Annotated in this window: 207 protein-coding genes, 2 tRNA genes, 1 other RNA gene, 1 pseudogene and 1 riboswitch (1 of these 212 only partly in view); of the genes and pseudogenes, 86 read left to right on the forward strand and 125 right to left on the reverse strand. The window is 68.5% G+C overall.

The features are described 5' to 3' along the window. Positions 1 to 214: 214 nt before the first annotated feature. The 7 genes from MFF22_RS16380 to MFF22_RS16410 all read right to left on the reverse strand — a co-directional run bounded on the left by MFF22_RS16380 (position 215) and on the right by MFF22_RS16410 (position 9,925). Entirely contained in the window at positions 215 to 1,690 is a 1,476-nt protein-coding gene (locus MFF22_RS16380) for an NAD-dependent succinate-semialdehyde dehydrogenase (RefSeq protein ID WP_238250046.1), read from the reverse strand. Continuing rightward, a complete protein-coding gene (locus MFF22_RS16385; protein ID WP_238250304.1) occupies positions 1,683 to 3,680 on the reverse strand; it encodes an acyl CoA:acetate/3-ketoacid CoA transferase in 1,998 nt (665 codons plus the stop codon). The genes MFF22_RS16380 and MFF22_RS16385 overlap by 8 nt, the downstream gene beginning before the upstream one ends. 10 nt (positions 3,681 to 3,690) lie before the next feature. Beyond that, the gene (gene phaC / locus MFF22_RS16390) at positions 3,691 to 4,791 is read right to left on the reverse strand and encodes a class III poly(R)-hydroxyalkanoic acid synthase subunit PhaC (RefSeq protein WP_370877526.1); all 1,101 of its coding nucleotides are present in this window, start codon (positions 4,789 to 4,791) and stop codon (positions 3,691 to 3,693) included. A 28-nt stretch (positions 4,792 to 4,819) separates the two neighbouring features. Next, positions 4,820 to 5,644, reverse strand: coding sequence for a poly(R)-hydroxyalkanoic acid synthase subunit PhaE (locus MFF22_RS16395; RefSeq protein ID WP_238250047.1), 825 nt, complete (start codon positions 5,642 to 5,644; stop codon positions 4,820 to 4,822). A gap of 276 nt (positions 5,645 to 5,920) precedes the next feature. Continuing rightward, positions 5,921 to 7,096 (reverse strand): iron-containing alcohol dehydrogenase, encoded by a 1,176-nt coding sequence (locus MFF22_RS16400; RefSeq protein WP_238250048.1) that lies wholly within the window; start codon positions 7,094 to 7,096, stop codon positions 5,921 to 5,923. Positions 7,097 to 7,115: 19 nt separating this feature from the next. Beyond that, positions 7,116 to 8,768, reverse strand: a complete 1,653-nt coding sequence (locus MFF22_RS16405; protein WP_238250049.1) for an acetolactate synthase large subunit — start codon at positions 8,766 to 8,768, stop codon at positions 7,116 to 7,118. A gap of 197 nt (positions 8,769 to 8,965) precedes the next feature. After that, the gene (locus MFF22_RS16410) at positions 8,966 to 9,925 is read right to left on the reverse strand and encodes a LysR family transcriptional regulator (RefSeq protein WP_238250050.1); all 960 of its coding nucleotides are present in this window, start codon (positions 9,923 to 9,925) and stop codon (positions 8,966 to 8,968) included. A gap of 96 nt (positions 9,926 to 10,021) precedes the next feature. Here MFF22_RS16410 and MFF22_RS16415 point away from each other — a divergent pair, with 96 nt between their 5' ends. Continuing rightward, positions 10,022 to 10,378 (forward strand): hypothetical protein, encoded by a 357-nt coding sequence (locus tag MFF22_RS16415; protein ID WP_238250051.1) that lies wholly within the window; start codon positions 10,022 to 10,024, stop codon positions 10,376 to 10,378. Between the two features lie 230 nt (positions 10,379 to 10,608). Here MFF22_RS16415 and MFF22_RS16420 read toward each other — a convergent pair whose 3' ends face one another. Both MFF22_RS16420 and MFF22_RS16425 read right to left on the reverse strand, forming a co-directional pair. Then, positions 10,609 to 11,346, reverse strand: a complete 738-nt coding sequence (locus MFF22_RS16420; RefSeq protein WP_238250052.1) for a hypothetical protein — start codon at positions 11,344 to 11,346, stop codon at positions 10,609 to 10,611. A gap of 63 nt (positions 11,347 to 11,409) precedes the next feature. Then, positions 11,410 to 13,053 carry an FAD-dependent oxidoreductase gene (locus MFF22_RS16425; RefSeq protein WP_238250053.1) on the reverse strand — a complete coding sequence of 548 codons (1,644 nt, stop codon included), beginning with the start codon at positions 13,051 to 13,053 and terminating at the stop codon, positions 11,410 to 11,412. Positions 13,054 to 13,230: 177 nt separating this feature from the next. On the opposite strand from MFF22_RS16425, the gene MFF22_RS16430 reads away from it, so the two are divergent. Further along, positions 13,231 to 15,255 (forward strand): ATP-binding protein, encoded by a 2,025-nt coding sequence (locus MFF22_RS16430; protein ID WP_238250054.1) that lies wholly within the window; start codon positions 13,231 to 13,233, stop codon positions 15,253 to 15,255. A 20-nt stretch (positions 15,256 to 15,275) separates the two neighbouring features. Here the strand turns inward: MFF22_RS16430 and MFF22_RS16435 are convergent, their stop codons facing one another. Together MFF22_RS16435 and MFF22_RS16440 are read right to left on the reverse strand one after the other, a co-directional pair. Beyond that, positions 15,276 to 15,470, reverse strand: a complete 195-nt coding sequence (locus tag MFF22_RS16435; RefSeq protein ID WP_238250055.1) for a DNA gyrase inhibitor YacG — start codon at positions 15,468 to 15,470, stop codon at positions 15,276 to 15,278. Continuing rightward, positions 15,467 to 16,117 (reverse strand): Maf-like protein, encoded by a 651-nt coding sequence (locus MFF22_RS16440; protein ID WP_238250056.1) that lies wholly within the window; start codon positions 16,115 to 16,117, stop codon positions 15,467 to 15,469. The genes MFF22_RS16435 and MFF22_RS16440 overlap by 4 nt, the downstream gene beginning before the upstream one ends. Positions 16,118 to 16,326: 209 nt before the next feature. Here MFF22_RS16440 and MFF22_RS16445 point away from each other — a divergent pair, with 209 nt between their 5' ends. The 5 genes from MFF22_RS16445 to MFF22_RS16465 all read left to right on the forward strand — a co-directional run bounded on the left by MFF22_RS16445 (position 16,327) and on the right by MFF22_RS16465 (position 22,824). Next, positions 16,327 to 16,536, forward strand: coding sequence for a hypothetical protein (locus MFF22_RS16445; RefSeq protein WP_238250057.1), 210 nt, complete (start codon positions 16,327 to 16,329; stop codon positions 16,534 to 16,536). 169 nt (positions 16,537 to 16,705) lie between these two features. Continuing rightward, positions 16,706 to 16,951, forward strand: coding sequence for a hypothetical protein (locus MFF22_RS16450; protein ID WP_238250058.1), 246 nt, complete (start codon positions 16,706 to 16,708; stop codon positions 16,949 to 16,951). Positions 16,952 to 17,091: 140 nt separating this feature from the next. Continuing rightward, positions 17,092 to 18,594, forward strand: a complete 1,503-nt coding sequence (locus MFF22_RS16455) for a phosphomannomutase/phosphoglucomutase (RefSeq protein ID WP_238250306.1) — start codon at positions 17,092 to 17,094, stop codon at positions 18,592 to 18,594. A gap of 263 nt (positions 18,595 to 18,857) precedes the next feature. After that, on the forward strand, positions 18,858 to 20,066 hold the full coding sequence (locus tag MFF22_RS16460; RefSeq protein WP_238250059.1) for a polyhydroxyalkanoate depolymerase: 1,209 nt from the start codon (positions 18,858 to 18,860) through the stop codon (positions 20,064 to 20,066). 130 nt (positions 20,067 to 20,196) lie between these two features. After that, positions 20,197 to 22,824, forward strand: a complete 2,628-nt coding sequence (locus MFF22_RS16465; RefSeq protein ID WP_238250060.1) for a TIGR02302 family protein — start codon at positions 20,197 to 20,199, stop codon at positions 22,822 to 22,824. Positions 22,825 to 23,039: 215 nt separating this feature from the next. Here the strand turns inward: MFF22_RS16465 and chrA are convergent, their stop codons facing one another. From chrA to rpmI, 8 genes are all read right to left on the reverse strand, one after another. After that, positions 23,040 to 24,392 carry a chromate efflux transporter gene (chrA, locus tag MFF22_RS16470; protein ID WP_238250061.1) on the reverse strand — a complete coding sequence of 451 codons (1,353 nt, stop codon included), beginning with the start codon at positions 24,390 to 24,392 and terminating at the stop codon, positions 23,040 to 23,042. Next, positions 24,389 to 25,273: a DUF1186 domain-containing protein gene (locus MFF22_RS16475; protein ID WP_238250062.1), complete on the reverse strand. Its 885-nt coding sequence runs from the start codon at positions 25,271 to 25,273 to the stop codon at positions 24,389 to 24,391. Before MFF22_RS16475 ends, chrA begins: the two co-directional genes overlap by 4 nt. A gap of 5 nt (positions 25,274 to 25,278) precedes the next feature. Beyond that, on the reverse strand, positions 25,279 to 27,699 hold the full coding sequence (gene pheT / locus MFF22_RS16480) for a phenylalanine--tRNA ligase subunit beta (RefSeq protein ID WP_238250063.1): 2,421 nt from the start codon (positions 27,697 to 27,699) through the stop codon (positions 25,279 to 25,281). Beyond that, the gene (locus MFF22_RS16485) at positions 27,696 to 28,166 is read right to left on the reverse strand and encodes a hypothetical protein (RefSeq protein ID WP_238250064.1); all 471 of its coding nucleotides are present in this window, start codon (positions 28,164 to 28,166) and stop codon (positions 27,696 to 27,698) included. The genes pheT and MFF22_RS16485 overlap by 4 nt, the downstream gene beginning before the upstream one ends. Before the next feature lie 3 nt (positions 28,167 to 28,169). Beyond that, positions 28,170 to 28,451: a hypothetical protein gene (locus tag MFF22_RS16490; protein WP_238250065.1), complete on the reverse strand. Its 282-nt coding sequence runs from the start codon at positions 28,449 to 28,451 to the stop codon at positions 28,170 to 28,172. Between the two features lie 13 nt (positions 28,452 to 28,464). Then, on the reverse strand, positions 28,465 to 29,547 hold the full coding sequence (gene pheS / locus MFF22_RS16495; protein ID WP_238250066.1) for a phenylalanine--tRNA ligase subunit alpha: 1,083 nt from the start codon (positions 29,545 to 29,547) through the stop codon (positions 28,465 to 28,467). Between the two features lie 224 nt (positions 29,548 to 29,771). After that, a complete protein-coding gene (rplT, locus tag MFF22_RS16500; protein ID WP_238250067.1) occupies positions 29,772 to 30,152 on the reverse strand; it encodes a 50S ribosomal protein L20 in 381 nt (126 codons plus the stop codon). 50 nt (positions 30,153 to 30,202) lie between these two features. Further along, positions 30,203 to 30,406, reverse strand: a complete 204-nt coding sequence (gene rpmI, locus MFF22_RS16505; protein ID WP_007561407.1) for a 50S ribosomal protein L35 — start codon at positions 30,404 to 30,406, stop codon at positions 30,203 to 30,205. Positions 30,407 to 30,790: 384 nt separating this feature from the next. Here rpmI and MFF22_RS16510 point away from each other — a divergent pair, with 384 nt between their 5' ends. The 3 genes from MFF22_RS16510 to dapE all read left to right on the forward strand — a co-directional run bounded on the left by MFF22_RS16510 (position 30,791) and on the right by dapE (position 35,795). Next, a complete protein-coding gene (locus MFF22_RS16510; RefSeq protein ID WP_238250068.1) occupies positions 30,791 to 31,921 on the forward strand; it encodes a glycosyltransferase family 4 protein in 1,131 nt (376 codons plus the stop codon). Between the two features lie 155 nt (positions 31,922 to 32,076). Further along, positions 32,077 to 34,428 (forward strand): amylo-alpha-1,6-glucosidase, encoded by a 2,352-nt coding sequence (locus MFF22_RS16515; RefSeq protein WP_238250069.1) that lies wholly within the window; start codon positions 32,077 to 32,079, stop codon positions 34,426 to 34,428. Positions 34,429 to 34,631: 203 nt separating this feature from the next. Beyond that, positions 34,632 to 35,795 carry a succinyl-diaminopimelate desuccinylase gene (dapE, locus tag MFF22_RS16520; protein ID WP_238250070.1) on the forward strand — a complete coding sequence of 388 codons (1,164 nt, stop codon included), beginning with the start codon at positions 34,632 to 34,634 and terminating at the stop codon, positions 35,793 to 35,795. Between the two features lie 129 nt (positions 35,796 to 35,924). On the opposite strand, the gene truA is transcribed toward dapE, so the two are convergent. The 4 genes from truA to recR form a co-directional block, all read right to left on the reverse strand. Further along, positions 35,925 to 36,677, reverse strand: a complete 753-nt coding sequence (gene truA, locus MFF22_RS16525; RefSeq protein WP_238250071.1) for a tRNA pseudouridine(38-40) synthase TruA — start codon at positions 36,675 to 36,677, stop codon at positions 35,925 to 35,927. 24 nt (positions 36,678 to 36,701) lie between these two features. Further along, positions 36,702 to 37,634 carry a methionyl-tRNA formyltransferase gene (gene fmt / locus MFF22_RS16530; protein WP_238250072.1) on the reverse strand — a complete coding sequence of 311 codons (933 nt, stop codon included), beginning with the start codon at positions 37,632 to 37,634 and terminating at the stop codon, positions 36,702 to 36,704. A gap of 9 nt (positions 37,635 to 37,643) precedes the next feature. Continuing rightward, positions 37,644 to 38,159 carry a peptide deformylase gene (gene def / locus MFF22_RS16535; RefSeq protein WP_238250073.1) on the reverse strand — a complete coding sequence of 172 codons (516 nt, stop codon included), beginning with the start codon at positions 38,157 to 38,159 and terminating at the stop codon, positions 37,644 to 37,646. Positions 38,160 to 38,389: 230 nt separating this feature from the next. Further along, a complete protein-coding gene (recR, locus tag MFF22_RS16540; protein WP_238250074.1) occupies positions 38,390 to 38,995 on the reverse strand; it encodes a recombination mediator RecR in 606 nt (201 codons plus the stop codon). Positions 38,996 to 39,439: 444 nt separating this feature from the next. On the opposite strand from recR, the gene MFF22_RS16545 reads away from it, so the two are divergent. After that, positions 39,440 to 41,059, forward strand: coding sequence for a phosphoenolpyruvate carboxykinase (locus MFF22_RS16545; protein WP_238250075.1), 1,620 nt, complete (start codon positions 39,440 to 39,442; stop codon positions 41,057 to 41,059). 262 nt (positions 41,060 to 41,321) lie between these two features. Here MFF22_RS16545 and MFF22_RS16550 read toward each other — a convergent pair whose 3' ends face one another. The 6 genes from MFF22_RS16550 to hmuQ form a co-directional block, all read right to left on the reverse strand. Continuing rightward, a complete protein-coding gene (locus tag MFF22_RS16550; protein ID WP_238250076.1) occupies positions 41,322 to 42,554 on the reverse strand; it encodes a glycosyltransferase family 61 protein in 1,233 nt (410 codons plus the stop codon). Between the two features lie 46 nt (positions 42,555 to 42,600). Continuing rightward, positions 42,601 to 42,924 (reverse strand): YbaB/EbfC family nucleoid-associated protein, encoded by a 324-nt coding sequence (locus tag MFF22_RS16555; protein ID WP_238250077.1) that lies wholly within the window; start codon positions 42,922 to 42,924, stop codon positions 42,601 to 42,603. 114 nt (positions 42,925 to 43,038) lie between these two features. Next, on the reverse strand, positions 43,039 to 44,931 hold the full coding sequence (locus MFF22_RS16560) for a DNA polymerase III subunit gamma/tau (protein WP_238250078.1): 1,893 nt from the start codon (positions 44,929 to 44,931) through the stop codon (positions 43,039 to 43,041). Between the two features lie 34 nt (positions 44,932 to 44,965). Further along, positions 44,966 to 45,064: signal recognition particle sRNA small type (ffs, locus tag MFF22_RS16565), an RNA gene on the reverse strand. A gap of 109 nt (positions 45,065 to 45,173) precedes the next feature. Beyond that, positions 45,174 to 46,679, reverse strand: a complete 1,506-nt coding sequence (locus MFF22_RS16570) for an undecaprenyl-phosphate glucose phosphotransferase (RefSeq protein ID WP_238250079.1) — start codon at positions 46,677 to 46,679, stop codon at positions 45,174 to 45,176. A 435-nt stretch (positions 46,680 to 47,114) separates the two neighbouring features. Next, positions 47,115 to 47,417 (reverse strand): heme-degrading protein HmuQ, encoded by a 303-nt coding sequence (hmuQ, locus tag MFF22_RS16575; RefSeq protein WP_238250080.1) that lies wholly within the window; start codon positions 47,415 to 47,417, stop codon positions 47,115 to 47,117. Positions 47,418 to 47,792: 375 nt separating this feature from the next. Here hmuQ and MFF22_RS16580 point away from each other — a divergent pair, with 375 nt between their 5' ends. Then, the gene (locus MFF22_RS16580) at positions 47,793 to 48,206 is read left to right on the forward strand and encodes a helix-turn-helix domain-containing protein (protein ID WP_238250081.1); all 414 of its coding nucleotides are present in this window, start codon (positions 47,793 to 47,795) and stop codon (positions 48,204 to 48,206) included. Positions 48,207 to 48,232: 26 nt separating this feature from the next. Here the strand turns inward: MFF22_RS16580 and MFF22_RS16585 are convergent, their stop codons facing one another. From MFF22_RS16585 to cbiE, 4 genes are read right to left on the reverse strand one after another with little or no spacing between them, the layout of a single operon-like run. After that, positions 48,233 to 49,552: a cobyrinic acid a,c-diamide synthase CobB gene (locus MFF22_RS16585; RefSeq protein WP_238250082.1), complete on the reverse strand. Its 1,320-nt coding sequence runs from the start codon at positions 49,550 to 49,552 to the stop codon at positions 48,233 to 48,235. Then, the gene (gene cobM, locus MFF22_RS16590; RefSeq protein ID WP_238250083.1) at positions 49,549 to 50,328 is read right to left on the reverse strand and encodes a precorrin-4 C(11)-methyltransferase; all 780 of its coding nucleotides are present in this window, start codon (positions 50,326 to 50,328) and stop codon (positions 49,549 to 49,551) included. Before cobM ends, MFF22_RS16585 begins: the two co-directional genes overlap by 4 nt. Then, positions 50,325 to 50,759 (reverse strand): cobalamin biosynthesis protein, encoded by a 435-nt coding sequence (locus tag MFF22_RS16595; RefSeq protein WP_238250084.1) that lies wholly within the window; start codon positions 50,757 to 50,759, stop codon positions 50,325 to 50,327. Before MFF22_RS16595 ends, cobM begins: the two co-directional genes overlap by 4 nt. Further along, on the reverse strand, positions 50,738 to 51,973 hold the full coding sequence (gene cbiE, locus MFF22_RS16600) for a precorrin-6y C5,15-methyltransferase (decarboxylating) subunit CbiE (RefSeq protein ID WP_238250085.1): 1,236 nt from the start codon (positions 51,971 to 51,973) through the stop codon (positions 50,738 to 50,740). Before cbiE ends, MFF22_RS16595 begins: the two co-directional genes overlap by 22 nt. A gap of 13 nt (positions 51,974 to 51,986) precedes the next feature. Here cbiE and MFF22_RS16605 point away from each other — a divergent pair, with 13 nt between their 5' ends. Further along, complete coding sequence (locus tag MFF22_RS16605) at positions 51,987 to 52,727, forward strand: cobalt-precorrin-6A reductase (RefSeq protein WP_238250086.1); 741 nt, start codon at positions 51,987 to 51,989, stop codon at positions 52,725 to 52,727. 191 nt (positions 52,728 to 52,918) lie between these two features. Here MFF22_RS16605 and cobJ read toward each other — a convergent pair whose 3' ends face one another. The 11 genes from cobJ to MFF22_RS16660 form a co-directional block, all read right to left on the reverse strand. After that, positions 52,919 to 53,680 (reverse strand): precorrin-3B C(17)-methyltransferase, encoded by a 762-nt coding sequence (gene cobJ / locus MFF22_RS16610; RefSeq protein WP_238250087.1) that lies wholly within the window; start codon positions 53,678 to 53,680, stop codon positions 52,919 to 52,921. Then, the gene (locus tag MFF22_RS16615) at positions 53,677 to 54,456 is read right to left on the reverse strand and encodes a precorrin-2 C(20)-methyltransferase (RefSeq protein ID WP_238250088.1); all 780 of its coding nucleotides are present in this window, start codon (positions 54,454 to 54,456) and stop codon (positions 53,677 to 53,679) included. Before MFF22_RS16615 ends, cobJ begins: the two co-directional genes overlap by 4 nt. Continuing rightward, positions 54,456 to 55,133 (reverse strand): precorrin-8X methylmutase, encoded by a 678-nt coding sequence (locus MFF22_RS16620; protein ID WP_238250089.1) that lies wholly within the window; start codon positions 55,131 to 55,133, stop codon positions 54,456 to 54,458. Before MFF22_RS16620 ends, MFF22_RS16615 begins: the two co-directional genes overlap by 1 nt. Continuing rightward, positions 55,130 to 56,446, reverse strand: coding sequence for a ferredoxin-like domain-containing protein (locus MFF22_RS16625; RefSeq protein ID WP_238250090.1), 1,317 nt, complete (start codon positions 56,444 to 56,446; stop codon positions 55,130 to 55,132). The genes MFF22_RS16620 and MFF22_RS16625 overlap by 4 nt, the downstream gene beginning before the upstream one ends. Beyond that, on the reverse strand, positions 56,443 to 60,366 hold the full coding sequence (gene cobN, locus MFF22_RS16630; RefSeq protein ID WP_238250091.1) for a cobaltochelatase subunit CobN: 3,924 nt from the start codon (positions 60,364 to 60,366) through the stop codon (positions 56,443 to 56,445). Before cobN ends, MFF22_RS16625 begins: the two co-directional genes overlap by 4 nt. A gap of 44 nt (positions 60,367 to 60,410) precedes the next feature. Continuing rightward, complete coding sequence (gene cobW, locus MFF22_RS16635; protein ID WP_238250092.1) at positions 60,411 to 61,445, reverse strand: cobalamin biosynthesis protein CobW; 1,035 nt, start codon at positions 61,443 to 61,445, stop codon at positions 60,411 to 60,413. Continuing rightward, entirely contained in the window at positions 61,442 to 61,819 is a 378-nt protein-coding gene (locus MFF22_RS16640) for a DUF1636 family protein (protein ID WP_238250093.1), read from the reverse strand. Before MFF22_RS16640 ends, cobW begins: the two co-directional genes overlap by 4 nt. Beyond that, positions 61,812 to 62,537: a CbtA family protein gene (locus MFF22_RS16645; protein ID WP_238250094.1), complete on the reverse strand. Its 726-nt coding sequence runs from the start codon at positions 62,535 to 62,537 to the stop codon at positions 61,812 to 61,814. The genes MFF22_RS16640 and MFF22_RS16645 overlap by 8 nt, the downstream gene beginning before the upstream one ends. A 16-nt stretch (positions 62,538 to 62,553) precedes the next feature. After that, complete coding sequence (locus tag MFF22_RS16650) at positions 62,554 to 62,736, reverse strand: CbtB domain-containing protein (RefSeq protein ID WP_238250095.1); 183 nt, start codon at positions 62,734 to 62,736, stop codon at positions 62,554 to 62,556. Between the two features lie 33 nt (positions 62,737 to 62,769). Next, positions 62,770 to 62,958, reverse strand: a riboswitch (cobalamin riboswitch). A gap of 50 nt (positions 62,959 to 63,008) precedes the next feature. After that, complete coding sequence (locus tag MFF22_RS16655) at positions 63,009 to 64,637, reverse strand: glycoside hydrolase family 44 protein (RefSeq protein WP_238250096.1); 1,629 nt, start codon at positions 64,635 to 64,637, stop codon at positions 63,009 to 63,011. Then, entirely contained in the window at positions 64,634 to 65,557 is a 924-nt protein-coding gene (locus MFF22_RS16660) for a glycosyltransferase family 2 protein (RefSeq protein ID WP_238250097.1), read from the reverse strand. The genes MFF22_RS16655 and MFF22_RS16660 overlap by 4 nt, the downstream gene beginning before the upstream one ends. A gap of 202 nt (positions 65,558 to 65,759) precedes the next feature. On the opposite strand from MFF22_RS16660, the gene MFF22_RS16665 reads away from it, so the two are divergent. Together MFF22_RS16665 and MFF22_RS16670 are read left to right on the forward strand one after the other, a co-directional pair. Next, the gene (locus MFF22_RS16665; protein ID WP_238250098.1) at positions 65,760 to 66,923 is read left to right on the forward strand and encodes a Gfo/Idh/MocA family protein; all 1,164 of its coding nucleotides are present in this window, start codon (positions 65,760 to 65,762) and stop codon (positions 66,921 to 66,923) included. A 27-nt stretch (positions 66,924 to 66,950) separates the two neighbouring features. Further along, on the forward strand, positions 66,951 to 67,841 hold the full coding sequence (locus tag MFF22_RS16670; protein WP_238250099.1) for a DUF6492 family protein: 891 nt from the start codon (positions 66,951 to 66,953) through the stop codon (positions 67,839 to 67,841). A gap of 294 nt (positions 67,842 to 68,135) precedes the next feature. Here MFF22_RS16670 and MFF22_RS16675 read toward each other — a convergent pair whose 3' ends face one another. From MFF22_RS16675 to MFF22_RS16705, 7 genes are all read right to left on the reverse strand, one after another. Continuing rightward, the gene (locus MFF22_RS16675; RefSeq protein WP_238250100.1) at positions 68,136 to 68,927 is read right to left on the reverse strand and encodes a WecB/TagA/CpsF family glycosyltransferase; all 792 of its coding nucleotides are present in this window, start codon (positions 68,925 to 68,927) and stop codon (positions 68,136 to 68,138) included. 74 nt (positions 68,928 to 69,001) lie between these two features. After that, positions 69,002 to 70,003, reverse strand: coding sequence for an NAD-dependent epimerase/dehydratase family protein (locus MFF22_RS16680; protein ID WP_238250101.1), 1,002 nt, complete (start codon positions 70,001 to 70,003; stop codon positions 69,002 to 69,004). Continuing rightward, positions 70,000 to 71,463, reverse strand: coding sequence for an oligosaccharide flippase family protein (locus MFF22_RS16685; RefSeq protein WP_238250102.1), 1,464 nt, complete (start codon positions 71,461 to 71,463; stop codon positions 70,000 to 70,002). Before MFF22_RS16685 ends, MFF22_RS16680 begins: the two co-directional genes overlap by 4 nt. Then, entirely contained in the window at positions 71,460 to 72,824 is a 1,365-nt protein-coding gene (locus MFF22_RS16690; protein ID WP_238250103.1) for an O-antigen ligase family protein, read from the reverse strand. The genes MFF22_RS16685 and MFF22_RS16690 overlap by 4 nt, the downstream gene beginning before the upstream one ends. Before the next feature lie 13 nt (positions 72,825 to 72,837). Continuing rightward, positions 72,838 to 74,970, reverse strand: coding sequence for a Wzz/FepE/Etk N-terminal domain-containing protein (locus MFF22_RS16695; RefSeq protein ID WP_238250104.1), 2,133 nt, complete (start codon positions 74,968 to 74,970; stop codon positions 72,838 to 72,840). Positions 74,971 to 75,382: 412 nt separating this feature from the next. After that, positions 75,383 to 76,354 carry a glycosyltransferase family 2 protein gene (locus MFF22_RS16700; protein WP_238250105.1) on the reverse strand — a complete coding sequence of 324 codons (972 nt, stop codon included), beginning with the start codon at positions 76,352 to 76,354 and terminating at the stop codon, positions 75,383 to 75,385. Positions 76,355 to 76,425: 71 nt separating this feature from the next. Then, entirely contained in the window at positions 76,426 to 76,638 is a 213-nt protein-coding gene (locus MFF22_RS16705; RefSeq protein ID WP_238250106.1) for a NepR family anti-sigma factor, read from the reverse strand. Positions 76,639 to 77,185: 547 nt separating this feature from the next. Here MFF22_RS16705 and MFF22_RS16710 point away from each other — a divergent pair. Together MFF22_RS16710 and MFF22_RS16715 are read left to right on the forward strand one after the other, a co-directional pair. Then, entirely contained in the window at positions 77,186 to 78,199 is a 1,014-nt protein-coding gene (locus MFF22_RS16710) for an NAD-dependent epimerase (RefSeq protein ID WP_238250107.1), read from the forward strand. Between the two features lie 70 nt (positions 78,200 to 78,269). After that, the gene (locus MFF22_RS16715; RefSeq protein ID WP_238250108.1) at positions 78,270 to 79,556 is read left to right on the forward strand and encodes a nucleotide sugar dehydrogenase; all 1,287 of its coding nucleotides are present in this window, start codon (positions 78,270 to 78,272) and stop codon (positions 79,554 to 79,556) included. Positions 79,557 to 79,568: 12 nt separating this feature from the next. Here the strand turns inward: MFF22_RS16715 and MFF22_RS24700 are convergent, their stop codons facing one another. Then, positions 79,569 to 79,697, reverse strand: a complete 129-nt coding sequence (locus MFF22_RS24700) for a hypothetical protein (protein WP_283206184.1) — start codon at positions 79,695 to 79,697, stop codon at positions 79,569 to 79,571. Positions 79,698 to 79,929: 232 nt separating this feature from the next. Here MFF22_RS24700 and MFF22_RS16720 point away from each other — a divergent pair, with 232 nt between their 5' ends. Then, complete coding sequence (locus MFF22_RS16720) at positions 79,930 to 80,295, forward strand: c-type cytochrome (RefSeq protein ID WP_238250109.1); 366 nt, start codon at positions 79,930 to 79,932, stop codon at positions 80,293 to 80,295. Between the two features lie 135 nt (positions 80,296 to 80,430). On the opposite strand, the gene MFF22_RS16725 is transcribed toward MFF22_RS16720, so the two are convergent. The 3 genes from MFF22_RS16725 to MFF22_RS16735 all read right to left on the reverse strand — a co-directional run bounded on the left by MFF22_RS16725 (position 80,431) and on the right by MFF22_RS16735 (position 82,196). After that, complete coding sequence (locus tag MFF22_RS16725) at positions 80,431 to 80,949, reverse strand: MarR family winged helix-turn-helix transcriptional regulator (RefSeq protein ID WP_238250110.1); 519 nt, start codon at positions 80,947 to 80,949, stop codon at positions 80,431 to 80,433. 138 nt (positions 80,950 to 81,087) lie between these two features. After that, the gene (locus MFF22_RS16730; RefSeq protein WP_283206185.1) at positions 81,088 to 82,032 is read right to left on the reverse strand and encodes a site-specific tyrosine recombinase XerD; all 945 of its coding nucleotides are present in this window, start codon (positions 82,030 to 82,032) and stop codon (positions 81,088 to 81,090) included. 14 nt (positions 82,033 to 82,046) lie between these two features. After that, positions 82,047 to 82,196, reverse strand: coding sequence for a histidine kinase (locus tag MFF22_RS16735; protein WP_238250111.1), 150 nt, complete (start codon positions 82,194 to 82,196; stop codon positions 82,047 to 82,049). Positions 82,197 to 82,467: 271 nt separating this feature from the next. Between MFF22_RS16735 and aroB the strand changes: the two are divergent. From aroB to MFF22_RS16755, 3 genes and pseudogenes are all read left to right on the forward strand, one after another. Next, positions 82,468 to 84,191: pseudogene (aroB, locus tag MFF22_RS24900) on the forward strand (3-dehydroquinate synthase). A gap of 78 nt (positions 84,192 to 84,269) precedes the next feature. Beyond that, positions 84,270 to 84,344: transfer RNA gene (locus tag MFF22_RS16750), tRNA-Thr, on the forward strand. A 249-nt stretch (positions 84,345 to 84,593) separates the two neighbouring features. Next, positions 84,594 to 85,667, forward strand: a complete 1,074-nt coding sequence (locus MFF22_RS16755; protein ID WP_238250114.1) for a DUF2778 domain-containing protein — start codon at positions 84,594 to 84,596, stop codon at positions 85,665 to 85,667. A 42-nt stretch (positions 85,668 to 85,709) separates the two neighbouring features. Here MFF22_RS16755 and mdcB read toward each other — a convergent pair whose 3' ends face one another. The 3 genes from mdcB to MFF22_RS16770 form a co-directional block, all read right to left on the reverse strand. After that, positions 85,710 to 86,543 (reverse strand): triphosphoribosyl-dephospho-CoA synthase MdcB, encoded by an 834-nt coding sequence (gene mdcB, locus MFF22_RS16760; RefSeq protein ID WP_238250115.1) that lies wholly within the window; start codon positions 86,541 to 86,543, stop codon positions 85,710 to 85,712. A gap of 305 nt (positions 86,544 to 86,848) precedes the next feature. Continuing rightward, positions 86,849 to 88,882 carry an OmpA family protein gene (locus tag MFF22_RS24855; protein WP_238250116.1) on the reverse strand — a complete coding sequence of 678 codons (2,034 nt, stop codon included), beginning with the start codon at positions 88,880 to 88,882 and terminating at the stop codon, positions 86,849 to 86,851. 70 nt (positions 88,883 to 88,952) lie between these two features. Beyond that, positions 88,953 to 90,059 (reverse strand): DUF2865 domain-containing protein, encoded by a 1,107-nt coding sequence (locus MFF22_RS16770; protein ID WP_238250117.1) that lies wholly within the window; start codon positions 90,057 to 90,059, stop codon positions 88,953 to 88,955. Positions 90,060 to 90,218: 159 nt separating this feature from the next. Between MFF22_RS16770 and MFF22_RS16775 the strand changes: the two genes are divergently transcribed. After that, complete coding sequence (locus MFF22_RS16775) at positions 90,219 to 90,740, forward strand: CreA family protein (protein WP_238250118.1); 522 nt, start codon at positions 90,219 to 90,221, stop codon at positions 90,738 to 90,740. A gap of 12 nt (positions 90,741 to 90,752) precedes the next feature. Here the strand turns inward: MFF22_RS16775 and MFF22_RS16780 are convergent, their stop codons facing one another. Beyond that, a complete protein-coding gene (locus MFF22_RS16780) occupies positions 90,753 to 91,100 on the reverse strand; it encodes a hypothetical protein (protein WP_238250119.1) in 348 nt (115 codons plus the stop codon). A gap of 309 nt (positions 91,101 to 91,409) precedes the next feature. Between MFF22_RS16780 and cysS the strand changes: the two genes are divergently transcribed. Both cysS and MFF22_RS16790 read left to right on the forward strand, forming a co-directional pair. Beyond that, positions 91,410 to 92,792, forward strand: a complete 1,383-nt coding sequence (gene cysS / locus MFF22_RS16785) for a cysteine--tRNA ligase (protein WP_238250120.1) — start codon at positions 91,410 to 91,412, stop codon at positions 92,790 to 92,792. 25 nt (positions 92,793 to 92,817) lie between these two features. Further along, positions 92,818 to 93,573 carry a trypsin-like serine protease gene (locus MFF22_RS16790; RefSeq protein WP_238250121.1) on the forward strand — a complete coding sequence of 252 codons (756 nt, stop codon included), beginning with the start codon at positions 92,818 to 92,820 and terminating at the stop codon, positions 93,571 to 93,573. Positions 93,574 to 93,756: 183 nt separating this feature from the next. On the opposite strand, the gene MFF22_RS16795 is transcribed toward MFF22_RS16790, so the two are convergent. Then, the gene (locus tag MFF22_RS16795) at positions 93,757 to 94,548 is read right to left on the reverse strand and encodes an outer membrane protein (protein ID WP_238250122.1); all 792 of its coding nucleotides are present in this window, start codon (positions 94,546 to 94,548) and stop codon (positions 93,757 to 93,759) included. Between the two features lie 368 nt (positions 94,549 to 94,916). Further along, positions 94,917 to 95,618, reverse strand: a complete 702-nt coding sequence (gene ctrA, locus MFF22_RS16800; protein ID WP_238250123.1) for a response regulator transcription factor CtrA — start codon at positions 95,616 to 95,618, stop codon at positions 94,917 to 94,919. 426 nt (positions 95,619 to 96,044) lie between these two features. Here ctrA and fliI point away from each other — a divergent pair, with 426 nt between their 5' ends. The 3 genes from fliI (at position 96,045) to MFF22_RS16815 (ending at position 99,066) form a co-directional block, all read left to right on the forward strand. Next, positions 96,045 to 97,397 (forward strand): flagellar protein export ATPase FliI, encoded by a 1,353-nt coding sequence (gene fliI, locus MFF22_RS16805; RefSeq protein ID WP_238250124.1) that lies wholly within the window; start codon positions 96,045 to 96,047, stop codon positions 97,395 to 97,397. A gap of 59 nt (positions 97,398 to 97,456) precedes the next feature. Then, entirely contained in the window at positions 97,457 to 97,864 is a 408-nt protein-coding gene (gene fliJ / locus MFF22_RS16810) for a flagellar export protein FliJ (protein ID WP_238250125.1), read from the forward strand. A 134-nt stretch (positions 97,865 to 97,998) separates the two neighbouring features. Beyond that, positions 97,999 to 99,066: a lysylphosphatidylglycerol synthase domain-containing protein gene (locus MFF22_RS16815; RefSeq protein WP_238250310.1), complete on the forward strand. Its 1,068-nt coding sequence runs from the start codon at positions 97,999 to 98,001 to the stop codon at positions 99,064 to 99,066. Positions 99,067 to 99,115: 49 nt separating this feature from the next. Here the strand turns inward: MFF22_RS16815 and MFF22_RS16820 are convergent, their stop codons facing one another. Together MFF22_RS16820 and flhA are read right to left on the reverse strand one after the other, a co-directional pair. Next, positions 99,116 to 101,098, reverse strand: a complete 1,983-nt coding sequence (locus tag MFF22_RS16820) for an acyl CoA:acetate/3-ketoacid CoA transferase (protein WP_238250126.1) — start codon at positions 101,096 to 101,098, stop codon at positions 99,116 to 99,118. A gap of 503 nt (positions 101,099 to 101,601) precedes the next feature. Beyond that, the gene (gene flhA, locus MFF22_RS16825; protein ID WP_370877507.1) at positions 101,602 to 103,749 is read right to left on the reverse strand and encodes a flagellar biosynthesis protein FlhA; all 2,148 of its coding nucleotides are present in this window, start codon (positions 103,747 to 103,749) and stop codon (positions 101,602 to 101,604) included. Between the two features lie 140 nt (positions 103,750 to 103,889). Between flhA and MFF22_RS16830 the strand changes: the two genes are divergently transcribed. Further along, positions 103,890 to 104,540 carry a hypothetical protein gene (locus MFF22_RS16830; protein ID WP_238250127.1) on the forward strand — a complete coding sequence of 217 codons (651 nt, stop codon included), beginning with the start codon at positions 103,890 to 103,892 and terminating at the stop codon, positions 104,538 to 104,540. Between the two features lie 13 nt (positions 104,541 to 104,553). On the opposite strand, the gene MFF22_RS16835 is transcribed toward MFF22_RS16830, so the two are convergent. The 7 genes from MFF22_RS16835 to MFF22_RS16865 all read right to left on the reverse strand — a co-directional run bounded on the left by MFF22_RS16835 (position 104,554) and on the right by MFF22_RS16865 (position 113,082). Then, a complete protein-coding gene (locus MFF22_RS16835; protein WP_238250128.1) occupies positions 104,554 to 105,789 on the reverse strand; it encodes a hypothetical protein in 1,236 nt (411 codons plus the stop codon). Between the two features lie 402 nt (positions 105,790 to 106,191). After that, entirely contained in the window at positions 106,192 to 107,433 is a 1,242-nt protein-coding gene (locus tag MFF22_RS16840) for a KpsE/RkpR family capsule polysaccharide export protein (RefSeq protein WP_238250129.1), read from the reverse strand. 116 nt (positions 107,434 to 107,549) lie between these two features. Then, entirely contained in the window at positions 107,550 to 108,203 is a 654-nt protein-coding gene (locus MFF22_RS16845) for an ABC transporter ATP-binding protein (protein ID WP_238250130.1), read from the reverse strand. A gap of 233 nt (positions 108,204 to 108,436) precedes the next feature. After that, positions 108,437 to 109,075 (reverse strand): hypothetical protein, encoded by a 639-nt coding sequence (locus tag MFF22_RS16850; RefSeq protein WP_238250131.1) that lies wholly within the window; start codon positions 109,073 to 109,075, stop codon positions 108,437 to 108,439. A gap of 379 nt (positions 109,076 to 109,454) precedes the next feature. Further along, positions 109,455 to 110,543: a branched-chain amino acid aminotransferase gene (locus MFF22_RS16855; protein ID WP_238250132.1), complete on the reverse strand. Its 1,089-nt coding sequence runs from the start codon at positions 110,541 to 110,543 to the stop codon at positions 109,455 to 109,457. A gap of 123 nt (positions 110,544 to 110,666) precedes the next feature. Beyond that, positions 110,667 to 112,460 carry an ABC transporter ATP-binding protein gene (locus MFF22_RS16860; RefSeq protein ID WP_238250133.1) on the reverse strand — a complete coding sequence of 598 codons (1,794 nt, stop codon included), beginning with the start codon at positions 112,458 to 112,460 and terminating at the stop codon, positions 110,667 to 110,669. A 103-nt stretch (positions 112,461 to 112,563) separates the two neighbouring features. Continuing rightward, positions 112,564 to 113,082: a Spy/CpxP family protein refolding chaperone gene (locus MFF22_RS16865; RefSeq protein ID WP_238250134.1), complete on the reverse strand. Its 519-nt coding sequence runs from the start codon at positions 113,080 to 113,082 to the stop codon at positions 112,564 to 112,566. Positions 113,083 to 113,216: 134 nt separating this feature from the next. Here MFF22_RS16865 and MFF22_RS16870 point away from each other — a divergent pair, with 134 nt between their 5' ends. From MFF22_RS16870 to purH, 3 genes are all read left to right on the forward strand, one after another. Further along, complete coding sequence (locus tag MFF22_RS16870; RefSeq protein ID WP_238250313.1) at positions 113,217 to 114,122, forward strand: metal ABC transporter substrate-binding protein; 906 nt, start codon at positions 113,217 to 113,219, stop codon at positions 114,120 to 114,122. 192 nt (positions 114,123 to 114,314) lie between these two features. Beyond that, positions 114,315 to 116,072, forward strand: a complete 1,758-nt coding sequence (locus MFF22_RS16875; RefSeq protein WP_238250135.1) for a heparinase II/III family protein — start codon at positions 114,315 to 114,317, stop codon at positions 116,070 to 116,072. 105 nt (positions 116,073 to 116,177) lie between these two features. Next, positions 116,178 to 117,776, forward strand: a complete 1,599-nt coding sequence (gene purH, locus MFF22_RS16880; RefSeq protein WP_238250136.1) for a bifunctional phosphoribosylaminoimidazolecarboxamide formyltransferase/IMP cyclohydrolase — start codon at positions 116,178 to 116,180, stop codon at positions 117,774 to 117,776. A gap of 128 nt (positions 117,777 to 117,904) precedes the next feature. Here purH and MFF22_RS16885 read toward each other — a convergent pair whose 3' ends face one another. The 4 genes from MFF22_RS16885 to MFF22_RS16900 form a co-directional block, all read right to left on the reverse strand. After that, positions 117,905 to 119,593: a cation acetate symporter gene (locus MFF22_RS16885; protein WP_238250137.1), complete on the reverse strand. Its 1,689-nt coding sequence runs from the start codon at positions 119,591 to 119,593 to the stop codon at positions 117,905 to 117,907. Next, complete coding sequence (locus tag MFF22_RS16890) at positions 119,593 to 119,967, reverse strand: DUF485 domain-containing protein (protein WP_238250138.1); 375 nt, start codon at positions 119,965 to 119,967, stop codon at positions 119,593 to 119,595. Before MFF22_RS16890 ends, MFF22_RS16885 begins: the two co-directional genes overlap by 1 nt. Before the next feature lie 137 nt (positions 119,968 to 120,104). Beyond that, complete coding sequence (gene acs, locus MFF22_RS16895; protein WP_238250139.1) at positions 120,105 to 122,051, reverse strand: acetate--CoA ligase; 1,947 nt, start codon at positions 122,049 to 122,051, stop codon at positions 120,105 to 120,107. 289 nt (positions 122,052 to 122,340) lie between these two features. Then, entirely contained in the window at positions 122,341 to 124,767 is a 2,427-nt protein-coding gene (locus tag MFF22_RS16900) for a sensor histidine kinase (RefSeq protein ID WP_238250140.1), read from the reverse strand. 229 nt (positions 124,768 to 124,996) lie between these two features. On the opposite strand from MFF22_RS16900, the gene MFF22_RS16905 reads away from it, so the two are divergent. Beyond that, positions 124,997 to 125,485 carry a phasin gene (locus MFF22_RS16905; RefSeq protein ID WP_238250141.1) on the forward strand — a complete coding sequence of 163 codons (489 nt, stop codon included), beginning with the start codon at positions 124,997 to 124,999 and terminating at the stop codon, positions 125,483 to 125,485. A gap of 150 nt (positions 125,486 to 125,635) precedes the next feature. After that, on the forward strand, positions 125,636 to 125,986 hold the full coding sequence (locus MFF22_RS16910) for a hypothetical protein (RefSeq protein WP_238250142.1): 351 nt from the start codon (positions 125,636 to 125,638) through the stop codon (positions 125,984 to 125,986). 61 nt (positions 125,987 to 126,047) lie between these two features. On the opposite strand, the gene MFF22_RS16915 is transcribed toward MFF22_RS16910, so the two are convergent. Beyond that, positions 126,048 to 126,692, reverse strand: coding sequence for a L,D-transpeptidase (locus MFF22_RS16915; RefSeq protein WP_238250143.1), 645 nt, complete (start codon positions 126,690 to 126,692; stop codon positions 126,048 to 126,050). A 204-nt stretch (positions 126,693 to 126,896) separates the two neighbouring features. Between MFF22_RS16915 and aroC the strand changes: the two genes are divergently transcribed. Both aroC and ribB read left to right on the forward strand, forming a co-directional pair. Further along, positions 126,897 to 127,994 (forward strand): chorismate synthase, encoded by a 1,098-nt coding sequence (aroC, locus tag MFF22_RS16920; RefSeq protein ID WP_238250144.1) that lies wholly within the window; start codon positions 126,897 to 126,899, stop codon positions 127,992 to 127,994. 61 nt (positions 127,995 to 128,055) lie between these two features. After that, on the forward strand, positions 128,056 to 129,132 hold the full coding sequence (gene ribB, locus MFF22_RS16925) for a 3,4-dihydroxy-2-butanone-4-phosphate synthase (RefSeq protein WP_238250145.1): 1,077 nt from the start codon (positions 128,056 to 128,058) through the stop codon (positions 129,130 to 129,132). 15 nt (positions 129,133 to 129,147) lie between these two features. On the opposite strand, the gene MFF22_RS16930 is transcribed toward ribB, so the two are convergent. From MFF22_RS16930 to MFF22_RS16945, 4 genes are all read right to left on the reverse strand, one after another. Further along, complete coding sequence (locus MFF22_RS16930) at positions 129,148 to 130,563, reverse strand: VWA domain-containing protein (RefSeq protein WP_238250146.1); 1,416 nt, start codon at positions 130,561 to 130,563, stop codon at positions 129,148 to 129,150. Positions 130,564 to 130,670: 107 nt separating this feature from the next. Continuing rightward, the gene (locus tag MFF22_RS16935; protein ID WP_238250147.1) at positions 130,671 to 131,372 is read right to left on the reverse strand and encodes a TadE/TadG family type IV pilus assembly protein; all 702 of its coding nucleotides are present in this window, start codon (positions 131,370 to 131,372) and stop codon (positions 130,671 to 130,673) included. A gap of 2 nt (positions 131,373 to 131,374) precedes the next feature. After that, complete coding sequence (locus MFF22_RS16940) at positions 131,375 to 132,091, reverse strand: TadE family protein (RefSeq protein WP_306424683.1); 717 nt, start codon at positions 132,089 to 132,091, stop codon at positions 131,375 to 131,377. 82 nt (positions 132,092 to 132,173) lie between these two features. Beyond that, on the reverse strand, positions 132,174 to 133,103 hold the full coding sequence (locus MFF22_RS16945; RefSeq protein WP_238250149.1) for a histone deacetylase family protein: 930 nt from the start codon (positions 133,101 to 133,103) through the stop codon (positions 132,174 to 132,176). A 418-nt stretch (positions 133,104 to 133,521) separates the two neighbouring features. Here MFF22_RS16945 and MFF22_RS16950 point away from each other — a divergent pair, with 418 nt between their 5' ends. Both MFF22_RS16950 and MFF22_RS16955 read left to right on the forward strand, forming a co-directional pair. Then, complete coding sequence (locus tag MFF22_RS16950) at positions 133,522 to 133,962, forward strand: hypothetical protein (protein ID WP_238250150.1); 441 nt, start codon at positions 133,522 to 133,524, stop codon at positions 133,960 to 133,962. A 100-nt stretch (positions 133,963 to 134,062) separates the two neighbouring features. Then, positions 134,063 to 136,066 (forward strand): acetyl-CoA carboxylase biotin carboxylase subunit, encoded by a 2,004-nt coding sequence (locus MFF22_RS16955; RefSeq protein ID WP_238250151.1) that lies wholly within the window; start codon positions 134,063 to 134,065, stop codon positions 136,064 to 136,066. A gap of 27 nt (positions 136,067 to 136,093) precedes the next feature. On the opposite strand, the gene MFF22_RS24705 is transcribed toward MFF22_RS16955, so the two are convergent. Then, entirely contained in the window at positions 136,094 to 136,216 is a 123-nt protein-coding gene (locus MFF22_RS24705; protein ID WP_283206187.1) for a hypothetical protein, read from the reverse strand. Positions 136,217 to 136,455: 239 nt separating this feature from the next. On the opposite strand from MFF22_RS24705, the gene MFF22_RS16960 reads away from it, so the two are divergent. From MFF22_RS16960 to MFF22_RS16975, 4 genes are all read left to right on the forward strand, one after another. Beyond that, positions 136,456 to 136,887: a gamma-glutamylcyclotransferase family protein gene (locus MFF22_RS16960; protein ID WP_238250152.1), complete on the forward strand. Its 432-nt coding sequence runs from the start codon at positions 136,456 to 136,458 to the stop codon at positions 136,885 to 136,887. A 180-nt stretch (positions 136,888 to 137,067) separates the two neighbouring features. After that, entirely contained in the window at positions 137,068 to 137,352 is a 285-nt protein-coding gene (locus MFF22_RS16965) for an acylphosphatase (protein ID WP_238250153.1), read from the forward strand. Between the two features lie 84 nt (positions 137,353 to 137,436). Beyond that, complete coding sequence (locus MFF22_RS16970; RefSeq protein ID WP_238250154.1) at positions 137,437 to 138,183, forward strand: DUF599 domain-containing protein; 747 nt, start codon at positions 137,437 to 137,439, stop codon at positions 138,181 to 138,183. Then, entirely contained in the window at positions 138,183 to 138,482 is a 300-nt protein-coding gene (locus MFF22_RS16975) for a DUF3253 domain-containing protein (RefSeq protein ID WP_238250155.1), read from the forward strand. Before MFF22_RS16970 ends, MFF22_RS16975 begins: the two co-directional genes overlap by 1 nt. On the opposite strand, the gene MFF22_RS16980 is transcribed toward MFF22_RS16975, so the two are convergent. The 5 genes from MFF22_RS16980 to epmA all read right to left on the reverse strand — a co-directional run bounded on the left by MFF22_RS16980 (position 138,419) and on the right by epmA (position 142,728). Then, positions 138,419 to 139,246, reverse strand: a complete 828-nt coding sequence (locus MFF22_RS16980; protein WP_238250156.1) for a YdcF family protein — start codon at positions 139,244 to 139,246, stop codon at positions 138,419 to 138,421. The genes MFF22_RS16975 and MFF22_RS16980 overlap by 64 nt on opposite strands. Positions 139,247 to 139,251: 5 nt before the next feature. Continuing rightward, complete coding sequence (locus tag MFF22_RS16985) at positions 139,252 to 139,908, reverse strand: RraA family protein (RefSeq protein WP_238250157.1); 657 nt, start codon at positions 139,906 to 139,908, stop codon at positions 139,252 to 139,254. 131 nt (positions 139,909 to 140,039) lie between these two features. Continuing rightward, positions 140,040 to 140,651 carry a glutathione S-transferase family protein gene (locus tag MFF22_RS16990; protein WP_238250158.1) on the reverse strand — a complete coding sequence of 204 codons (612 nt, stop codon included), beginning with the start codon at positions 140,649 to 140,651 and terminating at the stop codon, positions 140,040 to 140,042. Then, the gene (locus MFF22_RS16995) at positions 140,651 to 141,703 is read right to left on the reverse strand and encodes a lysine-2,3-aminomutase-like protein (protein WP_238250159.1); all 1,053 of its coding nucleotides are present in this window, start codon (positions 141,701 to 141,703) and stop codon (positions 140,651 to 140,653) included. The genes MFF22_RS16990 and MFF22_RS16995 overlap by 1 nt, the downstream gene beginning before the upstream one ends. Then, entirely contained in the window at positions 141,700 to 142,728 is a 1,029-nt protein-coding gene (gene epmA, locus MFF22_RS17000) for an EF-P lysine aminoacylase EpmA (RefSeq protein WP_238250315.1), read from the reverse strand. The genes MFF22_RS16995 and epmA overlap by 4 nt, the downstream gene beginning before the upstream one ends. A gap of 161 nt (positions 142,729 to 142,889) precedes the next feature. Between epmA and efp the strand changes: the two genes are divergently transcribed. After that, positions 142,890 to 143,456: an elongation factor P gene (efp, locus tag MFF22_RS17005; RefSeq protein ID WP_091716137.1), complete on the forward strand. Its 567-nt coding sequence runs from the start codon at positions 142,890 to 142,892 to the stop codon at positions 143,454 to 143,456. Between the two features lie 7 nt (positions 143,457 to 143,463). Here efp and MFF22_RS17010 read toward each other — a convergent pair whose 3' ends face one another. After that, positions 143,464 to 144,459, reverse strand: a complete 996-nt coding sequence (locus tag MFF22_RS17010) for a heparan-alpha-glucosaminide N-acetyltransferase (protein ID WP_238250160.1) — start codon at positions 144,457 to 144,459, stop codon at positions 143,464 to 143,466. Between the two features lie 322 nt (positions 144,460 to 144,781). Between MFF22_RS17010 and MFF22_RS17015 the strand changes: the two genes are divergently transcribed. From MFF22_RS17015 to MFF22_RS17025, 3 genes are all read left to right on the forward strand, one after another. Further along, on the forward strand, positions 144,782 to 145,375 hold the full coding sequence (locus tag MFF22_RS17015; RefSeq protein ID WP_238250161.1) for a cold-shock protein: 594 nt from the start codon (positions 144,782 to 144,784) through the stop codon (positions 145,373 to 145,375). Between the two features lie 114 nt (positions 145,376 to 145,489). Beyond that, positions 145,490 to 145,999, forward strand: coding sequence for a DUF192 domain-containing protein (locus MFF22_RS17020; protein WP_370877508.1), 510 nt, complete (start codon positions 145,490 to 145,492; stop codon positions 145,997 to 145,999). A 93-nt stretch (positions 146,000 to 146,092) separates the two neighbouring features. Then, positions 146,093 to 146,518: a hypothetical protein gene (locus MFF22_RS17025; protein WP_306424684.1), complete on the forward strand. Its 426-nt coding sequence runs from the start codon at positions 146,093 to 146,095 to the stop codon at positions 146,516 to 146,518. A gap of 100 nt (positions 146,519 to 146,618) precedes the next feature. On the opposite strand, the gene MFF22_RS17030 is transcribed toward MFF22_RS17025, so the two are convergent. From MFF22_RS17030 to MFF22_RS17045, 4 genes are read right to left on the reverse strand one after another with little or no spacing between them, the layout of a single operon-like run. Next, positions 146,619 to 147,521 carry a type II secretion system minor pseudopilin gene (locus MFF22_RS17030; RefSeq protein ID WP_238250162.1) on the reverse strand — a complete coding sequence of 301 codons (903 nt, stop codon included), beginning with the start codon at positions 147,519 to 147,521 and terminating at the stop codon, positions 146,619 to 146,621. Continuing rightward, the gene (locus MFF22_RS17035; protein WP_238250163.1) at positions 147,518 to 148,114 is read right to left on the reverse strand and encodes a general secretion pathway protein GspJ; all 597 of its coding nucleotides are present in this window, start codon (positions 148,112 to 148,114) and stop codon (positions 147,518 to 147,520) included. Before MFF22_RS17035 ends, MFF22_RS17030 begins: the two co-directional genes overlap by 4 nt. After that, on the reverse strand, positions 148,104 to 148,493 hold the full coding sequence (locus tag MFF22_RS17040; protein WP_238250164.1) for a prepilin-type N-terminal cleavage/methylation domain-containing protein: 390 nt from the start codon (positions 148,491 to 148,493) through the stop codon (positions 148,104 to 148,106). Before MFF22_RS17040 ends, MFF22_RS17035 begins: the two co-directional genes overlap by 11 nt. Further along, the gene (locus MFF22_RS17045) at positions 148,490 to 148,948 is read right to left on the reverse strand and encodes a GspH/FimT family pseudopilin (protein WP_238250165.1); all 459 of its coding nucleotides are present in this window, start codon (positions 148,946 to 148,948) and stop codon (positions 148,490 to 148,492) included. Before MFF22_RS17045 ends, MFF22_RS17040 begins: the two co-directional genes overlap by 4 nt. Positions 148,949 to 150,111: 1,163 nt before the next feature. On the opposite strand from MFF22_RS17045, the gene MFF22_RS17050 reads away from it, so the two are divergent. The 4 genes from MFF22_RS17050 to MFF22_RS17065 all read left to right on the forward strand — a co-directional run bounded on the left by MFF22_RS17050 (position 150,112) and on the right by MFF22_RS17065 (position 153,918). Next, positions 150,112 to 151,662 (forward strand): PAS domain-containing sensor histidine kinase, encoded by a 1,551-nt coding sequence (locus tag MFF22_RS17050; RefSeq protein ID WP_238250166.1) that lies wholly within the window; start codon positions 150,112 to 150,114, stop codon positions 151,660 to 151,662. Next, positions 151,652 to 152,260 carry a response regulator FixJ gene (gene fixJ, locus MFF22_RS17055; RefSeq protein WP_238250167.1) on the forward strand — a complete coding sequence of 203 codons (609 nt, stop codon included), beginning with the start codon at positions 151,652 to 151,654 and terminating at the stop codon, positions 152,258 to 152,260. Before MFF22_RS17050 ends, fixJ begins: the two co-directional genes overlap by 11 nt. Before the next feature lie 417 nt (positions 152,261 to 152,677). Then, positions 152,678 to 153,046, forward strand: coding sequence for an SPW repeat protein (locus MFF22_RS17060; protein ID WP_238250168.1), 369 nt, complete (start codon positions 152,678 to 152,680; stop codon positions 153,044 to 153,046). Positions 153,047 to 153,225: 179 nt separating this feature from the next. Next, positions 153,226 to 153,918 (forward strand): helix-turn-helix domain-containing protein, encoded by a 693-nt coding sequence (locus tag MFF22_RS17065; protein ID WP_238250169.1) that lies wholly within the window; start codon positions 153,226 to 153,228, stop codon positions 153,916 to 153,918. An 8-nt stretch (positions 153,919 to 153,926) separates the two neighbouring features. On the opposite strand, the gene MFF22_RS17070 is transcribed toward MFF22_RS17065, so the two are convergent. From MFF22_RS17070 to MFF22_RS17085, 4 genes are all read right to left on the reverse strand, one after another. Then, positions 153,927 to 154,742 (reverse strand): universal stress protein, encoded by an 816-nt coding sequence (locus tag MFF22_RS17070; RefSeq protein ID WP_238250170.1) that lies wholly within the window; start codon positions 154,740 to 154,742, stop codon positions 153,927 to 153,929. A 159-nt stretch (positions 154,743 to 154,901) separates the two neighbouring features. Next, entirely contained in the window at positions 154,902 to 155,549 is a 648-nt protein-coding gene (locus MFF22_RS17075; RefSeq protein WP_238250171.1) for a BON domain-containing protein, read from the reverse strand. Positions 155,550 to 155,677: 128 nt separating this feature from the next. Next, positions 155,678 to 155,751, reverse strand: a tRNA-Gly gene (locus tag MFF22_RS17080). Between the two features lie 46 nt (positions 155,752 to 155,797). Next, a complete protein-coding gene (locus tag MFF22_RS17085; protein WP_238250172.1) occupies positions 155,798 to 156,643 on the reverse strand; it encodes a 3-oxoadipate:acetyl-CoA acetyltransferase in 846 nt (281 codons plus the stop codon). A 187-nt stretch (positions 156,644 to 156,830) separates the two neighbouring features. On the opposite strand from MFF22_RS17085, the gene aroQ reads away from it, so the two are divergent. The 4 genes from aroQ (at position 156,831) to MFF22_RS17105 (ending at position 160,563) form a co-directional block, all read left to right on the forward strand. Then, on the forward strand, positions 156,831 to 157,277 hold the full coding sequence (gene aroQ / locus MFF22_RS17090; RefSeq protein WP_238250173.1) for a type II 3-dehydroquinate dehydratase: 447 nt from the start codon (positions 156,831 to 156,833) through the stop codon (positions 157,275 to 157,277). 72 nt (positions 157,278 to 157,349) lie between these two features. Then, complete coding sequence (locus MFF22_RS17095) at positions 157,350 to 158,048, forward strand: orotate phosphoribosyltransferase (RefSeq protein ID WP_238250174.1); 699 nt, start codon at positions 157,350 to 157,352, stop codon at positions 158,046 to 158,048. Positions 158,049 to 158,056: 8 nt separating this feature from the next. Next, the gene (gene pyrC, locus MFF22_RS17100; RefSeq protein WP_238250175.1) at positions 158,057 to 159,121 is read left to right on the forward strand and encodes a dihydroorotase; all 1,065 of its coding nucleotides are present in this window, start codon (positions 158,057 to 158,059) and stop codon (positions 159,119 to 159,121) included. Between the two features lie 2 nt (positions 159,122 to 159,123). After that, on the forward strand, positions 159,124 to 160,563 hold the full coding sequence (locus MFF22_RS17105) for an amidase (RefSeq protein ID WP_238250176.1): 1,440 nt from the start codon (positions 159,124 to 159,126) through the stop codon (positions 160,561 to 160,563). Between the two features lie 6 nt (positions 160,564 to 160,569). On the opposite strand, the gene MFF22_RS17110 is transcribed toward MFF22_RS17105, so the two are convergent. Beyond that, positions 160,570 to 162,192 (reverse strand): histidine kinase famiy protein, encoded by a 1,623-nt coding sequence (locus tag MFF22_RS17110; RefSeq protein WP_238250177.1) that lies wholly within the window; start codon positions 162,190 to 162,192, stop codon positions 160,570 to 160,572. Positions 162,193 to 162,653: 461 nt separating this feature from the next. Between MFF22_RS17110 and MFF22_RS17115 the strand changes: the two genes are divergently transcribed. Beyond that, positions 162,654 to 164,429, forward strand: coding sequence for an acetolactate synthase 3 large subunit (locus tag MFF22_RS17115; protein ID WP_238250178.1), 1,776 nt, complete (start codon positions 162,654 to 162,656; stop codon positions 164,427 to 164,429). A gap of 15 nt (positions 164,430 to 164,444) precedes the next feature. On the opposite strand, the gene MFF22_RS17120 is transcribed toward MFF22_RS17115, so the two are convergent. Continuing rightward, complete coding sequence (locus tag MFF22_RS17120; RefSeq protein ID WP_238250179.1) at positions 164,445 to 165,380, reverse strand: methyltransferase domain-containing protein; 936 nt, start codon at positions 165,378 to 165,380, stop codon at positions 164,445 to 164,447. A gap of 110 nt (positions 165,381 to 165,490) precedes the next feature. Between MFF22_RS17120 and ilvN the strand changes: the two genes are divergently transcribed. From ilvN to MFF22_RS17140, 4 genes are all read left to right on the forward strand, one after another. Next, positions 165,491 to 166,033, forward strand: a complete 543-nt coding sequence (ilvN, locus tag MFF22_RS17125) for an acetolactate synthase small subunit (protein ID WP_238250180.1) — start codon at positions 165,491 to 165,493, stop codon at positions 166,031 to 166,033. 48 nt (positions 166,034 to 166,081) lie between these two features. Beyond that, positions 166,082 to 166,726, forward strand: a complete 645-nt coding sequence (locus MFF22_RS17130; RefSeq protein WP_238250181.1) for a glutathione S-transferase family protein — start codon at positions 166,082 to 166,084, stop codon at positions 166,724 to 166,726. 131 nt (positions 166,727 to 166,857) lie between these two features. After that, the gene (ilvC, locus tag MFF22_RS17135) at positions 166,858 to 167,877 is read left to right on the forward strand and encodes a ketol-acid reductoisomerase (RefSeq protein WP_238250182.1); all 1,020 of its coding nucleotides are present in this window, start codon (positions 166,858 to 166,860) and stop codon (positions 167,875 to 167,877) included. 134 nt (positions 167,878 to 168,011) lie between these two features. Beyond that, positions 168,012 to 168,665: a pyridoxamine 5'-phosphate oxidase family protein gene (locus tag MFF22_RS17140; protein WP_238250183.1), complete on the forward strand. Its 654-nt coding sequence runs from the start codon at positions 168,012 to 168,014 to the stop codon at positions 168,663 to 168,665. A 119-nt stretch (positions 168,666 to 168,784) separates the two neighbouring features. Here the strand turns inward: MFF22_RS17140 and tam are convergent, their stop codons facing one another. From tam to MFF22_RS17165, 5 genes are all read right to left on the reverse strand, one after another. Then, positions 168,785 to 169,567: a trans-aconitate 2-methyltransferase gene (gene tam / locus MFF22_RS17145; RefSeq protein WP_238250184.1), complete on the reverse strand. Its 783-nt coding sequence runs from the start codon at positions 169,565 to 169,567 to the stop codon at positions 168,785 to 168,787. Positions 169,568 to 169,587: 20 nt separating this feature from the next. Further along, positions 169,588 to 170,292 (reverse strand): haloacid dehalogenase type II, encoded by a 705-nt coding sequence (locus tag MFF22_RS17150; protein WP_238250185.1) that lies wholly within the window; start codon positions 170,290 to 170,292, stop codon positions 169,588 to 169,590. Continuing rightward, positions 170,289 to 171,338, reverse strand: a complete 1,050-nt coding sequence (gene trpS, locus MFF22_RS17155; protein ID WP_238250186.1) for a tryptophan--tRNA ligase — start codon at positions 171,336 to 171,338, stop codon at positions 170,289 to 170,291. The genes MFF22_RS17150 and trpS overlap by 4 nt, the downstream gene beginning before the upstream one ends. 112 nt (positions 171,339 to 171,450) lie before the next feature. After that, positions 171,451 to 172,119, reverse strand: coding sequence for an endonuclease III domain-containing protein (locus MFF22_RS17160; protein ID WP_238250318.1), 669 nt, complete (start codon positions 172,117 to 172,119; stop codon positions 171,451 to 171,453). Between the two features lie 197 nt (positions 172,120 to 172,316). Beyond that, complete coding sequence (locus MFF22_RS17165) at positions 172,317 to 173,084, reverse strand: GyrI-like domain-containing protein (RefSeq protein WP_238250187.1); 768 nt, start codon at positions 173,082 to 173,084, stop codon at positions 172,317 to 172,319. A 195-nt stretch (positions 173,085 to 173,279) separates the two neighbouring features. Here MFF22_RS17165 and dapF point away from each other — a divergent pair, with 195 nt between their 5' ends. Beyond that, positions 173,280 to 174,167 carry a diaminopimelate epimerase gene (gene dapF, locus MFF22_RS17170; protein ID WP_238250188.1) on the forward strand — a complete coding sequence of 296 codons (888 nt, stop codon included), beginning with the start codon at positions 173,280 to 173,282 and terminating at the stop codon, positions 174,165 to 174,167. Beyond that, the gene (gene mtaB / locus MFF22_RS17175; protein WP_238250189.1) at positions 174,167 to 175,393 is read left to right on the forward strand and encodes a tRNA (N(6)-L-threonylcarbamoyladenosine(37)-C(2))-methylthiotransferase MtaB; all 1,227 of its coding nucleotides are present in this window, start codon (positions 174,167 to 174,169) and stop codon (positions 175,391 to 175,393) included. Before dapF ends, mtaB begins: the two co-directional genes overlap by 1 nt. A 157-nt stretch (positions 175,394 to 175,550) precedes the next feature. Here mtaB and MFF22_RS17180 read toward each other — a convergent pair whose 3' ends face one another. Beyond that, positions 175,551 to 176,231: an RluA family pseudouridine synthase gene (locus tag MFF22_RS17180; RefSeq protein ID WP_238250190.1), complete on the reverse strand. Its 681-nt coding sequence runs from the start codon at positions 176,229 to 176,231 to the stop codon at positions 175,551 to 175,553. Positions 176,232 to 176,275: 44 nt separating this feature from the next. Here MFF22_RS17180 and ftsY point away from each other — a divergent pair, with 44 nt between their 5' ends. Together ftsY and MFF22_RS17190 are read left to right on the forward strand one after the other, a co-directional pair. Next, positions 176,276 to 177,607, forward strand: coding sequence for a signal recognition particle-docking protein FtsY (ftsY, locus tag MFF22_RS17185; RefSeq protein WP_238250192.1), 1,332 nt, complete (start codon positions 176,276 to 176,278; stop codon positions 177,605 to 177,607). Positions 177,608 to 177,638: 31 nt separating this feature from the next. Next, positions 177,639 to 178,247, forward strand: a complete 609-nt coding sequence (locus tag MFF22_RS17190) for a septation protein A (protein ID WP_238250194.1) — start codon at positions 177,639 to 177,641, stop codon at positions 178,245 to 178,247. A gap of 56 nt (positions 178,248 to 178,303) precedes the next feature. Here the strand turns inward: MFF22_RS17190 and MFF22_RS17195 are convergent, their stop codons facing one another. From MFF22_RS17195 to MFF22_RS17215, 5 genes are all read right to left on the reverse strand, one after another. Then, positions 178,304 to 178,915, reverse strand: a complete 612-nt coding sequence (locus tag MFF22_RS17195; RefSeq protein ID WP_238250196.1) for a DsbE family thiol:disulfide interchange protein — start codon at positions 178,913 to 178,915, stop codon at positions 178,304 to 178,306. Then, the gene (gene ccmD, locus MFF22_RS17200; protein WP_370877509.1) at positions 178,912 to 179,058 is read right to left on the reverse strand and encodes a heme exporter protein CcmD; all 147 of its coding nucleotides are present in this window, start codon (positions 179,056 to 179,058) and stop codon (positions 178,912 to 178,914) included. The genes MFF22_RS17195 and ccmD overlap by 4 nt, the downstream gene beginning before the upstream one ends. A gap of 7 nt (positions 179,059 to 179,065) precedes the next feature. Beyond that, positions 179,066 to 179,866 carry a heme ABC transporter permease gene (locus MFF22_RS17205; RefSeq protein WP_238250320.1) on the reverse strand — a complete coding sequence of 267 codons (801 nt, stop codon included), beginning with the start codon at positions 179,864 to 179,866 and terminating at the stop codon, positions 179,066 to 179,068. Positions 179,867 to 180,137: 271 nt separating this feature from the next. Next, positions 180,138 to 180,884 (reverse strand): tRNA1(Val) (adenine(37)-N6)-methyltransferase, encoded by a 747-nt coding sequence (locus MFF22_RS17210; protein WP_238250197.1) that lies wholly within the window; start codon positions 180,882 to 180,884, stop codon positions 180,138 to 180,140. Next, positions 180,881 to 181,105 carry a putative signal transducing protein gene (locus MFF22_RS17215; RefSeq protein ID WP_238250198.1) on the reverse strand — a complete coding sequence of 75 codons (225 nt, stop codon included), beginning with the start codon at positions 181,103 to 181,105 and terminating at the stop codon, positions 180,881 to 180,883. The genes MFF22_RS17210 and MFF22_RS17215 overlap by 4 nt, the downstream gene beginning before the upstream one ends. A gap of 240 nt (positions 181,106 to 181,345) precedes the next feature. Between MFF22_RS17215 and MFF22_RS17220 the strand changes: the two genes are divergently transcribed. From MFF22_RS17220 to MFF22_RS17230, 3 genes are all read left to right on the forward strand, one after another. Further along, the gene (locus MFF22_RS17220; protein ID WP_238250321.1) at positions 181,346 to 182,371 is read left to right on the forward strand and encodes a polyprenyl synthetase family protein; all 1,026 of its coding nucleotides are present in this window, start codon (positions 181,346 to 181,348) and stop codon (positions 182,369 to 182,371) included. A 161-nt stretch (positions 182,372 to 182,532) separates the two neighbouring features. Then, positions 182,533 to 183,111 (forward strand): YceI family protein, encoded by a 579-nt coding sequence (locus MFF22_RS17225; RefSeq protein WP_238250322.1) that lies wholly within the window; start codon positions 182,533 to 182,535, stop codon positions 183,109 to 183,111. Positions 183,112 to 183,254: 143 nt separating this feature from the next. Continuing rightward, a complete protein-coding gene (locus MFF22_RS17230) occupies positions 183,255 to 183,599 on the forward strand; it encodes a hypothetical protein (protein ID WP_238250200.1) in 345 nt (114 codons plus the stop codon). A 12-nt stretch (positions 183,600 to 183,611) separates the two neighbouring features. Here MFF22_RS17230 and MFF22_RS17235 read toward each other — a convergent pair whose 3' ends face one another. The 4 genes from MFF22_RS17235 to MFF22_RS17250 are packed head-to-tail and all read right to left on the reverse strand — an operon-like array spanning position 183,612 to position 186,381. Beyond that, positions 183,612 to 184,082 carry an arsenate-mycothiol transferase ArsC gene (locus MFF22_RS17235; protein WP_238250201.1) on the reverse strand — a complete coding sequence of 157 codons (471 nt, stop codon included), beginning with the start codon at positions 184,080 to 184,082 and terminating at the stop codon, positions 183,612 to 183,614. Positions 184,083 to 184,116: 34 nt separating this feature from the next. Then, on the reverse strand, positions 184,117 to 184,611 hold the full coding sequence (locus MFF22_RS17240; RefSeq protein ID WP_238250203.1) for a UPF0262 family protein: 495 nt from the start codon (positions 184,609 to 184,611) through the stop codon (positions 184,117 to 184,119). 10 nt (positions 184,612 to 184,621) lie between these two features. Continuing rightward, entirely contained in the window at positions 184,622 to 185,917 is a 1,296-nt protein-coding gene (hisD, locus tag MFF22_RS17245; RefSeq protein ID WP_238250204.1) for a histidinol dehydrogenase, read from the reverse strand. Positions 185,918 to 185,937: 20 nt separating this feature from the next. After that, positions 185,938 to 186,381 carry a DUF2948 family protein gene (locus tag MFF22_RS17250; RefSeq protein WP_238250205.1) on the reverse strand — a complete coding sequence of 148 codons (444 nt, stop codon included), beginning with the start codon at positions 186,379 to 186,381 and terminating at the stop codon, positions 185,938 to 185,940. Positions 186,382 to 186,565: 184 nt separating this feature from the next. Between MFF22_RS17250 and MFF22_RS17255 the strand changes: the two genes are divergently transcribed. Then, positions 186,566 to 186,871, forward strand: a complete 306-nt coding sequence (locus MFF22_RS17255; protein WP_238250206.1) for a hypothetical protein — start codon at positions 186,566 to 186,568, stop codon at positions 186,869 to 186,871. Between the two features lie 43 nt (positions 186,872 to 186,914). On the opposite strand, the gene murA is transcribed toward MFF22_RS17255, so the two are convergent. Together murA and MFF22_RS17265 are read right to left on the reverse strand one after the other, a co-directional pair. Then, complete coding sequence (gene murA, locus MFF22_RS17260) at positions 186,915 to 188,204, reverse strand: UDP-N-acetylglucosamine 1-carboxyvinyltransferase (RefSeq protein WP_238250212.1); 1,290 nt, start codon at positions 188,202 to 188,204, stop codon at positions 186,915 to 186,917. A gap of 160 nt (positions 188,205 to 188,364) precedes the next feature. Continuing rightward, positions 188,365 to 188,514, reverse strand: a complete 150-nt coding sequence (locus MFF22_RS17265; RefSeq protein ID WP_238250213.1) for a hypothetical protein — start codon at positions 188,512 to 188,514, stop codon at positions 188,365 to 188,367. 180 nt (positions 188,515 to 188,694) lie between these two features. Between MFF22_RS17265 and hemA the strand changes: the two genes are divergently transcribed. The 8 genes from hemA (at position 188,695) to MFF22_RS17305 (ending at position 195,483) form a co-directional block, all read left to right on the forward strand. Further along, positions 188,695 to 189,963 (forward strand): 5-aminolevulinate synthase, encoded by a 1,269-nt coding sequence (hemA, locus tag MFF22_RS17270; protein ID WP_238250323.1) that lies wholly within the window; start codon positions 188,695 to 188,697, stop codon positions 189,961 to 189,963. 263 nt (positions 189,964 to 190,226) lie between these two features. After that, a complete protein-coding gene (locus MFF22_RS17275; protein ID WP_238250214.1) occupies positions 190,227 to 191,027 on the forward strand; it encodes an inositol monophosphatase family protein in 801 nt (266 codons plus the stop codon). 145 nt (positions 191,028 to 191,172) lie between these two features. Beyond that, entirely contained in the window at positions 191,173 to 191,718 is a 546-nt protein-coding gene (locus tag MFF22_RS17280; protein WP_238250215.1) for an adenine phosphoribosyltransferase, read from the forward strand. A 183-nt stretch (positions 191,719 to 191,901) separates the two neighbouring features. Continuing rightward, positions 191,902 to 192,036 carry a 50S ribosomal protein L34 gene (gene rpmH / locus MFF22_RS17285; protein ID WP_238205808.1) on the forward strand — a complete coding sequence of 45 codons (135 nt, stop codon included), beginning with the start codon at positions 191,902 to 191,904 and terminating at the stop codon, positions 192,034 to 192,036. Positions 192,037 to 192,113: 77 nt separating this feature from the next. Beyond that, a complete protein-coding gene (gene rnpA / locus MFF22_RS17290; protein ID WP_238250216.1) occupies positions 192,114 to 192,584 on the forward strand; it encodes a ribonuclease P protein component in 471 nt (156 codons plus the stop codon). Continuing rightward, entirely contained in the window at positions 192,574 to 194,445 is a 1,872-nt protein-coding gene (yidC, locus tag MFF22_RS17295; protein WP_238250218.1) for a membrane protein insertase YidC, read from the forward strand. Before rnpA ends, yidC begins: the two co-directional genes overlap by 11 nt. 1 nt (position 194,446) lies before the next feature. Next, entirely contained in the window at positions 194,447 to 195,109 is a 663-nt protein-coding gene (yihA, locus tag MFF22_RS17300; RefSeq protein WP_238250220.1) for a ribosome biogenesis GTP-binding protein YihA/YsxC, read from the forward strand. Then, a complete protein-coding gene (locus tag MFF22_RS17305; protein ID WP_238250224.1) occupies positions 195,106 to 195,483 on the forward strand; it encodes a DUF423 domain-containing protein in 378 nt (125 codons plus the stop codon). Before yihA ends, MFF22_RS17305 begins: the two co-directional genes overlap by 4 nt. Positions 195,484 to 195,589: 106 nt before the next feature. On the opposite strand, the gene MFF22_RS17310 is transcribed toward MFF22_RS17305, so the two are convergent. The 6 genes from MFF22_RS17310 to tpiA all read right to left on the reverse strand — a co-directional run bounded on the left by MFF22_RS17310 (position 195,590) and on the right by tpiA (position 202,082). After that, a complete protein-coding gene (locus MFF22_RS17310; protein WP_370877510.1) occupies positions 195,590 to 197,146 on the reverse strand; it encodes a S10 family peptidase in 1,557 nt (518 codons plus the stop codon). Further along, entirely contained in the window at positions 197,146 to 197,598 is a 453-nt protein-coding gene (locus MFF22_RS17315; protein ID WP_238250227.1) for a DNA polymerase III subunit chi, read from the reverse strand. The genes MFF22_RS17310 and MFF22_RS17315 overlap by 1 nt, the downstream gene beginning before the upstream one ends. A 289-nt stretch (positions 197,599 to 197,887) precedes the next feature. After that, on the reverse strand, positions 197,888 to 199,516 hold the full coding sequence (gene pyrG / locus MFF22_RS17320; RefSeq protein ID WP_238250229.1) for a CTP synthase: 1,629 nt from the start codon (positions 199,514 to 199,516) through the stop codon (positions 197,888 to 197,890). 163 nt (positions 199,517 to 199,679) lie between these two features. Beyond that, positions 199,680 to 200,102 carry a preprotein translocase subunit SecG gene (gene secG, locus MFF22_RS17325; RefSeq protein ID WP_238250230.1) on the reverse strand — a complete coding sequence of 141 codons (423 nt, stop codon included), beginning with the start codon at positions 200,100 to 200,102 and terminating at the stop codon, positions 199,680 to 199,682. A 155-nt stretch (positions 200,103 to 200,257) separates the two neighbouring features. Then, positions 200,258 to 201,175 carry a polyphosphate kinase 2 gene (gene ppk2, locus MFF22_RS17330; RefSeq protein WP_238250231.1) on the reverse strand — a complete coding sequence of 306 codons (918 nt, stop codon included), beginning with the start codon at positions 201,173 to 201,175 and terminating at the stop codon, positions 200,258 to 200,260. A 145-nt stretch (positions 201,176 to 201,320) separates the two neighbouring features. After that, entirely contained in the window at positions 201,321 to 202,082 is a 762-nt protein-coding gene (gene tpiA / locus MFF22_RS17335) for a triose-phosphate isomerase (RefSeq protein WP_238250232.1), read from the reverse strand. Between the two features lie 215 nt (positions 202,083 to 202,297). Here tpiA and MFF22_RS17340 point away from each other — a divergent pair, with 215 nt between their 5' ends. From MFF22_RS17340 to MFF22_RS17370, 7 genes are all read left to right on the forward strand, one after another. After that, positions 202,298 to 204,199: a peptidyl-prolyl cis-trans isomerase gene (locus MFF22_RS17340; RefSeq protein ID WP_238250233.1), complete on the forward strand. Its 1,902-nt coding sequence runs from the start codon at positions 202,298 to 202,300 to the stop codon at positions 204,197 to 204,199. Beyond that, the gene (gene trpE, locus MFF22_RS17345) at positions 204,199 to 205,719 is read left to right on the forward strand and encodes an anthranilate synthase component I (RefSeq protein ID WP_238250234.1); all 1,521 of its coding nucleotides are present in this window, start codon (positions 204,199 to 204,201) and stop codon (positions 205,717 to 205,719) included. Before MFF22_RS17340 ends, trpE begins: the two co-directional genes overlap by 1 nt. A gap of 72 nt (positions 205,720 to 205,791) precedes the next feature. After that, entirely contained in the window at positions 205,792 to 206,406 is a 615-nt protein-coding gene (locus tag MFF22_RS17350; protein WP_238250235.1) for an anthranilate synthase component II, read from the forward strand. A gap of 32 nt (positions 206,407 to 206,438) precedes the next feature. Next, positions 206,439 to 207,476 carry an anthranilate phosphoribosyltransferase gene (trpD, locus tag MFF22_RS17355; protein WP_238250238.1) on the forward strand — a complete coding sequence of 346 codons (1,038 nt, stop codon included), beginning with the start codon at positions 206,439 to 206,441 and terminating at the stop codon, positions 207,474 to 207,476. Further along, positions 207,473 to 208,330 carry an indole-3-glycerol phosphate synthase TrpC gene (gene trpC / locus MFF22_RS17360; RefSeq protein ID WP_238250240.1) on the forward strand — a complete coding sequence of 286 codons (858 nt, stop codon included), beginning with the start codon at positions 207,473 to 207,475 and terminating at the stop codon, positions 208,328 to 208,330. The genes trpD and trpC overlap by 4 nt, the downstream gene beginning before the upstream one ends. Continuing rightward, positions 208,327 to 208,809: a cyclic pyranopterin monophosphate synthase MoaC gene (gene moaC / locus MFF22_RS17365; RefSeq protein ID WP_238250241.1), complete on the forward strand. Its 483-nt coding sequence runs from the start codon at positions 208,327 to 208,329 to the stop codon at positions 208,807 to 208,809. Before trpC ends, moaC begins: the two co-directional genes overlap by 4 nt. A gap of 12 nt (positions 208,810 to 208,821) precedes the next feature. Next, entirely contained in the window at positions 208,822 to 210,051 is a 1,230-nt protein-coding gene (locus MFF22_RS17370) for a molybdopterin molybdotransferase MoeA (protein ID WP_238250242.1), read from the forward strand. An 18-nt stretch (positions 210,052 to 210,069) separates the two neighbouring features. Here MFF22_RS17370 and MFF22_RS17375 read toward each other — a convergent pair whose 3' ends face one another. Continuing rightward, positions 210,070 to 211,845, reverse strand: coding sequence for a hypothetical protein (locus MFF22_RS17375; protein WP_238250244.1), 1,776 nt, complete (start codon positions 211,843 to 211,845; stop codon positions 210,070 to 210,072). A 161-nt stretch (positions 211,846 to 212,006) separates the two neighbouring features. Between MFF22_RS17375 and MFF22_RS17380 the strand changes: the two genes are divergently transcribed. From MFF22_RS17380 to MFF22_RS17395, 4 genes are all read left to right on the forward strand, one after another. Continuing rightward, positions 212,007 to 213,203, forward strand: a complete 1,197-nt coding sequence (locus tag MFF22_RS17380; protein ID WP_238250245.1) for a glycosyltransferase family 87 protein — start codon at positions 212,007 to 212,009, stop codon at positions 213,201 to 213,203. 32 nt (positions 213,204 to 213,235) lie between these two features. After that, positions 213,236 to 214,267, forward strand: a complete 1,032-nt coding sequence (locus MFF22_RS17385) for an NAD-dependent epimerase/dehydratase family protein (protein WP_238250246.1) — start codon at positions 213,236 to 213,238, stop codon at positions 214,265 to 214,267. Positions 214,268 to 214,348: 81 nt separating this feature from the next. Continuing rightward, positions 214,349 to 215,851, forward strand: coding sequence for an NAD(P)/FAD-dependent oxidoreductase (locus tag MFF22_RS17390; protein WP_238250248.1), 1,503 nt, complete (start codon positions 214,349 to 214,351; stop codon positions 215,849 to 215,851). A gap of 776 nt (positions 215,852 to 216,627) precedes the next feature. Further along, the gene (locus MFF22_RS17395; RefSeq protein ID WP_238250250.1) at positions 216,628 to 218,739 is read left to right on the forward strand and encodes an ABC transporter ATP-binding protein/permease; all 2,112 of its coding nucleotides are present in this window, start codon (positions 216,628 to 216,630) and stop codon (positions 218,737 to 218,739) included. A gap of 179 nt (positions 218,740 to 218,918) precedes the next feature. Here MFF22_RS17395 and eda read toward each other — a convergent pair whose 3' ends face one another. The 3 genes from eda to MFF22_RS17410 all read right to left on the reverse strand — a co-directional run bounded on the left by eda (position 218,919) and on the right by MFF22_RS17410 (position 222,800). Continuing rightward, on the reverse strand, positions 218,919 to 219,545 hold the full coding sequence (gene eda, locus MFF22_RS17400; RefSeq protein ID WP_238250252.1) for a bifunctional 4-hydroxy-2-oxoglutarate aldolase/2-dehydro-3-deoxy-phosphogluconate aldolase: 627 nt from the start codon (positions 219,543 to 219,545) through the stop codon (positions 218,919 to 218,921). A 153-nt stretch (positions 219,546 to 219,698) separates the two neighbouring features. Next, the gene (edd, locus tag MFF22_RS17405) at positions 219,699 to 221,522 is read right to left on the reverse strand and encodes a phosphogluconate dehydratase (RefSeq protein ID WP_238250253.1); all 1,824 of its coding nucleotides are present in this window, start codon (positions 221,520 to 221,522) and stop codon (positions 219,699 to 219,701) included. Positions 221,523 to 221,672: 150 nt separating this feature from the next. Beyond that, entirely contained in the window at positions 221,673 to 222,800 is a 1,128-nt protein-coding gene (locus MFF22_RS17410; RefSeq protein WP_370877511.1) for an asparaginase, read from the reverse strand. Between the two features lie 147 nt (positions 222,801 to 222,947). Between MFF22_RS17410 and MFF22_RS17415 the strand changes: the two genes are divergently transcribed. After that, positions 222,948 to 223,163 carry a hypothetical protein gene (locus tag MFF22_RS17415; RefSeq protein WP_238250255.1) on the forward strand — a complete coding sequence of 72 codons (216 nt, stop codon included), beginning with the start codon at positions 222,948 to 222,950 and terminating at the stop codon, positions 223,161 to 223,163. Positions 223,164 to 223,372: 209 nt separating this feature from the next. Here the strand turns inward: MFF22_RS17415 and MFF22_RS17420 are convergent, their stop codons facing one another. Both MFF22_RS17420 and MFF22_RS17425 read right to left on the reverse strand, forming a co-directional pair. Further along, the gene (locus tag MFF22_RS17420; RefSeq protein ID WP_238250256.1) at positions 223,373 to 224,296 is read right to left on the reverse strand and encodes a DMT family transporter; all 924 of its coding nucleotides are present in this window, start codon (positions 224,294 to 224,296) and stop codon (positions 223,373 to 223,375) included. A 34-nt stretch (positions 224,297 to 224,330) separates the two neighbouring features. Next, positions 224,331 to 225,395, reverse strand: partial view of an arsenic transporter gene (locus MFF22_RS17425; protein WP_238250258.1) — the 3' portion only. 201 nt of this gene lie beyond the right edge of the window; only the last 1,065 of its 1,266 coding nucleotides appear in the window; the start codon falls outside the window, past its right edge — the gene reads right to left on this strand; it ends in the stop codon at positions 224,331 to 224,333.

Consider the following 225,395-nt stretch of genomic DNA (forward strand, 5'->3'; position numbering starts at 1 on the left):
CGGGACCGCGGCCGGGATCGGGCGTCGGAGCCTGGATGCTGGTTCCTGACGGCCCGGGCGACGCGGTTGATGGAGCAGGCCGAAGGAATCGCGCCCTCGCCGCCGCCCGAGAGCAGACGGGGTGTTACCGATGAGAGGGCGGGTCAGGACGCCTAGCAGGCCTCCGCCGCCGCCATTGCGAGCGCAGGCAATGCGCCGCGACGACGGCAGCGGGTCAGGCGCCGAGGCCGCCGAGACAGATGTACTTCACCTCAAGGTAGTCATCGATCCCGAGCCGGCCGCCTTCGCGGCCGAGACCCGATTCCTTCACACCGCCGAAGGGCGCGACCTCGGTGGTGATGATCCCCTCGTTGACGCCGACCATCCCGTATTCCAGCGCCTCCGACACCCGGAAGGCCTGGCCGAGGTCGCGGGTGTAGAAGTAGCAGGCGAGGCCGTACTCGGTGTCGTTGGCCATGCGGATCGCCTCGGCCTCGTCGCGGAAGCGGAAAAGCGGGGCGAGGGGCCCGAAGGTCTCCTCCCGGGCGACGTTCATGGCCGGCGTGGCGTTGACCAGAACGGTCGGCTCGAAGAACTGGCCGCCCAGCGTATGGCGGTGGCCGCCCGCGATCACCCGGCCGCCCTTCGCGACGGCGTCGCGGATGTGTTCCTCGGTCTTCTCCACGGCGGCCATGTCGATGAGCGGCCCCTGGGCGACACCGTTCTGCGTGCCGTCGCCGACCTTCAGCCTGTTGGCCGCCTCGGCCATCCGCTCGGCGAAGGCGTCGTAGATGCCGTCCTGCACGAGGAAGCGGTTGGTGCAGATACAGGTCTGGCCGGAGTTGCGGAACTTGGCGAGCATGGCGCCCGCCACCGCCCGGTCGAGGTCGGCGTCGTCGAAGACGATGAACGGCGCATTGCCGCCGAGTTCCATCGAGACCTTCTTCACGGTGCCGGCGGCCTGCTGCAGCAGCACCTTGCCGACTTCGGTGGAGCCGGTGAACGTCACCTTCTTGACCAGCGGGTTGCCCGTCAGCTCGCCGCCGATCGCCCGGGCCGGACCGGTCAGGATCGAGACCAACCCGTCCGGGATGCCGGCCATCTGGCAAAGCTTGCCCCAGGCGAGGCCGGAGAGGGGCGTCTGCGACGCGGGCTTGATGACGATGGGGCAGCCCGCTGCCAGCGCCGGGGCAAGCTTGCGGGCGATCATCGAGGAGGGGAAGTTCCAGGGGGTGATCGCCGCCACCACGCCGACGGGCTCCTTGGTGACGAGGATCTTCCGGTCCGCCCAGGGGGAGGGCACGGTCTCGCCGTAGACCCGGCGGGCCTCCTCGGCGAACCACAGGACGTAGGCGGCCGACATACCGACCTCGCCCCGCGACTCGGCGAGGGACTTGCCCTGCTCGGCGGTGAGGATCTGCGCCAGATCCTCCTGGTTCTCGGTGATGACCGCGGCGAGCCTGCGCAGGAGCACGGCCCGCTCGTTGGCGGTCTTCGCCCGCCATGCGGGGTAGGCGGCATGGGCCGCGGCGATGGCCCGCTTGGTCTCCTCGGCGCCCGCGCTCGGCACCCGCGCGATCACCGCGCCGGTGGCCGGGTTGGTGACGTCGATCCGGCCGGAGCCGGACACCGACCATTCGCCGCCGATCAGGCAGGCTTCCACGAGGAGGTCGGGGTTCTTGAGGGCCGGGAGGGTGGCGGTCTCAGGCATCCATCGGTTCCTTGGGCGGCGACGGCTCCGGCTGCGACCGCGGGGGGACGCTGCGGGCCGCGCTGCGGGCCTGGGCCTCCGCGCGCGTCTCGAACACGTGGGGCGCAAGATCCCGCGACTGCAGGGAAGCGCCGAGCTTCAGCCGCATGAAGGCGCTCGTCGTGTAGCGCGAGGCCGTGGCGTAGTAGCGGCTTTCCAGATAGGCGATCATCGAGAAGTAGGCTTCGGATACCGCCGGATCAAGTTCGAACCCATCGTAGTTGGCGATCAGGTGAACCCGTTTGCCGATCTGCTGACAGGTCCGCTCGAATTCCCGCCGGACCAGATCGACATCCTCCACCGTACGGACCGTAAAGCCTTCGTAATTGGCAAACAGCGTATTGCGGTCGGGATCGTAGGACATCCGCTCGGACAAGCTCATGCCGAGCAACCACTGTTCCAGGCCCATGGCTTCGTCACGGAACAGCCGCGTATCCATGAGCGCGGGTGCGCGGACGATGGGCAGGAAGTCCATGTGGGGCAGGATGTCCCGGTCTATGTCGATCCCGGGGGCGACCTCGATGAGTTCCATGCCCTCCGCCGTCCGCCGGAAGACGCAGCGCTCGGTGACATAGAGCACCGGCTGGCCGCGCTCGGCGGCGTAGGCGCCCGAGAAGGTCACCTGCTCCACGGCGCGCACGAACTTCTTCGACGCGCCCTCCTTCACAATGGTGAGCTGGCCGTCCTTGACGGCGACGTCCAGGCCTCCCGCCGTGAAGCTGCCGGCGAAGACGAGGCGCTTGGCGTTCTGCGAGATGTTGATGAAGCCGCCGGCCCCGGCGAGCTTGGCGCCGAACCGGCTGACGTTGACGTTGCCCTCCGCATCGGTCTCGGCGAGCCCGAGGCAGGCGAGGTCGAGGCCGCCGCCGTCGTAGAAGTCGAATTGCTGGTTCTGGTGCAGCACCGCCGCCGGGTTCAGGGCGGCGCCGAAATCGAGCCCGCCCTGGGGCAGGCCGCCGATCACCCCGGGCTCGGCGGTGAGCGTCAGGTACTTCAGCACCCGCTCCTCGGCGGCGACCTTGGCGACCCCTTCCGGCACGCCGATGCCGAGGTTCACGACGCCGCCCATCGGCAGCTCGAAGGCACAGCGCCGGGCGATCACCTTGCGGATGTCGAGGGGCAGCCCGCCGATTCGGTCGAGGGGCACCCGCTGACGGCCCGTGAAAGCGTGGTTGTAGGGCGTCGCGTAGGTCTGGTGGTGGTTCTCGGGCTTCGAGAGGACCACGCAATCCACCAGCACCCCCGGCACCTGCACCTCCCGAGGGGCGAGGGACCCATTCTCGGCGATGCGCTCCACCTGCGCGATGACGAAGCCGCCGGAATTCTTCGCGGCCATGGCGGCGGCGAGGTTGTCGAGGGTCAGGGCCTCGCGCTCCATGGTGATGTTGCCGGCCGGGTCGGCGGTGGTGCCGCGGATCAGGGCGACGTTCACCGGGAAGGTCCGGTAGTGAAGCCACGGCTCGCCGTGCAGGTCGATCAGGCTGACGAGATCTTCGGTGGTCCTGTCGTTGAGCTTGCCGCCGCCCTTGCGGGGATCGACGAAGGTGTGCAGCCCGACCTTGGTGATGTGGCCCGCGGTCTTGGCCGCGATGTCCCGGTAGAGGTGCGAGACCACGCCGAGCGGCAGGTTGTACGCCTCGATCGACCCGTCGATCGCCATCGCCCCGAGCTTGGGCACCAGAGACCAGTGCCCGCCGACGACCCGACGGATCAGGCCCGGCGTGGCGAGGCGGTTGAGACCCCGGTCCTTGCCGTCGCCGGGGGCGGCGGCGAACATCAGGCCGAGGTCGCGGGGGCTGCCCGCCTCCGAGAAGCGGCGGGCGAGGGCCAGGATCAACTCGTCGGGCGTGCCGATGCCGACGAAGCCCGAGACCGCGACCATGTCGCCGTCCTGTATGATGGCCACGGCCTGGTCGGCCGTAACGATCTTGTTCTTGAGGCCGGAGGGCATGCGTTGAGCGTCAGCCACGGGCGGCGATCCAATCCGCGATCCCCGACCCGAGGAGCTTCTGCGCCTTGCCGCCGACGAAGACGCCGACATGGCCGCCGGGAAGCCCCAGTTCGGTGTAATCCCCTGTGCCGATCTTGCCGCGCAGCGCCTGCGAGGTCGCGGGCGGGATGATGTGGTCGTCCTGCGCGAAGACGTTCAGCACTGGGCAGGTGATGGCCTTCAGGTCGACCTGACGCCCGCCCAGTTCGAAGGTGTTCTTCACCAGCTTGTTGTCCTGGTAGAGGTCCTTCAGCCACTGCTTGGCCGCCTCTCCGGGGTGGTCCGGGCGGTCGGAGATCCATTTCTCCATGCGCAGGAAGTTCAAAAACTTCGTCCGGTCGCCGAGGGCTTCGAGCAGGTCGAGATTGTACTTCGTCATGGTGCGCATGGGCGTCATCATGGAGAAGACGGACCCCATGAACTCGCCCGGCAGCGAGCCCTGTGCCGCGATCAACTGGTCGATGTCCTCGCCCGACAGGGAGCGGACCCAGAGATTGATGAACCCGTGGCCTGCGCGGTTTTCGACGGTGTCGGCGTGGAAATCGATGGGGGTGATCGTCAGCACCATCGCGTTGACGCTCTCGGGGTAGAGCGCGGCGTAACAGGTGGTGAAGACGCCGCCCTCGCAGATGCCGAGGAGGTTCACCTTCTCGCGGTTCGTGGCGTCGTTGATGAAGGCGACGCACTCGGCGAGGTAGCCATCGACGTAGTCGTCCATGGTGACGAAACGGTCGGCCCGCCCGGGGTTGCCCCAATCGACCACGTAGAGGTCGAGGCCGAGGTTCAGGAGGTTGCGGACCAGGGACCGGTCCTCCTGCAGGTCGGCCATCGTGTAGCGGCCGATCAGCCCGTAGACGATCAGTACCGGCGGCAAGCCTCGGCTCTCGGCCAGCGGTCGGTAACGGTAGAGGCTGACCTTGTCCTGGCTCCAGACCAGATCCTTGGGCGTGGTGGCGATCTGCACGTCCTCGTCGCGGACGCTGGCGAACAGCTGTGCGCCCTCCGCCATCCGGCGCCCCAGGGCGCCGGCCTCGGCGATCATCTCCGCGGGGGACAGGTCGAGGGGCGCCATCGGCTTGCTCCGTCCGCCGTTCGCGGTCTCAGCCATGGCTCGCCTCCCGTGTCGCCTCGGCCTTCGCGCGCCGCGCGGCCGAGCGCCGTTCCTTCTTCAGGGCCCGGACCTCCCGGCGAAGCTCGGTGAGGCTGCGGTGGACGTCGTCCAGTTCCGCCCGCGTCGGCTGTCCGTAGAGGTCGGCCATGAAGCCGGCGACGTCCTGCTGCGCGAGGCGCAGTTCTGTCGCGGCCTTCAGCACCGCCCGCTGGGAGGCGAGGAACGCCTCCGAGCGCTGGACCTCGATGAGCACGCCGTTGGCGGTCTCAACCCAGTGCTGCATCATGTCCCGGCCGGAGGCATAGCTCTCGCCGCGGCCGGCGCGGGCATTCGCCTCGCGGGCGAATGAGCCCGCCGCTCGGGTCCAGGCATCGAGCATCACCGCCTGATGCGCGCCCTGGGCGCGACGCAGTGCGGCGAAGGCGGAGAACAGCGCCGCGAACCGCTTTTCCGTCTGCCACAGGTCGGCCAGTTGGGGCCCTTCGGTCATCCGGTTCAAGGCCGCGCCGAAATCGGTGGTGCCGCCGAGCCATGCCTGCGGATCGAAGATCCGGGCGAGCACGGCGGCCGCCGTCGGGTCTGTGGCCGGGCCCGCCCCCTGGACGGAGGCGGTCAGGGTCTGGGACAGGGCGCTCGCCGCCGCCCAGGCACGAGTCAGGGAGGCATGAGCCTCGGCGAACCCCGTCAGGTCGGTGGCCGGAGGAAAGGCGCTCCAGCCCGCGGCATCGTCGCCCATGCCGGGCGGGGTGAGGAAGCCGAGACCCGTGCGGGTCCAGAACTCGCCCATCGCCTTGAACGCGTCGAACTGGTCCATCCCGGCGTGTCCCCCGTCCGCTGCTTATTGCACCTTCGACCTCGGAGACTAACCGACAAGCCCTTCGTTCCCATCCGTCCCCTCATCCTGAGGTGCTGCGAAGCAGCCTCGAAAGAGGCCTCCAGATGTCGCTGCGATCCCTGGAGCCCTCCTTCGAGGCCCGGCAAGCCGGGCACCTCAGGATGAGGTTGAGCATAGGGAAAACGGGCCTCTTGATCGGGGTCCCAAAAAGAATCGGAGGATGGGCAGAACCGGCCCCTCCCACCGTCTTGGTCGTTACGCCGCCGGGCGTGCTGCGCCGAGGGCTTCGGCGTAGATCGCGAAGGCGTCGTCGTAGGTGACCTCCCGCGGATTGTTCACCAGCAGGCGGGTCTGCTTCATGGCGTCCGTCGCCATGCGTTCCAGGTCGCCCTGTTTCACGCCGACTTCGCTGAGCGAGGCCGGGACCTTGCAGTCGTGGCAGATCGCCTGGAGGCACTCCACGAACCGGGCGGCCGCTTGGTCCTGCGGAAGGTTCGCAGCCTCAGGATCGAGGATCGGCGCGAGTTCGGCGTAAAGCGGCGCGGCGTGGCTGATGTTGAAGCGCATCACGCCCATCAGGACGAGGGCGTTCGACAGCCCGTGCGGGACGTGGAAGATCGCCCCGACGGGATAGGCCAGGGCATGGACTGCGGCGACCGGCGCGTTGGCGAAGGCCATGCCGGCGAGCATCGAGCCGAGCAGCATGCCTGAGCGCGCCTCGACGTTCGTGCCGTCCGTGCAGGCCGTGCGGATGTTGGTCGCGAGCAGGGCCAACGCCTGCTTGGCGAGCTGATCCGAGATCGGGTTCTTCCTGCTCTTGCTCGTGAACGCCTCGATGGCGTGGACCATCGCGTCGATGCCGGTGGCGGCGGTGACATGGGCCGGCAGGCCGAGCGTCAGCTCCGGATCGAGCACCGCCCAGTCGGGCAGGAGCCTGGGGGCGACGACGCCCTTCTTCTCGGTGGTCGGCGTGGTGACGATGGAGATCGGCGTCACCTCGGAGCCGGTCCCGGCGGTGGTCGGCGCGAGGATCAGCGGCAGGCGCTCGCCCTTGGCGAGGCCGACGCCGTAGATGTCCTCCAACTTGTCATCGGACTTGGCGAGGTAGGCGACGAGCTTGGCCGTATCGAGGGCCGAGCCGCCGCCGATGGACAGGACGAGATCCGTCCCGAGGTCCCGGGCGCGGGCGGCGGCGGCCTCGATCACGCTCGAGGGCGGATCGGCGACCACGTCCTCGTAGACATCGATGGCGATGCCCGCGGCGGCCAGGGCGTCCTCGGCCGAGCGGGTCAGCCCGGCGCCGCGGACCCCCCTGTCGGTGACGAGCATAACCCGCTTCGCCCCGAAGCCGGCGACGATGTCGGGGAGCTTCTTCGCGGCGCCGGCCTCGAACAGGACGTTCGGCGTGGTCTGGAAGGTGAACGGATTCATGGCTCGCCTCTCCTCCGGTTCAGTGAGCCGCGTCGAAGGGCTTCACCTTCGCCCGCAGTTCCTCCACCAGCACGCGGGTGTTCTCTGAGTAGTCGATTGGCACCGCCACGAGGTGGACGCCGCCCGCGTTGAACGCCTTGTCCAGGGTCGGCACGAGGTCCGCGACCGCTTCGATCCGGTGGCCGCTGGCCCCGTAGGACTCGGCGTACTTCACGAAGTCCGGGTTGCGGAACGTCATCCCGTAATCCTTGAAGTGATCGACGGCCTGCTTCCAGCGGATCATGCCGTAGGCCGAATCGTCGAGGATCAGCACCACGAGATTGAGGCCGAGGCGCACCGCGGTCTCCATCTCCTGGCTGTTCATCATGAAGCCGCCGTCGCCGCACACCGCCATGACCCGGCGGTCCGGATGGAGCATCGCCGCCATCATGGCCGAGGGCAGGCCCGCACCCATCGTGGCGAGCGCGTTATCGAGGAGCAGGGTGTTGGCGACGTAGGTACGGTAGTTCCGGGCGAACCAGATCTTGTACATCCCGTTGTCGAGGCAGACGATTCCGTCCTCCGGGATCACCTGTCGCACGTCGTGGACGAGGCGCTGGGGCGTCACGGGGAAGCGGTCCTCGGTGGCCCGGTCGGCGATGTGGCTGAGGATGTGCTCGCGCAGGTGCAGGAGCGCCCCGGCGTTCTTCAGCTTGCCCTCCAGGGCGTCGGCGAGGAGCTTCAGGGTCGGGCCGAGATCGCCCACCACCTCGGCGTCGGGGTAGTACACCTCCTCGACGTTGGCCGGCTTGTAGCCGATGTGGACGACCTTCTGGTCCTTCTGGCCCATGAAGAAGGGCGGCTTCTCCACGGTATCGTGGCCGATGGCGATGATGAGGTCCGCCCGGTCGATGGCCTCGTGGACGTAGTCGCGCTCGGAGAGGGCGGCCGTGCCCATGTAGAGCTGTGTGCCGCTGGCGACGGTGCCCTTGCCCATCTGCGTGGTGAAGAAGGGGATCTGCGTCCGGTGGACGAAGCCACCGAGTTCGCCCGTGGCACGGGGGCGGCTCGCCGCCGCGCCGAGCATCACCAGGGGCCGCTCGGCCTGGAGGATCAACTCCGCGGCCCGGGCGATGGCCTTGGGGTGGGCCACGGGGATGTCGATCGGGTGCGAGGGCACGAGGCTGGCCTCGGCCTCCTCGGACGCGATGTCCTCGGGCAGTTCGAGCAGGACCGGACCGGGCCGCTCCTCCATGGCCACGCGGAAGGCGTCTCGGACGATGGTCGGGATCGAGGAGGCGGAGACGATCTGCCGGGCCATCTTGGTGATCGGCTTCATCGAGCTGATCACGTCCACGATCTGGAACTTGGCCTGCCGCGAGGACAGGATGCCCTTCTGCCCGGTGATGATGATCATCGGCATTGCGCCGAGATGGGCGTAGGCGGCCCCCGTCGAGAAGTTCAGGGCCCCCGGGCCGAGGGTCGAGAGGCAGACGCCGGGGCGGCCGGTGAGTCGCCCGTGGGTGGCGGCCATGAAGGCGGCGGCCTGTTCGTGGCGGGTGAGCACCAGCTCGATCTTGGAGGTCCGCAGGGCCTCGACCACGTCGAGGTTCTCTTCGCCGGGGATGCCGAAGATGCGGTCGACGCCTTCGTTCTCCAGGGCTGCGACGAGGAGGTCTGATCCTTTGGGCATCGTGTCTTCCGCTGAGGCGACGGGGGGCGGAACGGCGTCATCCGGCCCGGAAGCGGTGCCGCCCGTCTCCTCGGCGGCCCGCCCGGCGGGTTCGGTCGGGAAGACGAAGTCCTTCCCTGCTCCCTCCGTTTAGAGGATTCCCCCGCCCGACCGGTCAAGGGCCGGGCCCGGTTGGGGGTCACAGATGGCGCCGGTTTTCATTCCGCGGCGCTCACGCCGGCGATCGGATCGGTGGTCGCATCCTCTCCCGCGAGCCTCGACAGGAGGTTGCGCATCCAGCGATGCGCCGGATCCCGGTCATAGGAGGCGTGCCACAGCATCGAGACGGACACCTCGTCGAGCACCACCGGCACGGGGCTAACGCTCAGGCCCAGGGAGCCGGCGAAGGACGTGGCGAGGCGGGCATGCATCGTCGCCAACACCGGCGCGGCCCTGACGAGGAACGGCACCACGAGGAATCGGGGCGTGGTCACGGCCAGGACCCGCGACCGCCCGAGCACGGCCAGGGCGTCATCCACCACGCCGTGGGCGGTCTCCCGGAGGGAGGTCAGGACGTGGGGGAACCGCAGGTAGTCGTCGAGGCCGATGGGCGCCGACAGTCCGACGAGGTCGGCGTTGAACAGCACCACGTAGCTGTCCCGGTACAGCAGCCGCTGCTTGTGGTGGACCTGTCCCCTCGTGAAAAAGCCCAGGGCGAGATCGACCCGGTCGGCGTCGAGTTCGTCGAGGATGCGCACCGCCTCGACCGACCGGAGCAGCAGCCGGATCCCCGGCGCCTGGGCCCGCAGATAGGCGATCAGCCTCGGCCCCAGGAGGATTTCCAGACTGTCCGGCAGGCTCAGGGTGAAGGTCCGCTCCACGGTGGCCGGGTCGAACTGCTCTTCCCGGTGGACCAGGGCCTGGACGCTGCGCAGGACGCCCCGGAGGGGCTCGGCCAGGGCGATGGCCCGGGGGGTCGGCCGCATGCCCTCCGGCGAGCGGGTCAGCAACTCGTCATCGAAGAGGCGACGGAGGCGGGCGAGGCTCGCGCTCATCGCCGATTGGCCGATGCCGATCCGGGCCGCCGCACGGGTGACGCTCCGTTCCTGAAGCAAGGCGTCGAGGGCGACCAGCAGATTAAGGTCGAGGCGGGATAGATCGATATGATCGATAGCCATTACCGATGCAATCGATTTGAATCATGCTGCAGCGCACAGCACATTGCGATCAACGGCAGGGCCAAGTGGCCTCGCCACAGATGAAGAGAGATCGCCATGACCGTCCGTCACCTTACCCTTGCCGCAGCCGCCCTGTCCGCGTCCCTGGTCTCGGCCCATGCCGCCGAGATCCGTCCCGGCACCGGTGGCAGCGTCGATCTCGGCACCCTTGCCGGGATCGCGTATTACACCCCCGACGCAAAGGGCTACCACGTCGTGGTGACCCTGGCCCCCCGGGGTGCCGCGCCGGCTCTCAGGATGGAGACCACCCTCGCGGCCGAGCAGAGCGTCACGCTCTCGACCCCGCGGATGCCGGACGAGCCGGCCACCTCGGTGGAGATCGCCCGCAAGGGCGAGCGCGTCTTCGTCACGGACACCGCTGCCCTCCGGCAGGAGGCCGACGCGACCCACTAACGCCGTCGCCGGCCGGGTGCCGCCGCATGGGGCGAGGGATCCTGCCCACCCTCGCCCTCATCCTGAGGTGCCGCGAAGTGGCCTCGAAGGAGGGCTCCAGGGATCGCGCGGGACCTGAAGGCCTCCTTCGAGGCCGTCGCTTCGCGCCAGCACCTCAGGATGAGGAGGCGGGTGGGAATAAGGGTCTGTCGTCGCCGGGCAATCCTCGCGGAGCAAGCTGGGTGGTCGCCCTACCCCTTGCACCGGCCTTCGCCCGTCGTTCCCTGGGGCGGCGGCTTGTACGCCGCCGCCGGCTCGGCCCGCTGGAGGGCGATCTGTGCGGCGTGGAACCACCAGAGGGGTAGGTCCCGGTTCGACCCCACCAGATCCGAGATCCAGCCCTCCTTCGGCATCATCTCGGCGCGGTCGGCGAACAGGCGGAGCGCCCCCTCGATGCGCTCACGCTGGGCCCGCTCCCGGATCGCTTCACGCTCCGCCGCCGCCTGGGCTTCCGCCGACTCCACGAGGCGCTGGGTCGCAAGGTCGTCGGCGTCGAAGGCGAATTGCTGCCAGAACGCCTCCGCTTCCCGGGCCACATCCCGCTCCCGCTGCAGGGTGGCCAGGGTCGCCTCCACCTCGGCCCGGGCGGCGTCGGCCTTGCGGGCGCGGTCGAGCATCCGGTTGTTCGCCTCGAGCAATTCGCGCTCCCGCTCCGCCGCGATCCGCTGGCGGCGCAGGACACGCAACTCCTCTTCCATCTCGCCGCTATGCTGCGCCCTGTGCGCGATCCCGGTCAGGAGGTCGGCGACGGGCCCGTCGAGAAGGGCATCCGCTCGCCCGCGGTACCTGTCGCGCAGGCCCGGGTGCTCGCTGTCGAGCCGTTCCTCGTCCCAGGCCGGGGCCCCGGCGAGGCCGCTGCCGTCATGCTCGTAGAGACAACGGGCGATGGCCTCGCGCAGCGGCGACGGATCGGAAGCGGGCGCGCTCATGACTCGAACTCGTGGCTCGCAGGATCTGCCGGGGGCATCGCGCGCAGGATGCCCTCCCGGGCCTCACGCGGGAAGGGGCTCGCGCGGTTCTGTGTGGTCGAAGAGGCGGGGCGCCGGGATCTCGTCGCGGGCTCCCATGCGGGCGATCAGCCCGTCGGCCACCCGCAGCGCGTTGGCGATGATGGTGAGCGTCGGGTTCACCGCGCCGATCGACGGGAAGAAGCTGGCATCCGTCACGTAGAGGTTGTCGAGGCCGTGGGCTTTGCAGTCCCTGTCGAGGACGGAGGTCGCCGGATCGGTGCCGAAGCGCAGGGTCCCGGCTTGGTGCGCGGTCCCGCCGATGGGCACGTTCTTGCCGAGATAGAGCGACCGGTCGAACAGGTGCGGGTGGATCTTCGTCTTGTTGCAGAGGTCCTGAAGCTTGCGCCGCAGGCGCTTATGCGCCTCCGCATTGGTCTCGGTGAGGTCGAGATGGACCTTCCCATCCTTGTAGAACACCCGGTTCTCGGGCTTCGGGATATCCTCGGAGGTCAGCCAGAAATCGACCGAATGCTTCGCGATCCAGTCGAAGGGCTTCTCGGGAAACCATTGCAGGAAGCCCGGCAGACCTTCGCCGTGGACCTGCGCCCCGTCCGACTTGCCGACCATCTGGATGTGGCCGAGGGGAAAGTCCCAGCCGTCCTTGGGGTCCGGGTCGCCGAAGTAGAAATCGTTGACGCCGAGCGTCTTCTGAAATTTCGTCGGGTTGGGAATCTTGGAGATCGCCAGCACCGTCGAGTTGTTGTGGCGCATGTAGTTGCGCCCGACCTGTCCGGAGGCGTTGGCGAGCCCGTCCGGATGCTTGTCCGTGGCGGAGCGGAGCATCAGCAGGGCCGAGGACAGGGCGCCGCAGGCCACGACGACGATGTCGGCCTCCGCTTCGAAGGGCTTGCCGTCCTTCGTGCCGACGATGCCCGTGACGGTGGTCCCGGCGGCATCGGTCACGAGGCGCTCGACATAGGTGCGGGTCGAGAGCGTGAGGTTCGGACAATCCCGCAGCGCCGGATCGACGCACATCACCTGCGCGTCGGATTTGCCGTTGGTGGGGCAGGGGAAGCCATCGAAGGATTCACACTTCACGCAGGGAGAGGTGGAGACGGGCTGGCCGTCGCGCTCGACGAGCCGCACGCCGACGGGAAGGTGGAACGGGTGGTGACCCTCCCGCCGCAGATCCTCCGCCAGTTCGGCGATCCGTGGCTCGTGGGTGACGGGCGGATGGGCGTAGGGTTTCTTCGACCACGGCTCGGTCGGGTCCTCGCCGCGGAGCCCGTGGACGTGGAAGAGTTCTTCGGCTGCCTGATAATACGGCTCGAACTCGTCGTATTGCACCGGCCAAGCCGGCGAGAGCCCATCCTGATGCTGGATCTCGCCGAAATCCCGCTCCCGGAGACGGAACAGGATCGAGCCGTAAAACTTCGAGTTCCCGCCGACATAGTAGTGAAGGCCGGGGTGGAAACTCTTCCCGTCCGATGAATACCACGTCTCCGATGCCTGATAGTAACCGTCGACGATGACCGCCTGGCTGTCCCAGTTGCGCGGCTCCCGGCGCAGGTAGTCGCCCCGCTCGACCAGGAGGATCCGCTTGCCCGTCTGCGCGAGGCGCCACGCCATCGTCCCGCCGCCGGGACCGGAGCCGATGATGATGACGTCAAAACGCTCGCCGGGCATCCAAAACTCCAAGGGTCAGTTCCGGCATGCAACGCTCGATCGGGCCTCTGGATCGGAAAGCACGCCCAAATTCCCGTGATGCAAGTATCCACAGCAACCAGTGGTTAAGTGCTTTTCCTGACTCGACCTTCAGTTTCGCCTGCGAACGTCCCCCGGTGACCCGGCGCGGAGACGTTCATGCCGATCTACGAACTCGTCCTGGCCGCCTTCCTGCTCGTCCTGGCGGGAGGCATCGCCGGCTTCTCCCGGCTGCGGCGCGGGAAGGCCTCGCAGAACGAGCGCGAGGAGGAAAGTCTGCACGACCTCGTCTGGCGCGCAAGTGAGGGCGAGGAGCGCTACCGCGCCCTCGTGGCGGCGACCACGGACCTCGTCGTCCAGCGGGACGTGAACGGTCGCATCACCTATGCGGATGAAGGCTATGCCCGCCTGCTCGGACGCGCCCCCGCCGAACTCATCGGCGAAGCGATCGAACCGGACAGCCTCGACGGCGACACCGTCTCCGTCCGCCACGACGGGCTGCGGCGGATCGAGACGCGGATCCAAGATGCGGACGGGCGCGACAGGTGGTTCGACGTGGTCGAGGTACCCGTCGGCGGCGGCGAGGGGCCGATGCAGTGGATGCGCGCCGGCCGCGACATCACCGCCCGGGTCGAGGCGGTGAAGGCCCTCGATGCGGCCCTGGCCCGTGCCGAGAGCGCGAGCGTGGCGAAGTCCCGCTTCCTCGCCACGGTCAGCCACGAGATGCGCACGCCTCTGAACGGCATCATCGGCATGACCGATCTGCTGATCGGCACGGGCCTCGACCTTGAACAGCAGACCTACGCCGAGGCGGTCCGGGCAAGCGGCAAGGCGCTGCTCGGGCTGATCGACGGCATTCTCGACTTTTCGCGGATCGAAGCCGGGCGCCTTGACCTCGCCGCCGAACCCTTCGACCCCGCCGCCATCGCCGAGAGCGTCGTGGAGCTGCTGGCGCCGCGGGCGCAGGACAAGGGCCTGGAGATCGCCCTCGACGTGGCCGCCGACGTGCCGTCGCCGCTCATTGGCGATGCGGATCGATTCCGTCAGATCCTTCTCAACCTCGCCGGCAACGCCATCAAGTTCACCGAGCGCGGCGGCGTCGGCGTCGCCCTGTCCTATGGCCGGGAGGGACTCGTCCTGACCGTGACCGATACCGGGCCGGGCATCGCCGAGGAGCGGTTGCCCCGCCTCTTCGAAGAGTTCGAACAGGGCGACGACAAGGCCTCCAACCGGCACGAGGGCACCGGACTCGGCCTTGCCATCAGCCGGCGCCTCGCCACGCGGATGGGCGGACGCATCGAGGCGCAGTCGCGGCTCGGGGCCGGCGCCACCTTCCGCACGGTGCTTCCCCTTCCCGTGGCCACGACGGCGGCCGATGCCGCCGCCGAGGCGCCCCGGCTCGCCGGGCGGCGTTGCCTGATCGTGGCCGATTCGCCCTTCCAGGCTCCGTATCTCGCCAGCGCACTGGCCCGCCACGGCGGAGCGGCGGTGATCGTCCGCGGAATGGAGGAGGGGCTCGATGCCCTGTCCGCCGCGGCCTTCGATGCCGTCATCGCCGACCGTGCCCTCGGGGATGCCGCCGTCCGCCGGATCGCCGAGGCGGCCAGGAGCTGCGGCGTGCGCCGGAGCCTCGTGCTGCTGTCGCCCTTCGATCGCCGGGATTTCGGCGCTCCCGCCTCGGCCGGGTTCGATGGCTACCTGATCAAGCCGGTGCGGGCGCGCTCCCTCGTCGAACGCCTTGCGGCGACACCGCCTGCGGCCGCGCCGCCGCGGCAGGCCCCCGCTCCGGCCCCGGCCTGCACGAACCTGCGGGTGCTGCTCGCCGAGGACAACCCGATCAACACGCTGCTTGCCACCCGTGCCCTGGAGCGCCTCGGCTGCGGGGTTGTTCACGCGCCGGACGGGGTCGAGGCCGTGGCGCGCTTCCGGGATTCGGGCCCGTTCGACCTCGCCCTGATCGACATCCGCATGCCCCGCCTGGACGGCCACGAGGTCGCCCGGCATATCCGCGCGGCGGAAGCCTCGGGGACAACCCGCCTCCGCCTCATCGCCCTCACCGCCAATGCGAGCCGGGACGAGGAGGAGAAATCCCAGGCCGCGGGCTTCGACGGCTTCCTGGCCAAGCCCCTCGACCTGAAGCTCCTGCCGGAACTGCTCGCCCCGCTCCAGCGCCGGGCCGCGTAGCGCGCGGCCCGACCGTCCCCTCAATCCTCGTCGGAGAGGGGGGGGCGATCCTCCGGCTGGGTGTCGTCCTCGTCGTCCTCGACGGGAATCGCGTAGCGTTCGTTGAACCAGCGGCCGAGATCGGCGTCGGCGCAGCGCTGGGAGCAGAACGGTGTGAACTCCACCGAGGCCGGCTTCCGGCAGATCGGACAGGGGAGGGGGCGTCCGCCGGTCACGCCGCCGCGCCCCACGCAGCGCGTACGGGGTATCCTTCCCCGTCGAGCAGGCTGACGGTCTCGTACAGCGGCAGCCCCACCACCGCACTGTAGGAGCCCACGAGCTTCACCACGAAAGATCCGGCGAGGCCCTGGATCGCGTAGCCCCCCGCCTTGCCGCGCCACTCGCCGGAATCGAGATATCCCTGGATGTCCCGGCCCGAGAGGCGCTTGAAGCGGACGCGGGTCTCGACGACGCGCTCCCGCCGGCCCTTCGGCGAGAGCAGGCAGACGGCCGTGTAGACCCGGTGCTGTCGCCCGGAGAGCAGCCGCAGGCAATCGGCCGCCTCGTCTGGCAGTTCGGCCTTCGGAAGGACCCGGCGCCCGACGGCCACGACGGTGTCGGCCGCCAGGAGCCAGGTCGGCGTCGCGTCCTGCGATCCGTGAAGGGCCAGCTCCGCGGCGGCGAGCTTGCTGCGGGCGAGGCGGCGGGCGAGGTCCCGGGGCGGTTCCGACTTGCGCGGGGTCTCGTCGATGTCGGCGGGAAGCAGGGAATCGGGCTCGATCCCCACCTGCTGCAACAGGGCGAGCCGGCGTGCCGAGGCCGAGGCGAGGACGAGGCGGTTCGCGCGCGGTGCGGCGCCAGCGGGTTCGAGGGGGGCGTCCATGATGCTCCGGTCCGGGCCGGCCCCGGTCATGGCTCGACCGGGCCGACCCCCTTGGCGCGGTAGATAGGGGAAGCCGCCGGCCTTGTGAACCGCAGCGTTGCCGGAGTGAAACCGGGTCGTGTCCTTCGCTTTTCCGGCCAAATGGCTGAGTTAACCACCCATTAACCAAGCTCGACAATAGTCGTGCTTATTACCCAAGGTTCGAGCCCATGCCGAACACTGATCCGAGAGTTGTCAAACCGGTTCTGGTCAACCCCACCGGCGTCGCCCACGCCCTCGGCGAGTTGAAGCAGAAGGCGGGCACCACGGCCGAGATGTGGCGCCTGCTCACCGAGCGGTTCGTGGTCGACCTCGACGCGGTCGCGACTCTGCTCCCTTCCGAGGAACCCGAAACCGTGTGGCTACCCGCCCGCGCCTGATCGGAATGAAGGCCCTCCGCCCGCCGGGGCCGGGGTTCGCAGCGACGCATGGCACGGTCCCTGCTTAGCTGCCCAAGAACGGGAGGACACGTCCAGGCAATACGAACGCGGTCGCTCGCACGCCGGAGCACTCCGCGGACCTTTCGATTGCTCAGGAACGAGGTCCGTCATGCCTGAACTTCTGTCCGTCGCCCTGGTCTGTGCCGGGACGATCATCGCCCAGGATTGCTCCCGCGAAACCGCTTTGGATGTCTTCGTCTCCCCGGCACAGTCGCCGATGGAGTGCCTGATGCACGCGCAGGTCATGGCGGCGCAGGCGGGACTGCCCGGCAGCAGCGACCGCTACCTGAAGGTGGCCTGCGAACATCGCCGGGGCGAGGCCGACGGACGGTTCCTCGTCAAGCGCGCCTCCTGATTGCCCCGGCACCCGGCCCGGACATCCCTGCGGAGGTTTGCTGAACCCGGGCGGTTTCTCCGCCGCCGCAGCGTTTTCGGCTTTCGCGGCTGCGCAGGTTTCTATAGGGCATGCCCATCTGCGACCGACCGGAGCATATGATGTTTCCCAAGCCGGCCTCGGGCCTTCGGCCCAACAGCTTCGCCTATGAGCAGCAACCTCTGGTGAAGCCGACCGGCTTCCGGGAATACGATGCGCGCTGGCTCTATCCCGGCGAACTGAACCTCATGGGTGTCCAGGCCCTCGGCCTCGGCATCGGGACCCTGGTCCACGAACTCGGCGTCCGGCCCGACATCGTCACCGGCCACGACTTCCGCAGCTACTCTTCGGCCATCAAGCTCGCGCTGATCGCGGGGATGCAGGCGGCGGGTCTGCGGGTGAAGGATATCGGCCTCGCCCTGTCCCCCATGGCCTATTTCGGCCAGTTCGCCCTGGATTGCCCCTGCGTGGCGATGGTCACCGCCTCGCACAACGACAACGGCTGGACCGGCGTGAAGATGGGCGCCAACCGGCCGATGACCTTCGGCCCGGAGGAGATGGGCCGGCTCAAGGAGATCGTGCTCGGCGGCACCTATCAGTACCGCAGCGGCGGCTCCTACGAGTTCGTCGAGGGCTTCGCCGAGACCTACCTCAACGACCTGAAGTCCCGGGCCAAGCCGATCTCGCGCAAGCTCAAGGTCGTGGCGGCCTGTGGCAACGGAACCGCGGGTGCCTTCGCGCCGCGCCTCCTGGAGGCCCTGGGCGTCGAAGTGATCCCCCTGGATGTCGAGCCGGACTACACCTTCCCCCGCTACAACCCGAACCCCGAGGACATGGAGATGCTCCATGCCATCGCGGCGAAGGTGAAGGAGACGGGGGCCGATGTCGGCCTCGGCTTCGACGGCGACGGGGACCGCTGCGGCGTGGTCGACAACGAGGGCGAGGAGATCTTCGCCGATAAGATCGGCGTAATGCTGGCCCGCGACCTCGGCAAGCTGCACCCGGGCTCGACCTTCGTGGTGGATGTGAAGTCCACCGGCCTCTACAACACCGATCCGGAGTTGCAGAAGCTCGCGATCAAGACTGACTACTGGAAGACCGGCCATTCCTACATCAAGCGCCGGGTCAACGAACTCGGCGCCCTGGCGGGGTTCGAGAAGTCCGGGCACTTCTTCTTCAACGAGCCGATCGGGCGCGGCTACGACGATGGCCTGCTCACCGCGATCAGCGTCATCGAGATGCTCGATCGCAACCCCGGCACGTCGATGGCCGACCTCTACCGCGCCCTCCCCAAGACCTGGGGCTCGCCGACCATGTCGCCCCACTGCGACGACGAGGTGAAGTACGGCATCGTCGAGAAGGTCACCGAGCGGTTCCGGGCGATGCAGGCGGCGGGAGAGCCCATTGCCGGCGCCAAGATCACCGATCTCGTCACGGTGAACGGCGTGCGCGTCTCGACCGAGGACGGCACCTGGGGCCTGGTGCGCGCCTCGTCGAACAAGCCCGAACTGGTCGTGGTGATCGAGAGCCCGGCCTCCGAGGCCCGGCTGCGGGCGATGTTCGAAGCGGTCGATTCGGTGCTGCGCGAGAACACCGAAGTCGGCCCCTACAACCAGACCATCTGACAGCTTTCACTACTCTCAGCTGCAATTTCCTGCCGGCCGCACCTGCGCGCCGGCAGTTTTTTTGGGGGATTACGCACTAAAACAGGTGCATCGTTGCCACAGGCGAGCGGTTTTGGGAGGGTACTCTCCTAAGGGGGAGTTGCCGGACGGCCGGGCGCGGCACATCGTTGGGGGCCATGCTGACGCTTTCGACCCCGAGGCAGGCGCCTCCCCCTGGTTTCTTCGCCCGCCAGCCGGGCCGCGCAGCCGTGAGCTCCCGACCCATGCTGTACGATGCGTTCGATCTGCAATCCGATATGGCGGAGCAGATGAGGGGCTGGGGTCGGCTGCTGGATTCGGCCTGGACGCCCTGGGCCTCGTTCGGCCAGCCCATGAACTGGATGTCGGCCGGCGCGCGCATGATGATGCGGACGGGCCTGACCTTCGCCCGGCCCGCCTACGGGATCGACACGGTCATGGTCGGCAACCGCGAGGTGTCGGTCGCCGAGGAAAAGGTTGAGGTCACCGCCTTCGGCACGCTGCTGCGCTTCCGCAAGGACATTGTGACCGAACAGCCGAAGGTGCTGGTCGTGGCGCCGCTCTCAGGCCATTTCGCGACGTTGCTGCGCGCGACGGTGCGGACCATGCTGCCGGACCACGACGTCTACATCACCGACTGGCATAACGCCCGGGACGTGCCCCTGGCCGAGGGGCGCTTCGGCTTCGACGATTACGTGGCGCACCTCGTCCGCTTCCTCCGGACGATGGGCGAAGGATCGCATCTGGTCGCCGTCTGCCAGCCGGCCGTGCAGGCCCTGGTGGCCGCTGCGGTGATGGCCCAGACCAAGGACGCCGCTGCCCCGCGCAGCATGACCCTGATGGCCGGGCCGGTCGATTGCCGCATCAACCCGACCGGGGTGAACGAGCTAGCGACGTCGAAACCCATCGAATGGTTCGAGCAAAATCTGATCGCCACGGTCCCGGCCCGCCACAAGGGTGCCGGCCGGCGGGTCTATCCCGGCTTCGTGCAGGTCTCGGCCTTCATGTCGATGAACGCCAAGCGCCATGTTCAGGGCCATACGGACCTGTTCTGGCACTTCGCCAACGGCGAAGACGATAAGGCCGCCGCCATCGAGACCTTCTACGACGAGTATTTTGCGGTGCTCGACCTCGCCGCCGATTTCTACCTCGAGACGGTCAAGACCGTGTTCCAGGACTACACCCTCGCCAAGAACGAACTGACGTGGCGCGGCGAGGCGGTCGATATGCGCTCGGTGCGCAAGACCGCACTGATGACTGTCGAGGGCGAGCGCGACGACATCTGCGCTGTCGGCCAGACCATGGCCGCCCATGACCTGTGTTCCAGCCTGCCGCCCTACATGCGCAGCCATCATCTGCAGGCCGGGGTGGGGCACTACGGCGTCTTCGCCGGGCGGAAATGGGAGAATCAGATCTATCCGCAGGTGCGCAACTTCATCCAGTCGCACGCCTGAGACGGCAGCCGGCACCGGCCGGCTACGCCGCACGATAGCGCCGATTTGACCCGGCGTCGGGTCGGGGCCACCATGCTAGCCTTCCGGGATGGGCGCCAGGGCGCCGAGGCGGGTCGGCGGATTGGGCAGCGTGAATAGCAGCCAAGGCGGTGACGGTGCGCGTGGCGGCGGACGGGCGAAGTCCGGCGAGGCCGCACGGCTCGATCGCCTCGTCTCACAAGCGAAGGCCGTCGTCCTCTGGGAGGCCGCGTGGCCGATCCTGTGGCGCAGCCTCGGACTCATCCTGGCCTTCCTCGCCGTCTCCTGGGCCGGTGTTTGGCTCGATCTCACCCCGCTCTGGCGCAAGCTCGGCCTCGCAGCCTTCGCGGTCGGCCTCGTCGCAACGCTGATTCCCCTAATCAGGATCCCGCGTCCGGGTCGGAGCGCCGCCCTCGCGCGTCTCGACCGGGAAGCCGCCGGCCGCGATCCGATCTTCGCCCACGGGCCGGCCTCCGCGGCCGAAGATGTGCTCGCCGTCGGCACCGCCGATGCCGGCAGCCGTGCCCTGTGGGAGCTGCACCGGGTCCGGGCGGCCCGGGCCGTGGCGTCCCTGCGGGTCGGCCATCCCCGGCCGGGGATGGTCCGGCGGGATCCCTTCGCGCTGCGCGCCGGCCTGATCGTAGCCACCGTGGCCGCGCTGTTCGTCGCCGGGCCGGAATGGCGCCAGCGTCTCGGGGCCGCCTTCGACTGGACGACTCCTCCAGTGCCGGGCCCGAACTTCCGCATCGACGGCTGGATCGATCCGCCGCTCTACACGCGGATGCCGCCGCTGTCCGTCTCCATCGGCGCGGGCGACCAGCACCTTCGGGCGCCGGTGAACTCGCAGATCATCATCCGCATCGCCGGGGAGGGCCAGGACGCCCTGACCAAGCTGACGCCGGGCCGCGGTCTCGCGTCCGTGCCGGGCCAGGCGCCGCGTCCGGACCTTCGGGAGGACCGCTTCCGCATCACCGGCGGGGCGGAACTGACCCTCTCGACCCCGGCGGGCATCCAGCACCTCACCATCGACGCGATCCCCGATCACCCGCCGGAGGTCACCCTCGTCGGCGGCCCTGAGGTGAACGGGCGCGGTACATTCAACCTCACCTACCGGGCGAAGGACGATTACGGCATCGCCTCCGCCGAAGGAATCGTCGAGCCCCTGAAGCCGGGCCGTTCCCTCGCACCGCCGCCGCGGATCAACCTCGCGCTGCCGGCCGATCCGAGCGGGCAGGCCGACACGAAGTCCCTGGTGGACCTCACCGACAGCCCCTGGGCCGGGGCCCGGGTGCGCTTCCACATCACCGTGAAGGACGAGGCTGGACAGGAGGGTAAGACCCCCGTCTCGGAGATGACCCTCCCGGGCCGCCCCTTCCGCGACCCGCTCGCCCGCGCCCTGGCGGAGGAGCGGCGGCGCCTCGTGACCGAGCCGGACGGCGGACGCTCCCGGGTCCAGGCCGGGCTCGACGCCCTGTTGATCGCCCCAGATCTGTTCACGCCCCAGCCCGCTGTCTTCCTCGGCCTGCGGACGGCCGCGAGCCGCCTCCGCCGGGCCAGCACCGACGCGGACCTCACCGGGGTGGCCGATCTGCTGTGGGAGATGGCCCTCAAGATCGAGGACGGCGACCTGTCCGATGCCGAAAAGCAGCTGCGGCAGGCGCAGGACCGGCTCAAGGAGGCCATCGACCGGAACGCTCCCGACGAGGAGATCAAGCGCCTGACGCAGGATCTGAAGCAGGCCCTCGACAAGTTCCTGTCAGAGATGGCTCAGAAGCAGGGCAAGGAGCCCGGCCAGCAGAGCCAGCAGCGCAGCGACAACCAGAATTCCAAGACCGTCACGCCGGACGATCTCAACAAGATGATCCAGCAGATGACCGAGGCGATGCAGCGCGGCGACACCGCCGAGGCGCAGCGTCTGATGGAACAGCTTCGCAACATCTTGGAGAACCTGCAGACCGCACAGAAGGGCTCGCGCGGCAACGAGGCGGCCAAGCAGATGCAGCGGCAGATGCGCGACCTCGACCAGATGACCCGCGACCAGCAGGACCTCCGCGACGAGACGTTCCGCGATGGCCAGGAGCAGCGCAACGGCCAACGCCCCTCCAACCGCGGCCAGCAACAGCCACAGCAGGGGCAGCGGGGCGGTCAGCCGCCGCAACAGGGACAGCAGAGTTCACCCGGCGAACAGGGCGAGCAGGGGCAGCAAGGCCAACAGGGCAAGCAGGGTCAGCGCCAGAAGGGCAGCCCCGGCGACCGCCAGCAGGCCCTGCGCCAGCGGCTGCAGGACCTTGAGCAACGCATGAAGGAGAACGGCATGCGCGGCGAGCAGGGCCTCTCCGACGCCGAGGACGCCATGCGCGAAGCCGAGGAAGCCCTCAAGCAGGGCGATCAGGGTGAGGCCACCGAGGCCCAGGGCCGTGCCCTCGACGGGCTGCAGCGCGGCGCCGACGGCATGGCGCAGCAGATGCAGGAGATGGCCCAGGGGGAGGGTGAGGGTCAGCAGGGGGAGGGCCAGCAGCCCGGCCAGGAAGGGCAGGCCGGCGCCCGGGACGACGATCCCCTCGGGCGTCCGACCCGCGGCAAGGAGATGAGCGACGGCCGCGTCCGTGTGCCGACCGCCGACGAATCGGCAGTCCAGCGGGCCCGCCGGATCATGGAGGAGCTGCGGCGCAAGCTCGGCGACCCGAGCCGCCCGCAGGAAGAGCTGGACTACTTCGAGCGGCTGTTGCGGCGGAACTGAGCTTTTACGGGAGGTCGGGAAGCGGGCCGGTTCCAGGGTGGCGCCTTCCTGGATTTCTCCGCTTCGCTCGCAAATACGGCGGTGGTTGCGACGCGCGCCGTCGTCATCGCGAACGCAGTGACGCGACCCAGGGCAGCGGGTCCTATCCAGATGTAGCGCGTCCCTGGATTGCTTCGCTGCGCTCGCAAAGACGTGTGACCGGGGTTGCTCCCCACTCACCCCGTGGCGTAGCCGGCGAGGTAGAGCAAAAACCCCGCCGCGGCGCAGCCGCCCAGGACGGTGGCCAGACCCGCCCCGAACCGCAGCGTGGCCAGGATTGCAGCGAGCGACAGGAGCAGGGCGGCGGGGTCGAGGCTGCCGATGACCGGCACATCGACGCTGAAGCCCGGTCCGTGCATCGACCGAACCTCCCGGAAGACCGTATGCAGGGAGAACCACACCGCGAGGTTGAGGATCACCCCGACGACCGCCGCCGTCACCGCGTTGAGGGCGCCGACGACGAGCCTGTTGCCCCGCAGGTTCTCGGCGAAGGGCGCCGCCAGGAACACGAACAGGAAGCACGGCACGAAGGTCACCCAGGTGGCGAGCAGGCCGCCGAGGATGCCCGCGGTCAACGGCGCCAGGGTGCCGGCATTGCGGTAGGCGCCCAGGAAGGCCACGAACTGCATCACCATGATGAGCGGTCCCGGCGTCGTCTCCGCAAGGCCGAGCCCGTCGAGCATCTCCCGGGGCTGGAGCCAGTGGAAGCTCTCGACCGCCTGCTGCGCCACGTAGGCGAGGGCGGCATAGGCCCCGCCGAAGGTCACCACGGCCATCGTCGAGAAGAAGGTCGCGATCCGCGCGAAGACGTCACCGGGGCCGAGAACGGCCACGATCGTCCCGACCGGCACGAGCCACAGGGCAAGGCAGATGGCGGCCACCCGGAAGGCCCCCCGCCGGTCGCGCGTGTGGGCAGGCAGCGCGTCGCCGAGCAGGCTCGCTCCCGTCTCGTGGGGCGCCCCTCCGGCGAAGGCCGTCGAGCCGGCCCGCGCGGCGGCGAAGCCGATCAGCCCCGCGCCGAGCACAATGACCGGGAAGGGCAGGGCGAACACGAAGATGCCCACGAAGGCCGCGGCGGCGAGCACCCATTGCGCCCGGGTGCGCAGCGCCCGGCGGCCCACCCGCAGCACCGCCTGCAGCACGATGGCCAGGACCGCGGCCTTGAGGCCGAAGAACAGCGCGCCGATGGCCGGCACCTGCCCATAGAGGGCGTAGATGATCGACAGCGCCATGATCGAGACGGCGCCCGGCAGGACGAACAGCACCCCCGCGATCACGCCGCCGAGGGTTCGGTGCATCAGCCAGCCGAGATAGGTGGCGAGCTGCTGCGCCTCGGGACCGGGCAACAGCATGCAGACGTTGAGGGCGTGCAGGAAACGGCCTTCATCGACCCACCGCCGCTCGTCCACGATGATCCGGTGCATCACCGCGATCTGTCCGGCCGGGCCGCCGAAGGACAGGGCTGCGATCCGCGCCCACACGGCCACCGCCTCCTTGAGGGGAACACCGTGTGGGGGCGTCGCGCTCATGCCGCGGGGGGCGCCCAGGGGGCTTCGGCCTCCACCTTGCCGAGGCAGCATCTCTTGAACTTCAGGCCCGAGCCGCAGGGGCAGGGATCGTTCCGGCCCACATCCTTGAACGGGTTACGCTGGGGCTCGCCGAAGCCTTCGCGGGTCCAGTCGAGGGCGGCGATGGCATCGTCGAGGTAGCCGTACTGGTCCGGGGGCAGGCGGTCGAAATCGTGCGGATGCCGCTCGGCCTCCCGGAGGGTGTCCCGGAACCATTCCGGATCGCTGAACTCCTTGTCGATCCGCCCATCCTTGCGCGCAGCCTCAACGCGGGGCGCGAGGTCGCGCAGGCCGAGGACGGCGATGGCCTCCTCCCAGGCGCTCCAGCCGATGTCGCCTTCGATGGCAGCCTGGGCGTCATCGAACCGCACGAGAAGCCTCTGCAGCGCCTCGCGCTCGATCCGGCCGGCGATGCACAGGGTGCAGCAGGCGGTGAGAACCGATTGCCGGATCGTGTCGTCGAGACTGCTGTCGAGGATCAGGCGGAACAGCGGGTCGGTTTGGCCATCGAACAGGCTCGCCAGAACCCGCGGCAGTGTCGCCGTCACGGCATCGCCGAGCACCGCCTCGACGATCTCGATGTCCTGCCGAAGGAGGCTCAGCAGCGGGGGTAAGGCCCGGCTGTCCCGGGCCTGCGCCATCACATGCAGACCCCAGAACAGGAGGTTCGCGTCCCGCTCATCGAGTTCGTCGCCCGTCGCAGCCTTCTCCAGAAGCGGCAACGTCGCCGTCGCGATGGCGTCCTGATGCTCCAGGGCCTTGCGCAGGGCGCCTGCTGGCAAATGGACCGCCCCGGCGAGATCCTCGATCAGCAGTGCAAGGGCAGTCGTCTCGGCGGTCATGGCGTTCAGCCCCTTAGGGTCGCCCCGGTGCGCCTCGTGACCTCCGCGACGATCCTGGCGCTCACCGCCTCGATTTCCGCATCGGTCAACGTCTTGTCGATGGGCTGCAGCCGAACCGCGATGGCGATGGACTTTGCGCCCTCCGCTACGCCCGGCCCCTCGTAGAGGTCGAACACCTCCACGCCGGTGATCAGCTTGCGTTCGGCCCCCTGAGCTGCCTTGACGATGTCCGCGGCGGCGACGTCCCGGCTGGCGACGAAGGCGAAATCCCGGGTCAGGGGCTGGAACTCGGACAGGACCAGGGCAGGCTTGGCCTTGGTCGGCTTGTGCTTCGGCAGTGGCAGGGCATCGAGAATCAGCTCGAAGGCCACGAGACTGCCCTTGAGATCGAGGGCCTGCATTGCCCGGGGGTGGATCTCGCCGAACCACCCGATCTCGGTCTTTGGCCCGAAGCGCAGGGTGCCAGACCGGCCGGGATGCAACCAGGCCGGGCCGCCGGCCGTGATCTGGAGACCGCCAGTCGGCACGCCGAGGCTGGCGAGCAGCGCCACGGCGTCGGCCTTCGCGTCGAAGGCATCGACGCTGCGCGTGGCCCCGTCCCAGTGGCGTCCCGCGCCGAGGAGCGTCGCCGTCCCCCGCCGCACTCCCGCGGCACGGGTGGTCTGCCCTTCCGGCTCATCGGAGGCGAAGCATTGGCCCACCTCGAACAGGGCGGCGTCCGGATAGGCCCGGTCGGCGTTGCGCTGGGCGGCCCGAAGGAGGCCCGGCACGAGGCTCGGCCGCATGTCCGACAGGTCGGACGCGATGGGGTTGGCCAACCGCAGATCCGCCCCGGCACCGCCGAACAGCTTGGCATCGGCCTGGGGGATGAACGACCACGTCACCGCTTCCATCAGGCCGCGGCTCGCCAGCGCCCGCTTGGCGGTGCGGGTGCGCTTCTGCATCGGCGTGAGCAAGGCGCGGCCAATCCCGGCGGGGCGGGGCAGGGGCTTCGCCTCGATCCGGTCGAGGCCGGCGATGCGGATCACCTCCTCCACGAGGTCGGCCTTGCCCTCGATGTCCGGGCGCCAGGACGGCGTGAGCACCTTCACCCGGTCGCCGGTGCCCGAAACGTGGAAGCCGAGTTCCTCCAGCGTCACCTTCATCTCGGCCCGGGGGAGATCGAGGCCGGCGAGGCGTTTCACCTCGGTCCAGGGGAAATCGATGATCCGCTCCGTTTCCGGCGGCTCGCCCGAGACGACGGACTGGGTGGCGGTGCCGCCGCAGATGTCGAGGACGAGCTTGGTCGCGAGGTCGAGCCCCGGCAGGGTGTAGAGCGGATCGACCCCCCGCTCGAACCGGTAGCGGGCATCGGTGACGATCCCGAGCCGCCGCCCGCTCTGGGCGATGTTGGCGGGATCCCACAGGGCCGATTCGATCAGCACGTCGGTGGTGGATTCGTTGCAGCCGGAGGCTTCGCCGCCCATGATGCCGGCGATCGATTCCACGCCGGACTCGTCCGCGATCACCACGGTGTCGTCGGTCAGGGTATGGGTCTTCCCGTCGAGGGCGAGCAGGGTTTCGCCCGTCCTCGCCCGGCGGATCGTGAGGGCGCCTTTCACCTTGGCGGCGTCGAAGACGTGGAGCGGTCGACCGCGGTCGAAGGTGACGTAGTTCGTGATGTCCACCAGCGCGTTGATCGGGCGGAGGCCGATGGCCCGCAGGCGCGCCTGCATCCAGGCGGGAGAGGGGCCGTTCGTCACGCCGCGCACGAGGCGGAGGGCGAAGAGCGGGCAGAGCCCGGCATCGGCGGGATCAAGATCGCGCACGACCCCGACGGGACACGGCCCCTCGCCTCGAACCGGGGCGGCGGCCTCGTGTTTCAGCACCCCGAGGCCCGCCGCGGCGAGATCCCGGGCGATGCCGTGGACGGAGGTGCAGTCCGGCCGGTTCGGGGTGAGGTTGATCTCGATCACCGGGTCGTCGAGGCCGGCGAAGGCCGCGTAGGGCGTGCCGGCCGGCGCGTCGGTGGCCAGATCGATGATCCCGTCATGGTCCTCGCCGAGGCCCAGTTCGGCCGCGGAGCAGAGCATGCCCCGGCTCTCGACGCCACGGATGTTGCCCACCGACAGGTTGATGTTCTTGCCAGGCACGTAGGTGCCGGGCGGGGCGAACACGGTGCGCATCCCCGCGCGGGCGTTCGGCGCGCCGCAGACCACCTGCACGGGCGACCCTTCGCCGGTATCGACCGAGCAGACCCGCAGCCGATCGGCGTTGGGGTGTTGCTCGGCGGTGAGGACGTGGGCCACGACGTACGGCGCCAGGGTCGCCGCCTTGTCCTCGATGCCTTCGACCTCCAACCCGATACGGGTGAGGGTCTCGGCGACGATGTCGAGGGTCGCCCCGGTGTCGAGGTGGTCCTTGAGCCAGGAGAGGGTGAATTTCATTTTTGTCTGACTTGGAAGAGAAGGTGGGTCGCCAGCGTCTGTCGATCCGTCTGCGAGAGCTGGCCGATCAGGTCGATGAAGCGGCGTGCCTCATTCACCCGGTCCGGCGCGACATTCGCCTCGTAGAGTTCGACTTTCGGCGGCGCGTAATCCGCGATCATCCTCGCAGTTTGAAGCGGGACGATGATGTCGCCAAGGCGCTTCAGATCCTCGCTGCGCTTGAGCGGGCTGTCCGATTGCTGGAACGCGTTCTTCAGCGAGCCATGATCGAGGGCCCGGTAGGCACGTTCATAGGCGGTCGTCTCCGCATCTTCTCCCAGCAAGGTCTTAGCGCAGGTTTTCGCCAGGGCGTGAAAGACGGCATAATAGGCGGTGCTGACGGCACGACGCTTCGCCGCCGAACCTGTCGGATGCCCCGTAATCATCTCGTCTGCCAGCTGGAGCATTCGCTCCTCCAAGATGGCCATGGTTCAGTCCGTGTCGGGGGTGGTTTGCCGCTCGTCCATGATGTCGTTCGTCAGCAGGACGAACCGCTCTTCGCCCATGGCGATGAGAGCGTCCCGGATGTCGTGCACGATGCTCACCATCTCGGGACGGGGCGCCGGCCGCGTCTTGTAGTGGACGGTCACCCGTAGGATCTGCTCGCCGTCGAAGTCATCGAAGACGCGGATATCGACGCCCTCCTGGTCGGCGGCCGGAAACCGGCGCCTGACCGCCTGAGAGACGACCCCTTCGATCTCGGCTTCCGTCATCGCTCAGGCCCCCTTAACTCGTCAGCCCGCCCACGAGGCTCGGCACGTCGAGGGGGCGGAAGCCGTAGTGATCGAGCCAGCGGACATCCGCCTCGAAGAACGGGCGCAGGTCGGGCATGCCGTATTTCAGCATGGCGATCCGGTCGAGGCCGACACCGAAGGCGAAGCCCTGCACCGCATCCGGATCGAGGCCGCAATTGCGCAGGACGTTGGGATGCACCATCCCGCAGCCGAGGATCTCAAGCCAGTCCGTCCCCTCGCCGAACCGGATCTCGCCGCCCTTGCGCGAGCACTGGATGTCCACCTCCGCCGAGGGCTCCGTGAAGGGGAAGAAGGAAGGCCGGAAGCGCATCTTCACGGCATCGACCTCAAAGAACGCCTTGCAGAACTCCTCCAGCACCCATTTCAGGTTGGCGATGTTGGCCGCCTTGTCGATCACCAGACCTTCGACCTGATGGAACATCGGCGTGTGGGTCTGGTCCGAATCATGCCGGTAGGTGCGGCCGGGGATGATGACCCGGATCGGCGGTTCCTGCGAGCGCATCGTGCGGATCTGGACCGGCGAGGTGTGGGTCCGCAGCACCTTGCGCTTCCCGTCCCGGTCAGGGGCGAGAAAGAACGTATCGTGCATCTCCCGCGCCGGGTGGCCCGGCGGGAAGTTCAGGGCGGTGAAGTTCAGCTCGTCTGTTTCGATGTCCGGCCCCTCGGCCACGGCGAAGCCCATGTCGGCGAAGATCGCCGTGACCTCGTCGATGACTTGGCTGATCGGGTGGATCCGCCCGCGGGCCTCCGGTGCCTCGCGGACGGGCAGCGTCACGTCCACCCGTTCCGAGGCGAGGCGGGCTTCCAGGGCAGCCTCGGCGAGATCGCTCCTGCGGGCGGTCAGCGCCGTGGAGACCCGGTCGCGAAGGCCATTGATGAGGGGCCCGCGCTCCTTGCGCTCGTCGGGCGTCATGGCGCCGAGCGTTTTCAGGAGCTCCGATACACTGCCCTTCTTGCCGAGGGCGGCGACGCGCACGGTTTCCAGGGCACCCTCGTCGGGGGCCGCAGAGATTTGGTCCAGGAGATCGCGTTCGAGGCTGTCGAGATCGGTCATCGCTTCATTCGGATCGCGCGGGCCATGCCGCCGACGGGTTTGCTTTTGCGCGCCGTGTGCAATCGCGCAAGCCCGCAAACGGGTTTTGCGCAGCTCACCCCGTTCGGCCAGCCGTCAATGCTTCGCTGCGCTCGCAATGACGGAGCGGCATGGTTCAGATACAACGAAGGCGCGGCACCCTCACGGTGCCGCGCCTTCCGTCATTCACCAGCGAAAGGCGCGCCTTAGGCGGCCTTCTTCTCCGGCTGGGCCGGGATTGCGGCCTTGGCCTTCTCGACCACGGCGGCGAAGGCGGCCGGCTCGTGGATGGCGAGCTCGGACAGGGCCTTGCGGTCCACCACGATGCCGGACAGCGCCAGGGCATTGATGAAGCGCGAATAGGTCAGCCCGTGCTCGCGGACCGCCGCGTTGAGGCGCTGGATCCAGAGGGCGCGGAACGTGCGCTTCTTATTCTTCCGGTCGCGATAGGCATACTGCATGCCCTTCTCGACCGCCTGCTTGGCGATGCGGATCGTATTCTTGCGCCGGCCGTAATAGCCCTTGGCGGCCTTCAGAACTTTTTTGTGCTTCGCGTGACTGGTCACGCCGCGCTTGACGCGGGCCATCGGTTATCTCCTGGATTTCGACTTCAGACAGTATCGGCGTTCGTGAAGACTTACCGCGCGTTCGGCAGGAAGTACTTCTTCACGTTGGCGGCATCACCCTCGAACAGGGTGGTCGTGCCGCGCAGGTTGCGGATCTGCTTCGTCGTCCGCTTGATCATCCCGTGGCGCTTGCCGGCCTGGGCGTACATCACCTTGCCGGTGCCGGTGATCTTGAAGCGCTTCTTGGCGCCCGATTTGGTCTTCAGCTTGGGCATTTGGCTCTCCGTGGTGCGCGAAACGACAACAGGCCCGCGAGGACCGGGTTGTGTTTGCGCGATGGTGCTTCTGATGGAGCAGCATGAACCGCCACGGCAGCCCTTGATCGGCCGGGCGGTTCGACGCGGTGCGGCTTATGGCAGAAACCGCACGCAACGGCAACGGCCTCGTGCGCCGCCGGGAAAAAGCAAGGGGGCTGGCCGCACCCGCGGAATGCCGGGGCAAAAGGCAGAGGAAAGCGGGGATGGGGCGCCCCACCGGCTCAAGTCGCCGTGACCGGCCAGCGTTCAGGAACCATAACCTTGGCTTTCCGTTTCATTCATGTCCCGCTCAGGCCGACCCCGCTAGACCCAGCTCAAAGTCGGTCACCAAGGAGACACTTCGTGCGCATTGCTCAGATTGCTCCGCTCTCGGAGGCGGTCCCTCCGAAGTTCTACGGCGGCACAGAGCGTGTCGTCAGCTGGATTACGGAAGAGCTGGTCCGCCAGGGCCATGACGTGACCCTGTTCGCGAGCGGCGATTCCGAGACCTCTGCGAAACTCGCAGCCTGCACGCCGGAAGGCCTGCGCCTGCTGGGCTACCGCGACCATACGGCGAGCCACCTCGCGATGCTGCATCAGGTCCATCGCCGGGCGCAAGAGTTCGATATCCTGCACTTCCACATCGATCTGCTTCAGTACCCGATGTTCGAGGACATGAATCACAAGTGCATCACCACGATGCACGGCCGCCTCGACGTGCCGGACTTCATGCCCGTCTACCGGACGTTCACGGGCATGCCGCTGGTGTCGATCTCCGACAACCAGCGCCTGCCGATGCCCCCGAACGTGAACTGGCTGTCCACGATCCATCACGGTCTGCCGGCGCAGAACTGCCCGTACTACCCCGATGCGAAGGGCGGTTATCTCGCCTTCCTCGGCCGCATCTCGCCCGAGAAGCGCCCCGACCGCGCCATCGAGATGGCGATCCGTTCGGGCACGCCGATCAAGATCGCCGCCAAGGTCGACAAGGCGGACCAGGATTACTGGAACGAAGTCATCGAGCCGATGATCCACAACCCGCTGGTGGAGTTCATCGGCGAGATCAACGAGGAGCAGAAGAAGGACTTCCTCGGCAACGCCCTGGCGCTCGCCTTCCCGATCGACTGGCCGGAGCCCTTCGGCCTCGTCATGATCGAGGCGATGTCGGCTGGCACGCCGGTGATCGCGTTCCGCAACGGCTCCGTCCCTGAGGTGATCGCCGACGGCGTCAGCGGCGTTCTGTGCGATGACATGGACGATGCCGTCGCCGCCGTCGCGAAGGTCAAGACCATGAGCCGGGCCGGCGTACGCCGTCACTTCGAGGGCGGGTTCACTGCCGAGCGCATGGTCCAGAAATACGTCTCGGCTTACGAGGAGCTTCTCTCCCGCTCGGCCGACGTGATCCGCCTGCCGAAGTCGGCGTTCAGGCCGCAGCCGGTGGACGTCAATGGTGCGTCCCGGCCGCCGATGCCGGCCGCCGCCTTCCCGGCCTGACGGCATCCTTCGGGCGGCACCGGGCTTGCGAGGGACCGGTGGCCCGTCCTAGCGTCGCGAAAGCGACTCATCCGACTGCTTGAGAAAGGGCCGCCGCATCGAGGCCGATGCGGCGGCCCTCTCGATTCGTCACCACAGTACCCGGAGATGCCTGCATGGCGGCAAAGACTGATCCCGCGAAGGACGACATAGTCGCGACCGCATCATCCGGCCAAACGGCCTTCCCCCTCGGGCGGGGCTTCCAGGACGCGGACGAGGTCCTGCCGACCTATCACATCGAGGCCCAGACCTCCCTGGTCGAGCGCCCCCTGCGCTCCCTCAAGTTCGGCGAGGCCTTCGGGGTCCTCGATTCCTACGGCGACATCGGCGTGCAGCCGGGGCCGGAGGGGCTCTACTTCCAGGACACGCGGTATCTCTCCCGCCTGGAAGTGAAGATCGAGGGGCAGCGGCCCCTGATGCTCTCGTCCGTCATGCAGGACGACAACGGCGCGTTGAGCGTCGACATGACGACCCCGGACATCCGCCTCGACGCCCACGACGAGACCTCGATTCCCCGGGAGACGGTGGCCATCGAGCGCACGAAGTTCCTGTTCCGGGGCGCCTGCTACGACCGGATCGGCCTGCGCAGCTACGACACGAAGCACCGCCGCCTGCGGGTGTCGGTCACCTTCGATGCCGATTACCGCGACCTGTTCGAGGTGCGCGGCACCGATCGCAAGGAGCGCGGCAAGCGCGGCGTGCTGGTCGCCAGCCCGACCGAGGTGCAATTCCGCTATGTCGGCTTGGACGATATGGTGCGCACTACGAGCCTGCATTTCGGGCCGACGCCGGCGGTGCTTGAGCCCGGCCGGGCCGAGTTCGACATCTCCCTCTCGCCCGGTGCCCAGACCTCGCTGTTCATCCGGGTGGTGTTTGAATCGCACCGCGCCTTCACCAAGCCTCCGGCCGACGACATGGTCGGCGAGGATGCCGCCGCCCGCCTCACCCTGGTGGCCAACGGCGGCACGGCCGCCAAGCATCCGAAGGGGCTGGGCGAGGGGATGATCTTCGCCCGGGCCTACCGCGATTCACGCCGGGATCTGCGGGCCCTGACCGCAGGCATCACCACGATCATTTCGTCCAACGACCAATTCAACGAGGGCCTGTGCCGGGCGACGGCCGACCTCTACATGCTGGCCAGCCGCACGCCGGAGGGGATCTACCCCTTCGCCGGCATCCCCTGGTACTCCACGGTGTTCGGCCGAGACGGCATCATCACGGCGATGATGGCCCTCTGGATCGATCCGAAATTCGCCCGGGGCGTCCTGCGCTACCTCGCCTCGACCCAGGCGAAGGTGGTCGACCCGGCCGCCGACGCGCAGCCCGGCAAGGTGCTGCACGAGACCCGGCGCGGCGAGATGGCCATGCTCGGCGAGGTGCCGTTCCGCCATTACTACGGCACGATCGATGGCACGCCGCTCTTCGTGATGCTGGCCTGGGAATACTACCTCGTCTCCGGCGATCTGCAGACGATCAAGGATATCTGGCCCGCCCTCGAGCTCGCCCTCGCCTGGATGGACAAGTACGGCGACCGGGACGGCGACGGTTTCGTGGAATATGCGCGGGACACCGAGAAAGGGTTGGAGAATCAGGGCTGGAAGGACAGCCACGATTCGATCTTCCACGCCGACGGCCAACTCGCTAAGGGCCCGATCGCCCTGTGCGAGGTGCAGGGCTACGTCTACGCCGCCAAGCACGGCATGGCCCGGCTCGCCGCCCATCTCGGCCACGGCGACATGGCCGAGCGGCTGTCCGGCGAGGCGGACGCTCTACGGGAGACGTTCGACACGGCGTTCTGGAACGAGGAAATGGGCACCTATGCCCTCGCCCTCGACGGCGCCAAGAAGCAATGCGCCGTGCGCTCCTCCAACGCCGGCCATGCCCTCTTCACCGGCATCGCCAAGCCCGAGCGGGCGGCGCGGGTCGCGGAGACTCTGCTTTGCAACGACGGGTTCAATGGCTGGGGCGTCCGCACCATCGCCAAGGGCGAGGCCCGCTACAACCCGATGTCGTACCACAACGGCTCGATCTGGCCGCACGACAACGCGCTGATCGCCATGGGGCTGGCGCGTTACGACCTCAAGGACGGGGCAGCGCGGATCTTCAAGGGGATGTTCGACACGTCCCTCTATCAGGACCAGAAGCGCCTTCCGGAGCTGTTCTGCGGTTTCATGCGCCGCCCGCAGCGGGGCCCGGTCTCCTACCCCGTGGCCTGCAGCCCGCAGGCCTGGGCAGCGGCGGCGCCCTTCGCCTTCCTCGCCGCCTGCCTCGGCCTGGAACTGGACCACGACCGCAACCGGGTGCTCCTCAAGAACCCGATCCTGCCGGACTTCCTGGATGGCGTGACGCTCTACAACGTCAAGCTCCGGGACTCCCGGCTGGATCTGCGCTTCCAGTGCTACGACGGCGACGTCACGGTGAGCGTGCTCCGCCGCCACGGCGATGCGCAGGTGGTGGTGATGAAGTAGGGGGCGCGATGCAACCTCTCCCTCCCTCCTCTGCGGGGGAGGGTACTCTGCGAAGCAGGGGGGAGAGGGGAGCGCGGGGTCAGGATGGACCGCGCCCAACCCCTCATCCTGAACCGTCGCTCCCCTCTCCCGACCCCCTCCGGGGGCCACCCTCCCCCGCAGAGGGGGGAGGGTTCTTGCCCGAGCCACCGCGAATAACCCCGATGCCCACGCCCCCCTCTGCCCTGTCCCTGGCCCAGGCCCTGATCCGCTGCCCCTCCGTCACGCCGGAGGATGCCGGGGCGCTCGGGGTTGTCGCGCAGGCGCTGGAAGCGGCGGGGTTTTCCGTCGAGCGTCCGGTCTTCTCCGAAGCGGGTCATCCCGACACGCCGAACTTGTACGCGCGTCTCGGGCGGTCGGGGCCCTGCCTCGTCTTCGCCGGCCATACCGATGTCGTGCCGGTGGGCGATGCCGTCTCCTGGCGGCACGATCCGTTCGGGGCCGTCGTCTCGGACGGCATGCTCTACGGCCGCGGGGCGGCGGACATGAAAGGCGGCGTCGCCTGCATGCTCGCGGCGGCGCTCGCCTTCGTGGAGCACCGGGGCGGCACCGTCCCCGGATCCATCGCCTTCCTCATCACCGGGGACGAGGAGGGGCCGGCGGTAAACGGGACGGTCAAGCTCCTCGCCTGGGCGCGGGAGCGCGGCGAGCGCTTCGATCATTGTCTTCTGGGCGAGCCGACCAATCCCGCCCGCCTTGGCGAAATGATCAAGATTGGCCGGCGCGGTTCGCTTACCGGCAAGCTCACGGTGCTCGGCCGGCAGGGCCACGTCGCGTATCCGCACAAGGCCGAGAACCCCATCCCGGGACTTTTGCGCCTGACCACTGCCCTGATCGCCGAACCCCTCGACGGGGGCAGCGCCCATTTCGACGCGTCGAACCTCGAATTCACGACGATTGATGTCGGCAACACGGCGACCAACGTGATCCCGGCCACGGCACGGGCCACGTTCAACATCCGCTTCAACGACGACTGGACGTCCGACAGCCTCGGCGCCGAGCTCCGCCGCCGCCTGGAGAAGGCAGCCGGCAATTCCGTTCGCTACCTCCTCGACCTCCAACCCTCTAACTCACCGGCCTTCTTCACCCGGCCGGATTCCTTCGTCGGCCTCGTCTCCGACGCCATCCGCGCGGAGACCGGCCTGGACCCGGTGCTCTCCACGACGGGGGGCACCTCGGACGCTCGTTTCATCAAGGACGTGTGCCCGGTGATCGAGTTCGGCCTCGTCGGCGAGACGATGCATCAGGTCGACGAATGCGTCGCCGTGGCCGACATCGAGCGGCTCACGGCGATCTACGGCCGGGTGCTCGACGCATACTTTTCGTGAGGGCTGGGGCCGTCCGTCCCACCCGCGCCGTCATTGCGAGCGCAGCGAAGCAATCCGGGGAGGCGCTGCCCCACCCGGACAGTCGCGCTCTGGATTGCTTTGGGCCGCCTCGCAATGACGGGGTGGCCCCTACTCGTAATCCACCCCGACGAAGGTGAGGCCGGCGGCCGGGGCAAGGGGCCCGCAGCGGGTCTTATCCCCGGTGCGAAGAATGTCGGCCACGTCGTCGGCGGTGAGCCGGCGGCAGCCGGCGAGCATCAGCGTGCCGACCATCGCCCGCACCTGATGGTGCAGGAACGAGCGGGCGCAGGTCGCGATCACGATCTCGTCCTGCAAGCCCATCCGCTGCCGGGCGACATCCAGGCGCTCCAACGTCCGCACGGGGCTGTTCGCCTGGCACTCGGCGGCGCGGAAGGCGGTGAAGTCGTGCTGTCCGGTGAGGCGCTGGGCCGCCTCGTGCATCAGCTCCGGGTCGAGGGGCCAGGGCACGTGCCAGACATGGGCGCGGGTCAGCGCCGAAGGGCTCCGCCGGTTGAGGATGCGATAGCGGTAGTGGCGCCGAATCGCCGAATGCCGGGCGTCGAAGGTGTCGGGCACAAGCTCGGCCGAGAGGATCGCCACCGGATTCGGGCGCAGGTGGGCGTTCACGGCATCGCGTACGGTGTCGGTGCGCCAGTCCTTGGTGAGATCGCAATGGGCGACCTGATGGATCGCGTGGACCCCGGCATCGGTGCGCCCGGCGCAGGTCAGGCGGACCGCTTCGCCGGAGAAGCGCAGGATGGCAGCCTCGATGGCGCCCTGCACGGTCGGATCGTCCGACTGCCGCTGCCAGCCGCAGAACGGGCCGCCGTCGTACTCGATGACGAGCTTGTAGCGGGGCATGTCAGGCGCCGGGCGCGGGCGATGTCATCCCAGCCCCGCCCCAGGGGCCAGCCGCGCCCCGCGGACGAACTCTGCGCCGGTTGCGCTGCCGCCCTTGCCGGCCCGGCGGAGTTCGAGGAGGCGCACCGCGCCGGCCCCGCAGGCGATCGTGCCATCCGCGTCCAGAAGCGTGCCAGGCTCACCGTCGCCCCCGGCGGGGAGGGCGCGCAGCACCTTCACCCGCTCCGGCCCCTTGCCGAGATCGGCCTCGAAGAACGCCCCGGGGAAGGGCGACAGGCCGTTGATCCTGGCGGCGATCTCCCCGGCTTGCTGCGACCAGTCGATCCGCGCCTCGTCGTTGGTGATCTTGTGGGCGTAGACCACCCCGTCGGCCGGCTGGGTCGTGAAGGTCAGGCCGCTGCCGCCGTCGAGGGACTTCAGGGCCTCTGCCATCAGCCCGGCCCCCAGGGGCATCAGGGCGTCGTGCAACTCGCCTGCGGTCATGCCCGGGGTGATCGGCACCCGCGCCTCCAGGGCCACCGGGCCGGTATCGAGGCCCGCCTCCATGCGCATCACGCCGACGCCGCTCTCGGCGTCCCCGGCCATCACGGCGCGCTGGATCGGCGCCGCGCCCCGCCAGCGCGGCAGGAGAGAGCCGTGCAGGTTCAGGCAACCGTGCCGCGGCAGGTCGAGGATCGCCGGGGGCAGGAGCATCCCGTAGGCGACGACCACGGCCACGTCGGCAGCGTGCCCCGCGAAGGTCTCCGCGGCCCCCGGCGTGCGCAGGGTCGACGGCGTCAGCACGGGGACCCCGAGGCTATCGGCGACCGCATGGACCGGCGAGGGGCGCAGGCTCATGCCGCGACCGGCCTTGGCCGGCGCCCTTGTGTAGACGGCGACGATGGTGTGCCCATCCGCGGCGAGCCGCGCCAGGGTTGGCACCGCGAAATCCGGGGTGCCCATGAAGACGACGCGCATGGCAGTGCCTCAGGCGGCGTCGCGCTTGGCCGCCTTGGTGAACTTCTTGATCACCCGGTCGCGCTTCAGCTTCGACAGGTGATCGATGAACAGGATGCCGTTCAGGTGGTCGATCTCGTGCTGGATGCAGGTGGCGAGGAGGCCGCCGGCCTCGATCTCGCGCTCCTTACCGTCGAGGTCGCGGAACTTCACCCGCACCCGGTCCGGGCGCTCGACCTCGCCGTAATATTCCGGGATCGACAGGCAGCCTTCGTCGTAGACCCGCTTCTCCTCCGACGACCACGTGATCTCCGGATCGATGAAGACCCGCGGCTCGCGGACGCCCTCCTCCTTGGACGTGTCGATGGTGATGACGCGCTTGGCGACACCGACCTGGATCGCCGCGAGGCCGACGCCGGGGGCGTCGTACATGGTCTCGAACATGTCGGCGACGAGGGTGCGGACCTCGTCCGTCACGGGACCGACGGGCTCGGACACGAGCTTCAACTGCGGATCGGGGAGGATCACGAGGGGGCGGATTGTCATGGCGTCTACCGGAGCGGCGCTGGCGGGCGCCCAAATCTGTCCTGGCAATATGGCGATGCCGGAGGGTGGTCAAATACCAGATGCCTGTGGACCACCCTCTCACCCTCTGTCGTATCGTCCGTCGTTGCGATTGGAGTGACGCAATCAAGAGAGGCGCCACGTTCGGGGGCGGCCTACTTCCCTGGATTGCCTCGCTGCGCTCGCAATGACGGTAGGGTTGTAGTCCGCCCCTAGAACACCGTCCGGCTGCGGATGGCGGCGGAGAGGGTGCCCTCGTCGAGATAGTCCAGCTCGCCGCCCACCGGCACCCCGTGCGCAAGCCGCGTGATCTTGCGGTCCAAATGCCTGATCGCCTCCGTGATGTAGTGGGCGGTGGTCTGCCCATCGACGGTGGCGTTCAGCGCCAGGATCACCTCGCCCACCGCAGGGTCGGCGGCCCGCTCGACCAGCCGGGCGATGTTGAGGTGCTCGGGCCGCACGCCGTCGAGGGCCGAGAGCACGCCGCCCAGGACGTGGTAGCGCGCCCGGACGGCGCCCGAACGTTCCAAAGCCCACAGGTCGGACACATCCTCCACCACCACCAGCGTCGTCGGGTCCCGTTCCGGGTCACGGCACACGGTGCAGGGGTCGCAGGTATCGACGTTGCCGCATTGGGAGCAGACGACGATCCGCTCGGAGGCGATGCGCATGGCCTCCGCGAGGGGGGCCAGGAGGGTGTCCCGCTTCTTGATGAGCTGGAGCGCGGCCCTGCGGGCCGATCGCGGGCCGAGGCCCGGCATACGACCCAGGAGCTGGATCAGGCGCTCGATCTCCGGGCCGGCGACGGCTTGGGGCATCGGGTCTCGTCGGTTGAGGACGGCTCCGCCAATTGTCGGACGGCGCGGTCCGCCGGTCTAGAACGCTCCCGGCCCGAGGGGAAGACGGTGCGACCCCGGGAAGCGCTCGGGCCTATTTCCACCGGCATGTGAGAGAATTCGTGGAATTTGTAATGGTCTTTGGAAGTGGGCCTCCGTTGAGGTTACTGAGGGCTTGCTGTGTTGAAATCCATGACGTTTCACCCCGCTTCGTGTATTCAATCAAGACGATCACGTTGCGAGGCCACTACGAAGGTCATATTGACGGCGCCGCTTCGCCGTCTACGCAACGGGGAGCCGGTCGGTGACGGGCTCGCGCGGAAAAGGTCCTTGGGACACGCGCGCCATGTCTCCGGCCAGAGTGGGAACGGCAGCGCCGTGGCCCGTCGAGATTGCGCCGCGCGCAGGTGCCCGGGAGATACGCACTTGGACAACATCGGTGATTTCAATGCGGCCCATGGCGCCGAGGCGGCCGGCTTCCGCGACCTGAAGGCCGTTCGCTGGAACTTCGAGGCCCCCCGGCTCTACGAGGAGGCTCTCACCCGTAAGGAAGGCGAACTCGCCCGCGGCGGCGCGCTCGTCGCCACCACCGGTACGCATACCGGCCGGTCGCCCAAGGATAAGTTCGTGGTGCGCGATGCCGGCACCGAGAACGAGATCTGGTGGGACAACAACGGGGCCATCACCCCCGAGCAGTTCGAGACCCTGCGCCAGGATTTCCTGAAACATGCCGAGGGCAAGGAGTTGTTCGCCCAGGATCTCTACGGCGGTGCCGACCCGGCCCACCGGGTGAAGGCGCGGGTCTTCACCGAGTTCGCATGGCACTCGCTGTTCATCCGCAACCTGCTGATCCGGCCGGACCGGTCCGAGATCGCGGCCTACGTCCCCGACATGACGATCATCGACCTGCCGAGCTTCCAGGCGGACCCCGCCCGGCACGGCTGCCGGTCCAAGACCGTCATCGCCATCGACTTTTCCAAGAAGCTCGTGCTGATCGGCGGCTCCGCCTATGCCGGCGAGATGAAGAAGTCGGTCTTCACCTACCTGAACTACATCCTGCCCGGCCAGGGCGTGATGCCGATGCACTGCTCGGCCAACGCCGCCCTCAACCCCGACGGCGGCTCCGCGATCTTCTTCGGTCTCTCGGGCACCGGGAAGACCACCCTGTCGAACGACAGCTCCCGCCAGCTCATCGGTGACGACGAGCACGGCTGGTCGAACGAGGGCATCTTCAACTTCGAAGGCGGCTGCTACGCCAAGACCATCCGCCTCTCGCGCAATGCCGAGCCGGAGATCTACGCCACCACCGAGCGCTTCGGCACGGTGATGGAGAACGTGGTGATCGATCCGGTGACCCGCGTCCCGGACTTCGACGATGCCTCGCGCACCGAGAACACCCGCTGCGCCTACCCCCTCGACTTCATCGCCAACGCCAGCAGCACCGGCCGGGCCGGGCATCCGAAGAACATCGTGATGCTGACCTGCGACGCCTTCGGCGTGATGCCCCCGATCGCCAAGCTGACGGGCGCCGAGGCGATGTACCACTTCCTCTCGGGCTATACCGCCAAGGTGGCGGGCACCGAGCGCGGCCTGACCGGGCCGGAGGCGACCTTCTCCACCTGCTTCGGCGCTCCTTTCATGCCGCGGCACCCGAGCACCTACGGCAATCTGCTGCGTGACCTGATCGCCAAGCACAGCGTCGATTGCTGGCTCGTCAACACCGGCTGGACCGGTGGCGGCGTCGGCACCGGTCGCCGGATGCCGATCCGGGTCACCCGCCGCCTCCTCACGGCGGCCCTGGACGGCTCGCTCTCCAACGCCGAGTTCCGCCGCGACCCGTATTTCGGCTTCGCGGTGCCGGTCTTCGTGCCGGGCGTCGAGCCGCATATCCTGCAGCCGGTGAAGACCTGGGCGAACAAGAGCGCCTTCGTCGAGACGGCGGCGCGCCTCGTGAAGATGTTCGAGGACAACTTCAAGCGCTTCGAGAACCACGTCGACGCGGATGTCCGCGCCGCCGGCCCGAGCGCCCAGGCCATCGCGGCCTGAGCGGTCGGGTCATCGCGGCCTGAGCGGTCGAGTCATCGCGGCCTGAGCGGTCGAGTCATCGCGGCCTGAGCGGTCGAGTCATCGCGGCCTGAGCTTTCACGTCCTCCCCCGCCGGGCGGGGGAGGACGCCCGCCCCCGCCGTCATTGCGAGGCGAAGCCGAAGCAATCCAGCCGGCGCTGCCCCATCCGGATGGGTCGCGCCCTGGATTGCTTCGGCTTCGCCTCGCAATGACGGTGAGGGTGTCGGGCAGGGGAGCGCGCCTCAGAGCCCGTCCAAGGCGACTTCCAAGTCCGGCACCGACACGGAAAAGTCCCGGCGGGCGATGATGTCCTCCCGGTCGCTCCAGCGCCCGTGGATGGCCGAATAGGACTGGCCGCACACCGCGGCGAGGTCCCAGAAGAACGGATCGACCCAGCCGCTGTCGGGGGCGAGATACAGGATCCGCGCGCCCGGCGGACTGAAGATCGTATTGGTCATCGCCGCCCCCGCGAGCCCGACCACCAGACGCGCCCGGGCGAACTGCACGATCTGTTGGCGTGGGCTGAACCGCTCCGGGTCGATTACCCGAAAGCCGCGCCGCTCCACGGCCGCGATCACCTCCGCGCGGTTGATGAGGGTGCGGCCCCGGTCCCCCGACCGGTCCACGAACAGGCGCCGGCCTTCCCCCGGCGACGGCAGATGCCGGAGCGCCGCCTCGGTCCGGGCGAGACGCGTCTGCCGGAGCAGGCGTGCCCTCACGGTCGCCACGGCCGCGGGCGACTTGCCGTAGGGCTCCTGGCTGCAGGGTGTCGCGAAGTAAAGTTGCGGCAGGGCGTAGACCCGTGTCCGGTCGTAGAATACCGCCCGCCAGCCGCGCTCGTGCCCGAGATGGAGGGCGATCATCCGCCGTCTCACCTCGTCCATATGCGCGTTGTAGGCGGGCATGAGGATCGTGATCGTTTTGCCCGGATGGAGCCGGCGCAGGACGAAGTACCCTTCGAGCCGCGGCAGATCGTCGATCAGCCAGTGGCCATAATTGAACGAACCGACCGAGCCCAAGAGGAAGTACAGCCCGTCCGCGTCGAGGTGCTCGTCCACCCGGTCGGCGCCGATGCCGACCGCCTCGATCATCTTCAGGTCGCTGAGGCGGTGGGTCTCGTAGAGCACCCGGAGGTCGCCCCCCTCCCGGTAGTGGAGGACATTGCCGCCGAGGCGGCTATCCCGGGTCTCGCAGAGCACCGTCGCGGGGAAATCGCGATACGCCTCGTCCAACTCGCCGAACCAGTGGGAGAGGGACTCCATGCCCGGCCCGTCCGGCCCGGTCAGCAGGCGCGGTGCGGGCCGCCGGTAGGAATAAGCCGGGAACAGGGTCGCGATCGATCGCGTCCGCTCACAGAGTCGGCCGCGCATGGCGGCGTAGAGATCGGCCGCCTGCGGGAAGCTCGCCCCCGCATGGGCGCTGGACTCCGCACAGGCGAAGACGAGGCTCTCCGGGTCGAGCCCCGTGGGGAGCATGGCCCCGGTCTCCGTCACGCCCATTCGGGGTGCGGCCGGACGGGGGCTAGAACGGCAGCTTCATGCCGGGGGGCAGGGGCAGACCCTTCGTCAGCTCGGCCATGCGCTCCTGCATGACCGTCTCCGCCTTGCCGCGGGCATCGTTGCAGGCGGCGACGACAAGATCCTCCAGGATCTCCCGTTCGTCGGCGACCATGAGTGCAGGGTCGATGCTGACCCGGCGCAGCTGGCCCTTGGCGGTCATGGTCACGCGCACCGAACCCCCGCCGGAAGCTCCCTCGACCTCGACGGTGTCGAGTTCGGCCTGAACCCCGGCCATCTTCTCCTGCATGGCCTGGGCCTGCTTCATGATGCCCATCAGGTCGCGCATGCTCGGCTCCTCGTCGCGTCGTCTCGGTGGTTGCGGGTGAACCCGGATCGCCGGGGCTTCCTGTCGCCCGCCGCTGCGCTCGCAATCGCGGAGGCGCCGCCGGGTTCCCCCCGATCAGAGGTCATCGCTCTCCGCCTCCTCCGCGCGGGCGGCGTCGGCATCGCCGAGGATCTCCTCCTCCGCGGTGGCCCTGGCCTCGGACGCGGTCTCGCGGACATCCACGATCTCCGCTCCGGGAAAGCGCGAGAGGGCCTCGCGGACGAAGGGATCGGCAGCGGCATTCTCGCGCCGCGACTCGCTCGCCGCCCGGATATCCTCCGCCAGGGTCGGGGCGCCTTCCTCCTGCGAGAGGGACACGATCCAGCGGCGTCCGGTCCATGCGGTGAGCGCGGCGGACAAGTCGTTGGCGAGGCTCGAGCGACCGCCAGCCGCCAGACGTAACTCGATCCGCCCCTCCTCGAAGCGGACGAGATGCACGTCCCGCTCCAGGGCCGTCTTGAGCAGGATGTCCCGGCGGGCCTCGGCCAGGGCGACGACATCCTCGAAGCGCTGAAGCTTTGGCCCGGCATCGGTCGCGAGGGTGGGGCCGCGGGCCGGAACCGGCCGTGCAGGCACGGAATTGGCCTGCATCGGTACGGCGACGGCCTGGGCGGCGGAGGACCCCCGCGCCGGAACGGGCGAAGCCTGATCCGTCAACGGCGGAAGCATCCTGGCCACGGGCCCGGCTTCGGGGGCGGAGGAAGGCAGTACAGCCGGCCTCGGCTCGCCTTCGCCGTTGGCAATCGCGTCGTCCCGGAGCCTGCGAAGGGCCTCGTCAGGCGTCGGCAGGTCCGCGGCGTAAGCGAGACGGACGATAGCCATCTCCGCCGCCGCCAGGGGCCGGGGGGCCGCCTGAACCTCCGGGATCGCTTTCAGCAGGATCTGCCATGCCCGCGACAGGGCCCGGACGGAGAGGGCCTGAGAGAACTCCGCGCCGCGTCGGCGCTCGGTCTCGCTGAGCGTCGGGTCCGCGGCGGCATCTGGGACGATCTTGAGGCGGGTGACGAGGTGGGTGAAGGCCGCGAGGTCCGACATCACCACCGCGGGATCGGCGCCGGAATCGTATTGCGCCCGCAACTCGGCGAAGGCGGCGGGTACGGCGCCGCGCATCACCGCCTCGAACAGGTCGACGATCCGGGCCCGGTCGGCGAGGCCGAGCATGTCCCGCACGCCCTGTGCCGAAACCATCCCGGCTCCGTGGGCGATGGCCTGATCCAGGATCGACAGCGAATCGCGCACGGACCCTTCCGCGGCCCGGACGAGGGCGTTCAGGGCCTCCTCCTCCACGCTCACTCCCTCGGCGGCGCAGATGCGGGCGAGGTGCGCGCGCAGCACCGGCGCCTCGACCCGGCGGAGGTCGAAGCGCTGGCAGCGGGACAGGATCGTCACCGGAACCTTGCGGATCTCGGTGGTGGCGAAGATGAACTTGGCGTGGGGCGGGGGCTCTTCCAGAGTCTTCAGGAAGGCGTTGAACGCCTTCTCCGAGAGCATGTGGACCTCGTCCACGATGTAGACCTTGTACCGGGCCGAGACCGGCCCGTAGCGAATGCCGTCGATAATCGCCCGTACGTCGTCGATGCCGGTATGCGAGGCGGCGTCCATCTCCAGCACGTCCATGTGCCGGGATTCCATGATCGCCTGGCAGTGCAGGCCGAGCTCCGGCATGTCCACGGTCGGCCCGGTATCGGGCACGCCGGCGCGGGCGTAGTTGAGGCCGCGGGCGAGGATGCGGGCCGTCGTGGTCTTGCCGACGCCGCGGACGCCCGTCAGCATCCACGCCTGGGGGATGCGCTTGGCCGCGAAGGCGTTGCCCAGCGTCCGGACCATGGCCTCCTGGCCGATCAGGTCGCCGAAATGCGTCGGGCGGTATTTGCGCGCCAGGACCCGGTAGGGTGCGGCCTGCGAGGGCGTGGCCTTGAGCCCGGGAAGTCCCGGCTCGTCGTCAGGCGTGCCGGTCGAAGCGTCCATGACGTATCGGATTCGGGACTCGCGCCCTCAGGCAAGGTGGGAGGCTGGACAGAGACCCGCTCGGTCTCGTTAGGGCTGCTTCCTTCCGGACCTGACCCGGTTGGCGAGTGAAACGTCCCCCGCCAACCCCCCGCCGGCTATATGGCCGGCTCGCGGTTCCAACGCAAGCGCGGGGGGCACCATTCCTGGCAGGGGGCTTCCGGCTGCCCGCGCTCATGACGGCGCGGCGGTGGCGGAACGCCTCAGCGGGCGTTCCGGTAGGCCCGGCGCGACAGCACCGTGAGGATCATGATCTGGATGTCGAGCCAGATCGACCAATGGTCGATGTAGTAGAGGTCATGCTCGACGCGCCCGGCCATCGCCTGGTCGGTCTGCGTCTCGCCCCGGAAGCCGTTCACCTGCGCCCAGCCGGTGATCCCCGGCTTCACATTGTGGCGGCGGGCGTAGAGGGCGATCCGCCGCTCGAAGCTGCGGTCGTGAGCCAGGGCGTGAGGCCGGGGGCCGACGAGGGACATGTCGCCCAGGATCACATTCAGGAGCTGGGGCAGCTCGTCGAGATTGGTCCGCCTGAGTATGGCGCCGACTCTGGTGATGCGGCTGTCGTTGCGCGTTGCCTGCTTGAAGGCCGCGTTCTGCTCGGCCTTCATCGAACGGAACTTGAACACGTCGAAGGGCTGCTGGTTGAAGCCGTAGCGTCGCTGCCGGAAGAAGACCGGACCGGGGCTGTCGAGCTTGATCGCCGCCGCGATCACCGCAAGGAGCGGCAGGAGTGCGAACAAGGCGAGCAGGGCCACCCCTACGTCGAAGCAGCGCTTCAGGACGATCTCGCCGAGGTTGAGGGGCCGTCGCCCGATATTGATGCCGGACACCTTGCCGATCCGGGCGACTTGCATGTCGGGGAAGCGATCGAGCACCGTGCCCGGCCTCAGGTGCAGGGCCGCCGGCACGCGCAGGAAGGCGTCGATGCAGCGCTCGACCTCGGCGGCATCGGCCCAGGGGACGAGGACGAACACGTCGTCCGGCCGCAGGAAGCGCACTACGGAGACGGCGAGGTCGAGGTCTTCCTGAAGCTGCTCGTAGCGGGTCGCGGTGTCGGCGCGGGGATCGGTGCGGCGAAGGTAGCTGGTCCCCACGACCCGAAGGCCCGGACCATCGGTCTGGTTGCTGGCGTAGAAGGCATGGATATCCTCCTCGTAGCCCACGAGGTGGACGCGGCTCACCGTCGGAGAGGCGGGGTTGAGGCTGCGGCCGATGATGCGGCTCACCGCCAGCCGGCTGACGAACAGCGTAGGCAATCCCGCGAAGAAGACGACGATCGAGACAAGGCGGGAGTAATCGGTCGTCGTCTTGGTAAGGAAGCCGATGACGAGCACCACCGCCCAGGCCAAGAACCAGAGCGACACGATGCGCCGAAGGCCGGAACGTCCCTCCATGAGCTTGTCGAGGGCGTATTCGCCGCGCAAGGCATTCGTGGTGACGATAATGAGGCTGAGAAGGGCCGTGAGCTGCAGGCCGCGGGTCTCGGTCGGCCATGCGTCGTCGTTGGCGAAGGCGAGGCGGTAACCGACTTCGCTCGCAAGGGTCACGCCCGCGATCGCCGCGAGGTCGGCAAATGCGGCGGCCGCCGACAGCATCACCCGCATGACGCCGCGTCCGCGCTGCGGCAGCACGGCCGCCCACACCCGTCGGCTGCGGCCCGGGGCCAAGCTGATGGGTTCGTACGATTGTGGGACCCGCTCTTGAAGCATCGATCTGCCTGTCCCGTCCCGGTCGGTCTTTGTGCCGTGATGAAACAGAAGCGGCTTCGATCACGGCCTTCGTCGGGAGTGGGAGCAAGCCGCGAGCCCGCCGCCCCGGGGCACTTGCCTGGGCCCGGCGGAGGACCATCCGTGGTCTTCCGCCGGCAGGGGCCGGGTTTGGGCCGGAGCATCCGCGTCTTCGCGTCTGATCCGGCCTGCGACGACTGGCCCGCCGCAATGGACTGGCGGAAGCGTTCTGCTCTCCGCGCGGCGCATCGCGTACGGCCATGGTTAATGAAACGTTAGCTCGGCAGCAATGCGACCGAATACTTAATTCCCGGCTCTTTCACGACTCCCACGAAAAAGCCGGCAATGATTCGAACGACGGCGACCGAACGGAGCGTAGCAGTTCTGCGTCTGATGCAACCGTGCCCGTATTCGGCATCACAGGATGCGCTCAAATCCTTCAAATTGAGGATGTCCTACGTAGAGCGGCCGAGTCGACGGTGCGCGGCTGTGCGCTTTGCGAAACTGTTCCGAACGCGTCCAAGCCTCGAAATCAGCCCGTGACCGCCAAACCGTATGCGAAGCATACAGTATATGGTCTTCCTGTTCAGGTCCGCGGAGCAGATGAAATTCGACAAATCCCGCCATTTCGTCGAGATGACTGTCACGCCCGCGCCAGATTTCCTCGAACTCCGCCGTTGCGTCCTTGACCACCTTAAATCTATTCATAGCGATGAACATCGATGTATTTCCCTTCACGTTCGGAGTAGACGAGGTTCGACCAAAGGATTTGTGCAGCTAAGACTTGGATCAACTCTTTTTTGGTTGCAGTTATAACGACCTACAACCTCTGGAATATTTCCCGGCATGGGTGAAAAAGTTCGGCTTCCGCTCCGCAAAACCCTGACGTGTACTCGGCGACTTGCGGAATTCGGGGATTTGGTTTCCTAGTAACCGCCGTTGGTGTAGTCCAACACCGCACCGGAGCGCTGGGGCAAGCTATCCGGTAAACCGACGAACAGGGGGTGGGGAGAGGTGGAGCGTAGCGAAAGTAAGATTTCGGACCTGCAAATGAAAGGCGGTCGTCCGATGCCGAAGGATCCGGCGAGCCCGAACATGCCGAAGCAAACCACCGACGTCGACCGCTTGGTCGGCCTCCGGATCACGGCGCTGCGGAAGGCGCGCGGGCTGAGCCAAACGGCCCTTGGGAACGCGGTCGGCGTCACCTTCCAGCAGGTCCAGAAGTACGAGAAGGGGCAGAATCGCGTCGGCGCCGGCCGTCTGCGTGAGATCGCCCGGCTCCTCGAGGTGCCGGTCTCGGCCTTCTTCGACGACAACAACACGTCCGAGAGCCCGCAGGAGGATGTGTTCAGCTTCCTGAACGCCCAGGGGGCCGTGGAACTGCTGCGGGCCTACACGCAGATCGTGGACGACCAGATGCGGCGGGACGTGCTGGCGCTCGTGCGCAGCGCCGCCCGGCTGGCGCATCTGCGTGCGAACCCGACCGAGATCCCTGCTGCGGCCGAGTAAACCACCATCGGCCGCGGGCCGGCGGGTCAGTCGCCGGTCGCGATCAGATGAAAGAAGCTGCCGGTGACGTGACCGCACCGGTGCCCCGTGAAACCGAGATCGGTACCTTCTGCGTCGGCGATGCGGGCGAAGGAGGTACCCTCGGTGGGGGTGGGTGACGTGACGCTGGCGTAGTGGAACTCGTGCCCGATCAAAGTCGCGCCGCATCGCCCGAGGGCGTTGTCCGCGGTCACCCGCGCCACCCGATAGCCCAGGTGAAGCTTCCTCCGGTGATAGGAAGTCGAGACCGGGAGCAGATCGAGCATCGGATATGCGACGCCCTCGGCGTCCTCGATGGCTTGGCCGAGCACCATGTAGCCCCCGCATTCGCCGTGGACCGGCCGCGTCTGCGCGAAGGCGCGGGTGCCGTCGAGGAAGCGCCGCGCCGCCGCGATCCGCCCGGCATGCAATTCCGGATAGCCGCCTGGGAGCCAGCAGCAATCGCAATCGTCGGGTGGCGGCTCGTCGGCGAGCGGTGAGAAGGGCACGAGTTCGGCGCCCACCTCGCGCCATCCGGTCTCCATGTGGGGGTAGAGGAAGCTGAAGGCTTCGTCGCGGGCGATGGCGATCCGCTGCCCCGGAGGCGGCAACGGCGTGTGCCCCACCCCGGCCGGCACCGCGCCGCCCGCGGCGGCGACCACCTTGTCGAGGTCGATACCGGCCTCAGCGATGTCGGCGAGACGCTCGAGGCGGGCGTAGAGGTCGGCCGTCTCGCCGGCCTGCACCAGGCCGAGATGCCGCTCCGGCAGCACGAGGCCGGCATCCCGGGACAGGGCGCCGAGCACGGGGAGCCCAGCCTGCGCCATGCCGTCTTCCACGAGGCGGCGATGGCGGGGGCTCGCGACCTTGTTCAGGATCACGCCCGCGATGGTGAGGCGCGGGTCGTAGGCCCGGCACCCGAGGGCCACCGCGGCAGCCGATTGAGCGGCGCCGGAGACGTCGATCACCAGGATCACCGGCCAGCCGTAGCGTGCCGCAATGTCGGAGTTGGCGCCGGAACGATTCGCGGCCGCCCGGACGCCATCGAACAGCCCCATCGATCCTTCGGCCAGCACGAGGTCCGCCGCCGCCGCAGACGAGGCGGCGAGGGTATCGAGCAACGCAGGCGCCATGGCGAAGCTGTCGAGGTTGAAGCTCGGCTCCCCCGTAGCGGCCTGATGGAAGGCGGGGTCGATGTAGTCGGGTCCGCATTTCATGCCGCGAATCCTCAGGCCCCGGCGGCGCAGGGCCCGCATCAGCGCGAGGGTCACGGTGGTCTTGCCGGATCCGGAACGCGGTGCGGCGACAAGCAGACCGGGCACAGTCATGACGGTCCGGTCCCTACGGCGCCGTTTGGACGGAATCGGCGGTCGTAATCGGCCGCGTAAAGGGCGCTCTCGCGGAAATTTTGTGCATCCAGCGCGCGACCCACAAAAATTATCGCAGTTCTTCCAAGGCTTTTCGCACTCACAAGTTGCGGGATTTCCGCCAAGCTCCCCTTAACCACTGTCTCGTCGGGCCATGTCGCCCGAAACACCACCGCGGCTGGGCAATCGGCGCCGTAGAAGGGGATCAGCTCGGCGGTGAGGCTCTCCACCACATGGATGGAAAGGTGGATCGCCAGGGTCGCGCCCGTGGCCGCGAAGGCGGCGAGACGCTCGCCCTCCGGCATGGGGCTGGCCCGTCCCGAGGTCCGGGTCAGGACGACGGTCTGAGCGAGGGCCGGCACGGTCAGCTCCCGCCCGAGCACCGATGCAGCGGCCGCGAAGGCCGGGACGCCGGGGGTCAGGGTATAGGGGATGCCGAGGCCATCGAGGCGGCGCAGCTGCTCGGCCAAAGCACTCCAAATGGAGAGGTCTCCCGAATGAAGCCGCGCGACGTCAAGGCCGGCGGCGTGGGCCGCCTGCATCTCGGCCATGATCGCATCGAGGGAGAGGGGGGCCGTATCGACGATCCGTGCCCCCGGCGGGCACCATCGCAGGATCTCCGGGGCGACCAGGGATCCGGCATGGAGGCAGACCGGGCAGGCGGCGATGCGGTCGCGACCGCGGACAGTGATGAGGTCGGCCGCGCCGGGGCCGGCGCCGATGAAGTGAACCGTCATCCCACAGGCCTGTGCCGCGTTTCGGTGCGGAAGGCCAGGGCGCAGGTGACGCTGCCCCGGGCGATCCGCGGCAGGACGAGGCGCCCGTCGGACCCCGCGCTGGCCAGGGCCGCGGCTTCGCAGAGGGATCCCACCCCGCGCAGGGCTTCGATCCGCGCCGAGCGTGTGGGCACACGGTCGTCACAGGCGGCGAGGGCCTCCGGTGAGATGCCCTCGACGGTCAGCCCGAAGGCGCCGGCTGCCTCGCGGATCGCCGGCTCGCCCGCCCGATCCTCCGCCGTGGCGATGGCGGCGAGCTGCCCGCGCTCCGCGCCAGCCTCAACGAGGGCGAGCGAGATGATGGCGGCGATCTCGTCCGAACCGGCTCCCCGTCGGAATCCGACCCCGGCCACCAGGGAAGGGCCAGCGCTCATGGCTTGGTCCAGGCCCATTGGGTCACCGGCATCGCCGTGCGCCAGCCCTGAAGGCCGCCCACCGCTGCGGCCCGGGCCACCGTGAAGCGGCGCAGGCTGCCGCCCCGCCCGGCATAGGCGGAGAGCAGGGCGGCCTCGCCCTCCAAAGTCACCGCGTTGGCGACGAAACGCCCGCCGGGACGCAGCGCCTCGGCCGCAGCGTCGAGGAGGCCCGGCTCCGAGATGCCGCCGCCGACGAAGACGGCATCCGGCGGCGGCAGACCATCGAAGGCGGCGGGGGCGCGGCCCAGGACGATGGCGAGGTCGGGCACACCCAACGAGGCCGCGTTGCGGCGGATGCGCTCGGCCCGGTCCGGCCGGGCCTCGATGGCGGTCGCACGCAGGGACGGCGCCCGGAGCATCCATTCGATCGAGACGGATCCGGCCCCCGCGCCGACATCCCAAAGGTGCCGCCCCGGCTGCGGCCGCAGGGCCATGAGGGTGAGGGCGCGGATCTCGGCCTTGGTGAGTTGCCCGTCGTTCTCGAACAGGTGATCGTCGAGGCCGGGGGCGAGGGGAAGCCCCTCGGCCGGGCCCGCCACCGTAAGCGCGAGGGTGTTGAGCGGATCGATGTCGCCGAGGGCGAACCCTTCAGCCTCGGCCGAGCGGATGCGCTCGCGGGGGCCGCCCATCGCTTCCAGCACGGTGATCGTCGTCGCGCCGAACCCCCATGCCACGAGCAGGGCGGCGAGGGCGGCGGCGGTCGCGCCGTCCCAGGCCAGGACGAGGAGCCGTGCCCCCGGCCGAAGGTGCGGGACGATCCGTTCCAGCGTCCGCCCGTGGAGGGTCACGAGCCCGCATTCCGCCAGGGGCCATCCCAGGCGGGCACAGGCGAGGCTGAAGGCCGACGGCTGGGGGAAGGCCGCAATCTCGTCCGCCGGCACGAGCCGGGCAATCTCGGCGCCGATCCCGTAGTGGAACGGATCCCCGGTGGCGAGGATGCAGGTCGGCCGTCCCCGCCGGGCGAGGATGTCCGGATAGGCATCGTGGATCGGGCTCGGCCAGGGGCGGGTTTCGGCGGAAAGCGGTGCGGCCAGGGCGAGGTGCCGGCGCCCGCCATAGACGACCTCCGACCTGTTGAGGGCGGCGGCGGCGGCGGGTGAGAGGCCGGCGCGCCCATCCTCGCCGATGCCGACGATCGTGAGCCAGCGATGGCTCGACACGGGCTCAGCGGCCGGGGACAAAGCGGCCATGCCCGATTCCCCGATGCGACTTCTGATCCTCGGCGGCACGACGGAGGCGACCGCCCTGGTGCAGCTTCTGGCCGACGATCCCGCCTTCGCCCCCACGCTGTCGCTCGCCGGGCGCACCCGCGTGCCGATGGCGAGCCCCGTGCCCGTTCGGGTCGGTGGCTTCGGCGGTGCCGGCGGACTGGCGGACTTCCTCGCACAGGCGCGGATCTGCGCCCTGATCGATGCGACCCATCCCTTCGCGGCGCGGATCTCCGCCAACGCGGTTGTGGCGGCCCGGCAGGCGGCAGTTCCCCTCCTGGCGATCCGCCGGCCTGCCTGGGTGGCGGGGGAGGGGGATCGCTGGACAGAGGTCGCGGATATGGCGGCGGCGGTCGAGGCCCTTGGGCGGGCCCCGCGGCGGGTCTTCCTCACCATCGGCCGTCAGGAGGTTTCGGCCTTCGCGGTCGCCCCCCAGCATTCCTATGTGGTGCGGACCATCGAGCCGGTCGGCGATGCCCTGCCGGTGCCGCACCTCACGACCATCTCCGCCCGCGGGCCCTTCGACGCGCAGGCCGAGGAGGCGCTGATGCGCGACGCCGGGATCGAGGTGGTGGTCAGCAAGAATGCCGGCGGTACCGCGACGGAGGCCAAGCTCCTCGCCGCCCGCCGCCTCGGCCTGCCGGTGGTGATAGTCCGCCGGCCCGACAAGCCCGCCGTGCCATCCGCGCCGGATGCGGCGGGTGCGCTCGCCAGGCTGAAGGGACTGCGTGGCTAACGAGCGTGTCCCTCCCCCCTCTGCGGGGGAGGGTACCCTGCAAAGCAGAGGGAGAGAGGGGAGCGCCGTGGTCGGAAAGGTCGCGCCGGGTGCCGCCTCCTGACACGTCGCGCTGCCCCTCTCCCGACCCTCGCTGACGCGAGGGCCACCCTCTTCCGCAGAGGGGGGAGGGGGAATACGGCGGACAGCGCTCACGCTACCCCCGGCACGCTGCGGGGCGTATAGACGAAAGGTGCCTTCCCCGTCCGCGGGATCAGCCGGGTGCCGGAGGCGCCGAGGATGACCATCGTCGCCATGTCGGCCGGCGCGGCGGGGGCCTCGGCCAGGGTCGTCACGCGGATCGCCTCGTCCGGGCGGCTGATCGCGCGGGCGAACATCACCGGCGTGTCGGGCGCGCGGATCCCGGCGGCGAGGTCCAGGGCAGCGCCAAGCTGCCAGGGCCTTGCGGTGGAGATCGGATTGTACAGGGCGACGACGAAATCTGCCCGCAGGACCGCCTCGAGCCGGGCGGTCACCACCGGCCAGGGTTTCAGGTTGTCGGACAGGGACATGGCGCAGAAATCCCCGCCCAGCGGCGCCCCGAGGCGCGCGGCGGCGGCGAGCATGGCGGTGATGCCGGGCTCGACGGTGATGGCGAGATCCCGCCAGCCGGGTTCCCCGTGCTCCACCGCCTCGAAGATTGCGGCCGCCATGGCGAAGACGCCGGGATCGCCCCCCGACACTACGGCCACCCGCCGGCCCGAGGCGGCGAGCGACAGGGCGTGGCGGGCGCGGTCGACCTCGACTCGGTTGTCGCTGGCATGGCGCACGAGGCCGGGCCGCTCGGGCACGCGGGCGACGTAGGGCAAGTAGCCGATCAGGTCCTCGGCCCCGTCGAGGGCGAGGCGGGCCGCCCCGGTCAGTAGCGACGGATCGCCCGGACCGAGCCCGACGACCGTGACGCACCCGCTCACGGCCGGCGGCCCTCGCCGGGCACGAGGATCATGGAGAAGTACGGCGCCTCGTCGTCGTCCTTGATCTCGAGGGGAATGACCCGCTCCCCGGACATGGTCCCACGCTCGACATAGACGGCACGGGCGAGGAGCCCCGCCTCGGTCAGGGCCGCGCGGACCTTCGGCAGGTGCCGCCCGAGCTTCATCACCACGGCGGCGTCGGTGCCGCGCAGGCGTTCGAGCAGCACCGGCAAGGGCAGGGTCGCGGGCAGCACGGTGAGCACGTCGTCACCCCAGGTGATCGGGGTGCCCGCCCGGGTCCAGCAGCCGGACATGCCGGTCACGCCCGGGATCACGTCCACCGGGAAGCGGTCCTTCAGTCGCCGCCACAGGTGCATGAATGAGCCGTAGAAGAACGGATCCCCCTCCGACAGGATCGCCACGTCCCGTCCGGCCCCGAGGTGATCGGCGAGCCGGCCGGCCGCATCGTCGTAGAACGCGGCCAGCGCGGCGACGTAGTCCGGATGCTCCGGATGAAGTTCCGTGGTGTAGGGATAGGCGAGCGCCATTTCCCGAGACGGATCGCACAGGATCGCGTCGGCGATGCCCCTTGCATTGCCGCGCTTGCCCTGCTTGCAGAAGTGCACGAGCACCGGCGCCCGTTCCAGGATGCGCCGGGCCTTGACGGTCAGCAGGTCTGGATCGCCGGGCCCCATGCCGACCCCGTACAGGGTCCCCGTCGCGGCCGGACGCGGCAACTCCTCCGTCTCGCCCTCGAAGGGCGCCAGCCCGTCCATCACTCGACCTCGCTGGCCAACGCGTTGACGGCGGCGGCGGTCATGGCGCTGCCGCCCCGGCGGCCGTGGACGACCACGAACGGCACCCGCCCATCCCGGGCGAGGGCATCCTTCGACTCCGCCGCGCCGACGAACCCGACAGGGATGCCGATGACGGCGGCCGGTGGCGCCACCCCTTCGTCGAGGAGTTCGAGCAGGCGGAACAGGGCGGTGGGCGCGTTGCCGACCGCGACGACGCTGCCCGGCAGCACCTCGCGCCAAAGCTCCATCGCCGCGGCCGAGCGGGTCGTGCCCATGCGCTGCGCCAGTTCGGGCACGCGCGGATCGCGCAGGGTGCAGATCACCTTGTTGTCGGCGGGCAGGCGGGCGCGGGTGACCCCGTCGGCCACCATGTGCACGTCGCAGAGGATGGGGGCGCCCGAAGCCAGGGCGGCCACGCCCGCCTCGGCGAAACCGTCGGACATCTCCACGTCGGCCGGCAGGTCGGTCATGCCGCAGGCGTGGATCATCCGCACGACGCAGCGCTCGGCAGCCCCGGACCAGCGGGCGAGGTCGGCTTCCGCGCGGATCATCGCGAAGGACTGCGCATAGATCGCGCCGCCGTCGCGGACATAGTCGTAGCGCGACCCTTCGTGACGCGAGGTCTGCTGGCGCAGGGTGTTCGAACTCGCGCTCATGCGGGTCTCCGGTTCCTCCCCCCATCGATGGCCTCCGGCCTGAAGGCGGCGGCAAGCCCGATTGTTGCCGCCTTTCCTAACCGCTCCAAAGCCGTCTCGATAGGGAGTTGCAGGGACGGCGGATCGCCCGGGGCGCCGCCGATGATGATCGCGTATTCCCCGTCCCGCCCGACGAGGGTCATGTCCGCCGGGCCGGGCTTGGCGCAGCCTTTGGCGCAGCCGGAGACGTGGGCCGACAGGCCCCGGGTCGCGAGGGGCCGGAACGCCTCCGCGAGGCGCGCGGCATCGACGAGCGTCTGCGTCGTGCCGGAGGCGCAGGCCGGCGCCCCGGTGCAGGCGGCCACCGCCCGGCGGGGGTCCCCCGCCCCGGTAATGAAGTCCTCCGCGAGGGCAGGGAGGTGCGCTTCCGCGCGCCCGAGCCGGGTGGGCACCAGCACGAGGCCGCGGGAGGGGGTCAGACGAAACTCCGCCGCGCCGATATCCTCCGCGACGGCGATCAGCCGCGCGAACGCGTCGGCGGTGCAGCGGCCGAACGGGGCGTCGAGGGTGAGGATGGCGATGCCGCCGATGCTGGAGAAACCGGGCGCCGGCCCTATCGCCGTCATTGCGAGCGGAGCGAAGCCAATCAGGAGCGCCCCGTTCGGAGATGACCCGCTTCCCTGGATTGCTTCGCTTTGCTCGCAATGACGGGGTGGGAGGATCGCGCGTAATTCATCCGCCGTCAGATCGCGCATCCGGCGCCGGCCGGTGGCGGCGAAGGCTGTGAGGATCAACGCCACCACGGCCGGCGCGTCCGGCAGCGGGTAGACGCCGACGGCCTCGGCAGCCGTGGCAAGGCCGATCGCCACCAGGCCCTCCGCGACCGGCACCACCGACACATCCGCCTCATCCAGCGCGAACCCCACCGCCACCAGCGTCTTGGCGGGCAGGCCGGAAATGCTTCGCCCGGCGGCTTCGATGGCCCGGGTCAGGGTGCGAAGGGTGTCGTCGGCGAGCGGCCCGGTCAGAGTCAGGCGCTGGGGGCCACCATCGGTGCGGGTGTCGCCGAGCCCGGCGGCGGTGAGCAGGGCGGAAAGCGGAGCGGTCGTCGCCTCGCTGACGCCGCGGATCTGGAGGTTTGCCCGGGCGGTCAGGTCGAGATGGCCGTTGCCGTAGCGCCGGGCGCCCTCGGCCACGGCCTGCGCCTGCGCAAGAGCCAGCACCCCGAGCGGCGGGTGGATGCGGGCGAGGAGCCCGTCGCCGGTCGGCATCGGTCGGGCGAGGCCGGGGCACCAGCCCCGGCGGGCGGCATCGGGGGAGGCACGGCGGCTCATTCGGCGGCCTCCCCGAGGAGGGCGTCGGCGGGCAACGCGTTGCGGCGGCTCACCCACAGGCCCCGGTCCCGGGCCTCGTCGAACCGGTCGAGGATCGCCCGGGTGGCGGCGGGGTTGGCAGCGCGCAGGCGGTCGAACACCTCCGGGTCGGCGATCCAGGCGGCATAGAGGGTTTCGAACCCGGCATCGGTGACGGCGTCGCTGCCGGCGGCGAGGACGAACACCGCGTCGAGCCCCTGGGCCAGTTCCTGCGCCCCGCGATAGCCGTGGCGCAGTTGCGCGGCGATCCAGCGCGGATCGGCGAGACGACCGCGGATCAGCCTGGCGGCGTCCTCCCGGGCGGTGCGGGCCTTCGGGCGTTCGGGCTGCGACACGTCGAGGCTGTAGAGGGCTGGCTTGGCCCCCGTGAGGGTCGCGGCGGCGGCGAAGCCCCCCATCGCGTCCACGGCGGCGTCGCCATCGAAAAGGTCCCGTTCGACGACATCGAAGGCGTGGGCGTAGGCATCCGCCTCCGCGACGCGCCGGCCGAAGCCCGCATCCGGCCCCTCCCGGTCACCGTAGGCGTAGTCGCTCGCCGCGAGATAGGCCCGGCCGAGGTCGCCCCGGCCCTCCCAGTCCCCGTCGAGGGCGAGCGACGCGGTGCCTGCGCCGTAGCGGCCGGGCGCCGCGCCGTAGACCCGGGCGGCGGCCTCGCCCCGGCGGGCGGCGGCGGCGAGCGGGTTGTCCTCCGCCTCCTCGTCCCGGACGGCGACGGCCCGGACGGCCCGGTCCAACAGCGCTAGCGTGTCGGGGAAGGTGTCGCGGAAGGCGCCGGAGACCCGCACCGTCACATCGACCCGCGGCCGGTCGAGGACGGCGAGCGGCAGCACCTCGAAGCCGGTGACGCGGGTGCTGGCATGGTCCCAGACCGGCCGGACGCCCATCAGCGCCAGGGCGTGGGCGACATCCTCGCCCCCGGTGCGCAGGGTCGGCGAGGCCCAAAGGTCCATGACGATCCGCGCCGGATAGGCGCCCTCGTCCTGCAGGTAGCGGGTCACGACCGCCGCGGCGGCCTTCTCGCCGAGCAGGGTCGCGGCCCGGCTCGGGATCGCCCGGGGGTCGAGGGTGGTGAGGTTTCGCCCGGTCGGCATCACGTCGAGGCGCCCGCGGGATGGCGAGCCGGCGGGGCCGGGGGGCACGAAGCGCCCGTCGAGGGCCGCGAGCAGCCCAACCCGCTCGCCCTCGGCGCAGGCCCGCACGGACTCGGGGGCCTCCTCCGGCGCCCGGCCGAAGACGTGCAGCCCGTCGCGGAACGCAGTCTCGCCGAGGTCGCAGAGATGCGCGTCGAGGGCGCTCAGGGCGTCCTCCATCGGCGTGTCGGGGGCGATGCCGGCCCCGGCGAGCAGCCCGTGGCCCTCCGCCTCCTCAAGGATGGCGGCGGCGAGCAGCTTGGCCCGGCGGGGGTCGAGCACCGTCGCAGCGGAATATTCCTCGACCAGTTCCCGTAGCCGGGCCGTCTCCGGCGGCAGGCCGGCGCGGGCGATGGTCGGAGTCAGGTGGCCGAGGGCGACGCCGCCGAGGCGCCGCTTCAGCGGGGCCGCCTCGCCGGGATCGTCGACGATGAACGGGTAGACCACCGGCAGGCCGCCGACGCACAGCGCCGGCCAGCAGCCCGGCGACAGGGCGACCGCCTTGCCCGGCAGCCATTCGGCAGTGCCATGGGTGCCGAGCTGGACCAGGACGTCGAAGTGCAGGCGCAGGCCGAGATGAAAGGCGAGGTAGGCATGGGTCGGTACCTGGTCAGGGTCATGGTAGCCGGCCTTCCTATCGGCATCCCGGCCCCGGTCGGGCTGGAGGAACAGGGCGCAGGGGGCGAAACCCTCTCCCACCCTCTCCCTCATCCTGAGGTGCGGCGCAGCCTCCTCGAAGGAGGGCTCCAGGGATCGCGAAGCCCTCTGGAGCCCTCCTTCGAGGCCCGCTGACGCGGGCACCTCGGGATGAGGGGGAATGGTGCAAGGGGCGCAGGGGGCGTCCCTCTCCCCACCTCGCGGGGAGCGTTGCCCTGTTTCCAGTCCCGTCTTTGCGAGCGGAGCGAAGCAATCCAGGGATCCGCCACGGTTCGAAACCGTCCCGCTGCCCTGGGGTGCTTCGCTGATGTGCGCAATGACGGGGAGGGCGTCAGGGCTCGCCGGGGTTTCGCGATGGCCCGCGGAATGAGCGGGGAGAGGGGACTCGTATCCCCCCACCATGCGGAAACGGAACGCGCCGTCGCGGCAGGTGGGGTCGTCCTCCGGGGCGCCCCAGGCGTCGGACAGGGCGGTACGGGCCACCTCCGGCAGGGTGGCGAGCCATGCCGTGTAGTCGTCGAGGGGCACCGCGAAGGCGGGCTCGCCTTCGGTCAGCGACGTCATCGGGTCATGCGGCAGCGGCGCGGCGGGGTAGCCGGCCGCCGCGAGGTCGGCGAAGACGGCGCGGGCGCTCTCGGGCGTGTCGAGCCCCACGGCGAATCCAGCCCGGCCACCCCGGGCCGGGTAATCGGACATCACCACCGCGACCCGCCGCTCAGCCGCCGGAAGGGCGGCGAGCCGCAGCCAGCCGCAGGCCCGCTCAGCCAGCGCCGCGATGCCCGCCGCGAACGGCACCAGCCGCCGCTCGGCGAAGCCCGCCACCTCCGGCGCCTCCTCCTTGAAGGCGATCGGAAATCCCGAGAGGCGCCCGTCGAATTCCGGCAGGGCCACCTGCATGGCGAGGTCGGAGGCCCCGAGCCCCCGGGCCGAGGCCGCCCAGGCGTCCCGGGGGGATCCCACGGTGAACGCCTGCAGCACCGGGCACTCAGCCCGGTCGAGGACGAAGCCGGCATCGTCCCGGGCCGAGAAGGCGGTGGCGGCGATCACAATGTCCGGCCGCCGCGCCGCCAGGGCGTCCTTCACCGCGGCGACGGCCTCGGGGTCTTTGAGACTCGACACGGCGAGCACCAGCACGCCGACGCCGCGCTCGCGCAGGGCTATGGCCAGGGCCTCGAACGGGGCGGTATCCCCGCCGAGGATGGCCGAGCGATAGACAAGGAGGAGGGCGAGGGGGTGTACGCTTTCCTCCGCACCGCCGATGGGATCGGTGCGCAGTCCCGTTGCCCCTGCCGATCCCACCCGCACCCTCATCCTGAGGTGCTGCGAAGCAGCCTCGAAGGAGGGCTCCAGGGGGCTCTGCGATCCTGGGAGCCCTCCTTCGAGGCCCACTGGGGTGGGCACCTCAGGATGAGGAAAGCGGACGGGATGAGTGTCGCAATGATCCCAGCTGTGGGGCGAGGTACCCTGCAGAGCATTGGGGGAAGGGTAAGGAAGTTCGAGCGGAACGGCGCTCGCGCCCGCCGCCAGCGCCACGTCCAGCCCGACCGGCCCGCAGCCGGAGCACCACGCGAAACCCCGCGGCAAGGGAACCGCCGGCTCCACTCTCCCGCCTGCACCAATGCGTTCCGCGAGCAGCCGCAGCATCCGGCGCAGGTTCTCCGGCCCGCCGGCGCGGAAATAGCCGTCGAGGCTGTCGGCCAGGGCGGCGTCCGTCGAGAAATCCGCGAGCCGCGGGTCCGGCCGGTCGTCACCTGGCAGCACCGCCAGCACCACCCCGTGGGCTCGCGCCACCTGGGCGCAGCGTTCGATGCCGTAGCGCCAGTAGTCGAGGCCACCGAGGCAGCGAATCACCACGGCCCGGGCCCTGGCGATGACCTTCTCGACGTAGAGATCGACCGAGAGCGGGTGCCGCAGCTTGGCGAGCTTGGCCAGCCGCAGTGACGGCAAGCCGGCCTCTGTCCCGTGGGCGCGGGCGAGGCCGGCGAGGTCGCTGTCGGTGAAGGACAGGATCACGAGGTCGCCCGGCTCCTGGCCGAGATCCACCGCCGCCTCGCCCTCGTCGAGGGAGACCGTGTCGACGCGCAGGAGGTGCATGGCGCGTCCCCCTCAGCCGGCGCGCGGCGTGGCCGGCGCGGGGCTCATCCCGCCAGCGCCCGGGCGACTTCGTCCCGGTCGAACCCCTTCAGGCCGATCACCACCAGGCGGCCGTCCCGGGCCTCGCCCGTGCGCCACGGCCGGTCGAAGTGGTGGGAGACCCGGCGGCCGACGCCCTGCACCACGAGGCGCATCGGCTTACCCTCGACCTCGACGAAGCCCTTGATGCGCAGGACGCCTTCGGTTTCCGCCGCCTTCTCGACCCGGGCGGCGAGATCGCCGGCCGTCACGGCAGGGCGGACGGGGAGGGCCACCGTCTCGAAGTCGTCATGGTCGTGGTCCTCGCCCTCGCCGTGGTGCGAGGGGCGGTTGTCGAGGTCGTCCTCCGCCGCCGCCCCGAGGCCGAGGAGAACGCGGGCGTCGATGGCGCCGTGCTGCGTCTCCACCACCTTCACGGCCCGGGGCAGGTGGCCTTCCACGTCGGCCCGGACCCTGGCGAGGGCCTCGGCATCGAGCAGGTCGGCCTTGTTGAGGACCACGAGGTCGGCGCAGAGCAACTGGTCCTCGAACACCTCTTCCAGGGGGTTGTCGTGATCGACGGAGGTGTCGGCGGCGCGCTGGGCGGCCAAGGCCTCAGGATCCTCGGCGAAGGCCCCGGATGCCACCGCCGGACCGTCCACCACCGCCACGACGCCGTCGACGGTCACCCGTGAGCGGATGGCCGGCCACTGGAACGCCTGGACGAGGGGCTTCGGCAGAGCGAGGCCGGAGGTCTCGATCAGGATGTGCTCCGGGGGCTCGGCCCGGCTCAGCAGGGTTTCGAGGGCCGGCACGAAATCGTCGGCCACGGTGCAGCAGATGCAGCCATTCGGCAGCTCGACGATGGACTCCTCGGTGCAGCCCTCGACGCCGCAGGCGGCCAGGAACGAGCGGTCGAAACCGACATCGCCGAACTCGTTGACGAGGATCGCAAGGCGTCGGCCCCCGGCGTTCTCGACCACGTGGCGGACGAGCGTCGTCTTCCCGGCGCCGAGGAAGCCGGTCACGATCGTGCAGGGGATCTTCGCGACGATGGTCATTCGGCGGCCTCGGGCACGGGTGGGAAGGGGGGAATGCGGGCGATCACGCCCGAGCGGAACGCCTTCGGGCGCTCCCGCCAGGGCACGATGCCGTCGGATGTACCCGAATAGGCGCCGACGCCCTCAAGGATGATGCTTGCCGCCTCGGCGGGGTCGAGGTCCCCGTAGACGTAGGTCCAGCGGCCCGGCGAGGCCACGGCGACGGTGCAGGGTCGCTTGCAGACGGAGAGGCACTCCACCGGCTCGACCCGCAACCCGCCAGCCCGCTTCGCGATCTCCTCGTGGAGCCTCGCTCCGGCGCGGGGACCCTCAGGGTCGTCGCCCTCCCGCCGGCAGGTGGTGCAGACGTAGAGGACGGTCTCGGCCTCAGGCATGCCGGCGCCCCGCGGAGCCGAAGTTCTGCCACGCCCAGCCGAAGCCGAGCCCGATCATCGCCCAGAACACCACGCCGATGGCCAGGGACCGGGCGGCGAACTGCGCTGCCAGGGCCGCGGGGAGTTCTGAACTGCCAGAAGGCGGCGGAGGCGCGCCGACCACGTGCGGGGCCACGATCAGCACGAGCCCTCCCAGGATCGCGATGAAGGAGCGCCGCACGCCGATCAGGTAGAGCCCCATGCCGGTGGCGGCGGCGGTCATCACCCACCACGCCTGCCGGGCGAGGAGGGGGGCCGCTTCCTGACCCGGCAACTCGGGCGGAAGGCCGAGGGCCGGGGCCAGGGCGACGCTGGCGAAGCCCGCGAGGGCGAAGGCGAGGCCGGTCTGGAGCGTCGGCTCGCGCCCGCAGGCCAGGAGCACCGCGCCGAGGATCAGCGCCCAGCCCACGCCGCCGACGAGGGTAGCGAGGCCGGTGAAGGCCATGCGCTGGAAGCCCGGCGCCGGCTGCCATTCGGGCGCGGCGTCGGGGGCGGCGTGGTCGTGGCCGGAATGGGCTAGCACGATCGGCAGCGCCTGGGCCGCATGGCCCGGCGCGGGAGTCTCGTAGCGCTCGGCCTCGACGATCAGCGGCGAGGTTAAGGCGAGTTCGAGCCCCGTGGCGACGACGGCCGCGAGGAAGCCGGCGGCCAGAGCCGCCGACAAAAGCCGGAGAATCATTCCTGGCGCGCTGGCGTCAGTGGCAGGGGAAGTTCTGGGCGTGCCGGAAATCGTGCGCCGCGTTGTGGAGCGCGATGGCCGGAGAGAAGCCCGCCATGAAGATCAGGCCGAGGCCGAGGAAGGTCGCCAGGGCAGCCGCCATCAGGCGCTCGTTGGCGCGGACGGCGACGGGGGCGAGGGTCGTGGTCTGCGTCGTCATGGCTGTCCTCCAGCCGCCCCACCGGCGGCGTTGCGAAGTGTCAGGATGACGGCAGGTCTCCTGGCTCGCGGCTCGGCGCGCCCGCCGCCTTCCCGGATCGCTCCGGTGGCTGCTGGCGGGCGCTCGCCGCTCACAGTTGCGGGGGCAGCCGCGGGTTCGGGTTCCCCCCTCACCGCGTTCCCTTTTCACCCCTTGCGGGGCACCGTCATCCGCCCTGTGTACCCGGACTCGGGCCCCCGCACAACGGCCGGGCCGCTTGATCGCTCCACCGGTCAGGGGGCAATGATGCAATGCTGCGCCGCCCGGGCCGGAAGCACGAGCCGCAGGTTGGTCCCGGAGACGGGATCGGACTGTCCCAGCGGGGCGACGTCCCGGTGCGCCCCGTCGAACCCGAAGCGGGCTAGCCGTGACGCGGGGAGCGGCCGGTCCAGGGCGATCTCGACCGGTTGGGCCGTCTCGGACCGGTTGATCAGCACGAGGTGCAGGCGGGGGCCATCCAAGCCGGCCCGGGCCGTGAGGGCGCCCGGCCGCGACACCTCAGTGGGAAAGTCCTGGTCCGGGAAGCGCCCACCCTTGCCGTCGAAGTTCCGGTAGAGGCGGAAGGCTGCGCCGAGCCAGCTGCCGAGGGCACCCCAATGGGCCGCCAGGAGCATGTCGGGACGGGCGAAACGCGCCAACGCGTCGGCCAGGGCGAGGCCTGAGGCCAGTTGGCCCGCCCCGCCGTAATTGTACTCGGTGATGGCGATCCGGGTACCGGGGAACGTGTCCCGCGTCAGCCGCTCCAGGCTCGGGAGGAGGGGCAGGGCAAGGCCTCCCGCCATCGCCACGGGCAGGGCGCGGGAGACCCAGCTTGCCTCCCGGAATCCGGGTTCGGAGAGGGACCGCGGCGCGTCCAGAAGGCGCCCGGCGAGGGCCGGATCCTCGGTGCGGTAGAGGGTGCCCTTTTCGCTGAACGGGTACCAATGCACGTCGAGGGCATCGAGGAGGCGCAGGCCCTCCCGCTCCGAAGCCGCCCGGAAGGCGGCGAGGTAGGCGGCGAGGAAGCTGCCGTGGTGCCGGTACTCCTCCCAGTCCGGCGCGTTCTGAAGGCTCGCCATACCCGTGACGCCCCAGCTCGCCGGCCCGATCACCCAGGCGCCGGGGTCTATCTGCTTGATGGTCCGCGCCGCCTTGAGGGAGCGCGCGATGAGATCGCCGATCCGCACCGGCGCGTGCACCAGCCGGGGGTGCTGCGTGGCCCAGAGGCCGGGCTCGTTGTCGAGGATGTACCCGCGGATTCCGGATGTGTTGGAGGCCGTGCCGTAGGTCGCCACCAGCCGCGCCAGCAGGTGCGGGATGTCGGCCACATTCGGGTCCACCGGGTCCCCCGCCGCCCGACGCCCTTCCCATGACACGGGGACGAAGCGTGCGGACGGGGCGCCCTGCTCCGGCGGCACGGGGCCGTCCTTGTCCGCCGCGACGAAACCGGCCAGCGGCAGGGTCACGAGGCTTCGGGCGCCCATTCCCATCGACGCGCGATGCGTCGCCGCGATCACCGCGAGGGGCACGCCCCGCTCAGCGGGCGGGACGCCGATCGTGTCGGCCAGGAAGTCTCCGTTGGCGTGCTGCCAGTCCTTGCCGGCGTTGCAGGCGTTATTGGTCCAGTTGTACGTCGTGGCGAAGTTGCCGCCGAAGCGCCGGAGGGTCACGCCCGCTTCCCGGTCGAGGTCGGCGGAGGGCGGCCCGCCGTCGAGGGTGCCGATCTCGCCGGAGCCGAAGATCAGCGGGCTCACCGGGACCGGCGTTCCCCCGTTTCGCACCCGCACCCGCGCCACGATCCCCGGGGCTGCGGGTGTGGCCCAGGGCGCCGCGAATGCCGTTGCCCCGGCCCCCGCGATCACCGTCCGGCGCGTCAGCCTCACGACACCAGCCCGGTTCCGTAGAGATGGCCGCGGAAGCGCGACATCCAGAACACCTTGCCGAGGCCACCGCAGGCCGCGATCCGGTGGTGACGGGCCGCGGGCGGGTTGAACGGCTTCAACACCACCGACAGCGTGCCCGAGACGATCGTCTGCGCCACGCCGACGGCCATCCACCGGACGACCTCCAGCCGGCGGCGCGGCTCCGCCATCTCGTGGACGAAGGTGCGGATCTGCCCGCTCAGGAAGCGGCGGCGCCGGACATAGTCCCAATCAAGCCGGCGGGGCGGAACCCATTCCGTCACCTTCGCGCCCTCGGCCCAGCCGAACCGGCAGCCCTCGTTCACGAGGCGCTGGAGGAACAGGCTGTCCTCGCCCCCGATGCTGTTGAGGCGCTCCTCGAAGGGTCCGCCCGGCCTCGCGCAGACGGAGGCGGCGAACAGGGAGTTGTTGGTGCCGAGATAAGGCGCCTTGCGGGTGATGTCCGCCCCGTCCCTCGCCGTGACGCCCCGGGCGAAATAATCCGCGAAGGCGCCGATCTCGCGCTCGTCGTCGGCGCGGGCGTTGACCGGACCGAACACCGCGTCGAACTCCCCCCGCTGAGCGATCGCCAGAAGCGAGGCAAGCCAGAGCGGGCCGGCGGTCTCGTCGTCGTCGATGAACGCGATCCACGCCCCCCGAGCCGCCGCGACGCCCGCATTCCGGGCGGTCGCGATCCCTGGGCGCGGCACGGAGACGTAGCGGATGGGCATGGACGCCCCCGCGGCGAGACTGCCGACGAGGGTTTCCGCGTTGGCCTCCACCGAGTTGTCGACGACCACGACTTCCGCACGGGTGGCGGGGGGCAAACTCTGCGCAAGGATGCAGCCGAGCGCGCGTTCGAGCGCCCGGTGGCGGTTCAACGTCGGGATCACGACGCTCACCGCAAACGATTCGGTTCCAGGCATCCCGTCACCGGTGCTCCCTGCGGAGTTCATCAAAAGATAACCGAAGCGTTATAACCTTAGGTGTCGACACGATGTATTCCACATAGTCGTAAAATCGATATCCAATCACGACGATCCATACAGACTTTGCGTGAGGATTTTGCGCGAAGTGGTAAATGTCAGTTCGGGCGAGGGGGCGATGTCCAGTCGAGACGGCAATCGCGTACGTATCGCCGTCGTCGGTTGCGGCTATGTCGCCGACATGTACCGGGATTGCCTCGCCCTGCACGCGGACGGGCTGGAACTGGCCGGCGTCTACGACCGCGATCCTGCACGCCTCGCGGCCTTCACGCGGACCTGGGGGGACAGGGCCTTCGGGTCCCTGGCCGAACTCCTGGCCGAACCCGGCCTCGCGGTCGTGCTGAACCTGACCGACCCGGAGAACCACGCTCCCGTCACCCGTGCCGCCATCGCCGCGGGGCGCCACGTCTATTCTGAGAAGCCCCTGGGTCTGACCTTCGGGGAGGCGCGCAGTTTGCGGGAGGCGGCCGATGCGGCGGGCGTCCGCCTTGCTGCCGCGCCGAGCAACATCCTCGGCGAGCAGGCCCAGACCCTGTGGCGGGCGGTGCGGAGCGGCGCCGTGGGCCGCGTCCGTCTCGTCTATGCCGAGCTGGATGACGGCATGGTCCACAAGGCCGATTACCGCCGCTGGATCAGCCGGAGCGGCCGGCGCTGGCCGGCGGAGGGCGAGTTCGAGACGGGCTGCACTTTCGAGCATGCCGGCTACGTCGTCACGCTCCTCGTGGCGATGTTCGGACCCGTGCGCCGGGTCACCGCCCACGCGGCCCTGCTGATCCCGGACAAGGAATGCGATCAGCCCGTGCATCCGGCGCCGGACTTCTCGTGCGGCCTCCTGGAATTCGACGGTGGAATCGTCGCACGGCTGACCAATTCCATCGTCGCCCCCTACGACCATCGGCTTCGAATCGTCGGCGACGGGGGCGTTCTGCAGGTGGATGAGCCATGGGACTTCGCCGGCCCCGTCCGGCTCAAGCGCACGGCCACGACCCGCCTCGACCGGCTGATCGAGCGCCGCTTCCCCGCCCGGAAGGGGAAGGTGGTGCCGGCGCCCCGGCCGGTGCCGTTCCGGGGCGGCCGGGGCCGGCCGACCATGGATTTTTTGCGGGGCGTGCGGGAATTCGCCGACGCCATCGCCGCCCATCGCCCATCGCGGATGGATGCGGACCTCGCCGTCCACATCACCGAGGTGACCGAGATGCTGCAGCACCCCGAGCGGTTCCCCCGCCCGGCGCCGGTGACGTCGCAGGTCGGGGCGATGCGCCCGATGGACTGGGCGGTCTGACGGGTTCGGGAGAAGAAGCGACGGACAATGGACAGCGCAACGCCGCCGACCCTCATCACCCTGTCCTTCTCCGGCGACTTCGAGTGTTGCCGCCTGCTCTGTGAGACGGCGGACCGCTTCGCCCCCGCCGGGGCTGCGCACCTGCTGGCCGTGCCGGCGGCGGACATGGCGCTGTTCCGGCCCCTGGCCGGTGGGCGCCGCGCCCTCGTGCCCCAGGAGGAGCTTCTGCCGGGTTGGCTGCGCAAGCTGCCCCTGCCGGGGCCGGAATGGCGCCGCCGCCTCCGGCTGCCCCGGCGCAACGTCTACGTCTCGTTCCGGGGGCGCCCGGTCCGCGGCTGGATCGCCCAGCAGATCATGAAGCTCAATGCCGCCGCGGGCGCCGCCACCGACACGGTCCTGCACCTCGACAGCGACACGGCCTTCGTCCGCCCGCTCCCGGGCACCGCCCTCGCACCGGGGGGGCTCGTGCGCCTCGCGCGGTTCCCCGGGGCGGCCGACGACCCGATGCACGCGCCCTGGCACCGGGCCGCCTCGACCCTCCTCGGCCTGCCGCCGTCCGATTACCACGAGGCGGACTACATCGATCAGTTCGTGACGTGGCGCCGGGCCAACGTTCGCGGCCTTCTCGAGCGGATCGGTCAGACCACTGGCCGTGACCCGATTGAGGCCCTGGCCGGGACCCGCGACTTCTCGGAGTACATTCTCTACGGCATCTACTGCGACAAGGTTTTGGGGCTGGCGGCCTCCGGCCATGTGCCGAGCGACGCCAGCCTGTGCGAGACCGTCTGGTCGGAAACGGAAGACGGTGCGATCCCCGACGTGGGCCCTGGGCGCTACGGCCTCGGCATCCAGTCGACCATTCCCCTGTCGCCGGAGGCCCGGCGCCGTATTGTAGTGCAGGCGATCGAACGGGCCTAACAGTCTGGAAGGCATCCCCGGCATCCCGGTCGAGAGGGCACTGCGAGCCGTTCCCGACCCGGTTGATCCGAATGGGGCGTCCATCGCCGCTGCAGTGTTTTCTTTTTCACCCTCGACCTCTTCCTGAGGTTCCGTCGGGACACGACGGCCTCGAAGGAGGAATCCAGGTTCCGCGCGCTCCCTGGATCCCTCCTTCGAGGCCGCTTCGAGGAGCCCCAGAATGACGTCGAAGGGTGGGGAGGAACCAGGGATCCCTCCGTCTTCAGGCGTAGTGTAACCCGGCCACGATGGCGCCTAGGCGGACCGGCGCCGATGCTCCCACACCAGCCGGAAGATCCGCGGCCCTTCGACGAGGTAGCGGCGGGCGAGGCGATTCGGCTCGCAGGCGAGGCGGAACAGCCATTCGAGGTTGAGCGCCCGAACGAAGGCCGGGGCTCGCCGCCGGTCGCCGACGAGAAATTCCAGCCCGGCGCCGATGCACAACCCGATGCCCCGGGCGCGGCCCCGCCGGGCGATGGCGTCCGCCAAGATCTCCTGCTGCGGTGAACCGACGGCCAGGATCACGAACCGCGCCGGCCGCGCCTCCACCGCCTCCACCGTGGCGGCGAGGGCGGCGGGATCCTTCCGCAGGCCCATGGGCGGCCGGATCTGCTCCACGCGGGTCAGACCGCACAGGGCGGCGACCGCCTGAGCCAGACCCTCGCCGCCGCCGACGATCAGGATAGGCGTGTCGGCGGGAAGCTCCGGATGGGTGAGGAGTGCGCTGACGAGATCCGAGCCCGGCACCGCCGGCAGATCCACGGCGCAGGTCCGGGCGAGGAGGGTGAGGATGCGGCTGTCGTTGATGCAGAGCCATGCCTCCCGGTAGAGCCGGGCGATCGCAGGGTCGTCGGCGATCCGGATCATGTGGTCCACGTTGGGCGTAACGAGGTAGCGGAACCGCTCTTCCGCAGGCGCAGCCAGGAGCGCCGCCAACGCGCCGTCCCGGTCGAGCCTGTCGAAGGGCAGGTCGAGGAAGCTCGTGCGCGGCCCCGGTCTCTCCGTGTGAGCCGCCGGGGAAATTGCCGGCTCGGCGATCGTGGACATCCCGTCGTCCTTCGGCTGCGCTCAATGTGTCGCCGCGGCACACCGTGTCCCGATCCGGGGCGGCGGCCGCATGGTCATGCCCGCCCCGTGCAGGTGGCAGGCCAGGGGGCGAGCGCCTCCGCGAGCCCGTCCGTGAGTCGAACGGTGGCGCGAAACCCGAGATCGGTCCGGGCGCGGGCCGTGTCGTACTGGGCATCCCGGGCGAAGAGGCGCAGCTCCCCCGGCGCGGGGACGAGGCGAAGGGACCGGGGAGCGGGCAGGCGCAACCGCGCCAGGGCCTTGGCCGGTCTCGACAGGATGCGCAGGAGCGCGAGCCGGCCCGTGGTCAGGGGAGGGGGGGCAGGCAGGTTGGATTGGCGGGCCAGGGCGGCGAAATAGGCGTTCCAACTCGGCGTGTCGGGACCGACGATGTTGGCGGCCAGGAGGCCAGGCCCCGATCCGGTGAGCGCCGCGAGGGCGCAACGGATCGCAACGGCCACGTCGTCCACATGAACCAGAGCCGCCAGACCCTGTCCGCGCGGGCCGAGGTCGCCGAGGACGCCAGCCCGGATCGCCGCCAGCGGACGGTCCACCCACAGGGCGCTTCCCCGCCCGTAGACGATGCCCGGCCTGAGGATCGCCACCCGTCGCCCCGGACGCGCGGCGACCCAATTCCGCAGCATCGCTTCGCAGGCGCGCTTGGCGGCGCAGTAGGGATCGTCCGGGGCGGCGGTGTCGGGGGGAACGTCCGGCTCTGCGATGCGGCCCTGTGCCGGTCCGTACACGGCGATGGAGCTCAGGAAGACGATGCGGCCGACACCGGCCCGGTCCGCTGCAGCGAGGAGGGCCCGAAGCTGGTCCGGCATCGCCACCGCGTTCCGGCCCGCCGCGTGCACGATGGCGGATGCCCCGGCACAGGCGGGGTCCAGGCTGCGGGCCTCGTCGAGGTCGCACCGCACTGTCCCGTCGTCGGTCGCGCCGTTCGCTGGAAGCCGGTGAAATCCGGCCCTTACCGAGAGTCCCGCCCCGCGAAGCTGAGAAACCGTCGCCCGGCCGATGAACCCGCCCGCGCCGGTGACGAGGATCGGCCCTGTCATCGTGCGCCGGCCAGGGCACCGCGCCCGAGCATCGGCCCGATCCGGTGCACGAGGGACCGGAAGCTCGCCCGGCTGATCAGGAAAAGGAGCGGGATGTAGATCAGGACTCCCGCCGGGACCGCTACCAGCAGAGCCACGACCTGCCCGTGGGATTCGGCGAGGCGGATGCCGATCCAGGCGACGATGACACCCATAGTTGCGGCGGCAAGCCAGACGCCGGAAAGCCGGCGCAGGAGTGGCCAGGGCGAGAGCCCGATCAGCGGACCGTTGACCAGGACGGCGGTGACCGTCAGGGCGAAATCGCCCGCCAGCCGCGCTAGACCGATCGTGGCGGGGGGGAACTCGCTCGTCGCCACGAGGGTCGCGGACAGGGTGACGAGGGCGACCACGTACGACAGCAGCACACTCTGCGGCCGGCCGCTGGCGGACAGGGCGGTCTGCACCACCTGCGACGGGAGGGCGAGGAGGCCGCCGGCCGCGAGAGCCGCCGCGATGGGCTCGGCGGTGGTCCAGCCCGGCCCGGCCATGAGCGGGACGACGAGGGGGCTCACGGCGGCGAGACCCATCATCGTCGGCGCGACCAGGGCGGAGCTTTCCCGGGCGACCTCCGCCGCCGCCTCGCCGACATTCTCCCGCGAGGCGGCACCACCCCGGAAATGCGGGAAACAGAGGTTGTGGGTGATGGCGACGATGGCCCCGCGCACCGGCTCGATGAGGCGCATGGCGATGTTGAGGTAGCCGAGCACCGTCAGCCCGAACAGGGCGCCGACGAGGGTGTTGTAGACGACGTAGGTGGCGTTCTCGACCAGACGGGACGCCAGGACGAGCCCGGCGAAACGGTTGAACCGGCGCAGGCTGCCCCAGGACCAGACCGGCCTGACCGACAGGCGCAGCATCCAGAACAGGCTCGCCGCGGTGGCGAAGACCAGGACGATACGCAGGGTGACGAGGGCCCAGATCCCCGCCCCCGCAAGCCCGAGGGCGATGGCTGCCGCCGCCCCCGCCACGTGGCCGGCGATGCTGCACAGGTTGATGACGTAGAACGCCTTCCGTCGCCGGGCGACGGCCGTGGCCAGGGTCATCGGCCCCTGGGCGAGGAGGAGGAGCGCCGTCACCGGCAGGAGCAGGACGAGGTCGTCGCGCTCGTACACCCGGTCGAGGAGCAGGCCGAGGGGCACGCAGAGCAGGATGAAGCCGAGCGCGGCCACAAGGGACACGGCCAGCACCGCCCCCAGGTCGGAACGGCGGACCACCCTGGCCTGGGCCAGGGCTTCCTCGTACGGCGTGCCGACCGCCATGGAGAAGGCGGTGACGATGGACAGCGTGAGCGCGGTGGCGCCGAAATCGCCCGGCGGAAGGGTCCGGGCGAGAAAGGCGGTCGTGGCGGACAGGATGACGAGGCGGCCCGCCGCGTCGGCCAGGCCGGCCCCGATCCAGCCGCCGATCCGGTGGATCGTCATGTCGGCTCCCGTTCGGGTTCCCGGCGGAAGGCCAGAAGGCTGATGAGGATGGAAACGTTCGCCAACACCTGCCCACGCATCCAGAAACTCGACTCGGTCGCGTTGTGGACCAGCACGACCAGGGCGATCACGAGGTACGTCGCCGCAGCCACGGCATCCGGCCGCCCGGTGCGCCGGGAGAACAGCTTCACGGCGAGCGCCAGGATCGTGAGGATCTGCGCGAGGACGGCGAAGGCGAGGGCGGGCGCGCCGCCCTGCAGGCGCAGGTCGAGGTAGCCGTTATGGGCCTCGTTGATCACCACGTCGGCCCGTTCTCCGATCTTGAGGGTCGCGAGCCAGGAGCCTGGGGGCGCCCGCAACAGGGGGTCGTTGGCATCGCCCACGTCCCAGAACGAGCCGAACCCGTATCCCGTCCAGGGCCGGCGGGCGATCTCGGAGGCGGCGAAGTCCCAGATCTGGGTGCGGCCGGTGAAGCTCGAATCGTTGCCGGGGGTGAGCAGGCCGACGAAATCCCCCCCGAAGGCCGTGACCCCGAGATACGTCACCCCGACGCCTCCGGCGCCCAGGAGGGTGACGAACAGGGCCGTGGCGGGTCCCAGCCGGCGCAGGATCAGCATGCCCGGCAGCAGGGCGACACCGAGCAGGGCGAGCATCATCGATGTCTTGCTCTTCGTGAGCACCAGGAAGCCGAAGGCGGCGAGCGTGAAGGCGAGGCCGGCCAGGATCCGTCCGGGACGGGGGGCGGCGAGGGTCCAGCCGAAGCCGACGATCACCGCGAGCATGGCCACGAGGCCGGCGACGTTCTTCTGTTGATGGTAGCCGCGTACGCCAATCTCGGTGAAGGCGAAGCCGGGATTGAGCGCCGTCACCGCCAGGTCGCCGGCGATGACCACGACGAGGATGCCTGCCATTAGGCCGAGGGTCCGCCGGAGGGGGCCAATCCCCGCCGCGATCGCCAGGGCGATGATGCAGATGAACACCATGACGCTCACCCGCCGAACGGCAATGTCCGGGAAGGCGGCCCAGACAACGCTGGCGCAGAACCAGCCCAGCACCAGCCAGATCGGCCAGGAGCGCATCAGCAGGGGCAGCACCACCCGGCGGCGGCGGACGATCTCCACCAGGGCGATCCCGGTCATCGCGAGCACGGCGAGGCGTTCGTTGGCGTTGCCGTCGCCGGAGGTGATGGCGCTGGCGTCGCTCATCGGCATCACGCCGATGAACATGTAGGCCAGGAAGGCGAGATAGAGGGCAGCCGGGATCACCCGCAGGAGCCATGGCGTGCGCCGGACCCGCGGATGCTGCGCGGCTGAGGTCGCCGGGCCGATCGGGGATGTCAGGCCCTGGAGAGCAGCGGTCACCGGCAGCCTGCTCTCACGCCAGGGCCCCGTTGTCGGCGCCCAGCACGAAGCGCTGCGGCAGCGGGCGGGACCGGGCCGGGGCTGGTACGACGGGATCCGCGCCCTTCACCACGAACAGCGCCCCGGCGATCTTGTCGGCGCTCGACAGCAGGGCGGCGCGGATATCCTCGATGCGTTCATCGGTAGCGACGCCGCTCTCGGCCACGAGGACGATGGCCGTCGCCGTCGCCGCGGAGCGCCTCAGGCGGGTCTCGTCCTGGCCCTCGCCGCCATCGATCACGACGCAATCGTAGCCCTCTTCCCGCTCGACAGCGGTGTCCGCGTTCGCCCGCTCGCTGGCGGCCGTGGCGCAGAAGGGCGGATAACCCTCAACGGTGCAGGAAACGACCCCCGACTGGGGATCCCTTGGGATCATCCAGGTGAGACGGCCCGAGCGGGCATCGCCATCGACGAGCAGCGCCCGCCGGCCACGGGCGGCCTGGGCCAGGACGAGGTTCTGGGCGATGATCGTCGAGATCGGACCGTCCGAGGCGGACACGATGAGAAGCCGAACCTGCCCGTGCTCGGCCGCCTCGTCGAGATAGTCGGCGAGCCGGGTGAGAATCCGCGCGGAGGAGGAGGCGCGGGAGCCGGCCAGCACGGCCACGGTGTCACTGGCCTCCCTCAGGCGTTTGCGCGAGAGGGGCAGGACGCCCAGCACCGGGATGCCTGTCCGGGCGGTGAGGCGCTCTGCCGAATGCAGGCGTCCCCCCCGGCGGTCGAAGAGCACGGCGCCCATGCCGCTGAGCAGCAGGCCGAGAAGGCCCGCCGCTGCCACGAGCAGGGCGGGCTGGAGATCCGCCGACTGGGGATCAGGCTTGGAGGCGCTGACCAGGGAAACGTTCGAGGTGCCGACCGTTTCCTGTTCGAGGAGTTCGCGCTCCCGGCTCAGGGTCTTCTCGTAGACCGAGCGCTGGGCCAGCGCCTCGCGCTCCAGCTGGCGGAGGGTCACGAGGGCGGTGTTGGTCCGGGTCGTGTCGGCTTCAGCCTTGGCGAGATCCCGGGCGATCGCGTCCTCGCGGTTGCGGGCGGCGGCAAGGTCGTTGCGCAGGGTGGCCTGCATCCGCGCCGTCTCGCGGGAAATGGCCGAGCGGAGGCTTCGCACCTGCGAATCCACCTCCATGGCCGCCGGATGGCGCGGGCCGAGCGTGGTGCGCAGGTTGTCCTGCTGCCGGATGACCTCGGCGAGGTTCACCCGGAGCTGCGACAGGGTGGAAGATTCGATCCCGTCCGGGTTCGGCCCGTCCGCCGAGGAGGGGCCCCGGCTGTCGAGGGCCGACACCCGGGCCGCTACGGCCCTGGTCTGCGCCCGGGCCGCCAGAAGCTGCGCGTTGAGATCGGTGATGCGGGCGTTGTTGACCGTCCGCCCATCCTGATCGACCACGCCGATTTCGCGCTTGTACTTTTCCACCGCCTGCTCGGCGGCGATGACGTGCTCGCTCTGCCCCTTCAGGGTGGCGCTGATTGCGTCCCGGGCGCGGACGACGATATCCCTGCGACGGCGCTCGATGTCGTCCACGAAGGCCTGCCCGATCGCCGTGGCGATGCGGGCCGCCTTCACGGGGTCGTTGGCACGCACGGACAGGTTGACGACGAAGCTCTTGCCCTCGCGCTGGTAGGTGGTCTGCTTGCCAAGGATCTTGGTGGCGACGTCCACGGGATTGACCGCCTGGGCGGGCGCAGACAGCCCGATGAGTGCCTTGATGCGGGCGCCGAGGCCGGGCTTCGCCATGTAGGCCGGATCGTCCGTCAGATGCAGATTCTGGACGACTTCCTGCAGCACGGCATCGAAATGCAGGAAGCGGGACTGCGTCTCGATCACCGCGTCGTTCACGTCGGCCGAAGGCGGCTGCGGGACGAGTTCGTTGCTGACGACGTTTAAGCCGCGGGGATCGAGCAAAACCTGCGCGGTGCCGACATAGGTCGGCGTGCGCAGCATCACGACGGGCACCGCCAGGACGATGGCCCCAAGCATGCACAGGGAGATGGCCAGCGCGTGCCGGCGCAGGGACGCGACCGCCTCGCGGATCTCGAGGCGGAACATGTCCCATTCGTCGGGCTCGGGGGCGTAGGCCCCCCGGCTGCTCTCGCGTTCGATCAACTGCATCGACCGGCTTTCCCCGATAGCGCAGCGCCCTGCATCCCGGCTCGGGAACCTCGCACCGGGCGGCTGCCCGGGCGATGCAAGTCGCTGCCCAGCACGATCTGCTCCGAAACGGGACGCGTCCCGATAGGACGATATCCCATGAAACGGCCGCGCGTACCGTTCATGCCGTAACGCGCAGCTGCTTGTCTCGCGTTAAGACGGTGAGCCGAGTCGGTCTCCGACCTGCACACAGCGTTAATATTGTCTTCGTGTTTGGGACGATTTGTGGCGGAGGCAGGAATGTCTGTCCTATAACGCTCGCAAAGACGGCGGCGGAACCCTGCTTGAGCCGGTTCCGGCCGCTCTGCGCTCGGAGAGGAAAAGCGGGTTCCCATTCCCTCCCACCGTCGCCCTGATCCTGAGATAGGGACGATCAGGTGTGCGTCGTGGCCTCGGGACGGCTGAGGGCGGCTGCCTCGGCCCGGTAGAGCGGATAGAGGCGGCGCCAGAGCAGCTTGCCGGCGATGCCGGCTGCACGGATCGCGAAGCTCCGTCCCGGTGCCTCCCGCCGCAGCATCGAAAGACCCATGACCGGCAGCAGGCCAGCCTGGATCAGGAACTTGCCGGCCAACAGGGCTTCTTCGCGCAGGGGATGCGGGCTCGTGCGGATGAGGGTCGCGGCGTAGGCCTGCCCGCCGGCGAAGTGGCGGCGCACGAGATAGCCCGTGCCGCACCGGTGCCGCGGGACGAAATCCGTCGCCCGAGCCTCCGGCAGCCATGCGAATCGTCGCCCGCCCCGGGCGAGGCGGCAGAGCAGGTGGAGATCCTCGCCGCCGCATTGCCCGAAATGGGGATCGAAGGGCTCTGGCCCCGGAAGCGCGGTCGCCCGCCGAAAGATGCTGTTGGCCGTCGACAGTACGAAGCGCTGCGACATCGGTCGCCGCAGGGCGAACAGTTCCTCTCCTGCTGCCTGCGTCCCTTCGCGGGTGAACAGGGTGCGCGCGGCGGGGGTCACCGCCCGGGGGGCCTCGAACCGCGGAAGGATCGGCCCGAAGAAAACGTCGTGGGGGAACCGGGCCAGCCCGTCCAGCACCGCGGCGAGCCAGCCGGCTTGCGTCTCCTGATCGTCATCGAGGAAGGCGACGGCCTCGCCGATGCTCGCCCGGCAGCCGGCGTTGCGGGCCACCGAGATGTTGGCCGGATGCGCCGTCACGTAACGCAGGGGCATCGGGAACCCCGCTGCCGCAGCCTCGACACCGGACCTTGCGGTCTCCCCGTCGCTGTTGTCGACGACGACCACCTCGACGTCCCCGGTCCTGGTTCCGTCCTGGCCTTGCAGGGAGCGCAGGAGTGCGGCGAGCAGAGCCGGCCGTTCGTAGGTGCAGATCACCACGCTCAGCCGCATCGACGGTCCTCCCTCTGCGGGAACGGACTAGCGGCAAAAGCTCACCAAACGGTGAGACCGGGGCGATCTGCTCAGGCGCCGGGGCCGGCGCGGTCCGTTTCGAGCTGTTGCAGCAGTTCGGCCAGCCGCGGATCGATCGGCTCGTCGATGACCGGATCGTAGAGCGCGCGAAGCTCCCGGCCCAGGCGGCGCCGGGTGAACTCGTCGAGCACGGGCGGCTGCGCCGGTACCGGGACGGTACGGATCGTGAAGGCGCCGCCGCGGCGTGGGATCTCGGACATCATCAACAGATCGGGTCTCGCTCGTGCCGCGGCAAGCGCGTGTGTCGAGTTTTGCGCAATAGCGCGAAGTCGCCCAGCGCGAAACTCACGCCGGCTAAAAACTTTCGATCACGTTTTCTCGAAACTTTGGCGGGAATTGAGTGATGCGATCGTCACCGGAGGAAATGCCGCAGGACGATCCAGAGGATCGCCCCCCACACGCAAAACGAAACGAGTGCGACGAAACCCCGGAGAACTGCCAACTCAAGGGCCTTGTCAGGGGCTTGAGGCCTGCCGTCCTGTGACTCTTCGTAGGGATAGCGCCCCTGGGGCCGATCCCCCGGCGTCGGCACGACAATATGGGTCGCCGGCTCCTTGAGCAGGCGGGTCAGGCTCTTGGGCAGCGGGCGGGTCGGCGCGCTCACGGACCGAGGTTAACGCGGATGGTGGGGGATCGTCCATACCGGTTCGTTCCGGTGGGCGAGGGCGTCGCACCGTGATAGGACCGCGTCCACCGGAAACGGGCCCGGCCGCCACTGTCACGGGCCGGCGAGGGGATCTCCGTCCGCGCATGACCGATCCGCGCATTCTGATCACGGGCGTCGCCGGTTTCATCGGCAATCATGTCGCCCACCGTCTGATCGGGGAGGGGCGGGCCGTCACCGGGCTCGACAACGTCAACGCCTATTATGACACCGCCCTGAAGGAGGCGCGGCTGCGCCGCCTGTCCGGGGAGCGCTACGCCTTCCACCGCGTCGATCTCACCGATCTTCCGGCTCTACAGAAACTGTTCCGGGAGGGGCGGTTCACGACGGTAATCCATCTCGCAGCGCAGGCGGGCGTGCGTTATTCCCTCACCGATCCCCACGCCTATTCCGCGAGCAATCTGACGGGCTTCCTCAACGTCCTCGAATGCTGCCGCCACCACGGGGTGGAGCACCTGATCTACGCGTCGTCCAGCTCGGTCTACGGCGCGGTGACGGCGATGCCATTCTCCATTCATCAGAACGTCGACCATCCCGTCAGCCTCTACGCCGCGACGAAGAAGGCGAACGAGCTGATGGCCCACAGCTACAGCTACCTCTACCGGCTGCCGACGACGGGCCTGCGGTTCTTCACCGTCTACGGGCCCTGGGGCCGGCCCGACATGGCCATGTGGCTCTTCACCAGGGCGATCCTGGCGGGCGAGCCCATTGATGTGTTCAACGAGGGCCGGATGCGGCGGGACTTCACCTACGTCGACGACGTGGTCGAAGCGATCGTCCGCCTCGTCGATCATCCCGCCGCCCCCGACCCCGCCTGGGACGGACGGCGGCCCGATCCCGGGACGAGCCTCGCGCCTTACCGCCTCTACAACATCGGCAATTCCGAGCCGGCGGACCTGATGGCGATGATCGGGTTGCTGGAGCGTAAGCTCGGCCGCAAGGCGGAGGTGATCCTGCGGCCCCTCCAGCCCGGCGACGTGCCGGAGACCTTCGCGGACATCGCAGACCTCGCCAGGGATGTCGGCTTCTCCCCTGCCACGCCCCTGGAGACCGGTATCGGTCGCTTCGTGGATTGGTACAGGGACTATCACCGGGCCTGATGGGCGAGCTTGACGGAACGGTGTCCGCCGCCTCCCGTGGCGACGGTATTCGAACGGGCAGGGCGTCGGGATGGGTGGTGGTCGCAGGATCGCGGTGATCGGGCTCGGCTATGTCGGCCTTCCCGTCGCGGTCGCCTTCGCACGGGCGGGATTCGACACGGTCGGCTACGACATCGACCCGGTCCGCGTGGCGGAGATCGCCGCCGGCCGCGACAGGACCGGAGAGGTCGACCCTGCCATCCTGGCCGACCTTCCCCGCCTGTGCGTCAGCGCCGATACCGCAGAACTGAGGGAACGAGATTTCTTCATCGTCACGGTGCCGACACCGATCACCGCGGCCCGGACGCCGGATCTGCGCGCCCTTGAGGCCGCCTCGCGCACCGTGGGCGCGGCCCTTTCCCCCGGTGCCATCGTCGTCTTCGAATCCACCGTCTATCCGGGTGCCACCGAGGAGGTCTGCGCGCCGATCCTGGAGACGACGTCCGGCCTCACGGCGGGGCGTGATTTCGCCCTCGGCTACTCGCCCGAGCGCATCAATCCCGGGGATCGGGAACATGCCCTCGACCGGGTCGTGAAGGTCGTCTCTGCGGGGGACCCGGCAAGCTTAAAGATCGTGGCGGAGACCTATGGCGCCATCGCCCTGGCGGGGATCCATCGGGCGCCTTCGATCCGCGTGGCCGAGGCCGCCAAGGTGATCGAGAACGTCCAGAGGGACGTCAACATCGCCCTGATGAACGAGCTCGCCATGATCTTCGCGCGGATCGGGCTCGATACCGGCGACGTGCTGGAAGCCGCCCGGACCAAATGGAACTTCCTGCCCTTCCGCCCGGGCTTGGTGGGCGGCCACTGTATCGGCGTCGATCCGTACTACCTGACCCACCGGGCCCAGGAGGCGGGGCACCACCCCGAACTCGTCCTGGCCGGCCGCCGGATCAACGATTCCATGGCCGCCCATGTGGTCGGCACCTGCATCCGCCGGCTTCTGCAAAGGGGGCGGCCTGAACCGCGGGTCATCGTGCTGGGCGTGACCTTCAAGGAGGACATCCCCGATATCCGCAACAGCCGCGCCGCCGACGTGGTGCGGGGCCTCATGGATTTCGGGGTGACAGTGCAGGCCGCGGACCCGATGGCCGATGCCGCGGCCGTTCGCCGCGAGCACGGCTTCCCCCTCACGCCCCTCGATACCCTGCGTCCTGCGGACGCCGTGATCCTCGCCGTTCCCCATGCGGCCATCAGGGCGAGCGGTTGGGCCGGGATCGTCCCGCTGCTGACCGGCGGACGAGGCGATGTCCTCGACGTCACCGGTCTCCTCGACCGGGCGAGCGTGCCCGACGGCATCGATCTCTGGCGCTTGTGACGGAGCCCGGGCCTACGACGCCGGCCTCGGCTGGTTCGTAACCGGCGGCAGGGAGTTCGGGCTGTGCCACACGATCAGAAGGCTTCCCACGACGGAGAGGGCCAGGGCGGTGCAGAATAGGAGGAAGATCCAGCGCGGCATGCGGACAGGCTATCACGAATGTCCGACGTTCGCGCCGGGTCGGCTGCCCCGGAACGCCGCCGCCTGCGGCATGGATCCCCTACGGCCCGGTTTCGTGACGTTTCGTGGGAAAAGACGCATCCTCCCGCCGGCAACGGACGTTGCAAGGATTGAGCGTATCAGCTTAGACCTGTTCCAGTCGCGACGGGTGTGCGCCCGCGTGCCGGCCTAAGCCGTAACAAGGAGGAAATTCATGCGTCAGCTCGTTCTCGGTGCCATCCTCGCCGCAATGATCCCCCTGTCGGCCCAGGCCCAGGAGGCCGGCGATCCGGCTGCCGGTGAGAAGGCGTTCGCGCCGTGCAAGGCGTGCCATAACTTCCAGAAGAACGGCGTCGGGCCGGACCTGAAGGGTGTCGTCGGCCGTAAGGCTGGCACCTACGAGGGCTACAACTACTCTGCCGCGCTCAAGAACTCGGGCATCACCTGGGACGAGGCGAATCTGCACGAGTGGCTGAAGAACCCGAAGGCGAAGGTGCCCGGCACCAAGATGATCTTCCAGGGCTACCCCGACGACAAGAAGGTCAGCGACGTCATCGCCTACCTGAAGTCCCAGTCGTAAGCAGCGAGGGCGCCTGGTCCGAAGGGCCGGGCGCCACTGGCCGTCAACGACCAACGCCTGGCCGAGGGCCAGGCGTTTTTGTATCCGTGGCAGGCCTCAAGCCCGGCCGTTTCCCTCGCAAAGGTTCCGCCGGCCTCAGGCCGGATCGTGGCTCCTTAGCCCATCCCTCAGGGAGACGAGGTGCTCGAGCAGGTCCTTGCGGTCCTTGATCGCGAAGCCCGTCATGCCCCCGGCCTCGTCCGGGATACAGGCCAGGATGTCCCTGAGGGCTTCCCCTGCCTCGGTCAGGAAGATGCTGACCTGCCGCTCGTCGGGACGATCGCGGGCACGTCGCACCCGGCCGGACGCTTCGAGCCGCTTCAGCAGAGGCGTCAGCGTGCCGGAATCGAGGAACAGCCGCTCCCCGATCTCTTTCACGGTCAGGCCATCCTCCTCCCACAGCACCATCAGCACGAGGTATTGCGGGTAGGTCAGATCGTGGCGACCCAGCAGGTTGCGGTAGGCGCGCCCGAACGCATGGGCCGCCGCGTAGACCGCGAAGCAGAGTTGGTTGTCGAGCCGTTGCGACTCATTGAGGGCGCCGTGGCGCCTCTCCGGTTCGACCGCCGTTTCGGGCGTCGACGCGCCGTTGCGCCTCAGGGCGGGACCCGCCATTCTCGCTCTAACCCTCCGTCCATCCTCACCGATCGCCGCCGGACCTCGCGTCAGAGACGAAAGGTCGGTTCGCTGATCCATTCCCAAAGTCGATATCTAGACACTTCGTCACGATGGGACAATGAATTCAGTCGGGCCTCAAGTCTCGGCCACCGGATCGTCCATGAGTGGATGCAGATCTCGGACCATCGCCTTCAGGCGATCGTCGAGGACGTGCGTGTAGATCTGCGTCGTCGAGATGTCCGCATGACCGAGCAACTCCTGCACGATACGCAGGTCTGCCCCGTTATGCAGGAGATGGCTGGCGAAGGCATGCCGCAGAACGTGGGGACTGATACGGTCCGTCCGCAACCCCGCGGTGGCCGCGGCATCCTTCAGGTCGCGGGCGAAGGCCTGCCGGGTGAGGTGGCCGCTCTCGCTGTCGGCGGGGAAGAGCCAAGGGCTGTCCTCCGGCACCGCCGGGAGATGGACCGCCATGGCCGCCCGGGCCGCCTCCGTAAGGGGGACGAGACGCTCGCGTCCGCCCTTGCCCTTCACCATCAGGATCCGCGCGTCGGAACTCGCCGCCGACCGGGGCAGGGCCACGAGTTCCGACACGCGCAGGCCGGTCGCGTAGAGCAGCTCCAGCAGGCAGGCCACGCGGCGGGCACGCCTCGCCGGGCCGGGGGCCTGATCGGCGCGGCCGGCCGCGTCCTGCGCGGCGGAAAGCAGCCGATCGACCTCGGCCACCGACAGGACCTTGGGAAGCGGCCGTCCCCGGCGCGGGCCGGCGATGGGGCCGCTCGGATCGGCTTCTGTGACGCCTTCGGCGTAAAGGAACTTGTGGAAGCCGCGCACGCAGGAGAGCCGCCTCGCGGCGGTGGCTGCCGACAGTCCGCGCTGTTCCAGATCGATGACGAAGGCGCGCAGGAGGCCGGCATCGGCCCGGTCCGGGCTGGAGCCGGCGCGGGCGAGGTAGGCGAGGTAGTCGGCGAGGTCCCGGCGGTAGGCTTCGATGGTGTTGGTCCCCGCCCCCCGCTCGGCGGCGAGCATGGCGAGATAGTCGCCGACCTCCGGGGAAATGATGTCCGCCGTCGCGGTCAAGCCAGCCGGCGCAGTCACTTAGGCGGCTGAAGCTTCGAGGCGGGGATCGAGACGGACATCTCCCGCGGGGTGGGCTTCACGAAGGTGGCGAGGGCGAACATGCCGGCGAAGACGAGGCCGGCCAGGATCGCGATGGTGGCGAAGAAACGGAACAGGGTCGGCACGTCGGTCGATCCTCGGGCGGACGGGCGCGGGGCAGGGGGGCCGATCGGGCCACCTTGCCCGCCCGTATCGGACCGCCGGTTTCCACCATGCGAACGCGGCGCTGACAAGGCCGGCGGCGCCACAGGCCGGCGCTGAAAGCCGTGTTTCGCGCTTGCCGTGAAACGCGCTAAGAGCCACGCGCAGGAAGCGGCACGGCTGTGGCCGCTGCCGGGACGCCGTGACCGGGCGGCCCGGTCCGAGTGTCGTGTGAATCGCGTGTCGTGGGTTTCGATGAACGAAGCGGAGGCCGACGAGCCTATCGAAGCGCGCCTGCGACGGGGCCTCGGGCTCCGGTCGATCGTGCTCGTCGGCCTGATGGGGGCCGGCAAGAGCACGGTGGGCCGTCGTCTCGCCAGTCGCCTCGGCCTGCTGTTCAAGGACGCCGACAACGAGATCGAGGCCGCCGCCGGCCTGACCATCCCCGACATCTTCTCCATCTATGGCGAGCCCAGCTTTCGCGACGGTGAGGAGCGGGTGATCGCCCGCCTCCTGCGGGCCGGGCCCCTCGTCCTCGCCACGGGCGGGGGCGCTTTCCTGCGGGAAACCACCCGTGAGCGTATCCGCGAGCGCGGCGTCTCGGTCTGGCTGAAGGCGGATCTCGACGTGCTGATGCGGCGGGTCCGCAAGCGCGGCAACCGTCCCCTACTTCAGACCGAGGATCCCGAGGAGACCATGCGGGCCCTCATGGAGATCCGGCATCCGGTCTATGCCGAAGCCGACGTGGTCGTGGTGTCCCGGGACGTGGCCCACGACCGCGTCGTGGAGGACGTGATGGAATCCCTCGTCTCCTTCCTCGACCCGCCGCCCGCCCTGGCGGCCCAGTGAGCGCCCGGACCGTGACCGAACCCCTCTCCGTCCATGTCGGCCTCGACGGGGGCCGCGACTACGACATCCTGATCGGCCGGGGCCTCATCGCCGGGGCCGGCGCCCGGGTCGCCGCCCTTGGCGCCAGAGCGGCGGGGATCGTCACCGATGAGACCGTCGGCGCCCTCTACGCCGCCGGGCTTCGGGAGAGCCTGGAGGCGACCGGACTGCGCGCCGGCATCGTTACCGTTCCGCCCGGGGAGGCGTCCAAATCCTATACCCGGTTCGCCGAGGTCTGCGATGGGCTCCTCGCCCTCAAGATCGAACGCGGGGATGTCGTCATCGCCCTGGGCGGCGGCGTGGTCGGCGACCTCGCGGGCTTCGCCGCCGCCAGTCTCCGGCGCGGGGTGCGCTTCGTCCAGGTGCCGACTAGCCTGCTGGCGCAGGTCGACTCCTCGGTGGGGGGGAAGACCGGCATCAACTCGCCCCACGGCAAGAACCTCATCGGCGCCTTTCACCAGCCTCGCCTGGTCCTGGCGGATACGGCGACCCTCGACACCCTCTCCGAGCGCGAGATGCGGGCGGGCTATGCCGAGGTGGCCAAGTATGGGCTGATCGGCGACGAGGGTTTCTTCTCCTGGTGCGAGGCCAACTGGCGGGGGATCTTCTCCGGTGGCCCCGAGCGGGACGAGGCTGTGGCCATCTGCTGCCGGGCCAAGGCGGGTGTCGTCACCCGCGACGAGCGTGAGGATGGGGAACGGGCACTCCTCAACCTCGGCCACACGTTCGGCCACGCCCTGGAGCGGATCACCGGCTACGACTCGGGCCGCCTCGTCCACGGGGAGGGCGTCGCCATCGGGCTGGCACTCGCCTTCCGGTTCTCGGCGCGGCTCGGCCTCTGCGGTGGGCAGGAGGCCGGCCGCGTGGCGAACCACCTCGCCCTGGCCGGCCTGCCGACCCGGCTGCAGCAGGTGCCCGGCGGCAGTGGCGATGCCGGGGCCATCCTCGATGCCATGGCTCAGGACAAGAAGGTCCGCGATGGCGCGCTCACCTTCATCCTCGCCCGGGGCATCGGACAGAGCTTCATCGCCCCCGGGGTCGACCGGGCGGAGTTGCGGGCCTTCCTCGAAGCGGAACTCGCTGCGGCCTGAACCGCCTTCGCCGGCTTGCTTTGGACAGGTGCAGAGGCTATGAGCCTTCCGGCGTCCGGGCCCTCGGCCCGGCCGGTTGCCGGTGTAGCTCAGTGGTAGAGCAGCGCTTTCGTAAAGCGAAGGTCGGGGGTTCAAATCCCTCCTCCGGCACCACCTTCTTCCCCATTCATCATCGCGGTGCCCTGCGGGGCCGGATTGCGGCAAAACCGTGGATTGCATCGGTTCTCGCCTGAAAAGGGTCCGGTTGCAGCCCGGATCGACCACGTCCTCGCCCTGAAATCGCCCCTCCGGTTACGCTGATTCCGGCCGCGCGGGTTCTGCCCTCCCGTTCATGTCGCCGCGATTCGCGGCCGTGACACCGGGGCAGCGACCCGCTCCGCGACGAGGAGCAAGGGCGTCCCGATGACCGAACCCACGCAGCCCGCCGCCGGCCCGGAGAAAGGCCGCCGCCGTTCCTGCCTTCCGCCGCTCGGCATGCTGGCGGCCGTGGTGGCTCTGTCCGCCCTCGGCCAAGGCCGCGTCGCCGAACGGCCGACGCATCCGGCGGCGACGCCGGCCCAGGAGCATGTCGCCCTCCGGCTTCCGGAGACCGAGGCGAGTGAGGCCCCCACCACCGCCGCCATTCCGACCGAAGATCTCCTCGATCCCTGGCACAGCAACCTTGCGGGCAAGCTGTCGCGCTGGGCTTGGACCCCCGAGGCACCGGCCGCACCGGCCCAGCCCGTCGAGGAGCAGGCGACCGCCCCCGCCGCTGCAGAGGCCGAGCCCCCGCGGACGGCCATGAGCGTGCCCTTGCCCGTGCCGCGTCCGCCCGAGTTGCGCGGATCCGCCCCCGCGCCCCGCCGTGCCGCAAGGTCGGCTGCCCGACAGGAGGCCGCGCTGCCGCCCCAGCCGGCGCCCGAGGACAACCGCTCCTTCCTCGAAAAACTGTTCGGCGTGGAATCGACGCCCGCCCGGGCCTACACGGCCCTCGAGACCAAGCCGGCCGATCTCATCCCGCGTCCGCGGATCAGCCCGCCCCTGGCGCCCCCCGTGGCCGAAGGCGGGGCGGCGATCTACGATATCTCCGCCCGCATCGTCACCCTGCCGAGTGGCGAGAAGCTCGAAGCTCATTCCGGTCTCGGCGAGATCATGGACGACCCCCGCCATGCCAACGTGCGGATGCGCGGCGCCACGCCGCCGGGCACCTACGTTTTGTCGGAGCGAGAGCAGCTGTTCCACGGCGTCCGGGCGATCCGCCTGACGCCGGTCGGCGGCGCGGAGGCCGTTTACGGCCGGGTCGGGCTTCTGGCGCACACCTTCATGCTGGGTCCGAATGGGGCTTCGAACGGCTGCGTCTCGTTTCGCGATTACAACCGCTTCCTCACCGCGTACCTGAACGGCGAGATCCGCCAGCTCGTGGTTGTGCCCGGCGTCGGCGGGGCCCCGCCGAACCTCGCCAACGCCTCGGGCTCCGTCCGCATGGCGCGGAACTGACGACGGCGCCTCACGCAACTCGGGAAGGGATGGTCTGCGTTTTCAGGTCTGCGCGAGACTGTCGAGGAACAGGGTCACGGCGAGCAAGTCGGCCGAACCGCCGGGGCTGAGGCGGGCGGCCACGAAGGCATGGTGCACGGCAAGCGCCCTATCGCCCCAGCCCGCGGCGCCGACCCCGCCGGCCTCGAGGAACTCCCGCGCCGCTCCTTGAGCGTACCGCAGTCCTTCCTCGCCGCCCCGGTGGAGGAGGTTGGTGTCGTCCAGGTCCGCCATCAGCGCGAAGAGGCATTCGATCCGCGCGGCCTGGGGATGCCCCGGCGCCAGATGCCGCCCCCGCCGTAGGGCGGGAAGGCCAAGGGCGCGCACCGCCGGGAAGCCGGCCGCCGCCTCGGCCCCGGCTCCGCCGACCCCGTAGCGCAGGGCGGCCCGCCCGCCGTGGGTGATCGGGGAGGCGGGCTTCCGGGCGATCTCAGGTCCCCACAAGGCGCCGACCCGTTCGGCCAAATCCTCGGCCGACACTGCCTCGCCTCCTGCGAGGCCGGCGGCGGCGCAGATCAGCCCGAGGGAGAAGATCGCTCCCTTGTGGGCGTTGATGCCGCCGGTCGCGGCCATCATGGCTATCTCGGCCCGCAGGCCGATCCGGCGCAGGTCGCCGAGGGGGGCCCCCTCCGCCCCGGCCCGTGCCAACTCGGCGAAGAAGGGCGCAATGGCGCCCGCACTCCGCCGAAGCGTGTCCGCATCCATGTCCCGGTGGCTGCCCGAATCGACCAGGCTGACGAGACCGGGCTTCGGCCACGCCTCCAATTCGTCGATGAGGGCGCGGTGGGCGAGCTCTGCGATGTGATGGGCGCGGGAATCGGAGGCGAAGTTCGGCACGCCGTCTTCTACACGGCTTTCATCTCACACCGCCCCGCCGTGCGGCGGGAAGCGTTGAATCACGAAGCCTATCCGTCTTCGCGAGCGCAGCAAGCAATCCAGGTCAGCGGAACCTGACCGGATGTGGCGGATCCCTGGATTGCTTCGCTACGCTCGCAAAGACGGGAGACGCGGCATGATCCGAGTTTCCCCGAGAACGCTCGAGCGCCTTTTCTGTCATCCTTGGATCACAGGAAAGGCGCTAGTCCATTGTGCTTGCCGCATTTTCTGACGCCGAACCGGCGTTCGCTCTCCCCGAACACGCGCTAGCGCGGCGGCGGCGCGGCCTGACCCTGGCCGCCCCCCTGCTGCAGCAGGGGGGTGATACGGCGGACCGTCACCCGGCGGTTCTCACGGCTCGGCCCCTGGGTATTCACCTTCAGGTACTGCTCGCCATAGCCCTGGGTGGTGAGGTTCTCCGGGGGCACCTGGAACTGTTGGGTGAGCACCGTGGCGACCGACTGCGCGCGGCGGTCCGACAGGGACAGATTGTCGATGTCGGAGCCGACGGCATCCGTATAGCCCTCGATCAGGAAGACCTCCTGGGGGTTTGCGCGGATCGCCCTGTTGATGGCGTCGGCAATGACCGAGAGACGCCGGGCCTGATCGGGCGTGACGATCCACGATCCGGTGTCGAAGTTGATCGTGTCGATGTCCACCGACCGCATCCGGGCGCGCAGATCCGGGCTGTAGCGGATCTGATCAAGCGTATAGCGCCGGTCCACCGCCACGACCGGCGGCGCGGTCAGGGCCTCATAGACGAGATCCGGGTCGGCCTGATCGTACTCGACGACGTAGCGATCCCGGGGGATGCGCACATCCGGCGGCGGCAGCACCACGACGTCGTCGTAGATCGGACGCGGCGGCCCGGCATAGCTGTTGTCGATGATGACGACCTCACGCCCGTCCGCGAAGCGCCGGTAGCGCCGCACCAGCCGACCGTCGTCGTCGGTGATCGTGTAGATGCGGTCGCCGCCGGGCCGGTCGATGTAGCTGACGTAGTCGTCGCCCCGCCGCTCGTAGCGGTAGCCCCGCGGGTCGAGGTCACGGAACCGCTCATTCTCGTCGTGGCGGATCAGGTAGCCGTTGCGGTCCTGCACGATCACGCGGCCCGGCTCCCGATAGTAGGTCCGGCCGTCCGCGCTGAACTCCTGCCGGTCGCGGCGGACCTGCTCGTAATCGCGCACCTGGTCGTTCTCGCGGAACCCTCCGGGGATGTAACCCGGACGGCCGGGAGCGTTGAAATCGCCCCGTGCCGGGCCGTTGGGACCGGTGTCGTTCCGGACCTGTCCCGGTCCCTGCCCTGGCACCGGTCCCTGCCCGGGCACCGGTCCCTGTCCGGGTACAGGCGGCTGGCCCTGGCCGGGGGCCTGTCCAGGCGGCTGGAACGGCCTGCCAGGTACGCCGGGCCGCATGTTCGGCGGCAGGGGACGACCGGGCTCGGCGCCCGGTACGCCGGCGGGTCCCTGGTTGGGTTGTCCCGGCGCACCTGCCCCCGCGTTCGGAGCGGCCGGCGCACCGTTGCGCTCGCCGCCGGGAGGGGGCGCGCTGTCGAGGCGCTGGACGGGACGACCGGGGACGCCCGGGGCGGCATTGGGGGCTTGCGGCCGTGCATCGCGCTCCGGTCCACCGGGCGGCGCGCGGTCGGGGCCCGGCCGGCCCGGATCGCGGTCGCGTTCCTGCAAATTGCGATCCGGCCCAGGACGATCCGGTGTGGCCTGCGGCTGCGGACGGGGGGCGTTGGCGGCAGGCGGGGGAGCCCGATCGGGGCCGGGGCGCGCGGACGGCGGACCTTCACGATCCTCGCGGCGGTCCTGGCGCTGCTCCGGCCGCCTGTCCTCGCGATCCGGACGCTGCTCCCGGGGCGGGGCAGGGGGCTGTTGGCGATCGGGGGTGGGACGCTCTTGCCGGGGTTCCGGCGCCTCGCGGGGCTCCGGCCGTTCGCGGGCGGCGGGGGGCGCCCGCTCCGGCCGCGGCTCGGGGCGTTCGCGCGGGACCGGCGGGGCTGCGCGCTCGGGCGGGGGAGTCGGACGCTCCCGTTGGGCGGGTGGGGGCGCACGCTCCGGACCGGGGCCACGCTCCGGACCGGGGCCACGCTCCGGACCGGGCCCGCGCTCAGGGCCTGGGCCACGCTCCGGACCCGGTCGCGGGCCGCCTGGACCTCCCGGCCCGCCGGGCCTGTGCTCCTCCGGCCCGCTCTGAGCCAGAACCATGCCGTCTGGCCGCGCCGTAGCGGACTGACCCAGGGCGAGACCCGGCAGGACTGTGCCGGCGAGGAGGAGAAGGCGGAAACGCTGCATCGGCATCTCGTTCAATTCGGGCCGAACCGAACTGCACAACTGCCGAATGGTTCCCTCGCCGGGGAAGGCGTTAGGGCGTCGGGCGGCCCGGCACGGCGACGAGATCCGGGGCGATGACCCGGACGGCGATATGCTCGCCCTTCCGGATGTCCCCCTGGGAGGCCTCATCGGCCCGGGCCGCTCCCTCGCCGGGAAGCCCGGCGGGGCCTGCCTTCACGGCGTTGTTGCCATCGAGGCCGGACCGTCCGGCGGCGTCGGCGGCGAGTTCGGCCGCCGTCCTGTCTGCACGCCCGACGAGGGTGAGGCGGACCTTCGGCCGCGACAGGGCTTCTGCCTGCATCGGGGTGACGAAGATATCGCCCTTGTGCCGGACGAGCATGCTCTCGGCCTTCACCAGGGATTGCGCCCAGGTCTTGCCGTCGGGCTTGCAGGAGCAGTTCGGCACGAAGGACTTGCGGAACTTGAAGGCGTTGGCGAGGCTCGTGTAGGCGCGATTGCCCTTCACCGTGGCCGCCTGCTTCAGGGCCTCGTCGCCTTGTGGCATCGAGTAGGCCACCGCCTCCGTGCCCGGGCAGAGGGCGTGGCACATGTCGTCGGCCCCGCCGCGACCCTCGGGCAGGTTGGGCATGGGGAAATAACCGCCGTCGCAGGTCCGCACGCAGATCACCTGCCCGCCGCCCCGGGCATAGCTTTCACCCATCGGAACCCCGTCGCGGGCCGGACAGGTCCGCGCCACCAGGGCCTGCAGGTCGCGCTTTCGGCCGGAGGTGTCCTCGATTACCGCGCCGCCATAGGTGGCGTTGAGCGCGCGGATGCGCTGCTCGACCGCGCCGCATTGCGGAGGCCGCGTATCGAAAAACAGGAACTTGCCGCCCTCGCAGTTGAGGCTGCGGAAATAGGTCTGCAGCCGGCCGATCTCGTCCTGCAGGGCGCGCGTCGCGCTGGCACCGGTCTGGATGGAGGCGAGCTCGGCCCTATAACGGCGGCATTCGGGCGAAGGCAGCTGCGGCTGCGGAGCTGCCGGCTCGACCTTCGCGAGGGTGTCTCCCCCATCGGACGCCGGATCGGGCAGCGCCTCGGCCGGAACCGCGCCGAGCAATGCGACGAGCACGATTGCGGCCCTGCACAGGGCGGTTCTGAGGCACCGGCCCGGACGGGCAAACGGCGAGGAACGCATCCATGTCATCGCAGAAATCGCGCTTTGAGGCAGGGTGCGACCGCGGCGCGGTCGATTCATGAACGCTGGGGGGAGCGGCACAAACACTATCCCTCCTCGCAGTGGAGCGTCACCCCTCCTACATGCGGGTCGCCTGCTTTGAGGGGGAATTCACAGACCATGTTGTTTCGCAGTCTCACCCGGATCGGTCTTTCGGCTGCCCTGGCCGCATCCGCTGCGGCGACGGCGGTGGCGGCGCCCGATCCCGACAGGATCTTCGACAAGTCGACGGTCTGGCGCCCGCTGACGCCCAACGACAAGCTCGTAGTCTACGGCATCGACGACCCGGCCGTGTCCGGGGTCGCATGTTGGTACACCCAGCCCGAGAAGGGCGGGATCAAAGGCACCCTTGGGCTCGCTGAGGACGTCTCGGACATCTCGCTGGCGTGCCGCCAGACCGGCCCGATCCAGTTTAAGGACAAGCTGAAACAGGGCGAGGTCGTGTTCAGCGAGCGCCGCTCGCTGATCTTCAAGTCGATGCAGATCGTGCGGGGTTGCGACGCGGCGCGCAACACGCTCATCTACATGGTCTATTCCGACAAGGTGATTCAGGGCTCGCCGAAGAACTCCACCTCGGCGGTGCCTCTGGCGCCCTGGGGTACCGAGCCGGCCGCCAAGTGTGCCGACTTCATGAAGAACTGACTCTCGCCGGGTTCAGTCCTGGCAGGTGATGCGGATCGGGCGGTCGGCCGGCTTCGTGACGGCCGGCTGCTCGATCGCGCCGGTATACTCGTCGGCGGCGGCGGTGCCGTAGGAGCCGGCCGAGGCGAAGCCCTGGGACTCGCACCACGCGTTGGCGACCGTCTGGCCGCACTCGCTGCCGGGGGCGGTCAGGCAATCCGCCACGCCGTACCCGTCGCTGGAGGGGATGAGGAAGGTTTTTTCCACGTGGTTCGCCGCCATCCGGGGCGTCTCGCCGTCGCCGTCCGCGAAAGCTTGGCCGGCAAGGCCGAGAGCTATGAGCGCAACGAAAGCAAGGGATCCGGCAGCACTGCGTCGCATGGGGTTTCCTCGGTCACGGAAAGGGTGACGTGACGATCGCTGAAGGGACGGTCGGAGAGTGGGGTTAAGGAACCCTTACGGCGTTCCGCGACCCGATCGATCTTCGCCCTTCTCGAATTCCTCACGCATTTGCGTTAGCCCCATCCGGCGTCGAACACCGTCGCGGCGGTGCAACAGGCGTCGGAGGCGAGCCGGTCGGCTCGCCACGGTTTCGCCGCGCCATCGCCCGAACGCCGGTCCGCCCACTAAAAGGCGTGGCCACTTTTTGGCGGGTCGCGGCTCGGGAAGGACCGGGAGGGTCGGGGTTTCATGGCGGCGATGTTGCGGCTCTACAACACGCTGAGTGGGCAGAAGGACGTCTTCCGCCCGATCGACGCCGACAACGTGCGCCTCTACGCCTGCGGCCCGACGGTCTACGACGCGGCCCATATCGGCAATGCCCGGCCGATCATTGTTTTCGACTTGCTGTTCAGGGTGTTGCGCCACCTCTACGGGCCGGCCCACGTCACCTATGCCCGCAACGTCACCGACGTGGACGACAAGATCAACGCCCGGGCGGCGGAGCGCGGCATCACGATCCGCGAACTGACGGACGGCACCCTGGCGCGATTCCACCGGGACATCCGCGACCTCGGCATCCTCATGCCGGAGGATGTGAACCGTCCCGGGGAGGCGCCCCGGTTCATCGAACCGCGGGCCACCGATCACATTGCCGAGATGGCGGCGATGATCGAGGGGCTGGTGGCCGCCGGCCACGCCTACGTGGCGGACGGGCATGTCCTGTTCGACGTCCCATCGATGCCGGATTACGGGCGCCTGTCGAAGCGGCCCCTCGACGAGATGGAGGCGGGCGCCCGGGTCGAGGTCGCCCCCTACAAGCGCTCGCCCCTCGACTTCGTGCTCTGGAAGCCGTCCAAGCCCGGCGAGCCGGCGTGGCCGTCCCCCTGCGGCATCGCCGAGCCTGGACGGCCGGGATGGCATATCGAATGCTCGGCGATGTCCGCCAAGCATCTCGGGCAGACCTTCGACATCCACGCCGGAGGGATCGACCTGATCTTCCCCCACCACGAGAACGAGGTCGCGCAGTCGCGCTGCTGCTTCGGCACGCCCGTGATGGCCAACGTATGGATGCACAACGGCTTCCTGCAGGTCGAAGGCGAGAAAATGTCGAAGTCGCTCGGCAACTTCATCACCATCCGGCAGGTCCTGAACGACTGGCCCGGCGAGGTCGTGCGCCTCAACATGCTCAAGAGCCATTATCGCCAGCCGATCGATTGGACCCTGCGCGGGCTGGAGGAATCCAGCCGGATGCTGGACCGGTGGTACGCGACGGCCGGTGATGCCGCCCTGGCGGGCGGGATGCCGGAGAGCGTCCTCGCGCCGCTCCTCGACGACCTCAACACCCCGGCGGCCATCGCCGAGTTGCACAAGCTGACCGCACCGGGATCCCTGCGCGCGGCGGCGAACACCCTCGGCTTCCTCCAGCAGACACAATCGGAGCGCGAGACCTCGCGCGTCGCGGCCTCCGGCATTGATGTTGCGGCCGTCGAGGCGCTGATCGCGGCCCGTAAGGAGGCGCGGGCGGCGAAGGACTGGGCGGCGTCCGACCGCGCCCGCGACGCCCTCGCGGCGATGGGCGTGGCGGTGAAGGACAACAAGGACGGCACCACCACCTGGACCGTCGCCGGCTGAGCGCGGATTACTCGGGAGCACGCATTTGCCCATCGTCGGTAGGGGCCGCCTTCTTCTCGCGGCGGTCATGGCGGTCTTCACGGCTTCCCCCGGACACGCCATCGACGGCGGGTCGGTGGCGGGCGGTGATGCCCTCGCCCAGGCCACGGTCGGCCTCGGGACGATCACCAAACCGGAGGACGCGCTGCGTCTCACCCGCTGTTCCGGCGTGCTGGTCGCGCCGGATCTCGTGCTGACCGCGGCCCACTGTGTGAACGGCGATCCCCTCGGGGCGCTCGTCGTGTTCTTCAAGGGCGGCAACCCGATCCGGCCGGTTTACGCCGCGAGGGTCGCGGCCCGTTACAGCCCCGATCCCGGCGAGATGCAGCCGAATGCGGCCCCGGACATCAGCATCGCCGACCTCTCCGTCGATCTCGCGGTCCTGCGCCTGACCGAGCCGGTGCGCGGGCGCCGCCCCGTGCCGCTGGCGAGCGACCCGAGCCGCGTGCCGAAGCACCTGCGTTTTGCGGGCGCCGGTCTCTCGCGCACGGGCGTCGGCCGCCTGCGCACGGCGGGGCTGACCCCGGTGGCCTCGACCAGCACCGGTCTGACCATCGCCCGCGTCGATGGCGGCGGCCGGATCTGCCTCGGTGATTCGGGTGGCCCCGTCGTCGCGACGGACCGGGGCGGCACTTATGTCTGGGGCGTGGCGAGCGCGGTCATCTCGCAATCGGCGCCCTGCGGCAGCTACGTGATCGTCGCCCCGGCGGCGCAGGTGTTCGCTGGGGGAGGGGAGCGATAGCCCGCGTCCGGACGCTTCGGCCCGCGGATGCTTCGGTCCGGCGAGCGGCCAATCCCTAGCCCGGAGGGGCTGGCTGATTGCGTCGTCAGATCAACGTCGATGCTGTTTCGATAGAGTCAGATAGTCCCATGCGGAATTTCCGCATGGGACTACCTATTGCTTAACAAGCGTGAGCAGCAAGTTCTAGAGATCGCTGAACTTATAGTTCAGCCCGGCATGGATCAGGTTGCATTCGTTGTGCACCTTCGACCGCAGGGTATCGTCTACCTTGGTGGTCCGCTGACCGAGATCGTAGTGCAGGTATTCGACGCGGATCGAAACAACATGTCCCGCGCTTTCCAGCTGCGGCAGCGCGTACTCAATGCCGCCGCCGGCGGCGTAGCCGGTCTGAATGCCGCTCAGCCGGAAGTGCTTCTTCGTGCTGGAGTCGACATCGATGACCTTGCCATCTTGATACGTCGTTTCGGTCGAAGTGTAGGTGCTGCGGGTCCGAACGTCGGGAAAGACCAAGCCACCCGTTCCGTAGACGAGGAAGCGGTCGAATGCATATCCGGCCCGGCCGCGGACAATGAAGAGAGCGTCGGTTGAAGATTCTCCGACGTAGCGATCGGCGTCAATGAAAGACATGCCGGCTTCATTCGGCGTGGTCGGGTTGGAGGTGTGCTGCGTGCGGCGCTTCCGATCAAGGCCGACATAATCGGCATCGGCCTCGATACCGAGAACGACGCCGTTGCCCGGGGTGAGCTGATAATTGTAGCCGATCTGGCCGCAACCGGCGAAATTGTTGCTGTTCAACCTGACCTTGTTGGCGTTCAAGGCGCTGAAGGTCGAGGCCAGATCGGTGCTCTTGTTCGCGATGCTGTCGCGGCCAAGGGCGTCGCCCGCGTTCACACCGGCGTAGAAGCCGGTCCAGGCAAAAGCCGGTTGGGTAAAGATCGGCGGCGGAGCAGCGCGGTACGGAAGATCAGCAGCCAAGGCATTCGACGCGAAAATTGCAGCTACAACCAGCGATAGGGAAAGTTTTTGCTTAATTATTATCTTTTTTCTCGGCCTAATGATGCGCAGAATGGGCCCTTATAGAGCTTAATATGGCATAGAATGTTGCACCAATGCCTTAGTATAGGAATTTAAACCAAGATAATATTTTGAATTAGGCCAATTTTATATGAGTTTGGGGAATATTGAAAAAATAGAATTGAAAGAATAGTCGCGGCGCGCACTTTAATCTTCAATAGTGACTAGGCAGTGTTGACGGCCAAAAGCTTTTGCCGTTCCGCACATGAAAAAACCCCGCCGGCCGAGGCCGACGGGGTTTGAGGGTTCTGGGTGGAGTGTGAGGCGAATCAGACCGCCATGCGCTCTTCGCCGTCCATCGGCTCGCGCAGCACGTAGCCGCGGCCCCAGACGGTTTCGATGTAGTTCTTGCCCTGGCTGGCATTCGCCAGCTTCTTGCGCAGCTTGCAGATGAAGACGTCGATGATCTTCAACTCGGGCTCGTCCATGCCGCCGTAGAGATGGTTGAGGAACATCTCCTTGGTGAGGGTTGTGCCCTTCCGGAGGGAGAGGAGTTCCAGCATCTGGTACTCCTTGCCGGTCAGGTGGACGCGGGCGCCGCCGACCTCGACGGTCTTCTGATCGAGGTTCACGATCAGGTCGCCGGTGGTGATGACCGACTGGGCATGGCCCTTGGACCGGCGGACGATGGCGTGGATCCGCGCCACCAGTTCGTCCTTGTGGAAGGGCTTGGTGAGGTAGTCGTCGGCGCCGAAGCCGAGGCCCTTCACCTTGTCCTCGATGCCGGCGAGACCTGACAAAATCAAGATCGGCGTCTTCACCTTCGCGACGCGAAGGTTGCGGAGCACCTCGTAGCCCGACATGTCGGGCAGGTTCAGGTCGAGGAGAATGATATCGTAGTCGTACAGCTTGCCGAGGTCGATTCCCTCTTCGCCAAGGTCTGTCGTGTACGTGTTGAAATTTTCGGACTTAAGCATCAATTCGATGCTTTGCGCGGTTGCGCTGTCGTCCTCGATCAGAAGTACCCGCATCGTCGGTCCCCAGCCCAGCCGGCCGTATCAGTGCGCGCACACGTCCCCGTCGACAGCCTGCCACCGGCCTGTGGACAGGCGCCCCACCGCTCTTGACGTGAAACGCTATGAGTTAATCGTTAACAAAACCTGATTCCCGCCCGCAAGCTCTTACTTGCGCAATCGCCCAGCTTGGCCGGAAATTTTTCCCCGCCCGCCCTGGGTGAGACGCCGGAACGCCCCTCCGATTGCCGCGGGTTTTGCCTGCGACCCGTACTTAAGTGCTTCGGCCGCAACGATCCGGCGCTGGGGTGTGTCCCGTCCGCAACACTCCCCCGGCATTGCGTGGGGGAGGGAGGCGGACGAAGGTCCCGGCACCGGGCCGCTACAAGCCCGATGACCGCAGTGTTAAGGAGGCGGGTAAACGAACCGTTGAGGGCGAGGCCGTTGGCGAACGAGCCGGCAAGATTAGTGACTTCTTTGTCTGCCGGCCTCGGCGGCCTCGAACGGGTCGAGACCCTTCAGACATATGGGCGCGTGGTGGCGATCCGCGGCCTTCTCGTGGAAGTCGCCGGGCCGGTTGCGGCCATGCGCCTGGGCGGACGCCTCGATATCGAAGGATCCGGCGGGGAGGGGACGATCCCCTGCGAGATCATCGGCTTCCAGGGGGACCGGGCGCTGGCGATGCCGTTCGGCTCCCTGGAAGGTGTGCGCCGGGGCTGCCCGGCCTTCGTTAAAGACGAAGCCGCCGGAGCGATTCGCCCCTCCGGCGCATGGCTCGGCCGGGTGATCGACGCCCTCGGCCGCCCCGTGGACGGCCTCGGGCCCTTGCCGCAGGGGCCGCAGATCTACCCCCTCCGGGCCGATCCGCCGCCCGCCCATGCCCGCCAAAGGGTGGGGCCTCCCTTGGATCTGGGCATCCGCTGCATCAACACCTTTCTTACAATGTGTGCCGGGCAGCGCATGGGCATCTTCGCCGGCAGCGGTGTCGGCAAGTCGGTGCTGCTCTCTATGCTCGCGCGTTACACCGCCGCCGACGTGGCCGTGATCGGCCTCGTGGGCGAGCGCGGCCGGGAGGTTCAGGAATTCCTGCAGGACGACCTCGGCGCGGCCGGCCTCGCCCGGTCCGTCGTGGTGGTAGCGACCTCCGACGAGCCGGCCCTGATGCGCCGCAACGCCGCCTACGTCACCCTCTCCGTCGCTGAGCATTTTCGCGATCAGGGGGCGAAGGTCCTCTGCATGATCGATTCGATCACCCGCTTTGCCATGGCTCAGCGGGATATCGGCCTCGCGGCAGGGGAGCCGCCGACGGCAAAGGGCTACACCCCCACCGTCTTCTCCGAGTTGCCGCGCCTGCTGGAGCGGGCCGGGCCGGGCACCGGGGCGGGCACCATCTCCGCGTTGTTTACCGTGCTGGTCGAGGGTGACGACCACAATGAGCCCGTCGCCGACGCCGTACGCGGCATTCTCGACGGCCATATCGTCATGGAGCGGTCGATCGCCGAGCGGGGCCGCTATCCGGCGATCAACGTGCTCCGCTCCGTCTCCCGCACCATGCCCCGCTCCTGCGATCCCGCCTACCTGCCGGTGGTGCGCCGGGGCAGGCGGATCCTGTCCACCTACGCTGACATGGAAGAGCTGATCCGCCTCGGGGCCTACCGGGCCGGTGCGTCCAAGGAGGTCGATGAGGCGGTCGCGCTCATGCCAGATCTTGAGGCTTTTCTGGGGCAGGGTAAGGAAGAAGCAACGTCCATCGGCGATGGTTACGCACGGCTCGCCCAAATCGTCGGGGGAGCCTGAGAGAGCAGCGCATCGGGCGACGAAGGCCGGGGCGCACCGCGTGGAGTGAGCGTCCCACAATGAAATCGCGTGACACGCTGATCCGCCTGCGCCGCTTCCAGGTCGATGAGAAGCGTCGCCGCGTGACGCAGATCGAAATGATGATGGCGGACTTTAACCGCATGGCGACCGAGCTCGATCGGGAAGTCGCCATGGAAGAAGCCCGCGCCGGGATCACCGACGTCGGCCATTTCGCCTACCCCACCTACGCCCGCGCGGCGGCGACCCGGCGCGACAACATGCGGCAGTCGGCGCAGGCCCTTGAAGGCCAGCTCGACGAGGCCAAGGCCGAACTCGGGGAAGCCTTCGAGGAACTCAAGAAGGTCGAGATCCTCGACGACCGGGAGCGCTCGGCCGAGCGCGCCGCGGAATCCGCTAGGGACCAGGCGGCGATGGACAGCATCGGCCTGTCACGCGCTCGCGCGTGAGTTGAGCCGCCGCAGGGTTTGCACGAAACCGTCACGATCGGCTGACAAGGGAGCGCGCGACCGGCCGGGTCAGGCCGGGTTGCGGCGCGCCGGATAGTGGCGCATCAGGGGCTGTTCCCGAGGCGTCGGTGTCCATGAAGAAGCTCAGCGAGTTCATCTGGCCGATCATCGGCCTCGCGGCCGTCGTGATATCGGGCTATTTCCTCTATCAGGAACTCAAGACCACCTCGATTTCGGCCATCGGCGACGCGATCCTGGCGATCCCGCCCCACCGGATCGTCCTCGCGGCCCTTTCGACGCTCGTGGCCTACGCCGCCCTCGCTTGGTACGACCGGATCGCCCTGCTGCATCTGGGCGTGAGCCACATCTCGTGGGTCTTCGTGTCGCTCTGCTCGTTCACGACCTACGCGCTGTCGCACAATATCGGCGCCTCGGTCTTCTCGGGGGCCCTCGTGCGCTACCGAGCCTACACGGCAAAGGGCCTCACGGCGGCGCAGGTTGCGGTTCTCGTCGCCCTGTGCTCCTTCACCTTCTTCCTCGGCACGGTGCTTCTCGGCGGCATGACGCTGGTCATCGATCCGAATCTGCTGAGCCGGCTCGACGGGAAGCTGCCCGGGTTCCTCACCGACCCGAAGACCGCTCTCGTCGTCGGCGCGTGCATGCTCGGCTTCGCGGCGCTCTACGCTATCGGCTCGATCCTGCACATGCGGCCGCTGCATATCCGCTCGTTCAAGCTGGAGTACCCGCGCCCCGGCATCATGGTGCGGCAGTTCCTGGCGGCTCCCCTCGAACTCCTTGGGGCGGCCGGGATCATCTATTTCGCCCTGCCGGACGCCATGAATCCCGGCTTTATCCCGGTTCTGGCGATCTTCCTCGCCTCGTTCTCGGTGGCGCTGGCCTCCCATGCCCCCGGCGGCCTCGGCGTGTTCGAGATCGTCTTTATCACCGCCATGCACATCACCGACGTCGCCCAGAAGGATGCGGTGATTGCGGCGGTGATCGTGTTCCGCATCTTCTACTTCTGGATTCCGGCGCTCATCTCGATCGTCGTCGTGGTGGCGTTCGAACGGTCGCGCCTCGCTGCGGCGATCGGCACGGCGGCGCATCCGCGGCCCCCCAAGCCCGTGCCGGATGCCCCCGTCACGGTGCCGGGTCTCGACGCGCGGGAAATGGAACGGGACCTGAAGCGGAAGATCGTCTGATCCCGCTCCCCGGTTCCTGACCGGGCGTCCCTGAGGCCGCCCGGTCCCGTCAGGCGGCGGAGGCGATGGCCGGCGAGATGCGCTTGCGGGCCTTCTTGTCCTCTGTGCCGCTGACGAAGGCCTGGGCCTCTTCCTTGCGCTCGAAGACATGCGGCGCCACCCCCCGGCGGGTCAAAGCCTCCTCCATCTTGAGGCGGAGGAAGGCGCTCGTCGCGTAGCGGGTGGTCGCGGCGTAGTAGTTCGCCTGCAAGTACTGGACCATGCCGGCATAGTCATCGAACAGGTTCTCATTGAGTCGGAAACCGTCATGGTTGATGACGGTGTTGACCCGCTGGCCCGCCTTCCGGCACGCCTCGACGATGGTCATGCGCAAGTCATCCATGTCGGCCTTCACCCGGCAATACCAGCCTTCCAGGTTGACGAAGAGGATGTTGCGCTCACCATCGTAGCTGACCCGCGACTTGAGATCGAGGTTCAGCAGATCGGAGATCAGCTCCATCGGCTCCTCGCGGAAGATGCGCGGGTCCATCGGCACCGGATTGCGAACCACCGGGGAGAAATCCATGTGGGCGAGGATATCGCGCTCGATGTCGATGCCGGGGGCGACCTCGATCAGTTCGAGCCCCTCCGACGTCAATTGGAAGACGCAGCGTTCGGTCACGTAGAGCACCGGCTGCGAGCGGTGGACGGCATAGGGCCCTGAGAAGGTGTTCTGCTGGACCTGGGTGACGAACTTGCGGGCCTTGCCCTCGCTCACGATCCGGACCTGCCCATCCTGCACGGCGATCTCCAGACCGCCGGCCGTGAAGGTGCCGGCGAAGACCACGCTGCGGGCGTTCTGCGAGATGTTGATGAAGCCGCCGCACCCGTTCAGCTTGCCGCCGAACTTCGACGTGTTGACGTTGCCGGCCGCGTCGCACTCGGCCATGCCGAGGCAGGTCATGTCGAGGCCGCCGCCGTCGTAGAAATCGAACATCTGGTTCTGGTCGATGATGCAGTCGGCATTCGTGGCCGCGCCGAAGCTCGACCCCGAGGCCAGCACCCCGCCCACCGCCCCGGCCTCCGTGGTGAGGGTGATGTAGGGTGTGATCTTCTCCTCGTTGGCGACCGACGAAATGCCTTCCGGCGCCCCGACGCCGAGGTTGACCACGCCGTTCGGCGGCAGTTCGAAGGCGGCCCGCCGGGCGATGATCTTGCGCTCATTCAGCGGCATCCGCTTGATGCCGGTGACCGGTACGCGGATCTCGCCGGCAAGCGCCGCATCGTGCATCACGCCGTAGTTCATCCGGTGCATCTCCGGCTCGGCGACGACCACGCAATCGACGAGGATGCCCGGCACCCGCACGTCCTTGGGCAGCAGGTAGCCGTCATCGACGATGCGCTCGACCTGGGCGATGACGATGCCGCCATTGTTGCGGGCCGCCATCGCCTGGGCGAGGCAGTCGAGGGTCAACGCTTCCTTCTCGTAGGAGAGGTTGCCGGAGGGATCGGCCGAGGTCGCCCGGATGAAGGCGACGTCGATCTTCGTGGCCGTGTAGAACAGCCATTCCTCGCCATCGACCTCCACCAGCTTGACGATGTCCTCGGTGGTCAGCTCGTTGACCTTGGCTCCGCCGTGGCGCGGATCGACATAGGTTTGTAGCCCCACCTTTGAGAACAGGCCCGGCTGCCCGGCGGCGCAGGCCCGGTAGAGCTGCGAGATCACGCCCTGGGGCAGGTTGTAGCCGCGGATCAGGTTGTCCTGGGCGGCCTTCGCGACCTTCGGCATGCGCCCGAAATTCGCGGCGATGACGCGGGAGAGCAGTCCCGGATGGTGCAGCCGGCCCGTGCCGAGGCCTTTGCTGTCGCCGGCCCCCGCGGTCATGATCAGGGTCAGGCCCCGCGGCGAACCCGTTTCGACGAAGCGCTTCTCGAGGGCCGCATGGAGGGCCTCCGGGATGCAGCTTTGCACGAAGCCCGTGGTGGTCACCACATCGTTGGCCCGGATCAGCGCGATCGCCTCGTCCGCGGAGATGACCTTGTTCTTCCTCATCGCGCTCGCGGTTCCCTCTGAAGTTCGGATCGTCGGCCGTGACGGGTTAGGGCCGCTTCCGAACTACTTGTGGCTGGGAGGTGCAACGCCTGAAAGGTTTCGGATGCAGCGCTGGTTGCGTTTTGAATGCAGTTCTTATTGCATTGCATCAATATTGCGGCATTGCACACTGCCAAAGGCTTGAATGCGATGATAGACCGAAAACGGCCTCCTATGCTGCATAAAAACTCTTTGGGGGACGCTGATAAAAATTGCGCCGCTGGACAGTCCAGCGCGAAGCGGCCCGAGGGTTCAGGATCAGGCGGAAAGGGGGGCAGCCCGCTTCGATCGGCACCTGCTTAGCGTTTTCCGGGACACCTGGATCCCGTCATCTCCACGGTCATTGCAAGCAAGGCGAAGCAACCCAGGGATCCGCTCACTTCCGAGATGTCCCACGGCCCTGGATTGCTTCGCTCCGTTCGCAATGACGGAAAGCGCGGGATCCAATGTTTTCCGAAACCGCCCTAGATTGAGCCGACAGTCCTGAGCCGTGCCCGCGGATGGATCTCCGCTTGGCTCATCACCGGGGTCTCCCGGCGGAATCGCTCGATGATCGACCGGACGAAGGGCCGGGCCTGGGCGGAGGTCACGAGGACGGGCATCTCACCCATCCGCGCCGCCGTCTCGAAGCGGTCGCGGACCGTGTTGACGAATTCGGAGAGCTTCGACGGCTGCATGGCGAGGTGGCGTTCCTCGCGTTCGCCGATGATCGATTCGGCGAAGGCCTGCTCCCAGGCCGGCGACAGGGTGATGATCGGCAGGGCCCCGTCCGGCCCCTGATACTGCGCACAGATCTGGCGGCCGAGGCGGGCGCGGACGTGCTCGACCACGTCCCGGGGATTCTTCACGGCGCCGGCGACCTCGGCGATCCCCTCGATGATGGTGCCGAGGTCGCGGATCGAGACCCGCTCCCCCAGGAGGAACTGCAGCACCCGCTGGATGCCGGTGGTGGAAATCTGCGACGGGCAGACCTCCTTCAGTAGGTCGCCGTGCTCCTTCGGAAGCTCGCGCAGGAGTTTCTGGACCTCCACATGGTTCAGGAGCTCCGAGACATGGACCTTGATGACCTCGGTCAGATGGGTGGAGACCACCGTCGCGGCATCCACGACGGTGTAGCCCTTGAGCTGGGCGTCGTCGCGCAGGGACGCGTCGATCCAGGTGGCGGGCAGACCGAATGTCGGCTCCAGCATGTGCTGGCCGGGCAGCTGGACCTGCCCGCCCATGGGATCCATGGCCATGAACTGGCCGGGGAAGATCTTGCCCGTCCCGGCCTCGATCTCCTTCACCCGCACCACGTAGGCGTTGGCGTCGAGCTGGACGTTGTCGAGGATGCGCACCGAGGGCATCACGAAGCCGAGTTCCGATGCCAGCTGGCGGCGCAGGGCCTTGATCTGGTCGGTAAGGCGGTCCTGGCCCTCTCCGTTCACGAGGGGCAGCAGGGCGTAGCCCATCTCCAGCTTGAGGTCGTCAAGCTTCAGGAGTTCGGTGACCGTCTCTTCCTTCGCCGCTGCCGCCGCTGCCGCACTCTCCACGGGCTTGCCCTCGGCATCGACGACCGGCGCGGTCTTCGCATCTTTGTTGAGCTTCCAGGCCGCGTAGCCTGCGCCGCCGCCGAGGAGGACGAAGGGCAGGATCGGCATGCCCGGCAGCAGGCCGATCAGCAACATGACGACGGCGGACATGCCGAGCGCCTTGGGGTAGTGCGCCAGCTGCTTGCCCAGCGCCTTGTCGGCGGCGCCGCGCACACCCGCCTTCGACACGAGGATGCCCGCCGCCGTCGAGACGATCAGGGCCGGCACTTGGCTCGCGAGCCCGTCGCCGATGGTGAGCAGGGTGTAGCTCTTGGCGGCGTCGCCGAAGCTCAGCCCCTGCTGCGCCACGCCGATGATGATGCCGCCGATGACGTTGATGAAGGTGATGAGCAGCGCCGCCACCGCGTCGCCGCGGACGAATTTCGACGCGCCGTCCATGGCGCCGAAGAAGGACGATTCCTCCTCGAGGGCGGCCCGGCGGGCCTTGGCGGCCTTTTCGTCGATGAGTCCGGCGGAGAGGTCGGCGTCGATCGCCATCTGCTTGCCGGGCATGGCGTCGAGGGTGAAGCGGGCGGCGACCTCCGCGATGCGCCCCGAGCCCTTCGTGATGACAACGAAGTTCACGATGATCAGAATCGCGAACACGATGATGCCGATGACGAAGTTGCCGCCCATCACGAAGTGGCCGAACGCCTCGATGACGTGGCCGGCCGCGGCGGTCCCCTCATGCCCGTGGCCGAGGATCAGGCGGGTGGAGGCGAGGTTCAAGGAGAGCCGCAGCATCGTCGCGATGAGCAGCAGGGTCGGGAAGACCGTGAATTCGAGCGGGTTGTCGATGGACAGGCCGACCATCATGATCAGCACCGACATGATGATCGAGACCGCAAGCAGCAGGTCGAGCAGGACCGACGGCAGCGGAAAGATCAGCACCGCGAGGATGCCCATCACGCCGGTGGCGAAGAGCAGGTCGGAGCGCTTCGACAGGGCTTGCAGGTCGCCGCGGGTCGGCAGCGCCAGCTGACCGAGCATCGCTGCGGCGCCGCTCATTCCCCCGCTGGCCGGCGTGGCAGCCTCGCTCATCCCGTTCTCCCGCCGGGCCAAGCCCATCCACCGGGCAAGATTTGCCGGGTGGATGGTTAGCAGGCCGTTAACCGCGAGCGCGCGCGCCGGAACCGCGGGACGGTCCGGCGCTTGATCGGGCGAGACCGGAGGGAGGCACCATGACCGAACGCGCTGTCACGGCCCTGTTCGAACGCTATGCGGATGCGGAGACGGCCATCGAGGCCATCGAGGCTCTCGGAATATCCCACTCGGACGTCGCGATCGTCGCCAGCCATTCGCCCGACGCGCCGGACGTTTCTGCCCCGGGGACCGCACCCATCGCGGGCGAGGCCGAGGCGAACTCCACCGGCACCGCCGGCACGGGCGCGACGGTCGGCGGGCTGATCGGCGGAGGCGCCGGGCTCCTGGCCGGACTGGGCCTGCTGGCCGTGCCGGGGCTCGGGCCGGTCGTGGCCGCAGGCTGGCTTGTCTCCGCCCTCACGGGAGCGGGGATCGGCGCCGCGGCGGGAGGCCTCGCGGGCGGCCTGACCGGGGCTGGCATGACTGAGGCCGAGGCGGCAGCCTACGCCGAAGGGGTCCGCCGGGGCGGCACCCTCGTGACCGTGCGTTGCCCGGAGGGGCGTACGGACCAAGTGATCGGCGCACTCAAGGGCGCGGGGTCGATCGATCTCGACGAGCGGGCCCAAGGTTGGCGCGCAGAGGGCTGGACCGGAGGCACCGCCGGCACTGCCGCCGGACCGGAGGGTGAGGGTCGGCAGGCCGGGACGGCCCCTGCGCCGAATCAGGTCTTCGGCGGCACCCGCCACTGACGGCGCCGACCCTTCACTGTGACATGGCGTGCCGGTCGGATAGGATCCACGCGATCTTGCACATCTGACCCGGCAGGCTCTCGGTCAGGATCTGGATTTCATCACCCGGCATCAGCTCCGTCTCGATCCATTGGCTCATGTCCCTCTGGATCGTGACTTGCTGCTCTCCAAGCCTGATCTGCGTCCGGATTGGGCCTGGAAGACCCGATAGGGTCATCACGGTGATGACCAGCGGGGTCAGCGGCCGCACCGCCCGCAAGGTCATGGAATGGTTGCCCGTCGCGATGACGGTCACGCTTTCGCCATCCTGAAAGGCGTGACCGGTCGAGCCGTCCTCGCAAAAGATCGACCCAATCTCGAGGCCTATCGTCTCGATTGTGTCCGAGAAATGCCGCGGCGGAGTTGGTATGGCGATCTCCGATAACGCCTTTAGGGCAAACACTCTGCCATATTGCAAAGCTCGCATGGGACGGTTGGTGTAATAGCGCCAACGATTCAAAAACCGTATGTCATACGTCATGTGCAGCCCGCGTATCGGGCCTTGCTCCGACATCAGGACGAATTGGCCATCGGGATCTTGAATCTCAGTCACACCATTTTTGGTAACGAAATTCTGCGTTTCAGGAAGTAACGCAACGCGATCTTCAGCCGCCCAGAGGTGCAAGAAGCACGTATCCGTTCCATAAGTGCGCTTAAAGTCGATACCGATACGCTGCTGGCAAGCTTTCAAATGATTGCCGAAATTACGCCATGCTGCGGTGGTGCCTGCCACGAGCCCCGCTTGCAGAGCGCTACCGTGTCGACTCAGGACTTCCCTGCGCACACGGGCGGCATTGTGACCCCTTTCGGGGCCGATCAGCGGTTCTGTGATGAAGTCGCAGAAGTATGCGTCTCGACAGACCAAAAGGTCGTCGCCATCGACACAATCGAAAAGATCGAAGGTTTCGCTGCAAAACCAAATGTCGGCATCGTAATTCGCTAGTTTCTTGAGCGTGGGCTCACGCGTGGCTAGCTTCGCGACCTCGACGAAACGACCTGTCGGCAAATCGTGTTCGGTGGCTTCGATGACTTCGATCGATTGTCGGCGCAAAATGTCGATCTTGTTCGCCGAGAGGCCGAAGCTGATGACGATTAGCCGACCATTGTAGTCGGTCTGACGGAGAGACAGGATGAACGGGACGAGCATCTCGTACCATGCGCGGTCCCTGTCGTTGATGGCCACACAGACCGCATGGTCACCGGCACTCATCTTAGTTCACCGCTACAGAAATAGGTCCGCCTAGCCCATGACGAGTGTCATCGTTGCGCCCAGACGAACGATAAGCATCACGGCTTGAACTTGAAATACGCAAATATACTACTCAAAGTAGCATATTCGATTGTCAGAGATACACTATCCCGGTCCCCCGTCCGTTTCAAGGAGGGGGCATTCTAAAGCGTTTTCCGGGACACTTGGATCCGGGACACTTGGATCACGTCATCTCCACGGTCCTTGCGAGCGGAGCGAAGCAACCCAGGGATCCGCTCAATTCTGAGATGCCCCGCTGCCCTGGATTGCTTCGCTCCGCTCGCAAAGACGAAAAGCACGCGATCCAAGGATTTCCGCAATCGCACTAGCTCTGAGATCGACCGGATCGGCAGAAAGGTTCGACTATTCCATCGCCTTGCGCGCGAAGAGCGCTGCCGCAAAAAACACGGCCGAGCCGGCGGCGATGAGGCTGATCATTAGAATGCGCCGGGGTTGAGTGGAGGATTCCGCCTTCACCGGCTGGACGATCGGACTGAAGAACTCGATCTGGCGCGCCGCAATGATGCGCGCCCGTTCATGGGCCGAGAGGACCTGCTCGTAATATTTGAACGCGTTTTTCCGCTCGTTCTCCAGGGCCTCGAACCGCGTCAAGGCTTCCGACAGGACGCGCTTCTGCTCGGGATCCTGGGTGGCGGAGGCCTTCTCGATCCGTGCGATGTTGTCGTCGATGTCCCTGATCTGTTGTTTCAGATCCATGATGCGGCGGGATTCCGGCCCAAGATCCCGCTGGCCGATGGCAAGCTGCACGGCGAGGTTGATGCGGTTGGCCCGAAGTTCCGAAATGACCTTGAGGTTGGCCTCGTTGCTCTTCTGAGCGTCGAGCACGCCTTCGCGGTTGCGGAGATCACGCACCGCGACGCTGACCTTCCGGAGCCGCTCGTCGGCGAGCTTCAACTCCCGGTCGCTCTCGGCCAGGGCATCGTTGCGGGCGGTCATGCTCAACTCGTTGACCATCCGCTCGGCCTCCTGAAGGACGGCTTTCGAGATGGCCAGGGACTCGTCAGGATCGAACGCCTCGACCCACAAGCTCATGATGCCGGAGGAGGATTCGACATCCACTTCGACCCGCTGCTTCCAATATTTCAGGAACTTCTCGATCGGTTTGTCGGGATCGAAGCGCGAGAGGAAATCGATGCTGTCCCGGCCGAACCATTCCCGGATCGGCAACTGCTTTTCGATGACCTCCACCATCGGACGGCTGAGAATGTAGCTGTAGGTGATCAGCGTATCCTGCGCGACCATCTGCGCGGGCACGCCCGAGTTCGTGCCGACGGAATCCGGCGTCGCCTTCTCGCTGCTTCCGATGGCGGGGCGGATCGCGAAGCGCGCTTCGGTGACATAACGATCCGAGGCGATGAGGCCGTAATAGATCGCCCCCGCCAGGGTCGGCAGGACGAAGCAGAGGACGAACAGGACCGGCGTCCAGGGATCGCTTTTGACGTGGCTCTGGTAGGACCGGATCCCCTTGCGCCGGTCGGCGAAGCGCGACATCCGCGCGAATTGCCTGAGCGATTCGGCGATCTGCTGCTGCCGGTCTGCCGGCGTGAGCGGCCGGCCCTCGGGCTTGCCGATCTCCATGTTCATCGAGTGATTCCCGATCTGTCGCGCGCGCCGAACCGGCTGAGCAGCCGGCCATAATCTCTGTCCGCCTGGGCCATGCCAGGGCCTGACGGCAAAACCATGTCGGCGCCGGGGCCGGATCAAGCGTTCAAGCGGTGGTAGACCTCGATGGCGTCGTTCACGTTCTCGTAGACGATGGCCCGGCCGTTGAGCAGCACGATCCCTTGGGTGCACCACCCCCGAATGACTTCCATCGAGTGAGAGATCATGATTACGTCGGCATGCTTCCGGCGCTGGGAGAAGACCTCCTCGCAGCGGCGGGCGAACCGCCCGTCTCCGACGGAGGTGACCTCGTCGATCAGGTAGCAATCGAACGGGATCGCCATGCTCATGCCGAAGGCGAGGCGGGCGTTCATGCCGGAGGAGTAGGTCCGGATCGGCACATCGAGATAGCTGCCGAGTTCGGAAAAATCCTCCACGAAGTCGAGGACCCGCTTGGGATCCTCGCCGTAGATCCTCGCGATGAACTTGACGTTATCGCGCCCAGTCATCTGCGGGTGAAAACCGCCGCCGAAGCCCAGGGGCCAGGAGACGCGCAGGCCGCGCTTGACCCGACCCCGGGTCGGCTCCTCGGTCCCGGCGATGAGCCGCATAGTGGTCGACTTGCCGGCGCCGTTGATGCCGAGGATGCCGTACGAGATCCCCGGCTTCAGGGTGAACGACGCCTGCTCCAGGATGGTCCGACGGTGTCCGTCCGTCTTGTAGATCTTCGTGACGTTCTCGAAGCGAATCAACGAGATGAGCCTCCGGGCCGCCGCTGACGGCGCGACGCTTGAAGCCAGCCCTGCCGCAGGAAAGAGGCAAATCTAGGGATCAGCGGTTACAGCAGCTTCTGCTCCCGGAGGCTCGTCAGGAAGTCGCCCTGGTAGGTATGCTGGCCGAGATGGTCGAGTTTGGAGTCGAGGTCCGCATAGACCTTCCCGCCCATGTCACGCCAGCGGCGGCAGAAGGCGTAATCTTCTGACAGTTACCGGCCCGAGTCCGGGTCGACCATGCAATCGAAGAACAGCCAGTACAGATGCGCGAGCGGATCCTCGCCGTGCCCGTCCGGCACGTATCGCAGCTCCGGATAGTGTTCCATCATTTCCAAGAAGACGTGACGCTTGATGACCATAAAGCCAGTCGTAGCCTCAGCGACCTCGATGAACCCTTCAACGTCGATGTAGGGGGCGAGGGGCTCCTTTCCCTGGCCGATGGGATTGAAGGCGTAATCGGTGTAGCGCCTCTGATACTCTTCCCGCGTGAGACCAGCCGGCATGCCATCCTGCGGCCAATTCATGATTTTCAAAGGATAGACACCCGCGGCCACATCCCTGTCCGCCCGCAGGAGCCGGAACACCGCGCTCGGCTGGAAGGCGATATCCGAGTCGATCCAGAAGATGTGGGTCAGCGACTCGTCCGCCAGGAAGTCCCTGACCATTCGATTGCGCGAGCGTGTGATAAGACTCTCGCTCCGCATTGCCAGCATCGACGTCATCCCGGCATGGGCGCACGCGTAGGCCAATTGGAAGATACTGGTGACGTAATTCATCGAGACGGCTGAAATATAACAAGGCGTCGCGAACATTACCTTCATCGAACCGAGCGCCGATTCCGGCAGCATCATGAAGCCGTCTCCAGAGACATATTCGGCAGGAGATGACCGACCGCGTCGCGGTGCGGCAGCGCCGAAAGCGGATATGTGACGTAATCGGAAACCGAAGTTCCAGGCTTAAAACCTCGCCGCCCGCGTGGGCTGGCTCGATACGAACTCTGTATCGATCATCGCGTCACTTCGAAAGTGTTTTTACAAAATTCAGTAGAAATGCAACTTCGAATACTGTCGGGCAAATCTTTACAAACGGCAGTTGGTACAACGAAGGCGGCTCACCTCTCTTGACGTGGTCGGACACACGAAAACGGGGCGGCGCTCAGCCCTCCGGCATCGCACCGCCCCGTATTGTCTTAGCCCGGCAGGAAGACGGCCATGGCCGCCGCGGGTCGGATCAGAACAGTTTCTTGAACCAACCGTGGCTGTCGTTGGTGTTGCCGCGCTGGATATCCACCAGCGCGGTCCGCAGCCGGCGGGCGACCGGCCCGGCGACCGCGTCGCCGATGGTGAAGTCGTCCTCGCGGCCGCGCACCCGGCCGATCGGCGTGATCACCGCCGCGGTGCCGCAGGCGAAGGCCTCGGTCTGCCGCCCCGAACTCACATCCGCCCGCCACTGGTCGATCGTGTAGAGCTCCTCGCGGACGGTCATCCCCACCTCGCGGGCGAGGGTGATGATCGAATCGCGGGTGATGCCGGGCAGGATGCTGTCCGACAGGGGCGGCGTCAGGAGGCTGCCGTCGTCGAAGACGAAGAACACGTTCATCCCACCGAGTTCCTCGACATATCGGCGCTCGGCCGCATCGAGGAACACGACCTGTTCGCAGCCCTTGCTCGCGGCCTCGGCCTGGGCCGCAAGGCTTGACGCGTAGTTGCCGCCGCACTTGGCCGCGCCGGTGCCGCCGGGGGCGGCGCGGGTGTAGTGTTCGGACAGCCACACGGTGACCGTGCCGTTCGGATCCTTGAAGTAGGACCCGACCGCCGAGGCGATGGTGATGAACAGGTACTCGGTGGCCGGCTTCACACCGAGGAACACCTCGTTGGCGATCATGAACGGCCGGAGATACAGGCTGCCGTCCGCCGTATCGGGGATCCAGGCGCGGTCGATCTCGACAAGCTTGCGCTGGGCTTCGATGAACGCATCCTCGGGGAAGGGGACCATCGCCATGCGCTCGGCCGAGCGGCGGAAGCGGAGAGCGTTGGCCTCCGGCCGGAACAGGGCGGCCCCGCCATCGGCGGTGCGATAAGCCTTGAGCCCTTCGAAGATCTCCTGCGCGTAGTGCAGCACCGCCGCGGCGGGATCGAGGGGGATCGGCGCCCTGGCGGTGATCTTCGCGTCGTGCCAGCCGCGGTCCGCGCTGTAGCGGGCGATCGCCATGTGGTCGGTGAACACCTTGCCGAAGCCCGGATTGGCCATCAGCGCCACGCGGTCCGCGTCGGGCCGGGGGGACGGGTTGTTCTCGATCTCGAAGGTCAGGTCGCTCACGGTCAGGTCCTCTCGGGCGGAGCCGGTCTCACCCGCGTCGCAGGGGCGGTTCCGGACCCGTGTTCCGGCGCGCTCCCCCGTGCGGAACGGGTGTCCGCAGCGGAGGGGAGCACATCCGATGCCTTATGGCGTGCTCTGCGCCGGGACGCCACTGTCCTCAGGGTGCATCGGATCGTCCGTCAATTGGAGGCGCCGCAGCCGGGCGTAGGCGCCCCCATCGGAGACGAGGTCTTCGTGCCGTCCGGTCTCGATCACCCGGCCTGCCTCCATCACCGCGATCCGCCCCGCATCGCGGACGGTGGACAGGCGATGCGCGATGACGAGGACGGTGCGCCCGCGCATCAGCCGCCCGAGGGCCTCCTGCACGAGGCGTTCCGATTCGGAATCAAGGGCCGAGGTGGCCTCGTCGAGGAGGAGGATCGGCGCATCCTTCAGGAAGGCCCGGGCCAGGGCGATCCGCTGCCGCTCGCCCCCGGACAGGCGACCGCCGCCGGGCCCGACGCGGAAATCGTAGCCCCCCGGCAGGGCCGAGACGAAACCGTGGGCCGCTGCGGCGTCGGCCGCCGCCCGGATCTCATCCGGGCCCGCGCCCGGGCGGCCGAAGCCGATATTGGCGGCGATCGTATCATCGAACAGCACGACCTCCTGAGAGACGACCGCGACCGCCGCCCGCAACGACGCAAGGGTGACCGTGCGCACGTCCTGCCCGTCGATCAGCACCCGACCCTCATCGACGTCGTAGAGCCGGGGCACGAGGTTGAGCAGGCTCGACTTGCCGGATCCCGAGCGGCCGACGAGGGCCGTCACGGAACCGGCTGGGGCGGTGAGGTCGATCCCTTCCAGGGCCGGCGCATCGGACCGGTAGCGGAAGCGCACGCCCTCGAACCGGATCTCGCCCGCGCCGACCCTGAGGGGCACGGCGTCCGGCGCCTCCCGGATCGTGGGCGCCTCGTCCATCAAGTCGAAGTAGCGGCGGAGGGCCGCGGCGGCTTCCTGCAGGATGGCGTTGAGGTTGCCCAGCGCCCGGGCCGGCTGGGCGGCCAGCAACAGGGCGGCGACATATCCCGTGAAGTCCCCGACCGTGCGGTCGCCATTCAGCACCCGCTGGCCGACGAGGACGAGCACCACCGCGACCGCGAGGCCGCCGCCCACCTCGAGCAGGGGGTCGAGCCGCCCGCGGGCATTGGCCGCTTTCATTTTCAGACGGCGTACCTCGTCGAGGGAATCCGCCGCCCGTCCCTTTAGGTAGCCTTCGAGGGCGAAGGTCTTGGCCACCCGCGCGCCCTGCAGGCTCTCGGAGATGAGGCTGGCGGTCGCGCCCATCTGCTCCTGGGTCGAGGTCGAGACCCGGCGGAGCTTCTTGCCGATCCGGCCGATCGGGCCGGCGACGAAGGGGACGGTGACGCCCGCGACGAGGGTGAGAATCGGGTCCATCCATAACAGGGCCACTACGAGCCCGGCCAGCATCGCGATGTCCCGCAGCAGCACGGTCGAGATGCGGGTGAGCGCCTCCTTGATGAAGGCGAAGTCGGTGGTGAAGCGCTGCGTCAGGGCGGCGGGGCTTTCCCGGCCGAGCTGAGCGAGATCGGATTCGATCAGGTGGCCGTAGAGGGCGACCTGCATGTCGGCTTCAACGCGGGTGACCACCCGGTTCGTCAGCACAGTCTGCCCGTAGAGCGCGAAGCCGCGCAGGGACGTGACGACCACGACGACGAGGGGCCCATAGGCGATGGCCGAGGCGTCCTTCCGGTCGAAGGCGTCGAAAGCCGCCTTGATCAGCGCCGGGTAGAGGCCCGTCGAGGCGCCGACCACGGCGATCAGGACCAGCACCACGGCGAGGACCGCGCGGTGGGGGTAGAGCCATTCCCGCCACAGCCGCATGAGCAGGGGGGCCGTGTCGCCGGGCAGGCGTGCCATGGAGAGTCCGGTTCGAACCTGTTCGCCGGACCCGGAGCGGGGCGGCGGCTGCGGTGTGCAACCCCCGCCGCCGCGGATCAAGCCATCCGGATGGAAAGCCGGTTCAGCGGCGATCGCCCTCGTGCTCGTCGTCATCGTGATGCCCGTGGCGGCGCCAGCCGCCAGGGCCACCCATCGGTCGCATCGGTGCCGTCAGGATCATCGCCCGGCGCTTCTGGCCCTGGTCGAGGCTGGCATAGAGCGGCTGGGTCGCGTCGGCGAGCTTGTGCAGGGCGTCGGCCCGAGCCCCGGCCGCGTCGGCCATCGCCCGGAGGGCACCCGGCGCGTCGTCGGCGAAGCTCGGGCGGTTCTCCATCGCCTCCCGCCGCTGCTGGCGCATCTTCGCCATGTCGCGCATGGCCGTCTCGACCGGGGGCCACAGTTTCTCCTGGTCCGGCGTGAGCTTCAGGCCGGCATGGATCGCGGCGATCCGGGCGTCGGCGAAGGCGGCCCGATCCTCGGCGGACAGGGCACTCCAATGACCATGGGGACCATCGCCGCGGCGCTCCTGGGCCCATGCGCCTCCCGCGAGGCCGAGGCCGAGAAGGCCGGTGGCGAGCAGGGCAGTGGTACGACGGGTCATCCTGAACTCCTTAACCGGCAGCGAGCGCACAGCGCCCTTCCACGCCGTATCAGGCCCTACGGATGTATCCGCCTTGTGTATGTAATAGTGTTACATTATCAGGCCGCGGCGGGATGGAGGTGCCGGTGGTCGGAATGATGCGGTTCGCGGTGGTTGCCGCGCTGCTCTTGTGGGCGGGCGTGGCCTCGGCCGCGGGGGGAGGCCCTGTCCACACGGTGGCGACATTCTCGATCCTCGGCGACCTCGTCCGTCAGGTCGGCGGGAGCCATGTGGAGGTCTCGACCCTCGTCGGTCCCGGCTCGGACGTTCACACCTTTAGTCCCAATCCAGGCGATGCCCGGACACTGGCGCGGGCCGATCTCGTGGTCGTGAACGGCCTCGGCCTCGAAGGCTGGATCGACCGGCTGATCCGCGCCTCCGGCACCAAGGCACCGGTGTTGGTCGCCAGCCGCGGCGTGTCGGCGATCGAGGATTCCGATCCGCACGATCATGCCGGCCACGACCATGCGGCGGTCGATCCCCATGCTTGGCAGAACGTGGCAAACGTGAAGATCTACGTGGCCAACATCCGGGACGGGCTGGTCGCGGTCGATCCGGCCCACCGGGCGGATTACGAGTCCGCCGCCGCCGCCTACACCGACAAGCTCGACGCCCTCGACCGGGACGTCCGTGCTGCCCTGGCCCGGATCCCGCCGGAGAACCGCCGGATCATCACCACGCACGACGCCTTCGGTTATTTCGGCAAGGCATACGGAATGACGATCCTGGCGCCGCAGGGTCTCTCCACCGACAGCGAGGCGAGCCCCCGGGACGTGGCGGCGATCATCGGCCAGATCCGCAGGGAGCGAGTGCCGGCGGTCTTTCTCGAAACCGTGACCGATCCCCGCCAGATGGAGCGCATCGCCCGTGAAAGCGGTGCGCGGATCGGAGGCGAGGTTTATTCGGACGCCCTCTCCGCCCCGAACGGTCCCGCCCCGACCTATCTCGCCATGATTGCGTCGAACGTCATGGCGTTCGAGAAGGCCCTGGCGCCCCGGTAGAACCGGTTCGGTCCGCCGATCACGGAGGGGATGAGGGGCAGCGATCCATGCGTGTCGACTTGGCCGTGGATGGCTCCGACGGGCTGACAGAGCGTAAACCAATGGTTAAGAGGCCCGCCCTACTTTGAACGGGAGGGCGCCGGCAGAACCTCGAAGGTGAGGTCTCCCCGGCCTGTCGGCATTGGAGAACGCGTGGCTTGGGGGCCTGATGGCTGGGGGCCTGACCGCTGGCGACTCTACCGCTTGCTCGGGCGCGAAGTCGCCCGGAAGGTGCGGGGTGTCGCCGCACGCCTGAGTGCGCCGCCTGCCATCCTGGCACGGGTCCGGGTGGGCGCCCTGGTGATCGCGCCGCAGGATCTGCGCACCTCGGACGCGACCTTCGCCGACGACATCTATGCCGGCCTGTTCGTGTTCGCCGGACGCTCCCTGGCGGCCGGGGGCGGCTCCCCCTTCGATTATGCGCCGCCCTCGCCGGAATGGGCGGACGAACTCTATGGGTTCGGCTGGCTGCGACACCTTCGGGCGGCGGATACGGCCCTGGCTCGGGCGAATGCCCGGAGCTTCGTCTCGGACTTTATCGCCGGTCGGGGCGATCCGGTGCTTGCGCGGCAGACCCCGGTCGCCGCCCGGCGGCTGATCTCCTTCCTGTGCCAGTCGCCTTTGGTGCTGGAGGGCGCGGATCACGGCTTCTACGACAGCTTCCTCAAGGCCATCGGCCGGAACGCCCAGCAGCTGGAGCGCGACCTTCGCCGCGGCGTGCTCCCGTCCTCCCGGCTGAGCGCGGCGGTGGCCCTCTGCTATGCCGGCCTGTGCTGCGACGGCATCCAGTCCATCCTGCGGCGCGCGACGCGGGTCCTGTCCCGGGAACTCGAACGTCAGATCCTGGCGGATGGCGGGCATCTGTCCCGCAACCCCCGTTTCGGGATGGAACTGCTGCTCGATCTCCTGCCCCTGCGGCAGGCCTTCCTCAGCCGCTCCGTCGAGCCGCCTGCCGCGCTGTTGGGCGCCATTGACCGGATGCTGCCCCTGCTGCGGCTGCTGCGCCATCCGGATGCGTCCCTCAGCCACTTCAACGGCATGGGCGCCACGGATGCCGACCACCTCGCCACGCTGCTCGTCTACGACGACACGTTCGGCCGCCCGATGATGCACGCGCCCAATTCCGGCTACGAGCGGGTGGAGGGCGGACGGGTCGTGCTGACGGCGGATGTCGGCGCCTGCCCACCCTTGCCCTATTCGGTGAGCGCCGGGGCGGGGTGCCTGTCCTTCGAGATGTCGAGCGGGCCGCAGCGGATCGTCGTGAATTGCGGGCTGCCGGCGAGCGGCCCCGAGATGCGCCAGCTCGCCCGCTCCACGGCGGCCCATTCGACGGCCACGATCGCCGACGCCTCGTCCTGCCGGTTCGTCGTCAAGTCCGGCTGGTGGTGGGAACGGCGGATGAGCGCATGGCTCAATCGCCGCCTCGGGCCGGTGGTGCTCCGGGGGCCCGTGGCCGTCGCCGCCGAGCGGATCGAGGAAGAGGACGGCATCGTGCTCGCCGCCCGGCACGATGGCTACCTGCAGGAATTCGGCCTCGTGCACGAACGACGCTGGCACCTGTTCTCGTCCGAGGGGCGGCTCGAGGGGCGGGACGCCTTCGTCCGGCAGGGCAGCGGCTCGAATGTCCGCTTGCCGGGCCGGTCTCGGGGTCATTCCGTGGCGGTACGCTTCCACATCCACCCGGCCATCGCCGTCCGTAGCGTTCCGGGCGGCATCGAGCTGGCCTCGGCGCTGGGGGAAGTCTGGCTGTTCGACGCCGAGGGGGCGGAGTTGCGCATTGAGGAGAGCGTCTACTTCGCCGGCTTGAGCGGACCGCGCCGGACGGACCAGATCGTGCTCTACCTCGCCGTGACCGACTCCGCCGAAGTGCGCTGGACCTTCGCCCGCCTCGCCGTGGCCGCCGGACGCTGAGGGGCGGCCGCCACCGGGGCGAGGCTGGCCGCACGCGCAAGTTCCGTGTTACCGCGGCGCGACATCGAAACTTCGGCACGATCCCAAAAACTTCGGCACGATTCCATGACCCACGATCTGGTGCGGGTGTCCCGCGCGCTTCTCTCGGTTTCCGATAAGACCGGCCTCGTCGATTTCGCCCGGGCGCTTGATAGCCGCGGCATCGGTCTGGTCTCCACCGGCGGGACCTTCAAGACGTTGAAGGATGCCGGCATCCCGGTGATCGAGGTCGCCGAACTGACGGGCTTCCCGGAGATGATGGACGGGCGGGTCAAGACCCTGCACCCGGCGGTCCACGGCGGGCTGCTCGCGATCCGCGACAACCCGGAACATCAGGCGGCGCTGGCCGCCCACGGGATCGGCGCCATCGACCTGCTGGTGGTGAACCTCTACCCATTCGAGGCGACCATCGCCGCCGGCAAACCGGAAGCCGACTGCATCGAGAACATCGATATCGGCGGGCCGGCGATGATCCGCGCCGCGGCCAAGAACCATGCCGACGTCGCTGTGGTGACGGATGTGGCCGACTACGCCACGATCCTGGACGCCCTGTCCGCCGGGGAGGGAGCCCTCACCCTGGACCTGCGCCGCAGGCTCGCGCAGAAGGCCTATACCCGCACGGCGGCCTACGATGCGGCGATCTCCAACTGGATGGCCGGGCAATTCGCCGTCGAGGGGCCGCAGCCCTACCGGGCTTTCGGCGGAAGTCTCGCGCAGGGGTTGCGCTACGGCGAGAATCCGCATCAGGGCGCGGCCTTCTACCGGTCACCCGGCATCCCCCGGGCCGGCGTCGCGACGGCGCGGCAGCTCCAGGGCAAGGAACTGTCCTTCAACAATTTTAACGACACGGACGCCGCCTACGAATGCGTCGCCGAGTTCGATCCGGCCCGCAGCGCGGCGGTGGTGATCGTCAAGCACGCCAACCCTTGCGGCGTCGCGGAGGGGGCGAACCTGCTCGACGCCTATGAGCGGGCTTTGGCTTGCGACCCGGTCTCGGCCTTCGGCGGAATCGTGGCCCTGAATCGGGCGCTCGACGGCGAGGCCGCCCGCAAGATCGTCGAGATCTTCACCGAGGTCATCATCGCCCCGGAGGCGACGGAGGAGGCCATCGCTATCCTCGCCGCCAAGAAGAATCTGCGCCTGCTGCTGGCGGGCGGCCTGCCCGACCCCCGGGCGCCCGGCGAGACGGTCCGCACCCTGGCGGGCGGGATGCTTGTCCAGGGCAGGGACGCGATGGTGGTGGACGACATGCCGTTGCATGTCGTCACCAAGCGGGCGCCGACGGAGGCCGAGGCCGCCGACATGCGCTTCGCCTACCGGGTGGCCAAGCACGTGAAGTCGAACGCCATCGTCTACGCGAAGGACGGCGCGACGGTGGGGATCGGTGCCGGACAGATGTCACGGGTGGATTCCTCGCGGATCGCCGCCTGGAAGGCCCGGGAGGGCGCCGACCGGCTCGGCCTCGCCGACAGCCTCGCCAAGGGTGCGGTGGTGGCGTCCGACGCCTTCTTCCCGTTCGCCGACGGTCTGCTCGCCGCCGCCGAAGCGGGCGCCAAGGCGGTGATCCAGCCGGGCGGCTCCATGCGCGACGCCGAGGTGATCGCCGCCGCCGACGAGGCCGGGCTGGCGATGGTGTTCACCGGTCACCGGCATTTCCGGCACTGACCGTCGGCGCGAGAGGTCGAGCCCTCGATCTCTCCCCGTCATTGCTTAGCTGCACTCGCCGTGACGCCAAATGAAATGGGGCGCGGCTCTCGCCGCGCCCCTTTCCGTTCGTTGGATCGTCGGACCGGTCAGTGGGCGTGAACGCCCGACGCACCGATGCCGGTTTCGGAGCGCACGAACTGGGCCTCGAAGGCCGCCCGTTCGCGCTGGGCCCGGCGCGAGTTGTCCATCAGCGACACCACCCAGATGGTCGCGAAGGCCAGCGGCATCGAGAACAGAGCCGGGTTGTCGTACGGGAACAGCGCCACGGGATGCCCGAAGGTCGTGACCCAGACCGCCTTCGACAGCACCACCATTGCCACCGCCGCCACCAGTCCGACGAGGCCTCCGATCAGGGCACCCCAGGTCGTCGTGCCGCGCCAGAGGATCGACATCGCCAGGACCGGGAAGTTGCAGCTCGCCGCCACCGAGAAGGCCAGCCCGACCATGAAGGCGACATTCTGGTTCTCGAAGATGTAGCCGAGGACGATGGCGAGGATGCCGATGACCACGGCGGCGATCTTCGACAGGTTGACCTCATGCTTTTCGGTGGTGCGCCCACGGGCGATCACCTGGGCATAGAGATCGTGGCTGACCGCCGAAGCGCCGGCGAGCGTGAGGCCCGCCACCACCGCGAGGATCGTCGCGAAGGCCACCGCCGAGATGAAGCCCAGGAAGTACGGGCCGCCGACCGCGTTGGCGAGGTTCACGGCGACCATGTTGGTGCCGCCGATCATGTCCTTCAGCTTGTCGAAGGTACCCGCCGCGCCGAGCTTGAAGTAGCTCGGGTCCGACATCAGCAGGGCGATGCCGCCGAAGCCGATGATGAAGGTGAGGATGTAGAAGTAGCCGATCAGGCCGGTGGCGTAGAACACCGACTTGCGGGCCGCCTGGGCATCCGACACCGTGAAGAACCGCATCAGGATGTGCGGCAGGCCGGCGGTGCCGAACATCAGGCCGACGCCGAGCGAGATCGCCTCGATCGGGTTCGACACGAGGCCGCCCGGCGCCATGATCGCCTCACCCTTCGGGTGGACGTCGACGGCCTTCTTGAACAGCACTTCCGGGTTAAAGCCGTAGGAGTAGAGCACGGCGCCGGCCATGAAGGTCGCGCCGCCGAGCAGCAGGCACGCCTTGATCACCTGCACCCAGGTGGTGGCCTTCATGCCGCCGAACGCCACGTAGACGATCATCAACACGCCGACGATCACTACCGCGTAGAGGTAGGGAAGGCCGAAGAGCAGCTGGATGAGCTTCCCGGCGCCGACCATCTGGGCGATCAGATAGAATGCGACCACCACGAGGGTGCCGACCGCCGAGATGATGCGGATCGAGGTCTGATCGAGGCGGAAGCTCGCCACGTCGGCGAAGGTGAACTTGCCGAGGTTGCGCAGCCGCTCCGCGATGAGGAACAGCACGATCGGCCAGCCGACGAGGAAGCCCGTCGAGTAGATCAGCCCGTCGAACCCGGAGGTGTAGACGAGGCCGGAGATCCCGAGGAACGAGGCCGCCGACATGTAGTCGCCCGCGATGGCGAGCGCGTTGGTGCCGGCCGAGATCCCGCCGCCGGCGGCGTAGAAGTCCGCCGCGGACTTGGTGCCCTTGGCGGCCTTGTAGGTGATGCCCAGCGTCAGCAGCACGAAGAACAGGAACATGCCGATGGCCGGCCAGTTCGTGGCCGATTGCTGGACGGCGCCGAGGTCCGGCCCCGCGGCATAGGCCGCCGTCGCCGCGATGGCGGCCAGCGTCAGGCCCAGGAGGAGGGGAGCGCTGCGCATCACCGGCCGACCTTCCGCTGGAGGGCGTCGCTCAGGGCGTCGAAGCGCGTGTTGGCGCGGGCGACGTAGATGCCGGTGAGCATGAAGGCGAAGAGGATCACGAAGACCCCGAGGAACAGGCCCAGCGATGCGGTACCCCCGCCGACCTTGATCGCCATCACCGACTTGTCGAAGGCGATAAGGCCGATGAAGCCGAAATAGACCACCAGCATCAGGCCGGTGAGAATCCAGCCGAACCGCGTGCGCTCATGGACGAGTTGCTGAAACTCGGGTGTCCGCGCGATGCGTTCGAGTTGCGGGTCGACGGCATCGACGCCCGCTTTTCCCAGGGGCGTCACCCGCGCCCCAAGACTTCCAACCCCAGACCCGCTCATCGTCTTGTCCTCCCCGAAAGCCTCTTCCGGCCTTCCACTGCATTGCCAAGATTTGTCTTGGATCTTGTTGTTCGTGGGGGCAGCCACCGGGTTGGCGCCTGCCCCGTCCCGTCATTCCGCCTTGCGGCGGTCTCGGATCAAGCCCGGTTTTGCCGGTTGTCGATCAGGTCGTCGACCACCGCCGGGTCGGCCAGCGTCGAGGTGTCGCCGAGCGAGCCGAAATCGTCCTCGGCGATCTTGCGCAGGATCCGGCGCATGATCTTGCCCGAGCGCGTCTTGGGAAGGCCGGGGGCGAACTGGATCAGGTCGGGCGAGGCGATCGGCCCGATATCCTTGCGCACCCAGGCGACCAGCTCCTTGCGGAGCGCGTCGTCGCCGTCCTCGCCCTCGTTGAGGGTTACGTAGGCGTAGATGCCTTGGCCCTTCACGTTGTGCGGATAGCCGACCACCGCCGCCTCGGAGACCTTGGGGTGGGCGACCAGGGAGGATTCGACCTCCGCCGTGCCCATCCGATGGCCCGAGACGTTGATCACGTCATCGACGCGGCCGGTGATCCAGTAGTAGCCGTCCACGTCCCGCCGGGCGCCGTCGCCGGTGAAGTACTTGCCGGGGTATGTCGAGAAGTAAGTCTGCTCGAACCGCTCGTGGTCGCCGTAGACCGTGCGCATCTGGCCCGGCCAGGAATCAGCGATGCAGAGGTTGCCCTCGCAGGCGCCCTGCAGGGCCTTACCCTCCGCATCGACCATCTCCGGCTTCACGCCGAAGAACGGGCGCGTCGCCGAGCCCGGCTTCAGGATGGTGGCGCCGGGGAGCGGGGTGATGAGGATGCCGCCGGTCTCGGTCTGCCACCACGTATCGACGATGGCGCAGCGGCTGTCGCCGACGACCTTATAGTACCACTCCCAGGCTTCCGGGTTGATCGGCTCGCCGACCGACCCCAGCACCCGCAGGCTCTGGCGGGAGGTCTTCTTCACCGGCCCCTCGCCGCCGCCCATCAGCGAGCGGATCGCGGTCGGGGCGGTGTAGAAGATGTTGACCTTGTGCTTGTCCACGACATCCCAGAACCGGGAGTTCGACGGATAGGTCGGGATGCCCTCGAACATCAGCGTCGTCGCGCCGTTCGCGAGCGGGCCGTACACGATGTAGCTGTGACCCGTGACCCAGCCGACGTCGGCCGTGCACCAGTACACGTCGCCCTCGCGGTAATCGAAGACATATTCGTGGGTCATTGAGGCGTAGACGAGGTAGCCGCCTGTCGTGTGGACGACACCCTTCGGCTGGCCCGTCGAGCCCGAGGTGTAGAGGATGAACAGCGGGTGCTCCGCCTCCACCGGCTCGGCGGGGCACTCGTCGGTCACCTGTTCGGCGGCCTCGTCGTAGTAGACGTCCCGGCCGGGCTCCATCGCGACGTTGCCGCCCGTGCGGCGCACGACGACGACGTGGTCGACGATCGCGCTGCCCAGGCGCTTGATCGCCTCGTCCACGTTGGCCTTCAGGGGCACCTTGCGGCCGCCGCGCAGGCCCTCGTCCGCGGTGATCACGAGCTTGGAGCCGCACCCCTGGATGCGCTGAGCCAGGGAATCCGGGGAGAAGCCACCGAAGACGATGGCGTGGATCGCCCCGAGCCGGGCGCAGGCGAGCATGGCGTAGGCCGCCTCGGGGATCATCGGCAGGTAGAGGGTGACGCGGTCGCCCTTGCCGACGCCACGGTTGCGCAGGACGTTCGCCCACCGGCACACCTGCGCATGCAACTCGCGATAGGTGATGTGCTTGGACTCGTCCGGGTTGTCACCCTCCCAGATGATCGCGGTCTGTTCGCCTCGCGATTCCAGGTGGCGGTCGACACAGTTATAGGCGACGTTCGTCGTGCCGTCCTCGAACCACTTGATCGAGACGTTGCCGGGCTCGAAACTCGTGTTCTTCACCCGGGTGTACGGCGTCATCCAATCGATGCGCTTGCCGTGCTCGCCCCAGAAGGTGTCGGGGTCGGTCACCGACGCCCGATACATCTCGCGATACTTGGCATCGTCGACGAGGGCGCCTTGGCGCCACGAGTCCTGGACTTCGACAACCCTGCCTTCCATGGTGTTTCATCCCTGTTTTGGTGGCCCGATCGTATCGCGGTTCACACCGCGCAGCCAGGACTTCCAAAGTCGTGTAGCGCCATGACGGCGACGTCGATAACCCCGAGTCGCCGCCTGCGCAAAAGAACCAGTCGCGTTCGGATTAAGTTGAGCGCAATGGAACTGTGATGAACGTCGCATTGCCGCTCTGTCAAGCAGCCGTTTCTCGCGAAACCACCTGATGGCCCTCACATTTCGCCCGGTCCGGGACTTGCGCTGACAAACCCGCCCTCTTGTCTCGCGGGGACTGTCAGGCCCGGGCGTTGCGCCGGGCCGGCAGGAGGATCTCGACCAGCATTCCCTCCTCGCCCCGGCCGGCGAGGCGCAGGCGCCCGCCATTGGCTTGAACAAGGGCCCGCGGGAGGGCGAGGCGAAGATCTTCCTCCGCTGTGCCCGGCTCGATCCCGTCCTGCGCCGGGCTGCCGTCGCGGACCCGCAGGGCGACTTCCGCAGCCTCGCCCGTGCCGGTCGAGACGATAACCTGACCGCCGGCGACCGACCGGCGGATCGCATGTTCGATGACGAGGGATGCGGCCCGGCGGACGCTGGGCTCATCCACTTCAAGCTCGGCGAGGTCGGCCGAGAAGCTCGTCCGAAGGACGATCCTGCCGCGGGCGGCCTCCGTCTGGAGCACCGAGACGCAGCCGGCGACGACCTCGTTGAGGGCCAGGGGGCGGGGATGGAGGTCGATCTGCCCCGACTCGATGGCGGCGAGATCGCTCAGCTCCGCCATGCGCTCGACGATCCGCTCCCCCGCATCCCGGATGTCGGACAGGCAGGCCCGGTAGCGCAGGTCGCCGAGGGCGCCGAACCGCTCTTCGAGCATCGAATGGGTCAACTGAAGGATGGCGTTGACCGGCTCCCGCAATTCACGGTTCAGTCGCTGCAGGCTCAAGGCGCGGGGGGGCGCTTCGCTCCGTCCCTGGGACGGAGTGCTCCCGCTGGCGGGCTCGGGCAGCCGGTGGAGGACGGCGACCCGGTGACCGTCCGCCCGGGGCGGAGCGAGGGAGACCGTCATGGCCCGGCCCTTCGCGAGGATGGCGGCCGGCGCCTCTCCGCCGGCCAGAGCCGCCGCCAGGGGGCCGGCACTGCCGGCGTCGAAGAGGCCGGCGAAGTCGCTGCCGACCAGCTCCGCGGGGCTACCCCCGAGGCAGGAAGCGGCGGCGCGGTTCAACGTCACGACGCGGCCCTGGCCGTCGATGGTCACGACGCCGGCCTGGAGGGCATCCAGGGCGGCCTCCGCCCCGATGGCCCGCCCGGCCTGGACCTCGCGGGCGAGACGCTCGGCGGCGAGTTCCCGCCGGGGATCGGACTCGTCGAGGATGCGAAGGAGCAGGATGGCGGCGGGGCCGCCCTCCCACGCACAGATCCCGCGGGTGATCTCCACCGGCCGCGCCGCGCCGCTGGCGGTGCCGATGGCGGCTTCGTGGGAGAGGCCACTGCGGAAATTCGGTGCTCCGCCGGGGAAGATGGCGTCCATCCCCGCCCCGCGGAGATCGTCGAGACCGGCAAACCGCGTCAGGTCGAGGAAGGGGCGGTTCGCGGCCAGGATCGCCGTGCCCCGGTGGACGAGGGCGGCCATCGGCAGGCCGTCGAGCAGGCCGACCGAGCCATCGCCCTCGGGCGAAGCGGCCGACGCGGGCAGGTCCCCCCGCAGGCCCGGGAAGGGCGTGACCGAGCCCTCCGGCCGGGTACCGGCCGGCTGGCCGTCGAGGGAGTCTTCGTCGCCCGCATAGCGCGCGCCGAGGGCGCGGGCGATCTCGCGAAAGGCCGCGTGCTCGTCGGTGGAGAGGGTTGTCTCCGCCGCCGCGTCCTCGTCCTCGTCCGACGCGAAGGCGAGAAGGTCGGCATCGATCGGCGCGGACACAGCCTCTTCACGGCCGATGGCCCGTATCACCCCGAACCCCTCGAAGCCGCGGAACTCCCTGCCCTCGCGCCCGGCCGGTGCGCCCGACACCTCGGCCTGGATCGTCAGATCGCCCAAGCGGAAGCTGACCGGCACCCGGCGGAAGGTCCGCCGGCTCGCCAGGGCTGCGGCGATGGGCGCGATGCCGGGCTCGGCGTGGTGCCCCGCCAGGGTCGTCCAGTCTTGTCCGGTAAGGCCGGCGAGGGCGCCGGTCAGATGGGTGAGAACCGATCCATCGTCGCTGCGCCAGAGGAACCGGTCGCCCTCCCGCGGGACGTTCGGCGCCGGCTCAGCGGCGACGGGCTCCGCCGCCGGCATGACGGGGGAGGGGAGCGGCGTCGCCGTCGTGGGCACCGTCTGCGTCATCCGCACGGGTGCCGACCGCGGTAGGGACAGCGGGCCGGAGGGGGCGGCGAGGAACACACGCCTGCCCTCGGCGTCGCCGGCGCAGGATACCAGGAAGACGGAGGGCGGGGCGATCCGGCGGGGGTCGAGGCGCAGGCGCACGAGGCGATGACCGCCCTCGGCCGGGCAGGCGGCGGCGAGCTGGCGCACGACGGCCCGGCTGTCGAGGCCCGTCAGCACGTCGGCGAGGCGGGCGGCGGCCGGCGAGGCATGCCGCACCCTGCCGTCTCCGGCATCGAGCACGAGGTATGTCCCGCTCCCGTCTTGGACGACGGCCGCGAGCGCCGGCTCGCGCCCCCAGAGCGCGAAGGCCGGAGCGAGGCTCCCGACGTCGCCGCCGTCCCGCGATGTGCTGTCGGTGTGCAAGTCCCGCGACTCCGCTCCCGCCTTCAAGGGCCCGCCAAGCGAGGCGAGCTTGTGATTGGCTCTCTTTCTTAACCCGAAGTCCCGTGAATGGCTGGACTCCAGGGCAGAGCGTCACACGTTTACGTCATGTCAACCTTAATGCCGGCGGCGCGGGTGGCATATGGCTGCGAATCGATTATTGTGCAGTGCACAACGCGCCATCAACAGCCGCTAATGAGAGGACGGCCACATGAGCAACACTCCGAACTACGAAGTTCCGACCGAGATGCGCGAATTCGCCGAGAAGAGCGTCGACCAAGCGCGCAAGGCGTTTGACAGCTTCATGGGCGCCGCGCGCCGCACGGCCGACACCGTCCAGGGTTCTGCGGAACTCGCCCGCAACAACGCGGAGAGCGCCTCGGCTCGCGGTTTCGAGTATGCCGAGCAGAACGTCAACGCGGCGTTCGACTTCGCCAAGCGCCTCGTGCGTGCGAAGGACGTGCAGGAGGCGATGCAGCTCCAGGCTGATTTCGTCCGCAGCCAGTTCGCGGCGATGCAGTCCCAGGCCAAGGAGTTCAGCGGCCTCGCGCAGAGCGCGATGCAGCAGGGCGCCGAGCGTGCCAAGTCGGCGATGCAGCAGGGTGCCGACGAGGCCCGCAAGGCCATGGAGCACGGCCGCGACGCTGCCAACCAGACCGTCGAGAACGCCCAGGAAGCGGCGGACCGCGCCACCCACTGATCCGCACCAGCGGATCCGCGTGCAGAGGTCGGTCGGACCGGCCCCATCGGCCCGCCCCCGTCAGGGGCGGGCCGTCTCGTTTTTGCCCCCATTCGCCCCGACAGCGACGCGGCGGGGCCCACCGGGCCCGGAAGGAACGGGAGTTCGACGATGAACGGAAACCGTGACGGAGGGCGCCGGCCTACCCGGATGCTGCGACTCGCGACCATCGCCCTGGCGCTCGCCGGATCCGCCACGGCGGCCGGCGCACAGTATTACGAGGGCCCGCGCGGCGGCTACGGCGGCCCCGCCTACGAGGAGCAGGACTATCCGCCGCCCCGTCGGCGGGTGGTACGTGAGGCCGGCTACAATTGCGAAGCTGTGCAGCGGGGCCTGACCGGGCCGCGCCCGTATTCCTGCCCCCTGCCGGGGCCGCGCCCCCTGGGCGCCCGGTGCTTCTGCGATCTGCCGATTGCCTCATTCAGCCCGGCCCAGACCGCCGTCGGGCACGTGGTCCCCTAACGCGAACGCCCTGCCCGGCAGGTGCCGGGCAGGGCGTTGCATCGTTCCGATTGGGGCGCGATCAGTTCAGCACGACGACCTTCGCGCCGACCTTCACGCGCTCGTAGAGGTCGCTGACGTCGTCGTTGGTCATGCGGATGCAGCCGGACGAGACCGCCTGACCGATCGTATCGGGCTCGTTCGAGCCGTGGATGCGGTACTCGGTGCCGCCGATGTACATGGCGCGGGCGCCGAGCGGGTTCTCGATGCCGCCGGCCATGTAGCGCGGCAGGTCGGGACGGCGGGCGAGCATCGCCTTCGGGGGCGTCCACGACGGCCATTCCTTCTTGGCGGTGATCGTCTTCACGCCGCCCCAGGTGAAGCCGGGCCGGCCGACGCCAACGCCGTAGCGCAGGGCTTCCCCGTTGCCGAGGACGAGGTAGAGGCGCCGCTCGGAAGTGGATACCACGACCGTGCCGGGGGCGTAGTTGCCGTCGAAGGCGACCAGCTCACGGGGGATCGGCTGGACCTGCGCCTGAGGGGCAGCCTGGACGCCCTGGCCGTAGCCCGGGTTATAGGTGCCCTGGTAGCCGTAGGGGCTCTGGTCCGAGTAAGTCTCTTCCGTGTCGTTCTCGCCGAAGGGATCGTAGGAAGAGGCGGCGAAGGCGGGAGCGGAAAGAATGCAAACGCCGAGGAGCGCGGCAAGCGCAGTGGCCGAGGTCTTCATGGTGCCTACCTGTGCAATAACCTTTGCTGTTACAAGCGTGAGCATGGCACCCGAGTTCCACGATGGTCTTGGGATTTTTAGTCCCGCCGCGAATACGTAAGTTTTTAGGTTTGCGACTGTTTCCCGCCGGGCGCAGAAGGGCGTGACCGCCCCCGGGATCGCCCGGTTTGTGAGTCGGGGCCAGCCGCGCTAGAGCGAGCCGCCATGTCCCACAACTCGTTCGGCCACCTGTTCCGCGTCACGACCTTCGGCGAGAGCCACGGGGTCGCCCTCGGCTGCGTCGTGGATGGCTGCCCGCCCGGCCTGCCCCTGGAGGCGGAGGAGATCCAGGCGGAGCTCGACCGGCGCAAGCCAGGCCAGTCGCGATTCACGACCCAACGCCGGGAGCCCGATCAGGTGAAGATCCTGTCGGGTGTCTTCGCCGACGATCGCACGGGGGGGCGCCAGCTCACCACCGGCACGCCCATCGCGCTGATGATCGAGAACACCGACCAGCGCTCGAAGGACTATTCCGAGATCCGCGACAGCTACCGGCCGGGCCATGCGGACTACACTTACGATGCCAAGTACGGCATCCGCGACTACCGCGGCGGCGGCCGTTCCTCGGCCCGGGAGACCGCTGCCCGGGTGGCGGCCGGCGCCGTGGCGCGCAAGGTGATTCCCGCCGTCACGATCCGTGCGGCCCTCGTGCAGATGGGGCCGCATGCCATCGACCGGAGTCGCTGGGACTGGGACGAGGTAGCCCGCAACCCGTTCTTCTGCCCCGACGCGGAAACGGCGGCCTTCTATGAGGCCTATCTCGACGGCATCCGCAAGGATGGCTCGTCGGTCGGCGCGGTGATCGAGGTGGTGGCCGAGGGTGTTCCGCCGGGGCTCGGCGCCCCGGTCTACGGCAAGCTCGACTCCGACCTCGCCGCGGCGATGATGTCGATCAACGCGGTGAAGGGCGTGGAGATCGGCGACGGGTTCGCCGCCGCTTCCCTGCGCGGCGAGGACAATGCCGACGAGATGCGCGCCGGCAACGACGGGCGCCCCCGTTTCCTCGCCAACCACGCGGGCGGCATCCTGGGCGGGATTTCCAACGGTGAGCCCGTGGTGGTCCGTTTCGCCGTCAAGCCGACCTCGTCGATCCTCACGCCCCGGCAATCGGTGGACCGGCAGGGGAATGAGGTCGACCTGATCACCAAGGGGCGCCATGACCCCTGCGTCGGCATCCGCGCCGTACCGGTGGCCGAAGCAATGATGGCCTGCGTGCTGGCCGACCACTTTCTCCGTCAGCGGGGGCAGGTCGGGCAGTTCTGACACTGATGATCTCACGCCCCGCGAAGGGGAGGGCGAGATCCGTATGCCGAGAGACCGAACCGTGAGCCATTGCACCGTCACCGAAGTGATCGCCGCCTTCGCCAGGGGCGAGATCGTCGTCGTCACCGATGACGACGACCGGGAGAACGAGGGCGACCTCGTCGTCGCCGCCTCCCTCTGCACCCCGGAGAAGATGGCGTTCATCATCCGCAACACCTGCGGCATCGTCTGCGCGCCGCTGACGCAGGCAGAGGCGAGACGCCTGCGCCTCGATCCGATGGTCGCCTCCAACGATGCGCCCCTCGGCACCGCCTTCACCGTTACCGTCGATGTGAAGCACGGGCTCACCACCGGCATTTCGGCCGAGCAGCGGTGCAACACCGTCCGCGCCCTGGCCAACGGCAACATGGGCGCTGCCGATTTCGTGCGGCCCGGCCACGTCTTCCCCCTCATCGCCCGGGACGGTGGCGTGCTGATGCGCTCCGGCCATACGGAGGCGGCGGTCGATCTGTGCCGGCTCGCCGACCTGCCCCCTGTCGGCGTGATCTGCGAACTCGCCAACGACGACGGCACGGTGATGAAGGGGCCGCAGATCGAGGCCTTCGCCGAAACGCACGGCCTCAAGCGGATCTCGGTGGCCGACCTCATCGCCTATCGGCAGGCCCGGGACCGTTTGGTCGAGCGGGTCGGCCATTTCCCGGTGCAGTCCGCCCACGGGGCGATGACCGCCCATGCCTACTCGACGCCGTTCGAGGCCATCCAGCAATTCGCCTTCGTCATGGGCGAGGTCGGCGATGGGCGCGACGTGCTGGTGCGCCTGCACCGCTCGAACGTCGCCGCCGACGTCATCGGGGGCGGCCGTCAGATCGACGCGGTGCTGCGCCGCTTCGCCGAGAAGGGCCGGGGGGTCCTGGTCTACCTGCGCGACGGCACCGCCGGCGTGCCGCTGAAGAGCGTGAACGAGGAGGGGGCGGAGGCCGTCCGCGCCCGGCAATGGCGGGAGATCGGCCTGGGGGCGCAGATCCTGCGCGACCTCGGGGTTGTGTCGATCCGCAACCTCGCCACCTCGTCGCGGTCCTATGTCGGCCTGTCGGGCTTCGGCATCGAACTGCTCGGCGACGAGCCGCTGGAAGGCTGACCCGCCGGGCGCGGATCAGTTGGTGATCCGCGCCTGGGCGCCGGCCGCGGCGAACATCTGTTGGACTGCGTTATTGATTTCGGTCGGCGAGTTCGCGGAATAGGCGTTGCTCGACCCTGATGCGCAGGACGCGAGGTTCGAACTGATTGAGCTCAGCAAATAGTTTTGAATGAAGTCGAAGACCGACTTTAATGCGGCACCTTTCGGATCGCTGGTCTGTAGAGAGGTTGGCGGCACGAGATAGGTCGTATTAAGTGTCATCAACGTGTAGCCCTTCGACTTGATGGCATCGCAGGCTGATGGAAGAAACGATTCGACGGTGATAGGTTGTGCAAATCCGGAGAAGACTTTGCAATTTGGAGTTATGCAAGGCGAGTAGGCCGTAAAGTACTGATCATAGCCATCCGTCCAGCCGCCATTGTAAGCAACCTTGATGTCCGAGTCTTGCACGCCATCCGTGATTAGCATCACGAAGCCCTGAGCTGTTCCCTGGGTGAGGCCGTTTCCGTCCGTCTTCAAGTTGTTGCTGAGGCTTTTAAGGCTGTTTGTCGTATTTGTGCCGCCGTCATTGGCATAATTTCCAATGTCCAATGCTTGTACGGCAGTGATGGCGTCGGAAATGGTGGGCGTGAGTGAGACCAGAGTTTTGAATTGAGAGCTCATCGTATAGATGGCGACTTGGAATCGGTTCGAATTGGTGGCATTGGCGATTTGGTTCAGGGCCGTGACGACGGCGTTTTTCGCCACATCGATGCGTAGGGTGGCGCCGGCATTGCGGACTGTCGTCGTCGTTCCAGAGTAGTGACAGGCGACCGCGCATCCCCCTGTCGCGTTGAAGACGATCTGCTGGTCCTTGAGAGTCGCGCCGATACCCATGGAGGATGAGGTATCGATCACGATGTGAATGTTCGTGAAGGCCGGGATCGTCAAAGTCGAGCTGGCCGTCCCGGCGAAATTCATGGTCTTCGTGCCAAGGATCTTCATGAAGATGGTCGGCATGGTGAAGGAATAAGACACCGTCGCGGTGAAAGTCCGGCCATCGCCAGCGGGAGAGATGCCGATTGTCGGTGCCGGTACGGTAGCGGGGAGCGATCCCGTGTTGGCCTTGAACTGCGCCAGCGCCTGTGTCTTCCCGACGGTGATCGCGTCGTTGGTGGGGTCGCTGGTCCCGGTGTAGTTCACGATATAGGTCTGCGCGCTGGTGATCGCAGCCACCACCGCCGCGTCGGCGGCATGGTCGAGCTTCGATTTCGCTGCGAGTTCCAGCCCGTAATCGGTGGCGAAACCCACGAAGCCGATGAGGGGGATCGCCGAGAACGCGAACATCGTGGTCAGGCTTCCGGACTGATCGCTGCCGGAGCGGCGCAAGAGCGCTGGAAGGCGGCGGAACAGTGTCCCGAAGGTTCTCAGCGCGTCTGATGCTGCCGTCATTCCATCCCTACCGTGCGCGGGTGCGCTTCGCCCACCGGGTCGCGTCCTGCTGCGATGGAACGATTCGAGCCATCGGCATCTCCTGGATAGTCACTGAAGGTGAATCATCAGTACCCCGAGCAGGCTTTTCCAAAGGCATCGTCGCCGCTCGCGACTTTGTATTTGAGGCTGCTGACGTATCGGGGGTTGATGTACGACGATCTCTTCATCACGGACTTGCTGAGGAGACCGGTAAATACGGAGGGCGACCACGTATACGTGATGTCGGCGACGACTACGTAGAGAGGGGGGTTGCTGCCGCCCTGCGGACTGGTGACAGGGGTGAACAGACTCTGCGGCAGGGTCGTCGCGCTCGGCGCGGCGGTGTCGGCCACGGAGGTCGGGTTGGTGCCGCACACGCGCTGGGATGCCGCGCCCGTCCAGTTGACGTAGGCCTTGTACTGACAATTGCTCGTGCAGCCGTTGACCGTTGGAGCAAAGCTGATACCGGCCATCGAGATGGTAATGTCGTTCGTCCAGCTGATGTTCTTACCGGCGGAATCGCTCAGGACCTTGGGAAAGGTCAACATCGCCGAGTCGTAGGCGTAGTGAAGATCCGTGTAATACAGGTTCGTGTCCGAGCCGGCCGCGAGGATTTCAGCGATCGAATTGGCGGTATCGGTGAGCTGCCGTGATTGCCGGATGAAGCTCGAGAACTCGAAGATGCCGGCCGAAAGGGCCAGGAGCACCGGGAAGAGCAGACTGAACTCGACGATGGCAACGCCCTGGCGGTCGCCCCTGAGGCGGGCGAAGAACGAGCGAAAGGCCATTCTCAGCATCCCGCGTAGGTGGTGGCGCCGCTATAGGGCTCCGCCTTGAACGTCGCCGTGGACATCAGCGCGTTGATTTGCTTCCCCTGGTACGTCGTCGTCGATCGGCCCGAGAACAGAACGGTGAAGTAACTAGCCGGATAGAGGATCTGCACAACGACGTATTGCCCGCCGGAGCCGGGGCAGAACGAGTTCGTCGTCGCATCGAGCTGCGGCAGCAGCAAGGCGCTTTGCTTGGCGTTGACGTATGAATAGTAGCCGGTCGTGGTGGTGGTCGCGGGAACGACCGTGATATTCACGAACACATTGTTGCAGTTGAAGTTTGCCGGCAGTTTCGGGCAGACGACGGTGGTTCGGAAGGTGCTGGCGCTCATCCCCGCGGTGGAGACCGCTCCCGTCATCACCGCCCGGGCACTCCCGCGGGCCGCCGAGTCGAGCGCCGACATCATGAAGAAGGTGTAGCCGACCTCGAACACGCCGAGCAGCGTCAGCATGAACGGCAGCACGAGGAGCCCGAACTCGACAGCCGTCGCTCCGGTCTTGTCGCGGCGCAGGCGGCGAAGAAGCTGCAGCGGTCGCCGACTGGGTGTGCGCGGTGCTCGCGGGGTCGTGGGCCGACCCCCTTCGTTCCGCGTCTCCTCCGCAAAGCTTTCCAACGATTTGCCCGTAACTTGCCTGCGATGGCCAGTGTTCGGACAAACCCCTAACGAATTGTGCAATTGCCGAGAAAAAGCTCAGTGAGTGTTTTCAGCTCTGCTTCTGTAGCGGCGCCGATGCTTCAATGCGCCGCAGTGGTCGTCATCATCCGCCCATGAGCGCGTGGACATGGGCGGCCACCGACTTGGACAGGCCCTCCAGACTATAGCCGCCCTCGAGCACCGAGACGACGCGTCCGCCCGCCCGGCGTCCGGCGATCTCCATGATCCGCCGAGTCGCCCATCCGTAGTCCTCGGCCTCGAGCCGCAGGTTGGCGAGGGGGTCGAGGCGGTGCCCATCGAAGCCTGCAGAGATGACGATGAGATCGGGCTGGAAGGCTTCGAGACGGGGCAGGATCGCCGTTTCGAACGCGTCGCGAAAGATCTCCCCGTCGTCGTTGGCGCGCAGGGGCACGTTGACGATCGTGTTCTTCTCACCCCGTTCGGAGGCCGCGCCGGTCCCGGGATAGAGCGGCATCTGGTGAGTCGAGCAGTAGAGGACGTTGCCGTCGTCCCAGAAGATATCCTGGCTGCCGTTGCCGTGATGCACGTCCCAGTCGACAAGAGCCACCCGTTCCGCACCGTGGGCGGCCTGGGCGTGCCGGGCGGCGATGGCCGCATGGTTGAAAAGGCAGAACCCCATAGCCTGGGTTCGTTCGGCATGATGGCCCGGGGGGCGCATGGCCACGAAGGCATTGGTGCATTCCCCGCCCATCACCGCATCGACGGCATGGTTCGCACCCCCCATGGCCCGGAGCGTCGCCTCTAGGCTGCCGGAGGACAGGATCGTATCGGAGTCGATGGCGACCATGCCGTGCTCCGGCACGGCGGCGATCAGCGCCTCCACGTAGTCCGCCGGGTGGACGAGGGTCGCCGCGGAGGGATCCGCCCTTGGCGCCTGAACCCGCACGAGGGCGGCGAACCGCTCGTCCTCCAGGGCGCGCTCGATCGCCCGCATCCGTGCCGGACGCTCCGGGTGTCCTTCAGGGACCTCGTGGTCGAAGCTCGCGGGATGGCTCACGTACAGGGTGGTCACGCGGACATCCTCCCGAAACCCCTCCCGCCGCACGACTGCAGCGGAAGCCGGCAATGTGACACGGGCGGAACGCGCGGACCATGAGTCGGTGCCGCCGGAGGCTGATGATCCCGGATTTTCAGTCCCCCGCGCGTGCAATCATGGATCGTACGGGTTGCCGATGAAGGGTCTGCGCGATGCCTTTCCCGCCCTTGTCGCGAGGTGGCGCTCCGGTTGCAGGCGCTCCCGTTCGCAGCCGCGGTCATTTTCCGCTAACGAAACCCCGCAACGTTCGAATAACGCTCTCTCGTTGGCAGGTGTTTACCTGAAGAGGCGTTCAGATTTGCACGTTAACCTCCGGAAGATCAGCCGCCTCGTACTGTCGGATACACGGAACGACAGAGCCGACCTGAACGAAAGGTCGCGGAGGCAGGCAACAATGATCCAGATCTCGGTTGAACAGTTCTGCAACCATGCGGTCTCGGCCGGCGCGATCGCGCCGGAGGACCTCGTTGCCCTGAAGCGCGAAGTCATCCCGGACGGCATCACCTGCCGTGAAGAGGCCGACCTGCTGATCGCCCTCGAGCGGGCGGTGCCGGCGTCCGAAGGCTTCGCGGACTTCCTCGTGGCGATGGTCGTCGACTACGTGGTGTGGGGGGAGCGGTCCACGGGCTATGTCGACCGCGAGACCGCAGGGTGGCTCGCCGCCTCGCTCAGCGGCCGCGCGGGCCCGAGCCCGGTCGGCGCGCGCATCGCCCAGGAGATCGTGCGCGAGGCGCAGGGGTCCGCCGAGGCGCTGACCGCCTTCGCCCTCGAAGCCAACCGCTGGATTCGCGAACCTTCCGGCCGGTCGCGCCCGCACTTCGCCCTCGCCGCCTGAGGGGCTGTCCGGCACAGCTTCCGTCCGCGGCGCAACTGCTCTATCGGAACAAATAAGCCGGTCTGCAATCCGGCGATCCCGATCCAGGGCGGCCCGAGAGATGTTCGACAAGATTCTGATCGCCAACCGCGGCGAGATCGCTTGCAGAGTGATCAAGACCGCGCGGCGAATGGGCATCAAGACGGTGGCGGTCTATTCCGATGCCGACCGGGATGCCGTGCACGTCGCCATGGCCGACGAAGCCGTGCATATCGGGCCGGCCGCCGCCTCCCAGTCCTATCTGGTGATCGAGAAGATCGTCGAAGCCTGCAAGGCCACCGGGGCGCAGGCCGTGCATCCGGGCTATGGCTTCCTCTCCGAGCGGGAGGCCTTCCCGAAGGCCCTCGAAGCGGCCGGCATCGTATTCATCGGCCCGAACCCCGGCGCCATCGCCGCCATGGGTGACAAGATCGAATCGAAGAAGGCCGCCGCGGCCGCCAAGGTGTCCACCGTGCCGGGCTACCTCGGGGTGATCGAAAACCCCGAACACGCGGTCAAGATCGCCGACGAGATCGGCTACCCCGTGATGATCAAGGCCTCCGCGGGTGGCGGCGGCAAGGGCATGCGCATCGCCCATTCGGCCGACGAGGTCGCCGAAGGCTTCGCCCGCGCCAAGTCCGAGGCCTCGTCCTCCTTCGGCGACGACCGGGTGTTCGTCGAGAAGTTCATCACCGATCCGCGCCACATCGAGATCCAGGTGATCGGCGACAAGCACGGCAACGTCATCTACCTCGGCGAGCGCGAGTGCTCGATCCAGCGCCGCAATCAGAAGGTGATCGAAGAGGCGCCGTCGCCGCTCCTCGACGAGGAGACCCGCCGCAAGATGGGCGAGCAGGCCGTCGCCCTGGCCAAGGCCGTGAACTACGACTCCGCCGGCACGGTGGAGTTCGTCGCGGGTCAGGACAAGTCGTTCTACTTCCTGGAGATGAACACGCGTCTGCAGGTCGAGCATCCGGTCACCGAGATGATCACCGGCCTCGACCTCGTGGAGCTGATGATCCGCGTCGCCGCCGGGGAGGCGCTGCCGCTCACCCAAGGCCAAGTGAAGCTCGACGGCTGGGCGGTGGAGAGCCGCGTCTACGCCGAAGACCCGACCCGCAACTTCCTGCCCTCGATCGGCCGGCTCACGACCTACTGCCCCCCCGAGGAGGGCCGGCAGGGCGAGGCCATCGTGCGCAACGATACGGGCGTGGAGGAGGGCGGCGAGATCGCCATCCACTACGATCCGATGATCGCCAAGCTCGTGACCTGGGCGCCGACGCGCCTCGAGGCCATCCATGCCCAGGCCCAGGCGCTCGATGCCTTCGCCATCGACGGCATCCGCCACAACATCCCGTTCCTGTCGGCGCTGATGGCCCATCCCCGCTGGCAGGAGGGCCGCCTGTCCACCGGCTTCATCGCGGAGGAGTTTCCCAGCGGGTTCGTCGCCCCCGAGCCCGAGGGCGACGTCGCGGTCCGGATGATGGCGGCCGCGGCGGCGATCGACCATAAGCTGAACCAGCGCAAGCGCGGCATCAGCGGCCAGATGCGGGCGCCCGGCCTGTTCGCGTTCGAGAACGAGCGCGTGGTGTCCCTGGCTGGTCAATCCTACGCGGTGACGGTGGAATCGGACGGCGAAGGCGTCGTCGTGACCCGTGACGACGGGGCCGCCCTGCATGTGGCCAGCGACTGGCGGCCGGGCCAGCCGGTCTGGATCGGCACCATCGACGGGCACCGGGCTGCCATCCAGGTCCGCGGCCTGCTGAACGGGGTCTTCCTGCAGCATGCCGGCGCGGCGGCCGAGGCGCGGGTCTTCACCCGCCGGGAGGCCGAGCTGGCCGCCCTCATGCCGGTGAAGGAGCAGGCGGGCTCCGGCAAGCAGGTGCTCTGCCCGATGCCGGGCCTCGTGAAGCAGATCCTCGTGGCTGAGGGCCAGGAGGTGAAGAACGGCGAGCCCATCGCCGTGGTCGAGGCCATGAAGATGGAGAACGTGCTCCGCGCCGAGCGGGACGCCACGGTCGGCAAGATCCACGCGAAGGAGGGCGACAGCCTTGCCGTCGATGCGGTAATTCTCGAATTTGCTTGAGCCTCTCCCGCGCTTGACTGCGGTGCATCACGACCAGACGAAGCTGCTGGCGACGGCGCTGAACAGCATCACCGTCGCCCTCATCGTCATCGGTTTCATGATGCCGGTGACGGCCTTCAGCTTCGGCGTCGCGACCGCGCCTCCAATCAAGCCGGCGACGCCGTTGTTCGTCTTGCTCTGCCTCTACGCGGGAGCCATCATACGGCTGGCGACGAGGCAGGTTCTTGGGAGCCTGAGACCATGCGTTCGGGTGAGATCTACGTCGCCTTCGTGATCCCGGCCGCCGGTGTGTTCCTGGCCTATGCCGCCATGCGCGCCAACGACTGGGCGTTGGCACGGGCTCGCCCGCGCAGCGAGTAATCGACCGCCGAAGCCAGGGGGCAGGGGGAATGCCCCTCTATTTCGCCTACGGCGCCAACATGGACGCCGATGCCATGGCCCTGCGCTGCCCCGTCTCGCGCCTGATCGGCCGGGGGTACCTGCCGCACCACCGTTTCCTGATCATGCGCGAGGGCTACGCCTCCGTGATGCGCGACCGGGCGCGGACCGTGCACGGCGTCTTGTGGGAACTCGCCCTCGACGACATCCCCGCCCTCGACCGCTACGAGGGCGTGGCCGGCGGCCTTTACGCGAAGGCGACCCTGCCCGTGCATACGGGCGCGGGCGTGCGCCGGGCGCTGATCTATCTCGGCCGGACCACGGCGCCGGGGCGCCCCCGGCCCGGCTATCTGGAAGCGGTCCTCGCCGCGGCGGAGGCCGTCGATCTGCCGGCTCCCTACATCCGCGAGATCGCCGGCTGGCGCCGAGGGCCGCCCCCGTGACGCTGATCGTTACCCCTCGTCATCGCGAGCGCAGCGAAGCGACCCAGGGGGTCAGGACAGCTCAGGATGAGGCGCTTCCCTGGATTGCTTCGCTGCGCTCGCAAAGACGGTGGTGATGTCGGTTGCCCCCGGCTCGCAATGATGAGGTGGGCATGACAGCCACTCAATGAGGAGAACGGAATGAGTGACACACGCACGGTCTCCGCGATCATCCGCGGGCGTGTCCAGGGCGTGTCTTACCGGGCCTGGACCAAGGAGACCGCCGACGGGCTGGGCTTGTCGGGCAACGTCCGCAACCGGTCCGATGGCAGCGTCGCGGCTGTGTTCAGCGGGCCGGTCGAGGCGGTCGAACGGATGCTGGTCCTATGCCGCCGGGGGCCGAGCCTCGCCCGTGTGGATGAAGTGGCCGTCACGGAGGTTGCCGAAGCGCCGGCATCGGTGGGCTTCGCCGTGCAGCGGGGCTGATCCCGGACGGACACGGGTTCTGCCCCTGCCACGGGACTGGTATGCCCAGAGCCAACCCTCAAGAGCGCCACCCAACCGGAGATTATGACCGACCTGTCCGCTGCCGCGCCCGGCTTCTCGACCCTGGACCTCGCGGCCTTGCTCTACTTCCTCGCCGCCTGGACGACTTACGGCGTGTCCGTCCGCTATCTCCGCGGGTCCAGGATTTCGCTCAGCCGCATCATGGATCGTCATAGGGAGAACTGGGCGCGGCAGGTGATCGTGCGCGACAACCGCGTCGTGGATACGCAGATCAACGCGTCGCTCCAGAACGGTACCGCCTTCTTCGCGTCGACTTCGCTGATCGCCCTCGGCTCCGTTCTCACCCTGTCGCGGTCGGGCGACGACGTCATCAACCTGTTTGCCACCTTGCCCTTCGGCACCGTCGCCAACCGGCTGACCTGGGAGGTAAAGGTCGCAGGCCTCGCCTGCGTGTTCACCTATGCCTTCTTCAAGTTTGCTTGGGCCTACCGGCTCTTCAATTACAGCGCGATATTGCTCGGAGCCGTTCCCCCGAAGGGGTCGAGCATCCCTGACGGGGAGATGGTGCGGACTGTGTCCCGCATCGCGAAGATGAATGTCAGCGCCGGCAGCCACTTCGCCAGGGGGCAGCGGGCCTTCTTCTTCGCCCTTGCCTATCTCGGCTGGTTCGTGAGCCCGATCATTCTGTTCGGCTCGACCACCTTCGTCGTTGCCGTGATGTGGCACCGGCAATTTGCTTCGCGCATCCGGCGGGAACTGCTTCTCATCGGCGAATGCGATCACGAGGGCCCGTTGGGCGGGAGGTTCTGATGGAGTTCGATCCGCAGGCCATTGAGGAGACGATGCTCCGCCTCACCACCGAGCGCGGGGCGGGCAAGACGATCTGCCCCTCGGAGGTTGCCCGAGCCCTCGGTGGCCCGCATCCGGATGGCTGGGGGCCGCTGATGCAGCCCGTTCGCCGGGTGGCCGTGCGCCTCGCCCATGAAGGGCGCATCGCGATCCTGCGGAAGGGGCGCCCGGTCGATCCGGACGACTTCCGGGGCATCTACCGGTTGGCGCTTCCCGAGGGCGACGGTGAGGCCGGACCCGGTAGCCAATCTGGGATGTAGCCCGCGAGCCGATAGGCCACGAGGCCGATCCATTCTTTCATGGCCAGATCGAACTGCAGCAGCCCGTCCGAGCTGAAGCCGTGGAAGTGGAGCAGGTCGCCCCACCCCTTGGTGCGGTAATCGAACGGGAACGCCTCGACGGTGAAGCCGGCCTGCCGGAAGCATCCGATGGCGCGGGGCATGTGCCAGGCGGAGGTGAGCAGCAGCCAGCGCTCGCCCGGCTTGGGATGGACGAGGGCCGCCGAGAAGGTCGCGTTCTCGTGCGTGTTGCGCGAGCGGTTCTCCAGGATCACCCGGCTGCGGGGGAGGCCGATCGTGTCCGCCTGGCGGCTGACGATGTCGGCTTCGGAAATCCCCCCGCCGATGAAGCCGCTGCCGCCGGAGAACACGAGGCGCGACCGCGGGTAACGCCGGGCGAGGTCGGCGAAGTAGATCGGCCGCTCGCCGGCATCGTTCACGACGACCTGATCCCGCGCCTCCGACAATCCGGCTTCGATCCCGCCCCCGAGCATGATGATGCCCGTCGGCGCCGGACCGTCGAGCGGATATTGCGGGAAGCGCTGTTCTAGGGGCAGCAGCACGATCTCCGACAGGGGGAACATGCCCGCGAGGAGGAGACCCACCGTTCCGACGACGGCCAGCGCCGTGCCCGTGCGGCGCAGGCGCGTCACGGCAAGGAGGATGACCCCCGCGAGACTCAGAAAGATCAGGAGGTTCGACGGGGTGATCAGAAAGAAGACCACCTTCGAGACAACGAAGAACACGCCCGTCAGGCCGTGCCGGTTTCGGCTTCGAACCGTGCGAGGGCGGCGGAATCCGGCGGCAGGAGGCCGTAGAGGCTCGTTCCCTTCTCGGCCTCGCGCTGCAACCAAAGGTCAAGGCGCTGCTGTTCGACTGCTTCCAGGGCGATCTGCTCCGCGAGGTTCGGGGGGACCACGACGATGCCGTCCGGCCCGCAGACCACGATGTCGCCGGGATGCACGGCGGCGCCACCGCAGGCGACCGGCTGCCAGCTTCCGGCCAGGGTCAGGCCCCCCGCCGCCGAGCCGGGGGAAGACCAGACCGGAAGGCCCACGGTTTCGCCGAAGGAGGCGTCCGTCACGAGGGCCACTGCGCCGCGGCTCGAGAGGCGGCCGGCGAGGATGGCACCGAAGGGGAGGGGCCTGCCAGTCCCAGCGGCATCGATGACGACGACTGCCCCTTCCGGGACGGATTCGATGGCGGTGGACAGATCCCCGATCCCCTCGCCCCGGGCCGGCACCATGCGGAGGGTATGGGCCGGGCCGACGACGGTGGTCCCGCTGCTGCTGCGCCCGGTGAGATTCGCCGGTGCGAAATCGCGCAGGCCCGCCCGTTCGAGGGCCCGCCCGATGCTGGCCGTCGTGACGGCGCTCAAGGCATCGCGCAGGGTGGGGTCGATGGCCATCGGAGGCTCCGGCTCGGTCTTTGAGAGGGGGGGATGACGCGGGCTTGGCGGCAACGCAAGGTCGGCGTGTGGAAAGGCGCGGCGGGAGCCCCCCGGTTCCCTTCGCCGCCGAGGGCGGATGACGGTGATCGTCAGCCCACCGGAGCACCCATCACCCGGGCGGCCCCCGGCCGGGCCGCGATGCGCTCGTACCAGCGGCGCAGGTTCGGGCGCTCGGAGCGGTCGGCCGGCAGGTTCAGCCAGCGATGCGCCGCGCAGCCGAGGGCGATGTCGGCGATGGAGAAGTCGTCGCCCACGGCATAGTCGCGGCCGGCCAGGTGCGCGTCGAGGATGCCCGCATGGATCTCCGAGGCGGCCAGGGACTTCGCGACGAGGGCCATGTCCGGCTCGGCCATGCGGAACAACTGCCAGAAGGCGTCCCTCATCGCGGGGGTGAAGCTCGTCGCCTGCCAGTCCACCCATTGCTCCACATGGGCGCGTTCGCGAAGATCGGCGGGGAGCGCTAGGGCGGGACTGAGGGAGGCGACGTAGCGCATGATCGCGTTGGACTCCCAGAGGACGAAGCCGTCCTCCTCCAGGGTCGGCACCAGCCCGTTGGGATTCATGGCGCGGTAGCTCGGTTCGCGCACCACGCCGTGGGCGCCCCCGGCTTCGATCCGCTCGAAGTCGAAACCTCCTTCGTCGAGGGCCCAGACGGCCTTCTGCACGTTGACCGAGGTCAAACGGCCCCACAGCCTCCGCATCACGGATTCTCCTCAGGTGGATAGGGATGGGTGTGCCCGGACGGGTCGGTGACCCGGATGCAGCCGTCCGCCTCGGCAACGTAGTTCGGCCCTACCGGCACCTTGCCGTGGCCGCCGGGGATGTCGAGGACGTAGGTCGGCTGCGCAAGGCCGGACAGGCGTCCGCGCAGGTCCCGCATCAGCGCCTGCCCTTCGGTAAGACCCGTGCGCAGGTGGCCCGTGCCTGGTGCGAGGTCGCCGTGGTGCAGGTAATAGGGCTTGATCCGGTTCTCCACGAAGCAGCGCATCAGCCCTTCGAGGGTGGCGACATCATCGTTGACGCCCCGGAGCAACACCGACTGACTCACGATGGGAATGCCGGCATCGACCAGCCGGGCGCAGGCCGTCCGGGCCGCCTGCGTGAATTCCCGCGAGTGGTTCGCGTGGAGTGCCACGAAGACCGCCCCTCCGAACTGTCGCAGCGCCTCCACGAGGGGCGTTCCCACGAGGTCCGGCTGCACCACGGGCACCCGGGTATGGATGCGCAGCACCTTCACGTGGGGGATATCCCCAAGGCGCCGGGCGATGCGCTCGATCCGGCGGGGCGACAGGGCGAAGGGATCGCCCCCCGTCAGCACCACCTCCCAGATCGCCGGATCCGCCGCGATGTAGGCGAAGGCTGCCTCGAATTGGGCCTCGGTGAGGGTGCCGAGTCCCTCCGGCCCCACGCTTTCCCGCCGGAAGCAGAAGCGGCAATAGACGGGGCAGACGTGCAGGGGCTTCAGGAGAACCCGGTCGGGGTAACGGTGGATGAGCCCCGGGAGCTTCTCATGGGCGCCGTCGCCGATCGGATCCGCCCGCTCCTCCGGTACGGTCGTCAGTTCCTCGGCCCGCGGCACGAATTGCAGGGCGATCGGGTCGGCGGGGTCTGCCGCATCGATCAGCTCGGCCATGTCCGGGGTGATCGAGAGGGCGTAGCGGGCGAGGACGGGCCGCAAAGCTTCCATCCCCTCGGGGGAGACGAGGCCCGCTTCCGCCAGTTGCTCGGCGCGGCGCAGCGTGCCGCCGCTCATGGGGCCGTCTCCGCCACGGGCGTCCACAGCACGTCGTCGATCCGCCCCGCCCCACAGGCCAGCATGACGAGACGGTCGAAACCGAGCGCGATGCCGGACGCCTCCGGCATGTGCGCGAGGGCTGCCAGGAAATCGTCGTCGATGGGATAGCGCTCGCCGTAGACGCGGGCCTTCTCGTCCATCTCTGCCTCGAAGCGCCGGCGCTGTTCAGCCGGATCGGTGAGTTCTCCGAAGGCATTGGCGAGCTCGACGCCGCAGGCATAGAGCTCGAACCGCTCGGCCACCCGCGGATCGTGCGGCGCGGGCCGGGCGAGGGCGGCCTCGCTCACCGGGTATTCGCAAAGGATCGTCGGCCGGTCCATCCCGAGATGCGGCTCGATCCGCGCGACCAGGACCCGCGAGAACAGGTCGGCGAAGGTGTCGTCCTCCGCCACCCTGAGCCCCGCTGCTGCGACGTGCGCGCTGAGGCGCTCCCGGTCGGTGCCGCCGTCCCCGTCGATGCAGGCCAGGAGGTCGATGCCGGCATGCCGGGCGAAGGCCTCGGCCAGGGTCAGCCGCTCCGGTTCGGCGAAGGGATCGGCCAGCCGGCCCCGCCACGAGAGGCGTTTCGTGCCAGCCGTCTCGGCGGCCAGGGCAATCAGTTCGGCGGCATCGCGCATCAGCGCGTCGTAGGGCTCGCCTGCCCGGTACCATTCTAGCATCGTGAACTCGGGGTGGTGCAGGGGGCCACGCTCCCTGTTCCGGAAGACCCGCGACAGGCTGAACAGCCGCGCCTCGCCCGCCGCCAGGAGCTTCTTGCAGGCGAATTCCGGCGAGGTATGGAGGAACAGCGGCGTGCGCGCGCCACTGCCGCCGACCGCCTCCGTCGCGAAAGCGGACAGATGCGCCTCGTTCCCCGGCGAGACCTGCAGGCAGGCGGCCTCGACCTCCACGAAGTCGCGGGCGGAGAACCACGCGCGGAAGGCCGCGACGATGCGGTTGCGCAGCATCAGTCGCGGCCGCCGGTCGGCATGGCGGGTGGGCATCCACCACGGGGAGGGGACTTCACCCACGACCCTTGCCCTCCGGGCGAACTCGCGCGGCGCGGCTGGCAACCGGGCCGGAGATGAGATAGGTGCGGAGTACCGCTCGCGGAACTGCGCCCTGCGCGTGCCGCCAAAACCTCGTCAATGCAGGACCATTTCCCGTGAAGGTGATCGCCTCGACGCTCCGCAAGGGCAACGTCGTCGAAAAGGACGGCAAGCTCTATGTCATCCTGTTCGCGGAGAACATCCACCCTGGCAAGGGCACGCCGGTCACGCAGCTCGACATGCGTCGGATCACCGACGGCGTGAAGGTCTCCGAGCGCTACCGCACCACCGAGCAGGTCGAGCGCGCCTTCGTGGAGGACCGCGAGCACACCTTCCTCTACAGCGACGGGGAGGGGTTCCACTTCATGAACCCCGAGAACTACGAGCAGATCGCCGTGCCGGAGGACGTGGTGGGCGATGCCGCGCCGTACCTTCAGGAAGGTATGGCGGTGATGCTGTCGGTCCATAACGGCGTGCCCCTGACCATCGAGCTTCCCCAGCGCGTCACCCTGGAGGTCGCCGAGACCGAGCCGGTGCTGAAGGGCCAGACTGCCTCCTCCTCCTACAAGCCCGCGACGCTTTCCAACGGCGTTCGCACCACCGTGCCGCCGCACATCGCCGCCGGCACCCGGGTCGTCGTGATGACGGCCGACGGGGCCTATGTCGAGCGCGCCAAGGACTGACCGTCCCTCATCGCGCGCCGCCCTCCGCGGCGGTGTAGCAACCCTGGGACAGGGCCTGGGCGCGGGCGCGCTCGGGCACCGAGTAGGGACGTCCGTCGTCGCGGAACAGATCCTCGCGGACCAAGGCCTCGCTCGTACAGCGGGCCGCGACCCGGCAAGGCCCGGTGTCGCCGCCGCCGCGGGTGCACATGGCGAAGTAATCCGCCCGGAACGCCTTGAGACCCGCCTTCGGGTTCGGCCCGATGAGGGCGGCCAAGGCGAAGGCGAGACCGAACAGCACCGGTTGGTGGATGAGGTAGACCGCGAGGCTGTGCCGGCCGGCGAAGGCGGCGGCGCGGGCCGGGCGGCTGTGCGGTTCCCAGGCGCCGAGGCGCGAACGGGACAGGGCGGGCAGGGCGAGCCGCCCCAGGACGATCCCCGCCAGCACGAGGCCGAACCACGGGAACAGCGGCACGTAGTCGTTCGTGTGGGGCGTGATCCGCCCGAGCCCGAGGAACCACAGGAGCGGCGAATCCAGCCAGTTGGCCTCAATGAAGGCGGGCGCGGCGAGCACGGCCGCGGCGGCCGCTAGGGTCAGGGGCCAGGGCAGGAAGAGGAACGGCAGGCCGATCACGCTCGCCACGGTGATGCAGTGCAGGACGCCGAAGAACACATAGGCATCGGGAAACACGATGCGGGTGGCGATGGTCACCAGCAGCGCCCCACCCGCGACCCGCAGGAGGCGCCGCAGCGTCGGCCTTGGACGGATGCCCCGGCCGTTCATGAGCACGAGGCCGATCCCCACCAGCACGAGGAAGGATCCCGCGATGCCCTGGGCCGCATGCCGGCCGAGGGGCGTCGCAGCGTAGTTGTCGGGTGTGAGGCGGAGATTGCCGAGGTCCCAGAGGCCGTGGAAACAGGCCATGGCCAGGAGCGCGACGGCGCGGGCGACATCGATGACCGGCAGGCGCCGTCCCGGGCTTTTGGACGAAGAACCGGGGCCGGAGGGGGGTGGCGTGATCATGCCGAGCTCAAACCACGGGCGGTGTCGCGGCACCACAGATTTTGCGCTCTCGCGATCGTGATTGTGGTCTTGGTGAAGTGGGACGCGGATCTGCTGCGTGTTTTTGTTTTAGGGCGACCGTTCCGGTCGGTTAGCTTGCGATTGCCGGAAAAGGCCCAGCTTGTCCATTGCGGCTTGACGGCACTGTTGCGGCGGCGCCGCCTTGCTCAAGATTGCACCGCAACGGACGTCGTTGCCAGCCAAATGGGCTTCCAGCGATTCAGGACTTCGTTAATCTTACGGCCAGAACGCGCGCCGCGATTCAGTGTAGGTAGTTTCGGCCATGTCTGACGAACGCGGATCCGGGCCGGAGATCCCCCCACTCGCCCAGGGGCAGGCCGTCGAGCAGGTCGAGGAGCCCCTGAACCTCGTAGAGGTCGCGGGCCGGATCAAATGGTTCGACGTCGCCAAGGGGTTCGGCTTCATCGTTCCAGACGACGGATCGCCCGACGTCCTGCTCCACGTCACGTGCCTGCGCCGGGATGGCTTCCAGGCCGCCAGCGAGGGGGCGCGGATTGTCGTCGAGGCGGTTCAGAAGCCGCGGGGCTGGCAGGCGTTCCGGGTGATCTCCCTCGACCAGACGGTGGCCCTCCACCCGTCCGAACTGCCGATGCCGCGCACCCACGTAACGGTGACACCCACAAGCGGCCTGGAAACGGCTGTGGTGAAGTGGTTCAACCGGTTGCGCGGCTTCGGATTTCTCACCCGGGGAGACGGGACGCCCGACATCTTCGTACACATGGAGACCCTGCGCCGCTACGGGATCGCTGAGTTGAAACCCGGCGAGGCGGTGCTGGTGCGCTACGGGGACGGTTCGAAGGGCGTGATGGCCGCCGAGGTGCGTCTGATCGATGGCGGCCTTCCCGCCTCCCATTGAGCGCTGGTCCGTCCTCATCACGAATCGGTGTGAGGTCCTGCGTCGCGCGGGCGGCAGGGACGCGCTATGAGGGTCCGATCCGGCCGCCACGGCCCGCCCAGTGAGGCTTGCCCCTTGAAGAGCGTTTCCACAGCTGCCCGCTTCGCCACCCATCTGATCCTGGCCGGGGCCTGCCTCTGTCCGGCCATCGCGTTACGGGTCGACCCGGCCGCCGCGCAGGCGGTCGCGAAGGCGCCTCAGGTTCCGACGGAGCCGCTGACCATCACCACCGCGGGCGGCCCCCGCCGCTTCTCCGTCGAGGTGATGCGCGACGACGCCGGGCGCAGCCGCGGCCTGATGTTCCGCCGGCACATGGCGGCCGACCACGGCATGCTGTTCGATTTCGAGCAGGACCAGCCGGTCACCATGTGGATGAAGAACACCTATCTTCCCCTCGACATGGTCTTCATCCAGGCGGACGGCCGGGTGTCCCACGTCGCCGCCGATGCGGAGCCCCTGTCGACCGCGATCATCCCGTCGAACGGTCCCGTTCTCGCCGTCCTGGAACTGAACGCCGGAACCGCCGCCCGCCTCGGCATCAAGCCGGGTGACCGCGTCGAACATGCGATGTTCGCCAAGCGCTGATCGCCATCCGTTTGGAAGGATGCCGGGGCCGGAGAGACCGCGAACATCTTAGGAACAGGCGCTTGACGTGCCCGGTAAACCGGTCCAGTGTTCGTGGAACGTTCCATTAACAACTGGGGCTTCCCGATGGGTGACGCGGTCTCCGTCGAACTCTTTCGCAATGCTGAGTGGTCCGTCCAAGAGGACGGACTGGAGCATCGCGGCACCGGGTACTTTATTGCCCGAGGCAGCGTCGCCGCCCGGCGGGCCGAGCGTCTCTGGGATTGGCCCCTCCAGATGGCCGAGAAGGCATGGTGCCGCCCGAGCCTGTTCCGTGAAGCCTTCCTCGCGGCCTGTGACCGGTTCGGCATCGAGCGAGACCCGGACTTGACGCGTTCCTTCGCCCTGGGCTTCGGCATCCGGGCTGTCGAGGAGCGCGGGGCCGAGGGGTTCGTGAAGCTCGCCGAGGTCCTGCGTCCGCGGGAAGCGCCCGTCGCCGTTCCGGCGCGCCGCACTGCGCGGAGCTACGCGGCGATTTGATTGCCAGCGACCCACATCCGACAGGATTGGGATGTCTCAGGTGGCGGCTCAGATCTGCGTACGACGTTGTCGGTCTCCGTCACGCCGATCCCAATGAGGATCAGGGCATGCCAAGCACCGTGACAAGGGTTTGGCATGCCGGATGAAGCACCCCGTTCGGCGACAAGTCGGTGGCGTAACGCCAGGACAGCAGACCGGTCCCGGTATGGGGCGTGTTGATCGCGAGGATGGCATTTCGGCCAGCCCGCGCTCCCCGTGGACCGAAGGCTGTGGCGGTGATCGCGTAGGCTTGGTGCGGCGACGGAGTCGTCCGCCGGTTGAGGTCGTGGGACAGGACATTTCCGGCGAACACGTTTCCGGGCGTCACCGAGGCGTCGATGCCGCCATTGGGATTGTGGACGGTCACGAAGGGACGCAGGCGGCCTGCGATGGCCTCCGTCATCGATGGGAGGGTCTCGATCTCGTCGACCGTGTCGAACGGGGCGTTGCGGGGGCCGAAGGGGATGCCCCGGGCGCGATATTGTGGGGCCTCGGCACCGTTTGGCTCGGGCTCGTTGTTCTCGTCGCGGGCATCTACGATTTCGGCTGCGAGGGTCGCCGCCTCGTGGTCCGGCACGCCCAGGATACGGAATGCGTCCGCCATGAAGGGACGTGGCGAGGAATTGAGGTCGATGAGACCGGCCTGATCCTGCACGGCCAGCGCGATGGCGCCTCCCCCGGGGAGGGGGCAGGTGATCGGGGTGCCATCTTCCGGCAGGCCGAGGCCCTCCATTCGCTTGTCATACTGGCCCACGAGGGACAGTGCCACGAAGCGGGCCGTGCCGTCTGCGATGCCTTGAAGACGCAGGTTCGTCGCCCTCTCGGCGGTGGTGGTGCTGCGGGTCTGAAGGGCTTTGACCGCCGCCGCCCCGGCTGCGGCGACCACGAGCAGGATCGCTACGACCGCCGGCAGGATGAACCCATCCTCGCCACCCGCCCGGCCAAGCCGCGGATCGCCTTTCACGCGCCGTTCCCCACGGCCAGGACCAGGGGTGGCCAGCGCCGACCATCGGCCGGGGGGAACGTCACCGTAACTTCGATCAGGGCGGGCGGACGGTCCCGCCGCGTCCAGACGGATGCCCAGCGGGGCAGGGAATCGGCCCCCTGCGCCCCGAAGTAACGCAGTTGCAGGCCGGCGATCCGGTCGAGCAGAGACTCAGGCGCCGTGGGCATCACGGCAGGGCCGCTTATCTCGATGAGGTCGAGCCCCTCCGCCGTCGGCATCGCCCGGAGATCGAGGCGCATCTCGGATCCCCGGGCGGCGTCCCGGTCGGGCTGGACGGTCACGACGAGCCGGTCGGAGAGGCCGAGGAACGGCGCGTGGCTCCCATCGGAGCGACGGACGGCGCCGTCGGAGAGTGCCCGCCGGAGGTGCGCACGGACGAGTTGCACCTCTTCCTGGGCGTCGAGGCGGCGGGCAGACCGGTTGATCACTGTCGTCGCCTGGAGCGTCTGAAGCATCAGGAGGGCCACCAGCGCGCACAGCGCCAGCAACACCAGCATCTCCACCAACGTGAAGCCGGCCTCCGCGGCATCGGATGGGATCTCATTTGCCACTGAGCCCTCCGGCGATGAGCGTGGCGTAGACAAGGCTGCCGTCGGGGCCGCCGAGGGTGAGGCGCGTTCGGAAGAGCGGCGGCATGTTCTGCCAGCCGATCTGCGAGCCGGCCTCGACGACGCTTAGGGTCCAGGGACGGCCATCGCTGAAGCGGCCCTGTTCGGTGCCAGCGCGGAGGGTTCCCGCGGCCGCGCGCAGCATCACGATCCCCTCGGCCTCGTCGAGATGGATGCCGGCCGCCTCGATCCGGCGGCTGCCCGACAGCATGTCCCCGGTGAGCCGGATCACCATCACGCAGACGAGCGACACGATGGCGAAGGCCACGAGGACCTCGACTAGGGTAAAACCGTCTTCCCCGCTTCTCCCGCTCCGGGTCACGGCATGGCCTCCCCGCGGCGGACGGCTCCGGTGACTCGGCTCACCGTCAGAACCCGTTCTCCCGCTGTCCCGACGAGGACGATCCGCCCTCCCGTGGCGCCGCCGCCGGGCAGAAAGCGGATCTCTCCAGGGGCCGAGCGGCTCTCCGGCGGGGTCTCCACGCTGGCTGCCAGAGGTGTCAGATTCATCGGCCGAGCAGTCCGGCGCGAGGACAGGAACCGGCCGTTCTCCGGATCGAAGACGAGGCTGGTGCGATGTCCAGTTCGGACAGCCTCGGCCCGGAGCAGGGAAAGTTCGTGGGCGAGGGCCTCGGCGGCAGCGTCGAGCCGCTGCCTGGGGATCAGGGTGCGCAGGGCCGGTCCGCCGAACCCTGCAGCGAGGGCGAGGACCACCAGAACGACCAGCATCTCCACAAGGGAGAGGCCCGCCGCCGGATGGTCTGCGGCGTCCGTCACGACACCCATCGGATTGGTGCGGGCGCCCCGTCGGTCCGGGCAGATCCCCGAACGGGGATACGGAGCGCGAAAGGACGCGAGAACATGGCTGGCCTTGCCTGACCGGCGGCGTCGTATCCGTTGGGATGCAGACCGGATTCGCCGATGCGCCGTCTGGTCGCAATCGGCCAAGGCAAACTAGTTCAGGTTGGTAAACGTCCCGCTAACGACCCGCGGATGGGCCATTCTCCGCTCGGGGGCTCAAGGGGCGGCAGACGAGCCAGTTTGCCGGCGGGTGCCGCCGTCGCCCTCGCTGGAGTCTTAAGACCTGAGGTCGAAGCCCGGGGGACCTGTCCCTCGGCGGCACCCGCGGATGTGTCACCTTGCGGGTGACCCAGCCATTCGCCTCGAACTCAAACTGGTCCATGCCACGCGGCCATTGCGGCTCAGCCGGCCGCCGGCCGCCGGCACAGGCTCATGCACTCGCGCCGTGTCGACGACGCCGGAGGCTTCGCCGTCGCAGCCGCGCCCGCGACTTCCGCATTCTGTCATTCCAGAAAGCTCCAGCCTGCCTCCAGGGCCTGCCGTTCCTCGTCGGTCAACGGCTCGGCCCAATCCAGCCTGTCGGGTTCGTTGCGTCGCTCAGGCCCTTCGGCTGACTGGGATGTCGGCGACGGTGGCGAATCACGCCGGCGGGTGCCGGCCCGGTTCGATGGGCTCATCGCCGCCTCTTGGGCATCAGCGGGCGCGGGCGGCTGGGGCCGGGTGCCGTTTGGAGAGCCAGCGCGGGTGTCTGCCGCCAGTCCGGGCTCGCGTGCACCGTCGACCGTCGTCCCGACGACGACATCGCGGACGGCAGAGCCCGGCGGTCCAGAAGTCGTCGGCATCGGACACCCCCTTCACGGTGGCCCCGAAGTCTCGTTTCATTCCGTTCGGAATATCTTGATCTATCTCAATTTTCTCCTATCCCCCGCGGCGGGACCTGCCGAAAGCATGCGTCAGTGAGTTTTGCCGCGCTAAGCAAGCGGAAAATTTGAGTATTCAGCACAAAATAACTTGGTGCTATGCAGCACGTGAGGCATTTGTGTGCGACTATCCCGCGGTCCCGCACCGGTTGCCGCCTGGGCGGTGTCGAACGTCCGCTGCGTGGGGTTGGGGCCGCTGCCGAGGATCCGTCGTGAGCCATGGCGAATGCAATCCACCTGCCCGCGGGCGAACGGCACGAGGCGGAATCGGCAATCGTCGAGGAGTTCTGCCTCGCCCTCGACGAGGTGGGCATCTGCGTCTGGTCCCTGGACATTCCCACGGGTCGCGCGACGGTCTCGCCGACCTGCTCACGCCTGTTCGGGGTGGAACTCGACCGGCTGACGACCTTCGAGGGGTCCCAAGCCGTGGTACATCCCGAGGACCGGCAGGTCCGGGCTGACGCAATCCAGCGCGCCCTGCGGGAAGGCGGACGGTACGAAGTCGACTACCGGGTCGAACGAACTGACGGGAGCGTGTGCTGGCTGCGCTCTAAGGGCAGCGTCCGGTTGGACGAACGGAGGCGGCCACTCCGGCACCGGGGCGTGGTCATCAGCATCGACGCTCAGAAGCGGGCCGAGGCGGATCTGCGGGCCCGGGAGGCGCATCTGCGCTCGATCCTCGATACCGTGCCCGAGGCGATGGTTGTCATCGACGAGGCGGGGGCGATCCATTCCTTCAGCGCGGCGGCCGAGCGCCTCTTCGGTTACGCCGCGGGCGAGATGGCGGGCCAGAACGTCCGGTTCCTGATGCCGGACGCGGTGACCGGCGAGCACGACCTGTTCCTGTCCTCCTGTCGCGACACGGGGGAGCGGCGGATCGTCGGCAGGAACAGGGCGGTGACGGGCCGGCGGCGGGACGGCTCCACGTTTCCGATGGAACTGACCGTAGGCAAGATGCGCTCGGGCGAGTCTGTCTTCTACACGGCCTTCATCAACGACCTCACCGAACGCCAGCGCACTGAGACGCGGATGCGCGAGCTTCAGTCCGAGTTGGCGCACATGTCACGGCTCAGCGAGATGGGTGAGATGGCCTCGACCCTGGCCCACGAGCTGAACCAACCGCTCGGCGCCATCGCCAACTACACGAAGGGGTGCCGCCGTCTCCTGGCCAGCCCCGATCCCGCCTCCATCGCCAAGACGATCGAAGTCCTCGACAAGGCGGCCGAACAGGCCCTCCGGGCCGGGCAGATCATCCGCCGGTTGCGCGAGTTCGTCGCCCGCGGCGAGACGGAGAAACGGGTCGAGCCGGTCGCCCGGCTGGTCGAGGAGGCCGGCGCCCTCGCCCTCGTCGGAGCCCGGGAGCAGGGTATCACCTCGGGGATCGTCCTCGATCCGGCAACCGATTGCGTTCTGGTCGACCGGGTGCAGGTGCAGCAGGTCCTGTTCAACCTGATGCGGAATGCCCGGGAGGCCATGCAGCACAGCGTCCTGCGCGAACTGACCATCACGACGCGGATGGTCGGGCCGGAATTGGCCGAGATCGCGGTGGCGGACACAGGCCCCGGCATCCCCGAAGAGGTGGCCGACCGCCTGTTCGAGCCCTTCGTGACCACGAAGCGGACAGGAATGGGCGTCGGGCTCTCGATCTGCCGCACGATCGTTGAGGCGCATGGGGGCCGCCTGACGGCGGAGCGCAACCCGCATGGCGGGGCGACCTTCCGGCTTACCTTGCCGACGGCGGACAGGGGGGACCTCGGCGATGCCGTCTAGGCTCGTGCACGTCGTGGACGACGATCCGGCCATGCGCGAATCCCTCGCCTTTCTCTTGACGACCGCGGGATACGAGGTGCGCGTCTACGAGACGGCGATCGACTTCCTCGACAGGCTTGATGAGACGGTCTCGGGGTGCGTCCTGGCCGACATCCGCATGCCTGGTCTTGACGGGATGACGCTGCTTCGCCGTCTGCGAGCGGCCGGCAGGAAGCTCCCGGTCGTGATGATGACGGGGCACGGCGACGTCCCCCTCGCAGTGGAAGCCATGAAGCTCGGCGCAGACGATTTCCTCGAAAAGCCCTTCGACGATGAATCCCTCCTGCACACCCTGCGCTCGGCCCTGGAGCGGGATGGCTCGGGGCCGCCCCGCGATCCCGGGCTGCAGGACTTCGTCCGGAGGGTCGGAACCCTGACCGAGCGCGAGCGGCAGGTGCTGGACGCCCTCGTCGCCGGAGGGACCAGCAAGGAGATCGCCCGGACCCTCGACATCAGCCCCCGGACCGTCGAGATCTACCGAGCCAAGCTCATGGCCAAGACCCGCGCCTGCAACCTGCAGGAACTGGTGCGCTGGGCCGTCTTGGCCGGAATCGCGTGAGGGACGGGCGTTGCCGAAAGCCGACGCACCGGCTGGGATGTCGCAATAAGCCCGCCGCGGGACTTTGCGGGCGCGGCGGCTTGCGCGGAACGGCCCAGGGCTCAGTGAGGGACTGCCTGCGCCTTCCCCGTTCCGGCTGCTCCGAGGCTGTCATATCCGGAGCCGCGACTCTTGACCTGCCGCAAGTCGTGCGGAGCACCGACGTCTCGGAGCATCCGGCCGCCGGGGGCGGTCTGTCGCATACCCGCCCAAGCTCCGCCGACAGGAGAGCCCGCAGGACCCGCGGGAGATTGAGCTAGGTCAACGCCCCGGCACTGGAACGAGGGAGCCTGCGGCCATCCGAGACGGCGGATGATCCGCCGTCGGCGAGCCGGGTGCCGCCCATCGTCCCGGCTCCACGACCAAGAGGAGCGGTCGATGCTGACGATCAAGAACCGGACCGAAGACATGGTCCCCAATGCCATCAACATCCTTCTGGGTGCGCTGCTCATCCTCAGCCCGTGGCTGCTGGGGCTCGAATACGAGACCGCGGTGGCGCGCAACGCCCTGATCAGCGGGATAGCCATCGCCGGCGTTGCGGCCATCGCCCTGGACAGGACGTACGATTGGGAGGAATTCCTGAACCTCGCCGTCGGCATGTGGGTCGCGATGGCGCCGTGGGTCTTCGGTTTCGCGGACGGCGGCTTCATGATGTGGACGCATCTGATCATCGGGCTCGCGGTGGCCGTCGTCGCCGCGTTCGAACTCTGGCGGCTCTTCGTGTCGCCCGAGACGCAGTCGGTCTGACCTGCAGGCCGGCAAGAGACCGGACGCAGCGACGCGGCGTCCGGTTCGACAAAAGCGGACGGCCGATGCGTCTGTCCGTAGTTGTCCCTAAGCAAGCACTCTTAAGTTAAGAACCTGAATTTCTCGGCCCCCGGCGGAACGCCACTCTCACCCATCGGTCACGGGCGAGGAATAGGGCCATGACAACCGAGTTCACCCCGCCGACGGCTTTGGAGACGTTCGCGGAGCACCCCTCGTGCCGCGTGGAGTTTCCGGAGATCGCACCTTTCAAGGGGCATCCCGAGATCATCGGGACGTCGTTTTCCTATTCGCGGGAGGAGGAGATCTACGGCGAGGGGGAGGAGGCGGAATTCGTCTACAAGATCGTCGGGGGGGCCGTGCGCACTCATAACATCCTGAACGACGGGCGCCGGCAGATCACGGGGTTCCACCTGCCCGGCGACCTGTTCGGTCTGGAGTCGGGCGCGACCCACCGGCACACGGCCGAGGCCCTGACCGAGACGAGGGTCCTGATCTTCAAGCGCCGTCAGATCGAACGTGCCGCCGCCAGCTTCGCCGAAGTCGCCTGTCAACTCTGGACCCGGGCGACGACCGAACTGCGCCATGCCCAGGACCTCGCCGTCCTTCTCGGGCGCTGCACGGCGCAGGAACGCATCGCCGCGTTCCTGATCGAGGTGGATGAGCGCCTCGGCGGGACCAGCACCTTCGCCCTGCCGATGACCCGGCGCGACATCGCGGATTATCTCGGTCTCACCGTCGAGACGGTCTCGCGCACGCTTTCGCTGATGGAGGAACACGGGGCGCTGCTCCGCAGCGGCGGCCGTCGCATCAGCATCCGCCACGGTCGCCTCCGGCAGCTCGCCGGCGACTGACCGGTCCGTCAGTGGCTCATCAGGCAACAGACAGGGGCGGAGGTCAGCAGCGAGCGTGTCACCCCGCCGAACGCCCATTCGCGCAGGCGGCCATGCCCGTAGGCGCCCGCGACGATCAGATTGACCGCGCGCTCCCTGGCGGCCTCCATGAGCGCGTCGGCGACCGATCCTCCGCCCGACGCACTCGCCTCGACGATCCTGGCGGCGACCTGCTGCGCATGCAGGAAACCGATGACCTCGCGGGTTTCCATCGCACCCTGTCCGTCGTCGATCGCGATCACATCGACATGCAAGGCCCGTTTGAGGAACGGAAGCGCGTCCCGCACGGCGCGGCGGGCCTCGCGGGTGTTCTTCCAGCCGATGGCGATCCGTTGGGGAGCGAGATGATCGATCCCCGGCGGCACGACCAGGACGGGCCGTCCCAGCCGCATGATCGCATCGGCGGTATCGATGGAGAAAAGGCCGGGACCGCCGCCTGTCCCGCGGCCGAGCACCACGAGATCTGCGCCGGCAGCCTGCCGGACCAGGAAGGGGAGCGGGAAGTCGAGGTTCGAGCGCCACGCCACCCGGCTGCGCGCACCCGCCGCCTCGTCGAAGGCCGCATGGGCGAGGCGGAGATCGTTGAGGACGACCTCATCGGAATCCGCCAAGGCGTAGACGCCGGCCGGCGTCGGCCCCACCGGAGGGACCGTGTAGTCCGGCTGATCCGCCGCGACGCCGATCAACCGTGCCCGGAAGAAATCGGCGAGGTCGCCCGCGACCCGGACGCGGTCCCGTGCCTCCGGCGTCAGATCCATCGCGACCATGATGCTGGCGTAGGACATGATGCAGTCTCCGCTGCCCGGGATGGCGCGTGGGTTCGAGGGGCAGCGGATGTGGTCGGTCGTCCAGGCCGGCCCGTGTTGTCCGGTGAGCGGGGAGGGCACTGGCACCCGCCATGAGTCCGGCGACCCTCTTTTGCCGCCGGCTGTTTGATCCCGCTGTCAGGGCAGCGTCAGATGGTCCTCGACGGCGCGCACGCCGGGCGCCGACCATGCGGCGTTCTCGGCCAGCTGGCGCTCGTACCAAGCGTTGACCTTGCCCTCGAGGATGACCTTGGCATCCTTGACCGTGACCTTGATGGCGTCCGCTTCCAACTCGGCGTTGCGTTTGAGCGCGGCCATGATCTTCGCGCGCACATCGGGAACGCTGGCCTTGGGCATCACTTCGATGGAATTCGTGATCCCGGCCACACCCGCGAGGCGCCGGATCGCCCGGTAGGCTTCCTCCCGCTGGTACTGCCAGCCGACCCTGCCGTTCAGCGTTACCCAGCCGTCCAGGACCTTCACCTGAACGGTATTCTTCGGGATCGTCGCCGACCAATCGAGCATCTGCACCGCCCGCTGCGCCAGATCCTCGTCGCGCGGGGGCGTTTCACCGTCGAAGCGAACCTTGATCTCCTCGACGACACCGCGCACGCCCCGCACCTTCTGAGCCGCCTTCTCGGCCGCGTCGCGCTCCGCGAAGCTGCCAACGTGCCCGGACAGGGTGACGATGCCGTTCTCGACAGCGACACCGATATGGGCCGCCTCGATACGTGGATCGAAGTCGAGTTCTTCGATGACGTGCTGACGGATCAGTGTGTCGCGCATCGACCTTCTCCCGAACGTCCAAGTCCAGTCCGCTTCCGAACGGGTCAGACATTAGGACAGGCGAGATGCCCGACATTGATGTAGCGCAAGCGCCGTTCTCACGGCCCGGCAGTCTCAGGGAGAGCCAATGGAGCGGGTGAAGGGAATCGAACCCTCGTATTCAGCTTGGAAGGCTGCTGCTCTACCATTGAGCTACACCCGCGCGGGCGTCGATCTAGCACGCCCGCTGCGGCCTGAGAAGACGGCCTTCAGGTTGTAAGGCCCAGGGCCGCCCGGGCCTCGGCCGGGCTGGCCACCCGGCGTCCGTGCCGGGCGACCGCCTCGGCCGCGAGGCCGACCAATTCGGCGTTGCTCGCCGCCAGCCGGTCCTTCGTCACCCGGATATTGTCTTCCAACCCGGTGCGGACTGCATCCGCCCCGCGGGCCAGCGCCCATTCCATCACGACGCCCTGGTTGCGGCCGATGCCCGCCGCGGTCCAGGTCGCCTTCGGCAGGGTGCGGCGGCACTCGGCGAGCAGGATGTCGAGAAGGTGCTCGTCCGCCGGCATGGCGTTCTGCACGCCCATGACGAACTGCACGTGAGGGCGCTCATCCATGAGACCGGCCTCGATCAGGCGCTTGGCCCCGTGGAGATGCGACAGGTCGAAGATCTCGATCTCCGGGCGCACCCCGAACTGCTTCATCTGCGTGGCGAGATCGGTCACGAGGGTCGCGGCATTCTCGTAGACGATCGTCGGGAAATTCACCGAGCCCGTCGAGAGCGACGCCATGTCGGGGCGGTGTTTTAGCGACAGGCCCCGGGCCGCCGGATCGCGACCCCGGCCGCCCGTGGAAAACTGGACGATCATGCCCGGGCAATGGCGGCGCAAGCCTTCCTGGACCGCGGCGAACCTGTCGGGATCAGAGGAGGGACTCTCGTCGTCGTTGCGCACGTGGATATGGGCCAGGGTCGCCCCCGCCTCGAACGCCTGATGCGTCGACTCGATCTGCTCTGGCACCGTGACCGGGACCGCCGGATTGTCCTTTTTGCGGGGCACCGAACCCGAGATCGCCACCGCGATCACCACCGGTGCGTCGTGTCCTGATGTCGCCATCGTCGGTGTCCCTGTGCTCGTCCGCATCCACCCGCGGCACTTGTCATAGCCCCGCTGTGCCCCTGGCCAAACATCGCGGGGCAGCGCCTATCCGCTCTCGGACGACAATGCCGCCACTTTGACCGCACCGGGCTTGAGTCGGCGGCACGATTGACGCACCTCTCGCGAGCGGCCGGAGGTGACGGGAATGAACGATACGGTGCTGGTCCTGAATGGGCCGAACCTCAACCTGCTGGGCCAGCGCCAGCCGGAGGTCTACGGCAGCGCCACCCTCGCCGATGTCGAGGCGCTGTGCCGGTCCACGGCCGCGGAGTTCGGTCTGCAAGCCGAATGCCGTCAGAGCAACGCCGAGCATGTGCTCATCGACGCGATCCATGAGTTCCGCATCGGGACGGCCGGCATCGTGATCAATGCGGGGGCCTACACCCATACCTCCGTGGCGATCCTCGATGCCCTGAATGCCTGCGAGGTGCCGGTGATCGAGTGTCACATCTCGAACGTCCATCGCCGCGAAGCCTTTCGACATCACTCGTACGTGTCGAAGGCGGCCACCGCCGTGTTGGCGGGGTTCGGCATCCACGGTTATGCCCTGGCCATCCGCCACCTCGCGCAGCTGCGAAGGGCGGGGGGTTGATCGAGCAGGGTTGACGCCCGCTCCCGTTGGCATGAGGACAACGCAGACCGTCCTATCCCCGAGCGTTGAGACATGACCTCTTTCCTGCCGATCGACCGGAAGCTGATCGCCCGCGAGGCGGCGAAGATGTTCCTGGAGATCGAGGCCGTCCATTTCTACAAGACCGAACCGTTCAAGTTCACCTCGGGCTGGGCAAGTCCCGTCTATACGGATTGCCGCAAGATCATTTCGTATCCCCGGTTGCGCACCGCCCTCATCGACTTCGCCGTCTCGACCATCGTGCGCGAGGTCGGCTACGAATCGCTGACCCATATCGCCGGCGGCGAGACGGCGGGTATCCCCTTCGCCGCGTGGATCGCCGACCGCCTCGGGCTGCCGATGCAGTACGTGCGCAAGAAGGCGAAGGGCTTCGGCCGCAATGCGCAGATCGAGGGCGAGGTCGTGGAGGGCGCGAAGACGCTCCTCGTCGAGGATCTGGCGACGGACGGGCGCAGCAAGGTCAACTTCTGCAAGGCCCTGCGGGACGCGGGCGCCACGGTCGATCACTGCTTCGTTCTCTTCTACTACGACATCTTCCCCGACAGCGCCGATCTGCTGAAGGAAACCGGCATCAAGCTGCACGCTCTGACCACGTGGTGGGACGTGCTGGAAGTCGCCAAGGAGGCGGGCACCTTCGATCCCGTGACGCTCAAGGAGGTGGAGAGCTTCCTGCACGAACCCGCCGCATGGTCGTCGGCCCACGGCGGCATCTCCGCCTTCGGTCAGGGCTGAGGCGCATCATGGCCGCCGATCCCGCCCCCGCCGCCCTCGATCGCCTCGTCATCCGCAAGCCGGACGACTGGCACATCCACCTCCGCGACGGGGCCATGCTGCGGGCGGCGCTTCCCTACACGGCGGCGCAGTTCGCCCGCGGCATCATCATGCCGAACCTCGTGCCCCCGGTGACGACCGTCGAGGCCGCCGCCGGCTACCGGGACCGCATCCTCGCGGCCCTGCCGGAGGGGATGCGCTTCACGCCGCTCATGACCTGTTATCTCACCGACGCCACGAGCCCGGACGAGATCGAGCGCGGTTTCGCGGAGAAGGTCTGGATCGCGGCCAAGCTCTACCCGGCCGGCGCCACCACCAATTCCCACGCGGGCGTCACCGACCTCGCCACCATCGCCCCGGTGCTGGAGCGGATGGAGCGGATCGGCATGCCGCTCCTGATCCACGGCGAGGTGACGGACCCGGCCGTCGATATCTTCGACCGGGAGGCCGTGTTCATGGAGACGAAGCTCCTGCCGCTGCTCGCCCGCCACCAGGGCCTGAAGGTCACGGTGGAGCATGCCACCACCGCGGAGATCCTCGACGTCGTTCGCGCCAACGCCCCGCGGGTCGCCGCGACGATCACCCCCCATCACCTCGTCATCAACCGCACGCACATCTTCCAGGGGGGGCTCAGGCCGCACCTGTACTGCCTGCCCGTGGCGAAGCGGGAGCGGCACCGCCTTGCCCTGCGCAAGGCGGCGACGTCCGGAGAAGAATGCTTCTACCTCGGCACCGATACGGCACCGCACCCGGTGGGTGCGAAGGAGTCGGCCTGTGGCTGCGCGGGTGTGTTCTGCGGCCCCACCGCCCTGCAGACCTATGTCCAGGTCTTCGATGAAGAGGGTGCGCTCGACCGGTTCGAGGGGTTCGCCTCCCTCCGCGGTGCCCGCTTCCACGGGTTGGAGCCCAATGCCGACACCATCACCCTGGAGAGACGGCCAGGGCGGGTCGCCACCTGTGTCGCGGTGGACGACACGGAGGTCGTGGTCTTCCGCGGGGACGAGACCCTGCCCTGGACGATCGGGAGGGCGTGAGCGTGGCGGACGCGGACGGCATCACCGCCCTCGGCGCGGTTCACCTCTCCGCCGCGATCCGCGGCCGGGCGGTCTCCTGCACGGAAGTGATGCAGGCCTATCTGGACCGGATCGCTCGCCTGAACCCCACCTTCAACGCCATCGTCGCCCTCCGGGACGGGGATGACCTGCTGCGCGAGGCGGCGCAGGCGGATGCCGCCCTGGCCAGGGGCGAGCCGGTGGGGGCGCTTCACGGCTTTCCCCTCGCGGTCAAGGATCTCGATCCCGTCCGCGGGCTCCCGTTCACCCAGGGCTCGCCCGTCTTCGCCCAGCGGATCGCGGAGGCCGATTCGATCATGGTCTCCCGGCTGCGGGCGGCGGGGGCGATCTTCATCGGTAAGACCAACATCCCGGAATTCGGGCTCGGCTCCCACAGCTTCAATCCGGTCTACGGCACTACGGTCAACGCCTACGACCCGGGCAAGACCGGCGGCGGCTCGAGCGGCGGCGCGGCGGTGGCCGTCGCCCTGCGGATGCAGCCCGTAGCGGACGGGACCGACCACGGCGGATCCCTGCGCAACCCGCCGGCCTTCAACAACGTGTATGGCCTGCGCACCTGCTGGGGCCGCATCCCCGTGGAGGGGCCGGATGTGTTCAGCCCCGGCCTCAGCGTGTCGGGGGCCATCGGGCGCAGCCCTGCCGATATCGGGCTCATGCTCTCGGTGCAGGCGGGCTACGATCCCCGCTGCCCCAACGCGATCCGGCAGGACCCAGCGGGTTTCGCCGCTCCCCTGGAACGCGATTTCCGCGGTGTGCGGATCGCGTGGCTCGGGGATTTCGGCGGCCGGATCCCGTTCGATCCGGGCGTGCTGGACACCTGCCGGGCGGCGCTCCAGGCCTTCATCGACATGGGCTGCGTGGTCGAGGAGGCGGTTCCCGAATTCGACATCGAGCAGGTCTGGCAAGACTGGCTGGTCCTGCGGGCCGCGACGGTCTCGGCGAACCTTCGGCCGCTTCTCGCGAACCCGGCGCATAGGGCCCTGATGAAGCCTGAGGCGGTCTGGGAGGCCGAGCGCGGCCTCGTCCTCACGGCGGCGCAGGTGACGGCGGCGCAGGAGGGGAGAACCCGGTGGTACGGCGCCCTGCGCCGCTTCATGGACGTCTACGATTTTGTGGTGATGCCCACCGCCCAGGTCTTCCCGTTCGACAGCGCGATCCGCTGGCCGGAGACGGTCGGCGGCAAGGAGATGGACACCTACCACCGCTGGATGCAGATCGCCGTCCCGGCGACGATGGCCGGGCTTCCGGCCCTCGCGGTGCCGGCGGGCTTCGGCCCCGATGGCCTTCCGGCGGGCATCCAGATCGTCGGGCGCAACCACGGGGAGTTGGCCTGCCTTCAACTCGGCGCCGCCTACGATGCGGCCAGCGGCTGGGTGCAGCGCTACCCGCCCCCGGCAGGATGACACCCGTCACCCGATCGCGGCGACCCCGTCGAGGGTCCGGCGGACCCGGAGGGCGAGTTCCAGGCGCTTGTAGGGTTTGTCGATGACGTCGAACTCGGAGCCGCCGGCATCCGTGCGCTCCAGGGACGATTCGGCGTAGCCCGTGGTCAACAGCACCTTGATCCGCGGCTGGCGCTCCCGCGCGGCCCGGGCGAGCATGACACCGTTCATTCCGCCGGGCATGATCAGATCCGTGAACAACAGATCGATCCGTGTTTCCCCGTCGAGGATGTCCAAAGCCGGGCCGGCACCATCGCACAGGATCACCCGGTAGCCGAAATCCTCCAGGATCGCCCCCGCCGTGGCGGCGGCCTCCGGTCGATCATCGACCACCAGGATCGTCTCCGATCCCCGCCGCTCGGTGATCCTGGCCGCCGCCCGGCGCTCCGCCTCGATCGTCTGGTCGCTCGCGGGGAAGAGCAAACGCACGGTGGTGCCGCGGCCCACCTCCGACATCAACTCGACCGTCCCGCCGGACTGCTTGGCGAAGCCGTAGACCATCGCCAGCCCGAGGCCGGTTCCCTTGCCCTCCCCCTTGGTGGTGAAGAACGGCTCGAGGATGCGGGTCAGGATCTCCGGCGGCATGCCCGCGCCGTCATCCGTCACGGAGATGGCCACGTAGGGGCCGGGCAACACGTCCGTGAACAGCGCAGGACCCTCGTTCGCGATCCGGAGGTTCTCTGTCCTCACCGTCACCTGGCCGCCGCCCGGCATCGCGTCCCGTGCATTGAGCAGGATGTTCAGGAGCGCGACCTCGGCCTGGGTGGGGTCGATCCGCACATTGCGCAGGTCCGGGGCCAAGTCCGTGGTCAGATGCACGTGGCCGCCGAGCGTCCGCGTCGCCATCTCGCTCACGCCGGCGACGAGCTTGTTGAGGTTGAGGAGCCGGCCCTCCAGGCGCTGCTTGCGCGCGAAGGCCAGGAGCTGGTGCGTCAGGATCGCCGCCCGGTCGGCGGCGTCGTGGACCGCTTTCGCGGACCGGCGCAGGCGGGAGAGGTCGATGTCCGGATGGTCGATGAGGGCGAGGATCACCTCGTTGTGCCCGGAGATGATCTGCAGCAGGTTGTTGAAATCGTGGGCGATTCCGCCGGTCAGTTGGCCCAGGCTCTCCATCTTCTGCGCCTGATGGAGCGATTCCTCGGCGTCGCGCCGCCGTGACACGTCGAGTTGGGAGCCGAAGAAAAAGACGAGGTCACCCGAGCGGTTGAAGACCGGTGAGACGAAGAGCGCATTCCAGAAGGTCGAGCCGTCCTTCCGGTAGTTCAGGATCTCGGTGGCGAATTCCCGATGCTCGGCGACGGCCCTGCGGACGTCGGCGATGGTGCCGGCATCGGTCTCCGGTCCCTGGAGCAAGCGGCAGTTCGAGCCGAGTATCTCGCTGCGATGGTAGCCCGTCATCTTCTCGAAGGCCCGATTGGCGAAGATGATCGGGTTGTCCGGCCGATGCGGATCGGTGACGATCATCGGCATGCGGGTGGTTTCCACGGCCGCAAAGAAGATTTCGTGATGCCGGTCGATGGCGCGCGATGGCCCGTTTTCATCGATCGTGACGGGCGGGCCCTCGTTCTTCGGCTTCTCGGGCGGCGCCATCGCGGTTGGGAACTCCCGTGCGGCCGAGGCCCTCTTCCGGGACCTTCGCTGCTCGATCCGTAACCTAAACGAGCGTACTGCCCAGCATCGAAAACAAGATTTCGCCACGTCACGACGTCGCAGCAGATGTGCCGCGGCACAACCTCGCCGAGATTTCCCGTCGATCTCTTGCCGGCGTCGGAGATCGTTGACCGGCACGGCGGCATTCGCTATGAGGCGTGATTGTCGGCGCGCGAAGACTCCGGATGGTCGGGGCGAGGGTGCTGACTGAGATTTCGGAATTCCGATGCGCGCGGTTCTTATTGTAGCGGTGGCGTCACCGACGGGGCGGCCTTAAACAGGCCGCGATCCGGTTGGTGGCGCTTGCAGGGTCCCTCGGGGCCCTTTTTTATTGCCCGCGACGGGCGCGGCGGCGGGACGGATGGCCGGGAGAACCGGCCGAGAGGACGAGGAGACGGAGCATGGGCGGCGAGGTCATGACCGGGGCCGAGATGGTCATCCGGGCGTTCCAGGATCAGGGGGTGGACACGCTCTTCGGGTATCCCGGCGGCGCGGTGCTTCCGATCTACGATGCGTTGTTTCACCAGGATAAGGTGAACCACATCCTCGTGCGCCACGAGCAGGGCGCCGTCCACGCGGCGGAAGGGTATGCGCGCTCTTCCGGCAAGGTCGGCTGCGTGCTCGTCACGTCCGGGCCGGGCGCCACCAACATTGTCACCGGCCTCACCGACGCGATGCTGGATTCGATCCCGCTGGTCTGCATCACCGGGCAGGTGCCCACGCACCTGATCGGCACCGATGCCTTCCAGGAGTGCGACACGGTCGGCATCACCCGGCACTGCACGAAGCACAATTACCTCGTCAAATCGATCGACGACCTGCCGCGCATCCTGCACGAGGCGTTCTACGTCGCGAAGAACGGTCGTCCGGGCCCGGTCGTCATCGACCTGCCGAAGGACATCCAGTTCGCGAGCGGCCTCTACGAGCGCCCCACGACGATGCGGCACAAGACCTACAAGCCGGCGGTGAAGGGCGATGCGGACCGGATCCGCGCCGCGGTCGAACTAATGGCCGGCGCCCGGCGCCCCGTGTTCTACACCGGCGGCGGCGTCATCAATGCCGGGCCGGAGGCGTCGCGCCTGCTGCGGGAGCTCGTGGCCGAGACCGGCTTCCCCATCACCTCCACGCTGATGGGGCTGGGTGCTTATCCCGGCACGGATGAGAAGTTCCTCGGCATGCTCGGCATGCACGGGACCTACGAGGCCAACCTCTCGATGCACGAATGCGACGTGATGATCTGCGTCGGTGCACGCTTCGATGACCGCATCACCGGCCGGCTCGATGCCTTCTCGCCCTTCTCGAAGAAGATCCACATCGACGTCGATGCCTCGTCGATCAACAAGGTCGTGAAGGCCGATATCGGCATCGTCGGCGATTGTGCCTCGGTGCTGGCCGACATGCTGGAGGCGTGGCGCTCGCTGCCGGAGCGGCCGCAGAAGTCGAACCTGGAAAGCTGGTTTCAGAAGATCCGGGCCTGGAAGGGGCGCGATTGCCTCGCGTACTGGCCCTCCGGCACGATCATCAAACCGCAATACGCGGTCCAGCGGCTTTACGAGGCGTGTAAGGACCGCAAGACCTTCATCACGACGGAGGTCGGCCAGCATCAGATGTGGGCGGCACAGTACTTCAAGTTCGACGAGCCGAACCGCTGGATGACGTCCGGTGGGCTGGGCACGATGGGTTACGGGCTGCCCGCCGCCATCGGCACGCAGCTCGCCAACCGGGATGGGCTCGTGATCGACATCGCGGGTGAGGCGTCGATCCTGATGAACATCCAGGAGCTTTCGACCGCGATCCAGTACCGCCTTCCGGTGAAGGTCTTCATCCTCAACAACGAGTACATGGGCATGGTCCGGCAGTGGCAGGAACTGCTGCACGGCTCGCGCTACTCGCAGAGCTACTCGGAGAGCCTGCCGGACTTCGTGAAGCTCGCGGAGGCCTATGGCGCCAAGGGGATGCGCTGCGAGAAGCCGGGCGACCTGGACGCCGCCATCGCCGAGATGATCGACTACGACGGCCCGGTCCTGTTCGACTGCGTGGTCGACAAGACGGAGAACTGCTTCCCGATGATCCCATCGGGCAAGGCGCACAACGAGATGTTGCTCTCCGACTACCTCGGCGAGACCGGCGTCGAATTGGGCGACGTGATCTCCGAGGAAGGCAAGATGCTCGTTTGATCCTTCGCGAAGGAGTCAGCCGTGCGAGCCGGCCTCAGACCCGCGGATGCTGCCGGTGCGCAGCATCCGCAGCGCCAGGGTGAGGCGCCGCCCGAACCCGCGCACCGGCACCTCGGGCATCTCGTGGTGATGCCGGGGGTCGAGGTGCGGCGTCCTCGCAGCCCGGTCCGCAGCGCTCTCGCCGGAGCGCTTCCGGAGAGTCACGTAGAACTCGATGGCGTTGCGCTCCGTCGGATCGATCCGCGCGATCTCGAAGGGGATCAGGCCGAGTTCGACGATTTCGCGGAACACCGCGAGGAAGCTCACCGGCGTGTAGACGGTGCAGTGGGCGTCGTAATAGGTGCGATGCTCGGCGACGTAGCGCGCATCGGCGAGGGCCCTGACGAGCTGTCCGTCGAAGATGGGGCGCGGATCGCGTTGCGTGCCTGCCCAGACCGCCGCCGGATCGACGTCGGCGACGCGGGCGACGTATTCGAAGATCTGCACCGGGCTCGCCAGTTTCGCGGCGGCGATGTGGTGGCCGACGAGGTCTCCGGTGGTCGATGGCGCCCGGCGGAAATCGAAGGTGAACCGCTTGTCGGGCACCACGAGGAAGACCACCCCGTCCTCGCGCAGGATGCCGGCCAATTCGTTGAGCCATCCGATCGGATCGGGGATATGCTCGATGACGTGGCTCGCCACCACGTAATCCACGGGCGCACGGGGACCCAGGGCCTCGGCGAGGCTCTGGCGGTCGAGGACGAGGTCGACATCGACGATCGGCTGCGCCTTGGGCCCGATGACCGTCTCGTGCCCGGCATACTTGGCGCGGAGGTCGTCGGTGGAGCGATGGTCGGCGTAGAGCACGTCGCCGTCCTCGCGCCAGATCAACGGCCGGTTGAGGGGGCCCAGTTCGACGCCGAGGCGTCCGCTTGGGCTTACGGCATCGAGGGCGCGCTGTCGGGCTGTCATCGGCCGCGCCGTTATCACGCGTCTCCGGGAGCGTCCAGGCAAGCTTCCGGGACGGAACTCCGCAGGCAACGGCCCCGGTCGGGCTGCAACATCAGGTTGGGATCCCGAGGATGAACGCGATGAACACCCACTACCCGGATCCGGTCCGGGTCGAGCCGGTCAACCGTCACACCCTCGCGGTGGTGGTCGACAACGAGCCGGGCGTGCTCGCGCGGATCTCGGGGCTGTTCTCGGGGCGGGGCTACAACATCGAGAGCCTGACCGTGTCCGAGACCGAGGAGGCGCGTCACATCTCGCGCGTCACCATCGTGACGACGGGCACGAATGCGGTGATCGAGCAGATCAAGGCGCAGCTCGACCGGCTGGTGCCGGTTCACCGGGTCGTCGATCTGACGCTTCAGGGCAACGCGCTTGAGCGGGAAATCTGCCTCGTGAAGGTGCGGGGCGAGGGCGAGCACCGCAGCGAAGCCCTGCGGCTGGCGGCTGCCTTCGGGGCGAAGACGCTCGACGCGACCCTCGATTCCTTCGTGTTCGAGCTGACGGGGGCGACCGAGGAGATCGACCGCTTCGTGGGCCTGATGAGCGTGATCGGCCTCGTGGAGATCTGCCGCACCGGCATCGCCGCGATGAGCCGGGGGGCGGAGCCGCTCTGAACCGGCGCCCGCCGAAAGCTGCGTACCATCCGATCGCCGGAGAGGCTGATGACGAGCTGCACCCTCTACTACGCCCCCGGCGCCTGCTCGCTGGCTGCCCACATCGTGCTGGAGGAGTCAGGCCTGCCGTTCGAGGGACACGTTCTGGACCTCGCCCGGGGCGACCAGCGCTCGGCCCAGTACCTCGCCATCAACGACCGGGGTCGTGTGCCGGCCCTGGTCGAGGACGGCTGGGTGCTCACCGAATGCGCCGCGATCATCCGGCATGTGGCCCGTCAGGTCCACGAGAAGGGAATGTGGCCGGAAGACCTGCGCGAGCAGGCGGCGGCCGATGAGTGGCTCGGCTGGCTCGCCTGCAACCACCACGTCGCCTACGCCCATGTGCGCCGCCCCGAGCGGTACACCGACGACGAGGAGGCCCTCGACGGCATCCGCGCCAAGGCGGCCGACACTTACGGCGACCTCTGCACCATGACCGAAGTACGGCTCTCCCACGGGGGGTGGGCCGTGGGTGATCGCTTCGGCGTCGTCGATGCGTATCTCATGGTCTTCTGGGTCTGGGGGCGGGGGGCTGCCCTAAAGTTCGACATGGCCGGACGCTTCCCCGCTTGGACGGCCCATGCCCGGCGAGTCTGCGCCCGGCCGGCGGTCCAGGCGGTGTTCGCCCGCGAGGGGCTGGCCCTTCCGGCCTGAGGGCGGATCAGCCCTGTACGGTTTGGCCTTCCGTTCAGGGTCTTGCGCGGCTAAAAGCCCGCGCATCGCACGGCCGCACACCATAGGAGCGCCCGCGCGCGCTCACCGTATTATCGAAGGAAGAAGCCGCCATGCGGGTGTATTACGATCGCGATGCAGACCTGAACCTGATCAAGGGCAAGAAGGTCGCCATCGTCGGCTACGGCAGCCAGGGCCACGCCCACGCCCTTAACCTGCGCGATTCGGGCGTGAAGGACATCGTCATCGCCCTTCGCGAGGGCTCCGCCACCGCCAAGAAGGCCGAACACGAGGGCTTCAAGGTCCTCTCCGTCGCCGAAGCGGCGAAGTGGGCCGACGTGGTGATGATGCTCACCCCCGACGAGCTACAGGGCGACATCTACCGCGAGTCCCTCGAAGGCAACATGAAGCAGGGCGCCGCCCTCTTGTTCGCCCACGGCCTCAACGTGCACTTCAACCTGATCGAGCCCCGCAAGGATCTCGACGTTCTGATGGTCGCCCCGAAGGGCCCCGGCCACACGGTCCGCTCCGAGTACCTGCGCGGCGGCGGCGTCCCGACGCTCATCGCCATCGCCCAGGACGCCTCGGGTAACGCCCATGACCTCGGCCTGTCCTACGCCTCGGCCAATGGCGGCGGCCGCGCCGGCATCATCGAGACCACCTTCAAGGAAGAGTGCGAGACCGACCTGTTCGGCGAGCAGGCCGTGCTCTGCGGCGGCCTCGTCGAGCTGATCAAGGCTGGCTTCGAGACCCTGGTCGAGGCGGGCTACGCCCCCGAGATGGCCTATTTCGAGTGCCTGCACGAAGTGAAGCTGATCGTCGACCTCATCTACGAGGGCGGCATCGCCAACATGAATTACTCGATCTCCAATACGGCCGAGTACGGTGAGTATGTCACCGGTCCGCGCATCGTGACGCCCGAGACCAAGGCCGAGATGAAGCGCGTGCTGACGGACATCCAGTCGGGCACCTTCACCCGCAACTGGATGCTGGAGAACAAGGTCAACCAGACCTCGTTCAAGGCGACCCGCGCCAAGCTCGCCGCTCACCCGATCGAGGAGGTCGGCACCAAGCTGCGCGGCATGATGCCGTGGATCTCTGAGAAGGCCCTGGTCGACAAGTCGCGGAACTGATTTCTCGAAAGGGGTCGCTGGCCGGTTCTGCCGGCTTGCACCAGATCCGGGCCGGTTCCGCGAGCGGGACCGGCCCTTTTCTTTGTCGGCGACCTCTGAAATGAACGCTCCAACCATAAAGACGGGAGGAGCCATTGGACTCTCTGTACGATGGGGCGCACCGCGCCCTCCAGGAGGATTTCGGCACGACGCGCCTCGCCGACTTCCTCGACAAGCATCACGTCCACCACGCGCTCGATGAACAGGACCGCGCCTTCATCGCGTCCCGGGACATGTTCTTTCTCTCGACGGTGGACGCCGGGGGCAATCCGACCGTGTCTTACAAGGGCGGCCCGACAGGGGTCGTCAGGGTCCTCAGCGAGACCACGATCGCGTTTCCCGGCTACGACGGCAACGGCATGTTCCTGTCGATGGGCAACATCGCCGGCCAGGGGAAGATTGGGATGCTGTTCATCGACTTCGAGACGCCCCATCGCCTGCGCCTTCAGGGCACCGCCCGGGTGGTGAAGGACGACCCGCTGGTTGCCTCCTTTCCGGAGGCCCAGTACATCGTGCGGGTCGAGGTCGAGTCGGTGTGGGTGAACTGCCCGCGCTACATCCACCGCTATCAGAAGGTCGAGGAGAGCCGCTACGTCCCCAAGGCCGGGCAGGAGACGCCCTTGGCCCAGTGGAAGCGCCTGGACTTCGTGCAGCCCGTCATCGCCGACGAGGACCGCGCCCGGGTGGCGAAGGAGGGCGAACTCGATCTCGGGGCCTACGGCGAGCTCGTCGCGCACGGGCAGGGCTGATCTGACGGATCACCCGCCAACGTCATTGCGAACGAAGTGAAGCACACCAGGGCAGCGGGACGCACCGAATGTTGCGCATCCCCGGTTTGCTTCGCTACGCTCGCAACGACGGGCGGATGTCAGGAGGATTTCCGCGCCACGATGAACACCCGGGGGAAGGCGAGCAACCGTTGCCCGTCTGTCCGGGGCGGGTAGGCCGCTTCGATCTTCGCCTCGTAGGCGGCGAGGAAGCCGGCGCTCTGGCCCACATCCAGGGGGTCGAGGAAGGGACGCAGGCCCGTCGCGCTCACCCACGCGACGATGGCGGCGGCGTCCGCCATGCGGTGGTGGTAGGCGGTTCGCCAGACGTCCACCTCCTCCGCCAGGGGCGCGAGAAGATCGTAGTAGCCGGTGGGCTCGAGCATCCGACCCAGGCGCCCGGCCACCGCGGGGTCGCCGATGGCCGCTGCCCAGGGACCGGCGGCCGCCACCTCGCGCATCAGCCGGTGGCTCGGTTCGGCGAGGTTGTCGGGCATTTGCACGGCCAGCACGCCGCCCGGCCCCAGGAGACCGAAGAGCCTTGGCAGCAGGCGGGAATGATCGGGAAGCCACTGCAGCACGGCATTGGCGTAGATCAGGTCCGGGGCCTCAATTGGCTCCCATGTCGCCGCGTCGGCCTGCGCGAATTGCAGCCGGGGCAGGCGTACCCGCGCCGCATCGAGCATGGCGGCCGATGTATCGAGGCCGACGATCTCCGCCTCGGGATAGCGCGCAGCGATGAGCGCTGTGGAGTTGCCCGGCCCGCAGCCGAGGTCGAAGGCAAGGCGCGGCTGCTCCAGGGGCACGCGGGCCAGGAGATCCGCTGCGGGACGGGTCCGTTCGTCTTCGAAGCGGCTGTAGAGGGCGGGGTTCCAGTCGGCCATCGCGGTTCCCCTCCCTGGCCCTATCGGCAGCCGAGTTGGTCAGCGAGGTCGGCGAGATCCGCCGCAGCATAGGTCACGGGCACGGTGGGCCCGGTCTCGCCCCCGGCGGGTCCGTGCTCGTTTAACCGGGCGATGTGAGCGGTGGCCAACCCATGGCTCGCCGCTGCCGCGAGGTCGCTCGAATGGGCGGCGACCATCATCGTCTCCTCCGGCGCAAAGCCGAAGGCGGCCACGGCGTCCCGATACAGGGCAGGCTTCGGCTTGTAATCGCGGGAATAGCCCGCCCCGAGGATCGCATCGAAGACGAGGCCGTTGCGACGGGCCAAGTCGACCATCAGGCGAACCGGGCCGTTCGAATTCGGCGCCAGCAGCAAGGTTTTGCGCAGGCGCGCCAGGGCGGCCGGTACCTCCGGCCATGCATCGAGGCGGTGCCATGCCTGGACCAGCTCGGCCTGTACGGCCTCTGAGACGTCAGCGATCCCGAACTGCGCCAGCACGTCGGGCAACGACTCGGCATGGAGCGTGTCGAGATCCACGAAGGCCCGTGCTCCAGAGCGTACGGTTTCCATCGACGGTTGGTAGCGCGCGCGCCACGCATCGGCGAAAGCCCCCGCATCGAGGCCGGGCGCCTGGGCGGCAAGGAGGCGCTGAACCTCCCGCGCCACGCCCGAGCGCCAGTCGACGAGTGTCCCGAAGACGTCGAAGACCAGCGCGCGGATCGTCATGCCCGCCTCCGGCGCACGAAGCCGACGATATCCTTCACCGCATCGAGGGTTTCCTGCGCGATGGCTTCCGCCCGCTCGGCACCGTCCGCCAGCACGGCCTCGATATGGCCGGGGTCGGCCGAGAGCCGGCGCATCTCGGCGGCGATGGGCGCGAGGCTCGACACGGCGAGGTCGGCCAGGGCCGGCTTGAAGGTCGAGAACTGCGCTCCGCCGAACTCGCGCAGCACATCCTCCCGGCTCCGCCCGGCGAGCGCCGCGTAGATGCCCACGAGGTTGTCCGCCTCCGGACGCTCCTTCAGCCCCGGCAACTCGGAGGGCAGGGGTTCGGGATCGGTCTTGGCCCGGCGGATCTTCTGGGCGATGGCATCGGCATCGTCGGTGAGGTTGATGCGGGAATTGTCTGACGGGTCGGACTTCGACATCTTCTTCGTCCCATCCCGGAGGGACATGACCCGGGCCGCCGGGCCGCCGATCAGCGGTTCGGTGATGGGGAAGAAGCCGCCCTCGTGCCCCTGCGCCGCGATGGCGGCGGCGAAGTCGGTATTGAACTTCTGCGCGATGTCCCGGGTCAGTTCCAGATGCTGCTTCTGGTCTTCGCCGACCGGCACATGTGTCGCCCGGTAGGCCAGGATGTCGGCGGCCATCAGCACGGGATAATCGTAGAGGCCGATGGAGGCGTTCTCCCGGTCCTTGCCGGCCTTTTCCTTGAACTGGGTCATGCGGTTCAGCCAGCCGAGCCGCGCCACGCAGTTGAAAATCCAGGCGAGTTCCGCATGCTGCGGCACTTGGCTCTGGTTGAAGACGATGGAGCGCTTCGGGTCGATGCCGGCGGCGAGGAAGGCGGCGGTGACCTCGCGGATCTGGCCGCGCAGGGCGTCCGGGTCCTGCCAGACGGTGATCGCGTGCAGGTCGACGACGCAGTAGAGGCACTGGGCGTCGCGGGCCTGCATCTCCACGAAGCGCCGGATCGCACCGAGGTAGTTGCCGAGGTGAAGGTTCCCGGTCGGCTGAACCCCCGAAAACACCAGTTCCTTGAACGCGGCCATCGGCGCCGATCCTGAGAGTGAAGGGCCGGGTGTCGCGTGGTCACGTCTCGCCAGCCGGGCGGCGGTTAGTGGCACCCCCGCCATCGGGGGGTCAAGCGGCCTGCCACCGTGCTTATGGCTCGCGCATCTCCTTCAGCGCGCTGGGGCAGAGGTCGACCAGGGCGCAGCGTCCGCAGGCGGGGCGACGATGGTGGCAGACCTTCTGGCCATGCATCATCAGGATCTCGTGATTGTCGTAGAGGTCCTGGGCCGTCCACGTATCGGGAAGCTGCAACAGTAGGATTACGTGCGCTGGCCCGAGACCGATCCTTGGGCCGATCAGCCCGAGCCGCTGAGCGACCCGGTGATGGTGGCTGTCCACCGGGAGCGCCCGCATCCGCAGCGACGAGAAGGCGAGCACTGCGGCGCTGGTCTTGGGACCGATGCCGGGGAACTGTTCCAGCCAAGCCCGGGCGTCTTCCGGCGACAGTTCGGCCAAGAAATCGAGGCTCAGCCGTCCGGCGCGGGCTTCGATGGCCGAGAGGATGGTCCGGATGCGTGGCGCCTTAAGTTCCGGCCACGTCACCCCGGCGATCGCTGCCTCGATCTCCGAAAGGTCGGCGCGCATCACCTCTTCCCAGGTCGGAAACCGTGCCCGCAGGGCGTCGAAGGCCTTGCCGGACGCGGCGTTGCGCGTCCGGTGGGAAAGAAGTGCAGAGACCAGCTCGGAGAGGGGCTCCAGGTCGCTGAAATAGGGAATCGGACAGTTGTAGACCGTGCACAGGCGCGCATGCACAAGCATGGCGAGATCGGCTGCACTCGACACGCCGGCCGCTTCCGCGGATCGCACAACCGGAAGTGGCAAATTATTGCTCGCGGACAACATGGCGGGCAAATCCCACTCCGCTGGGGCGCGTTCCCGCCCGGTTGCTGCGGCGGCAAAATGTCCATCGTCGCGCCGCCGGGCTGCTTGCGCGGGGCGCGTTCCCCTGTCCGGAATCATTTGAGCAGCGCGTAGATGTTGACGTCGAGGGCGTCGTCCGTCCCGTCCTTCAGGTCGGTGACGTATTCCTCCACGAAACGGTCCTGCACCACCACGTCCTTGGCATCGAGATAGGCGGTCAGGGTCTCGTAGGTGCCGTCGATCGACTCGTAGGACCCGCGATGGGCGAAGCGGAGGGCCTTCCCCGCGGGGGTCGTGCCGAAATGCAGGCCGTCGTCGCTGGCGGGGGCGACGGCGGGCGGGGCCGCGACGGGGATCATGGCGTCGAACTCGAAGCCGTCATCCTCGGTCTTGGTGAAGACCGCCAGGGGGCGCCCGGCCGGCTTGATCCCGGCCTTGCCCAGGTCCGCCTCGATCTGTGCGAAGGCTTTCTGGAGGCTCGGCACCGCGTCCTCCCACTTCGCCTTGCCGGCGAGGATCGCCGCCGGCTTGGCCGGGAGGGTCACCTCGTCCACGTCGCCGGGTTCGGCCGGCTTCGCAACGAGGGGAGGCCGGGTGGGATCGGTCGCCGGCGTGGTCGATCCCGCTCCCGGCGCGGCCTGCCCGGCGGGGGGCGGCGTCACGGCCTGCTCGGGCGCCGGGGCGGCGCTGCGGTTCGGGTCGGGGGTGGGGTTCGGCGCGGTGGTCGTCGACAGGGGGTTCGTCTGGGCCGGAGAGGGCACGCCCGATTGCGGTGGCGGCTGCTGCGCGGCGAGCGGGACGGCGGAGGCCAGCCCCGCGACGAGGACGCAGAGACCGGAGGCGAAGCGGCGGCAGCGGGTCACGCGGGGGCTCCCATCGGCGCCGGCGACTCGAAGATCGCGGCGGCCGTCATTACGGTAATCGGGTTCTTGCGGTCCCGCGAGGCCGTCCGCGACACGACCCGCCGGTGCGGCGGATCTGCAACGCTCCGGCGCACTCGCACTCCGGCGCCGGGTTTGCCATAAGCGCCGCAAAACCCCTTCGACAGATCCCACCGCATGAGCGCACTCGCCCATCGACGTTTCCTGAAGATGCACGGCGCCGGCAACGCGATCGTGGTGCTCGACCTGCGCGGCACGGACTTGCGCGTCACGGCGCCGGAGGCGCGGGCCATCGCGGCGGATCCCGGCTCGGCTTTCGATCAATTGATGGTGTTGCACGATCCGGTGAGCGCGGGGACCGACGCCTTCATGCGCATCTACAACACCGATGGGTCGGAATCGGGCGCCTGCGGAAACGGCACCCGCTGCGTCGCCTACGCGATGCTCGACGATCCGGCCATGGCGCGACCGGCCGAGGGCAATCGGCTCGTGCTGGAGACCAGCGCCGGGCGCGTGGGCGTGCGCCGCAACGCCGAGCGGTCCTTCACCGTGGACATGGGCCGGCCGCGCCTCGCCTGGGATGAGATACCCCTGGCCGAACCCTTCCCCGATACCCGCCGCATCGAGTTGCAGGTCGGTCCCATCGACGCGCCCGTTCTGCACTCACCGGGGGTCGTGAACATGGGCAACCCCCACGCCGTCTTCTTTGTCGATACCGATCCGGACGACTTCGACCTCGCCCGGCTCGGTCCTCTCCTCGAGAACCACCCGGTCTTCCCCGAGCGCGCCAACATCTCGGTGGCGCAGGTAATCGGGCGAGAGGCGATCAAGCTCCGGGTCTGGGAGCGGGGCGCCGGCCTCACCCTCGCCTGCGGCACGGCGGCCTGCGCGACGGTGGTGGCCGCCTCGCGCCTGCGGATGATCGGGCGACAGGCGACCGTGAGCCTGCCCGGCGGGGACCTGTTCGTGGAGTGGCGCGCCGACGACCACGTGCTCATGACCGGGCCCGTCGCCCTCGTGGCGGAAGGGACGTTCGCGCCGGAGCTGTTCCGCGGGATCGACTGATGACTGTCGAGACCCTGACCTTCGGCTGCCGCCTCAACACCGTCGAGACGGAGGCGATGCGCCGCCTCGCCGCCCGCGACGGCCGCCCGCGGATCGTTGTGAACACCTGTGCGGTGACGCAGGAAGCGGGCCGGCAGGCGCGCAAGGCGATCCGGCGGGCGGCCAGGGCGCAACCTGGGGCTGAAATCGTCGTGACCGGCTGCGGCGCCGAGGTGGAGACCGACGCCTACCGGGCTATGCCCGAGGTCAGCCGGCTCATCGGCAATGCCGAAAAGCTCGATCCGTCCGCCTGGGCCGGCGCGGCGCGGGGTCCCGGCGCCGTCATGGAGGCATCGACCGCGGAGCCGGCGGGGATCTCCGGCATGAGCGGGCACACCCGCACCTTCATCCCCGTGCAGAACGGATGCGACCATCGCTGCACCTTCTGCGTCATTCCCTTCGGGCGTGGACGCTCCCGGTCGGTGCCCGCGGGTGCCGTGGTGGAGCAGGTCGCCCGCACCGTCGAGGCGGGCGGGCGCGAGGTGGTGCTGACCGGCGTCGATCTCACCGCCTATGGCCGCGACCTCGGCGAAGGCCTCTCCCTCGGCGGCCTCGTGCTGAGGATCCTCACGGAGGTGCCCGACCTCGCCCGGCTGCGCCTCTCGTCCATCGACTCCGTGGAGGTGGACGAGGCGTTGCTCGATGCCATCGCCGGTCAGCACCGGGTGATGCCCCACCTCCACCTGTCCCTCCAGGCCGGGGACGATCTGATCCTCAAGCGGATGAAGCGGCGCCATTCCCGGGCCGACGCGATCCGCTTTTGCAGGTCGGCCCGAGCGGCCCGTCCGGAGCTCGTCTTCGGCGCGGACCTGATCGCCGGTTTCCCCACCGAGACGGAAGCGCAGTTCGCGCAGACCCTCGCCCTCGTCGAAGAGTGTGGTCTCACGCATCTCCATGTCTTCCCCTATTCGCCCCGTCCCGGGACGCCGGCTGCGCGGATGCCGCCGGTCGCGCCGGAGGCGATCCGTGAACGGGCCGCACGGCTCCGGGAGGCGGGCGACCGCGCCCGCGCCCGGCACCTCGCGGCACAGGTGGGCCGGCAGGTCCGGGTCCTGGCCGAACGGGGCGGAACGGGAAGGGCGGAGGATTTTTCGACCGTGGTCCTCGGCGAAGGGGTCGCGCCGGGCACGATCTGCGACGTGACCGTTACAGGGCATGACGGAACGCGGCTGATCGCCGGGGTGTAACAGGCTGCTGCAAAAGTCCTTCCGTCATTGCGAGCGGAGCGAAGCAATCCAGGGATCCGCCACGGTCTGAAACGTCCCGCTGCCCTGGGTTGCTTCGCTGCGCTCGCAATGACCGCGGAGATGACGTGATCCAAGGAGGACAGAAATCGTTTCAGACCTAGCCCGGCGCGGTCCACCGCGAAAGGGTGTCGGCCATATGCGCGGGCGGGGGAGCCTCGACGGCGATGGGCTCGCGCTTGGGGTAGAGGGGAATCGACAGGGCACGGGCATGGAGGTGCAGGGCGCTGCCCCGGGGAGCGCCGCCGTAGATCGGGTCCCCGAAGATCGGCCAGCCCGACTCGGCGCAATGGACCCGGAGCTGGTGCGTGCGCCCAGTGACGGGCTTCAATTCGATCCATGTCAGATCCGCCGACCGGCCGAGGACGCGCCAATGGGTCAGGGCCGGATCGCCGTCCGGGTCGGCCTTCATCCACCAGGAGCGCGGATCGGAGGACCGGCGGCCCAGGGGCACATCGATGGTGCCCGCCTCACCGGATGGGCCCCCGCTGACCACTGCCCAGTAGGTCTTCTGCACGGCGTTGCCGGAAAAGAGCTTGCCGAGCCGGGCCAGGGCCTTGGCATGCCGGCCGAGCGCGAGACATCCCGACGTGTCGCGGTCGAGGCGGTGCGCGGCCTCAGGCCGACGGGGAAGGCCGAAGCGCAGGGCATCGAGGTGGTCCGTCAGCGTCTCACCGCCGCGGGGACCGGGATGGACCGGCAGACCTGCCGGCTTGTCGATGACGAGCAGCAGGGCATCGCGGTAGAGGAGGCGCGCGCCTATGTCGGGGGCGTGAGGCATCGGGTCCGGCACATGCGCCGGATTCGGGCGAAATGCGAGGGTTTATGACGAGCGAGGACAAGTCCGGCTGGTTCGGACGCCTGTTCGGGCGGAAGAAGGACGAGATTTCCGGTGGCGCCACCGAGACGCCGTCGCCCGAATCACCGGCCTCGCCATCCGAGGGTGAACCCGACTTCGCCACCGGGGCGGAGGATGTCACCCATGTCCCGCTGCCGGAGGAAGAGCCTCCGATCGACGCCACCGAAGGGGCCGACCTGCTCCCGATCGATGGCGAGCCGGAGAAGCCGCCCGCCGGCACCGCGGGCGATGACCCTGTTCATGGGGCCGACCCCATCGATACCGGTGCGCTGAACAGGGAGCCGCACGCCGCCCTCGACCCGGACATCCAGCCGGTCGATTCCGCGGCGGCCCTCGCCCACGATGCCGGAGCCGGGCCCGGTCGCGAGCCGGAGGCCAAGGGCTGGTGGACCCGTCTCACGTCCGGCATGCGGCGCACATCGTCGGCCCTGTCCGACCGTGTCACCGGGCTGTTCACCAAGCGCAAGCTCGATGCGACCACCCTGGAGGATCTGGAGGACGCCCTCATCCAGGCCGATTTCGGCCTCGAGACCGCGATGCGGATCTCAGAGGCGGTGGGCAAGGGCCGCTACGAGAAGGGCATCTCGCCCGACGAGGTCCGGGCGATCCTCGCGAGCGAGGTCGAGCGCGCCCTCGAACCGGTGGCCACGCCCCTGGAGATCGACGCGTCGCGCAAGCCGTTCGTGATCCTGACGGTGGGCGTCAACGGCGCGGGCAAGACGACGACGCTCGGCAAGCTGTCCCTGAAGTTCCGCGCCGAGGGGCGTTCGGTCATGCTCGCGGCCGGCGACACGTTCCGCGCCGCAGCCATCGACCAGCTCAAGGTCTGGGGTGCGCGCACCAATACGCCCGTGATCAGCGGCGCGCAGGGGGCGGACGCGGCGGGGCTCGCCTTCGATGCCCTGAAACAGGCACAGGCGGCGGGGACGGACATCCTCCTCATCGACACCGCCGGCCGGCTCCAGAACAAGACGGGGCTGATGGCCGAGCTGGAAAAGATTGTCCGCGTGCTGCGCAAGCAGGATCCGGACGCGCCCCACGCCACCCTCCTGATCCTCGATGCCACGGTAGGCCAGAACGCCCTCTCCCAGGTCGAGCTGTTCTCCCAGGCCGCACCGATCACCGGCCTCGTCATGACCAAGCTCGATGGGACGGCACGGGGCGGCATCCTCGTGGCGCTGGCGGCGAAGTTCGGTTTGCCGGTCCACTTCATCGGCGTCGGCGAAGGCGTCGAGGATCTCGAGCCCTTCGCGGCCCGGGATTTCGCCAGGGCCATCGCCGGCCTGGAGAGGAACTGAAACGGGTCCAACCCGTGAGAGAATGACAACGATGCAGATCGAATCCATCCCCCCGCGCCGGCACTTGCCGCCCCTCGCCAAGCTCGCCCTGGAGATGGGCCCGCTGGTGCTGTTCTTCCTCACCAATGCCTTCGGCGAGAGGTTCGGCCTCAGCGGCGATCAGGCGACTTATACGGCGATCGGACTGTTCGTCGGCGCGACCGTGGTGTCGCTGGCGATCCACTTTGCGTTGCTGCGCCGGGTGCCGATCATGCCGCTGGTCTCGGGGGTCGTGGTGCTGGTCTTCGGCGGCCTCGCCCTGGCCCTGCGGGACAAGACCTTCTTCGTCATCAAGCCGACCATCGTGAACGGCCTGTTTGGCGTCATCCTCCTCGGGGGGCTCTTCTTCCGGAAGTCACTGCTCTCGGTGGTCCTCGACAGCGTCTTCGCCCTCTCGGAAGAGGGATGGCGGCAGCTGACGCTCCGCTGGGGCGTGTTTTTCCTGTTCCTCGCTGCCCTGAACGAGGTCGTCTGGCGGACGCAGGACTACGAGTTCTGGGTCAAGTTCAAGGTGTTTGGCATCATGCCCATCACCGTCCTCTTCGCCCTCGCTCAGACACCGCTGCTGATGCGCTACGAGCAGAAGCAGCCCGAGGCTTGAGGAACGGACCTCGTCACACCGCCCGCCCGCCCTGGGGAGGGCGGTGCGACGGGGGTCTATCTCGCCTCGGCGACCTTTCCGGCGGCGTGGATGCGGGCGAGCACGCTCGCAAAATTCTCCGGCGTGAGGATGCCGATGATCTTGTCGCGGATCACGCCGTCCGGCCCGATGATGAAAGTCTCGGGCACCCCGTAGACGCCGAAATCGATGGCCGCGCGGCCCGCAGCGTCGGCGCCGACGGCCGCGAACGGAACGCCGTGCCGGTCGAGGAACTTGCGGCCGGCGGCGGGCTCCGGCTCCTTGTAGTCTATGCCGACGAGGCGGATGCCGGGCTCCCGGGCGAGCCGCATGAGCATCGGGTGCTCCACCTGACAGGGGGCGCACCACGAGGCGAACACGTTCAGCACGGTGACGGTGCCCTTCAGGTCGGCGCTCGACAGGCCGGGCACGGGCGTCCCGTCGCTGGCGAGGCCAGGCACCGCGGGCAGGTCGAAGGCCGGCACCGGCTTGCCGATCATCGCCGAGGGCAGGGCCGAAGGGTCGGCCCCGGAGCGCAGACGCAGAAACATCACCCCCGCGAGGACGGCGAACACCACCACCGGCAGGATCAGGAGCAGGGAGCGGCGGGCTGGCGGCGGCGTCCCGGCGGCAGGATCGGTGGCGCTCACCGTCTGTCCTCCCCGAAGCGGTGGAGGGCACGCCGTTGCGCGGCCCGGTCGCGGATGGCGTTGGCGACGAGGCCGACCATGATCAGCGCGGTGAAGGCATAGGCGGCGGCGATGAAGCCGCCATGGGGTCCCAGGTCCAGCACGGCGGGCCTACAGGGCTTGAGGAAGGGGCGTCGCCCCGGCCGCGCTGGGGACGACCCGCACGGCGCCGGCATCGAGGCGTTCGGCTTCGCGGATGGTGAGGGTCCGCACCCGGCGGCGCATGATCTCGGTGCGCATGGCGTAGAGGTGGAGGGTCGACCCGCCGAGCGTCGCAGCGCCGATCATCAGCAGGAGCGGGTAGAGCATCGACGGGTCGATGGTCGACCCGCCCATGCGCAGGATCGAGGCCGGCTGGTGCAGGGTCGACCACCAGTTCACCGAGAACTTGATGATCGGCAGGTTCACCGCCCCAACGAGGGTGAGGATCGCGACGGCCCGGGCGGCCCGGTTCGGATCCTCGATTGTCCGCCACAGGGCGATCAGGCCGCAATAGATCAGGAACAGCACGAGCATCGAAGTCAGGCGGGCATCCCACACCCAGTAGGTGCCCCACATCGGCTTGCCCCAGAGGGAGCCGGTGACGAGGCAGACCAGGGTGAACGCCGCACCGATGGGCGCCGCAGCCCGTTGCGAGACGTCTGCGAGCGGGTGGCGCCACACCAGTGTGCCGATCGCCGACAGGCTCATCGCCCCGTAGAAGAACACCCCGAGCCACGCCGCCGGCACGTGGATGTACATGATCCGCACCGTTTCGCCCTGCTGGTAGTCGGGGGGCACGATGAAGAAGGTCAGGTACAGGCCGACCGCCAGGGCCGCGACGGACAGGGCCGTCAGCCATGGCACGGCTTTCCCGGACCATCGCATGAAGTGGCCGGGGTTGGACAGCCGGGTCCAGAGGGAAGGCGTCATCGTCGCGGTCTCGGACATGATCCTGCGCTCCTACCCCAGGGTGCGGTGCAGCAACAATGCGGGTATCGGGCGCGGGTGTCGGTGCTTTCGTCTCATCCCGGGTGCCGATGAGATAAACGGGCTTTTCCCCTTCACGTCCTCATCCTGAGGTGCGGCGAAGCCGCCTCGAAGGAGGGCTCCAGAGGTCTCCGTGATCCCTGAAACCCTCCTTCGAGGCCCGCTCGAGCCGGGCCCTTCAGGATGAGGGGGAGGGTGGGATAAGCGGACGGCATCACGACAAAGGGATTATCTCGCCCCGGTGAAGCGCCTCGGCTTCCGGCGTGAACCGCCCATCCGCCCCGTGCAGCACCAACGGAGGCCGGAGCGTGAACTCCGCCCGGCTGCCCTTTACGGCGCTGACGAGGATGCGGATCGCCGGATCATCCTCCCGGGCGTGGACCGGCCGAACCGCAATACCGCCGAACCGTCCGTTCAGCGCCGTCAAGCAGCGGGGAAGCGCGTCGGCCCGGTGGATCATCCCGAGCCGCCCGCCGGGCCGCAGGATGCCGGCACAGGTGCGGATCCAGCCGTCGAGACCCTCCTGCGCGAAACCGTGGGCATCGGCCTTGGCGGGATCGGGGGAGGGGCGGTGGCGACCGGCCTCGAAATACGGCGGATTGGTCAGCACGCCGTCGAACGTATCGGGCACCAGCCCCGCAGCCTCCCGGACCCGGCCGGGCGCAAGGACATCCGCCTCGATCACCTCCGCCGAAATGCCGTTCAGATGCGCATTGGTCCGGGCGAGGTCCGCCAGCGCGGGGTCTTTCTCGACCAGCGTCAGAAGCACGCCCGGATGCAGACGGGCGCAGGCGAGGCCGACGATACCCGGCCCGGAACCCACGTCGCACAGCCTTTCACCGGGCGCCGGGGCCAGGAGATGAGCCAAAAGCACCCCGTCCGTGCCGGCCCGGTGCGCGCCCCGGGGCGGCTGGTGCAGGTGGAGGCGCCCGCCGAGGAGGGCATCGGGCACCGTGCTCACAGTCCGCGCAACTCGTGGGCGAGACCGGCATCCTTCAGGATCCGCCGGGCCTGGGCGGCATGGTCCGTGGGCACGAGGAGCCGCCGGCCGAACATGCCGATGGAGCCTTCCATGGCGCTCATATGCTCGTCCGCCACCAGAACAGGGATGCCGGCATCCTCGAGCAGCGAGCGCGCGAAGCCGATGAGAACAATGTCGTTCGCGCGGATCAGCTCGATCACCTCTGTCTCCGAGTTGCGTGGCCTCTTAATGCCATGGCGTTTAGCAGGAAACCGCGTCGGCGGTGGGTATCGCGGGATCGCCGGGGCGGGTTGGCGCATTCGCCGCGTGGAGAGCGGGGGGCCGGTGGCCCATATCCCGCGATGTTGCGACGCCGCAGGCACCATGCGATTGGACGGCGCCGATGGTTTCCGCGCGGACGTCTCCCGCGCGGCCCGGCTTGGGAGTCACGGATCTTGGGTATCGCCGCCACGATCGAGAACCCGACGAAGCCCGACGATGCCGGGCTGAACGACCTCGTCGCGCTGGTCGCCGACGGGATGACGCGGGTCAATGCCACGATCCTGTCCCGGACCGGCTCCGACGTCGCGATGATCCCGGAGGTGGCGAACCACCTCATCGCCTCAGGCGGCAAGCGCCTGCGGCCGATCCTCACCCTCGCCTGCGCGCAGCTCTGCGGCTACGTCGACGAAGGCGGCCGGGACGGCGACGTGAAACTCGCCGCCAGCGTCGAGTTCATGCACACCGCCACGCTCCTGCACGACGACGTGGTCGACGAGAGCGACATGCGCCGGGGCCGGGTCGCCGCCCGGATCAAGTGGGGCAACGAGGCGAGCGTCCTCGTCGGCGATTTCCTCCTGGGGCAGGCCTTCCGCATGATGGTGGAGGTAGGCTCGCTGAAGGCCCTCGACATCCTGTCCGCCGCCGCGACCGTGATCGCGGAAGGCGAGGTGATGCAGCTCGCCGCCGCCAAGAACCTGGAGACCAGCGAGGAGGCCTACCTCGCCGTGATCCGCGGCAAGACGGCCGAACTTTTCGCCGCCGCCTGCGAGGTCGGCCCGGTGATCGCGCAGCGGAGCCAGGCCGAACAGGAAGCCGCCCGCTCCTACGGCATGAATCTCGGCATCGCCTTCCAGTTGATCGACGACGCCCTCGACTATGGCGGAACGTCCACGGATCTGGGCAAGAACGTCGGCGACGATTTTCGCGAGGGCAAGATCACCCTGCCGATCGTCCTGGCCTATCGCCGGGGGAGTGAGGAGGAGCGCGCCTTCTGGCGCCGGACGCTTCAGCGCGGCGAGATCCGCGACGACGACCTCGCCGCCGCCCTCGCCACGCTCCGGCGGCACGGTACCCTGGAGGAGACGGTCGCCCGTGCCCGCCATTACGGCGAGAAGGCCAAGGCGGCTCTGTCGATCTTCTCTGAGGGTCCGGTCCGGTCGGCGCTGCTCGATGCGGTGGAGTTCTGCGTAGCGCGGGCGCACTGAAGCCCTCCGCCGCCATGTGCGGTTCGGCACGGCCAAGGTTCCGGCAACCTTAACCGCCGGGGCGAAGGGGACTAGGGACGCATCGCCGCCGGGGCTTCGGTTTCGTGCGGCGTGCCACTAGACTGGAGTCCCCGGTGAAGTCCTTCGCCTTCCTCACCCTCATGTTGGCCGGTGTGGCCACCGCCCAGGCGCAGACGCCGCCGACCCGCGACCCGGCTCAGATCCCGGCCGGAACCTACGCGGTCGATCCCAACCACACCCAGGTCGGCTGGCGTGTCTCGCATATGGGCTTCACGAACTATGCCGGCGGCTTCTCCGACGTGTCCGGCACACTGCAGCTGACGCCGAAGGATCCGGCCGCCGCGAAGCTGACGATCAAGATTCCCGTCGCTTCGGTGACGACCACGAGCGGCAAGCTGACGGACGAGCTGAAGGGCGACCAGTGGCTCGACGGCGGCAAGTACCCGGAGATGACTTTCGTCTCGACGAAGGTCGCCCCGGCGGGCAAGGACCATGCAAAGGTCACCGGCGACCTGACGCTCCACGGCGTCACCAAGCCGGTGACCCTCGACGTCACCCTGATTGGGGCGGGCGTGAACCCCCTCGACAAGAAGATGACCGTCGGCTTCGAGGCGACCGGCGTGGTCAGGCGCTCGGAATTCGGCGTGAAGACCTATCTGCCGCTGATCGGCGACGACCTGCACCTCACCATCGCCGGGGCGTTCGAGAAGCAGGATTGATGGAGGCCGACCCGGTCGCCCCGTCGCGCCCGTTCGGGCCGAGGGTCGACCGGGACTTATCGACAAGCGAGCCGGCCCCATTAAGAGATCCTTCATCCTCTCGGTGAAGGCTAACAGGAGCTTTCAGCACGCAGGACAGACCCGTGCCCGTCCTTCGCATCCATGCCCTTCTGCTCTCCGCCATGATGGCTCTGGCCCTCGCGCCGGTGGCCGCGCAGGCGGGCGACGCGGCCTCGGCCCACCTCTCGTGGAGCCGCTGCCTGGACCGTGCCTATGGGGAGCGTGCGGCCGTCACCGGCCGGGACCTCGCCGCGGATGCGGCGATCCGGGCGTGCCGCGGCGAGGAGAGCATCTACCTGACCGCCCTCTCGTCGTCACCGCTCCTCGACGGGGACGATATCGCCCAGGCCCGCCCGGACCTCGTGGCGCGGGCGCGGGCGGCGTTGCTCGACGCCGTCACAGCCGGTCCTCGGGCGATCCTTCGCTGAGGCCGGACGGCCCTAAGACTTCAGCCGCTGCTTGATCCGTGCCGTCAGGCCGTCCCGCACGTCCCGGTAGGCCTCCAGACGCTGTTCCCGGGAGGCGTCCTGCACCAGGGTGGGATCCGGGGTCGGCCAGTACTCGACGTCAGCCGCCAAGGTGTGCGTCAGGGCGATGGCCTTGTGGTGCGCCTCGGGGGCGAGGGTGATGATCAGGTCGAAGTTCAGCCCCTCCCAGTCTTCCAACTGCTCGATGGTGCGCGGGCGGTGGCGGCTCGCATCGATGCCGATCTCGTCAAGGGCCGCCACCATGAACGGGTCGATGGGCTCGCCCTGTCGGACGCCGGCCGACTGCACGTAGATCGAGCGGCCGAAATAGTGGCGGGCGATTGCCTCAGCGGCCGGCGAGCGCACCGCATTGTAGTTGCACATGAACAGCACGGACTGGACCCGCCGCTTCCGCGGGGCCGGATCGGGTGGCTCCTCGTCCATGATATCTCAGGCCGGATGCAGGTCGGCCACTGCTTCAGCCCCTCCAGTGGAGGGCGAAGATCAGGGTGAACAGGCGCCGGGCCGTATCGTGGTCGAGGTCGACCTTGCCGTCGAGGCGCTGCTTCAGGGTCTCGGAGGCTTCGTTGTGCAGGCCCCTTCGTCCCATGTCGATCGCCTCGATCTGGCTCGGGGACGCGGTGCGGATCGCGTTGTAATAGCTTTCGCAGATCATTTCGTAGTCGCGGATGACCCTGCGGAACGGGGTCAGCGACAGCAAGTGGGTCATGACCGGCTCGCCCTCGGCGGTGCTGATCGCGAAGGAGAGCTTGTTCTCCACGAGGCCGAGGAGAAGCGTGTAGGGGCCCTCCCGGCCGGGGACCGAGAAGCTGTTGCCCTCCAGGATGTCGTAGAGCGCGATAGCGCGCTCATGCTCCTGATCGGGATTCCCCCGGGCGATGGACGACTCGTCCAGGGTCACCGAGACGAGGCGGTTCGGCCCCTTGTCCGCCCCCCGCTCCTTGTCCGACATCCCGAAAGCCTCACAGGTTCAGCCGGATCGCCACGGAACGGGCGTGGCCCTCGAGCCCCTCGGACCGGCCCAGCGTTATCGCCGCCGGCCCGAGCGCCCGCAAGCTCTCCGGCGTGCAGGCCAGCACCGTGGTGCGCTTCATGAAATCGAGCACGCCGAGGCCGGAGGAAAACCGGGCTGACCGGGCGGTGGGCAGGACGTGATTGGGGCCGCCGACATAGTCGCCTATCGCTTCCGGCGTGTGCGAGCCGAGGAAGATCGCCCCGGCATTGCGGACCTTCAGGGACAGGGTTTCCGCGTCCTTCGTCTCGATCTCCAGGTGCTCCGGCGCAATCCGGTCGACCAGGGGGACGGCCTCGTCGAAATCCCGGACGCGGATGATGGCGCCGTAATCCCGCCAGCTGGCCCGGGCGATGTCGGCGCGGGGGAGGGTGGTGAGGGCACGTTCCACGGCCTTTTCCACAGCTTCCGCGAGGTCGCCGCTGTCGGTGATCAGTACGGACTGGGCGGCAGTGTCGTGTTCCGCCTGCGCCAGCAGGTCGGCCGCGATCCAATCCGGGTTGGCCTCGCCGTCGGCGAGGATCAGCACCTCGGAAGGGCCGGCGATCATGTCGATGCCGACCTGTCCGAACACCCGCCGCTTGGCCGCCGCCACCCACGCATTGCCGGGGCCGACGATCTTCGCCACGGGCTCGATGGTCGCCGTGCCGTAGGCGAGGGCGGCGACGGCCTGTGCGCCGCCGATCCGGTAGATCTCGTCCACGCCCGCCAGATGGGCGGCGGCGAGGACCAGGGGATTGAGGATCCCGTCCGGCGTCGGCACGACCATAACGATGCGCGGCACCCCGGCGACCCGCGCCGGCACGGCATTCATCAGGACCGAGGACGGGTAGCTCGCCGTCCCGCCGGGGACGTAGAGGCCCACCGACTCGAGGGCGGTCCACCGCCATCCGGCCGTGACGCCCAGCGCGTCCGTGGCCTTGTGGTCGGCGGGCTTTTGCGCCCGGTGAAAGGTCTCGATGCGCTCCGCGGCGAGGCGCAGGGCCTCGATCGCCTCCGGCGGGCAGGCCTCCACGGCGGCCGCCACCTCGTCAGCGCCGATGCGCAGGCGTTCTGCGGAGAACGAGGCGCCGAGCCGGTCGAAACGGCTGGTGTACTCGACGAGAGCCTCATCCCCCTTCGCGACCACGTCGGCGATGATTCGGCGGACGGCGTCGTCCACGTCCTCCGAGATCTCGCGCTTCATGGTCAGGAGGCGCGCGAAACTTTGCGCGAAATCCGGGTCACGGCTGTCGATGCGGACCATCTTCGTCCCCCCTTAAAGTCTCAGGCTTCCGGTTCCGGCGTGTCGCCGTGGCCCGGCCGTGCCCCCGCTTCCCAGACGGGCCCGAGATCCTTCATCCGGGCCTCGATGCACTCCACCTCCAGGCGGATCGTCCCGTTTCCGGAGAACAGGATCTCGATCTGTCCCGATGGTGTATCGCCGGGCGTGAAGGTGATCGCCAGGAGGCTCAGGGGCACGGCGTCGTCGCCACGCCGGAGACCCCGGGTCCGCACCGAGAGCACGCGCTCGAAATGCAATCCCGTCAGACGCCGCCGGGGCGGCACCTTCAACCCGGCGGACCAGTCGAAGCGCCTCAGCGCCAGGGCGAAGCGTTTCTCCCGGACGAGATAGCTGAGATCGTCCGGCCGCAGGATCGCGTCCTGAAGATGGGCCGAGATCACGGTCAGGTCTTCAGCGTCCAGGGCAGCGAGCTTCAGAAGCTCCATCGGGGGTTCCGGTCGGTGCAGGATGCCCGCGGGAGGGGCGGCAGGGCGTCAGTAGCGGCGCTGGCCTGTCCGGGCAACGTTGCCGGGGCGGGGATTGGCCCGCCTCATGTGCCGTTCATGATTGCAGCACTAGGTTGCGGCCAACCGTGGCCGCCGGAATGCGGCTTGACGACAAGGCAGGACGATGACGGGGACACGCTTCACCCTCGCGGTACTGACGGCCCTTGCACTCGCCCCCACGCTGGCGGCGCCCGCGAGTGCGCAGTACTACCGCGACGATTATGACTACCGGCCCCGCCGGCCGGCTCCGGAGTATTACGAGGACCGGCCGCGTCGCTACCGCGACGATTACGACTTCGGTCCGCGTCGTTTCGGCCGGATCTGCGTCACGGCCCGCGGCAATTGCCCCACGCGGCCGGGCCCATTCAACACGCCCTGCGGTTGCGAGATCCCGGGCTTCGGGCTCAAGCGCGGCGCCATCGGCGGCTGAGGCGATCGGATGGCGGGCGGCGTTCGGCCGCCCGCGCCGCTTGTCAGGCCCGCACGCGCTCGATTTGAGCGCCGCAGCGGCCGAGCTTGGCTTCCAACGCCTCGAAGCCCCGGTCGAGATGGTAGACCCGGTTGATCTGCGTCTCACCCTCGGCGGCGAGACCGGCGATCACCAGGGAGACCGAGGCCCGAAGATCCGTGGCCATGACCGGGGCGCCGCGCAGACGGTCCACGCCTTCGACGATCGCCATGTCGCCGTCGAGGCGGATCTTCGCCCCGAGGCGGGCGAGTTCCTGGACGTGCATGAAGCGGTTCTCGAAGATGGTCTCGCGGATATGCGATTGGCCCTTCGCCAGGGTCATCAGCGCCATGAACTGCGCCTGGAGGTCGGTCGGGAAGCCGGGGAACGGGTCCGTGGTGACATCTACGGCGGCGATGCCGGCGCCGTTGCGGCGGACGCGGATGCCGCCTTCCACCTGACTGATTTCGGCGCCCGTCGTGGCCAGCACGTCGAGGGCGGAGTGGAGCAGGTCCGCGCGGGTATCCTTCAGGATAACGTCGCCCCCGGCCATCGCGACGGCCATGGCGTAGGTTCCGGTCTCGATGCGGTCGGGGAGCACCTCGTGGCGGGCGCCCCCGAGGCGGGCGACGCCTTCGATTTCGATCCGCGGGGTGCCCGCACCTTTAATCCGCGCGCCCATCTTGTTGAGGCAGTCGGCGAGGTCCACCACCTCCGGCTCCCGGGCGGCGTTCTCAATCACGCTGGTGCCGTAGGCGAGGGCGGCGGCCATGAGCGCCACATGGGTTCCGCCGACGGTGACCTTGGGGAACGACACCTCCGCCCCGCGCAGGCCCTTCTTCGTCTTGGCGATAACGTAGCCGCCGTCGATCTCCGTCTCCGCGCCGAGGCTCTGGAGGGCCATGATCAGCAGATCGACCGGGCGCGTCCCGATGGCGCATCCGCCCGGCAGGGACACCTTGGCCTCGCCGAACCGGGCGAGCAGGGGTGCGATGACCCAGAAGCTTGCCCGCATCGTCGAGACGAGGTCGTAGGGGGCCGTGGTGTCGATGACGTTCGAGGCGGTGAGCCGGATGGTCTGGCCGGTTTCCGACGTCTGACCCGGGCGCTTGCCCACCACCATGTGATCGACCCCGTGATTGCCGAGGATGCGTAGCAGGGCGGTGATGTCGGCGAGGCGGGGGACGTTGATCAGTTCCAGCGTCTCGCCGGTCATGAGGCTGGCGATCATCAGCGGGAGGGCGGCATTCTTGGCGCCCGAGATCGGGATCACGCCGTGGAGAGGCGTGCCGCCGGTGATGTGGATGCGATCCATCGAGTATGTCCTGACGCCCCCGGCCCACAGCGGAGGGAGCTGAAATCTGTATCGGGCGCGGGAACGCCCAGGCTTGACCGGAGGCTGCTATAGACCGGATTTGTCGGAATCGGGACCGAATGTCGCGAAGGACGCGCCGACAGCTTGGCCGGCCTGCGATCTACCGTTCTTCCTGCGGCGCGTCGTCCCGCCCGGCCGGAGGCTTGTCGGGGCTGTTGCGGCCCCGTTCCTGAGCCTTGCGTCGGCGCAAATTCGCCCTCAGCGCCGCCTTCAGGCGCTCGGCTCGGGCGTCGGGCTTGTCCTCGGTCATCGGGCGCGAATTCCGGATCCTTGAGGGCGAGGGTTGCAGGATGCGTTGGGCGGACCTTCGACTTGAAGCGGTTCCAGATCCGCGCGATGCCTGTATACAACGCGCCGTCTCGATGCAGCCTCCCGGCGACGACCCCCTTCCGAAGGACGCTCAATGCCTGCACACCGGAACCCCGGCAAGATGCTCGCCTCCGTGGCGGAGGTGCGTGCGGGTGCCGGATATGATCGCTACTTCCGAAGCGCGTTGGACGGCCTGCACAGCGAACGCCGCTACCGGGTCTTCGCGGATATCGAGCGCATCTCCGGCCACTTCCCGGCCGCGAAGTGGCGCCGGCCGGACGGCTCGGTCACCGAGATCACCGTGTGGTGTTCCAACGATTACCTCGGCATGGGCCAGCATCCCGACGTGGTCGGCGCCATGACCGAGACCGTGGCCCGGTGCGGCGTCGGCGCTGGGGGAACCCGCAACATCGCCGGCAACAACTCGCCGCTGGTGGACCTTGAGCGGGAGCTCGCCGATCTCCACGGAAAGGAGGCGGGTCTGGTCTTCACGTCGGGCTACGTCTCGAACCAGGCCGGCATCTCGACCATCGCCAAGCTCATCCCGAACTGCCTGATCCTCTCCGACGCCTTCAACCACAACTCGATGATCGAGGGCGTGCGCCACTCGGGCTGCGAGAAGAAGATCTTCCGTCACAACGACCTCGGCCATCTGGAGCAGCTGCTCCGGGAGGCGGGCGACCGGCCGAAGCTGATCGCGTTCGAGTCCGTCTACTCGATGGACGGCGACATCGCGCCCATCGGCAAGATCTGCGACCTCGCCGACCGTTACGGCGCTATGACCTATCTCGACGAGGTCCATGCGGTCGGCCTCTACGGCGAGCGCGGTGCCGGCATCGCCGAGCGCGACGGCGTGATGCACCGGGTCGACGTGATCGAGGGCACCCTGGCCAAGGGCTTCGGCTGCGTCGGCGGCTACATCACCGCCTCGGCGGCGATCTGCGACGCCGTGCGCAGCTTCGCGCCCGGATTCATCTTCACCACCGCCCTCCCGCCGGCTGTCGCCGCCGCGGCGACCGCCTCCGTCCGCTACCTCAAGCGGTCCGGCGCCGAGCGGGCCGCGCACCAGCGTCAGGCCGCCGCGACGAAGGCCGCCCTGGACGCGGCCGGCCTTCCGCTGCTGGCGACGGATACGCATATCGTGCCGGTCATGGTGGGCGATGCCGAGCTGTGCAAGGCGGCGGCGGACCACCTCCTCGAACGGCACGGGATCTACATCCAGCCGATCAACTATCCGACCGTTCCCCGGGGGACCGAACGCCTGCGGATCACCCCGTCGCCGTTCCACGATGCGGCCCATATCGCACGGCTCACCGAAGCCCTCAGCGAGACCTGGGCGGCCCTCAGGCTGCCGCGGGCGGGTACGGTGTTCGTCGAGGCGGCGGAATAGCCGAGTTTCGAGGTCCGATGCCCTCTTCGTCATTGCGAGCGTAGCGGAGCAATCCAGGGCAGCGGGACGTTGCAAGACGTAGCGGATCCCTGGATTGCTTCGCTGCGCTCGCAATGACGACGTTGGCGGGCGGCGAAGCGCAGCGGCGCCGCATCCTCAGTGTCCCCCCGGTGGGACCAAGGGAAATCGCCCCCGGCCTCGTCATTTCGGGCGCCTGCCTGTAACCACCGTTGCGAATCCGCGACGCAAGAGTCTGACACGCAATGATCTCCTCGCCCCTCATGACCGTGATGGTCGATGCCGCGCGCAAGGCGGCCCGCAGCCTGCGGCGCGACTTCGGCGAGGTCGAGAACCTGCAGGTCTCCCGCAAGGGACCGGGCGACTTCGTCTCCGCCGCCGACCGCAAGGCGGAGGAAGTGGTGCGTGACGCGCTGCTGAAGGCCCGGCCCGGCTACTCCCTGGTGCTGGAGGAGGGCGGCATCATCGAAGGGACCGACAAGAGCCACACGTGGCACGTCGATCCCCTCGACGGCACGTCGAACTTCCTGCACGGCGTGCCGCATTTCGCGGTCTCGATCGGCCTGGAGCGCGAGGGCGTAATCGTGGCCGGCGTGGTGTTCGATCCGATCAAGGACGAACTCTTCGTCGCCGAGCGGGGCAAGGGCGCCTACCTGAACAACCGCCGCCTGCGGGTGGCGGCCCGCTCTGACATGGCCGACGCCTTGGTCGGTTACGGCACGCCGTACCTTGGGCGCGGCAGCCATCCCCGCCTCCTGCGGGAGATCTCGTCGGTGATGGCCGTCTCCGGTGGGACCCGGCGCATGGGCTCGGCGGCGCTGGACCTCGCCTACGTCGCCTGCGGGCGACTCGACGCCTACTGGGAGCGCGACCTGCAGACCTACGATTTCGCCGGCGGCGTCGCCCTGGTCCGGGAGGCCGGCGGCTTCGTGACCTCGGCGGACGGGGCGGCCGAGCCCTTGGCGTCCCGTTCGGTGTGCTGCGGCAACGAGAGCCTCCACCGCGATCTGCTGGCGATCCTTAAGAAGGCCCAGGCGACCGCCTGAGCATCACTGCCGCGCCAGACCGCGGAAGAAGCCGGCCCGGGGGAAAGCCCCCGTGCCGCATCACAGCGACGGCAGCGGCCGCCCCGCTGGCCTCCGACGGGCCCATCTGCTTTAAGCCCCCCGTTCGTCAGGGAAGGTTGTCCCCATGGAAGCCCGCCGCCACATCTCCTTGAAGGAATCGATTCGCTCGATCCCAGACTATCCCAAGCCCGGCATCGTCTTCCGCGACATCACCACGCTCCTGTCGGACCCCCGTTCGTTCCGCCGTGCGGTGGACGCCCTGGTCCATCCCTATGCCGGTGGGGGCATCAAGCAGGTGGCGGGAATCGAGGCGCGGGGATTCATCCTCGGCGGCGCCATTGCCCACCAGCTGTCCTGCGGCTTCGTGCCGATCCGCAAGCGCGGTAAGCTTCCGCACAAGACCGTGTCGATGGCCTACGCCCTCGAATACGGCACCGACGAGATCGAGATCCATGTGGACGCCGTGGGCCCGGGAGACCGGGTTCTGCTGGTCGATGACCTGATCGCAACGGGGGGCACCGCCACGGCGGCGATCAACCTGCTCAGGAAGATCGGTGCCGAGGTCGTGGCCGCCTGCTTCGTCATCGATCTGCCGGAGATCGGCGGCGCGCAGCGCCTGCGGGACATGGGCGTGGACGTCCGGACTCTGATGGAGTTCGAGGGACACTGAGGACCAGCCCGTTTTGGGCTGCAAAACGTTGACTTGTGCCGACCCTTCCGCCATAAGCCGCCCACCCGCGACGGGGCGCCCCACCAGGGCGCCCTTCGTGTTTGCGAGACATGCAGGACGCGTGAAGGTCGGGAGCGGCATTGCCGCCCGCGAGCGCGCCTCGACCTTTGAAGGCCAATCGTCATGAAGAGAACCTATCAGCCGAGCAAGCTCGTCCGGAAGCGTCGCCACGGCTTTCGCGCCCGGATGGCGACCGCTGGTGGCCGCAAGGTGCTGGCCCGTCGCCGCGCCCACGGCCGCAAGCGCCTGTCGGCCTGAGCCGGGCGGGTCATCCCCGCCGCCGCGTGATGAACGCGGCCCCTTCTGCGGGCATTGAAGCCGGGATCGAACGGTCGATGGCGACGATCGAACGGCTCAAGAAGCGGCCCGATTTCCTGGCCGCTGCCGCGGGCCGCCGCTACCATACCGAGCGGATGACGGCGCAGGGCATCCTGCGCTCCGGTGAGGCCGACGGCCTTCGCCTCGGCTTCACCGTTACCAAGCGTGTCGGTCATGCCACCGAGCGCAACCGAATCAAGCGGCGCCTCCGGGCCGCCGTGACCCATGTCGCCGCCGCGTTGCCTCCCGATCTGGCAGGCCGCGCCGCCGACATCGTGCTCGTCGCCCGTCGCCCCGCCCTGTATGCGGACTTCGCGACGCTTGCCGACGACCTCCGTCAGGCTATCCCCGCGGTGACCCGTCCCGGCAAGGCCGGTGCGGGCGATGCCGGCGGCCGATCCAAATCCTCATCCCCCCGAAGCGGAAAGCGTCCCGCCGCGCCGCCTGCTTCTCCGAACAAGTGCGTTGGTGTCCCCGATGGGCAATGACAAGACGAACATGTTCGTGGCCATCGGCCTGTCGCTGCTGGTGCTGCTCGGATGGCAGTACTTCGTGGCCGGGCCGCGCCTCGAGCAGCAGCGCCTGATCGAGGCTCAGAACAAGGCGGCCCAGGCCCAGGCCCAGCCGCCGGGCGTGACCCCGGATGGCGTGCCCTCGGCTTCGCCGAAGGAGGGCGGACCAGCCGCTCCGGCGGCCGGCACCGCCCCGACTCCTCCGGGTGGACCGATTTCCCGGGAGGCCGCCCTGGCGCGGGGTCAGCGGGTCACGATCGAGACCCCGGCCCTCTCCGGTTCGATCAACCTGAAGGGCGGTCGCATCGACGACGTGTCCCTGAAGAATTACCACGAGACCATCGACCCCAAGAGCCCGGAGATCGTGCTCTTCTCGCCGGCCGGCACCGAGACGCCGTACTATGCGGAGTTCGGCTGGGTCGGCGCCAACGCCGGCAAGCTTCCCACCAGCGACACGGTCTGGACCGCCGACGGCAAGACCCTTGCCCCGGGGATGCCAGTGACCCTCACCTGGGACAACGGCGAGGGCCTGACGTTCAAGCGCATCGTCGCCGTGGACGACAAGTACATGTTCACCATCCGCGATTCGGTGGAGAACAAGGGCGCCAACGCGGTCACGCTCTATCCCTACAGCCTCGTGTCCCGCTGGGGTAAGCCACACACCCAGGGCTACTACGTCCTGCACGAGGGCATGATCGGCTACCTCGGCGACGACGGGTTGCAGGAGATCACCTACGACAAGCTCGCCAAGGAGGGCGCCTATGGCGGCGCCAATACCAAGGGCCGGGCCTACAGCAACGTGACCGGCGGCTTCCTCGGCATCACCGACAAGTACTGGGCCGCCGCCGTCATTCCTGAGCAGAACGCGCCCTATACCGGCGCCTTCACCGACCGCACCGACGGCAGCACCAATGTCTACCAGGCGAGCGCCCGGGGAGACGCGGTGAACCTCGCGGCCGGTGCGTCGGCCCAGACCACCCAGCGCCTGTTCGCCGGCGCCAAGGAGGTCAACCTCATCAACGCCTACCAGAAGGATCTCGGGATCCGGCACTTCGATCTGATGATCGATTGGGGCTGGTTCTGGTTCATCACCCAGCCGATGTTCCGGGCTCTGGACTTCATCTACCATGTGGTCGGCAACTTCGGCGTGTCGATCCTGGTCGTCACCTTCTGCCTGAAGCTGCTGTTCCTGCCGATCGCCAACCGCTCCTACGTCTCGATGGCCAAGATGAAGGCCGTCCAGCCGGAGATGACCTCGATCCGCGAGCGCTACAAGGACGACAAGGTCAAGCAGCAACAGGCGATGATGGAGCTGTACAAGAAGGAGAAGATCAACCCGGTGGCCGGCTGCTGGCCGGTGCTGATCCAGATCCCGGTCTTCTTCGCCCTGTACAAGGTGCTGTTCATCACTATCGAGATGCGGCACGCGCCGTTCTTCGGCTGGATCCACGACCTCGCGGCGCCCGATCCGACTAGCATCGTCAACCTGTTCGGCCTCCTGCCCTTCACGCCCCCGGAATACATCCCGATTCACCTGGGCGTGTGGCCGATCATCATGGGCATCACGATGTTCGTGCAGATGAAGATGAACCCCGCGCCGCCGGACCCGGTCCAGGCGCAGATCTTCACCTTCATGCCGATCATCTTCACCTTCATGCTCGGCTCGTTCCCGGCCGGACTGGTGATCTACTGGGCGTGGAACAACACCCTGTCGGTCCTTCAGCAATACGTCATTATGCGCCGCAACGGCGTGAAGGTGGAGCTATGGGACAACCTGCGCCGTACATTCAGGCGTGGCGCGAAGGGATCCGCCAAGCCCGCAACAACCAAGGGCTGACGTGAACACGACGGACGTCACCGACGACGAGAAGGCCGGCCTCCTCGAGGCCGGCCGCCTGCTTTTTGCCGGCAGCGCGGACTTCTACGCGGCCGCGCAGACCCTCGACCGGTTGCCGCCGATGGAAGGCATCGAGATCGCCTTCGCCGGGCGGTCCAATGTCGGGAAGTCGAGCCTCATCAACGCCCTGACCGGCCGCAACACCCTGGCGCGGGTGTCCCACACCCCGGGGCGGACGCAGCAGCTCAACTTCTTCAAGGTGGCCGACCGGATGTCCCTGGTGGACATGCCGGGCTACGGCTACGCGGCGGTGGAGAAGGCCAAGGTCGAGGCCTGGACCCAGCTGATCCATTCCTACCTCAAGGGCCGCGCAAACCTTGCCCGTGTGTTCGTGCTCATCGACTCCCGGCACGGACTGAAGAGCATCGATACCGATATCCTCGACGGGCTCGACAAGGCCGCGGTGAGCTATCAAGTGGTCCTGACCAAGGGCGATTCCCTCAAGAAGGCGCAGATCGAGGCCCGCCTCGCCGGCATCCGCGAAGCCCTGTCCAAGCGGCCTGCCGCCTACCCTGAAATCATCCTCACATCGAGCCGGGACGATCTTGGCGTGGCGGATCTGCGCGCCGCCGTCGCCCGTCTGCTGGCCGAGCGCGGGGCATGAGGCTGGCACCGATTGAGCGGGGTCTTGGCGCCTTCGCCTGCCTCTGCGGCCTGCTCGGTGTCGCTGCGAGTGCCGCTGCTGCTCACATCGCCGGTGCGGATTCACTGAAGATCGCCGCGCAGTTTCTGCTGTTCCACGCCCCGGCGATCCTCGCTTTGGTGGCGCTCGGCGCGGGCGGATTGGTGCGGGCGCCCCTGGCGCGGTTGGCAGCGGGGCTCATTGCCATCGGTCTATGCCTGTTTTGCGGCGATCTCGCCTTGCGCGCACTCGCCGGCCACGCCCTGTTCCCGATGGCCGCCCCAAGCGGCGGCTTCGCGCTGATGGGCGGATGGCTGGTGGGGATGGCGGCGCTGCTCATCCCTGCTGAACGCTGATCGTCATTCCGCGCCCAGCGAAGCAATCCAGGGATGCGCGTCGCCTGAAGACGTCCCGCTGCCCTGGATTGCTTCGCTTCGCTCGCAATGACGGAGAGGGTTCTGGTCAGCGGCTCGTGGGCACGGCCTGCCTGTCCGCTATCGCAGCCGAGTACAGGGCGGCGGCGTCCTGATGCAGGGCGGCCCGGGAGGCGCTGCGGAAGTAGAACATGTGCCCGCCGGGATAGACCGACAGCCCGAGGCGCCCGCCGCCATAGGGGGGCACCTGCGAGAGTTCGAGCTTCGACGCAAAATAGGGGGTGACAAGATCGGTCGCGCCGTGCGCCACGAGGACCCTCAGTTTGCCATCCAAGGAGAGGGCACCCTTCAGGTTCGAGAGCACCTCAGGGGCCTGCCGTCCCGATCCCCAGGTCCAGCCCCGGTTGACCGCGGTGTTGAGCAACTCGTAGCGCTGGTTCGGCACGGGCCATTTCAACGTGCGGGCGTAAAGGTCGAGCATCGCACTGGTAAGGGGCGCCTGCAGGGCCGTCAGTTGCGGATCTTCGAAGCCCGAATGGAGTGAGTCGGGATCGGGGTCCCAGCCGGTGATGCCGGTGTCGTAGAGGCTCGTCACCCGGCCCGCGGACTTGTCGAGTTCCCGTTGGACGCCCCGGCTCGACGGGCGCCCAGCCTGCCGGCGGAGGAAATCCCGGTCGAGCCCCGTAAGCCCCGCGAGGCGGTCGGTGATCCGGCCGACGGCGTCCGCATCGCCGGGCCCCTTCAGCAAATCCGCGAGGTAGGAGCCCGTCGCATACTCTTCGGCCGGCGCGAGGGCACTTTGGCTCGGCGTCTGGCCGCTGCGCTCCAGGCCGGTGGCGGCCAAGGAGGGCAGGCGCAGCACGAAGCTCCACGGATCGGTGCGCGGCCGCTCCAGCCACGCGAAATCGAGCACCGGCGAAAGTAGGACCATTCCGGACAGGCCGACGCCGATCTCCTCCTGAAGCTTCCCGGCAATCAACGGTCCGCGGAATCCGCCGTAGCTCTCGCCGACGTAGAATTTTGGGCTCGCCATGCGGCCATTGACCCGGAGGTATCGCGCGATGACCGCTGCCAGGATCGACGCATCAGTATCCACCGACCAGTATTTCTTCGCGTCCCCATCGGCGGCCCGGCTGTAGCCGGTGCCGACAGGATCGATGAACACGAGATCGGTGAAGTCGAGCCATGTGCCGTCATTCGGAACGAGGCCGACATCCTGCGACGGGCTGATGCTGTTCTTGCCAATCGGCAGTCGCCAGGGGCCGATCGCGCCGATGTTAAGATAGGCCGAGGCCGCGCCGGGACCGCCGTTGATGGCGAAGGTGATCGGCCTCTCGCGCCCGTCGTCTGCAGGCCGCGTGAAGGCGATGTATCCGATCTCCGCCTGAAGCTTTCCTCCCTCATCCACGAGGGGCAGGCTGCCCGCAGTCGCGGTGAATTCCAGCTTGCGCCCGTCGGGCAGGGTCACCGTCTGATCGGTCATCGAGTCCGGCGGCAGGCGTCGCCCCTCCGGACCTTGCGGACGGGTAGGCTGCGGGCGCTCGGGCCCCCCGTGATGGCCTTCTTGTGCCGCCAGGGGCAGGGTGAGGCCGAGGAGCATGGCGGTCGCGAGGCGGCCGGCTCTGATCGCGTTCATGACGGGCATCACGCCTTCTTGTTCCAGCGGCCGGATTCGTCCTGCTGCCAATAGGCCACCGTATGGCCCGCCTCCTTGGCCTGCCGCCACTGTTCCCGGGCGCGCAGCAGGGCGTCCTGATCCGTCCCGTCGAACAGGACGCAAATTCGGGCGTACTCGGCCGCATCGGCCGGCAGGTCTGCGCCCTCCACGAGGAAGCGGATCGAGGCGCCGTTCGGGTTGACGTCGCGCAGGGTCAGGACGACCGGCTGGGCCGCCTGGTTGGGCTCACGGTCGGTGGCGTGCGGCAGGAAGCTCTCATCGGTATAGGTCCAGAGCTGGTCGTCGAGGGCGGAGAGCCGTTCCTCGCTCGCCGCCTGGATCGCCGCCTGCCAGCCACGGTCCAGCGACCGCTCCACAAGGGTCGGCAGGACCCGTTCGAGGGGCTGGTGCTGGAGATGGTAGAAGAGAATCTCTGTCACGGTACAAGGGAGATAGGGCCCGGAGCCCCGAACGCGAAGGGCGGTGCCACTGTCGCATGCCCCCCCGTCCCGTGGGAGTCATGGCGAAGGCCGGGTTGGGGGCGGCTTGTCCGGGCCATCCCCTTCATCCCGAGAGCTTGACCGGAAAGGTCGCGACGGCGCCCCCTCCGCGCGCACTGTCATTGCGAGGAACGAAACAATCCAGGGACGCTCTACAGTCGAGAGCGTCCCTCCCGTCCCTCCATTGCTTCGCTGCACTCGCAATGACGGGTTTGGTAAAGGCGTGGCCTCAGACCAGGCGGCTCTGCTCGATGGCCGCGCCGACGAAGCCCTTGAACAGCGGGTGCGGCTCGAAGGGCCGGGACTTCAACTCCGGATGGAATTGCACCCCGATGAACCAGGGGTGGCCGACATGCTCCACCGTTTCCGGCAGCAGCCCATCCGGCGAAAGGCCGGAGAAGCGCAGGCCCTTCGCCTCTAGCCGCTCCCGATAGGCCATGTTGACCTCGTAACGGTGGCGGTGACGCTCGGAGATCTGGTTCGAGCCGTAGATGCTCGCGATCTTCGACTCGGGGTCGAGATGCGCCTCGTAGGCACCGAGCCGCATCGTGCCGCCGAGGTCGCCCTCGGCCCGGCGGCGCTCCAACTCGTTGCCGCGCAGCCACTCCGTCAGCAGGCCGACGACCGGCTCCGAGGTCTCGCCGAATTCGGTGGAATTCGCTTCCGGGATCCCCGCCAGGGAACGGGCGGCCTCGATCACCGCCATCTGCATGCCGAAGCAGATCCCAAGATAGGGGATCTTTTTCTCACGGGCGTAGCGGGCCGCGCGGATCTTGCCCTCGGCGCCCCGCTGGCCGAACCCGCCCGGTACGAGGATGCCGTTCAGCCCTTCGAGGAACGGGGCCGGGTCCTCCCGCTCGAACACCTCAGCCTCGATCCACTGAAGGTTCACCTTCACCCGGTGGTTGATACCGCCATGGGTCAGGGCCTCGATCAGCGACTTGTAGGCGTCTTTCAGCCCCGTGTACTTGCCGACGATGGCGATGGACACCTCGCCCTCGGGGTTGCGCACCCGCTCCGCGATGGTCCGCCACCGGGCGAGGTCCGGCTCGTCTCCATGCTCCAGGCCAAAATGGCCGAGCACCTCCCGGTCGAGGCCGGCTGTGCGGTAGGAGAGGGGCACCTCGTAGATCGAGGCCACGTCCCGGGCCTCGATGACCGCCGTTTCGCGCACGTTGCAGAACAGGGCGAGCTTACGCCGCTCCTCCACGGGGATCGGCCGGTCGCAGCGGCAGAGCAGGATGTCCGGCTGGATGCCGATGGACCGAAGCTCCTTCACGGAGTGCTGCGTCGGCTTCGTCTTCAGCTCGCCCGCACTTGGGATGTAGGGGAGCAGCGTCAAGTGGACGAAGGCGGTGGTGCCCCGGGGAAGTTCCTGCCCCAGCTGGCGAATCGCCTCGAAGAACGGGAGGCCTTCGATGTCGCCCACCGTGCCGCCGATCTCGACCAGCACGAAATCGAAGGCATCGTTCCCCTCGAGGACGAAGTCCTTGATGGCGTTGGTGACGTGGGGGATGACCTGGATCGTCGCGCCCAGGTAATCGCCCCGCCGCTCCTTGGCGATGATGTCCTGATAGATGCGGCCGGTGGTGATGTTGTCGGCCCGGGAGGCAGGCACCCCGGTGAAGCGCTCGTAATGGCCCAGATCGAGGTCGGTCTCGGCGCCGTCGTCGGTGACGAAGACCTCGCCGTGCTGGGTCGGGCTCATCGTGCCCGGATCGACGTTCAGGTAGGGGTCGAGCTTGCGCATCCGAACCCGGTAGCCCCGGGCCTGAAGCACCGCTGCGAGGGCCGCCGAGGCGAGCCCCTTACCGAGGGAGGAGACCACGCCGCCGGTGATGAAAACGTACCGCGTCATGGGCCTCGATCCATAAAGAAGGCGACCGCATTTGCCAAACGGTCAGCGCGGGCAAAGCGGCAGTGGCTGGGGATGGCACGCAGAACGTCCGCGGATCCGGGACCCGCGGGCGCGATCGTGCAGAGGAGGGCGGCGCGCAGGCCGTGGACGGCCTGCGAAGACGTTAGCGCGACTGCGGAGCGGGCGGCGGGCCGGATTCCGGAGCGGGCTGCGCCGGTGCCGTCTCCGGCGTGCGATCTTGCGCCTTGCGCAGCGTGTCGAGGAGATTGTCCGCCCCCGCCGGGGCGGTGCCAGCCGGCTTGGCAGGCGCGCCGGGCACGGCGGCGCCGGTATCGAGGATCGACTTCGGTCCCGCCGCGCGATGCGACATCACCGCGAGCGTCAGGCTCGTCACGAAGAACATGGCCGCGAGGATCGCCGTCGCCCGGGTGAGGGCGTTGGCCTGCCCCCGGCCGGTCATGAAACCGGCGACGCCCCCGCCACCGCCTCCACCGAGACCGAGGCCGCCCTCCGACCGCTGGAGCAGAACGACGCCAATCAGCGCGAGGACGATGAGGAGGTGAACGACGATCAGGACGGTTTGCATCGGGGATCCGGTCTTCGCTCGCCCGCGCCGACCGGGGTAGGTCTAGGCACGGACGCCGGGCGGCGTCCGGCGCCGCACCATCGAGGTCTCCGGGGCCTTACACCATGCGGCGCCCTGCGCCAACCGCGCCCGGCGCAGGGCGGCTTCCCCATGCCTTAATAGCGGTCCGGGACATGCATCTCATCCGGGATCGGCGCCCGGAGATAATCGGCGTGCCGCACGCGCTCCGGCAGGTGGACGGGCGGATGCTCGACTTCACCATAGGGGATCTGGCCCAGCAGGTGGCTGATGCAGTTCAGGCGGGCGCGCTTCTTGTCCACGGCCTCGACCACCCACCAGGGCGCCTCGGGAATGTGCGTGCGGGCCAGCATGTCTTCCTTGGCGCGGGTGTAGTCCTCCCAGCGCCGCCGTGATTCGACATCCATTGGCGAGAGCTTCCACTGCTTCAGCGGGTCCATGATCCGCATATTGAAGCGCAGGGCCTGCTCCTCGTCGGTGATGGAAAACCAGTACTTCAGGAGAATGATGCCGGAGCGCACCAGCATGCGCTCGAATTCCGGCACCGATCTGAAAAATTCCTCGACATCGGCCTCGGTGCAGAAGCCCATCACCCGCTCGACGCCCGCCCGGTTGTACCAGGAGCGGTCGAACAGCACGATTTCGCCCGCGGCCGGGAGATGGGACACGTAACGCTGGAAATACCATTGCGTCCGTTCGCGCTCGTTCGGCGCGGGCAGCGCGGCGACCCGGCAGACCCTGGGGTTGAGCCGCTGGGTGATGCGCTTGATGACGCCGCCCTTGCCCGCTGAATCGCGACCCTCGAAGATGACGACCACCCGCAGCTTCTCGTGCTGCACCCAGTCCTGCAGGCGGACGAGCTCGTGCTGCAGCCGGAGCAATTCCCGGAAGTAGAATCGCCGGTCGAGCTCCCCGTGGGCGCCGGGGACGCCGTCGATCGTCTCGAGGCGCTTGTCCTCCAACTCCTGTTCAAGCTCCTCGTCGTAGCTGTCGAGGAGCTCACGGCGGATCATCTCCACGAGAGCGGGAGGGGCGGAGCTGAAATCCTCGGACATCGGTCGCTCTCGGTCGGGATGGGACCCGCCTTCAAGACCAAGTCAGTGTGACAGTCATGCGAAGGTCGCGTCGCCCATGCACCGTTGCACCGGTCCGAGAAGATCCTGCAGGCCTGTGGAACGCCCGGGCCGCGATGCCGCCTCGTCAGGCGTAGGCGGCGCAGATCCCCAGGAAATCTTCGGCCACGAGGCTCGCACCCCCCACCAGCGCCCCGTCGACGTTGTCCAGGGACAGGATCTCGCGGGCGTTGCTCGGCTTCACCGAGCCGCCGTAGAGAATGCGGATCTTCCGAGCCTCGTCGCCCGCAAGCTTGTCCAGCATCTCGCGCAGGGACGCGTGGACTTCGGCGATGTCCCGCGGCGTCGGCGTGCGGCCGGACCCGATCGCCCAGACCGGCTCGTAGGCGATCACCGTGTCGGCCGCCGTCGCGCCCTTCGGAAGCCCGATGGCAAGCTGCGCGCGGACGATATCCAGGGCGCGACCCTGTTCGCGCTCCTCGATGGTCTCACCGACGCATATGATACCGCAGAGCCCCGCCCGGCGGGCTCCCAGCGCCTTGGCGTGGACGCCGTCATCGGTCTCGTGGTGGTAGGCGCGCCGCTCGGAATGGCCGACGATGACGTACTTGGCCCCGAGATCCGCAAGCATCTCGGCGGAAATCGAGCCGGTGAAAGCACCGCTCGTCCGGGCGTGAAGGTTCTGCCCGCCGATGGCGATCGAAGAGCCGTAGGTCGCCGCGACGCAGGACCCGATGAGGGTCGACGGAGGGCAGATCAGCACATCGATCCGGGCAGCGAGGTCCGGCGATAGGTTTTCGCGGATCTGCTCCACCACCGCGATCGAAGACCGCGTGCCGTTCATCTTCCAGTTGCCGGCGACCAGGGGCCGCCGCCCGCCCTGCGTCATCCCTCGCCCCGCTCCGTCACCGTCGAATGATCCGGCGGCCGTACCAGAGCCAGCTTGGGCGTGCAAACCGTCTGCCGGCAAATTCACCGTGGTTGTCTACCCAACCCCGTATCCTGCCGCAGCGGGGGGCGCTCAAGCCTTTGCCTCATGGCGGGAATGGTCTATCGCCACGGGCGACACAGCTTTTCCCAAACCGGCGTTTTCCAAGACACACCATGCTGCAGGGCATCCGCGCCGCCTCCGAGCACTGGCTCGGCAAGATCGTGTTGGCGATCATCTTCTCGCTGCTGCTGTTCGGCATCGGCATCTACGGTGTCGAGGACCTGATCCGCGGCGGAAGCAGCAATGCCGTCGCGACGGTCGGCAGCACGCAGATCTCGACCGAGCAGGTGCGCCACGCTTACCAGAATCAGCTGGAGCGCTATCAGGTGCAGCTGAAGCGGGCGCTGTCGCCCGAACAGGCCCGGTCGCTCGGGCTCGACCGGCAGGTGATGTCGCAGCTCATCACCGAGGCTGCCCTGGACCAGAAGACGAGGGATCTCGGCCTCGCTGTGCCGGACAGCGCCGTGCTCCGGGCCATCCACGAGGAAAAGTCGTTCCAGAACGAGCAGGGCCAGTTCCAGCCGCAGCTCTTCTACCAAACCCTGCAGCGCGCCGGCCTCAACGAGGGCATGTTCGTACGCGAGCAGCGTTCCGTCATCGCGCGGATCCAGCTCGCGGAGGCCGTATCCGGCAACCTGACCGTCCCCGTCGCCCTGCGCGAGGCCGTGCATCGCTACACGACCGAGCGGCGGGCGGTGTCCTTCCTGTTCCTGTCGCCCTCGGATGCCGGGCAGATCCCGCCGCCGGGCGAGGACGAGCTGAAGACCTGGTACGAGGCGAACAAGGAGCGCTTCCGGGCGCCCGAATACCGGGGGGTGAACTTCCTCGTGGTCGATCCCGATGCCGTGGCTCAGACCATCACGATCAGCGACGAGGACGCCCGCAAGGCCTACGACCTGAACAAGAGCCGCTACGGCACGCCGGAGAAGCGCACGATCCAGCAGATCGTGTTCCCCGACGCGGCCTCCGCGCAGGCTGCCCGCACCGAGATCGAGAACGGCACCAAGACCTTCGAGCAGGTGGCCGAAACCCGGGGCACCAGCGGCCAGGAATTGAGCCTCGGCACGTTGTCCAAGGACGAACTCTTCGACAGGGCAGTGGCGGATGCGGCCTTCGCCCTGCCCGAGGGCGGCGTCAGCCAGCCGGTGAAGGGCCAGTTCGGCGAGGTCCTGCTCCGGGTCACGAAGATCGATCCGGGTACCGTGAAGTCGTTCGACGAGGTGGCCGGCGAGATCCGCAAGACCTTGGCGCTCCAGCGGGCCCGGGACAAGATCGACGACATCCGCGACGCCATCGAGGATCAGCGCGCCAGCGCGAAGCCCCTCTCCGACATCGCGGCCGACCGCAAGCTTCCCCTCGTGGCTGTTCCGGCGATCGATGCCCAGGGCAAGGCGCCGGACGGCGACCGCGTCACCACCGTTCCCGATGCGGACACAACCCTCCCGGCCGTGTTCCGTGCAGAGATCGGCGGCGACAACGAGCCCCTGCGGACCAAGGCTGGCGGCTTCATCTGGTACGATGTGACGAAGATCGATCCCGCACACGACAAGCCCTTCGATGACGTGAAGGAGGCGGCCAGATCCGGCTGGATGTCCGCCGAAATCGCCAAGCGCCTCCAGGCCAAGGGGCGTGAACTGGTCGAGAAGCTCGACAAGGGCGAAACGATCGAGGCTGCGGCCAAGGAGGTCGGCGTCAATCCGCAGGAGACGTCGGACCTCTCCCGCAACCAGCCCAAGGACATGCTCACCGCCGACGTCGTGAACCTCATCTTCGCGACGCCGGTCGGGAAGGCGGGAAGCGCCGCGTCCGGGGTGTCCCGCGCCGTCTTCAAGGTCACGTCCGCCACCGTGCCCGCCTTCGTGCCGGACAGCGCCAGCGACAAGACCGTCACCCAGAACTTCCAAGGGGCCATCGCCGACGATGTGCTGTCGCAGTACATCGCCGACGTTCAGAAGAACGCGGGTGTGAAGGTCGATCAGGCGGCTCTTCGCAAGGTCTTTGGCGGCGAGTACTGATGTCCGACCTGCCCGACTTCGACGCCTTCCGCGTCGCCTACGAGGCGGGCCGGCCAAGCCTGCTTGAGATCGCCCTGGTGGCCGACCTCGAGACGCCGGTCGCGGCTTTCATGAAGCTGCGCGCCCGTCATCCCGGCGCCGCCTTCCTCCTCGAATCGGTCGAGGGGGGCGCCGTCCGCGGGCGCTACTCGATGATCGGGCTCGATCCGGACTTGGTCTGGCGCTGCCGGGACGGCGCCGCCTCCCTGGCCCGCATGCCCGATCTGACCGGGTTCGAACCGGATCCGCGCCATCCCCTCGCGAGCCTGCGGGCTTTGATCGCCGAGAGCGCCATCGGCCCCGACGAGGATCGCGACCTGCCGCCCATGGCGGCGGGCCTCTTCGGCTATCTGGGCTACGACATGGTCCGGGCGATGGAGCGGCTGCCGGCCCCGAATCCCGATCCCCTCGGGGTGCCGGACGCGATCCTGCTGCGCCCGCGGCTGATGGTGGTGTTCGACGCCGTCAGGGACGTCATCACCGTCGTGACACCCGTGCGCCCGGCGGAGGGTGTGCCGGCGCGGGCCGCCTACGAAGCCGCCCTGGCACGGATCGACGGGGTCGCCGCCGCCCTGGAGGAGCCGTTGCCCATCGAGGCGCGGGTCGATCTCGCCACGGTCGCCGCGCCAGAGCCGGTGTCCAACACCTCGCCGGAGGAATTCGCCGGTCTGGTCGCCCGCGCGAAGGAGTACATCGTCGCGGGGGACGTGTTTCAGGTCGTGCTTTCGCAGCGGTTCGAGGCGCCGTTCACGCTTCCTGCCTTCGCCCTCTACCGCTCCCTGCGCCGGACCAACCCGGCGCCGTTCCTATGCTACCTCGATTTCGAGGGTTTCCAGATCGTCTGCTCGTCGCCGGAGATCCTGGTGCGCGTGCGCGATGGGGTCGTCACCGTCCGCCCGATCGCCGGCACCCGGCGCCGGGGGGCGACGCCGACGGAGGACAAGGCGCTGGCCGAGGAACTCCTGGCCGATCCCAAGGAGCGGGCCGAGCACCTGATGCTCCTCGACCTCGGCCGCAACGATGCCGGGCGGGTTTCCCGCATCGGCAGCGTGCGCGTCACCGACCAGTTCTTCATCGAGCGCTACAGCCAGGTGATGCACATCGTCTCGAACGTCGAGGGCGACCTCGACCCGCGGCACGATCCCCTCGACGCTTTGGCGGCCGGCTTTCCGGCGGGCACCGTCTCGGGGGCGCCGAAGGTGCGGGCGATGGAGATCATCGACGAATTGGAAAAGCAGAAGCGCGGCCCCTACGCCGGATGCATCGGCTATTTCGGGGCGGGCGGCGAGATGGACACCTGCATCGTGCTCCGCACCGCGGTGGTGAAGGACGGGCGGATGCACGTCCAGGCGGGGGCCGGCATCGTCTACGATTCCGATCCGGCCTCAGAGCAGCAGGAATGCGTCAACAAGGCGAAGGCGCTGTTCCGCGCTGCGGAAGAGGCGGTTCGCTTCGCGGCGCAGGCGAAGCGGGGGCAGTGAGTGGCCCGGCCCCGCGCCGGTTGACCCACTCGCGCCGAACCGCCAAACCGCGAAGAGGTTCGGATCCGTGCCATGGCCAAAGTCCTCGTCATCGACAACTACGACAGCTTCACCTTCAACCTCGTCCACCTGATCGGGCCGCTCTGCGACTCGATCGAGGTGGCGCGCAACGATGCTCTCTCGGTGGCCGACATCCGGGACAGGGCGCCGGACGCCCTGGTGCTCTCGCCCGGCCCGTGCAGCCCCAACGAGGCCGGCATCTGCCTCGACGTCGTCCGGGAACTGTCGGGAGAGATCCCGATCTTCGGCGTGTGCCTGGGCCTTCAGGCCATCGGGCAGGCCTTCGGCGGTGACGTGGTGAGGGCGCCCCTTCCCCTGCACGGCAAGGTCTCGACCATTCGCCACGGCGCGAAGGGCCTTTTCCGGGGCATCAACGACAGCTTCGAGGCGACGCGGTACCATTCGCTCGTCGTCGACCGGGCGACCTGCCCCACGTCGCTCGCCGTCACCGCCGAAGCGGACGGGCTCATCATGGGACTTCAGCACGGCGAGTTGCCGGTGCACGGGGTGCAGTTCCATCCAGAGAGCATCCGTTCCCAGCACGGCGCCGAAATCGTGAAGAACTTCCTCGATCTCGCCCGGGCATGGAACGCAGGGCGTGACAGGGCCGCCGCCGCCGTGCATTGACGCCGCGGCACCGCCACCCCGCGACGAATCCGATGGACAGCTTCAGACCGCTCCTCGCCAAGGTCGCCGGGGGCCAGACCCTCGAACGTGCCGACGCGCGCGCGGCCTTCGACCTGCTGTTGTCCGGGGAGGTCACTCCCGTCCAGGCGGCCTCGTTCCTCACGGTGCTCAAGCTTCGCGGCGAGGCGGTGGAGGAGATCGTCGGCGCCGCGGAGGCGATGCGGGCGCGCATGATCCGCGTGACGGCGCCGCCGGAGGCGGTGGATGTGGTCGGCACCGGCGGCGACCATTCGGGCAGCGTCAACGTCTCGACCCTTGCGGCCATCCTCGTCGCCGCCTGCGGGGTCCCCGTCGCCAAGCATGGCAACCGGGCGGCGACATCGCGGTCCGGAGCAGCCGACGTGCTGGCCGCCCTCGGCGTGACGATCGGGCTCGATCCGGCGGGGCAGGAGCGCTGTCTCGCGGAAGCCGGCCTGTGCTTCCTGTTCGCCCAGACCCATCACGGCGCCATGCGCCACGTGGCGGCCGTGCGGGCGGAACTGCCGGTGCGCACGATCTTCAATCTCCTCGGGCCCCTCTGCAATCCGGCGGGCGTCACCCGGCAATTGTTCGGCGTCGCCGACGGCGCACGTGCCGAACCGCTGACCCGGGTGCTGGCCGAACTCGGCAGCCGCCGGGTCTGGACCGTGCACGGCTCGGACGGCCTCGACGAGATTACCGTGACCGGCCCTACGGGCGTCGTGTCCCTGGAGGACGGGCGGATCGAGCGCTTTAGCATCGACCCGCGCGATCTCGGGCTGACGCTCTGGGCGCCGGAGGAGTTGCGGGGCGGGGATCCGACCCACAACGCCAAGGCGTTGGAAGCGGTCCTCGCCGGGGCACGAAACGCTTACCGGGATATCGCGGTTGTCAACGCGGGGGCGGCCCTCGTCGTCGCGGGGGCCGCGCAGACCCTGGCGGAAGGGGTCGGGCGGGCGCAGGATGCCGTCGATTCCGGTGCAGGCCGCGCTACCCTCGCGCGGCTGGTCCACGTGTCGCAATCATGCGCGTTCGGGCAGGAGAGCCGATGACCTCGCTGACGCAAGAGGCCGCTCCCGAAGCGCCCGAGCGGCCCAACGTTCTCGCGCGGATCGAAGCCTATAAGCGGCGGGAGATCGCCGAGGCGAAGCTGCGCATTCCCCTGGCCAAGCTCGAGAAGAAGGTGGCGCAGGCCGATCCGCCCCGGGGCTTCGCCGCCGCCATCCGGACGCATCGCGCCGAGGGTCGTACGGCCCTCATCGCGGAGGTGAAGAAGGCCTCGCCCTCCAAAGGACTGATCCGCGCGGATTTCGATCCGGCGGCCCTGGCCGAGGCCTACGAGGCCGGCGGGGCGACCTGTCTGTCGGTGCTCACGGACGAGCCCTCCTTCCAGGGCAAGGCGGACTATCTGATCGCCGCACGGAAGGCCTGTCGCCTGCCGGTGCTGCGCAAGGACTTCATGTTCGAGCCCTATCAGGTCTACGAGGCCCGGGCCTGGGGCGCGGATTGCATCCTCGTCATCATGGCCTGCCTCGACGACGACGAGGCCGGCGACTTGGTGGCGACCGCTCACGAGCTCGGCATGGATGTGCTGGCGGAAGTCCATGACGAGGCGGAGCTGGCCCGCGCCCTGCCGCTCGGCACGGCCCTGGTCGGCGTAAACAACCGCAATTTGAAGACTTTCGAGGTGTCGTTCGACAACGCGCTGCGCCTGAAGCCCGGCATCCCCGACGACCGGATCGCCGTGGCCGAGAGCGGCATCGTCAGCCATGCCGACGTCGAGCGGCTTGCCGCGCACGGCCTCGACACGGTCCTCGTCGGCGAGAGCCTGATGCGGCAGGCCGACGTGGCCGCGGCCACCCGCGAACTTCTCTTCGGTGCCGGCAAGGGCAAGGCCGGCGCATGAGCGGCGGCCTCACCCATCTCGACGCGGCCGGCGCGGCCAACATGGTCGATGTCACGGACAAGCCGGCAACGACCCGGACGGCCCGGGCGGAAGGCCGCGTGGTGATGCTCGCCGAGACCCTGGCCCTGATCCGGGAGGGCGATGCCAAGAAGGGGGACGTCATCGGCACGGCCCGCCTCGCCGGCATCATGGCCGCCAAGCGGACCCATGAACTGATTCCCCTTTGCCATCCGCTCCTGCTGTCGAAGGTGAAGGTGGAATGCGAGGAGGACGCCTCGCTCCCCGGCCTTCGGATCACCGCCGAGGTGCGGGTCCAGGGGCCGACCGGCGTGGAGATGGAGGCGCTCACAGCCGTCTCCCTCGCCTGCCTCACCGTCTACGACATGGTGAAAGCGGTGGACCGGGGCATGCGCATCGAGGGGATCCGCCTGCTCGCCAAGGATGGCGGCCGGTCCGGCGCCTACCGGGCGGACGTTTAGGAGGTCCGGTCGATGAACGGTCTGATTCCCGTCGCCGAGGCTCTGGCGAGGGTTCTGGCGAGCGTCCGCCGTCCCGTGGAGGCCGAGACCGTGCCTCTCGTCCAAGCCGCCGGGCGGGTCCTGGCGGCGCCAATCGTCTCGAACCGGACGCAACCGCCCTTCGCCGCCTCCGCCATGGACGGCTACGCCGTGCGGGCGGCGGATGCCGGTACGGTCGGCGCCGCGCTCCGCCTCAGTGGCACCAGCGCAGCCGGCCACGGCTTCACGGGCATGGTCGGCGCGGGCGAAGCCGTGCGGATCTTCACTGGCGCGCCTGTCCCCGAGGGTGCCGACGCGATCCTCATCCAGGAGGATGCCGACGCGGAGGGGGAGACGATCCGGGTCCGCGAGGCGGTGGAGCCCGGCCGTTTCATTCGTCGCGAGGGGCTGGACTTTGCATCGGGCCAGACTTTGTTGAATGCGGGTCTGTCGCTCGACGCCCGCCGCCTCGCCCTGGCGGCAGCGTCCGGGCATCCGGCCGTGGAGGTTCGCCGCCGCCCGAGGGTCGCGATCCTGGCGACGGGTGACGAGTTGGTGGAACCGGGCGCGACCCCCGCCTGGGACCAGATCGTCGCCTCGAACAGTCTCGCCCTCGCCGCCCTCGCGGAGGAAGCAGGGGCGGAGGCGATCGACCTCGGCATCGCCGCCGACGACCACGCAGCCCTGGAAGCAGCCTTCCGCCGGGCCAGGAATGCGCAGGCGGACCTCCTCGTCACCCTCGGCGGAGCGTCCGTGGGCGACCACGACCTAGTCCAGGCCGCCCTCGCCCGGGAGGGCCTGGAGCTGGGGTTCTGGCGTGTCGCCCTGCGGCCGGGCAAGCCGCTGATGCATGGCCGCCTGGGCGACATGCTCGTGATCGGGCTGCCGGGGAACCCGGTCTCCTCCATCGTGTGCGGCCTGCTGTTCGTCGTTCCGGCGATCCGGTCGATGCTCGGCGATCCGCAGGCCCGCGCGGACCGGAGCGAGCCGGCGATCCTGGGCCGCGATCTGCCGGCCAATGACGGTCGGGCCGACTACATGCGCGCGAGCCTCGCCGTCGAAGGGGGCCGGCTCCCCGTGGTTACGCCTGAGAACCGGCAGGATTCCTCGATGCTCGCAGTGCTCGGCCGCTCGGAGGCCCTCCTCGTCCGCGAGCCCCACGCCTCCGCTGCCACGGCCGGAGACCCGTGCCGGATCATCCGCCTGGACCGGCGCTTGGTGTGAGCCCGCCCGTCACGCCGTTCAGGGCGTGACCCGCCAGACCTTCACCGCGCCCTGCAACGGTTCCGGCCGCAGCCAGTCCGCCGACGCCGTGCCTTGGGCGAGGCGGGTGGCGAAGGCGGTCTCGGGTTGGAGATCGTCCGCCGGCCGGGCCCGGCAGGAGACGACGTAGGCCACATGGCGCTGCGTCAGCACCCGGCGCAGGTCGGCCTCGGTTCCGCCGAGCCCTTCGAGGGAGGCCGCGATCTCCGGCACCGCCCGGTGATAGGGTGCCGCGATCACCGAATGCGCCGTATGGAGCAGGATCGCCGGACCCATGAAGACGGGCGCCAGGACGGCACCGGGGGGCAGGGATGCGAGGCCCTGGAGGGCGTCGTCAGTCAGGCAAGCCTTCGCCTTCTGCGGATCGGCAGCGGTCCGGGTCCAGGGGAACAAAGCCTCGCCGAGGGCAGCGGGGGCGATCCAGATGGTGCTGACGAGGCCCGCGGCGAGGGCGGCCTCACCCCACCGCCGCCGCGAAGGCCGCTGCGCCGCATGGGCGAGCACGCGTTCGATGAAGGCGGCGGCGACGAACGGGACGAGACCGCTGGCGACGTAGATCCCGCGGAACTCCACCAGCCCGAGGATCAGGCCGGGCCAGAGGAAGGCCGCGGCGACGAGCCAGGGTCGGCCGCGCAACGCGAAGCGGGATGCCACCAGGGTCGCGATGAGCAGCACCGGGTAGAACGCCAAAGCCTCCCATTGCCCCCGGGCGATGAACGTCCGGGCGCTCGTCATCTCGTTGACCTTGAGCAGCCAGTGCTCCCGGACGAGGTCGGACATGCCCGTGAACGGCCCCGCGAGGCAGATCGAGAAGAATGACGCGAAGCCCGCGACCAGCGCCGCCCCTAGGATGGCAACCACCGCGAGGCGATCGACCTTGCCCCTCGACCGCCGGCCCCACCCGGCGCAGGCGAGGGTCAGGCCGCAGCCTCCGCAGGCGAGGTACAGCCAGGGCGGCGAGAGGGCATCGCAGGCGGTGGCGCCCCAGCGCCCAGGATCCGTCTGCCCGGCGAAGAGCAGCGGCGCGGCGAGGCCGAGGCCCAGGCCGAAGCCGGTTAGGGTCGCCGAGGCCGGCCGCCCGCGCAGCACCCAATCCCCGGTGAGAAGGAGTGCCGCTACGGCGATGTAAGGCAGCCCTTCCAGCCCCACGGCGAGGGATGCCGCCGCCAGCGCACCGCCCGCAAGTCCGGCCCTGAAGCCGCCTTGCATGATCGTGAAGGCGAGGCCGAGGACGATCGTCAGTTGCAGCCCGTGGTGATCGACCCGCCCGGCGGCGAATTGCACCGCGATGCCCACCGTTTGCGTCGCGATTACCAGCGCGAGGATGGCCGCGCGGGTGCCGAAGGTCCGCCGCGTCCCCCCGTACAGGACGACGCCGTATACGCAGAACAACAGCATCGGCCAGAACGCGGCGGCGATGCCCATCGCTATGGGATGCCCGAACAAGGGCGCGAGGAGCAGGATCAGCCCGGCCATGGGCGCGTCCACCAGCCGCGACCAATGGCTCAGGATGCCCGAAGGCGGGCCAAACCGGTGCTGGACGAGGTCGTACCAGCCCTGACCGTTCACGAGATCGCGGACCTGCGCGAGGCGCATCGCGTCGTCGGGGTCGGGCACTTGGAGATGGTGCAGCGTCGCGGCCACATCGGCCGGCGCGTTCATGGTCGCGAGGCCGAAGCAGGCGAACAGCCACAGCAGCGTGGTCGGCTGGATCCGTGCCGCCGGCACGGAGGCCAGCGGGGCCTGATCCGGCATGATCGACATTCCCTACCGGGCGCGAAGGTCCCGGATGCTGGACCTCCGGCGGAAAGAATCCGTTGAGGCACAGCCGACGACTTCCGGTTCACGAACCATCGTTGGGTTAACCAAACGTCAGTTCCCGAGGCCTAGCGTTGTGCCAGCGCGGAGCCGACTCCATGACCACACAGATCGTCCAGCGGCGGCAGCTTGCGGTTCTCGCAGGCGGCGGCGTGGTGTCGGCGGCATCCTGGCTTCTGATGGCGCCCTGGAACGTCCACGGCTGGTTCATTGGAGCGCCGCTGGGCCGGGATTTCGTGAACTTCTGGTTGGCGCCGCGCCTCGTGATGGCAGGGCAGGGGGCGATGCTGATCGACCTGCCGGCCTACGCGGAGACGATCAGGGCGACCTTCGGTCTGGCCCGCGATCCGGGCCTCCTCTTCGTCTACCCGCCGCATGCGATGCTTTTGTTCGCGCCCTTCTCGATGCTGCCCTTCCTGCCGGCCGTGCTCCTCTGGACCGCGTTTAACCTCGCCTGCCTCGCCCTGGCGACCCGGCTGCTCCTTCGCGGAGCGCCGGCACGGGGGATCCTCCTCGCGGTCTGCCTGTCGCCGCCCGCCGTGGCGATGATGATGTACGGCCATTTCGGCGGTCTGTTGGCCCTAGCGACGACCGTCGCGGTGCTCGAGGCGCCGCGCCGCCCGCTCCTGGCGGGGCTCTGCATGGCCATCCTGTCGATGAAGCCGCAATTCGCCTGCGCCATCGGCCTGATGCTCTTCTGCGCCGGGCAATGGCGCTGCCTCGTCTTCGGCGTGGGGTTCAGCCTCGTTCTGGCGGTCGTGTCGGCGGGCCTCTTCGGGATCGAGGTCTGGCAACGCTTCGTGATGATCACGATGCCGATGCAGAGTTCTTTCGTCACCGGGTTCGACGCCAAGATGATCGAAACCGCGGTCACCGCCTATTTCGCGGCGCGCTACTCGGGTGTTGCAGCGCCGCTCGCCTGGGCGATCCAGGGGGTGGTGGCCGCTGTGAGCCTCGCCTGCGGCGTCGCCGCTTTGCGCCGCGGAGCAGGGGAGCCCGGCTGCCTTCTCGTGGTGGTCCTTGGCGCCCTCGTCATGCAGCCTTACGTGTCCCACTACGACCTCGCCATCGCCGCTCCGGCCTTGACGCTCGTCGTGCTCGGCCGGGAGCCCGGCGCGGCGCCGGTCACCGTGGCGGCGTGGCTGCTGACGCCGCTGGCCCGCCTCCTCATCGTCTTCGATATGCCGATCCTCGGCGTGCTGGTGCCCGGTGCCCTCATCGCCCAGGGCTTTCGGCTGCTCGGACCCAAGGAGGCCGAAGCGCCTCGCCAAGCCACGCTCGACGCGGCGGCCTGATCCCCTCGAACCCTCAGCTCCGGCGGTCACAGATGGCACGCGTTCTCGTCACGGGCGGCTCGGGTTTCCTCGGTTCGCTCCTCGTCCAACGCCTGCTGGGTGACGGGCACACCGTCACCAGCGTCGATCTTCTCCCCGCCACCTTCGCGGCGCCGAACTTCACCGCCGTCGTCGGCGACATCCGGGATGCCGCGCTCCTCGACAGGGTGATGCCGGGGCACGAAGCCGTGTTCCACTGCGCGGCCCTGCTGGCCCACGGCACGATCAAGCCCCGGGACCTCTGGGCGAGCAACGTCGAAGGCACCCGCGTCCTCGCCCAGGCGACCAAGGCGGCGGGCATTCGCAGCCTCGTCTACATCTCGAGCAACTGCCTCTGGGCCCGGGGCTTCGACCGGCCGGTGCGGGAGGACGACGCGCCCGCGCCCTGCGAGATCTATGGCGCCAGCAAGCTCGAGGGCGAACGGATCCTGGCGGCCCATGCCGGCGATTTCGCCACCACGGTCATCCGCTCCCCGACCATCATCGACGAGGGGCGGCTCGGCCTCCTCGCCATCCTGTTCGACTTCATCCGCGAGGGGCGGCGCGTCTGGCTCGTAGGGGAGGGCAGCAACCGCTACCAGTTCATCTACGCAAAGGACCTCATCGCGGCGATGCTGCTGGCATGGCGGCAGGGCGCCTCGGGGGTGTTCGGCATCGGGGCGGACGAGGTCGGCTCGATGCGCGAGACGTTCGAGCACGTCATCGCCCATGCTGGCACGGCGGCGCGCACGGCGCACCTGCCCCTCCGGCCCACACTCCTGGCCATGCGCGCGGCCCATGCCCTGCGCGTCTCACCCCTGGGGCCGTACCATTACCGGATGATCGCCGAGAGCTTCGTGTTCGACACGGCCAAGATCAAGGCCGACCTCGGCTGGCGGCCCACCCTGACGAACGGCGACATGCTGCTGGCCGCCTATCGCTACTACGTGGCGAACCGGGCCGAGATCGCCGGCCGGAGCAACGTTTCGGCCCATCGCCGTCCGGCGGATATGGGCGTTATCCGCGTCCTGAAATGGGTGTCGTGACGACAGCAAAGTCTTAACCCTGCCACGCCAACACTCGGTCAAACCCGCGCGAGACTGCTGCGAATCGGGCCGGAGCGACTGATGAGCCACCACACCGAGACCCTGGTGATCGGCGCGGGGCCGGCCGGCCTCACGGCGGCCTACCTGCTGTCGAAGCAGGGGCGCGGGGTGACCGTTCTCGAAAGCGATGCCAATCAGGTCGGCGGCATTTCCCGGACGGTGTCCCACAACGGATATCTGTTCGATATCGGCGGCCACCGGTTCTTCTCAAAGTCCAAGGCCGTCGTCGATCTCTGGGACGAAATCCTCCCCGATGATTTCATCGACCGGCCTCGGCTGTCGCGGATCTATTACAACGGCAAGTACTACGCTTATCCCCTCAAGGCCTTCGAGGCCCTGAAGAACCTTGGCCTCGGCACGAGCGTCGCCTGTGTCGCGTCTTACCTGTTCGCCCGCGCTAATCCTGTGAAGGAACCGAAGAACTTCCACGAATGGGTCCGCAACCAGTTCGGCGAGCGCCTGTTCTCGATCTTCTTCAAGACATACACCGAGAAGGTGTGGGGCATGTCCTGCGATGCCATCTCCGCGGATTGGGCCGCCCAGCGCATTAAGGGACTCGACCTCGGCGCGGCGATCCGCGACGGCGTCAAGCGCTCCCTCGGCCTGGGCAAGCGGCGCAAGGCCGGCGGTCCGGTCATCAAGACGCTGATCGAATCATTCCGCTATCCCCGGCGGGGCCCCGGCATGATGTGGGAGGCCGCCGCGGCGAAGACGGTGGCTCAGGGCGGAAAGGTGCACCTCGACCGGATGGTCGATTCCCTCTGCTTCGATGGCGTCACCGGCCTGTGGACCGTGTCGGCCCGGCGCGGCGACGGCAGCCGCGAGACCTACACGGCCAAGCACGTCATCTCCTCGGCGCCGGTGCGCGAGCTGGTGAACGCCATCCGGCCCCGTCCGCTGAGCACATTTAACGCCCGTGCCCTGGCCTATCGCGACTTCCTGACGGTGGCGCTGATCGCCAAGTCGGACAAGACCTTCCCCGACAACTGGATCTACATCCACGATCCGTCCGTGAAGGTCGGCCGCGTTCAGAACTTCCGCTCGTGGTCGCCGGAGATGATCCCCGACGAGACGCATACCTGCCTCGGGCTCGAATACTTCTGCTTCGAGGGCGACGGCCTGTGGAACGCGAGCGATGACGACCTCGTCGCCCTGGCGAAGGCCGAGATCGGCAAGATCGGGCTCATCGACCCGGCGGACGTGGTAGATGCCTGCGTGGTGCGCCAGCCGAAGGCCTACCCTGTCTACGACGAGGATTACGCCGCCCACATCGCCACCGTGCGGCGCGAGCTGGAGCGGGACTACCCGACGCTTCACCTCGTCGGCCGCAACGGCATGCACAAGTACAACAATCAGGACCACGCCATGATGACGGCGATGCTGACCGTGGAGAATATCCGCGCCGGCACCCGCCGCCACGATGTCTGGCGCGTCAACGAGGATGCCGAATATACGGAGGCCGGTCTCTCGGGGGCGCAGGAGGCGCTGGGCAGCGAGCGTCTGGTGCCGCGCAAGGTGGCGTGAGGTTCAATTTCCTCTCCCCGCCTGCGGGGAGAGGGCAGTGACGGTCCAACCCAAGAGCCTCATCCTGAGGTGCCCGCCGAGGCGGGCACCTCAGGATGAGGGAGAGGGTAGGAGTGCCGTTGCGGAGCACCGCCCGCAATGACGGTCAGCCGCCGCCCTTGTCCTTGGCGATGGCGGCGCGGGACTTGTCGTCCCAGCCGGTTTCGAGAAGCTGGATCAACACCGAAAGCAGCGTCAGCCCGTGGGCGCCGAGGGGACCCTAGATCGGTCCTCGGGCGGCTTTCTCATAGGCGTCGCGCAGCCCGCGCAACTCGCGTTCGCGTTCGCTCGGCGTCGTCTTGGCCATCCCTCGGCCCCCGAAGAGGCCCGTGCCTGCGGTACGCCCCCGCAAACGAGCCTCGAACCCCGCAACCGGGGGGTGGAAAACCGACAAGGAAACGGCTCCTACGACCTTTAGCGCCGAGGCGCCTGGACATGCGTCGCAGGCCCCCGGATCACGATGGATCGAGGTTTCGGCCACACATAGTGCGACCTCCAGTTTCCTTGTAGAGGCTTCCACACCTCAGGGCAGCGCGTACTACCCCACGACGATTAAGGCCGATCTGCCCGGCCCTGGTCAAGCTTTGAGAAGAAACGCGCCATAAGCGCCCTGAACCCGCGACTAAAGCGGCCAAAGGGCCAACCTTGCCGAAGTTTCACGAGACAGGTTCCCACGCTGCCGCTATCTCGCCACGACCCGCAGCCATGTCCACGGCCGGAACGTAAGGGAGAATGGTGTGGCTGCGATCAGGACCGGACTCGGCATCCAGGCCGTGGTGACCGCGCTGTGCGCGCTGATCCTCCTGGCGTTTCCCGGGGTGCCCAGCCCCCCGCTCTACGTGTCCCTCGCGGGTTTCGTGATGGCGGGCATCCTCATCGCCTCGAACCCGATCTCGGCGTATCTGAAGGTGTTCGTGTCGGTCTACGGCGTCGGCTACCTGATCCTGGCCGGATCGAGGGCCTTGGCGGAGGCGGGCCTGCTGCCCCCCATCCTCGCCGCGTTGCTGCCGCCGCCCTTCGCGGCCACGGGCGCCGTGGTGTTCGCGGGCATCGTGCTCGGCATCTCGTATCTCGAGCCGATCCGCGCGATCACCAACATCGCCGACCCGTACTTCGCCAACCGCGACGCGCCGACCAAGGAGATCAGCCTGTTCCGCTGGTTCGGCAGCACCGAGGGGCGGATCGGGCGCAATCTCGTCGCCCTGTCGATCTTCGTGAACTTCGCCGACGTCGCCCTGACCCTGCGGTTCAATTTCTTCTACCGCGACATGTACAACTCCCTGCAGGAGTACAACGCGGAGGCTTTCTGGCACCAGCTTCTCTGGATCTTCGTTCCCCTGGCGGCCCTCAACATCGCCATCGGCATGTTCGACCTGTTCGTCGATTCCTCCCTGCTCATCCGCTGGCGGACGTGGCTGACCCATAGCCTGACCGCGCGGTGGCTCGGGAACGGTACGCATTACCGCATCCCGTTCACCGACGAGGAGGCGGACAATCCGGACCAGCGCATCCAGTCCGACGTCGATGCCTTCATCCGGCAGACGGCTAGCCTCTCGATCAGGCTGCTGAGTCAGGCGGCACAGCTGGTTTCGTTCATCGTGATCCTTTGGACGATCTCCCGGGATTTCGTGCTGCCCTTCACGGACACCGTGGTGCCGGGCTTCCTAGTCTGGCTGGTGATCGCCTACGCCGTCGTCGGCACGTGGCTGACGCATCTCATCGGCCGTCCGCTCATTGGGCTGAACTTCCGTCAGGAGCGGGTCGAAGCCGACTTCCGCTTCTCCCTCGCCCGCAACCGCATCTACTCGGAGCAGATCGCCCTCCTGCGGGGCGAGAAGGCCGAGGCCGGGCGCCTCGCATCGCTGTTCCACATGGTGGTGGCCAATTATACGGGCATCATCTTCCGCCGGATCAAACTCATCGCCTTCACGTTCAGCTACCGGCAGGCGAGCGTCATCTTCCCCTACCTGATCGCGGCGCCGTCCTTCTTCGCCAAGAAGATCACGCTCGGCGCCCTCCAGCAGACCGGCAACGCCTTCGGGCAGGTTCAGACCTCTTTGTCGTTCTTCGTGGACGCCTACACGACGCTGGCGGCTTACAAGGCCAATACCATTCGCCTTGGCTCGTTCCGCCGGGCTATGACCAAGGCCGAGGCCCTGGCCGTCACGGGTGGCGGCCTGACCCAGGGCAACGTCACCGCGGGGGGCGTGACTGCCACCGGCCTCACCCTGGCCCTGCCGGACGGGCGCGAGATCGTGTCCGCCGACGCGCTCAGCCTGCCCAAGGGCGCGGCGACCCTGGTCACCGGGCCGTCGGGCTCCGGCAAGTCGACCCTGTTCCGGGCGATCGCCGGGATCTGGCCCTTCGGCCACGGGCGGATCGACGTGCCGGCGGGGCAATCCGCGCTGCTGCTGCCGCAGCGGCCCTACATCCCCCTGGGGACGTTGCGCGATGCGGTGGTCTATCCCAACGATCGCTCGCGGTTCTCGGACGGTGAGATCCGGCAGGCCCTGGTGGATGCGCAGCTTCCCGCCCTGGTGGACCGGCTGGACGAGGATGACGTGTGGGAGCGGCGCCTCTCCGGCGGCGAGCAGCAGCGCCTCGCCATTGCCAGGGCGCTCCTGGCCAAGCCTGCGTGGCTGTTCCTCGACGAGTCGACCGCGTCCCTGGACGAGCCCTCCGAGGCGTCGATCTACCGGATGCTCCGAGAGCGTCTGCCAGAGACGACCATCGTCTCGATCGGGCACCGTTCGACGCTGGAAGCCCTCCACGACCGGCGGGTCACCCTCGAGAAGGAGGGCGACCGCTTCGTGCCCCGGGAGCAGATGAGGGCGGTGCCGGCGGAGTAACTCCGTCGCCCCGCGCCGCCGGTGCAGGTGTCCCACGCCGTCATTGCGAGCGGAGCGAAGCAACCCAGGGCAGCGGGCCATTTCCGGGCGTGGCGCATCCCTGGATTGCTTCGCTGCTATCGCAATGACGGAGGGCACCATGCCGGACGGCGCCAGACCGTTCCGCTCAGGCCCCAGCCTCACCCCCTCCGCAGGGCGGCCGCGGCCCGGGCGGCGGCCTCGATCGCTGCGGTGTCCGGCGTGCCGGGCTTCACGACCCAGCTTCCTCCGACGCAGAGCACGGAAGGCATGGCGAGCCAGTCCGGTGCCGTGGCCTCGGTGATGCCGCCCGTCGGGCAGAACCGCACCTGACCGAACACCGCCGACTGCGCCTTCAGCGCCTTGATGCCGCCGGCCGCCTCGGCGGGGAAGAACTTGAACCGGTCGAGCCCGTGGTCCAGCCCGCGCATGATATCTGCGGCGGTGGCGACGCCGGGCAGGTAGGGCACGCCGTTGGCCTTCGCCGCGTCGGTCAGCGGCGCCGTCAGGCCCGGCGAGACGATGAACTCCGCCCCCGCCGCCAAAGCTGCCTCAAGGTCCCGGGGGTTAAGCACCGTGCCGGCGCCGACCACCGCACCCTCGACCTCGGCCATGGCCCGGATGACGTCCAGGGCTGCCGGGGTGCGTAGGGTGACTTCCAGGGCGGTGAGGCCGCCTTTCACCAGGGCCTCGGCGATGGGCCGGGCATGGGTGACATCCTCGATCACCAGCACCGGGATGACCGGCACGGCGCGCATCAGCGTGTCGATGCTGGCGAGGTCGTTCATGGTGGCCTCCGTTTGAGTCTCGGCGTCAGTCTTTACACACCGTCATTGCGAGCGGAGCGAAGTAATCCAGGGCGGCGGGCCGTTCCCGAACGATGCGGATCCCTGGATTGCTTCGCCTTGCTCGCAATGACGGGGAGGGTGAATGCCCTGTCCTCAGAGTCCCGCCGCGGCGAGCATCGCCGAGGCGCCCCGTTCGGCGCCATCCGCACCCGCGCGCATGAAGGCGAAGAGCTCCCGCCCCGTCCCGGACTGCGGCTTGGGCGCCGGCGCGAGGTCCCGGGCGGCGAGCTCGCCGTCGTCCACCAGCACCTCCAGCCGGCCCTCGGGCGCCGAGAGGCGGACGATGTCGCCGTCCCTGATCCGCGCGATGGTCCCGCCGGCCAGCGCTTCCGGCGTCAAATGGATGGCGGCGGGGACCTTGCCCGAGGCGCCCGACATCCGGCCGTCCGTCACCAGGGCAACCTTGAAACCCCGATCCTGCAGCACGCCGAGTTGCGGGGTAAGCTTGTGCAGTTCCGGCATCCCGTTCGCCCGCGGTCCCTGGAAGCGGACGACCACCACCACGTCCCGCTCCAGCTCGCCGGCCTTGAAGGCCTTCAGCACGTCGTCCTGATCGTCGAACACCCGGGCCGGGGCCTCGATGACACGGCGCTGCTCGTCGACGGCGCTCGTCTTGAACGTCGCCCGCCCGAGGTTGCCCTGCACGAGGCGCATTCCACCATCGGGCTGGAACGGGCGGTCCGGCCGGCGGATCATCGTGTCGTCCAGGCTTTCCGGCACCGCGTCCTCGAACACCAGCTCGTCGCCCGCAAGCTTCGGGTCCCGGGCCTGGTCGCGCAGGGAGCCGCCCGACACGGTAAGGATGTCGTCGTGCAGCATCCCCGCATCGAGAAGGGCGGCCATGACGAAGCTGATCCCGCCCGCCGCGTGGAAGTGGTTCACGTCCCCCGCACCGTTCGGGTAGACCCGGCAGATCAGCGGCACCGCCGCCGAAAGACGGTCGATGTCCTCCCAGTCGATCACGATTCCCGCCGCCCGGGCGATGGCCGGCAGATGGATGGCGTGGTTGGTGGATCCGCCCGTGGCCAGAAGGCCGACGGCGGCGTTGACGATGGCCTTCTCGTCCACGCAGCGCCCCAGGGGCCGGTAGTCGTTGCCGTCCGCGCCGATCTCCGTGAGTCGGTGGATCGCCGCGCGGGTGACGGCCTGCCGAAGCTTCGTGCCGGGGTTGATGAACGAGGCGCCGGGCATGTGCAGGCCCATCATGTCCATCATCATCTGGTTCGAGTTGGCCGTGCCGTAGAACGTGCAGGTGCCAGCCCCATGATAGGAGGCGGATTCGGACTCAAGCAGCTCCTCGCGGCCGACCTTGCCCTCAGCGTAGAGCTGGCGGATCCGTACCTTCTCCTTGTTGGCGAGGCCCGAGGGCATGGGCCCTGCTGGGATCAGGATCGTCGGTAGGTGGCCGAAGCGCAGGGCCCCGATGAGCAGGCCGGGCACGATCTTGTCGCAGATGCCGAGGAGCGCCGTGCTGTCGAACATCCCGTGGCTCAGGGCCACCGCCGTCGAGAGCGCGATGGTATCGCGCGAGAAGAGCGACAGCTCCATGCCGCGCTGACCCTGGGTGACGCCGTCGCACATGGCCGGCGTGCCCCCCGCGACCTGGGCGGTGGCACCCCGCTCCCGGGCAAAGACCTTGATCTGGTCCGGGTAGCGACCGTACGGCTGATGGGCCGAGAGCATGTCGTTGTAGGCGGTGACGATGCCGATATTCATCGTCCGCCCGGCGCGGATGGCCGCCTTGTCCTCGCCGGCCGCGGCAAAGCCGTGGGCGAGATTTCCGCAGGCGAGCTTCGGGCGGTGGACGCCGTTGTCACGCTCCTGCGCGATGAGATCCAGGTAGGCGCGCCGGCTCGTCCGCGACCGCTCGACAATCCGTGCGGTGACGGCCGCGACTTCCGGGTGAAGCTCGGTCATGGCGTATCCTTCGGCGGCTTCCGGGCACCGCTGTCTATCGCGGATCCAACGACCTGAGAACGACGCCTGAGCGCGGCAGGGCGGACCCTGCCGCATCCCGGTCCTGCCCGAGGGGGAGGCCGGGCGGGACCGAACTTCCTGCGCGTCGGCTCAGTATTCCCAGAAGATGCGCTGCAGCTCCTTCGTATCGCTCGTCTTGGTCAGCGCCACCGCGGCGAGGATCTTCGCCTTCTGCGGGTTCAGGTCGTGGGCGACCACCCAATCGTATTTGTCGTCGGGCTGCTCGGCGTTGCGCAGCACGAACCCATCCGGCACCCGGGACGAACGGATCACGAGGGTGCCCTTGGACCGGATTTCCTTGAGCTTATCGACGAGGTAGTTCGGGACCGACCCGTTGCCGGTGCCGGCATTCACGATGGCCTTCGCCCCGGCCTGCACCTCGGCGTCGTAGACCCCGGGGATCATGTTGCCCGACCCGTAGACGATGCCGACGAGGGGCAGGCTGTCGATCTGGTCGATGTCGAATTCCGAGCTCGTGTTGTGGCGCTTCGCCAGGGTGCGGAAGAAGTAGGTCTTGCCCTCCACGACCATGCCGAGGGGCCCCCATTGGCTGAAGAAGGCGCTCGGCACGATGTTGGTCCGCTTGGTGACGTCGCGGCCGCTCTGGATCATGTCGTTCATGGTGACGGTGACGCCCTTGCCGACAGCCTCCTTGCTGCCGGCGACGGTGACGGCGTCGAGCAGGTTGAGGGCGCCGTCGGCGCTGATGGCCGTCGAGGGGCGCATGGAGCCGACCACGACGATCGGCTTGTCGCTCTTGACCACGAGGTCGAGGAAGAAGGCCGTTTCCTCCAGGGTGTCGGTGCCGTGCGTGATGACGACGCCATCGACGTCATCCTGCTTCAGGAGGGCCGACACGCGTTTGGCGAGCTGGACGAGTTGCGCGTCGGTGAAGCTCTCCGATGCGATCTGGAAGACCTGCTCGCCGCGGACGTTGGCGTTGTCCGACAGTTGTGGCACCGCTGCGATGAGCTTGTCCACCGGCACCTTAGCGGCGGTGTAGGTGGCGCTGTTGGCAGCGTCGGCCCCGGCCCCGGCGATGGTCCCTCCGGTGGCGAGGATCACCACGTTCGGCTTGCGGGGCGCCGTCGCCGTCGCCGCATCCGCATCCGGCATTTCCCTCGCGCTGAGGGGTACCGCACCGAATCCCAGGGTCAGGACGACGGGAAGGATCGCCGCGCAAAAGCGAGAGCGCGGGCGGAGGCGGCAGACTTGCATGGAGGATCCTTGACGGCACGCGTTCGGACGGCCGCGATCGTAGCGGCGGCTTGGCGGCAGGCAAGTTCCATGCGCGCGTATCGCGCATTTGGATCGGTCTCGCCGCTCCGGGCGTTTCGTCCGGACTCGTCACACGCGGAGGGAAAGATGCACGACCTCGCCAGCCTGATGGACGAACTGAAGCGCAGCGACATCGCGCGGGACGCGATGGCGATGCTGGAGACGGCCCTCGCCCGGCGCAGCGCCGAAGAGCAGGGTGCGTTCTGGCGGGCGGTGGATCTCTATTATTTCTCCCGCAAGGCACCGCCGGAGCCGGTCGCCACCGCGCCGGTGACCGGCCCTGGCTTTCTCCCGGTAGGCTAAGGCCGTCCCCGAACGGGTTGCGCCGGGCCGGTAGCGTGGAATTTATCGTTCTATCCAACCCGCCGCCCTCATCCTGAGGTGCCGCGCCAGCGGCCTCGAAGGACGGCTCGAGCACTCGCGCGAAAGTTGGAAGACTCCTTCGAGGCCGACGCTTCGCGTCGGCATCTCAGGATCAGGGCGGGGGTGGGGGCAGGGGGCTATAGACCTCCTCAGAAGACCGAAATCAGCACGATGCCGGCGACCATCACCCCGGCACCGAGCAGCCGCGCGGGCTTGGCGCGGACCTGCTTCATCCCCAGCCAGCCGAAATGGTCGAGGGCGACCGAGGTCAGCAGGTTGGCGGTGATCAGGAGGCCGTTGAAGGCGCCCGCGCCAACCTTGTCCACGAAGAGCAAACCGGCGAACACCGCCACCGCCCCGGTGATGCCGGCGAGCGGCATCCACCAGCGGACGCCCTTGAGATCGTCGCGCGTCGGCAGCGGCGTCGGCCGCAGCAGAAAGATGAAGGCGAAGACGAACACCACCGGCACGAAGGAGACCGTGGCCGCGAGCCAGGGATTCGCCAGGGCGCCCCGCAACTGCGCGTTCCACACCACGCCGATCGCCATGAGCATGCCCGCGACGATGATGAAGGGGTAGAGCAGCTTGCCGGTGGTGCTCGTCTCGTCACCGTCTTCCTTCTTGGCCCCCGTGCGGGCGATGAAGATCACACCCACCGCCATGAGCAGCCCGCCGAGCCAGGGCAGTGGCTTGAAGCCGGAGGCCTGGAGGCCGAACAGGCCGAAGGCATCCATCGCCAGGGAGGTGATGATGTTGGCCGTCAGGGTCAGCCCGTTGAAGGGCCCTGCGCCCACCTTGTCGATGAAGGCGAGGCCGCCGAACACCGCCACCGCACCCGCCACGCCGCCGAGGGGTGCGTACCAGGGCATCTTGCCGAGGCTGTCGAGGGTCGGCAGGGGCGTCGGCATGGTGAAGAACAACGTCGCGAAGACGAAGACGATCGGCATGAAGGAGACGGTGGCCGCGAGCCAGGGATTGACCACCTTGCCGCGCAGCTGCGCGTTCATGGAATTGCCCAGCGCCTGGAGGCACCCCGCGACGATGATGAAGGGATAGAGCAGAAATGCTGTCACGCCGCAGGTTCTCCGGTCGTCGATGGGGGGCAGGTCAGAGGTAGAGAAGGGCGGCCAGGGCCAGCACGAGGGCCGGCGGCATCACCAGCACGCCGAGCTTCAGGAACTTGCCCGCCGAGACGTCCTGTCCTTCCCGGCGGATCGCCGTGAGCCACAGGATCGTCGCCAGCGAACCGGTGACCGACAGGTTCGGCCCGAGGTCGACGCCGATCAGGATCGCGCCCGCCACCTTCTGCGAGACATGCGCCGCCTGCACCGCCGCCCCGGCGAGGAGGCCGGCCGGCAGGTTGTTCACGAGGTTCGAGCCCACCGCCACGGCCGCTCCGCCTGCCCAGGCGGTCGCCGTGGGATCACCGGCGGCATAGGATTTCAGGGTGTCGGCGAGCATCTTGAGGACGCCCGTCGATTCTAATGCCTCGACCAGCACGAACAGCCCGGCGACGAGGGGAAGGACGCTCCACGAGACGTCCTTGGCCACCTCGACGAACCCGCCGCGCTTGATCGCCAGCACCACCAACGCGGTGGCGAGGCCCGCGACGAAGGTCGGGAGGCCGAGCTCGATACCCGCGGCCGAGGCGCCGATCAGGGCGGCGCCTGTCAGGACGATCCCGAGCCCCGCGACCTTGCCCCCCGTTCCGAGGGGTTTCGGCTCGACATCGGCCTCAATGGACTGCTTGAGCGCCGAATTCTGCGTGAGACGCAGGACCGCGTAGGTCGTCACGATGGCGAGGAGGGACGGCAGCGCGAACAGCTTCATCCACGTGCCGAGCGGCGGCATGTTCTGCGCGAAGACGACGAGGTTCGCCGGGTTCGAGATCGGCAGGACGAAGCTCGCCGCGTTGGCGATGAAGGCGCAGATGAAGAGATAGGGGAGCGGGTCCTTGGCCTTGGCGGCCTTGGCGGCGGCATAGACGGCGGGCGTCAGCACCACCGCGCAGGCGTCGTTGGAGAGGAACACCGTCACCACCGTGCCGACGATGTAGACGAGGAGAAAGAGGCGGGTGGCCGAGCCCTTGGCAGCCCGCACCGCGTGGCTCGCCAGCCAGTCGAACAGGCCCTCCTTCCGGGCGATCTCGGCGAGCAGCATCATGCCCACGAG

Origin of the sequence: Methylobacterium persicinum, assembly GCF_022179525.1 — a bacterium.
Taxonomy (GTDB): domain Bacteria; phylum Pseudomonadota; class Alphaproteobacteria; order Rhizobiales; family Beijerinckiaceae; genus Methylobacterium; species Methylobacterium persicinum.

Coding starts and splice junctions, on each gene's coding strand:
- MFF22_RS16380 (WP_238250046.1), bottom strand. CDS start 1,690: ATGCCTGAGACCGCCACCCTCCCGGCCCTCAAGAACCCCGACCTCCTC.
- MFF22_RS16385 (WP_238250304.1), bottom strand. CDS start 3,680: ATGCCCTCCGGCCTCAAGAACAAGATCGTTACGGCCGACCAGGCCGTG.
- phaC (WP_370877526.1), bottom strand. CDS start 4,791: ATGGCGCCCCTCGACCTGTCCCCCGCGGAGATGATCGCCGAGGCCGGC.
- MFF22_RS16395 (WP_238250047.1), bottom strand. CDS start 5,644: ATGGACCAGTTCGACGCGTTCAAGGCGATGGGCGAGTTCTGGACCCGC.
- MFF22_RS16400 (WP_238250048.1), bottom strand. CDS start 7,096: ATGAATCCGTTCACCTTCCAGACCACGCCGAACGTCCTGTTCGAGGCC.
- MFF22_RS16405 (WP_238250049.1), bottom strand. CDS start 8,768: ATGCCCAAAGGATCAGACCTCCTCGTCGCAGCCCTGGAGAACGAAGGC.
- MFF22_RS16410 (WP_238250050.1), bottom strand. CDS start 9,925: ATGGCTATCGATCATATCGATCTATCCCGCCTCGACCTTAATCTGCTG.
- MFF22_RS16415 (WP_238250051.1), top strand. CDS start 10,022: ATGACCGTCCGTCACCTTACCCTTGCCGCAGCCGCCCTGTCCGCGTCC.
- MFF22_RS16420 (WP_238250052.1), bottom strand. CDS start 11,346: ATGAGCGCGCCCGCTTCCGATCCGTCGCCGCTGCGCGAGGCCATCGCC.
- MFF22_RS16425 (WP_238250053.1), bottom strand. CDS start 13,053: ATGCCCGGCGAGCGTTTTGACGTCATCATCATCGGCTCCGGTCCCGGC.
- MFF22_RS16430 (WP_238250054.1), top strand. CDS start 13,231: ATGCCGATCTACGAACTCGTCCTGGCCGCCTTCCTGCTCGTCCTGGCG.
- MFF22_RS16440 (WP_238250056.1), bottom strand. CDS start 16,117: ATGGACGCCCCCCTCGAACCCGCTGGCGCCGCACCGCGCGCGAACCGC.
- MFF22_RS16445 (WP_238250057.1), top strand. CDS start 16,327: ATGCCGAACACTGATCCGAGAGTTGTCAAACCGGTTCTGGTCAACCCC.
- MFF22_RS16450 (WP_238250058.1), top strand. CDS start 16,706: ATGCCTGAACTTCTGTCCGTCGCCCTGGTCTGTGCCGGGACGATCATC.
- MFF22_RS16455 (WP_238250306.1), top strand. CDS start 17,092: ATGTTTCCCAAGCCGGCCTCGGGCCTTCGGCCCAACAGCTTCGCCTAT.
- MFF22_RS16460 (WP_238250059.1), top strand. CDS start 18,858: ATGCTGTACGATGCGTTCGATCTGCAATCCGATATGGCGGAGCAGATG.
- chrA (WP_238250061.1), bottom strand. CDS start 24,392: ATGAGCGCGACGCCCCCACACGGTGTTCCCCTCAAGGAGGCGGTGGCC.
- MFF22_RS16475 (WP_238250062.1), bottom strand. CDS start 25,273: ATGACCGCCGAGACGACTGCCCTTGCACTGCTGATCGAGGATCTCGCC.
- pheT (WP_238250063.1), bottom strand. CDS start 27,699: ATGAAATTCACCCTCTCCTGGCTCAAGGACCACCTCGACACCGGGGCG.
- MFF22_RS16485 (WP_238250064.1), bottom strand. CDS start 28,166: ATGGCCATCTTGGAGGAGCGAATGCTCCAGCTGGCAGACGAGATGATT.
- MFF22_RS16490 (WP_238250065.1), bottom strand. CDS start 28,451: ATGACGGAAGCCGAGATCGAAGGGGTCGTCTCTCAGGCGGTCAGGCGC.
- pheS (WP_238250066.1), bottom strand. CDS start 29,547: ATGACCGATCTCGACAGCCTCGAACGCGATCTCCTGGACCAAATCTCT.
- rplT (WP_238250067.1), bottom strand. CDS start 30,152: ATGGCCCGCGTCAAGCGCGGCGTGACCAGTCACGCGAAGCACAAAAAA.
- rpmI (WP_007561407.1), bottom strand. CDS start 30,406: ATGCCCAAGCTGAAGACCAAATCGGGCGCCAAGAAGCGCTTCAAGATC.
- MFF22_RS16515 (WP_238250069.1), top strand. CDS start 32,077: ATGGCGGCAAAGACTGATCCCGCGAAGGACGACATAGTCGCGACCGCA.
- dapE (WP_238250070.1), top strand. CDS start 34,632: ATGCCCACGCCCCCCTCTGCCCTGTCCCTGGCCCAGGCCCTGATCCGC.
- truA (WP_238250071.1), bottom strand. CDS start 36,677: ATGCCCCGCTACAAGCTCGTCATCGAGTACGACGGCGGCCCGTTCTGC.
- fmt (WP_238250072.1), bottom strand. CDS start 37,634: ATGCGCGTCGTCTTCATGGGCACCCCGGATTTCGCGGTGCCAACCCTG.
- def (WP_238250073.1), bottom strand. CDS start 38,159: ATGACAATCCGCCCCCTCGTGATCCTCCCCGATCCGCAGTTGAAGCTC.
- recR (WP_238250074.1), bottom strand. CDS start 38,995: ATGCCCCAAGCCGTCGCCGGCCCGGAGATCGAGCGCCTGATCCAGCTC.
- MFF22_RS16550 (WP_238250076.1), bottom strand. CDS start 42,554: ATGCTCCCCACGGGGCTCGACCCGGAGAGCCTCGTCTTCGCCTGTGCG.
- MFF22_RS16555 (WP_238250077.1), bottom strand. CDS start 42,924: ATGCGCGACCTGATGGGCATCATGAAGCAGGCCCAGGCCATGCAGGAG.
- MFF22_RS16560 (WP_238250078.1), bottom strand. CDS start 44,931: ATGGACGCTTCGACCGGCACGCCTGACGACGAGCCGGGACTTCCCGGG.
- MFF22_RS16570 (WP_238250079.1), bottom strand. CDS start 46,679: ATGCTTCAAGAGCGGGTCCCACAATCGTACGAACCCATCAGCTTGGCC.
- hmuQ (WP_238250080.1), bottom strand. CDS start 47,417: ATGTTCATCGCTATGAATAGATTTAAGGTGGTCAAGGACGCAACGGCG.
- MFF22_RS16580 (WP_238250081.1), top strand. CDS start 47,793: ATGCCGAAGCAAACCACCGACGTCGACCGCTTGGTCGGCCTCCGGATC.
- MFF22_RS16585 (WP_238250082.1), bottom strand. CDS start 49,552: ATGACTGTGCCCGGTCTGCTTGTCGCCGCACCGCGTTCCGGATCCGGC.
- cobM (WP_238250083.1), bottom strand. CDS start 50,328: ATGACGGTTCACTTCATCGGCGCCGGCCCCGGCGCGGCCGACCTCATC.
- MFF22_RS16595 (WP_238250084.1), bottom strand. CDS start 50,759: ATGGGCCTGGACCAAGCCATGAGCGCTGGCCCTTCCCTGGTGGCCGGG.
- cbiE (WP_238250085.1), bottom strand. CDS start 51,973: ATGGCCGCTTTGTCCCCGGCCGCTGAGCCCGTGTCGAGCCATCGCTGG.
- MFF22_RS16605 (WP_238250086.1), top strand. CDS start 51,987: ATGCGACTTCTGATCCTCGGCGGCACGACGGAGGCGACCGCCCTGGTG.
- MFF22_RS16615 (WP_238250088.1), bottom strand. CDS start 54,456: ATGGACGGGCTGGCGCCCTTCGAGGGCGAGACGGAGGAGTTGCCGCGT.
- MFF22_RS16620 (WP_238250089.1), bottom strand. CDS start 55,133: ATGAGCGCGAGTTCGAACACCCTGCGCCAGCAGACCTCGCGTCACGAA.
- MFF22_RS16625 (WP_238250090.1), bottom strand. CDS start 56,446: ATGAGCCGCCGTGCCTCCCCCGATGCCGCCCGCCGGGGCTGGTGCCCC.
- cobN (WP_238250091.1), bottom strand. CDS start 60,366: ATGCACCTCCTGCGCGTCGACACGGTCTCCCTCGACGAGGGCGAGGCG.
- cobW (WP_238250092.1), bottom strand. CDS start 61,445: ATGACCATCGTCGCGAAGATCCCCTGCACGATCGTGACCGGCTTCCTC.
- MFF22_RS16640 (WP_238250093.1), bottom strand. CDS start 61,819: ATGCCTGAGGCCGAGACCGTCCTCTACGTCTGCACCACCTGCCGGCGG.
- MFF22_RS16645 (WP_238250094.1), bottom strand. CDS start 62,537: ATGATTCTCCGGCTTTTGTCGGCGGCTCTGGCCGCCGGCTTCCTCGCG.
- MFF22_RS16650 (WP_238250095.1), bottom strand. CDS start 62,736: ATGACGACGCAGACCACGACCCTCGCCCCCGTCGCCGTCCGCGCCAAC.
- MFF22_RS16665 (WP_238250098.1), top strand. CDS start 65,760: ATGTCCAGTCGAGACGGCAATCGCGTACGTATCGCCGTCGTCGGTTGC.
- MFF22_RS16670 (WP_238250099.1), top strand. CDS start 66,951: ATGGACAGCGCAACGCCGCCGACCCTCATCACCCTGTCCTTCTCCGGC.
- MFF22_RS16675 (WP_238250100.1), bottom strand. CDS start 68,927: ATGTCCACGATCGCCGAGCCGGCAATTTCCCCGGCGGCTCACACGGAG.
- MFF22_RS16680 (WP_238250101.1), bottom strand. CDS start 70,003: ATGACAGGGCCGATCCTCGTCACCGGCGCGGGCGGGTTCATCGGCCGG.
- MFF22_RS16685 (WP_238250102.1), bottom strand. CDS start 71,463: ATGACGATCCACCGGATCGGCGGCTGGATCGGGGCCGGCCTGGCCGAC.
- MFF22_RS16695 (WP_238250104.1), bottom strand. CDS start 74,970: ATGCAGTTGATCGAACGCGAGAGCAGCCGGGGGGCCTACGCCCCCGAG.
- MFF22_RS16700 (WP_238250105.1), bottom strand. CDS start 76,354: ATGCGGCTGAGCGTGGTGATCTGCACCTACGAACGGCCGGCTCTGCTC.
- MFF22_RS16705 (WP_238250106.1), bottom strand. CDS start 76,638: ATGATGTCCGAGATCCCACGCCGCGGCGGCGCCTTCACGATCCGTACC.
- MFF22_RS16710 (WP_238250107.1), top strand. CDS start 77,186: ATGACCGATCCGCGCATTCTGATCACGGGCGTCGCCGGTTTCATCGGC.
- MFF22_RS16715 (WP_238250108.1), top strand. CDS start 78,270: ATGGGTGGTGGTCGCAGGATCGCGGTGATCGGGCTCGGCTATGTCGGC.
- MFF22_RS24700 (WP_283206184.1), bottom strand. CDS start 79,697: ATGCCGCGCTGGATCTTCCTCCTATTCTGCACCGCCCTGGCCCTCTCC.
- MFF22_RS16720 (WP_238250109.1), top strand. CDS start 79,930: ATGCGTCAGCTCGTTCTCGGTGCCATCCTCGCCGCAATGATCCCCCTG.
- MFF22_RS16725 (WP_238250110.1), bottom strand. CDS start 80,949: ATGGCGGGTCCCGCCCTGAGGCGCAACGGCGCGTCGACGCCCGAAACG.
- MFF22_RS16755 (WP_238250114.1), top strand. CDS start 84,594: ATGACCGAACCCACGCAGCCCGCCGCCGGCCCGGAGAAAGGCCGCCGC.
- MFF22_RS24855 (WP_238250116.1), bottom strand. CDS start 88,882: ATGCAGCGTTTCCGCCTTCTCCTCCTCGCCGGCACAGTCCTGCCGGGT.
- MFF22_RS16770 (WP_238250117.1), bottom strand. CDS start 90,059: ATGCGTTCCTCGCCGTTTGCCCGTCCGGGCCGGTGCCTCAGAACCGCC.
- MFF22_RS16775 (WP_238250118.1), top strand. CDS start 90,219: ATGTTGTTTCGCAGTCTCACCCGGATCGGTCTTTCGGCTGCCCTGGCC.
- MFF22_RS16780 (WP_238250119.1), bottom strand. CDS start 91,100: ATGCGACGCAGTGCTGCCGGATCCCTTGCTTTCGTTGCGCTCATAGCT.
- cysS (WP_238250120.1), top strand. CDS start 91,410: ATGGCGGCGATGTTGCGGCTCTACAACACGCTGAGTGGGCAGAAGGAC.
- ctrA (WP_238250123.1), bottom strand. CDS start 95,618: ATGCGGGTACTTCTGATCGAGGACGACAGCGCAACCGCGCAAAGCATC.
- fliJ (WP_238250125.1), top strand. CDS start 97,457: ATGAAATCGCGTGACACGCTGATCCGCCTGCGCCGCTTCCAGGTCGAT.
- MFF22_RS16815 (WP_238250310.1), top strand. CDS start 97,999: ATGAAGAAGCTCAGCGAGTTCATCTGGCCGATCATCGGCCTCGCGGCC.
- MFF22_RS16820 (WP_238250126.1), bottom strand. CDS start 101,098: ATGAGGAAGAACAAGGTCATCTCCGCGGACGAGGCGATCGCGCTGATC.
- flhA (WP_370877507.1), bottom strand. CDS start 103,749: ATGAGCGAGGCTGCCACGCCGGCCAGCGGGGGAATGAGCGGCGCCGCA.
- MFF22_RS16830 (WP_238250127.1), top strand. CDS start 103,890: ATGACCGAACGCGCTGTCACGGCCCTGTTCGAACGCTATGCGGATGCG.
- MFF22_RS16835 (WP_238250128.1), bottom strand. CDS start 105,789: ATGAGTGCCGGTGACCATGCGGTCTGTGTGGCCATCAACGACAGGGAC.
- MFF22_RS16840 (WP_238250129.1), bottom strand. CDS start 107,433: ATGAACATGGAGATCGGCAAGCCCGAGGGCCGGCCGCTCACGCCGGCA.
- MFF22_RS16850 (WP_238250131.1), bottom strand. CDS start 109,075: ATGATGCTGCCGGAATCGGCGCTCGGTTCGATGAAGGTAATGTTCGCG.
- MFF22_RS16860 (WP_238250133.1), bottom strand. CDS start 112,460: ATGGCACGCCTGCCCGGCGACACGGCCCCCCTGCTCATGCGGCTGTGG.
- MFF22_RS16865 (WP_238250134.1), bottom strand. CDS start 113,082: ATGACCCGTCGTACCACTGCCCTGCTCGCCACCGGCCTTCTCGGCCTC.
- MFF22_RS16870 (WP_238250313.1), top strand. CDS start 113,217: ATGATGCGGTTCGCGGTGGTTGCCGCGCTGCTCTTGTGGGCGGGCGTG.
- purH (WP_238250136.1), top strand. CDS start 116,178: ATGACCCACGATCTGGTGCGGGTGTCCCGCGCGCTTCTCTCGGTTTCC.
- MFF22_RS16885 (WP_238250137.1), bottom strand. CDS start 119,593: ATGCGCAGCGCTCCCCTCCTCCTGGGCCTGACGCTGGCCGCCATCGCG.
- MFF22_RS16890 (WP_238250138.1), bottom strand. CDS start 119,967: ATGAGCGGGTCTGGGGTTGGAAGTCTTGGGGCGCGGGTGACGCCCCTG.
- acs (WP_238250139.1), bottom strand. CDS start 122,051: ATGGAAGGCAGGGTTGTCGAAGTCCAGGACTCGTGGCGCCAAGGCGCC.
- MFF22_RS16905 (WP_238250141.1), top strand. CDS start 124,997: ATGAGCAACACTCCGAACTACGAAGTTCCGACCGAGATGCGCGAATTC.
- MFF22_RS16910 (WP_238250142.1), top strand. CDS start 125,636: ATGAACGGAAACCGTGACGGAGGGCGCCGGCCTACCCGGATGCTGCGA.
- MFF22_RS16915 (WP_238250143.1), bottom strand. CDS start 126,692: ATGAAGACCTCGGCCACTGCGCTTGCCGCGCTCCTCGGCGTTTGCATT.
- aroC (WP_238250144.1), top strand. CDS start 126,897: ATGTCCCACAACTCGTTCGGCCACCTGTTCCGCGTCACGACCTTCGGC.
- MFF22_RS16930 (WP_238250146.1), bottom strand. CDS start 130,563: ATGACGGCAGCATCAGACGCGCTGAGAACCTTCGGGACACTGTTCCGC.
- MFF22_RS16935 (WP_238250147.1), bottom strand. CDS start 131,372: ATGGCCTTTCGCTCGTTCTTCGCCCGCCTCAGGGGCGACCGCCAGGGC.
- MFF22_RS16950 (WP_238250150.1), top strand. CDS start 133,522: ATGATCCAGATCTCGGTTGAACAGTTCTGCAACCATGCGGTCTCGGCC.
- MFF22_RS16955 (WP_238250151.1), top strand. CDS start 134,063: ATGTTCGACAAGATTCTGATCGCCAACCGCGGCGAGATCGCTTGCAGA.
- MFF22_RS16960 (WP_238250152.1), top strand. CDS start 136,456: ATGCCCCTCTATTTCGCCTACGGCGCCAACATGGACGCCGATGCCATG.
- MFF22_RS16965 (WP_238250153.1), top strand. CDS start 137,068: ATGAGTGACACACGCACGGTCTCCGCGATCATCCGCGGGCGTGTCCAG.
- MFF22_RS16970 (WP_238250154.1), top strand. CDS start 137,437: ATGACCGACCTGTCCGCTGCCGCGCCCGGCTTCTCGACCCTGGACCTC.
- MFF22_RS16975 (WP_238250155.1), top strand. CDS start 138,183: ATGGAGTTCGATCCGCAGGCCATTGAGGAGACGATGCTCCGCCTCACC.
- MFF22_RS16985 (WP_238250157.1), bottom strand. CDS start 139,908: ATGGCCATCGACCCCACCCTGCGCGATGCCTTGAGCGCCGTCACGACG.
- MFF22_RS16990 (WP_238250158.1), bottom strand. CDS start 140,651: ATGCGGAGGCTGTGGGGCCGTTTGACCTCGGTCAACGTGCAGAAGGCC.
- MFF22_RS16995 (WP_238250159.1), bottom strand. CDS start 141,703: ATGAGCGGCGGCACGCTGCGCCGCGCCGAGCAACTGGCGGAAGCGGGC.
- epmA (WP_238250315.1), bottom strand. CDS start 142,728: ATGCCCACCCGCCATGCCGACCGGCGGCCGCGACTGATGCTGCGCAAC.
- MFF22_RS17010 (WP_238250160.1), bottom strand. CDS start 144,459: ATGATCACGCCACCCCCCTCCGGCCCCGGTTCTTCGTCCAAAAGCCCG.
- MFF22_RS17015 (WP_238250161.1), top strand. CDS start 144,782: ATGTCTGACGAACGCGGATCCGGGCCGGAGATCCCCCCACTCGCCCAG.
- MFF22_RS17050 (WP_238250166.1), top strand. CDS start 150,112: ATGGCGAATGCAATCCACCTGCCCGCGGGCGAACGGCACGAGGCGGAA.
- fixJ (WP_238250167.1), top strand. CDS start 151,652: ATGCCGTCTAGGCTCGTGCACGTCGTGGACGACGATCCGGCCATGCGC.
- MFF22_RS17060 (WP_238250168.1), top strand. CDS start 152,678: ATGCTGACGATCAAGAACCGGACCGAAGACATGGTCCCCAATGCCATC.
- MFF22_RS17065 (WP_238250169.1), top strand. CDS start 153,226: ATGACAACCGAGTTCACCCCGCCGACGGCTTTGGAGACGTTCGCGGAG.
- MFF22_RS17070 (WP_238250170.1), bottom strand. CDS start 154,742: ATGTCCTACGCCAGCATCATGGTCGCGATGGATCTGACGCCGGAGGCA.
- MFF22_RS17075 (WP_238250171.1), bottom strand. CDS start 155,549: ATGCGCGACACACTGATCCGTCAGCACGTCATCGAAGAACTCGACTTC.
- MFF22_RS17085 (WP_238250172.1), bottom strand. CDS start 156,643: ATGGCGACATCAGGACACGACGCACCGGTGGTGATCGCGGTGGCGATC.
- aroQ (WP_238250173.1), top strand. CDS start 156,831: ATGAACGATACGGTGCTGGTCCTGAATGGGCCGAACCTCAACCTGCTG.
- MFF22_RS17095 (WP_238250174.1), top strand. CDS start 157,350: ATGACCTCTTTCCTGCCGATCGACCGGAAGCTGATCGCCCGCGAGGCG.
- pyrC (WP_238250175.1), top strand. CDS start 158,057: ATGGCCGCCGATCCCGCCCCCGCCGCCCTCGATCGCCTCGTCATCCGC.
- MFF22_RS17110 (WP_238250177.1), bottom strand. CDS start 162,192: ATGGCGCCGCCCGAGAAGCCGAAGAACGAGGGCCCGCCCGTCACGATC.
- MFF22_RS17115 (WP_238250178.1), top strand. CDS start 162,654: ATGGGCGGCGAGGTCATGACCGGGGCCGAGATGGTCATCCGGGCGTTC.
- MFF22_RS17120 (WP_238250179.1), bottom strand. CDS start 165,380: ATGACAGCCCGACAGCGCGCCCTCGATGCCGTAAGCCCAAGCGGACGC.
- ilvN (WP_238250180.1), top strand. CDS start 165,491: ATGAACGCGATGAACACCCACTACCCGGATCCGGTCCGGGTCGAGCCG.
- MFF22_RS17130 (WP_238250181.1), top strand. CDS start 166,082: ATGACGAGCTGCACCCTCTACTACGCCCCCGGCGCCTGCTCGCTGGCT.
- ilvC (WP_238250182.1), top strand. CDS start 166,858: ATGCGGGTGTATTACGATCGCGATGCAGACCTGAACCTGATCAAGGGC.
- tam (WP_238250184.1), bottom strand. CDS start 169,567: ATGGCCGACTGGAACCCCGCCCTCTACAGCCGCTTCGAAGACGAACGG.
- MFF22_RS17150 (WP_238250185.1), bottom strand. CDS start 170,292: ATGACGATCCGCGCGCTGGTCTTCGACGTCTTCGGGACACTCGTCGAC.
- trpS (WP_238250186.1), bottom strand. CDS start 171,338: ATGGCCGCGTTCAAGGAACTGGTGTTTTCGGGGGTTCAGCCGACCGGG.
- MFF22_RS17160 (WP_238250318.1), bottom strand. CDS start 172,119: ATGCTTGTGCATGCGCGCCTGTGCACGGTCTACAACTGTCCGATTCCC.
- dapF (WP_238250188.1), top strand. CDS start 173,280: ATGAGCGCACTCGCCCATCGACGTTTCCTGAAGATGCACGGCGCCGGC.
- mtaB (WP_238250189.1), top strand. CDS start 174,167: ATGACTGTCGAGACCCTGACCTTCGGCTGCCGCCTCAACACCGTCGAG.
- MFF22_RS17180 (WP_238250190.1), bottom strand. CDS start 176,231: ATGCCTCACGCCCCCGACATAGGCGCGCGCCTCCTCTACCGCGATGCC.
- ftsY (WP_238250192.1), top strand. CDS start 176,276: ATGACGAGCGAGGACAAGTCCGGCTGGTTCGGACGCCTGTTCGGGCGG.
- MFF22_RS17190 (WP_238250194.1), top strand. CDS start 177,639: ATGCAGATCGAATCCATCCCCCCGCGCCGGCACTTGCCGCCCCTCGCC.
- MFF22_RS17205 (WP_238250320.1), bottom strand. CDS start 179,866: ATGACGCCTTCCCTCTGGACCCGGCTGTCCAACCCCGGCCACTTCATG.
- MFF22_RS17225 (WP_238250322.1), top strand. CDS start 182,533: ATGTTGGCCGGTGTGGCCACCGCCCAGGCGCAGACGCCGCCGACCCGC.
- MFF22_RS17235 (WP_238250201.1), bottom strand. CDS start 184,082: ATGGACGAGGAGCCACCCGATCCGGCCCCGCGGAAGCGGCGGGTCCAG.
- MFF22_RS17240 (WP_238250203.1), bottom strand. CDS start 184,611: ATGTCGGACAAGGAGCGGGGGGCGGACAAGGGGCCGAACCGCCTCGTC.
- hisD (WP_238250204.1), bottom strand. CDS start 185,917: ATGGTCCGCATCGACAGCCGTGACCCGGATTTCGCGCAAAGTTTCGCG.
- MFF22_RS17250 (WP_238250205.1), bottom strand. CDS start 186,381: ATGGAGCTTCTGAAGCTCGCTGCCCTGGACGCTGAAGACCTGACCGTG.
- MFF22_RS17255 (WP_238250206.1), top strand. CDS start 186,566: ATGACGGGGACACGCTTCACCCTCGCGGTACTGACGGCCCTTGCACTC.
- murA (WP_238250212.1), bottom strand. CDS start 188,204: ATGGATCGCATCCACATCACCGGCGGCACGCCTCTCCACGGCGTGATC.
- MFF22_RS17265 (WP_238250213.1), bottom strand. CDS start 188,514: ATGACCGAGGACAAGCCCGACGCCCGAGCCGAGCGCCTGAAGGCGGCG.
- hemA (WP_238250323.1), top strand. CDS start 188,695: ATGCTCGCCTCCGTGGCGGAGGTGCGTGCGGGTGCCGGATATGATCGC.
- MFF22_RS17275 (WP_238250214.1), top strand. CDS start 190,227: ATGATCTCCTCGCCCCTCATGACCGTGATGGTCGATGCCGCGCGCAAG.
- MFF22_RS17280 (WP_238250215.1), top strand. CDS start 191,173: ATGGAAGCCCGCCGCCACATCTCCTTGAAGGAATCGATTCGCTCGATC.
- rpmH (WP_238205808.1), top strand. CDS start 191,902: ATGAAGAGAACCTATCAGCCGAGCAAGCTCGTCCGGAAGCGTCGCCAC.
- rnpA (WP_238250216.1), top strand. CDS start 192,114: ATGGCGACGATCGAACGGCTCAAGAAGCGGCCCGATTTCCTGGCCGCT.
- yidC (WP_238250218.1), top strand. CDS start 192,574: ATGGGCAATGACAAGACGAACATGTTCGTGGCCATCGGCCTGTCGCTG.
- MFF22_RS17305 (WP_238250224.1), top strand. CDS start 195,106: ATGAGGCTGGCACCGATTGAGCGGGGTCTTGGCGCCTTCGCCTGCCTC.
- MFF22_RS17310 (WP_370877510.1), bottom strand. CDS start 197,146: ATGCCCGTCATGAACGCGATCAGAGCCGGCCGCCTCGCGACCGCCATG.
- pyrG (WP_238250229.1), bottom strand. CDS start 199,516: ATGACGCGGTACGTTTTCATCACCGGCGGCGTGGTCTCCTCCCTCGGT.
- secG (WP_238250230.1), bottom strand. CDS start 200,102: ATGCAAACCGTCCTGATCGTCGTTCACCTCCTCATCGTCCTCGCGCTG.
- ppk2 (WP_238250231.1), bottom strand. CDS start 201,175: ATGTCCGAGGATTTCAGCTCCGCCCCTCCCGCTCTCGTGGAGATGATC.
- tpiA (WP_238250232.1), bottom strand. CDS start 202,082: ATGACGCAGGGCGGGCGGCGGCCCCTGGTCGCCGGCAACTGGAAGATG.
- MFF22_RS17340 (WP_238250233.1), top strand. CDS start 202,298: ATGCTGCAGGGCATCCGCGCCGCCTCCGAGCACTGGCTCGGCAAGATC.
- trpE (WP_238250234.1), top strand. CDS start 204,199: ATGTCCGACCTGCCCGACTTCGACGCCTTCCGCGTCGCCTACGAGGCG.
- MFF22_RS17350 (WP_238250235.1), top strand. CDS start 205,792: ATGGCCAAAGTCCTCGTCATCGACAACTACGACAGCTTCACCTTCAAC.
- trpD (WP_238250238.1), top strand. CDS start 206,439: ATGGACAGCTTCAGACCGCTCCTCGCCAAGGTCGCCGGGGGCCAGACC.
- trpC (WP_238250240.1), top strand. CDS start 207,473: ATGACCTCGCTGACGCAAGAGGCCGCTCCCGAAGCGCCCGAGCGGCCC.
- moaC (WP_238250241.1), top strand. CDS start 208,327: ATGAGCGGCGGCCTCACCCATCTCGACGCGGCCGGCGCGGCCAACATG.
- MFF22_RS17370 (WP_238250242.1), top strand. CDS start 208,822: ATGAACGGTCTGATTCCCGTCGCCGAGGCTCTGGCGAGGGTTCTGGCG.
- MFF22_RS17375 (WP_238250244.1), bottom strand. CDS start 211,845: ATGCCGGATCAGGCCCCGCTGGCCTCCGTGCCGGCGGCACGGATCCAG.
- MFF22_RS17380 (WP_238250245.1), top strand. CDS start 212,007: ATGACCACACAGATCGTCCAGCGGCGGCAGCTTGCGGTTCTCGCAGGC.
- MFF22_RS17385 (WP_238250246.1), top strand. CDS start 213,236: ATGGCACGCGTTCTCGTCACGGGCGGCTCGGGTTTCCTCGGTTCGCTC.
- MFF22_RS17390 (WP_238250248.1), top strand. CDS start 214,349: ATGAGCCACCACACCGAGACCCTGGTGATCGGCGCGGGGCCGGCCGGC.
- eda (WP_238250252.1), bottom strand. CDS start 219,545: ATGAACGACCTCGCCAGCATCGACACGCTGATGCGCGCCGTGCCGGTC.
- edd (WP_238250253.1), bottom strand. CDS start 221,522: ATGACCGAGCTTCACCCGGAAGTCGCGGCCGTCACCGCACGGATTGTC.
- MFF22_RS17410 (WP_370877511.1), bottom strand. CDS start 222,800: ATGCAAGTCTGCCGCCTCCGCCCGCGCTCTCGCTTTTGCGCGGCGATC.
- MFF22_RS17415 (WP_238250255.1), top strand. CDS start 222,948: ATGCACGACCTCGCCAGCCTGATGGACGAACTGAAGCGCAGCGACATC.